Source organism: Nitrosopumilus sp. S4, assembly GCF_054515835.1.
In genome coordinates this window covers 458,143-688,828 of the sequence record NZ_CM137258.1, presented here as the reverse complement: position 1 = coordinate 688,828, position 230,686 = coordinate 458,143, and the positions used below count along the sequence as shown (strand labels likewise).

Annotated in this window: 250 protein-coding genes and 3 tRNA genes (2 of these 253 running past the window's edge); 122 read left to right on the top strand and 131 right to left on the bottom strand. The window is 34.4% G+C overall.

The features are described from left to right. The 4 genes from ACX119_RS03765 to ACX119_RS03750 all read left to right on the top strand — a co-directional run. Positions 1 to 817 carry the final stretch of a sensor histidine kinase gene (locus tag ACX119_RS03765; protein WP_459351796.1) on the top strand. The gene continues 1,067 nt to the left of window position 1, outside the view, so 817 of the gene's 1,884 nt are visible here — the last part of the coding sequence; its start codon lies beyond the left edge, outside the window; the stop codon is at positions 815 to 817. 246 nt (positions 818 to 1,063) lie between these two features. Continuing rightward, the gene (locus tag ACX119_RS03760; RefSeq protein WP_459351795.1) at positions 1,064 to 2,479 is read left to right on the top strand and encodes a TldD/PmbA family protein; all 1,416 of its coding nucleotides are present in this window, start codon (positions 1,064 to 1,066) and stop codon (positions 2,477 to 2,479) included. A gap of 3 nt (positions 2,480 to 2,482) precedes the next feature. After that, on the top strand, positions 2,483 to 3,076 hold the full coding sequence (locus tag ACX119_RS03755; RefSeq protein ID WP_459351794.1) for a uracil-DNA glycosylase: 594 nt from the start codon (positions 2,483 to 2,485) through the stop codon (positions 3,074 to 3,076). After that, positions 3,060 to 3,614: a DNA-3-methyladenine glycosylase gene (locus ACX119_RS03750; RefSeq protein WP_459351793.1), complete on the top strand. Its 555-nt coding sequence runs from the start codon at positions 3,060 to 3,062 to the stop codon at positions 3,612 to 3,614. Before ACX119_RS03755 ends, ACX119_RS03750 begins: the two co-directional genes overlap by 17 nt. On the opposite strand, the gene ACX119_RS03745 is transcribed toward ACX119_RS03750, so the two are convergent. Next, positions 3,611 to 4,243 (bottom strand): VTT domain-containing protein, encoded by a 633-nt coding sequence (locus tag ACX119_RS03745; RefSeq protein WP_459351792.1) that lies wholly within the window; start codon positions 4,241 to 4,243, stop codon positions 3,611 to 3,613. The two genes, ACX119_RS03750 and ACX119_RS03745, sit on opposite strands and share 4 nt — an antisense overlap. Before the next feature lie 92 nt (positions 4,244 to 4,335). Between ACX119_RS03745 and ACX119_RS03740 the strand changes: the two genes are divergently transcribed. Next, positions 4,336 to 4,710: a DUF6659 family protein gene (locus ACX119_RS03740; protein ID WP_459351791.1), complete on the top strand. Its 375-nt coding sequence runs from the start codon at positions 4,336 to 4,338 to the stop codon at positions 4,708 to 4,710. A gap of 127 nt (positions 4,711 to 4,837) precedes the next feature. Next, a complete protein-coding gene (locus tag ACX119_RS03735; RefSeq protein ID WP_459351790.1) occupies positions 4,838 to 5,140 on the top strand; it encodes a hypothetical protein in 303 nt (100 codons plus the stop codon). Positions 5,141 to 5,142: 2 nt separating this feature from the next. On the opposite strand, the gene ACX119_RS03730 is transcribed toward ACX119_RS03735, so the two are convergent. Next, positions 5,143 to 6,069 (bottom strand): ABC transporter ATP-binding protein, encoded by a 927-nt coding sequence (locus tag ACX119_RS03730; protein WP_459351789.1) that lies wholly within the window; start codon positions 6,067 to 6,069, stop codon positions 5,143 to 5,145. Positions 6,070 to 6,150: 81 nt separating this feature from the next. On the opposite strand from ACX119_RS03730, the gene ACX119_RS03725 reads away from it, so the two are divergent. From ACX119_RS03725 to ACX119_RS03715, 3 genes are read left to right on the top strand one after another with little or no spacing between them, the layout of a single operon-like run. Next, positions 6,151 to 6,663: a transcription elongation factor NusA gene (locus ACX119_RS03725; protein ID WP_459351788.1), complete on the top strand. Its 513-nt coding sequence runs from the start codon at positions 6,151 to 6,153 to the stop codon at positions 6,661 to 6,663. A 10-nt stretch (positions 6,664 to 6,673) separates the two neighbouring features. Beyond that, positions 6,674 to 7,960 (top strand): aspartate--tRNA(Asn) ligase, encoded by a 1,287-nt coding sequence (gene aspS / locus ACX119_RS03720; RefSeq protein WP_459351787.1) that lies wholly within the window; start codon positions 6,674 to 6,676, stop codon positions 7,958 to 7,960. Between the two features lie 38 nt (positions 7,961 to 7,998). After that, on the top strand, positions 7,999 to 8,244 hold the full coding sequence (locus ACX119_RS03715; RefSeq protein WP_459351786.1) for a hypothetical protein: 246 nt from the start codon (positions 7,999 to 8,001) through the stop codon (positions 8,242 to 8,244). Here the strand turns inward: ACX119_RS03715 and ACX119_RS03710 are convergent, their stop codons facing one another. Continuing rightward, positions 8,245 to 8,376: a hypothetical protein gene (locus ACX119_RS03710; RefSeq protein WP_297592707.1), complete on the bottom strand. Its 132-nt coding sequence runs from the start codon at positions 8,374 to 8,376 to the stop codon at positions 8,245 to 8,247. Positions 8,377 to 8,538: 162 nt separating this feature from the next. Here ACX119_RS03710 and ACX119_RS03705 point away from each other — a divergent pair, with 162 nt between their 5' ends. Continuing rightward, positions 8,539 to 8,814 carry a hypothetical protein gene (locus ACX119_RS03705; protein ID WP_459351785.1) on the top strand — a complete coding sequence of 92 codons (276 nt, stop codon included), beginning with the start codon at positions 8,539 to 8,541 and terminating at the stop codon, positions 8,812 to 8,814. A gap of 220 nt (positions 8,815 to 9,034) precedes the next feature. Here ACX119_RS03705 and ACX119_RS03700 read toward each other — a convergent pair whose 3' ends face one another. The 5 genes from ACX119_RS03700 to ilvB all read right to left on the bottom strand — a co-directional run bounded on the left by ACX119_RS03700 (position 9,035) and on the right by ilvB (position 14,710). After that, entirely contained in the window at positions 9,035 to 9,883 is an 849-nt protein-coding gene (locus ACX119_RS03700) for a hypothetical protein (protein WP_459351784.1), read from the bottom strand. An 80-nt stretch (positions 9,884 to 9,963) separates the two neighbouring features. Further along, complete coding sequence (locus tag ACX119_RS03695) at positions 9,964 to 10,977, bottom strand: isocitrate/isopropylmalate dehydrogenase family protein (RefSeq protein ID WP_459351783.1); 1,014 nt, start codon at positions 10,975 to 10,977, stop codon at positions 9,964 to 9,966. Between the two features lie 32 nt (positions 10,978 to 11,009). After that, on the bottom strand, positions 11,010 to 12,524 hold the full coding sequence (locus ACX119_RS03690) for a 2-isopropylmalate synthase (protein ID WP_459351782.1): 1,515 nt from the start codon (positions 12,522 to 12,524) through the stop codon (positions 11,010 to 11,012). Then, positions 12,521 to 13,003: an acetolactate synthase small subunit gene (gene ilvN, locus ACX119_RS03685; RefSeq protein ID WP_459351781.1), complete on the bottom strand. Its 483-nt coding sequence runs from the start codon at positions 13,001 to 13,003 to the stop codon at positions 12,521 to 12,523. The genes ACX119_RS03690 and ilvN overlap by 4 nt, the downstream gene beginning before the upstream one ends. 9 nt (positions 13,004 to 13,012) lie before the next feature. Continuing rightward, positions 13,013 to 14,710 (bottom strand): biosynthetic-type acetolactate synthase large subunit, encoded by a 1,698-nt coding sequence (gene ilvB, locus ACX119_RS03680; protein WP_459351780.1) that lies wholly within the window; start codon positions 14,708 to 14,710, stop codon positions 13,013 to 13,015. Positions 14,711 to 14,932: 222 nt separating this feature from the next. Here ilvB and ACX119_RS03675 point away from each other — a divergent pair, with 222 nt between their 5' ends. Next, a complete protein-coding gene (locus ACX119_RS03675) occupies positions 14,933 to 15,331 on the top strand; it encodes a YybH family protein (RefSeq protein ID WP_459351779.1) in 399 nt (132 codons plus the stop codon). 9 nt (positions 15,332 to 15,340) lie between these two features. Here the strand turns inward: ACX119_RS03675 and lsrF are convergent, their stop codons facing one another. From lsrF to ACX119_RS03660, 3 genes are read right to left on the bottom strand one after another with little or no spacing between them, the layout of a single operon-like run. Continuing rightward, on the bottom strand, positions 15,341 to 16,378 hold the full coding sequence (lsrF, locus tag ACX119_RS03670) for a 3-hydroxy-5-phosphonooxypentane-2,4-dione thiolase (protein ID WP_459351778.1): 1,038 nt from the start codon (positions 16,376 to 16,378) through the stop codon (positions 15,341 to 15,343). A 45-nt stretch (positions 16,379 to 16,423) separates the two neighbouring features. Then, positions 16,424 to 17,452, bottom strand: coding sequence for a zinc-dependent dehydrogenase (locus ACX119_RS03665; protein WP_459351777.1), 1,029 nt, complete (start codon positions 17,450 to 17,452; stop codon positions 16,424 to 16,426). Positions 17,453 to 17,493: 41 nt separating this feature from the next. Further along, a complete protein-coding gene (locus ACX119_RS03660; RefSeq protein WP_297592721.1) occupies positions 17,494 to 17,787 on the bottom strand; it encodes a V-type ATP synthase subunit F in 294 nt (97 codons plus the stop codon). 88 nt (positions 17,788 to 17,875) lie between these two features. On the opposite strand from ACX119_RS03660, the gene ACX119_RS03655 reads away from it, so the two are divergent. Then, positions 17,876 to 18,172: a hypothetical protein gene (locus tag ACX119_RS03655; RefSeq protein ID WP_459351776.1), complete on the top strand. Its 297-nt coding sequence runs from the start codon at positions 17,876 to 17,878 to the stop codon at positions 18,170 to 18,172. A gap of 3 nt (positions 18,173 to 18,175) precedes the next feature. Here the strand turns inward: ACX119_RS03655 and ACX119_RS03650 are convergent, their stop codons facing one another. Together ACX119_RS03650 and ACX119_RS03645 are read right to left on the bottom strand one after the other, a co-directional pair. Continuing rightward, on the bottom strand, positions 18,176 to 18,427 hold the full coding sequence (locus ACX119_RS03650; RefSeq protein ID WP_459351775.1) for a hypothetical protein: 252 nt from the start codon (positions 18,425 to 18,427) through the stop codon (positions 18,176 to 18,178). Between the two features lie 45 nt (positions 18,428 to 18,472). Then, entirely contained in the window at positions 18,473 to 18,775 is a 303-nt protein-coding gene (locus tag ACX119_RS03645) for a hypothetical protein (RefSeq protein WP_459351774.1), read from the bottom strand. A 34-nt stretch (positions 18,776 to 18,809) separates the two neighbouring features. Between ACX119_RS03645 and ACX119_RS03640 the strand changes: the two genes are divergently transcribed. Continuing rightward, entirely contained in the window at positions 18,810 to 19,559 is a 750-nt protein-coding gene (locus ACX119_RS03640; RefSeq protein WP_459351773.1) for a metallophosphoesterase, read from the top strand. Here the strand turns inward: ACX119_RS03640 and ACX119_RS03635 are convergent. The 6 genes from ACX119_RS03635 to ACX119_RS03610 form a co-directional block, all read right to left on the bottom strand. Then, on the bottom strand, positions 19,556 to 20,008 hold the full coding sequence (locus ACX119_RS03635; protein ID WP_459351772.1) for a hypothetical protein: 453 nt from the start codon (positions 20,006 to 20,008) through the stop codon (positions 19,556 to 19,558). The genes ACX119_RS03640 and ACX119_RS03635 overlap by 4 nt on opposite strands. A gap of 38 nt (positions 20,009 to 20,046) precedes the next feature. Next, a complete protein-coding gene (gene carB / locus ACX119_RS03630) occupies positions 20,047 to 23,289 on the bottom strand; it encodes a carbamoyl-phosphate synthase (glutamine-hydrolyzing) large subunit (RefSeq protein WP_459351771.1) in 3,243 nt (1,080 codons plus the stop codon). Between the two features lie 4 nt (positions 23,290 to 23,293). Next, positions 23,294 to 24,391 carry a glutamine-hydrolyzing carbamoyl-phosphate synthase small subunit gene (gene carA / locus ACX119_RS03625; protein WP_459351993.1) on the bottom strand — a complete coding sequence of 366 codons (1,098 nt, stop codon included), beginning with the start codon at positions 24,389 to 24,391 and terminating at the stop codon, positions 23,294 to 23,296. A 125-nt stretch (positions 24,392 to 24,516) separates the two neighbouring features. Continuing rightward, positions 24,517 to 25,710 (bottom strand): AAA family ATPase, encoded by a 1,194-nt coding sequence (locus tag ACX119_RS03620; RefSeq protein WP_459351770.1) that lies wholly within the window; start codon positions 25,708 to 25,710, stop codon positions 24,517 to 24,519. Between the two features lie 9 nt (positions 25,711 to 25,719). Further along, positions 25,720 to 26,205 (bottom strand): hypothetical protein, encoded by a 486-nt coding sequence (locus ACX119_RS03615; protein ID WP_459351769.1) that lies wholly within the window; start codon positions 26,203 to 26,205, stop codon positions 25,720 to 25,722. 14 nt (positions 26,206 to 26,219) lie between these two features. Continuing rightward, positions 26,220 to 26,765, bottom strand: coding sequence for a hypothetical protein (locus ACX119_RS03610; RefSeq protein ID WP_459351768.1), 546 nt, complete (start codon positions 26,763 to 26,765; stop codon positions 26,220 to 26,222). Positions 26,766 to 26,924: 159 nt separating this feature from the next. Here ACX119_RS03610 and ACX119_RS03605 point away from each other — a divergent pair, with 159 nt between their 5' ends. Next, complete coding sequence (locus tag ACX119_RS03605) at positions 26,925 to 28,085, top strand: TrmB family transcriptional regulator (RefSeq protein ID WP_459351767.1); 1,161 nt, start codon at positions 26,925 to 26,927, stop codon at positions 28,083 to 28,085. A gap of 19 nt (positions 28,086 to 28,104) precedes the next feature. Here ACX119_RS03605 and ACX119_RS03600 read toward each other — a convergent pair whose 3' ends face one another. Continuing rightward, a complete protein-coding gene (locus ACX119_RS03600; RefSeq protein ID WP_459351766.1) occupies positions 28,105 to 28,245 on the bottom strand; it encodes a hypothetical protein in 141 nt (46 codons plus the stop codon). 267 nt (positions 28,246 to 28,512) lie between these two features. Here ACX119_RS03600 and ACX119_RS03595 point away from each other — a divergent pair, with 267 nt between their 5' ends. From ACX119_RS03595 to ACX119_RS03580, 4 genes are all read left to right on the top strand, one after another. After that, positions 28,513 to 29,112 carry a hypothetical protein gene (locus ACX119_RS03595; RefSeq protein WP_459351765.1) on the top strand — a complete coding sequence of 200 codons (600 nt, stop codon included), beginning with the start codon at positions 28,513 to 28,515 and terminating at the stop codon, positions 29,110 to 29,112. Between the two features lie 167 nt (positions 29,113 to 29,279). Further along, a complete protein-coding gene (locus tag ACX119_RS03590) occupies positions 29,280 to 29,732 on the top strand; it encodes a RidA family protein (RefSeq protein WP_459351764.1) in 453 nt (150 codons plus the stop codon). Positions 29,733 to 29,811: 79 nt separating this feature from the next. Beyond that, a complete protein-coding gene (locus tag ACX119_RS03585; RefSeq protein WP_459351763.1) occupies positions 29,812 to 30,642 on the top strand; it encodes a PEFG-CTERM sorting domain-containing protein in 831 nt (276 codons plus the stop codon). A 31-nt stretch (positions 30,643 to 30,673) separates the two neighbouring features. Beyond that, entirely contained in the window at positions 30,674 to 31,042 is a 369-nt protein-coding gene (locus ACX119_RS03580) for a PPOX class F420-dependent oxidoreductase (protein WP_459351762.1), read from the top strand. Here ACX119_RS03580 and ACX119_RS03575 read toward each other — a convergent pair. The 4 genes from ACX119_RS03575 to ACX119_RS03560 form a co-directional block, all read right to left on the bottom strand. Continuing rightward, positions 31,039 to 31,518: a hypothetical protein gene (locus ACX119_RS03575; RefSeq protein WP_459351761.1), complete on the bottom strand. Its 480-nt coding sequence runs from the start codon at positions 31,516 to 31,518 to the stop codon at positions 31,039 to 31,041. The genes ACX119_RS03580 and ACX119_RS03575 overlap by 4 nt on opposite strands. Continuing rightward, positions 31,519 to 32,631: a DUF3179 domain-containing protein gene (locus ACX119_RS03570; protein WP_459351760.1), complete on the bottom strand. Its 1,113-nt coding sequence runs from the start codon at positions 32,629 to 32,631 to the stop codon at positions 31,519 to 31,521. A 103-nt stretch (positions 32,632 to 32,734) separates the two neighbouring features. Next, entirely contained in the window at positions 32,735 to 33,856 is a 1,122-nt protein-coding gene (locus ACX119_RS03565; RefSeq protein ID WP_459351759.1) for a DHHA1 domain-containing protein, read from the bottom strand. Positions 33,857 to 33,901: 45 nt separating this feature from the next. Further along, positions 33,902 to 34,096: a hypothetical protein gene (locus ACX119_RS03560; protein ID WP_459351758.1), complete on the bottom strand. Its 195-nt coding sequence runs from the start codon at positions 34,094 to 34,096 to the stop codon at positions 33,902 to 33,904. A 119-nt stretch (positions 34,097 to 34,215) separates the two neighbouring features. On the opposite strand from ACX119_RS03560, the gene ACX119_RS03555 reads away from it, so the two are divergent. Further along, positions 34,216 to 35,379, top strand: a complete 1,164-nt coding sequence (locus tag ACX119_RS03555; RefSeq protein ID WP_459351757.1) for a citrate synthase — start codon at positions 34,216 to 34,218, stop codon at positions 35,377 to 35,379. Between the two features lies 1 nt (position 35,380). On the opposite strand, the gene ACX119_RS03550 is transcribed toward ACX119_RS03555, so the two are convergent. Further along, entirely contained in the window at positions 35,381 to 35,587 is a 207-nt protein-coding gene (locus tag ACX119_RS03550; RefSeq protein WP_008299161.1) for a hypothetical protein, read from the bottom strand. 76 nt (positions 35,588 to 35,663) lie between these two features. Here ACX119_RS03550 and ACX119_RS03545 point away from each other — a divergent pair, with 76 nt between their 5' ends. The 3 genes from ACX119_RS03545 (at position 35,664) to ACX119_RS03535 (ending at position 38,345) form a co-directional block, all read left to right on the top strand. Beyond that, entirely contained in the window at positions 35,664 to 36,044 is a 381-nt protein-coding gene (locus ACX119_RS03545) for a hypothetical protein (protein WP_459351756.1), read from the top strand. Positions 36,045 to 36,360: 316 nt separating this feature from the next. Beyond that, positions 36,361 to 36,981: a cupredoxin domain-containing protein gene (locus tag ACX119_RS03540; protein ID WP_459351755.1), complete on the top strand. Its 621-nt coding sequence runs from the start codon at positions 36,361 to 36,363 to the stop codon at positions 36,979 to 36,981. Positions 36,982 to 37,073: 92 nt separating this feature from the next. After that, positions 37,074 to 38,345: a cupredoxin domain-containing protein gene (locus tag ACX119_RS03535; protein WP_459351754.1), complete on the top strand. Its 1,272-nt coding sequence runs from the start codon at positions 37,074 to 37,076 to the stop codon at positions 38,343 to 38,345. On the opposite strand, the gene uvrC is transcribed toward ACX119_RS03535, so the two are convergent. From uvrC to ACX119_RS03515, 4 genes are all read right to left on the bottom strand, one after another. Beyond that, positions 38,342 to 39,943 (bottom strand): excinuclease ABC subunit UvrC, encoded by a 1,602-nt coding sequence (gene uvrC / locus ACX119_RS03530; RefSeq protein WP_459351753.1) that lies wholly within the window; start codon positions 39,941 to 39,943, stop codon positions 38,342 to 38,344. The genes ACX119_RS03535 and uvrC overlap by 4 nt on opposite strands. After that, positions 39,940 to 42,759, bottom strand: coding sequence for an excinuclease ABC subunit UvrA (gene uvrA, locus ACX119_RS03525; protein WP_459351752.1), 2,820 nt, complete (start codon positions 42,757 to 42,759; stop codon positions 39,940 to 39,942). The genes uvrC and uvrA overlap by 4 nt, the downstream gene beginning before the upstream one ends. After that, a complete protein-coding gene (gene uvrB / locus ACX119_RS03520; protein WP_459351751.1) occupies positions 42,746 to 44,698 on the bottom strand; it encodes an excinuclease ABC subunit UvrB in 1,953 nt (650 codons plus the stop codon). Before uvrB ends, uvrA begins: the two co-directional genes overlap by 14 nt. Before the next feature lie 258 nt (positions 44,699 to 44,956). Further along, on the bottom strand, positions 44,957 to 45,607 hold the full coding sequence (locus tag ACX119_RS03515; RefSeq protein WP_459351750.1) for a pyridoxamine 5'-phosphate oxidase family protein: 651 nt from the start codon (positions 45,605 to 45,607) through the stop codon (positions 44,957 to 44,959). Positions 45,608 to 45,701: 94 nt separating this feature from the next. Between ACX119_RS03515 and ACX119_RS03510 the strand changes: the two genes are divergently transcribed. Next, the gene (locus tag ACX119_RS03510) at positions 45,702 to 45,920 is read left to right on the top strand and encodes a hypothetical protein (protein WP_459351749.1); all 219 of its coding nucleotides are present in this window, start codon (positions 45,702 to 45,704) and stop codon (positions 45,918 to 45,920) included. 208 nt (positions 45,921 to 46,128) lie between these two features. Then, entirely contained in the window at positions 46,129 to 46,548 is a 420-nt protein-coding gene (locus ACX119_RS03505; protein WP_459351992.1) for a hypothetical protein, read from the top strand. Position 46,549: 1 nt separating this feature from the next. On the opposite strand, the gene ACX119_RS03500 is transcribed toward ACX119_RS03505, so the two are convergent. The 4 genes from ACX119_RS03500 to ACX119_RS03485 form a co-directional block, all read right to left on the bottom strand. Next, the gene (locus tag ACX119_RS03500) at positions 46,550 to 46,798 is read right to left on the bottom strand and encodes a hypothetical protein (RefSeq protein ID WP_459351748.1); all 249 of its coding nucleotides are present in this window, start codon (positions 46,796 to 46,798) and stop codon (positions 46,550 to 46,552) included. A gap of 41 nt (positions 46,799 to 46,839) precedes the next feature. Then, entirely contained in the window at positions 46,840 to 47,940 is a 1,101-nt protein-coding gene (locus tag ACX119_RS03495; protein WP_459351747.1) for an LLM class flavin-dependent oxidoreductase, read from the bottom strand. A gap of 99 nt (positions 47,941 to 48,039) precedes the next feature. Next, positions 48,040 to 48,984, bottom strand: a complete 945-nt coding sequence (locus ACX119_RS03490) for an iron-containing alcohol dehydrogenase (RefSeq protein ID WP_459351746.1) — start codon at positions 48,982 to 48,984, stop codon at positions 48,040 to 48,042. Between the two features lie 56 nt (positions 48,985 to 49,040). After that, positions 49,041 to 50,657 (bottom strand): cation:proton antiporter domain-containing protein, encoded by a 1,617-nt coding sequence (locus tag ACX119_RS03485; protein ID WP_459351745.1) that lies wholly within the window; start codon positions 50,655 to 50,657, stop codon positions 49,041 to 49,043. 54 nt (positions 50,658 to 50,711) lie between these two features. Between ACX119_RS03485 and ACX119_RS03480 the strand changes: the two genes are divergently transcribed. Further along, positions 50,712 to 51,989, top strand: a complete 1,278-nt coding sequence (locus ACX119_RS03480) for a glycerate kinase type-2 family protein (protein ID WP_459351744.1) — start codon at positions 50,712 to 50,714, stop codon at positions 51,987 to 51,989. Positions 51,990 to 52,094: 105 nt separating this feature from the next. Continuing rightward, positions 52,095 to 52,220, top strand: coding sequence for a hypothetical protein (locus tag ACX119_RS03475; RefSeq protein ID WP_459351743.1), 126 nt, complete (start codon positions 52,095 to 52,097; stop codon positions 52,218 to 52,220). Positions 52,221 to 52,411: 191 nt separating this feature from the next. Here ACX119_RS03475 and ACX119_RS03470 read toward each other — a convergent pair whose 3' ends face one another. Next, a complete protein-coding gene (locus ACX119_RS03470) occupies positions 52,412 to 53,374 on the bottom strand; it encodes an MBL fold metallo-hydrolase (protein ID WP_459351991.1) in 963 nt (320 codons plus the stop codon). A gap of 159 nt (positions 53,375 to 53,533) precedes the next feature. Between ACX119_RS03470 and ACX119_RS03465 the strand changes: the two genes are divergently transcribed. Together ACX119_RS03465 and purN are read left to right on the top strand one after the other, a co-directional pair. After that, positions 53,534 to 54,481 (top strand): calcium/sodium antiporter, encoded by a 948-nt coding sequence (locus ACX119_RS03465; RefSeq protein WP_459351742.1) that lies wholly within the window; start codon positions 53,534 to 53,536, stop codon positions 54,479 to 54,481. Positions 54,482 to 54,576: 95 nt separating this feature from the next. Then, a complete protein-coding gene (purN, locus tag ACX119_RS03460) occupies positions 54,577 to 55,152 on the top strand; it encodes a phosphoribosylglycinamide formyltransferase (protein WP_459351741.1) in 576 nt (191 codons plus the stop codon). Here the strand turns inward: purN and ACX119_RS03455 are convergent. Then, positions 55,149 to 55,469, bottom strand: coding sequence for a cupin domain-containing protein (locus tag ACX119_RS03455; RefSeq protein WP_459351740.1), 321 nt, complete (start codon positions 55,467 to 55,469; stop codon positions 55,149 to 55,151). The genes purN and ACX119_RS03455 overlap by 4 nt on opposite strands. A gap of 1 nt (position 55,470) precedes the next feature. Continuing rightward, entirely contained in the window at positions 55,471 to 55,755 is a 285-nt protein-coding gene (locus tag ACX119_RS03450) for an antibiotic biosynthesis monooxygenase family protein (protein WP_459351990.1), read from the bottom strand. A gap of 92 nt (positions 55,756 to 55,847) precedes the next feature. Between ACX119_RS03450 and ACX119_RS03445 the strand changes: the two genes are divergently transcribed. Both ACX119_RS03445 and ACX119_RS03440 read left to right on the top strand, forming a co-directional pair. After that, positions 55,848 to 56,711, top strand: a complete 864-nt coding sequence (locus tag ACX119_RS03445; protein WP_459351739.1) for a bifunctional 5,10-methylenetetrahydrofolate dehydrogenase/5,10-methenyltetrahydrofolate cyclohydrolase — start codon at positions 55,848 to 55,850, stop codon at positions 56,709 to 56,711. After that, positions 56,701 to 57,264, top strand: a complete 564-nt coding sequence (locus ACX119_RS03440; RefSeq protein ID WP_459351738.1) for a 5-formyltetrahydrofolate cyclo-ligase — start codon at positions 56,701 to 56,703, stop codon at positions 57,262 to 57,264. Before ACX119_RS03445 ends, ACX119_RS03440 begins: the two co-directional genes overlap by 11 nt. On the opposite strand, the gene purD is transcribed toward ACX119_RS03440, so the two are convergent. Continuing rightward, positions 57,255 to 58,517, bottom strand: coding sequence for a phosphoribosylamine--glycine ligase (gene purD, locus ACX119_RS03435; protein WP_459351737.1), 1,263 nt, complete (start codon positions 58,515 to 58,517; stop codon positions 57,255 to 57,257). The two genes, ACX119_RS03440 and purD, sit on opposite strands and share 10 nt — an antisense overlap. 85 nt (positions 58,518 to 58,602) lie before the next feature. Between purD and ileS the strand changes: the two genes are divergently transcribed. The 6 genes from ileS (at position 58,603) to ACX119_RS03405 (ending at position 65,140) form a co-directional block, all read left to right on the top strand. Then, the gene (gene ileS, locus ACX119_RS03430; protein WP_459351736.1) at positions 58,603 to 61,800 is read left to right on the top strand and encodes an isoleucine--tRNA ligase; all 3,198 of its coding nucleotides are present in this window, start codon (positions 58,603 to 58,605) and stop codon (positions 61,798 to 61,800) included. A gap of 50 nt (positions 61,801 to 61,850) precedes the next feature. Then, a complete protein-coding gene (dps, locus tag ACX119_RS03425; protein ID WP_459351735.1) occupies positions 61,851 to 62,438 on the top strand; it encodes a DNA protection during starvation protein in 588 nt (195 codons plus the stop codon). Positions 62,439 to 62,550: 112 nt separating this feature from the next. Next, a complete protein-coding gene (locus ACX119_RS03420) occupies positions 62,551 to 62,880 on the top strand; it encodes a hypothetical protein (RefSeq protein ID WP_459351734.1) in 330 nt (109 codons plus the stop codon). Positions 62,881 to 62,920: 40 nt separating this feature from the next. Further along, the gene (locus ACX119_RS03415) at positions 62,921 to 64,027 is read left to right on the top strand and encodes a succinate--CoA ligase subunit beta (RefSeq protein ID WP_459351733.1); all 1,107 of its coding nucleotides are present in this window, start codon (positions 62,921 to 62,923) and stop codon (positions 64,025 to 64,027) included. Next, a complete protein-coding gene (locus ACX119_RS03410) occupies positions 64,024 to 64,941 on the top strand; it encodes a succinate--CoA ligase subunit alpha (RefSeq protein ID WP_459351732.1) in 918 nt (305 codons plus the stop codon). Before ACX119_RS03415 ends, ACX119_RS03410 begins: the two co-directional genes overlap by 4 nt. Before the next feature lie 31 nt (positions 64,942 to 64,972). Continuing rightward, positions 64,973 to 65,140 (top strand): 50S ribosomal protein L40e, encoded by a 168-nt coding sequence (locus ACX119_RS03405; protein ID WP_459351731.1) that lies wholly within the window; start codon positions 64,973 to 64,975, stop codon positions 65,138 to 65,140. 2 nt (positions 65,141 to 65,142) lie between these two features. Here the strand turns inward: ACX119_RS03405 and ACX119_RS03400 are convergent, their stop codons facing one another. Beyond that, the gene (locus ACX119_RS03400; protein ID WP_459351730.1) at positions 65,143 to 65,391 is read right to left on the bottom strand and encodes a hypothetical protein; all 249 of its coding nucleotides are present in this window, start codon (positions 65,389 to 65,391) and stop codon (positions 65,143 to 65,145) included. Positions 65,392 to 65,485: 94 nt separating this feature from the next. On the opposite strand from ACX119_RS03400, the gene ACX119_RS03395 reads away from it, so the two are divergent. Then, positions 65,486 to 65,579: transfer RNA gene (locus tag ACX119_RS03395), tRNA-Val, on the top strand. Positions 65,580 to 65,635: 56 nt separating this feature from the next. Further along, positions 65,636 to 66,166 carry an OsmC family protein gene (locus ACX119_RS03390; RefSeq protein ID WP_459351729.1) on the top strand — a complete coding sequence of 177 codons (531 nt, stop codon included), beginning with the start codon at positions 65,636 to 65,638 and terminating at the stop codon, positions 66,164 to 66,166. 38 nt (positions 66,167 to 66,204) lie between these two features. On the opposite strand, the gene ACX119_RS03385 is transcribed toward ACX119_RS03390, so the two are convergent. Together ACX119_RS03385 and ACX119_RS03380 are read right to left on the bottom strand one after the other, a co-directional pair. Then, positions 66,205 to 71,355: a hypothetical protein gene (locus ACX119_RS03385; RefSeq protein WP_459351728.1), complete on the bottom strand. Its 5,151-nt coding sequence runs from the start codon at positions 71,353 to 71,355 to the stop codon at positions 66,205 to 66,207. 111 nt (positions 71,356 to 71,466) lie between these two features. Further along, complete coding sequence (locus ACX119_RS03380; RefSeq protein WP_459351727.1) at positions 71,467 to 72,312, bottom strand: TrmB family transcriptional regulator; 846 nt, start codon at positions 72,310 to 72,312, stop codon at positions 71,467 to 71,469. A 169-nt stretch (positions 72,313 to 72,481) separates the two neighbouring features. Between ACX119_RS03380 and ACX119_RS03375 the strand changes: the two genes are divergently transcribed. After that, positions 72,482 to 72,694 carry a hypothetical protein gene (locus ACX119_RS03375; protein ID WP_459351726.1) on the top strand — a complete coding sequence of 71 codons (213 nt, stop codon included), beginning with the start codon at positions 72,482 to 72,484 and terminating at the stop codon, positions 72,692 to 72,694. Here the strand turns inward: ACX119_RS03375 and ACX119_RS03370 are convergent. The 4 genes from ACX119_RS03370 to ACX119_RS03355 form a co-directional block, all read right to left on the bottom strand. After that, positions 72,686 to 72,838, bottom strand: a complete 153-nt coding sequence (locus ACX119_RS03370; protein ID WP_459351725.1) for a hypothetical protein — start codon at positions 72,836 to 72,838, stop codon at positions 72,686 to 72,688. The genes ACX119_RS03375 and ACX119_RS03370 overlap by 9 nt on opposite strands. After that, a complete protein-coding gene (locus ACX119_RS03365; protein WP_459351724.1) occupies positions 72,835 to 72,999 on the bottom strand; it encodes a hypothetical protein in 165 nt (54 codons plus the stop codon). The genes ACX119_RS03370 and ACX119_RS03365 overlap by 4 nt, the downstream gene beginning before the upstream one ends. A gap of 461 nt (positions 73,000 to 73,460) precedes the next feature. Further along, the gene (locus ACX119_RS03360) at positions 73,461 to 73,625 is read right to left on the bottom strand and encodes a hypothetical protein (RefSeq protein ID WP_459351723.1); all 165 of its coding nucleotides are present in this window, start codon (positions 73,623 to 73,625) and stop codon (positions 73,461 to 73,463) included. A 164-nt stretch (positions 73,626 to 73,789) separates the two neighbouring features. Then, positions 73,790 to 74,638, bottom strand: coding sequence for a TrmB family transcriptional regulator (locus ACX119_RS03355; protein ID WP_459351722.1), 849 nt, complete (start codon positions 74,636 to 74,638; stop codon positions 73,790 to 73,792). Positions 74,639 to 74,791: 153 nt separating this feature from the next. On the opposite strand from ACX119_RS03355, the gene ACX119_RS03350 reads away from it, so the two are divergent. Together ACX119_RS03350 and ACX119_RS03345 are read left to right on the top strand one after the other, a co-directional pair. Next, positions 74,792 to 75,532, top strand: coding sequence for a hypothetical protein (locus ACX119_RS03350; RefSeq protein WP_459351721.1), 741 nt, complete (start codon positions 74,792 to 74,794; stop codon positions 75,530 to 75,532). 4 nt (positions 75,533 to 75,536) lie between these two features. Further along, positions 75,537 to 78,980: a PKD domain-containing protein gene (locus tag ACX119_RS03345; RefSeq protein WP_459351720.1), complete on the top strand. Its 3,444-nt coding sequence runs from the start codon at positions 75,537 to 75,539 to the stop codon at positions 78,978 to 78,980. A gap of 37 nt (positions 78,981 to 79,017) precedes the next feature. Here ACX119_RS03345 and ACX119_RS03340 read toward each other — a convergent pair whose 3' ends face one another. Next, complete coding sequence (locus ACX119_RS03340; RefSeq protein ID WP_459351719.1) at positions 79,018 to 80,115, bottom strand: hypothetical protein; 1,098 nt, start codon at positions 80,113 to 80,115, stop codon at positions 79,018 to 79,020. Further along, on the bottom strand, positions 80,112 to 80,720 hold the full coding sequence (locus tag ACX119_RS03335; protein ID WP_459351718.1) for a hypothetical protein: 609 nt from the start codon (positions 80,718 to 80,720) through the stop codon (positions 80,112 to 80,114). Before ACX119_RS03335 ends, ACX119_RS03340 begins: the two co-directional genes overlap by 4 nt. A 151-nt stretch (positions 80,721 to 80,871) precedes the next feature. Here ACX119_RS03335 and ACX119_RS03330 point away from each other — a divergent pair, with 151 nt between their 5' ends. The 4 genes from ACX119_RS03330 to ACX119_RS03315 all read left to right on the top strand — a co-directional run bounded on the left by ACX119_RS03330 (position 80,872) and on the right by ACX119_RS03315 (position 82,356). Then, the gene (locus ACX119_RS03330) at positions 80,872 to 81,003 is read left to right on the top strand and encodes a hypothetical protein (RefSeq protein ID WP_459351717.1); all 132 of its coding nucleotides are present in this window, start codon (positions 80,872 to 80,874) and stop codon (positions 81,001 to 81,003) included. A gap of 60 nt (positions 81,004 to 81,063) precedes the next feature. Further along, positions 81,064 to 81,489 carry a hypothetical protein gene (locus ACX119_RS03325; RefSeq protein ID WP_459351716.1) on the top strand — a complete coding sequence of 142 codons (426 nt, stop codon included), beginning with the start codon at positions 81,064 to 81,066 and terminating at the stop codon, positions 81,487 to 81,489. A gap of 71 nt (positions 81,490 to 81,560) precedes the next feature. Beyond that, positions 81,561 to 82,100, top strand: a complete 540-nt coding sequence (locus ACX119_RS03320) for an inorganic diphosphatase (protein WP_459351715.1) — start codon at positions 81,561 to 81,563, stop codon at positions 82,098 to 82,100. Position 82,101: 1 nt separating this feature from the next. Beyond that, positions 82,102 to 82,356: a UBP-type zinc finger domain-containing protein gene (locus ACX119_RS03315; protein WP_459351714.1), complete on the top strand. Its 255-nt coding sequence runs from the start codon at positions 82,102 to 82,104 to the stop codon at positions 82,354 to 82,356. Between the two features lie 201 nt (positions 82,357 to 82,557). Here the strand turns inward: ACX119_RS03315 and ACX119_RS03310 are convergent, their stop codons facing one another. The 6 genes from ACX119_RS03310 to ACX119_RS03285 form a co-directional block, all read right to left on the bottom strand. Further along, positions 82,558 to 83,328 (bottom strand): N-formylglutamate amidohydrolase, encoded by a 771-nt coding sequence (locus tag ACX119_RS03310; RefSeq protein WP_459351713.1) that lies wholly within the window; start codon positions 83,326 to 83,328, stop codon positions 82,558 to 82,560. Then, positions 83,325 to 84,956 (bottom strand): gamma-glutamyltransferase, encoded by a 1,632-nt coding sequence (gene ggt / locus ACX119_RS03305; protein ID WP_459351712.1) that lies wholly within the window; start codon positions 84,954 to 84,956, stop codon positions 83,325 to 83,327. Before ggt ends, ACX119_RS03310 begins: the two co-directional genes overlap by 4 nt. A gap of 201 nt (positions 84,957 to 85,157) precedes the next feature. Next, positions 85,158 to 86,804, bottom strand: a complete 1,647-nt coding sequence (gene corA, locus ACX119_RS03300) for a magnesium/cobalt transporter CorA (RefSeq protein ID WP_459351711.1) — start codon at positions 86,802 to 86,804, stop codon at positions 85,158 to 85,160. A gap of 46 nt (positions 86,805 to 86,850) precedes the next feature. After that, positions 86,851 to 88,167: a hypothetical protein gene (locus ACX119_RS03295; RefSeq protein WP_459351710.1), complete on the bottom strand. Its 1,317-nt coding sequence runs from the start codon at positions 88,165 to 88,167 to the stop codon at positions 86,851 to 86,853. 147 nt (positions 88,168 to 88,314) lie between these two features. Then, on the bottom strand, positions 88,315 to 88,506 hold the full coding sequence (locus ACX119_RS03290) for a hypothetical protein (protein ID WP_459351709.1): 192 nt from the start codon (positions 88,504 to 88,506) through the stop codon (positions 88,315 to 88,317). A gap of 144 nt (positions 88,507 to 88,650) precedes the next feature. Beyond that, positions 88,651 to 89,205, bottom strand: a complete 555-nt coding sequence (locus tag ACX119_RS03285; protein ID WP_459351708.1) for a hypothetical protein — start codon at positions 89,203 to 89,205, stop codon at positions 88,651 to 88,653. A 451-nt stretch (positions 89,206 to 89,656) separates the two neighbouring features. Between ACX119_RS03285 and ACX119_RS03280 the strand changes: the two genes are divergently transcribed. Then, positions 89,657 to 90,520 (top strand): hypothetical protein, encoded by an 864-nt coding sequence (locus ACX119_RS03280; protein WP_459351707.1) that lies wholly within the window; start codon positions 89,657 to 89,659, stop codon positions 90,518 to 90,520. Here the strand turns inward: ACX119_RS03280 and ACX119_RS03275 are convergent. Both ACX119_RS03275 and ACX119_RS03270 read right to left on the bottom strand, forming a co-directional pair. Next, positions 90,517 to 90,885, bottom strand: a complete 369-nt coding sequence (locus tag ACX119_RS03275; RefSeq protein ID WP_459351706.1) for a response regulator — start codon at positions 90,883 to 90,885, stop codon at positions 90,517 to 90,519. The two genes, ACX119_RS03280 and ACX119_RS03275, sit on opposite strands and share 4 nt — an antisense overlap. A 57-nt stretch (positions 90,886 to 90,942) precedes the next feature. Next, entirely contained in the window at positions 90,943 to 92,805 is a 1,863-nt protein-coding gene (locus ACX119_RS03270) for an ATP-binding protein (protein ID WP_459351705.1), read from the bottom strand. A 116-nt stretch (positions 92,806 to 92,921) separates the two neighbouring features. Here ACX119_RS03270 and ACX119_RS03265 point away from each other — a divergent pair, with 116 nt between their 5' ends. Together ACX119_RS03265 and ACX119_RS03260 are read left to right on the top strand one after the other, a co-directional pair. Further along, complete coding sequence (locus ACX119_RS03265; RefSeq protein WP_459351704.1) at positions 92,922 to 93,221, top strand: hypothetical protein; 300 nt, start codon at positions 92,922 to 92,924, stop codon at positions 93,219 to 93,221. Positions 93,222 to 93,319: 98 nt separating this feature from the next. After that, positions 93,320 to 93,712, top strand: a complete 393-nt coding sequence (locus ACX119_RS03260; RefSeq protein ID WP_459351703.1) for a DUF6659 family protein — start codon at positions 93,320 to 93,322, stop codon at positions 93,710 to 93,712. Between the two features lie 16 nt (positions 93,713 to 93,728). Here ACX119_RS03260 and ACX119_RS03255 read toward each other — a convergent pair whose 3' ends face one another. The 3 genes from ACX119_RS03255 to ACX119_RS03245 form a co-directional block, all read right to left on the bottom strand. After that, positions 93,729 to 94,610: a hypothetical protein gene (locus ACX119_RS03255; RefSeq protein ID WP_459351702.1), complete on the bottom strand. Its 882-nt coding sequence runs from the start codon at positions 94,608 to 94,610 to the stop codon at positions 93,729 to 93,731. A 286-nt stretch (positions 94,611 to 94,896) separates the two neighbouring features. Next, positions 94,897 to 95,046, bottom strand: a complete 150-nt coding sequence (locus tag ACX119_RS03250) for a hypothetical protein (RefSeq protein ID WP_459351701.1) — start codon at positions 95,044 to 95,046, stop codon at positions 94,897 to 94,899. A gap of 61 nt (positions 95,047 to 95,107) precedes the next feature. After that, positions 95,108 to 96,907, bottom strand: a complete 1,800-nt coding sequence (locus ACX119_RS03245; RefSeq protein ID WP_459351700.1) for a cation:proton antiporter domain-containing protein — start codon at positions 96,905 to 96,907, stop codon at positions 95,108 to 95,110. Between the two features lie 128 nt (positions 96,908 to 97,035). Between ACX119_RS03245 and ACX119_RS03240 the strand changes: the two genes are divergently transcribed. Continuing rightward, positions 97,036 to 98,808 carry a M3 family oligoendopeptidase gene (locus ACX119_RS03240; RefSeq protein ID WP_459351699.1) on the top strand — a complete coding sequence of 591 codons (1,773 nt, stop codon included), beginning with the start codon at positions 97,036 to 97,038 and terminating at the stop codon, positions 98,806 to 98,808. A gap of 114 nt (positions 98,809 to 98,922) precedes the next feature. On the opposite strand, the gene ACX119_RS03235 is transcribed toward ACX119_RS03240, so the two are convergent. Next, entirely contained in the window at positions 98,923 to 99,492 is a 570-nt protein-coding gene (locus ACX119_RS03235; RefSeq protein ID WP_459351698.1) for a hypothetical protein, read from the bottom strand. 118 nt (positions 99,493 to 99,610) lie between these two features. Here ACX119_RS03235 and ACX119_RS03230 point away from each other — a divergent pair, with 118 nt between their 5' ends. Then, the gene (locus ACX119_RS03230; RefSeq protein ID WP_459351697.1) at positions 99,611 to 100,765 is read left to right on the top strand and encodes a hypothetical protein; all 1,155 of its coding nucleotides are present in this window, start codon (positions 99,611 to 99,613) and stop codon (positions 100,763 to 100,765) included. Here the strand turns inward: ACX119_RS03230 and ACX119_RS03225 are convergent, their stop codons facing one another. From ACX119_RS03225 to ACX119_RS03215, 3 genes are all read right to left on the bottom strand, one after another. Continuing rightward, on the bottom strand, positions 100,766 to 101,317 hold the full coding sequence (locus tag ACX119_RS03225; RefSeq protein ID WP_459351696.1) for a pyruvoyl-dependent arginine decarboxylase: 552 nt from the start codon (positions 101,315 to 101,317) through the stop codon (positions 100,766 to 100,768). 54 nt (positions 101,318 to 101,371) lie between these two features. Next, complete coding sequence (locus ACX119_RS03220) at positions 101,372 to 101,827, bottom strand: peroxiredoxin (RefSeq protein ID WP_459351695.1); 456 nt, start codon at positions 101,825 to 101,827, stop codon at positions 101,372 to 101,374. Between the two features lie 68 nt (positions 101,828 to 101,895). Continuing rightward, positions 101,896 to 102,123, bottom strand: coding sequence for a hypothetical protein (locus ACX119_RS03215; protein ID WP_297592846.1), 228 nt, complete (start codon positions 102,121 to 102,123; stop codon positions 101,896 to 101,898). 122 nt (positions 102,124 to 102,245) lie between these two features. Here ACX119_RS03215 and ACX119_RS03210 point away from each other — a divergent pair. The 9 genes from ACX119_RS03210 to ACX119_RS03170 all read left to right on the top strand — a co-directional run bounded on the left by ACX119_RS03210 (position 102,246) and on the right by ACX119_RS03170 (position 107,684). Further along, positions 102,246 to 102,320: transfer RNA gene (locus tag ACX119_RS03210), tRNA-Thr, on the top strand. Positions 102,321 to 102,396: 76 nt separating this feature from the next. Further along, the gene (locus ACX119_RS03205) at positions 102,397 to 103,200 is read left to right on the top strand and encodes a DsbA family protein (RefSeq protein ID WP_459351694.1); all 804 of its coding nucleotides are present in this window, start codon (positions 102,397 to 102,399) and stop codon (positions 103,198 to 103,200) included. Positions 103,201 to 103,303: 103 nt separating this feature from the next. Continuing rightward, on the top strand, positions 103,304 to 104,620 hold the full coding sequence (locus ACX119_RS03200; protein WP_459351693.1) for a DEAD/DEAH box helicase: 1,317 nt from the start codon (positions 103,304 to 103,306) through the stop codon (positions 104,618 to 104,620). Positions 104,621 to 104,673: 53 nt separating this feature from the next. After that, positions 104,674 to 104,907 (top strand): Lrp/AsnC ligand binding domain-containing protein, encoded by a 234-nt coding sequence (locus tag ACX119_RS03195; RefSeq protein WP_459351692.1) that lies wholly within the window; start codon positions 104,674 to 104,676, stop codon positions 104,905 to 104,907. 230 nt (positions 104,908 to 105,137) lie between these two features. Beyond that, entirely contained in the window at positions 105,138 to 105,503 is a 366-nt protein-coding gene (locus ACX119_RS03190; protein ID WP_459351691.1) for a YnfA family protein, read from the top strand. Beyond that, complete coding sequence (locus ACX119_RS03185) at positions 105,491 to 105,820, top strand: YnfA family protein (RefSeq protein WP_459351690.1); 330 nt, start codon at positions 105,491 to 105,493, stop codon at positions 105,818 to 105,820. Before ACX119_RS03190 ends, ACX119_RS03185 begins: the two co-directional genes overlap by 13 nt. A gap of 70 nt (positions 105,821 to 105,890) precedes the next feature. Further along, complete coding sequence (locus ACX119_RS03180; protein WP_459351689.1) at positions 105,891 to 106,181, top strand: hypothetical protein; 291 nt, start codon at positions 105,891 to 105,893, stop codon at positions 106,179 to 106,181. After that, complete coding sequence (locus tag ACX119_RS03175; protein WP_459351688.1) at positions 106,178 to 106,867, top strand: hypothetical protein; 690 nt, start codon at positions 106,178 to 106,180, stop codon at positions 106,865 to 106,867. The genes ACX119_RS03180 and ACX119_RS03175 overlap by 4 nt, the downstream gene beginning before the upstream one ends. Positions 106,868 to 106,925: 58 nt before the next feature. Next, positions 106,926 to 107,684 (top strand): FxLYD domain-containing protein, encoded by a 759-nt coding sequence (locus tag ACX119_RS03170; RefSeq protein WP_459351687.1) that lies wholly within the window; start codon positions 106,926 to 106,928, stop codon positions 107,682 to 107,684. Here ACX119_RS03170 and ACX119_RS03165 read toward each other — a convergent pair. Beyond that, entirely contained in the window at positions 107,647 to 108,105 is a 459-nt protein-coding gene (locus tag ACX119_RS03165) for a hypothetical protein (protein WP_459351686.1), read from the bottom strand. The two genes, ACX119_RS03170 and ACX119_RS03165, sit on opposite strands and share 38 nt — an antisense overlap. 75 nt (positions 108,106 to 108,180) lie before the next feature. On the opposite strand from ACX119_RS03165, the gene ACX119_RS03160 reads away from it, so the two are divergent. Continuing rightward, positions 108,181 to 108,528: a hypothetical protein gene (locus tag ACX119_RS03160; protein WP_459351685.1), complete on the top strand. Its 348-nt coding sequence runs from the start codon at positions 108,181 to 108,183 to the stop codon at positions 108,526 to 108,528. A 67-nt stretch (positions 108,529 to 108,595) separates the two neighbouring features. On the opposite strand, the gene ACX119_RS03155 is transcribed toward ACX119_RS03160, so the two are convergent. Continuing rightward, the gene (locus tag ACX119_RS03155) at positions 108,596 to 108,718 is read right to left on the bottom strand and encodes a hypothetical protein (protein WP_459351684.1); all 123 of its coding nucleotides are present in this window, start codon (positions 108,716 to 108,718) and stop codon (positions 108,596 to 108,598) included. Between the two features lie 17 nt (positions 108,719 to 108,735). Here ACX119_RS03155 and ACX119_RS03150 point away from each other — a divergent pair, with 17 nt between their 5' ends. After that, positions 108,736 to 109,056 (top strand): hypothetical protein, encoded by a 321-nt coding sequence (locus tag ACX119_RS03150; RefSeq protein ID WP_459351683.1) that lies wholly within the window; start codon positions 108,736 to 108,738, stop codon positions 109,054 to 109,056. On the opposite strand, the gene ACX119_RS03145 is transcribed toward ACX119_RS03150, so the two are convergent. Both ACX119_RS03145 and ACX119_RS03140 read right to left on the bottom strand, forming a co-directional pair. Then, complete coding sequence (locus tag ACX119_RS03145; RefSeq protein WP_459351682.1) at positions 109,053 to 111,080, bottom strand: thioredoxin domain-containing protein; 2,028 nt, start codon at positions 111,078 to 111,080, stop codon at positions 109,053 to 109,055. The genes ACX119_RS03150 and ACX119_RS03145 overlap by 4 nt on opposite strands. Positions 111,081 to 111,124: 44 nt before the next feature. Continuing rightward, a complete protein-coding gene (locus ACX119_RS03140) occupies positions 111,125 to 111,358 on the bottom strand; it encodes a hypothetical protein (RefSeq protein ID WP_297592866.1) in 234 nt (77 codons plus the stop codon). A gap of 358 nt (positions 111,359 to 111,716) precedes the next feature. Between ACX119_RS03140 and ACX119_RS03135 the strand changes: the two genes are divergently transcribed. Genes ACX119_RS03135 through ACX119_RS03125 form a run of 3 tightly spaced genes read left to right on the top strand, consistent with a single transcriptional unit; the run spans position 111,717 to position 113,208 of the window. Then, positions 111,717 to 112,751: an alcohol dehydrogenase catalytic domain-containing protein gene (locus ACX119_RS03135; RefSeq protein ID WP_459351681.1), complete on the top strand. Its 1,035-nt coding sequence runs from the start codon at positions 111,717 to 111,719 to the stop codon at positions 112,749 to 112,751. A gap of 37 nt (positions 112,752 to 112,788) precedes the next feature. Further along, positions 112,789 to 112,941, top strand: a complete 153-nt coding sequence (locus ACX119_RS03130; RefSeq protein ID WP_459351680.1) for a hypothetical protein — start codon at positions 112,789 to 112,791, stop codon at positions 112,939 to 112,941. A gap of 33 nt (positions 112,942 to 112,974) precedes the next feature. After that, positions 112,975 to 113,208, top strand: coding sequence for a hypothetical protein (locus ACX119_RS03125; protein WP_459351679.1), 234 nt, complete (start codon positions 112,975 to 112,977; stop codon positions 113,206 to 113,208). On the opposite strand, the gene ACX119_RS03120 is transcribed toward ACX119_RS03125, so the two are convergent. Beyond that, positions 113,198 to 113,680: a hypothetical protein gene (locus tag ACX119_RS03120; protein WP_459351678.1), complete on the bottom strand. Its 483-nt coding sequence runs from the start codon at positions 113,678 to 113,680 to the stop codon at positions 113,198 to 113,200. The two genes, ACX119_RS03125 and ACX119_RS03120, sit on opposite strands and share 11 nt — an antisense overlap. Before the next feature lie 120 nt (positions 113,681 to 113,800). On the opposite strand from ACX119_RS03120, the gene ACX119_RS03115 reads away from it, so the two are divergent. Then, positions 113,801 to 114,049, top strand: a complete 249-nt coding sequence (locus tag ACX119_RS03115) for a hypothetical protein (RefSeq protein WP_459351677.1) — start codon at positions 113,801 to 113,803, stop codon at positions 114,047 to 114,049. Positions 114,050 to 114,052: 3 nt separating this feature from the next. Here the strand turns inward: ACX119_RS03115 and ACX119_RS03110 are convergent, their stop codons facing one another. After that, the gene (locus ACX119_RS03110; RefSeq protein WP_459351989.1) at positions 114,053 to 114,739 is read right to left on the bottom strand and encodes a hypothetical protein; all 687 of its coding nucleotides are present in this window, start codon (positions 114,737 to 114,739) and stop codon (positions 114,053 to 114,055) included. A gap of 105 nt (positions 114,740 to 114,844) precedes the next feature. On the opposite strand from ACX119_RS03110, the gene ACX119_RS03105 reads away from it, so the two are divergent. Further along, positions 114,845 to 115,057, top strand: coding sequence for a hypothetical protein (locus ACX119_RS03105; RefSeq protein WP_459351676.1), 213 nt, complete (start codon positions 114,845 to 114,847; stop codon positions 115,055 to 115,057). On the opposite strand, the gene ACX119_RS03100 is transcribed toward ACX119_RS03105, so the two are convergent. From ACX119_RS03100 to ACX119_RS03075, 6 genes are all read right to left on the bottom strand, one after another. After that, positions 115,050 to 115,280 (bottom strand): Lrp/AsnC ligand binding domain-containing protein, encoded by a 231-nt coding sequence (locus ACX119_RS03100; protein WP_459351675.1) that lies wholly within the window; start codon positions 115,278 to 115,280, stop codon positions 115,050 to 115,052. The two genes, ACX119_RS03105 and ACX119_RS03100, sit on opposite strands and share 8 nt — an antisense overlap. Before the next feature lie 57 nt (positions 115,281 to 115,337). Then, on the bottom strand, positions 115,338 to 116,534 hold the full coding sequence (gene truD, locus ACX119_RS03095; RefSeq protein WP_459351674.1) for a tRNA pseudouridine(13) synthase TruD: 1,197 nt from the start codon (positions 116,532 to 116,534) through the stop codon (positions 115,338 to 115,340). Next, entirely contained in the window at positions 116,531 to 118,126 is a 1,596-nt protein-coding gene (locus ACX119_RS03090; protein ID WP_459351673.1) for a Vgb family protein, read from the bottom strand. Before ACX119_RS03090 ends, truD begins: the two co-directional genes overlap by 4 nt. 46 nt (positions 118,127 to 118,172) lie before the next feature. Continuing rightward, entirely contained in the window at positions 118,173 to 118,526 is a 354-nt protein-coding gene (gene pth2 / locus ACX119_RS03085; RefSeq protein WP_459351672.1) for a peptidyl-tRNA hydrolase Pth2, read from the bottom strand. A gap of 67 nt (positions 118,527 to 118,593) precedes the next feature. Further along, complete coding sequence (locus ACX119_RS03080) at positions 118,594 to 129,597, bottom strand: immunoglobulin-like domain-containing protein (protein ID WP_459351671.1); 11,004 nt, start codon at positions 129,595 to 129,597, stop codon at positions 118,594 to 118,596. Between the two features lie 283 nt (positions 129,598 to 129,880). Further along, complete coding sequence (locus ACX119_RS03075; RefSeq protein ID WP_459351670.1) at positions 129,881 to 131,710, bottom strand: hypothetical protein; 1,830 nt, start codon at positions 131,708 to 131,710, stop codon at positions 129,881 to 129,883. A 282-nt stretch (positions 131,711 to 131,992) separates the two neighbouring features. On the opposite strand from ACX119_RS03075, the gene ACX119_RS03070 reads away from it, so the two are divergent. From ACX119_RS03070 to ACX119_RS03050, 5 genes are read left to right on the top strand one after another with little or no spacing between them, the layout of a single operon-like run. Beyond that, entirely contained in the window at positions 131,993 to 133,129 is a 1,137-nt protein-coding gene (locus tag ACX119_RS03070; RefSeq protein ID WP_459351669.1) for an NAD(P)/FAD-dependent oxidoreductase, read from the top strand. A 29-nt stretch (positions 133,130 to 133,158) separates the two neighbouring features. Beyond that, a complete protein-coding gene (locus ACX119_RS03065; RefSeq protein ID WP_459351668.1) occupies positions 133,159 to 133,362 on the top strand; it encodes a zinc finger domain-containing protein in 204 nt (67 codons plus the stop codon). 4 nt (positions 133,363 to 133,366) lie between these two features. Further along, positions 133,367 to 133,648: an elongation factor 1-beta gene (locus ACX119_RS03060; protein ID WP_459351667.1), complete on the top strand. Its 282-nt coding sequence runs from the start codon at positions 133,367 to 133,369 to the stop codon at positions 133,646 to 133,648. A gap of 8 nt (positions 133,649 to 133,656) precedes the next feature. Next, positions 133,657 to 135,825 carry a CDC48 family AAA ATPase gene (locus ACX119_RS03055; RefSeq protein WP_459351666.1) on the top strand — a complete coding sequence of 723 codons (2,169 nt, stop codon included), beginning with the start codon at positions 133,657 to 133,659 and terminating at the stop codon, positions 135,823 to 135,825. A 2-nt stretch (positions 135,826 to 135,827) separates the two neighbouring features. Continuing rightward, entirely contained in the window at positions 135,828 to 136,124 is a 297-nt protein-coding gene (locus tag ACX119_RS03050) for a hypothetical protein (protein ID WP_459351665.1), read from the top strand. 3 nt (positions 136,125 to 136,127) lie between these two features. Here the strand turns inward: ACX119_RS03050 and ACX119_RS03045 are convergent, their stop codons facing one another. Then, positions 136,128 to 137,015, bottom strand: coding sequence for a heme o synthase (locus ACX119_RS03045; protein WP_459351664.1), 888 nt, complete (start codon positions 137,013 to 137,015; stop codon positions 136,128 to 136,130). Positions 137,016 to 137,113: 98 nt separating this feature from the next. On the opposite strand from ACX119_RS03045, the gene ACX119_RS03040 reads away from it, so the two are divergent. The 3 genes from ACX119_RS03040 to ACX119_RS03030 all read left to right on the top strand — a co-directional run bounded on the left by ACX119_RS03040 (position 137,114) and on the right by ACX119_RS03030 (position 139,261). Beyond that, the gene (locus tag ACX119_RS03040) at positions 137,114 to 138,205 is read left to right on the top strand and encodes a cupredoxin domain-containing protein (RefSeq protein ID WP_459351663.1); all 1,092 of its coding nucleotides are present in this window, start codon (positions 137,114 to 137,116) and stop codon (positions 138,203 to 138,205) included. 2 nt (positions 138,206 to 138,207) lie between these two features. Next, positions 138,208 to 138,609 carry a M67 family metallopeptidase gene (locus tag ACX119_RS03035; RefSeq protein ID WP_459351662.1) on the top strand — a complete coding sequence of 134 codons (402 nt, stop codon included), beginning with the start codon at positions 138,208 to 138,210 and terminating at the stop codon, positions 138,607 to 138,609. A gap of 139 nt (positions 138,610 to 138,748) precedes the next feature. Then, complete coding sequence (locus tag ACX119_RS03030) at positions 138,749 to 139,261, top strand: hypothetical protein (protein WP_459351661.1); 513 nt, start codon at positions 138,749 to 138,751, stop codon at positions 139,259 to 139,261. An 8-nt stretch (positions 139,262 to 139,269) separates the two neighbouring features. Here the strand turns inward: ACX119_RS03030 and ACX119_RS03025 are convergent, their stop codons facing one another. Next, complete coding sequence (locus ACX119_RS03025) at positions 139,270 to 139,656, bottom strand: cyclophilin-like fold protein (RefSeq protein ID WP_459351660.1); 387 nt, start codon at positions 139,654 to 139,656, stop codon at positions 139,270 to 139,272. Positions 139,657 to 139,705: 49 nt separating this feature from the next. Between ACX119_RS03025 and ACX119_RS03020 the strand changes: the two genes are divergently transcribed. Together ACX119_RS03020 and ACX119_RS03015 are read left to right on the top strand one after the other, a co-directional pair. Next, entirely contained in the window at positions 139,706 to 139,963 is a 258-nt protein-coding gene (locus tag ACX119_RS03020) for a DUF2024 family protein (protein WP_459351659.1), read from the top strand. 51 nt (positions 139,964 to 140,014) lie between these two features. Further along, positions 140,015 to 140,203 carry a hypothetical protein gene (locus ACX119_RS03015; RefSeq protein WP_459351658.1) on the top strand — a complete coding sequence of 63 codons (189 nt, stop codon included), beginning with the start codon at positions 140,015 to 140,017 and terminating at the stop codon, positions 140,201 to 140,203. Here ACX119_RS03015 and ACX119_RS03010 read toward each other — a convergent pair. From ACX119_RS03010 to ACX119_RS02995, 4 genes are all read right to left on the bottom strand, one after another. Then, positions 140,200 to 142,239: a sodium-translocating pyrophosphatase gene (locus tag ACX119_RS03010; protein ID WP_459351657.1), complete on the bottom strand. Its 2,040-nt coding sequence runs from the start codon at positions 142,237 to 142,239 to the stop codon at positions 140,200 to 140,202. The two genes, ACX119_RS03015 and ACX119_RS03010, sit on opposite strands and share 4 nt — an antisense overlap. A gap of 36 nt (positions 142,240 to 142,275) precedes the next feature. Next, positions 142,276 to 142,653 (bottom strand): hypothetical protein, encoded by a 378-nt coding sequence (locus ACX119_RS03005; RefSeq protein WP_297592900.1) that lies wholly within the window; start codon positions 142,651 to 142,653, stop codon positions 142,276 to 142,278. 153 nt (positions 142,654 to 142,806) lie between these two features. Continuing rightward, on the bottom strand, positions 142,807 to 143,301 hold the full coding sequence (locus ACX119_RS03000) for a GTP-dependent dephospho-CoA kinase family protein (protein ID WP_459351656.1): 495 nt from the start codon (positions 143,299 to 143,301) through the stop codon (positions 142,807 to 142,809). Positions 143,302 to 143,312: 11 nt separating this feature from the next. Further along, positions 143,313 to 144,422 carry an Mrp/NBP35 family ATP-binding protein gene (locus ACX119_RS02995; protein WP_459351655.1) on the bottom strand — a complete coding sequence of 370 codons (1,110 nt, stop codon included), beginning with the start codon at positions 144,420 to 144,422 and terminating at the stop codon, positions 143,313 to 143,315. A 148-nt stretch (positions 144,423 to 144,570) separates the two neighbouring features. Here ACX119_RS02995 and ACX119_RS02990 point away from each other — a divergent pair, with 148 nt between their 5' ends. Genes ACX119_RS02990 through nadC form a run of 3 tightly spaced genes read left to right on the top strand, consistent with a single transcriptional unit; the run spans position 144,571 to position 146,212 of the window. Beyond that, positions 144,571 to 145,161: a DNA-directed RNA polymerase gene (locus tag ACX119_RS02990; protein WP_297592904.1), complete on the top strand. Its 591-nt coding sequence runs from the start codon at positions 144,571 to 144,573 to the stop codon at positions 145,159 to 145,161. Position 145,162: 1 nt separating this feature from the next. Then, a complete protein-coding gene (spt4, locus tag ACX119_RS02985; RefSeq protein ID WP_297592905.1) occupies positions 145,163 to 145,351 on the top strand; it encodes a transcription elongation factor subunit Spt4 in 189 nt (62 codons plus the stop codon). Positions 145,352 to 145,396: 45 nt separating this feature from the next. Further along, a complete protein-coding gene (gene nadC, locus ACX119_RS02980; protein WP_459351654.1) occupies positions 145,397 to 146,212 on the top strand; it encodes a carboxylating nicotinate-nucleotide diphosphorylase in 816 nt (271 codons plus the stop codon). On the opposite strand, the gene ACX119_RS02975 is transcribed toward nadC, so the two are convergent. From ACX119_RS02975 to ACX119_RS02960, 4 genes are all read right to left on the bottom strand, one after another. Next, complete coding sequence (locus ACX119_RS02975) at positions 146,209 to 146,601, bottom strand: tetratricopeptide repeat protein (protein WP_459351653.1); 393 nt, start codon at positions 146,599 to 146,601, stop codon at positions 146,209 to 146,211. The genes nadC and ACX119_RS02975 overlap by 4 nt on opposite strands. Before the next feature lie 15 nt (positions 146,602 to 146,616). Beyond that, positions 146,617 to 147,573: a quinolinate synthase NadA gene (gene nadA, locus ACX119_RS02970; RefSeq protein WP_459351652.1), complete on the bottom strand. Its 957-nt coding sequence runs from the start codon at positions 147,571 to 147,573 to the stop codon at positions 146,617 to 146,619. 94 nt (positions 147,574 to 147,667) lie between these two features. Beyond that, complete coding sequence (locus ACX119_RS02965) at positions 147,668 to 148,486, bottom strand: aspartate dehydrogenase (protein WP_459351651.1); 819 nt, start codon at positions 148,484 to 148,486, stop codon at positions 147,668 to 147,670. Between the two features lie 23 nt (positions 148,487 to 148,509). Beyond that, entirely contained in the window at positions 148,510 to 149,088 is a 579-nt protein-coding gene (locus ACX119_RS02960) for a PEFG-CTERM sorting domain-containing protein (RefSeq protein WP_459351650.1), read from the bottom strand. A gap of 113 nt (positions 149,089 to 149,201) precedes the next feature. Here ACX119_RS02960 and ACX119_RS02955 point away from each other — a divergent pair, with 113 nt between their 5' ends. From ACX119_RS02955 to ACX119_RS02935, 5 genes are all read left to right on the top strand, one after another. Then, on the top strand, positions 149,202 to 150,185 hold the full coding sequence (locus ACX119_RS02955; protein ID WP_459351649.1) for a hypothetical protein: 984 nt from the start codon (positions 149,202 to 149,204) through the stop codon (positions 150,183 to 150,185). A gap of 119 nt (positions 150,186 to 150,304) precedes the next feature. After that, positions 150,305 to 151,096: a DNA double-strand break repair nuclease NurA gene (locus ACX119_RS02950; protein ID WP_459351988.1), complete on the top strand. Its 792-nt coding sequence runs from the start codon at positions 150,305 to 150,307 to the stop codon at positions 151,094 to 151,096. After that, complete coding sequence (locus tag ACX119_RS02945) at positions 151,093 to 152,625, top strand: helicase HerA domain-containing protein (protein ID WP_459351648.1); 1,533 nt, start codon at positions 151,093 to 151,095, stop codon at positions 152,623 to 152,625. Before ACX119_RS02950 ends, ACX119_RS02945 begins: the two co-directional genes overlap by 4 nt. Next, entirely contained in the window at positions 152,626 to 153,768 is a 1,143-nt protein-coding gene (locus ACX119_RS02940) for a metallophosphoesterase (RefSeq protein WP_459351647.1), read from the top strand. Next, the gene (locus ACX119_RS02935) at positions 153,765 to 155,843 is read left to right on the top strand and encodes an AAA family ATPase (RefSeq protein ID WP_459351646.1); all 2,079 of its coding nucleotides are present in this window, start codon (positions 153,765 to 153,767) and stop codon (positions 155,841 to 155,843) included. The genes ACX119_RS02940 and ACX119_RS02935 overlap by 4 nt, the downstream gene beginning before the upstream one ends. Here the strand turns inward: ACX119_RS02935 and ACX119_RS02930 are convergent. Together ACX119_RS02930 and ACX119_RS02925 are read right to left on the bottom strand one after the other, a co-directional pair. Beyond that, positions 155,840 to 157,153, bottom strand: a complete 1,314-nt coding sequence (locus tag ACX119_RS02930) for a plastocyanin/azurin family copper-binding protein (protein WP_459351645.1) — start codon at positions 157,151 to 157,153, stop codon at positions 155,840 to 155,842. The two genes, ACX119_RS02935 and ACX119_RS02930, sit on opposite strands and share 4 nt — an antisense overlap. 1 nt (position 157,154) lies before the next feature. Then, complete coding sequence (locus ACX119_RS02925; RefSeq protein ID WP_459351644.1) at positions 157,155 to 157,643, bottom strand: HEAT repeat domain-containing protein; 489 nt, start codon at positions 157,641 to 157,643, stop codon at positions 157,155 to 157,157. Positions 157,644 to 157,741: 98 nt separating this feature from the next. Between ACX119_RS02925 and ACX119_RS02920 the strand changes: the two genes are divergently transcribed. Next, positions 157,742 to 158,407 carry a thioredoxin domain-containing protein gene (locus tag ACX119_RS02920; RefSeq protein ID WP_459351643.1) on the top strand — a complete coding sequence of 222 codons (666 nt, stop codon included), beginning with the start codon at positions 157,742 to 157,744 and terminating at the stop codon, positions 158,405 to 158,407. An 84-nt stretch (positions 158,408 to 158,491) separates the two neighbouring features. Here ACX119_RS02920 and ACX119_RS02915 read toward each other — a convergent pair whose 3' ends face one another. Together ACX119_RS02915 and ACX119_RS02910 are read right to left on the bottom strand one after the other, a co-directional pair. Next, on the bottom strand, positions 158,492 to 159,019 hold the full coding sequence (locus tag ACX119_RS02915) for a hypothetical protein (RefSeq protein WP_459351642.1): 528 nt from the start codon (positions 159,017 to 159,019) through the stop codon (positions 158,492 to 158,494). A 30-nt stretch (positions 159,020 to 159,049) separates the two neighbouring features. Further along, the gene (locus tag ACX119_RS02910) at positions 159,050 to 159,505 is read right to left on the bottom strand and encodes a 50S ribosomal protein L15e (protein ID WP_459351987.1); all 456 of its coding nucleotides are present in this window, start codon (positions 159,503 to 159,505) and stop codon (positions 159,050 to 159,052) included. A gap of 217 nt (positions 159,506 to 159,722) precedes the next feature. On the opposite strand from ACX119_RS02910, the gene ACX119_RS02905 reads away from it, so the two are divergent. Continuing rightward, on the top strand, positions 159,723 to 160,376 hold the full coding sequence (locus ACX119_RS02905; protein WP_459351641.1) for a hypothetical protein: 654 nt from the start codon (positions 159,723 to 159,725) through the stop codon (positions 160,374 to 160,376). Continuing rightward, the gene (locus ACX119_RS02900) at positions 160,373 to 160,888 is read left to right on the top strand and encodes a thr operon leader peptide (RefSeq protein WP_459351640.1); all 516 of its coding nucleotides are present in this window, start codon (positions 160,373 to 160,375) and stop codon (positions 160,886 to 160,888) included. Before ACX119_RS02905 ends, ACX119_RS02900 begins: the two co-directional genes overlap by 4 nt. On the opposite strand, the gene ACX119_RS02895 is transcribed toward ACX119_RS02900, so the two are convergent. The 3 genes from ACX119_RS02895 to ACX119_RS02885 all read right to left on the bottom strand — a co-directional run bounded on the left by ACX119_RS02895 (position 160,885) and on the right by ACX119_RS02885 (position 164,262). Beyond that, the gene (locus ACX119_RS02895; protein WP_459351639.1) at positions 160,885 to 161,745 is read right to left on the bottom strand and encodes a hypothetical protein; all 861 of its coding nucleotides are present in this window, start codon (positions 161,743 to 161,745) and stop codon (positions 160,885 to 160,887) included. The genes ACX119_RS02900 and ACX119_RS02895 overlap by 4 nt on opposite strands. Before the next feature lie 112 nt (positions 161,746 to 161,857). Next, positions 161,858 to 162,790, bottom strand: a complete 933-nt coding sequence (locus ACX119_RS02890; RefSeq protein ID WP_459351638.1) for a D-2-hydroxyacid dehydrogenase — start codon at positions 162,788 to 162,790, stop codon at positions 161,858 to 161,860. 68 nt (positions 162,791 to 162,858) lie between these two features. Next, positions 162,859 to 164,262 (bottom strand): multicopper oxidase domain-containing protein, encoded by a 1,404-nt coding sequence (locus tag ACX119_RS02885; protein ID WP_459351986.1) that lies wholly within the window; start codon positions 164,260 to 164,262, stop codon positions 162,859 to 162,861. Positions 164,263 to 164,392: 130 nt separating this feature from the next. Here ACX119_RS02885 and ACX119_RS02880 point away from each other — a divergent pair, with 130 nt between their 5' ends. From ACX119_RS02880 to ACX119_RS02870, 3 genes are all read left to right on the top strand, one after another. Beyond that, positions 164,393 to 165,754 carry an aspartate ammonia-lyase gene (locus ACX119_RS02880; protein ID WP_459351637.1) on the top strand — a complete coding sequence of 454 codons (1,362 nt, stop codon included), beginning with the start codon at positions 164,393 to 164,395 and terminating at the stop codon, positions 165,752 to 165,754. Positions 165,755 to 165,757: 3 nt separating this feature from the next. After that, positions 165,758 to 167,026, top strand: a complete 1,269-nt coding sequence (locus ACX119_RS02875; protein ID WP_459351636.1) for a tRNA (N(6)-L-threonylcarbamoyladenosine(37)-C(2))-methylthiotransferase — start codon at positions 165,758 to 165,760, stop codon at positions 167,024 to 167,026. Between the two features lie 73 nt (positions 167,027 to 167,099). After that, positions 167,100 to 168,050 (top strand): cell division protein FtsZ, encoded by a 951-nt coding sequence (locus ACX119_RS02870; protein WP_459351635.1) that lies wholly within the window; start codon positions 167,100 to 167,102, stop codon positions 168,048 to 168,050. A 41-nt stretch (positions 168,051 to 168,091) separates the two neighbouring features. On the opposite strand, the gene ACX119_RS02865 is transcribed toward ACX119_RS02870, so the two are convergent. From ACX119_RS02865 to ACX119_RS02855, 3 genes are read right to left on the bottom strand one after another with little or no spacing between them, the layout of a single operon-like run. After that, positions 168,092 to 168,652: a 50S ribosomal protein L31e gene (locus tag ACX119_RS02865; protein ID WP_459351634.1), complete on the bottom strand. Its 561-nt coding sequence runs from the start codon at positions 168,650 to 168,652 to the stop codon at positions 168,092 to 168,094. Then, entirely contained in the window at positions 168,653 to 168,811 is a 159-nt protein-coding gene (locus ACX119_RS02860) for a 50S ribosomal protein L39e (protein ID WP_297592946.1), read from the bottom strand. A 37-nt stretch (positions 168,812 to 168,848) separates the two neighbouring features. Continuing rightward, a complete protein-coding gene (locus tag ACX119_RS02855) occupies positions 168,849 to 169,397 on the bottom strand; it encodes an NUDIX hydrolase (protein WP_297592948.1) in 549 nt (182 codons plus the stop codon). A 74-nt stretch (positions 169,398 to 169,471) separates the two neighbouring features. Here ACX119_RS02855 and ACX119_RS02850 point away from each other — a divergent pair, with 74 nt between their 5' ends. Next, positions 169,472 to 170,206, top strand: a complete 735-nt coding sequence (locus ACX119_RS02850) for a methylenetetrahydrofolate reductase (protein ID WP_459351633.1) — start codon at positions 169,472 to 169,474, stop codon at positions 170,204 to 170,206. Here ACX119_RS02850 and ACX119_RS02845 read toward each other — a convergent pair. Both ACX119_RS02845 and ACX119_RS02840 read right to left on the bottom strand, forming a co-directional pair. Continuing rightward, on the bottom strand, positions 170,203 to 172,701 hold the full coding sequence (locus ACX119_RS02845) for a methionine synthase (RefSeq protein WP_459351632.1): 2,499 nt from the start codon (positions 172,699 to 172,701) through the stop codon (positions 170,203 to 170,205). The two genes, ACX119_RS02850 and ACX119_RS02845, sit on opposite strands and share 4 nt — an antisense overlap. A 32-nt stretch (positions 172,702 to 172,733) precedes the next feature. Then, positions 172,734 to 173,696 (bottom strand): homocysteine S-methyltransferase family protein, encoded by a 963-nt coding sequence (locus tag ACX119_RS02840; RefSeq protein WP_459351631.1) that lies wholly within the window; start codon positions 173,694 to 173,696, stop codon positions 172,734 to 172,736. 112 nt (positions 173,697 to 173,808) lie between these two features. Here ACX119_RS02840 and ACX119_RS02835 point away from each other — a divergent pair, with 112 nt between their 5' ends. Then, complete coding sequence (locus tag ACX119_RS02835) at positions 173,809 to 174,939, top strand: MFS transporter (protein ID WP_459351630.1); 1,131 nt, start codon at positions 173,809 to 173,811, stop codon at positions 174,937 to 174,939. 204 nt (positions 174,940 to 175,143) lie between these two features. Here ACX119_RS02835 and ACX119_RS02830 read toward each other — a convergent pair whose 3' ends face one another. From ACX119_RS02830 to ACX119_RS02805, 6 genes are all read right to left on the bottom strand, one after another. Further along, complete coding sequence (locus ACX119_RS02830) at positions 175,144 to 175,467, bottom strand: P-II family nitrogen regulator (protein ID WP_459351629.1); 324 nt, start codon at positions 175,465 to 175,467, stop codon at positions 175,144 to 175,146. A gap of 7 nt (positions 175,468 to 175,474) precedes the next feature. Beyond that, the gene (locus tag ACX119_RS02825) at positions 175,475 to 176,002 is read right to left on the bottom strand and encodes a hypothetical protein (RefSeq protein WP_459351628.1); all 528 of its coding nucleotides are present in this window, start codon (positions 176,000 to 176,002) and stop codon (positions 175,475 to 175,477) included. Beyond that, positions 175,999 to 178,002 carry a sodium:solute symporter family protein gene (locus tag ACX119_RS02820; RefSeq protein WP_459351627.1) on the bottom strand — a complete coding sequence of 668 codons (2,004 nt, stop codon included), beginning with the start codon at positions 178,000 to 178,002 and terminating at the stop codon, positions 175,999 to 176,001. Before ACX119_RS02820 ends, ACX119_RS02825 begins: the two co-directional genes overlap by 4 nt. 145 nt (positions 178,003 to 178,147) lie before the next feature. Beyond that, entirely contained in the window at positions 178,148 to 179,860 is a 1,713-nt protein-coding gene (ureC, locus tag ACX119_RS02815) for an urease subunit alpha (protein WP_459351626.1), read from the bottom strand. Further along, positions 179,857 to 180,225: an urease subunit beta gene (locus tag ACX119_RS02810; RefSeq protein WP_459351625.1), complete on the bottom strand. Its 369-nt coding sequence runs from the start codon at positions 180,223 to 180,225 to the stop codon at positions 179,857 to 179,859. The genes ureC and ACX119_RS02810 overlap by 4 nt, the downstream gene beginning before the upstream one ends. 5 nt (positions 180,226 to 180,230) lie before the next feature. Further along, positions 180,231 to 180,533, bottom strand: coding sequence for an urease subunit gamma (locus tag ACX119_RS02805; RefSeq protein WP_459351624.1), 303 nt, complete (start codon positions 180,531 to 180,533; stop codon positions 180,231 to 180,233). A gap of 90 nt (positions 180,534 to 180,623) precedes the next feature. On the opposite strand from ACX119_RS02805, the gene ACX119_RS02800 reads away from it, so the two are divergent. The 4 genes from ACX119_RS02800 to ACX119_RS02785 are packed head-to-tail and all read left to right on the top strand — an operon-like array spanning position 180,624 to position 183,408. Beyond that, positions 180,624 to 181,109, top strand: coding sequence for an urease accessory protein UreE (locus ACX119_RS02800; RefSeq protein ID WP_459351623.1), 486 nt, complete (start codon positions 180,624 to 180,626; stop codon positions 181,107 to 181,109). After that, positions 181,099 to 181,800 (top strand): urease accessory protein UreF, encoded by a 702-nt coding sequence (locus tag ACX119_RS02795; protein ID WP_459351622.1) that lies wholly within the window; start codon positions 181,099 to 181,101, stop codon positions 181,798 to 181,800. Before ACX119_RS02800 ends, ACX119_RS02795 begins: the two co-directional genes overlap by 11 nt. Before the next feature lie 17 nt (positions 181,801 to 181,817). Further along, a complete protein-coding gene (gene ureG / locus ACX119_RS02790; RefSeq protein ID WP_459351621.1) occupies positions 181,818 to 182,474 on the top strand; it encodes an urease accessory protein UreG in 657 nt (218 codons plus the stop codon). A gap of 4 nt (positions 182,475 to 182,478) precedes the next feature. Next, positions 182,479 to 183,408, top strand: a complete 930-nt coding sequence (locus ACX119_RS02785; protein WP_459351620.1) for an urease accessory protein UreD — start codon at positions 182,479 to 182,481, stop codon at positions 183,406 to 183,408. Here ACX119_RS02785 and ACX119_RS02780 read toward each other — a convergent pair. Next, positions 183,405 to 184,148 (bottom strand): high frequency lysogenization protein HflD, encoded by a 744-nt coding sequence (locus ACX119_RS02780; RefSeq protein WP_459351619.1) that lies wholly within the window; start codon positions 184,146 to 184,148, stop codon positions 183,405 to 183,407. The two genes, ACX119_RS02785 and ACX119_RS02780, sit on opposite strands and share 4 nt — an antisense overlap. Before the next feature lie 68 nt (positions 184,149 to 184,216). Next, positions 184,217 to 184,381, bottom strand: coding sequence for a hypothetical protein (locus ACX119_RS02775; protein ID WP_459351618.1), 165 nt, complete (start codon positions 184,379 to 184,381; stop codon positions 184,217 to 184,219). Between the two features lie 167 nt (positions 184,382 to 184,548). On the opposite strand from ACX119_RS02775, the gene ACX119_RS02770 reads away from it, so the two are divergent. Next, positions 184,549 to 185,619, top strand: coding sequence for a hypothetical protein (locus tag ACX119_RS02770; RefSeq protein ID WP_459351617.1), 1,071 nt, complete (start codon positions 184,549 to 184,551; stop codon positions 185,617 to 185,619). A 71-nt stretch (positions 185,620 to 185,690) separates the two neighbouring features. Then, positions 185,691 to 186,059, top strand: a complete 369-nt coding sequence (locus ACX119_RS02765; protein WP_459351616.1) for a hypothetical protein — start codon at positions 185,691 to 185,693, stop codon at positions 186,057 to 186,059. Here the strand turns inward: ACX119_RS02765 and ACX119_RS02760 are convergent. Beyond that, entirely contained in the window at positions 186,051 to 188,360 is a 2,310-nt protein-coding gene (locus tag ACX119_RS02760) for a sodium:solute symporter family transporter (protein ID WP_459351615.1), read from the bottom strand. The genes ACX119_RS02765 and ACX119_RS02760 overlap by 9 nt on opposite strands. 117 nt (positions 188,361 to 188,477) lie before the next feature. Here ACX119_RS02760 and ACX119_RS02755 point away from each other — a divergent pair, with 117 nt between their 5' ends. Continuing rightward, positions 188,478 to 189,017, top strand: coding sequence for a histidine kinase (locus ACX119_RS02755; protein ID WP_459351614.1), 540 nt, complete (start codon positions 188,478 to 188,480; stop codon positions 189,015 to 189,017). Positions 189,018 to 189,025: 8 nt separating this feature from the next. Here the strand turns inward: ACX119_RS02755 and ACX119_RS02750 are convergent, their stop codons facing one another. The 4 genes from ACX119_RS02750 to ACX119_RS02735 form a co-directional block, all read right to left on the bottom strand. Beyond that, positions 189,026 to 189,877, bottom strand: a complete 852-nt coding sequence (locus ACX119_RS02750; protein ID WP_459351613.1) for a ParB/RepB/Spo0J family partition protein — start codon at positions 189,875 to 189,877, stop codon at positions 189,026 to 189,028. A 286-nt stretch (positions 189,878 to 190,163) separates the two neighbouring features. Then, positions 190,164 to 190,922 carry an ABC transporter permease gene (locus tag ACX119_RS02745; RefSeq protein WP_459351612.1) on the bottom strand — a complete coding sequence of 253 codons (759 nt, stop codon included), beginning with the start codon at positions 190,920 to 190,922 and terminating at the stop codon, positions 190,164 to 190,166. 5 nt (positions 190,923 to 190,927) lie between these two features. Continuing rightward, positions 190,928 to 191,692, bottom strand: coding sequence for an ABC transporter ATP-binding protein (locus tag ACX119_RS02740; RefSeq protein WP_459351611.1), 765 nt, complete (start codon positions 191,690 to 191,692; stop codon positions 190,928 to 190,930). Continuing rightward, positions 191,689 to 192,714 carry an ABC transporter substrate-binding protein gene (locus tag ACX119_RS02735; RefSeq protein WP_459351610.1) on the bottom strand — a complete coding sequence of 342 codons (1,026 nt, stop codon included), beginning with the start codon at positions 192,712 to 192,714 and terminating at the stop codon, positions 191,689 to 191,691. The genes ACX119_RS02740 and ACX119_RS02735 overlap by 4 nt, the downstream gene beginning before the upstream one ends. Positions 192,715 to 192,847: 133 nt before the next feature. On the opposite strand from ACX119_RS02735, the gene ACX119_RS02730 reads away from it, so the two are divergent. The 13 genes from ACX119_RS02730 (at position 192,848) to ACX119_RS02670 (ending at position 203,677) form a co-directional block, all read left to right on the top strand. After that, positions 192,848 to 194,047, top strand: a complete 1,200-nt coding sequence (locus tag ACX119_RS02730) for an argininosuccinate synthase (RefSeq protein ID WP_459351609.1) — start codon at positions 192,848 to 192,850, stop codon at positions 194,045 to 194,047. Next, positions 194,044 to 194,211, top strand: a complete 168-nt coding sequence (gene lysW/argW, locus ACX119_RS02725; protein WP_014963701.1) for an alpha-aminoadipate/glutamate carrier protein LysW — start codon at positions 194,044 to 194,046, stop codon at positions 194,209 to 194,211. Before ACX119_RS02730 ends, lysW/argW (ACX119_RS02725) begins: the two co-directional genes overlap by 4 nt. Continuing rightward, complete coding sequence (gene lysX, locus ACX119_RS02720; RefSeq protein ID WP_459351608.1) at positions 194,211 to 195,068, top strand: lysine biosynthesis protein LysX; 858 nt, start codon at positions 194,211 to 194,213, stop codon at positions 195,066 to 195,068. The genes lysW/argW (ACX119_RS02725) and lysX (ACX119_RS02720) overlap by 1 nt, the downstream gene beginning before the upstream one ends. 28 nt (positions 195,069 to 195,096) lie before the next feature. After that, entirely contained in the window at positions 195,097 to 196,143 is a 1,047-nt protein-coding gene (gene argC / locus ACX119_RS02715) for an N-acetyl-gamma-glutamyl-phosphate reductase (protein WP_459351607.1), read from the top strand. 2 nt (positions 196,144 to 196,145) lie between these two features. Further along, positions 196,146 to 196,949 carry a [LysW]-aminoadipate/[LysW]-glutamate kinase gene (locus ACX119_RS02710; protein ID WP_459351606.1) on the top strand — a complete coding sequence of 268 codons (804 nt, stop codon included), beginning with the start codon at positions 196,146 to 196,148 and terminating at the stop codon, positions 196,947 to 196,949. Further along, positions 196,942 to 198,117, top strand: a complete 1,176-nt coding sequence (locus ACX119_RS02705; protein WP_459351605.1) for an aspartate aminotransferase family protein — start codon at positions 196,942 to 196,944, stop codon at positions 198,115 to 198,117. The genes ACX119_RS02710 and ACX119_RS02705 overlap by 8 nt, the downstream gene beginning before the upstream one ends. Continuing rightward, entirely contained in the window at positions 198,110 to 198,529 is a 420-nt protein-coding gene (lysM, locus tag ACX119_RS02700) for an HTH-type transcriptional regulator LysM (protein ID WP_297593041.1), read from the top strand. The genes ACX119_RS02705 and lysM overlap by 8 nt, the downstream gene beginning before the upstream one ends. Before the next feature lie 116 nt (positions 198,530 to 198,645). Beyond that, on the top strand, positions 198,646 to 199,812 hold the full coding sequence (locus tag ACX119_RS02695) for a LeuA family protein (protein WP_459351604.1): 1,167 nt from the start codon (positions 198,646 to 198,648) through the stop codon (positions 199,810 to 199,812). Positions 199,813 to 199,834: 22 nt separating this feature from the next. Then, positions 199,835 to 200,002: an alpha-aminoadipate/glutamate carrier protein LysW gene (gene lysW/argW / locus ACX119_RS02690; RefSeq protein WP_141977799.1), complete on the top strand. Its 168-nt coding sequence runs from the start codon at positions 199,835 to 199,837 to the stop codon at positions 200,000 to 200,002. Then, complete coding sequence (lysX, locus tag ACX119_RS02685) at positions 199,999 to 200,847, top strand: lysine biosynthesis protein LysX (RefSeq protein ID WP_459351603.1); 849 nt, start codon at positions 199,999 to 200,001, stop codon at positions 200,845 to 200,847. Before lysW/argW (ACX119_RS02690) ends, lysX (ACX119_RS02685) begins: the two co-directional genes overlap by 4 nt. 3 nt (positions 200,848 to 200,850) lie before the next feature. Next, positions 200,851 to 201,978: a M20/M25/M40 family metallo-hydrolase gene (locus ACX119_RS02680; protein ID WP_459351602.1), complete on the top strand. Its 1,128-nt coding sequence runs from the start codon at positions 200,851 to 200,853 to the stop codon at positions 201,976 to 201,978. Beyond that, on the top strand, positions 201,978 to 203,015 hold the full coding sequence (dph5, locus tag ACX119_RS02675) for a diphthine synthase (protein ID WP_459351601.1): 1,038 nt from the start codon (positions 201,978 to 201,980) through the stop codon (positions 203,013 to 203,015). Before ACX119_RS02680 ends, dph5 begins: the two co-directional genes overlap by 1 nt. A gap of 44 nt (positions 203,016 to 203,059) precedes the next feature. Next, positions 203,060 to 203,677 carry an adenylyltransferase/cytidyltransferase family protein gene (locus ACX119_RS02670; RefSeq protein WP_459351600.1) on the top strand — a complete coding sequence of 206 codons (618 nt, stop codon included), beginning with the start codon at positions 203,060 to 203,062 and terminating at the stop codon, positions 203,675 to 203,677. On the opposite strand, the gene ACX119_RS02665 is transcribed toward ACX119_RS02670, so the two are convergent. From ACX119_RS02665 to ACX119_RS02640, 6 genes are all read right to left on the bottom strand, one after another. After that, positions 203,674 to 204,357, bottom strand: a complete 684-nt coding sequence (locus ACX119_RS02665; RefSeq protein ID WP_459351599.1) for a DUF120 domain-containing protein — start codon at positions 204,355 to 204,357, stop codon at positions 203,674 to 203,676. The genes ACX119_RS02670 and ACX119_RS02665 overlap by 4 nt on opposite strands. Positions 204,358 to 204,365: 8 nt before the next feature. Continuing rightward, positions 204,366 to 205,508: a DNA primase DnaG gene (gene dnaG, locus ACX119_RS02660; protein ID WP_459351598.1), complete on the bottom strand. Its 1,143-nt coding sequence runs from the start codon at positions 205,506 to 205,508 to the stop codon at positions 204,366 to 204,368. A gap of 154 nt (positions 205,509 to 205,662) precedes the next feature. Next, positions 205,663 to 206,013: an iron-sulfur cluster insertion protein ErpA gene (gene erpA / locus ACX119_RS02655; RefSeq protein ID WP_297593059.1), complete on the bottom strand. Its 351-nt coding sequence runs from the start codon at positions 206,011 to 206,013 to the stop codon at positions 205,663 to 205,665. Between the two features lie 92 nt (positions 206,014 to 206,105). Further along, positions 206,106 to 206,507: a CBS domain-containing protein gene (locus ACX119_RS02650; RefSeq protein WP_459351597.1), complete on the bottom strand. Its 402-nt coding sequence runs from the start codon at positions 206,505 to 206,507 to the stop codon at positions 206,106 to 206,108. A gap of 45 nt (positions 206,508 to 206,552) precedes the next feature. Continuing rightward, complete coding sequence (locus tag ACX119_RS02645) at positions 206,553 to 207,149, bottom strand: hypothetical protein (protein WP_459351596.1); 597 nt, start codon at positions 207,147 to 207,149, stop codon at positions 206,553 to 206,555. A 36-nt stretch (positions 207,150 to 207,185) separates the two neighbouring features. After that, entirely contained in the window at positions 207,186 to 207,518 is a 333-nt protein-coding gene (locus ACX119_RS02640; RefSeq protein ID WP_459351595.1) for an ArsR family transcriptional regulator, read from the bottom strand. Between the two features lie 95 nt (positions 207,519 to 207,613). Here ACX119_RS02640 and ACX119_RS02635 point away from each other — a divergent pair, with 95 nt between their 5' ends. After that, the gene (locus ACX119_RS02635; RefSeq protein WP_459351594.1) at positions 207,614 to 208,117 is read left to right on the top strand and encodes a cupredoxin domain-containing protein; all 504 of its coding nucleotides are present in this window, start codon (positions 207,614 to 207,616) and stop codon (positions 208,115 to 208,117) included. A 54-nt stretch (positions 208,118 to 208,171) separates the two neighbouring features. Here ACX119_RS02635 and ACX119_RS02630 read toward each other — a convergent pair whose 3' ends face one another. From ACX119_RS02630 to ACX119_RS02620, 3 genes are read right to left on the bottom strand one after another with little or no spacing between them, the layout of a single operon-like run. Then, on the bottom strand, positions 208,172 to 208,933 hold the full coding sequence (locus ACX119_RS02630) for an enoyl-CoA hydratase/isomerase family protein (RefSeq protein WP_459351593.1): 762 nt from the start codon (positions 208,931 to 208,933) through the stop codon (positions 208,172 to 208,174). 36 nt (positions 208,934 to 208,969) lie between these two features. Continuing rightward, the gene (locus tag ACX119_RS02625; RefSeq protein WP_459351592.1) at positions 208,970 to 211,087 is read right to left on the bottom strand and encodes a 3-hydroxypropionate--CoA ligase; all 2,118 of its coding nucleotides are present in this window, start codon (positions 211,085 to 211,087) and stop codon (positions 208,970 to 208,972) included. Positions 211,088 to 211,129: 42 nt separating this feature from the next. Next, on the bottom strand, positions 211,130 to 211,813 hold the full coding sequence (locus tag ACX119_RS02620) for a type 1 glutamine amidotransferase (protein WP_459351591.1): 684 nt from the start codon (positions 211,811 to 211,813) through the stop codon (positions 211,130 to 211,132). Between the two features lie 50 nt (positions 211,814 to 211,863). Between ACX119_RS02620 and ACX119_RS02615 the strand changes: the two genes are divergently transcribed. Then, positions 211,864 to 212,241 (top strand): toprim domain-containing protein, encoded by a 378-nt coding sequence (locus ACX119_RS02615; RefSeq protein ID WP_459351985.1) that lies wholly within the window; start codon positions 211,864 to 211,866, stop codon positions 212,239 to 212,241. A gap of 2 nt (positions 212,242 to 212,243) precedes the next feature. Here ACX119_RS02615 and ACX119_RS02610 read toward each other — a convergent pair whose 3' ends face one another. Together ACX119_RS02610 and ACX119_RS02605 are read right to left on the bottom strand one after the other, a co-directional pair. Then, positions 212,244 to 213,518, bottom strand: coding sequence for a Glu/Leu/Phe/Val family dehydrogenase (locus tag ACX119_RS02610; protein WP_459351590.1), 1,275 nt, complete (start codon positions 213,516 to 213,518; stop codon positions 212,244 to 212,246). A gap of 73 nt (positions 213,519 to 213,591) precedes the next feature. After that, the gene (locus tag ACX119_RS02605) at positions 213,592 to 213,972 is read right to left on the bottom strand and encodes an ArsR/SmtB family transcription factor (protein WP_459351589.1); all 381 of its coding nucleotides are present in this window, start codon (positions 213,970 to 213,972) and stop codon (positions 213,592 to 213,594) included. Between the two features lie 118 nt (positions 213,973 to 214,090). Between ACX119_RS02605 and ACX119_RS02600 the strand changes: the two genes are divergently transcribed. From ACX119_RS02600 to ACX119_RS02590, 3 genes are read left to right on the top strand one after another with little or no spacing between them, the layout of a single operon-like run. Then, positions 214,091 to 214,816 carry an archaeal proteasome endopeptidase complex subunit alpha gene (locus ACX119_RS02600; protein WP_459351588.1) on the top strand — a complete coding sequence of 242 codons (726 nt, stop codon included), beginning with the start codon at positions 214,091 to 214,093 and terminating at the stop codon, positions 214,814 to 214,816. Between the two features lie 47 nt (positions 214,817 to 214,863). Next, the gene (locus tag ACX119_RS02595; protein WP_459351587.1) at positions 214,864 to 215,553 is read left to right on the top strand and encodes a class I SAM-dependent methyltransferase; all 690 of its coding nucleotides are present in this window, start codon (positions 214,864 to 214,866) and stop codon (positions 215,551 to 215,553) included. Continuing rightward, entirely contained in the window at positions 215,550 to 216,704 is a 1,155-nt protein-coding gene (locus tag ACX119_RS02590; RefSeq protein ID WP_459351586.1) for an MFS transporter, read from the top strand. The genes ACX119_RS02595 and ACX119_RS02590 overlap by 4 nt, the downstream gene beginning before the upstream one ends. On the opposite strand, the gene ACX119_RS02585 is transcribed toward ACX119_RS02590, so the two are convergent. Further along, a complete protein-coding gene (locus ACX119_RS02585) occupies positions 216,696 to 217,010 on the bottom strand; it encodes a P-II family nitrogen regulator (RefSeq protein WP_459351585.1) in 315 nt (104 codons plus the stop codon). The genes ACX119_RS02590 and ACX119_RS02585 overlap by 9 nt on opposite strands. Before the next feature lie 128 nt (positions 217,011 to 217,138). Between ACX119_RS02585 and ACX119_RS02580 the strand changes: the two genes are divergently transcribed. Beyond that, the gene (locus ACX119_RS02580) at positions 217,139 to 217,483 is read left to right on the top strand and encodes a Sec-independent protein translocase subunit TatA/TatB (RefSeq protein ID WP_459351584.1); all 345 of its coding nucleotides are present in this window, start codon (positions 217,139 to 217,141) and stop codon (positions 217,481 to 217,483) included. Here the strand turns inward: ACX119_RS02580 and ACX119_RS02575 are convergent, their stop codons facing one another. After that, positions 217,484 to 218,260 (bottom strand): DNA-methyltransferase, encoded by a 777-nt coding sequence (locus ACX119_RS02575; protein WP_459351583.1) that lies wholly within the window; start codon positions 218,258 to 218,260, stop codon positions 217,484 to 217,486. A 92-nt stretch (positions 218,261 to 218,352) separates the two neighbouring features. Here ACX119_RS02575 and ACX119_RS02570 point away from each other — a divergent pair, with 92 nt between their 5' ends. From ACX119_RS02570 to ACX119_RS02555, 4 genes are all read left to right on the top strand, one after another. Next, on the top strand, positions 218,353 to 220,863 hold the full coding sequence (locus ACX119_RS02570) for a DEAD/DEAH box helicase (RefSeq protein ID WP_459351582.1): 2,511 nt from the start codon (positions 218,353 to 218,355) through the stop codon (positions 220,861 to 220,863). 43 nt (positions 220,864 to 220,906) lie between these two features. After that, positions 220,907 to 221,737 (top strand): SDR family oxidoreductase, encoded by an 831-nt coding sequence (locus ACX119_RS02565; RefSeq protein WP_459351581.1) that lies wholly within the window; start codon positions 220,907 to 220,909, stop codon positions 221,735 to 221,737. A gap of 77 nt (positions 221,738 to 221,814) precedes the next feature. Then, positions 221,815 to 223,476 (top strand): DNA topoisomerase I, encoded by a 1,662-nt coding sequence (locus ACX119_RS02560; protein ID WP_459351580.1) that lies wholly within the window; start codon positions 221,815 to 221,817, stop codon positions 223,474 to 223,476. A gap of 69 nt (positions 223,477 to 223,545) precedes the next feature. Then, positions 223,546 to 223,660: transfer RNA gene (locus ACX119_RS02555), tRNA-Met, on the top strand. Between the two features lie 116 nt (positions 223,661 to 223,776). Here the strand turns inward: ACX119_RS02555 and ACX119_RS02550 are convergent. The 10 genes from ACX119_RS02550 to ACX119_RS02505 all read right to left on the bottom strand — a co-directional run. Further along, on the bottom strand, positions 223,777 to 224,370 hold the full coding sequence (locus ACX119_RS02550; protein WP_459351579.1) for an NADPH-dependent FMN reductase: 594 nt from the start codon (positions 224,368 to 224,370) through the stop codon (positions 223,777 to 223,779). Beyond that, positions 224,352 to 224,699, bottom strand: coding sequence for a winged helix-turn-helix transcriptional regulator (locus ACX119_RS02545; RefSeq protein ID WP_459351578.1), 348 nt, complete (start codon positions 224,697 to 224,699; stop codon positions 224,352 to 224,354). The genes ACX119_RS02550 and ACX119_RS02545 overlap by 19 nt, the downstream gene beginning before the upstream one ends. 71 nt (positions 224,700 to 224,770) lie before the next feature. Beyond that, positions 224,771 to 225,688, bottom strand: coding sequence for a pirin family protein (locus ACX119_RS02540; protein ID WP_459351577.1), 918 nt, complete (start codon positions 225,686 to 225,688; stop codon positions 224,771 to 224,773). 215 nt (positions 225,689 to 225,903) lie between these two features. Beyond that, positions 225,904 to 226,929, bottom strand: a complete 1,026-nt coding sequence (locus tag ACX119_RS02535; RefSeq protein ID WP_459351576.1) for a DUF4377 domain-containing protein — start codon at positions 226,927 to 226,929, stop codon at positions 225,904 to 225,906. Positions 226,930 to 227,086: 157 nt separating this feature from the next. Then, a complete protein-coding gene (locus ACX119_RS02530; RefSeq protein ID WP_459351575.1) occupies positions 227,087 to 227,989 on the bottom strand; it encodes a transcription initiation factor IIB in 903 nt (300 codons plus the stop codon). 155 nt (positions 227,990 to 228,144) lie between these two features. Then, positions 228,145 to 229,002 carry a hypothetical protein gene (locus ACX119_RS02525; RefSeq protein ID WP_459351574.1) on the bottom strand — a complete coding sequence of 286 codons (858 nt, stop codon included), beginning with the start codon at positions 229,000 to 229,002 and terminating at the stop codon, positions 228,145 to 228,147. Between the two features lie 91 nt (positions 229,003 to 229,093). Beyond that, on the bottom strand, positions 229,094 to 229,402 hold the full coding sequence (locus ACX119_RS02520; protein WP_459351573.1) for a hypothetical protein: 309 nt from the start codon (positions 229,400 to 229,402) through the stop codon (positions 229,094 to 229,096). A gap of 109 nt (positions 229,403 to 229,511) precedes the next feature. Further along, on the bottom strand, positions 229,512 to 229,727 hold the full coding sequence (locus ACX119_RS02515; protein WP_297593133.1) for a hypothetical protein: 216 nt from the start codon (positions 229,725 to 229,727) through the stop codon (positions 229,512 to 229,514). Positions 229,728 to 229,885: 158 nt separating this feature from the next. Next, positions 229,886 to 230,536, bottom strand: a complete 651-nt coding sequence (locus ACX119_RS02510; RefSeq protein ID WP_459351572.1) for a cupredoxin domain-containing protein — start codon at positions 230,534 to 230,536, stop codon at positions 229,886 to 229,888. 54 nt (positions 230,537 to 230,590) lie between these two features. Further along, on the bottom strand, positions 230,591 to 230,686 hold the 3' portion of the coding sequence (locus tag ACX119_RS02505) for a helix-turn-helix transcriptional regulator (RefSeq protein WP_459351571.1). Its footprint extends 723 nt past the window's final position; only the last 96 of its 819 coding nucleotides appear in the window; the start codon falls outside the window, past its right edge — the gene reads right to left on this strand; it ends in the stop codon at positions 230,591 to 230,593.

The window sequence follows — 230,686 nt, the reverse complement described above, 5'->3', positions numbered from 1 at the left end:
AATACAATATTCAGGTACTGATGAAATTGGTCAATTGATTGATAACTTCAACATAATGTCAAATACAATCCAAGTTAAAGAAGAAGAAGCAAGAAAAACAGACATTGCAAAAGATGAATTCCTTGCAATGATCACTCACGAACTAAAAACACCATTAGTGCCGATTCAGGGCTATTCAGATATTTTGCTTAGTGAACATTTGGGGAAATTAACGGACAAACAAAAAGAAAGGATAGGAATTATCAAATCAAGTTCAGAAACTTTGTTATCAATTATTTCAGATTTGCTTGATGCACAAAAATTAGATTTAGGTCAACTAAAAATGAAAAAACAAATGGTCAATATTAAAGAAACCATTGATAAAGCAATTCAATCGTTCAAACCAGAATTTGAAAGAGATAATGTTGAGGTCACAACGGATTTGATAGATTTGGAAATTAATCATGATCCAGAAAGAATAGGACAAGTAATGACAAATCTAATTAAAAATAGTCTAAATGTAATTACACCAGGTTCAGGTAAAATCCACATACAATTAGAAGATAGACCAAATGAAGTGAAAATAAGTGTAAAAGATAACGGGGTTGGAATTCCAGAAGAAAAGCAAAAAGATCTGTTCAAAAAATTCTATCAGGTAGATGCAACATTGACTAGAGAAAAAGGAGGTAGTGGACTTGGCTTAGCAATTTGTAAAGGAATTATTGACAATCATTATGGAGTAATTTCAGTTTCTAGCGTTCCAAATCAAGGAGCAACCTTTTCATTTACCATTCCTAAAGAAGAGTCAGAATCTACAAAAACACCAATTTCAACTTAAAGAAAACAAACTTTGAGAACTAAAAACACTCACTCTCTTTAAAAAATGTATATTTTAAGATAAAAAACATGCCAAATGAGTTCGAAAAAAACAAGGAATTTTACAAAAATTGCACATCATATTTTGAATATTTGCGCAAAAAAGGCACTTCAGATTACGACTTTGAAGATGAGTATTATTTTACCATGCCTGCAATTTCAAATAGTTAAACAGAGAAGATTTACGAGTCCATAATTCCAATAGATTGTGGAATCATCCCTTGAAGATTTTGCTGATAAAGCCATCAATTATGCAGCGGGCTTAGGAGTTCAGTATTGCGATGCACGAGCAGAGCATCAAGGAAAAAAATCAGTTTTAATTGAGAATGGGGAAATTGAGCATTCTAGAATTATCCAAGATAATGGGATAGGTATCAGATTAATTAAAAACGGAGTATGGAGTTTTTGCTCCATTACAAACCCAGAGTCTTTTGATAAGATAAAACAAGTACTTGATGACACAATTAAAAACAATTCAGTTCATAATGATAATGATAAAATCAATCTATTTCAAATAACATGTGAAGATAAAAAACTCGATTACCCCGTAATTAAAAAACCAACAATTGAAGAGTTGACACAATTAGGATTAGAGTGTAATAAAATAATTTCAGACAAACCAGACATAATAAAATCAATTATCAATCCATGGTATACTACTAATTCAAGATATTTTGTAAACAGTGAAGGATCGCACATTAAACAAAACTATACAGACGTTGTTGTAGATATGATTGCAACAGCTCATGAAGGAGGTCTTACACAATCAGTAAACATTACAGAAGGTGGAAGAGGAGGTATAGAACAATTAACTACCAAGGATAAAATTCAAAACAGTGCAGATTCAATATCAAAAAGAGCATCCAGTCTAATAAAAGCAAAACCAGTAAAAGAAGAAAAGGCAACAGTAGTAATGAATCCAGACTTTGTGTCATTACTAACACATGAGATTTTAGGCCATCCATCTGAAGCTGATAGAGTCATGGGAAAAGAGATGGCATGGGCAGGAGGTGCATGGTGGAAAGGAAAACTAGGGAAAAGAATTGGGTCAGAACACCTCAATGTTTTTGATGATCCGACAATCAAAGAGAGTTTAGGGTGGTATGAATTTGATGATGAAGGAGTTAAAACTAAAAAAACATATCTTGTTGAAAATGGAATTCTAAAAAATCACATGCAAAACAGAGAAACTGCAGAATTTTTCAATACAGTACCAACAGGGAACATGAGGGCAACAAACTATCGTTTCATGCCCCTAATTCGAATGGCATGTACATGTATTGGTAATGGAGATAGAAAGGTTGAAGAAATAATCAAAGATGTAAAAAATGGATATTTGATTTCAAATATGAAAGTCCCATCAATTGATATGAACAGATACAATTGGAGCATCTCCTGTCAATATGCACAAAAAATTGAAAATGGTGAGACCACAGATTTGCTCAGAGATGTTATTGTAGTGGGAACAGCGCCTGAATTTTTTGAGTCAATTGATGCATGTGGGAATGACTTTACTGTAAGACCAATTACTAATTGTGGTAAAGGTGACCCAATGCAATCAATGATTATGGGAAATGGCGGTCCAACAATTAGAGGAATTGCTACTGTGAAGAGTGTGAATTAAAAAATGAGTCAAAAATTAGAAGAGATTAAACAAAATGTTATAGAATGTACAAAATGTGATCTCTGCAAAACTAGAATAAATTCAGTACCAGGCAAAGGTAATTTTCACTCAGATGTGATCTTTGTAGGAGAAGCACCTGGAAGAAATGAAGATGCCAGTGGAGAACCATTTGTAGGAGTGGCAGGAAAAAAATTATCATTTGCTCTTGAAGAAGCAGGTATTTCTAGAGATGATGTATATATTACAAATATTGTAAAATGTAGACCACCAAAAAACAGAGTTCCAACAATTGCCGAAAGAGACACGTGTAAGAATTACCTCAATGAGGAAATTGCCATAATTAAACCAAAATTAATCTGCATATTGGGAAATACTGCCTTTAATTCATTGTTAGGAGGTTCTGAAATCACTAAATTTAGAGGAAAAATTGTAAGAAAAGACAATCAACTTTATTTTCTAACTGTTCATCCTGCAGCAACAATTTACAACCAAGAACTAATCAAAGTTCTAAATGGAGATATCAAAAAACTCTTTGAATCAATCACAGAGTTAAAAAACGGTAATGAGATCAAAGTAGATATTGAATATTCTTCCTAGAGATTTTTATTTGCAAGACACTGTTACAGTTGCAAAAAATCTACTTGGAAAAAGACTAATAAGAAAAATTGGAAGAACAGAAATCTCAGGAATTATTATTGAAACTGAGGCATACAAACACAAAGAAGATCCTGCAAGTCATGCTTTTAGAAACATCACAGAAAGAAACAAGGCAATGTTTGGGCAAGTAGGGCATTCATATGTTTATTTCACATATGGAATGCATTATTGCTTTAATGTAGTGGCAAGAAATTCAAAAACTGCAGCTGGTGCAGTATTGATTCGAGCAATCATGCCTGAAAAAGGTATAGAAAAGATGATTGTAAATAGAAAAATTTCAGATTTTAAAAACCTGACAAACGGGCCTGCTAAATTAACTCAGGCCTTGAAAATTACAAAGGAGCATTATGGTGTAGATTTGACTAAAGATTCCAAATTATTCATAACTGACGGAGTAAAACCTAATAAAATTACAAAATCATCACGAGTTGGAATAAAAGAAGGAACTGAAAAATTATGGAATTTTAAAAGCATCTAGTCTTTATTGTTTTCATCTAATGTCCAAGGAGCAAATTTTCCAAGGATTCTTTGCCAATCTAATCGTAAAAGTAAAACAATCACAGCAGTCATCATTACACCAAAAATAATTATCCCAACATAAATTGGAGTTGCATCATCAATGTCTTCAATAAATGGCTCTACTAAAGACAATCCAAGATAATGAGAGACAAAAACAATAACATAACTTAGAACAATTTTACCAGTAAGTGTAGCAATGAAAAATCTTTTTGGATTGTATTTAGCAAGTCCTAATGGAACATAAACTAAATCATCAGGGATAGGAGTTGCAGCTGCAAAAAATGCAGCACCTGCACCATATCGCTTTACAAGCCTTTCAAAAGGGCGCATTCTCTTTCGAGTTTTCTCATTGATAATTTTTCTACCACCATAGCTAACGTAGAAAATAATTTGTTTTGCCACAGTTGCAGTAATTGCAGATAATAAAGCTAAAACATGAAGATCAAACTGATCTCCTACTGCCATCGTAGCTAAGAGCAAGAATCCAGGTAATGGAACAAATGGTACAAGCGAACCAAAGAAATTGACAAGGGATAAACTAAGATAACCTACTTCAGGTGCAAATGGAAATAGGTCAACAAAATCCACTAAAGAGTCTCAAATCATGCTTTATTTAATTAAATCTAGATTGAAATTTCGGTTATAATCATTAAAATATCATCTATTTTCAATCCCATTAAATGGTAAAAAAGGACTATCAACAAATTTGTGATGCAATTACAGCAATTAGTCCATTTATTAGATTTGTAGGCGTAATTGGTGAGGATGGAGAGCTATTATCATACACTAGAAGAGCAGATTTACTACCATTACTAAATGCAAAAAATACTCAGTATCAATTTTCACACATTGCAATCAAAACTGATTTGGAGAGCTTTTTCGATAAGAATCTAGGAGAAGTTGAATTTGTCTGGGAAGAAAGAAAGAAAGTTCAGATCATTTCATTTGCCATAAAAAAACTAAGAGTTTGGATATCAATTGATAAAAAAGTAATCAGATCTGAAGTTCTAAGAATTATCGATTCTTGTCTTCCATTGGTTAAAAAATACTCTTAGAAATAGAATCACATTGAAGTGCCCATATTGTGAGATTGATTTGGATGCACTAAGTATGACAGATGGTCTCAAACACATTTTAGAACATAAAAAACAAAATCAAAATTAACTTATTTTAGTAGCTTTTATGAAAAATATGAAAGAGCCAGATGAGCTTGAAAAATTAATTGATGATATTAGTTTTAGAAAAGCTAAGTCTAAAAATTACAAAGATATGAAGATAGAACAGATTAGTCAAGAACTACAAAATGTTATGAAGTTTGAACAAGAATCACTGAAAAAAATTGAGATGTTTGGAAAGATTAAACAAGACGAAGAATTGATTACTTATTTGAAAATGATTTGCAGAAATACAACAGAAAGAGAGATTACTCAAATTCAAGAGATTTATTTACAAAAAATTGATAAAGAATATCTAAGTTCAAAATAAAATTATTCATACAACCAACATCGAACATATCCAGTTTTAGTTTTTAGTTTTGTTGGAAGTGTCTTGCATTTTTCAATTGCTAATGGACATCTATCAATGAAACGGCATTGTGTGGGAGGGTTTAGTAAGCTTGGTGGATTTCCTTTAATGTATTTTGGAGCAGTTCCCTTTAGAGTTGGAATGGATTCTAGCAGTGCTTTAGTGTAAGGATGTTTGGGATTTTTGTAAATCTCTTCAGATGAACCAAATTCGACTATTTGTCCACCATACATTATGCCAATCTTATCGGCAATCTCAGATAAAACTGCCAAATCGTGCGTAATTAGCATAAATGACATGCCAAGTTTTTTGAGATTTTTTAATAAATTAATTATTTGAGCTTGAATCAAGACATCAAGTGCTGTAGTTGGCTCATCAGCAATAACAAATTTTGGTTTCAAAAGTAAAGCCATTGCAATTACGACACGTTGTTTCATTCCACCACTAAGCTCATGAGGGTATTTTTCGAGTATAGATTCATTCAAACTCACTGAATGTATTGAGTCAGATATCATCTTGTCTTTGTCACCTTCAAACTTGTGTTGTTTGATAATTTCCAAAAACTGCTCCTTTATTGTAAATACAGGATCTAAAGAATTCATTGCTCCCTGAAAGATCATTGAAATCTTTTTCCAGCGGTATTTGGAATTAAAATCAGATTCACTTTTCTCCAATATAGATTCACCATCAAAGAGAATCTTACCTGTTGTTTTTCCACCAGACATCATTCTAATTATTGAAAGCCCCAAAGTACTTTTTCCACATGCACTCTCACCTGCAATTCCAATGGATTCACCATCATTGATATCAAATGAGACATCATCAACTGCATAAACAGGTCCTTGTGATGAAGAATATCTAGATGATAGTGAATCAACTGATAATTTCATATTCTTCTAGATCCAAACTAGAATTTCTGTTTTTCACTAAGGGATATAAACAAGATTATTTGAAATAAAAAGTCGATTCAAATGAAACTTCCAATCTGTGGTTTTGATGCAAAAAATGCCGTACTATGTCCAAAGTGTGAGGAAAAGGTAGAAGTAGGAGCACTATCAAAAGCAGACGTTGATGCATCAATAATCCTTGCAAAGATTGCCAAATCAAATAGTGAAATAGAAAATTTTAGCCTATATTCATGCAAAGAGTTTGATGAAAATTTTGTTTTATCGTTAGCAAAAAATGACATTATGATAATTAGACAAAGTCGCACACTCTATCGTACTTTACAAGAGCAATTCAAAGGCAAAATTTGGCTAGTTGAGGCAGATGAGACAGATAAGAAATTCATAGAAGATTTGTTTTTTCCCACAAAAATTCTATCAATTAATTCGGTTTGGGCTCCAGGGGGCGTTCAAAAGACTAAAGCAGTAGTTTCAGGGAAATGGACTCCAAGATTCCCAATTGATACAGAAAAGGTAGTTCAAATTGTAAAAAATGCCCGAAACCTTGACATTGAGATAGAATTTGAGGATAAAAGATAGGAATAAGATTATGGTTTTTGTAAAAACTCACGACATTAATGAACTAACAACAGAATTAATTGGCAAGCAAGTTGTTTTGGGCGGTTGGATTGAGGATCTAAGAAAACTAGGAAAGATGACATTTATCACTTTGAGGGACGTCTCAGGAATTTCTCAAGTAATTGTAAAGGGAGAATTAAATGAGAATTTAGGAGAAATAAATCGCCAAAGCGTTGTGAGTGTAAAGGGAATTGTTCAAGAGACTAAAGCCAGAGACTTTGCATTTGAAATCAAAGCTGAAGAAATTGAAGTTCTAGGAAAAGCAGTTCATCCATTACCAGTCGATCCAATTGGAAGACTGGAGAGTAATATAGACACAAGATTAAATCACAGAGCATTAGATATGAGAAACCAAAAGACAGCATCAATTTTCAAATTAAGACATCATGTATTGCAAATTTTACGAAAGACACTTGCAGATAAAAAATTCATAGAAATTACAACTCCAAAAATTATTGGAAGTGCAAGTGAGGGTGGTGCAAACTTATTCTCATTGGATTACTTTGGGAAAAAGGCGTATCTTGCACAAAGCCCACAACTCTACAAAGAACAAATGACAATAGGACTAGAGAGAGTATTTGAGATTTCAAATTTTTATAGAGCAGAAAACTCTCACACAGGAAGACATCTAAGTGAATTTACTAGTATCGACATTGAAGCGGCATTTATGGACTACAATGATGTCATGGATATTTTAGAATCACTAGTCATGGAAGTTTACAAATTTGTATCAGAGAACTGTAAAGCAGAACAAGATGTAATTGAACACAAAATAGAGATTCCAAAATCACCTTTTGAGAGAATCACGTATAATCAGTGTGTAGAGGAATTAAAAAAAGAAGGAGAGAAGATTGAATTTGGCGATGACTTGCTTGATTCACATTTGAGAATTATTGGAAAAAAACATCCAGGGTTTTTCTTTTTAACTGATTGGCCAATGAAACTAAAACCATTTTACATTCGAGAAAAAGACGAAGACAAAACATTGTCTCGTTCATTTGATTTGCAATACGGATATCTAGAATTATCATCAGGTGGAACTCGACTTCACAATCCTGAAATGCTAAAGGAGAGACTAAAAGAGCAAGGATTAGACCCAAACCAGTTTACTGATCATCTCAAAGCCTTTGATTGGGGAATGCCTCCACATTCAGGTTGGGGTATGGGATTAGATAGGTTAATGACTACACTAATTGGAATTGATAATGTCAGAGAAGTTGTCTTGTATCCAAGAGACCCAGACAGATTAAGTCCATAGTAATTCAGATTTTTATTGCAATAATACTATCAAAAACCATGATTGAAAAAGAAGATGCAAAAAAGGTAGTCGAAGTTATTGGGAATAATCTAATTGGCGTATCTCATGATTCAAACAGTTTTCAAAAGCTTCCAGATTCGTTTTGGGGATATTTTGCAAGAGGTCATGATAAAAAAGGGACATTTGGAGTAATTTTGACATATTCAGAAGACGGTAAAGACGTGGATGAATTAATCAAAATGTACGAAGAGTGGGCAGAGAAGAATAAAACAAAATCAGAATAATTATTTTGTTTCCTTCAAAAGTTTACGATAACCTTGGCATTCCTTACAAATAGGCTTTCCCTTGTATTTTGGATTACCATCAGTGATTTTCAGTGTCCCTTCAGCAATCTTGCAAATACAACAAACTACCATGTATGATAGCAATAAAATGCAATTTATAAAAATTGATAATTATTAAAAATAGATAAATTCAAAGAAGTACAACTAACCCTGGTGTACAAGTGTGATTTTTGTGGATCAGTATTTGGGGATAGAATTTGCTACTTTTGTGAGAAGAATTGCTGTACATCATGCATGGTAGATGATAAAACTCGTTGCAAGAGCTGCTACATTCACAAACGAAAACTAGGATGGAAAAAAATTGTAAAAAAGAACAAAGTGGTTTTAGTTTTCATAGCATTTTTGTGGCTATATGCAGTTTTTCCAGGACCATTAATTCCAGGATTAGACCCAGGATTTTACACCATTTCAATAATTGCAGCAGTGCTTATCATGATTCCAGTAGGATTAGCTTTGTTCTTCTGGTCATTGAATCCACCTACATCAGATATCAAAAAAAGAAAAGACTGAAAACCCTTCAATCAAATTTTTTACACTTTGATTAGTTTAACAAAATAAATAATTATTTTCTATGGATGCAAATTACGAGGCATTTTTGTGGATAGTTCAAAATCAAAAGAAGATTCATGAAGAATACATTGAGAGTATTTCTTAGAGATTATCTGTAAAAAACAGAAAATATACTGTTAAAAAAATTATTGAGGCATAAGAGATGAGATTTTCTATGCCTCTAATTTAGTATTATTTCTTTTTCTTGTCGGTCATTGAAAACAACCTCCGTCGCAGTGGATTGTAATTCTAGAATTTGTACTTTATGAACAAATTGTCTATGATTCTTCAATTCAACTATTGAGATATTCTCTATTTTTACGCAGAAAAGGAGGATACCATTTTTAGAGATGATCTGTAAAAATGGTTTCTCTTTTCCTTCAGAATCTACCTCATCCTTTTTGATCATAGTTAGCCATTTGACAAGTTTTGTTTTGTTATCTTTAGCCAATTTTTGAACTTCAGATTCACCTTTCCCTTTGTGATGTTTTTTTGCATCTTTGACCATGTATTGAAAAAATAACATGAATCTTTTTGCAGAATATTTCCTACCCCTTTGGAATTTGATAAAAAGCTCCAAACATGTCCACATGTTAATCACTGAGCCCGCATATGCTTCAAAAAACATTTTTTGTGGCAAGTAGCCTTTGGACTTTGGAAATCTTCTTGGTGTAGGCTCTCCCAAAGAATCTGCATAGACCGATTTGTAAATCAGTATTCCTATTTGATCATATGTTGATCTGACAGTTTCTACTTTATCTTCAATTGCAGTAAATATACTCAAATCCAGATTGTCCTTTGTCACAAATTGTTTGTATGCATTCACTACACATTTCCTTGCCTCCCGGTGTTTTTCATCATCAAGCATATCAAAAATTCTTGTAATTGTGTTAAACTCTAAATTTTTTTTCTGATAATGCGATGTGACCAATATTGCAAAAACTGAACCCGCTAACCCTGATGCCAATACAGCTAGAATTTGTTGAGTTAGAGGATCTTTGAAAACATCGACAAGAAAATCAACAACCATGTATGAAATTGTGATCATTTACAAAAAAGCATTACGTCAAAACGTCATATTTCTATGTGTAAAACGGGGGGATACTGTTTTTAGAGATGATCTGTAATCTGCTTTGTAAATTCAGTTGTACTCATAGTACCGCCAATATCCTTGGTCTTCATTCCTGATTTTACCAAATCAAAGATTGTTGATTCGAGTTTTTCTCCAACTTCAATGCATTTAGAGTCATTGTTTTTTGTTCCCAACCAATCACACATCATCTTGATTGATAACAAAAATGATGAAGGGTTTGCAATATTTTGTCCGGCAATATCAAATGCAGCACCATGAACAGGTTCAAACAATGCAAAAGAGTCACCAATGTTAGCAGCCGGTGCCATTCCTAATCCACCAACAATCTGTGATGATTCATCAGATAAAATATCACCAAACAAATTTGTTGTAACTATAACATCAAACTGCTCAGGTTGACGAATTAAGTTCATGGCACATGCATCAACATACATCTCCTCAAAAATAATGTCAGAATATTCTTTTGATACTTCATTACATGATTTAGCAAATAACCCATCAGTTACTCGCATAACATTAGATTTATGGACACATGTTACTTTTCTCATTGAATCGCGTTGTTTTGCAGTCTCAAATGCATATTTTGCAATTCTTTTTGAGGCTTTTTCAGAAATTATTCGTAGTGCAACAGCAGAATCTCCAACTGAGAATTCTTTTCCAGTGTAAAGATCTTCAGTATTCTCCCTAACTATCACCATATCAATGTCATCTCTTAATGCAGGCATGTGAGGGTAGGATTTTGCAGGACGAATATTTGCATACAAGTCAAGCATTCTACGCAATACAACAATTACATCAGCAGCTGATTCTCCAACAGGGGCTTTCATGCACGCATCTGATTTCTTTATTGCATCAATGGTTTCACTAGGTAATGCTTTTCCAGTTTCTTTGAGTGCTTTATCTCCAGCAGGTAATTTAGTGACATCAAATTTCAAATCAAGTTTGTCATTAATAGCATTAAGAACAGAAATTGCAGATTCTGATAACTCAGGTCCTATTCCGTCACCAGTAATTAATGAGATTTTATACATACCATTACACCAATCAAAGGGAATTTTAGGATTTAGCTTACCTGCTTTTCTTGTAGCATCTTTTTGAGCATTATTCTGTTAATTGCATCAATTACAGCTTTGACTGATGTTGTAACAATATCCTCACCAACTGATTTTGCTGAGACCTTGTTACCTAATGCATCTTCAACTTTTACAGTAACCTCACATAATGCGCTTGATCCACCTGAAATTGATGCCAACCCATAATCTTTGATTCTGATTTCAGAAATCTTTCCAGTAATTTTTTGAATAGCATTTAATGCTGCATCAACTGGTCCAACACCATAATCAGTTCCAATATGATCCTGACCATCAATGTTTAATTTTACAAATGCATAAGGCATTGTTCCAATTCCTGTTGAAACTGAAAATCCTGTCAACTGTACAATTCTTTTGAGTTCTTTCTCACCTAAGACATCACTTGCAATGGATAACAACTCTACATCTGTGATTTGTTTTCCAGCATCACCTAATACTTTGATTTTCTCCAAGATTTTTTGTGATTGCTCTTCGGTAGGTTTTACACCATACTCTGCAAGCATTGCATTCATTCCATGAACACCAGCATGTTTTCCAACTTGCAACCATCTCTTTCTTCCAACTAATTCAGGGCTAATTGGCTCGTATGTGAGAGGATTACTCAATACACCATGTGTATGAATGCCTGACTCATGTCCAAAAGCATTGGTTCCAACTATTGCCTTGTTAGGCTGAACAATTATTCCAACAGTCTTTGAGATAAATCTAGACGTATCATAAATTAATTCAGATTTGATGTTTGTCTCATATTTTTGCTCAAATGGAAGGCACTTCAATGCCATTGAGAATTCTTCTAATGATGCATTACCAGCTCTCTCACCAATTCCATTGATGGTTACATGTGCACATGATGCGCCAGCTTGAATTCCAGCTAAAGAATTAGCAACTGCTAAACCAAAATCATTATGACAATGAACACTCACTGGAAGGTGCGTAGCTTCTACAGTATCTTTAGTAATTGCTGCCATGTATTCAGGAGTTGAATATCCTACAGTGTCAGGAATATTGACTCTATCAGCTCCTGCCTTTGCAACATCACCAAATACTTTTTTTAAGAATTCTCTATCAGTTCTTGAAGCATCTTCAGCAGAAAATTCTACTTGAAGACCTCGTGATTTTCCATATTCGACTGCCTCAATTGCCTTTTCAAGTGCTTGATCACGTGTCATTTTGAGTTTGTATTCTAAATGGATATCAGAGGTTGCAATGAATGTGTGAATGTAATTAAGTCCAGCATCAACTGCAGCATCAATATCATTTTTGATGGTTCTACATAATCCTGCAATCTCACAAGACAATCCTTCAGAAGTAATCATCTTGACTGCTTTTAATTCACCTTCAGAGATTACAGGAAATCCAGCTTCAATGGCATCAACTCCTAATTCATCAAGTTTTTTTGCAATTGCTAATTTTTGATCTGGGGATAATGACACTCCAATTGTTTGCTCTCCATCTCTTAATGTGGTGTCAAATATTCTAACTTTCATGCTCCGCTCCTTTGCAATGCAGTTACACCAGTTCTTGCAACATCAATTATTCCAAAGGGTTTTGCTAATTCTTCAAATGCCTGAATTTGATCAGGTGTTGCAGTTAACTCTACCATAATGGAATCCTTCTTTACATCATGAACTTTGCCACCGTATGCATTTGCCAATTTGTTAATTTCCATACTATCATTAGCATTACTTAGTTTAATCTTAAAAAGACTAAGTTCACGATATACTGTTTTGTGCTCATCTAAATGCTTGACTTCTACAGTATCAATCATTTTATCGAGTTGTTTTACAATCTGTTCAACTTGTTTTTCATCTCCATATGTGGTGATAGTCATCCTAGAATATTCTGGATTCTCAGTAATCCCTACTGAAATACTATCAATATTGAAATTCCTTGATCTGAAAAGATGAGTTACCTTAAACAAGATACCAGGTTTGTTTTCAACTAAAATAGAAAGAATTGCCCACATTTCAAATCACTATGATGGTAATATCATATCCGATAGAGAAGTTCCAGGAGCTACAAAAGGCAAGACGTCTTCTTCAGGATCAATTGGAATATCAATTACTGTGGCAACATCACTACTTAGTGCAGTCTTTATTGCTTTGTCAAGCTCATCCATTGATTGTGCTCTAAGTCCTTGAGCTCCGTAAGATTCAGCTAATTTAACATAATCAGGACATTTTCCTTGATCAACTCCAATCATCCTTCTATCATAGAAGGTTCTCTGCCATTGAGCTACCATTCCCAATGTAAAGTTGTTTAAGAGAAATACAATCACAGGAATATCTTCTAAAACTGCAGTTGCAAGTGAATTTTCAGTCATGCTAAAGCTTCCATCACCTGCAATATCTACAACAGGAACATCAGGTTTAGCTACTTTGGCACCAATGGCAGCTGGAAATCCCCAACCCATTGTTCCAAGACCAGTGGAGCTAAAGAAAGTTCCAGGTTGAATTACATCATAAAATAACGATGCCCACATTTGATGTTGTCCTACTTCAGTAGTAACAATAGATTCTTTTGGTAATAATTCTCTGAGTTTTCTTAAAATTTTTGCAGCACCCATTTCTCCTGGATGGAGTTTCAAGTTTTCTTTCCAGTAGGATTTAGTTTCCTTTACATGCTTTATCCATGTAGTTTCTTCTGTTTTCTTTATTGCACGTTGTAAAAGCAATTTGACCATGATTCTAAGTGAAGCTCTAACATCACCAACTACTGCAACTGACGTTGTTTGGTTTTTACCAATTTCAGCAGGGTCTACATCCATATGAATAATTTTTAATCTCTTCTCAAATGCTTCGAATGTTCCAACAGACCTATCTGAGAATCTAGTACCAATGGCTAAAACACAATCAGCTTCGGCCATCATTTTATTTGCCTCTGCATGTCCATGCATTCCAATTGGTCCTAATGACAAGGGATGATTTTCAGGGAATGCTCCCTTGCCTTTGAATGTTGTAACTACTGGAAGCATCAATGTTTCAGCAATTGCTTGCAATTCTGCAAATGCTGATGAAATAATTGCACCGCCACCAGCTAAGATAATTGGTTTTTCTGAATTAAGTAACATATCGATTGCTTTTTCAACTGCAACAATATCAGGATCAGTCCATGGATGATAACCTTGAATTTTAAATTCATCAGGAAATATCATCTGTGCTTCATTTTGTTGCACATCTTTTGGAACATCAATTAATACGGGTCCAGGTCTTCCGGTTTCTGCAATGTAGAATCCTTTTCTAACTGCCATTGGAACTTCTTCGGCACTCCTTGGTTGAAATGCATATTTTACAACAGGATTTGCCATTCCAATAATATCACTCTCTTGGAAAGCATCTCGTCCAATCATTGCAACTGGAACTTGGCCAGTTACTGCGATCATAGGAGCTGAATCAGCTTGAGCAGTTGCAATTCCAGTCAAGATGTTAGTTGCACCAGGACCTGAAGTTGCAAAACAAACACCAGGTTTTCGGCTTACTCTACCAAAACCATCTGCCATATGTGCTGCAGATTGCTCATGTCTAACCAAAATGTGTCTAATGTCACATCTGGCAAATTCATCATACATTGGAAGATTTGCACCTCCCGGTAAACCAAATACTTGTTTGACGCCTTCTTTTTCCATAGCCGTCATCAAAGCCTTTGCACCTGTCATAGTTTCCATTTTATTCATCAAATCAATCGCCATAATTTTAATGTGTTAAAATTAAGCACACTTTACAACAGAACATCAACTAACAATTCTTTGTCAAGTTGTCCTGTAATTATTGTACTCATTGAAATCAAAAAAGCAACCATTTGATAATTAATAAAGATTATCAGAGAAATAATCGGGATTTTAGTCATTTTTTTCATAAGACTTAAACTGAGAATTTTCATATTTGAAACGAGTGTTTTGACAGATAATGAAGAAATAATTAGAATTATTGAAACACTCTTTGAAGCAGGAATATCAAAGGATTTGTCTGTTCTAAAGGACATACACCTGGATGACTCAAAATTTTCGAGTTTTAGTGATTTGCCACCTTATGATCTTAAAGACTACAAAACTACACTTGAGCTAGAAGAATTAAGATTTGTTAGCATATCTGATTATTCTTATGAGATTAAAAATCCAAAGATTAGTGTTTTTGGAGACACAGCAGTTGTTGCATTAGAATTAATTCAAAAAGGAATGCTAGTAGATAACAAAGCATACACAGGTGAACATATGATCATTAATGGTCGTGCAACATTTGTTTTAGTGAAGCAACCTACATGGAAAATTGCACACATTCATCTATCAAAAATCTAGATAGTAATTCTAGTTTTTAGGTTTGTTTTGTGGTTTGTTTGATTTGTTTTGATTAGGTTTGTTTTGTGGTTTGTTTGATTTGTTTTGATTAGGTTTGTTTTGTGGTTTGTTTGATTTGTTTTGATTAGGTTTGTTTTGTGGTTTGTTTGATTTGTTTTGATTAGGTTTGTTTTGTGGTTTGTTTGATTTGTTTTGATTAGGTTTGTTTTGTGGTTTGTTTGATTTGTTTTTGAAATTCTTATTTTTAGATTTGAATTGGGATTCTTCATTAACAAATTTTTTGTATAAATTAAAAGCTTGATCGACATCCATATTTCCATGGACAATAGAACGTACTGCTCTAATCATAGCAACTGGATGTTCTGATTGCCAAATGTTTCGCCCCATATCAACACCGACGGCTCCACCTTTGATTGAATTATACGTTAATTGTAATGCATCTCGTTCAGGAATCTTCTTTCCACCTGCAACAATAATTGGGACAGGGCATGATTGGACAACTTTTTCAAAATTTTCACAGTAGTATGTTTTGACTATATGTGCACCCTGCTCAGCTGCAATTCTACAAGCCAATGAAAGATAACGTGCATCTTTGCCTAACTCTTTTCCAACTGCAGTAACTGCTAAGACCGGAATTCCATATTTGTTAGCCTCGTTTACTAATTTTCCAAGATTAACAATAGTTTGATACTCATATTTTGAGCCAACAAAAATAGACATTGCCAATGCACTTGCATTAAGTCGGATTGCATCTTGAATTGACACAGTAATATCTTCTTGAGACAAATCATCACCAATAATACTAGAACCACCAGAAACTCTCAAAACCATTGGAGTACTAGTTGTTGCAGGAACACTAGTTCTTTGAACACCACGTGTAAGCATCAAAGAATCACAGTGTTTCAGTAATGGTCCGATTACTTTTTTTGGATTTTCTAATTTTTCAGTAGGACCTAGAAAATATCCATGATCAACTGCAAGCATTAAAGCTCGATTATTTTGTGGTTTTATGATACTTGCAAGTCTATTTTCTAATCCCCATTCCATATCTCTTCGATTTTGAAAGAATAGAAATACCTTTCTTAAGCCTTTTTATTTTGTGATAATTATTTTCATTGCATTATCACCTGTGCGTGCATGATCAAATGCTTTTTGTGAATCTACAATATTGTAAGTATGAGTGATTAGTTGTTTTACATCTATCTGAGAACTCTCAATTAGTTCCAGTGCTGATTTTGTGTCTTGATCTGAAGCAGCATAGCTTGTTACAAGTGTTATTTCTTTTGAATAAATTTTGCTCATATCAAGTTCTAATGTTGCGCCTTTTGATGGAACACCAAACATCATAATTGCTCCACCTTTTCTAACAATATCAATAGCGTCATCTAAGGCTTTAAGACTACTAGTTGCAACGATAGCCACATCGACTCCTCGACCATCTGTTTGTTCTAGTATCTTTTGTTTTCTCGAATCATCTTTTGAATTAATAGAATCAGTAATATTGAATTTTTTAGTAAAATTAAGCCTAAACTCGTTAACATCCAAACAGAATATTTTTGAAAATTTCTTTGCATGTGCCAACATTACATGCATCATACCTGTTGGACCTACACCAAAAATAGCAATGGTGTCATTTGGTTGGTAAGAAAATTTTGTCCAAGCACGAACACAGCATGCCAATGGTTCAATCATTGCAGCTTCTTGAAAACTTAACGAGTCTGAAATTTTTAAAACTCCACCATGAGAGACATTCCATGCCGGAACTACATATTCTTCGGATAATCCGCAAGGAGAAAGATTTGTTTCATAATATTTCTTACACATAGTTTCATTCCCATGTTTACAAAAATGACAATCATAACATGGAACATGATGATGAGTAAATACTCTATCACCTTTTTTGAATTCAGTGACATCAGAACCAACCTCTAGTACAACACCTGCAGGCTCATGTCCTAATCGCATTGATGGTTGCCCATATTGTCCAAACACTTTTTCTAAATCAGAACCACAAATACCACAAGCTTGCATTTGAACTAAAATATCACCAGACTCTAAAACAGGTTTTTCTGTTTCATCAATTGAAATTTTTGATGGCTCTTTAACAAACGCTGTTTTCATGGAATGACAATAAATTATTGATTATAAGTAGATTAAAGCAATCAGACGCCAAGAATCTTCTTGAGCATTAATCTATAATCAACTTCAGTTTTTTCACTTCCAGTAGCAGGTAGTGCAAAAACCAGAGTGGATTTTTCTGCTCTAAGTTCTGTCAATTCATCATTAATGGATTCTGTAATATCATCACTAACCAAAACCAAGCCAACATCAGAATCATCAGTTAATTTTCGAATTTCATCAAGGGCTTTTTGTGGAGTTTCAGAAATTACACCTGGAACTCCAGCTAATTGAAAACTAGTTACAAAGGATTTGCTGCCAACAGTGAAGATTTTCACAGTTAAAAATTTCCTACATTCTAATTTAACCCTTTTTGGCAGGTATTTAGCAAGAAAGATTGATTTACTCAAAAAAATCAGTGAATTTATGGCAGAAATTGACACTCAGAAAGATATCTATCTATTTCTTCATGGAAGAATGGATCTAAAAGAAAAGGCAACAAATGCACTAACTTCAAATGGATTTTCTAGTGAAAAAATCATCATGGCATTACCTAGCAAAGTAGGAAATGTCGGAGATTATATGGCAATGCTATGGATGCCGCCAAATCCAGATCATATAAAAATTCAACAAATTACAAAAGTTGAACAAGTTGAACCAGAAGGAATGATCGGACTTTGGAAAGGTGTTTCAAAAGACGATATTGACACAGTTCAACTTTAAGAACTAACTAAACCCAGCACCAAATTCGGTTCCTTTGTCTAATAGATCACCAGAATCAGAACTTTTTAATTTTCTAAACAACAAAGTTTCGTAGACTAGCTTCATTGCGTCCTCATCATCTACATTACAATCTTCTTTGATTAGATTTTTGTATTTTTCTAGTTTTTCAGCATCCTGTTCATCAGGGGAGATATTATCATGGACCATAAGATTTGCAATTTTTTCTATTTCAGAATTTTGTTGCTCATCATCCATAATTTTTGATATTGTTTCTAGTTATTAATACATTCGAATAATTTACTACAAATCAGAAATTAATCCCGAAATAAAATCAGAAAACTCTTCATCAGAGAAAATAATTTCCTCAGTTTGATTTTGACTCTCTGCTAGCTTTGCAGATTCTAAATGATAGCAAGTTTTTTTCCCATTAATTACTCCAAAATAGAATCCAGGGCATGAACAAAAATCATTATCAGGATCAATCCAGTGCTCTTCCCCTCTACCAACTACTGTCCAAATTTTTCGTTGACTAGGCTCAAAAGTATGGATTTTTACACGCTTTTCAGATACTATAGATTCTAATCTATCAGAATCTTTGTTCATAAGGATTTAATCAGATATCTTTAGTATAACTTTGATGTTGCACTCAAGAATCATACCATCAAAGCCCGCATTAATTTTGGAGGGGGAAAAAAAGAATCTAGTCATCACAGACATCCATATTGGATTTGAGAGTAGTATGGCATCAAATGAAATTTTCATTGGTAAAAACTCTACAATTAAAGAAACAATCAATGAGATTTCAGAAATAATCGATGATGAAAAACCAGATTCTATAATTTTACTAGGAGATGTAAAATCAAGTGTAAAAAATATTTCAAGAAATGAATGGGATGAAGTTCCAATGTTTTTCAAAGAGATTAGCAAAAAATGCGATGTAGTACTAATTCCAGGAAATCATGATGCCAATATTCAAAGATTAGTTCCAGATAATATTTCCATGATTAGCTCCACGGGAATGGTAGAAGAGAATATTTTGTTAACACATGGTCATACAATGCCTTCAGAGAATTTTTCTCATGTTGATAAAATCATAATGGGTCATTTGCATCCTGTATTTTTTCAGGAAGACTCTGTAATGAATGGTCAAAGAGTATGGCTTACTATAAAAACTGAAAAAGAGAAAATATTTCCAAATAAATCTGGAGAATTAGAAATTACAATTATTCCATCATTTAACAAGTATTTTTATGCTACACATAGAAAAAAATACAAAAAATCCATTTCGCCAATCATAGACAGAATCAAAACATCATCATCTGCAAAAATAATCACATTAGATGGATCAATTATTGGAAATGAATCAATGATGGAAAATGTAATCTAATTTGTTTTTGTAACAAAGGTACCTTTATGAGCACAGTTAGGACATCTTTGTGATTTTGACCATACTTTTACAGTATCAGAATAAACAACTTGAATTTCATAGGAATAGCCACAATTACTGCAAGAAACATTTGCAGGGTATGTGTTTTGGTTCCAATCATCACTAGGAGTTCTTGTAAATTTTTCAAGTAAGGAGCGTCCTTTCTCAGAAATTCTATAGAGGGTTAAATCGTGAAATCCAGGTTTGTCATCAAAAGGAATTCGTTGCACTAGACCATTTTCATCAAGAAAAACCAAAATATCTTTTAATTTGAATTCAGGGATTTTTATTTTTACAAAATTCTTCTTGACATTATTTTTCAGATATACAAATCTAATTCCATCGTTATCAAATTTTTCAATTCTACTTAGAACCTCATCAAGTTCATCATCGGAGAATTTTTTTGCCATATTTTTATTGAGGATAGAAGTCTTTATGTTTTTTAAAATTATTCTAATTTATCATATGGCTCTATAGGATCCTTGGTAGTTTTGTTAGTTTTTAGCCATTCCAGAGTTTTAACAAATGAATCAGCCAATTCCAGTGTTGTCAAGACAGGGATTCCTAGCTCCAAAGATTTTCTTCTAATCTGATATTCATCATCTAGCATTCCAACATATTTTTCCAAAGTGGATGTGCTTGGAATATTTATAATAAAATCAATTTTTCGCTCATACAACAAATCAGCAATATTGGGTTTTCTGCCCGGCTCCGAAATTTTATGAACAATTTGGATTTGTCCAATTTTTTCTTCAAAAAATTCTGCCGTATGCTCTGTTGCTAAAATTTTAAACCCAAGATTTTTCAATTTTGCAATTGATGATACTAGTTTTGCTTTATTTTCAGCACCACCTACAGTAACAAGGGCAGTTCCAGTCTCTGGGAGATTATAACCAACAGAAGTCAATCCTTTGGATAAAGCATCATAGAAACTGTTTCCAAAGCAAGCAGCCTCACCAGTTGATTGCATCTCAACACCTAATGCAATATCGGCACCTTCTAACTGCATAAAAGAAAATTGTGGAACCTTGATTCCAAAATTAGTAATTTTTTGCCATTTATTTTCGGGAATCTTAGGCAGGGGTTTATTCAGAATAGCCTTGGCAGCAAGAGAAATCAGATTCAATTTAACAAGTTTTGAAACAAACGGCATAGAACGTGATGCTCTAATGTTTAGCTCAATTACATAGACATGATCATCATGGACCAAAAATTGTAGATTAAATGGACCTATCACATTAAATGTTAATGCAATCTTTTTTGTATATTCATTGATGGTTTCAATTATTTTGTTACTAAGACGCCAAGGAGGAATGCACATCATTGCATCACCAGAGTGAACACCGGCACTATCAATGTGTTCAACGATTGCACCAATTACAACTTCTTTACCATTACTTATTCCATCAACATCAACTTCCAATGAATTTAACATAAACTTTGAAATTACAACGGGGTGATCCGGTGAAACATCAGTGGCTTCTTTAACATATGTTTTAAGTTCATCTTGAGACCAGACTACTTTCATTGCAGCACCAGACAAAACATATGAGGGTCTTACTATTACAGGAAACCCAACATCTTGTGCAAATAGTTTTGCTTCATTAAGATTTGAGAATGCTTGCCATTTTGGTTGTTGAATGTGAAGTTTATCAAGTTCTGCACTAAACTTTGAACGATCTTCAGCTCTATCAACATCCTGTGCACTTGTACCCATAATATTTACACCATGTTGTGCAAGACCTAAGGTCAGATTGTTTGCAGTCTGACCACCCACACATGTAATAATTCCTTTAGGGGTTTCAAACTCTACAATATCTAAGATTCTCTCTTGAGTTAACTCTTCAAAGTATAATCTTGTACAAATATCATAATCTGTAGAAACTGTTTCAGGATTACAATTAACTACTGAGACATTTTTTTCACCATTTTCTTGTAGCCCCCAAACCATGTTTACAGTTCCCCAATCAAATTCCACACTGCTTCCTATTCGATAAGGTCCTGCCCCTAGTACAATAACTCCTTTTTCATCTTTTGGAACTTCAATGTCATTAGAATACCCACCATAAGTTAGATAGAGGTAATTTGTGACTGCAGGCCATTCAGCAGCTAGAGTATCAATTTGTTTTACTGATGGAATTACGCCTAATTTCTTGCGTAAATCACGTATTTCATCAGGAGATTTGGTCTTGGCCTTTGCAATTTGTTTGTCGGAAAATCCCATTTTTTTGGATTCCCATAAAAGCGAAGTGTCAAGTTTGGATTCTTTTAGTTTTGATTCAATGTTTACAATGTTTTTTATTTTTTCAATAAACCAAGGATCAATGCTAGATAGTTTGTAAATTCTCTCAACAGATATTCCCATCTTTAATGCAATTGCAACATTATACAAAATATGATCATCTTGATGAGATAATTTGTATTCTATTTCTTCTTCATTGTATTTCTTTTCAGTAACACGGTTTAAGACCAGTCCATCATTTCCAATATCTAACATACGAATAGCCTTTTGAAGAGATTCCTCAAAAGACCTGCCAACTGCCATAACTTCACCAACAGATTTCATTGTTGGTCCCAATCTTCGGTTTACAAGTTCAAACTTTTCAAAATCCCACCTAGGGTGTTTACAAACAATATAATCAAGTGATGGTTCAAAGCACGCAGTTGTACTTTTAGTAATTCTGTTAACAAGTTCTGATAAGTTATATCCTAATCCAATCTTTGCAGACATGTAAGCAAGAGGATAACCAGTTGCTTTACTTGCGAGGGCAGATGAACGTGATAATCTAGGATTTATTTCGATTGCAACATATCTAGCAGATTCAGGATCAAGTGCATATTGAATATTGCACTCACCAACAATACCCACATGTTTTGTAGCTCGTAGTGCAGCAGAACGCAACATATGGTATTCATGGTTATCAATTGTTTGGGATGGTGCAACCACAATGTTATCACCAGTGTGAGCTTTCATAGAAAGAACATTTTCCATATTGCATACAATCACATTATTTCCATCATAATCTTGCATTACTTCATATTCGATTTGCTTCCAATGTCCAATGTATTCCTCAATTAAGACTTGGCCAACTAAACTAGCTTTAAACCCACGCTCAACAATCTCATGAAGTTCAATTTCATTGTAGGCTACCCCGCCTCCTCGACCTCCCAGTGTGTATGCAACACGCACGATTACGGGATAGTTCAGTTCTTCAGCAGCCTTTTTTGCATCCTCAAAGTTTGTAACGGTCTTACTCCTCAGAACGGGAACATCGCATTCTTTCATAGAATCCTTGAAGAGTTGTCTATCTTCGGTTCGCTGAATTCCAGGAACCTGTGTACCTAGAACCTTAACCCCATATTTTTTCAAAATTCCAGCTTCATCGAGTTTTACGCCACAGTTAAGAGCAGTTTGCCCACCGTATGCGAGCATTATTCCATCTGGCCTTTCTTTTTCAATAATAGATTCAACATATTCTGGATTTACAGGAAGAAGATACACTTGGTCTGCAAATCTAGTATCGGTTTGAATGGTAGCAATATTTGGATTGATTAAGACAGTTTTTAGTCCATCTTCACGAATTGCTTTAAGGCATTGACTTCCAGAGTAATCAAATTCTCCAGCTTCACCAATTTTAATTGCTCCACTTCCCAGTACAATGATTTTCTTTAGCGATTCATTTAATGGCAATTTTTCAATTCTCCATAAGTCGCTTTAATTCTTCAAAAATGAATTTACAATCATAAGGACCAGGTGCAGCTTCTGGATGAAACTGTACTGCAACACATTTTTGTTTTTTGTGCTTTATTCCTTCAACTGTTTTATCATCTGCATTTGTAAACCATAATTTAAAATCAGATTTTTCTAATGATTCAGGTTTAATTCCATAACCATGATTCTGACTCGTAACATATACTTGATTATTATCTAAATTAACACAAGGTTTGTTTTGTCCACGATGACCATACTTTAGTTTGTAAGTTTCAGTGTTTCCTGCAATACCAATTATTTGTGCACCTAAACAAATTCCAAGAGTAGGAACATTATTTTCAATTAATTTTTTAGCTGTATCAATTGTGTCTGGGCATTTTTGCGGATCACCAGGACCACTACTAAGCACCACGCCATGAGGTTTGTAAGACATTATTTTTTCATAAGGAGTGTCCCACGGAAGTAAGATTGCTTTGTAACCTAATTCACGAACATTTCTCAATATTGCATTTTTAGCACCAGTATCAACTACAACAACTAGTTTCTCACCATCACCATAAACTCGTTCTTCTTTAGTAGATACAATATCCATGAATTGCTCGGAATCATAGTGTTTTGCAGAGGACAATTCCTTTTTGACTTGCTCTACATTAATTTCGGAGTCAGATACAACAAGAGCGGCCATCATAACACCACTTGATCTTAGTTTCTTTGTAATCTCTCTAGTATCGATTCCTGAAATTCCAGGAATCTTTTCGTTATACATCCACTCATCAAGAGTCATTGATAGATTCCAATGACTTGCAGTTAGAGATAATTCATGAACTACTAATCCACGAATTTGTATTTTATCTGATTCAAAGAATTTAGGAATACCATCCTGATCAACTATTGATGGATCGGGAACACCATAATTTCCAACAAGAGGATATGTCAGAGTAAGGATTTGACCATTATATGATGGATCAGTAAGTGCTTCTGTATAACCCACCATTCCAGTATTAAATACAATTTCACCAAAAACAGTAGTAGAATAACCAAAACCTTCACCATCAAGAACAGTACCATCATCAAAAATCAGTTTTCCAAACTTTTTTGCGTGGTTTGATTTCTTTGTAGTAATTGTGACCCTCGTAAAGTCCGATTTAATATGAATTTAAGTTTTGTGAGGATCAAAAATGAAAAATATTGATCGCGAATTGTTTCTTAAAGTGCTTGGAACTCTTCGCTCCATTTATGATATGCACGAATCATCTCTAATGAAACACTTGGTTTTCTTCTTGCCATAATATCTTTGAAATCAGAGGTGGTCAATTCTCTAGGTTGGACTGGAGTTTCACCCTCTACCGGTTCGTGATAATCAGGGGCATTGAAAATTTCATGTACTGTTTTGATTTGTGCTGCTTGACAAATATCTTTGATATCGCTTGCACTGTATCCATCAAATAATTTTGCTAATTCAGCAGGATTAACTCTCAAATCTTTTCTTAGCGGTTCAGTATATTGCTCAAACAGATTTTGTCTGGCTTCTTGTGTTGGGAGTGATACATAGATTCTTTTTTGGAATCTTCTCAAGAAAGGCCAATCAAGACTCCATGGTTTGTTTGTTGCTCCAATTACATAGAGCATCAAATCTTTTCCTTTTCCATTTACACCATCCATTTCAGTTAAGAATTGATTTTTAGTTCTAACCTCTCCACCGACTTCACTGTTTCTAGAGCCGAGAAGAGAATCAACTTCATCAACAAACAAGATAACAGGTTTTCCTTCTTTTTCAGCATATTGTCTTGCCATTGAAAATAATTTTGATACATTTTTTTCTGCTTCGCCTAACCATTTGCTCATCATGGATGAGGCATCAACATTAATGAAATAACCATCCATTTCATTTGCAGTGGCTGCTGCAAGCATTGTTTTTCCAGTACCTGGTGGTCCATAAAGTAGCATTCCTTTTGGCCAACCCAGTGGGAAAAGGTCTGGTCGTTTAGTAGGGTAAACAATAGATTCACGTAATGCACTCTTTGCTTCATCCAAACCAATTACTTGATCCCAAGTAACATCTGGTTTTTCTTTCATTAAAAGTTCTTCAAAGTCATTCTCATCTTCTTGTCTCTGAACTGATGCTTTTTGTTCTTCTTCTGTAGCTTTTGGATCAACTGCCGGTTCTACGCCGTGAGCCTGCTGTAAAGCATTAATTCTATTATGATAAGAGTTACAACGCTCTTTGTATATCTGATTTAGTTTACTTGTTGGGTATAGTTGCAATAATTTTACCAGAGCATCTATTGCATGCTGATAGTGTGTAATTGCCATTCCACGGGCACCTTGAGAATCAAATTTTATTGCCTCAGAAGCATATTTGCTGGCTGTATTTTCTAATTCTTGTGGGGCTAAACTCATCTCAATTACCTACGCAGTATGTCCTCGATTATTTTGTTGGTATCCTACAGTGTTAATCTCTGTCGCAAAATTGGTTAAATTAATTGCACTTGTTTCTTGCTCATCATATTCAGGTCCATTTTGATAATTCCTTTTGAAATCAGATTTATCAGAGATGGTAGTATGCATATCTTTTACTTTGTTAATAGAGTCTTCAGCTGATAGGATTAGTTCAGAAATTTCATCATCAAAATCAGATATCGAAGTGGATGCCTCTGAAATTATTGATAGAAAATGCTTGAGAATTGAGCGCATTTCTTTTTTATCAGAATATTTGCATAAAAGAAAATCAGCAATACCCACAATTTTATCTAAATCCTGTAATTCTTCAAAGGATAAACTATCAATGGTTTTATCGTCAGGGGATTTTATCTCAGATAATTTTTTGTCAATTTTAGTTGAAATTGCTCGTATACGCTCAATATCCTTTGTAAAATCACGTTTAGAGTTAAGCAAAGTCAAGTATTGCATTATTTTGAAAAATCAAGATTAGGGTACTGCTTTCTTAATTTAGAGTCTACAATCAATTTTACTTCATCAAGAAAAATTGCAGATTCCTCATTTGAGTGACTAAAATCAAATCTTGCCTTTGTAAGGGCAGCAGAATCTAAAACAATACTACCCAAATGTACAGATAGTTCAGATAGTTTTTGGCTACAGTTTGGAAAAATATCATATAATTTAGCGCTAACAGTTCGAATCACAGGTATTAGTGAAGGCAATACCTCAGGAAGGGTATTAACACCAGATATTCTACTTACTCGTTTTTTGATTTGTAAGAGAGCCTCTAGGCAAAATAGAATGGTTTGTTCCTGTTCTAATGATTTGATATGTGTTTTATCGTTAATATCAAAATCATCGAGTAAGATTTGATTTTGTTTCTTTTCTTCTTGTCGTTTTTCCTTTAAGATTTCAAGGTTTTGATATAATAGATTTAGAGAATAATCTAATCGTGGAACTAGTGTTACAGAGTGAGAGATGTTTTCAATCTCCAATGAATTGTAATTAACCAACATACCAACACTGGCTTTTAGATTTTGTATTTGAGGTCATTGTCTCAAGTAATTTAGTAACCACAGTTACACCCATCTACAGATACAATTTTGATTTTTTTTGAGTATTTGTGTAAAGGAATTTAGCTCTCAATTTTACCTAATAACAATTCAAGTAAATGCATGGTCAATGAGCATGTTTTAACGGTTAGTTTGGAAGAATTTGGCTTGAGCAAGTATGAAGCACAAGCATATGTAGCACTAATTTCCAAAGGAACTATTTCTGCTAGTGAATTAGCATATTATTCTGAGATTCCTAGAACAAAAATCTATCCAACGTTATTAAAATTAGAAAATAAAAAACTGGCAATCATTTCAAAGAGCAAGCCAATAATGTGTACAGCAATTGCTCCAGAAGACGCATTTGACGGAATAATCCATGAACAAATCAACAAAGTTAATGCAATGAACTCTCTAGTATCAAACCTAAAGAAGGCAAGTGAGGAGAGCAGAAAAACTAGAGGGTCTGAAGAGAAGAGATACTTTCATGTCGGAGCAAATAATGTCTTAGCACAGCTACAAACAATGATTGAAGGTTCAAAAACTTCAATCAAAATTATGGCAGATCAATGGGGGTTTGGATTACTAGCAGAATGTAAAGATCAATTATTATCAGTTCTTCGCAGGAATCTTGAAGTCAAAGTACTGGTATCACCATCACAGATATGTTCAGAAGCATACAGAATTATTCCAGATGGTGTTGAAATTCGATCATCGGAGATCACACAGAATTGTTTTATTTTTGATGAGGCAGAGTTGCTAATGGTCAATAATGACAACGGTAAAGGAGCAATCTTCTCATCAACTGATATTCTAGGTGCAAACCAAGAAAAAATATTCACAACAATTTGGAAGAACGCCATTAAAACAAAGGCATTAGCTGATATGACAAAAGCTGAAGCCCAGGAAATTTTCAAAATTATTAAAACTGTAAACGATTTGGGGTTGCCATACATTCTCAACTCGTCTATGATTTCAAAAAAATCAGAAAATGATTTGTTTAAGCTATTAGAGAAAAATGGGATTTCATTAAAATCAAAATCACTTGACGATATTATTGAGATAATAGATGCCATTATGCAAATTACATGTTCAGGGCATGTCAATTTTGAGGCAAATACAAAAAACATCACAGTAGAATCAAAGATAAACAGTGGACACTCACTTCCATGGGTTTCAATTTTAGATGGATGTCTTCAAAAACAAGGCTACAAGACAAGAACAGCTTATCAAAATAACTCATCAAAAGGCGAACGGGTTCATATCAAAATTAGTAAAAGTTAGAATTTAAAATAGATAGAAATTATTTTTCAATCTTTTTTTGTGACTCTTTGTAGGCAATATATGCAATAAATTCAGCAGTATTCTGAAAGGGAGTATTACCTCGAAGATTTTGTGCAATGAACTTTGATACCTTGCTTGCAATAATTTCTGTATTAGTCATGTTCATATTCCAACTTTATCATTTCAATTGTTTTAGAGTCGAATTTATCAAAACATTTTTTCAATTCTTCCTCATCTAATTCTTCATCATGGTATAGCATTTTGAACTAAATCAAATTATCAACACAGTATTCATTACATTAGCAGGTAAGAAACTTGTACAAAATACTCAGTTTTCCTAATCTAAAACCAGTCACAGGCGCCTAACAAGACAAAATTTTAGGTTCACCACCAATAAATAATTCCAATTAAAATAGAGCCCATGCAAATGATCTCAATTAATTATATTCTAGAATGCATGAATGATGAGAAAAACTATTTTGGAGATTTGTGGAAAACTTGTCTAAATAATAAAAAAAGATTCAACAGAACTAAACTTAAAGAAATTTTAAAAAAAATGGAGTTACTTGGTCACATAAAGAAATATGGTTACAAAAATGACGCATACTATGAAAAATACTATCATTATTCAGTTGAAGACCATATTGGATTTATTAACAATGCAATTTTTACCTTTGAATCTAGAATAAATTCATCAATAAGAAATTTAGAGAGCAAAAAAATATTTTTAGACATATCAGTTGATCTTACTTCATACAAATTTAGTAAGTATACAAAATCCGAATATGAGTCATTGTTAGCTAGCATGACTAGTATGTTTGAGATAGCATCATCAATTCTATGGACTAAAGAAAACAGCGATGATAGTGAATTAAAAAAAGAATTATCTAAATGCTTCAAGCAAATTAATGAGTTTATGGATGAGATTAATCACAGATTACTTGAAGGTAGAAAAACACAAGAGAGAATTTTGTTACAAAGAGACTTTAGCAGTAGGATTCCAAAAGAAGGATATCTGAAAATCTAAAAATTGCCACTAGTGACATTTACTAGATCCTCATCATAAAATGCCTCTAGTGACAAATAATTACAAATTTTTCTAATATACAAGATCTTCTGTTAATTTTTTATTTGATAATTCATTTTATATGATTTGTAAATACTAAAATCAGACTAAAATAAAGCATCATAATCTTGATTGAAGAAAAACTTGAATCACTTGGAATTACACTACCAAATCCACCCACACCTGCAGGTTCGTATATTCCTGCAATTAGAACTGGGAATTTGCTCTTTATCTCAGGACAGATTCCGATGCAAGATGGCAAAGTAATCTTTACAGGCAAAGTTTCAGAAGAAAACATAGAGACTGCACAAAAATCTGCAAAGATGTGTGCCATTAACATTTTAGCTCAAATCAAAAGAGAGTTGGGAAGTCTGGATAATGTTTCAAAAGTAGTTAGATTGTCAGGATTTGTAAATTCTACGCCTGAATTCTCACAGCATCCTAAAGTAATCAATGCGGCTTCGGATTTGTTTTTTGAGTTATTTGGAGACAAGGGAAAGCACTCAAGAATTGCACTTGGAGTAGCTAATTTGCCCCTAAATTCCATGACAGAGATAGACGCAATAATCGAAGTAGCATAATCTAGCAATATAGAAAAGGAATGGGATTACGACTGGTTCAAAAACATAGTTAATATACAAAAAGAAATTAAGAAAAATAGTGTCTAAGACTATCTTAATGGTATTAATTGCAATTTCATTTGTGTCTACTGCAGCATTTGCAGAACCCTCAATTGAAGTTGGAGTATCATCTGAAAACATCAAATCATTAGATTCAGTTTTTGTTATTGGAACAATTTCAGGAGTAACTGATTACTTACCAGTAACAGTTACAGTAACAGACCCAAATGGCAAAGTAATTTACAAAATTCCAGTATCTATTGGAGATGAAGGTAAATTTAGAGAATTGATAAAACCAACAATTCCAAGTTTCATGGCAGGAACATACACAGTATCTGCAAGTCATAAAGATACGGAAAAAACTGCAACAACACAATTTACAGTAACTGCAGAAAAAATCCCTAGAAATCCAAATGCCCCACAAAGCAATGAATCAATTATTGGCGGAGAAGCACCTAGTCAACCTGCAACACCAGCAAGTGGATTAACAATTTCAGCTGATGCAATCAATGGATCAGATGTTATCAAAATTACAGGAAACACCAGTGTTAGAGGTTCAGATGTAACACTAGTAGTGAAATCACCTTCAGGAAATATCATCACAATTAACCAAATCTCACCAGGACCACAAGGAAACTTCAATGTAGATATTAAGACAGGAGGTCCATTATGGATGGAAGATGGAATGTACACAATTACTGCAAACCAAGGAGCAGCATCAGAGTACAAAAAGACAATAAATGTTGAAATTAAAGACGGAGTAGTAATTCCAGAATTCGGAGTTATAGCATCACTGGTTTTAGTAGTATCAGTATTTGCAGTCATCGTATTTTCAGCAAAATCAAAACTTAGTATTTTACCAAAATACTAGAAATTTACTGTAGGAAACACTTAGAATTATTATGACATATTTAGATGAAATAAAATCTCAGAAATATATCTCGCTTGAGACATATAGAAAAAACAATCAACCAGTAAATACTCCTGTATGGTTTGTAGTAAAAAACAACTTAATCTATGTAGTCACAAGAAGTCAAACAGGCAAAGTAAAACGGCTAAAAAACAATAATCAAGTAAAAATTGCAACTTGTACAATTAAAGGAAAAGTTACAGGAGAACAAGTTTCAGGAATTGCTACAATTCTAAATGATGAAGAAACTAAAGAGGCCGTAAAATGGAGAGACAAAAAGTATGGGTTTATGGCAAAAATTGCAAAATTTCTCAGTAAAAGTAAAGGAGATTTTTTTGCATTCTCTATTAAAATCGATTAAGTGATTTTTTGTAATTGTTTTTCTTTTTTTAGTTTGTAAGCTGTTAATCCAGTAAAGGCAAAAACTATTGCCAATCCAAAATAAGCCAGAACCTGACTATACTCAATCAACATAGCGGAAATTCCAGTTCCAACAACACTTGGAAGTAAAGAAAGCGCATACAGCCACCAACCACAACAACCAAGCGGAACAAGAGAAAAGAATGAAAAAAAGGATGTTGCAGCAGTACTTCCAGAATTTCCGCCAAATGTTTTGTTTTTTACATCAAGTTTACATCCTAGTAATTTACTTTTTTCAGATAAGAATATCTGCAAACCAATTCCAAGCCCCATTCCGAAAATTATAATCGAATTTAACTCAAAGGCAGCATTAATTGAATAAATTGGCTCCAAGGCAGGAGTCGTTATCACAACCACCAAAAGATACAGAAGAATGGTAATTAATCCAACAAGTGTTGCTTTTAGAATTGGTTTCAACTAGTAATCACCATAAACGAGAGTGTTAGGATGAAATGCAACCCATTCAAACCAAAATCCAGGTTCAATAGGGATTCTCTTTAGTTGTTTTCCAAAATGTTCTCCAGACACACCCATTCCATCATAATTCCATTCAGATTGTGTTTGTTGATCAATGATTTTGTCATCAACATATTCAAAATCAAGTACAACACCATCAATTATTCTCTCATATACTCTAGAATTTTCTGCGTACAAAGACCAAAGCACCAAGGGAACTTCATTAATTGAATCATTAATCAGTATGTTGTATTCAATATCTTTTTGCTTGTATGCTTTATAGACATCATCAATTTCCAGTCCAACAATAATTTCTTTTGGATGAACTCTATCATCTCTATGTTCGACTGGGAACATTATGCGTGGTTCAGTGTAATAATTCCCATAAGGATCAGTTGCATAAGATCTGATGTGTCCTGTATCAGTAGTTAACACCAAAGTATTTGGGTAAAGTGTTTTCCAATCACCCCAAGTCATCACATCAAATGGAATTAAATTCAATTGATAACCAGTTAGATCTCCTTTTACTGCAGTACCTAATGCTTGGCTCCAATAAGACTCAGTTAGTCTATCATACATTAACAAATTACTATTGTATAATTTTCCTGAAGTCCCAAATTCTACTTCTTGTCCATTAATTTTTCTCTCAAATACCTGATTAGTATAACAAAGGGGACAGTATGTTACAGCTACGGGAATTCCACCAATGTTATCATTTACTATTTCGTGCCATACAAGAATGAAGAGAGGATATGCTTTGGTTTGACCATTAATACTCAAACCAATTACAGTATCTGAATCAGACATAAAGAAAGAATTTTTCACATCAACAAAAACAGGATGGTCTATTGAAGGAATGCCATCTTTTGGGGGACCGCCAGATTTTATTTTATCAAGGGGGATGATGTGCTTAACTCCATTAGTCTCCATTATTTGAAGAGGTTTGTTGAAATTATTTTCAATCAACTCAGATGAATTTGTTTCAGAAATTTCTTTTTGTTCAAATTGAATAAGAAGTACAATAACTATTATTACTCCACCTGCTACTACAGGTACAAAAAATTTGGGATTCAATTTTGAATAAACTAGGGAAATTGAATATTAAAAAATTATACCAAATCAAGTCGAGATTTGGATAAATCCTTTTAATAAAAAAATCCCAAGATATTTGCAATAACTATTTTATTTTTTTGTTTAGTTCGGTAATGAATTTTTTAATTTTCGGTTTTGGAATAACTGCACCACATGCTTTGTCATGTCCACCACCAGAACCCCCAAGTTCAGTTGCCAAAAGATTAACAATTTTTCCTAGATGGACTTGGCAATCTTTGGAACCTCTTACAGAGACAGCATAGATGCCATGATCAACTCTTTCCTTGTATGCAACACCAACATTCTTTCCAGACAATCCCATTACAAAATTAACTGCACCACTAGCACCTGCATCTAAAATTTCCATATACCCAAGATTTTTCATGGTTTTCATTCCTTTTTTGACTTTGGCAATCATCTGAGATAGTTTTTCAACTTGGATTTGTGCAAACTCAAAGGTATTTGGGATTTCATGTGGGAATTTAGATTCTGCTAATTCTTCAACTAAATACAGCAAATAATCTGGCTCTTTTTGATGTCCAACAATATTGTAAGTAAGTACAGTTGCACTAATTAGAGCAAATTGTCTATCATAGATTTGCAATAATTTAGAACCTATTGGTCTGTCTTCCATATAATCAGTGATTGCAGCACAGGTTGCAACAAAAGTTGCATGATCATTTAATTTGGATTTAAACGCATTGTAAACTAAAACTGCAGAACACTCATTGATATTATGAATCACTTTTACTTTGATTTTCTGTAATGATTTTACAACATTTGGATCAATATCATGATGATCAATATAGGTGACACTGACTTTATTTTTCCTCAAAGTAGTCATGATGTCAATGAATTCATCTTGAGTCTTTTTGCTTAATCCCAAATCACAAATGTATAACGATTTTAATTTTTCATCAGATACAACTTGTTGTAATGCCTCCATTTGTCCAGGATAATCAACAAGAATAGAATCACCACCAAAAGCTTGTCTTATCAAAGCTGCAGAACTAATTCCATCAGCATCTTCCTTGTGGGAAATGCAAATCACTTTGGTACGTTTAGTAGTTAATTTTTTGGTTGAAGATTTTTTTGAAACTTTAGCAGTACTTGCCTTCTTTGAAGTTTTTTGAGAACTCTTAGTTTTTTTGCTAGTCTTTTTTGGGGATTTTTTAGATGAAGACTTTTTAGTTTTACTTAATGCCAATACGATTTAAAAAAATTATATTCCCTCATTTAAATGAAGAATGGCTTATTTTGATTCATTTTTTGATTTTTTGATGCTAGGATTAACTAAAGAGCTTGAATCTACATATACGTCATAAAATGAGACGCCCTCTAATTGAGTCTGATGGTCTATTTCTTGAATTTTTTCTAGTTCTTCAGGGGAAGAATTTAGAATTAATTCATCCAATTTTTGCAAGTGTTTTCGCTCAAGTGGAGTCATTTAATTTAAGATTAAAAATTCTCTTTTATGACCCAAAGTTGGCAGATTAGACTAATTGCTAAACTTCACAGACACAATTCTTGGGAATATATAATAGAAGATTTCATTGTAGGCTCAGTATGGAAACTAAGAATATTGGGCTTAGAGGAATTGAAGTTGCAGATACCAAAATTTCCCATATTGATGGTGAGAAAGGCAAGCTGATTTACCGTGGTTATGATATTTTAGATCTTACAGAAAATTCTACATTTGAAGAAACAGCATATCTACTACTTTATGATAGCCTTCCAACTAAACAACAATTAGATGAATTTAATGCAAAACTCGTAGATGCACGATTCATTCCAAAACAAATGCAAAAAAACATGGGAAATTGGAGAAAAGATGCAGATCCTATGGATATGCTTCAAGCATTTGTTGCAGCACTTGCAGGATATTATGATGAGGAGTTTTCAAACAAAGATGCAAGTTATGACAAAGCAATTAGTTTGATTGCAAAAGTTCCAACAATTATTGCAAGTTGGCAAAGAATTAGAGACGGTTTAGAAATAGTAGATCCCGACCCCACACTTAGCCATGCAGCCAATTTTCTTTATATGATGTCAGGTGAAAGACCAGATCCAGAAGTTGAAAAAATATTTGATGTTTGTTTAATCCTTCATGCAGATCATACATTTAATGCATCAACATTTACTGCAAGACAAGTTGCATCAACTAGAGCACATATGTTTTCAGCATCAAGTGCAGCTATTGGTGCCTTAAGTGGAGAACTTCATGGAGGAGCAAATACCGAAGTAATGAAGATGCTCTTAGAGATAGGCTCAATTGAGAAAGTTGAAGGTTGGATTAAAGATAAAATGACAAAAGGTGAAAGAATTATGGGAATGGGTCATGCAGTTTACAGAACATACGACCCTCGTGCACAAGTACTAAAAGAATTATCAAGAAAACTTGCAGAGAAAACTAAAGAACCATGGTATTCCATCACAGAAAAAGTTGAAACTACTACAATTGAAGAGATGAAAAAACAGAAAGGAAAGGACATTTACCCAAATGTGGATTTGTATAGTGCTTCACTATATTACATGCTTAAAATTCCAGTTGATCTTAACACACCAATCTTTGCAATATCAAGAGTTGTAGGATGGGCAGCACATATCATAGAAGAGAAATTTGCAGAAGCAGCACCAAAGCCTGCACTGTATAGACCAAAAGCAGTCTATGTTGGAAAATATTGCGGCCCTGAAGGTTGTGAATACAAAACTCTAGACTTGAGAAAATAATTTAGTTTCTTGTACTTAGCCACTCTTTTGCTTTAGAGTTTACATCATGTTTGTAGAGTACTTCAAAGACCATATCATAAAATGTGATACCTTTTTTCTGTGCCTGATCATCTAACCATTTAATTCCATCTGCTAGTTCTGGATCATACTCAGAGAATTCAACTAATTCATCTACCATTTTTGAAAAGAAGGCGTGTGATTCAAGCATATGTTCACCTTTCAATCTATGATCATAAGTGGGGTATTCAAAATATATAGACAAAAAACCCCTTTTTGGTTGACAATTGAAGCATCTTTTTTACTATAATGGCGATGCAAAAAATATTTCATGGGTAATTCAAACAAATGAATCAATTGTTGAGCAAAAAAGAGAACACGTAGATATTTACAGAGATAAAATTTCAAATGTACAATCAAAATACATTGCATTACATGTTGGATTATTTTGGGGGATAGGAGTATTCATTATCAAAAATGAAGATACTATCCAAATAAAATGCGATGATAAAAAAATCTTTGATCATTTATCTTCAAAATTAAAAAATAAAGATGAATTTATTGAAAAAAGAACATTTTTCATCAATCAATTAATTAATCAAAGAAAATTAAAAGTAGAATTTGATTTGATTGAAGAAAATGATAACTTGGCAAAAATTGAAAAATAATGTAAATGAGCTTAAGACCAAAAACGGGAGTTACTTGGTGACAGCTCATCTACGATGTATGAATTTCTTACACATGGGTTTGATAAAACAAAGAGTTGTTTACTTTCATTGACAACCCTCAATACCCAATTAAAGCGATCATGTGAAATTTACAATTATTTTATAAAATTTTTGTAATAATTTATGAAATTAATGAGATAAATGAGTGTAAGATGAATTCTTGAATAAATGTGATTTATACAAATAACATTTTTTCAAAATTTTCGTGAAAATAACGATTAGGTTTATTTAGCATTGAGAAATCAGTTGGATCATTATGGCAGGTATAGACAGAGCTGCAATTGCATTCACTATTGCAATTACAGCTATCGGCGCAGGATTTGCATTTGTTGGAGATTCTGTGGATTATTCACCACCAGCCGCTACAACAGCTCCAAAGGTAATGCAAGATACTACAGAACCTAAAGCTCAAGCTGATCCATTTGCAGACATAGCAGCAAAAGTCAAAGATGCTCCTAAACAAGCAATGGATGAAGTAAAAGAAGAGGTAGAAGATGTTGCCGAAGATGTTGCTGATGTAGTTGAAGATTTTGGTGAAGTAATTATCGAAGAAACTAAAGAAATGGTTTCAGGTCCTGAAACACACAAAGTTGACATTCCAGTAGGTACCTCAGTTCCAGGTTGTGAAGAGACTAACGCATGCTATGCACCAGCAGATATTACAATTAAAGCTGGAGACACAGTAGAATGGGTTAACGTTGACACAGCTGCACACACAGTAACTGGCGGTAGTCCAGCAGATGGTCCATCAGGTGTATTTGATAGCAGTCTAGTCATGGCAAATGCAAACTATGCATTTACTTTTGATAAGGCAGGAAGCTACGATTACTTTTGCATGGTACATCCTTGGATGGTCGGTAGTGTAACAGTGAACTAATCCAAATTTTTCCTTTTTATTTTATGAAATTATGCATTTCATGATTTTCAAAGATTAGCTTTATTTACCATAAAAAAATTAGTGGATCCATTATGGCAGGTATAGACAGAGCTGCAATTGCATTCACTATTGCAATTACAGCTATCGGCGCAGGATTTGCATTTGTTGGAGATTCTGTTGACTATTCCCCAATTGTCTCAACTCCAGCTGCTTCAACAAAAACTGCAGAGCCAATGATGGAAAAAACAGATCCATTTGCAGATTTGGCTGATAAAGTAAAGTCTGAAACAGTTAAACCACTCAAAAGTGGTTGGGAGCGATTAACATCTGAGACGGATCCAGGTGTTGGACATGAAACACATCAGTTAGCAATAATTTTGGCACCAAGTGACAAAGTTTATTCAGGTACACTCAACTATGATGCATCTGAACCAATTCAACTTGTCACATTACATGGACCATTAGCTAGTGGTGAAGATAAGGGACAAGCAACATGGACTCCTGATGGAAAAACAAAGTTTGCATTAACTTTTGTTGATCCAAAGAATGCAAAAGGCAAATGGGAATTTGCCGGAAACGCTTTAGCAGTTCACACAATGAAAACAGAGCCATTCACAGTTGATTACAAAGTAGATTTTAGTGAGAAACCAAAATCAGATACTGTTATGACCGGTACAACCACGTCAGTAACAGATCCTGGACTGGGTCATGAATCACATCAACTTGCAGTGCTACTTGCACCATCAAGTAAGATGTATTCAGGAATTCTCTCATATTCTGCTTCTGAAAATATTCAACTAGTATCACTTAGAGGACCAATTGGTTCAGATGAGAAACCAGACAAAACTTGGACTCCGGATGGTGAAACAGTATTTGAATTAACATTTGTTGATCCAAAGAATGCAATGGGCTCATGGAAATTCACAGGAAATGCTTTAGCAGTTCACACAATGAAGACAAATCCATTTACTGTTAGTTATTCTGTAAGTGCAACTGCAGGAGAACAAAAGAAAGAAGAGGTCAAAATGGAAGAAAAACTAATGATGAAAGAATCATCAGGTCCAAAAACACACAAAGTTGACATTCCAGTAGGTACCTCAGTTCCAGGTTGTGAAGAGACTAACGCATGCTATGCACCAGCAGATATTACAATTAAAGCTGGAGACACAGTAGAATGGGTTAACGTTGACACAGCTGCACACACAGTAACTGGCGGTAGTCCAGCAGATGGTCCATCAGGTGTATTTGATAGCAGTCTAGTCATGGCAAATGCAAACTATGCATTTACTTTTGATAAGGCAGGAAGCTACGATTACTTTTGCATGGTACATCCTTGGATGGTCGGTAGTGTAACAGTGAACTAATCCAAATTTTTCCTTTTTATTTTATTTTTTCTAATGTTTCTATTGTATGCAACCCCAAATCTATGAGACTCATCTCGTGCATGCTGTAAAATTTTCAAAGAGGATTTCTCTTTTGGAATAATAATTGGTTCTTTAAGTTTTGGAATGTATACTTCTTCATTTTCTTTTGCAAGAGAAACACAAGGAATTTTAAATCCAAGTGATTGTAATGATTTAACAGCTGCACTTAGTTGTCCTTTACCACCATCGATCAAAATAAGTTCTGGAAAGTCAGAATTTTCTTCGGCTAATCTATAGTATCGTCGTTTAATGATTTCACCAATCATTGCAAAATCATCTCGGCCGTCAATTGTTTTGATTTTAAATTTTCTATATCCAGATTTGTTAGGTTTGCCATTAACAAATTGAGACATTGAGCCAACTGCAAATTCATCACCATGATTTGAGATATCAAAACACTCAATCGTGGTTGGAACTGAAGGTAGTGATAAAATTTCTTTTAATTCATACAAACCAGGTTCACCACCTTTAGAGTGGATTAATTCAATATTTTTCATTATTAAATTCAAAATTTCTTTGCGTTTTCCTTTTTTTGGTTGTAAAATTTGTACATTAAATCCAGCATGTTTTGATAACAAGGATTCCAATAATTTTTGGTTATCTGGAAGTTCACTAACTAGAACAAATTTTGGAATTTTATGAGTTGTATAGTATTGATAAAGGAAATTAGTAAAGGAGTTATCCCCTACTAGATCAAAAAAGAACTTGTCACTGTCACGAATTACACCATTAATCATTCTAAAATTCATAACAGTAGCTGATTGGTCCTGAATTCCGATTCCAAAATATTCCTCATCAGAATTCTCAACATATTCCATTTTTTGTTTTGTTTGAAGGCTCCCTAATCGAATCAAGGTATCTCTAATGTCTTTTGCACGCTCAAATTGTTGCAAAAGTGCAGCATGCCTCATTTCTTCTTCTAATTTTTTTGTAAAAATTTTAGTTTCATTATTACCCTTTAGAACTTCTTCTAAGGCAGACACATGTCTAGAATAGTCTTCTTGTGCTTCTTTGAATTCACATGGCCCCTCACAATTTCCAAGATGATATTCAAGACATACTTTTTTTGGAAGGTTTTTACAAATTCTAATTTGGAATGCTTTGCGAAGAGTTCCAATTGTAAGTAATTTGGAGCTTCCCTGAGTAAAAGGTCCAAAAAAATTTCCCTTACCTAAAAATTTTCCATCCCTAGTTCTTCTTGCAACTAGTAATCGCGGATATTTTTCATCAGTAATTCTAAGATACGTGTATCTCTGTTGATCTTTTAATTCAATATTGAATCGAGGACGGTATTTTTTAATCATATTTGATTCAAGAAGAAAAGCTTCACTCTCATTATCAGTTAAAACAAATTCAATGTCAGAAATATTTTCAACAAGTTTTTGAGTTTTATAATTTTGATTTTGTAAAAAATAAGATTTTACTCTATTTTTTAGATTCTTGGCTTTTCCAATATAGATAATTTTTCCATCAAAATCTTTCATCAAATAAATTCCAGGATTTGTAGGAATGTGTATTTTGGATATTTCAAAAGTCATTTTTTCAATAATTTTTTTAGATATTTTCCAGTATAACTTCCTGGAGATCGGGCCACATCCTGAGGAGTTCCTGTAGCCACAACTGTTCCCCCCTCATCCCCTCCTTCAGGTCCAAGATCAATTAACCAATCAGAATTTTTGATAACATCCATATTATGCTCAATTACAACAACAGAGTTTCCCAAGTTAACGAGTCTATTTAGCACATCTAGTAATTTTTGAACATCAGCAAAATGAAGACCAGTTGTGGGTTCATCGAGGATATAGAGTGTTTTTCCAGTTCCTCTTTTAGATAATTCAGATGCTAATTTTACTCGTTGAGCTTCACCACCAGATAATGTAGTTGATGATTGACCCAGTTTGATGTATCCCAATCCAACATCATATATTGTTTGAAGTTTTCTCTTTATTACAGGTATATTTTCAAAGAAATTTAGAGCCTCATAGACGGTCATATCCAAAACATCTGAAATGTTTTTTCCTTTGAACAGTACTGATAGTGTTTCAGAATTGTAGCGTTTTCCCTTGCATTCATCACATTTTACATATACATCGGATAAGAATTGCATTTCAATTTGTTTTACTCCATCACCATCACATGCAAAGCATCTACCGTCGGCAACATTAAAAGAGAATTGTCCTGGCTTGTAACCACGCTCTTTTGATAATTCAGTGTTTGAATATAATTCTCTAATAGGAGTAAATGCTCCAATATAGGTTGCAGGATTAGAACGAGGTGTTCTGCCAATAGGGGATTGATCAATTGCAATTACTTTATCAATATTCTCAATACCTCTAATTTCTTTGTGAGATCCTGCACGAACATTAGATTTGTAAAAGTGATTTTGCAATTCTTTGAGCAATATATCATTAATCAATGTAGATTTTCCTGAACCTGAAACACCAGTAACGGAGACAAAAAGTCCTAATGGAATCTCAACATCAATGCCTTTCAGATTATTCTCTGATGCTTTTTTTATTATTAGAGAGCCAGATGGATTACGAACTTTATCTTTTAGTGTAATGAGCGTATTATTTTTAAGATAATCACCTGTAACAGATTTGTGTCCGTTTAGAATTTTATCAATTGTTCCCTCAAAGACAACATTTCCACCATGCACACCAGCACCAGGACCCAAATCAACAATCCAGTCTGAATTTCGTATAACTTCTTCGTCATGCTCCACTACAATTACTGTATTTCCAAGATTTCGTAGCTTTGTTAGCGTTTTAATTAGTCGTGCATTATCACGCTGATGAAGCCCTATTGTAGGTTCATCAAGAACATACAAGACACCGGTTAAATTAGATCCTATCTGAGTTGCCAATCTAATTCTTTGTGATTCCCCACCAGATAATGTTGAGCTTAATCTTTTTAGTGTCAAGTAGTTTAATCCAACATTCATTAAAAATTCCAATCTTTCTTTGATTTCTTTCAGAACATCTCTTGCAATGTATTGCTCATTCTCTGTTAATTTTAGTGTAGAAAAGAAATCATAGCAATTATCAATAGATAAATCACATACATCCATTATTCCTTTATCATTAATTTTGACTGCAAGTGATTCAGGTTTTAGTTTTTTACCATTACAGGAATTACAAGGAGTATCACGCATGAATTGTTTTAACCATTCTCGTTTCGATTCGGAATCAGTCTCCATGAATACACGTTGTAAATTTACTAAAACTCCCTCAAATGCATCAGTGTATTGCCAAGAGGAATCACCAGATTTTGAGCGATACTTAAAATCAATTAAATCATCAGTTCCATGAAGAATAATCTTGAGATGTTTTGGTTTTATTTGATCAATTGGAGTCATCAAATCAAAACCAAATTTCTTTCCAACTGCACGTAACGCTTGTCGTCTAAATGATGAAAATCGTCCACTCCAGGGTACAATAGCTCCATCCAAAATGGATTTGGATTTATCTGGAATGACCAAATCAGGATCAAATTCCATTTTAACTCCTAATCCATTACAAGTTTTGCACATTCCAAAAGGAGAATTAAAAGAAAATGTTCGTGGTTCTAACTCACCAATTGTTAATCCACAATGAGGACATGCATTATTTTGTGAAAAGATTTTTTGTGTTTTCTCAGTTGCAATCATAACATCGCCTTTAGATGTTTTAATTGCCGTCTGTATAGCCTCAAAAAGTCTTGAGCGTTCAGATTTGTCAGTTGTAATTCTATCAACTACAATCTCAATATTGTGCCATTTTTGCCTATCAAGTGGAGGAATTTCAGAATCTAGGCTCAAAATCTCCCCATTTATGCGAATTCGGGAATATCCATCTTTTTTGATTTGCTCAAAGAGTTTCTCATATGTCCCCTTTTTTCTCTGAATAATAGGAGATAACACCAGAATTTTTTCCCCAGTAAAATCTTTGATTACCGAATCACAGATTGTTTCTACTGATTGAGTTGAGATTTTTCTTCCACAGTTTGTACAATGTGGAATTCCAATCCTTGCAAACAATAATCTCATGTAATCATAAATTTCAGTAGTAGTCCCAACAGTAGAGCGTGGGTTTTTACTAGTAGTTTTTTGTTGAATTGAAATTGCAGGAGATAATCCTTCAATAGAGTCAACATCTGGTTTATCCATCATCTCTAAGAATTGTCTGGCATATGCAGAAAGAGATTCAACATATCTTCTCTGTCCCTCAGCATAAATTGTATCAAATGCCAAAGTAGATTTTCCAGAGCCAGATAAGCCACTAATTACAACAAGTTTATTTTTAGGAATATCAACATCCAAATTCTTCAAGTTGTGGTGTCTGGCTCCACGAATTTTTAAATTATTTTCTGCCATCTTTGAATTCAATCTCCTTTTCTAGTCTTTTTATCCTATCTCTACACTCTATTGCACGCTCAAAGTCTAATTCTTCAGAATACTTTTTCATTTGTGCATCAAGTTCAACTATATCAGTAGTGAGATCATGAATCGATTTTAGTTTTGACTCATCTAATGTTGTTTCTTGTTCTGGAACAGATTTTATGATTGTCTTTGGAATAATATTATTTTCTTTATTGTATTGAATTTGTTTTTCCCTACGACGCTTAGTTTCCTCTATGGTATTTTTTATGGATACAGTCATGTTATCGGCATACATTATTACTGTTCCATGTTCATTTCTTGCAGCACGACCACATGTCTGAATAAGGCTTGTAAAATTTCTCAAAAATCCCTCCTTGTCTGCATCCAATATTGCAACCAAGGATACTTCGGGAATATCCAAACCCTCTCGGAGAAGGTTAATTCCAACAAGAACATCAAACTCACCTAGCCTTAATTGGCGGATTAGCTCAGTTCTTTGTAGTCCGTCAATTTCTGAATGCATGTATCTGACTTTGACTTGTTTTTTTGAGAGGTATTCAGCAAGATCTTCGGCCATTCTTTTGGTCAAAGTTGTAACTAAAACACGCTCAGATTTGGCAGCTCGTTTGGATATTTCTTCAATTAAATCATCCATTTGGTCTTTGGTAGGCCTAATCTCAACTACAGGATCTAGCAATCCAGTAGGTCTAACAAGTTGCTCTACTATTTTAGAAGAGATTTTTCTTTCATATTCTGATGGCGTAGCAGAAACAAAGATTGTGTTTTTGATGTATTCTTCAAATTCTTCAAATTGTAGAGGTCTATTATCATATGCACTAGGTAATCTAAATCCATATGTAACAAGCTCTTTTTTTCTGGAATGATCTCCTTTGTACATTCCATGCAATTGAGGCAAGGTTACATGAGATTCATCAATTACTAAAAGATAGTCATCACCAAAAAAATCCATCAAACAAAATGCTTTTTCACCAGATTTTCTTCCATCAAAATGTCTAGAATAGTTTTCAATTCCAGAGCAATAACCAAGCTCTTCAATCATTTCCAAATCATATTTTGTTCTCATTTCAAGTCTCTGTTTTTCAAGCTCGTTTAATTCAGGCAATCTATTTGCTAATTCCTCTTTAATGGATTTGATAGCCTTCTCTCTAACATCTTTTGCAATAAGATAGTGTTTTGCAGGAAAAATTTTCATTGTCGAAACTTTTTTCTTTTCTTTAAGTGACACATGATCAAGCAAAGTAATTTTTTCTACTTCATCACCAAAGAGAGAGATTCTAACTAGGTCTTCAGAATATGCAGGAGTGATATCAATAGTATCGCCTTTAACTCTAAAATTACCAGGTGCTACTTCTGTGTCATTTCTTTCGTATCTAGCATCAATTAATTTTCTTATAATCTCATTTCTCTTTACTTCATCTCCAGCATTAATTGTAATTGCCAAATCTTCCCAATCCTTTGGATTTCCTAGCGAGTAAATACAAGAAACAGTAGATACAATAATTGTAGGCTCTCCTGATAACAACATAGCAGTTGCCTCTAATCTTAATTTTTCAATTTTTTCATTGATTTGGGTATCTTTTTCAATGTAGGTATCAGTTTGGGGCAAATAACTTTCTGGTTGATAGTAATCATAGTAAGATACAAAATATCCAACATTGTTTTTTGGAAAAAATTGTTTTAGTTCTGAGTAGAGTTGGGCGGCAAGAGTTTTGTTATGTGAAATTACTAGAGTGTTTTTTCCAGTTCGTGCAATGACGTTTGCAACTGAGAAAGTTTTTCCACTGCCAGTAACGCCAAGTAAAGTTTGAACTGATCCCTTATTGACTCCATTTACTAGTGCATCAATTGCCTGGGGTTGATCTCCTGTAGGGACATAATCAGACGCTAATTCGAATTTGTGTATTTGTTCCAACAGATAAAATCATCAAAAACTGAACTTATAGCTAACGTTTCCAATGTAGAAACTTGTAGTCAACAATAAAGAAAGCATGTTAGCACTAGTTTAGAAATTGATTTTCTCTTTATATACAAAATATTATGTTATAATTTCATGAAAAAAATCTGTGAGAATTGTGGGAAAGAGTATGAGAATAGATCTAGTAATTTTTGCTCAACAGATTGTGTTTTAGAAAATATCGATAATGTTGTGATTAGTGTAAATTAAAAATATTCACCATATAGGATCATCAACCATTTTCAATCCATCATCAGTGATTTGAAATCCCATAATTTCTAGTGTTTTTTTAGATGTTGGAGAATTGCGTTCAAGAATTTTTTGTGCTAGAATTGCTCTAGATTCTGGGCGCATATGTTGTCCAATTTTATACTTCCCACGAATGGACTGAGGAACTATCTTGATTACAGCAACCTCATCTAATACCAAATCATCTTTTGTGAGAGGGTCATAGTGTCCTTCAGGTTGATATTTTTCCATCAAGGCATTTAGTGCTAATGATTTCTCAATATCATCTTCAACTATTGAAGCAATTCCTTTGATTACTACGCTGATGTAAAGAGTATCTGCTTGTGATGCATCAGTTGGATGTGAAAAATAAGATGGTAAAAACTCTAGTTCACGATCAACTTCAAAACCAACCTTATCATTTCTAGCAATATTATCCAGTTTTTCACCAATCGTGTAAGAATGCATGTAGATTGCATCATTTAGAAATGCAAAATTCATTGGGATTATCTGAGGAAATCCATTCTCATCCATACTTCCAATCCTACCCACATGTTCTTGAAATAAAAATTCCTTAATTTTCTCATAGGACTTTATTTCTAATCGCCCTGTTAATTTCAAATCAAGTATGGTTTTCATAATTATTTAATAAACTAAATGAATCAATAGAAATAAAATTCAGAGAAATCCCAGACTACAAAGATTCTAAATACAACAAGAACTCAAAAAAATTATGAAGGATCCATATCTTGATGAATTAAAGTATGAGTTTCAAGATTATTCGACACAGTTAAAAAAATTAAAAAAGAAATTATTAAAAACAAAATCAATAGAAACTCAATCAAAGATAATTAAACAAATAGATACAATTGCAAAAAAGATGGAAAACAATCAACGTCAATCAACCAAAGTAACAAAATCAAGACTAAAGGAATTAAAATCAAAAAGATAGTTTATTCAGATTCATCTAATTCTTTAGCTAGTTCTTTGATTTGTAAGATTCTGCATTCCAATTCATCACATTCGTCAGAGTGTTTAGAGACCATAATATTACTTAAGAGGAAACATCAAAACCAAAAAACCCCATAAAACTTGACTTTTTTGATCTAAAATTTTTATCAATTTAAATTGCTAACATTTTGAACAAATCAGCAAGTCACATGATAGAAATTAATGAAGAGATGGAAGATGCAACAAAACAAGTACTGCAAGTCCTAGAAGAGTGGGGATTAGAATCAAAATTCATTTGGTTTAGAGAATTACACAGAATTACTGACATTGACAAAGGATTATTACGAAATATTCTCAATGAATTAAAAAAATCAAAAGAAGTCAAAGACATGCATGGGACTAACAATAGAATATTTTTTTGTCTAAAAAAATACTATATCAAATGCAGAGATGTTGAATATAGATTCAAAGGAAAAGAAATCATGTTAAGAGACGGTAGTAGAACAAAAATTATTCAGGGAGCTACTAAATCATCAGAGCGTACTAGAAAAAGGCTTGAAAAGCAGAAAAATAAACGAAGAGCAAAATCATTTACAAAAGCAAAAAGTAGAAGGCCACACAAATCATAGATTAAAGAGAATTCTCAGATTGTCTTCGCACATAATTAAATTCAGCACGCTTTAGTTTGGATGCTTCGGCTACATCTTCTGCCATATCATACAAATCATGTAATTTCAAATCAGCAGTGAATTCATCTTCTTTCTCATCATCTAATGCAGACTCAATATTTGCCAGGATTTCGACATTTTCATCTAAAATATCAAGACATTTTTTGACTGTATCAGGTAATTCGTCATCCATCATATTTAGTATGAACAAGTAAAGTAAATGATTTACTGTGTGTTATAGGTTAGAACGTCTTACTTTTTTGCTCGCTCACGAAGTGCAGGCATTACATGGCTTGCAAATTTGTCAATAGAGCCAAAGTAATTCTTTCCCCAGAATCTAATTACAAAGTGATTAACGCCAGCATCCATGAATCTTTCAAATGTTGGAATGATATCATCAGGAGTTCCAACTGCAGTTGATGAACGTGCAACTTTTTCTGGGATTTTGGTTGCAGCCTCTCTCATTTTTACGATCCAATCTTGATTAGACATTGAATATTCTGTAAAGTATTTTCTAAAGTCAAATCCTTCAATTTCTTTCAAGCCATGAACTCTTAAAATTTCAGGCTTGAATAAACTGACCTTTACTGCTTCTTTCATTCTAGCCCACGACTCTTCTGCATCTTCAGAAAAGTAAACATCAATATCTAATGCATATTCAAAATTATCTTTCTCTTCTTGTGTTCTGTTATTCTCATCCATTGCTTTTCTAATTTGACCAGCATGATCCTCAAACAATTCAGGAGTATATCCAATTGGAAGCCAACCATCACCTAACTTTCCAGTCAAAGCAAGAGTGCGTGTTCCACCTGATGCCATGTAAGTTGGTGGTCTAGGTTTTCTAATTGGTGGTGCTTGTAAACATGCACCTTCAAGTTTGTAATATTTTCCGTTATAATCTACTGTATTATCTGGAGTTGATTTGTATAATGTATGAATAGTTTCAATTTGTTCTTCCCATTTTGAGACTGGTTTTTCAAATGGAATACAGAATTCTTTAAGATTTTGAGCTTCTCCTGCACCAATTCCAAGAATTGCTCTACCTTTAGAAACTCTATCAAGAGTAATTGCAGCTAGTGCAATGTTTGATGGATGTCTTCTAATTGCATCAGTTACACATGTTCCTAATTCAACATTATTTGTAACTGCAGCAATTGCAGACAGCATTACCCAAGGATCTAAAACAATTGCATTTTTCCATTGTGGGACATTAGTATGGTCCATATAGAAAATAGAGTCATATCCTGTTTTGTCAGCCAACATACAGGCAGTTAAAATCTGGTCTTCAGTATAGCCAGCTCTGGCAACATTTAATCCGTTTTGAATTCCAAATTTTATATCCTTTCGAGTCACGTATAATTCCCTCAGAGTATTAGCATAAAAAGTTTAATCAAGCTGCCAATTTCGTAGTTTTTCAAGAAAATAGAAAAAAAGTAAAAAATATTGAATTTTTTACAAATTGCCTGCTTTGATATCTTCAAGACATTTTACAACGTCTTCTTTGGATATTGGTATTGGATTTGGATCCAAATGTCCTCTATCAGTCATTACAACGTCTGCAGCTTCAGAAACATCAGCTTTGAGCTCTAATTTGTCAAATCCGAGTTTTTCCATAGCCTCTTTGAATCTATCATAGAAGATGGACTTGTTATGTTTGTGTGCAACTGTAGTACAAGATGATAGTGAATAACCATGAGGTACTCCTTCATTTGAGAAAACATAAGATAATGCATGTCCTAGTGTTGTAGAACAATTTCCAAATCCCATCCCAGATAACATTGAACCATATGGATAGTTTTCTGGTTTGTCATTCATTATTGCATCATAGAGAATCTCAAATGCTTGTTTGCACAGTGTTCTAGTCAAGTCATTTCCTAATTTGCTATCATAACCTTCAGTTGCTTGAGCACAAGCATCACAAACTGAATTATTTACAATTTGCTGCGGTGTACCTTTTAAAAAGTATGAATCAACTACGGCCATGTCTGCAAGGAATCTGTCTTCACGTAACAGTTTCTTTTTGCCATCAAATTTCAAAACGCAGTATGTTGTCATTTCAGCTCCTGTTCCAAATGTAGTTGGAATCAAGATCTTCTCTACTCCAAAATCTTGAGCAGAATATTTTACAACATCTAATGAGCTTCCCCCACCTAATCCAATTAAGACAGATGGTTTTTTGTCCTTGAATTCAGCAATCAATGAATTAACATCATCAATTGATGGTTCAGGCTTTACTTTGTCATAAAGCATGTAATCTTGAATGCCCATTTTGTCAAGCCACTTTCCAGATAATTCTGGAGGAGCAGTTGTTACAACTAGAGCATTTTTTGGATACTCTGTTTCACCAAGTGCGTTTTCACCAAATTTGATAACTTTTGGAATGCGTACTGTGTGCATAGTTCAAAGACATTATTGATTATTATTATATGTTGCAACAAGAAATTACGAAAGAACTAACTTTCATTTTTAGGAATTGGTTTTTTTGACAGCAATCCCATAACTGATTTATTAGTCACAATTCCAATCACTCGACCATTGGGACTGGGTTCAGTTACTGGGATCATATCATAAGGATGAGAATTCATTTTTTGAATTACAGAAAACAGATACTCCTGAGGAAGTACTGTATTGAATTTTTTATTCATGATATCCTGTGCAGTGTATTTATCATAACTATTTTTGTTAACTTTTGAAAGATCTCTTTTAGAAATTATGCCTATAGTATGATCAACATCATTTACCAAGCATGGCATCTTGGATAAATCATATTTTGCCAAAATATCTTTAATTTTTTCATTTTGAAAAACTACAGGATATTTTGAAATCATTGCATCTTCTGCTTTTTTATCAGATACTGCACGTCGGAAGTAAATTGGCAGCATTGCAATCTCTAGATCCCCCACTTTGACTTGAATTACTTTTTTTAATTTTCTCTGCAATTCAACACTAGATACAATCATTGTGATCAAAGTTCCTAAAACAAGCAAAGAGAACAAATTCTTGTCTACAATATCTACTTCAAGTAAAGACAATAGTAGTGCAAGGTCTACGGCACCTTTCGACATTACACCATAAGCTACAGTAGTAGCAGGATACATTCTTGCTATACGAACAGCAATCCATGAAGATACAAATTTCACCCCAACAATAATTCCTATAAAAATTACAATTACCCAAATAGGAATCTCCAAGAAACCAGTTGTAAAATGTAATCCTATACCAGCAAAAAATATCGGTATAAACAAACCATACCCAATTACGTGCATATTTTGAGAAATCTCGGTATAGTCTTCCCTATTCATTCTAGAGACTGCAATTCCTAATAGCAGTGCACCTATTGCTCCATGAATTCCACTTAATTCTGCAAAGTATGCAACTAAAAGAATCATGCCAACAACTAATCCAAAATAAATTAGTTTTACCTGCAAATGTTTTCGAATTAATCTGAAAAATGGAGGAACAACAAATTTTGATACCAGTCCTGCAACTACAAAGAAGATGATCATTTTTGCAAACAACCAAAGGAATTCAGAAACTTCGGGATTGTCACTTTGATTAACTTGAATTAGAACACTTGTGATTATGATTGCAATAAACTCTACAATTGCGGTTACGGTAAATATTTCCAAACCAATCGTTGAGCGAAGTTTTCCCAAGTCAGTTAGAATTTTTGCAGTAACACCAAGACTGGATGCAGCAATTACACTTGCGATGGCAAAAGCATGAATGAAATTCATATCCAATGCAAGCCCAAATATTCCTGCAGTAACAAATGGAATTAAAAATGCAACTGCAGAACCTGCAAAAATTCTTCCTCGCATTACTTTGAATAATCCTGAGATATCAATTTCTTCAAGTCCAATCAAGAAAAATAGGAAAAATACTCCTATTGAGACAAAAAGATCAATTGCCTCTACGGGTTGAACTATTGCAAATAATGCAGGACCAACTATCACTCCTGCCAGAACATTTCCAATAATAGTTGGCTGGTGAATCCTATGCATTAGTTCGCCAAATAATTTAGCTGAAATAATCAAAACTGCAAGATAAAGAATGGATTCAAAAACCAAGACTAGAAAAAGCTAGTTACGTGTATTATTATATCTTGATTGGGGAGAAGGAGCATGATAATCAAAAACTTTGATGAATTGGCAAATTCGGACAAAAAGAAAGATTGTCTTGAAATTTTAGAGGCAGGTTTGCAAGCTGCAAATCCTGAAAATATCATACCAAAATTTGTAATGCCAAATAAAATTAAAATCAACAAGGACGTTATTGATCTTGAAAAATTTTCAAATATCTATTTAGTTGGATTTGGAAAAGCAGCAGATTCAATGACTAGAGCACTTAATGCAATAATTCCAATAAAGAGCGGGATAGTTGTCATTCCAAAAGGTTCAAAATCAAAAATAAAAGGTAAGAAATTTCAAATTTTTAATTCAAGACACCCAAAACCAGATAAAACAAGTGTAAAGGCTGCAAAAGAAGTTATGAAATTTCTTGAAAACAGACGAAGTGATGAATTAGTTATTTTTCTAGTCTCAGGTGGAGGTTCATCATTACTGGCAATACCAAATGAGATAACACTTGATGATAAAATCCATGTTACAAATTTACTCTTAAAATCAGGTGCAACAATACAAGAGTTCAATTGTGTACGCAAACATCTATCAAAAATCAAAGGAGGAAAACTAGTCGAAAATATGAAATGCAGCGGAGTAAGTTTGGTAATGTCTGATGTAGAAGGAGATGATCTATCATCGATTGCATCAGGAACTACATACATGGATAACACCACTTATTCGGATGCATTAGATATTTTAGAGAAATACAAATTAAAAAGAAAAACGCCAGTTGAAGTTTTACAAGTGTTAGAAAAAGGCAAAATGAATCAGATTGAAAATATTTCAAAAAAACCAAGAATAAAAAATTACATTATTGCAAATAACATGGATTGTCTCAATGAGATGAAAAAGATTGCGAAAAGCAAAGGATACAATGTCAATTCAATCCAAATTTTCGGAGACATCAAAGAAGCTGTCAAGAAAATCCTGGAGAACATATCAGATGAGCAAAAATCATGCCTAATTTTTGGTGGAGAGACTACAGTCAGAGTTTTGGGAAAAGGGATGGGCGGTAGAAATCAAGAATTAGTTTTAAGACTGCTAAAGAACACACAGAAATTAAAAAAAATGGTTATTGCATCACTTGGAACAGATGGTATTGATGGGAATTCTGTTTTTGCAGGAGCAATCACAGAGAACATCAAAATAGATTTGGATACCATGAAGGAGTATCTTAAAAATAGTGATTCAGGAAGATTCTTTCAAAAACAAAAATCAAACATCATTACAGATTTTACACATACAAATTTGATGGATATTGGTGTGATTCTAAGATAAAAAATTTAAAAAATATTTAAAAAATGTTCTAAAACTAAACAAATACCCAATCAATAATGAGAGTCTTTGAAATAGGATAAAGTCGTAATTAAGATATGATAAAAAATGAAAAAGGCTTTTGTAATGATGAAGCGTGTAAATGTGACTGCCATAAAGGATCAAGTTTTAGAAGAGGGAATAGGAGGAGACAATATTGCTAGAAAAACAATTCAAGCCAGAAATGCTCTATAACAAAGTAGTGCATTTCTACATGGATAAGAAAGGGTATTCAAAAGATAAAGCAAATTCTATTGCTCAACTAGTAGTTCAAAAAGAAGCTCAAAGAAGGATTTGTAAAAATGAAAAATGCAAACATTTCTCTCATGATCATATTAGAAATTCTGAAACGTGTCTAGTATCGGATTGCGAATGTAATAAATTTACTAAATAAAATCATCAAGAGAATTTTCAACTAGGGGCTGTGCTTTAATTCCAATCTTCTGTAAATGAAGTGCAAACTCCTCAACAAATCCATGGATTGTGTAAACTTGTTCTGCCTCAGATTTTATCACCATCTCAATTAATTCATTGAAATCACAATGATCACTCATAGGAAATGAATAATCAGTTCTCCTACCAAATGGGAATCTAGAAGACTGTGCCCATCCACTAAATCCAATTGTTACTGCACCATACTTTGATTTCATCTCTTGAATGAATTTGTTTTTTGCAGAAAGCATAGGGGCAACCATCATCCAGGGTTTTTTGTCAAGTAATCCAGTTTTTTGAGCCTCAGTATGACCAATTCCATCATTTAGTGGCACTCCAAATTTTTGATGTAGGGAGTTCATCTCTTTTACAGAATCATGAAAGTACAATGGGCCCCAGTGACCAAAGAGTTGGGTGATGGTTTGTGCTTTTCCCAACTGATAGCCCATTAGAATAACAGGAATTCCCTTAGAGTAAAGTTCAGAAACTAATTCATTTACTTGTTTTAGGATCTCATCAAGTTTTGGAAAAACAAATTCGGGAAGTCCAAATGTGCATTCAGTAATCAGAGTTTTACATTTTGGAATTTTTGCACCTTGAAGAAAACCTCTATTGCGAGTACAAATATCTCCAGTGTAAAAAATATCATCAAAGAGAAGTCCTTTTGCGCCAAGTATATGGCCGCTATCAATTAATGAAAAGTCTTCAAGGGATTCAACATGATTTTGCATTTTAAATCCACGAAGATGGGCTATCTCATTAGTCTCAATTGAGGACAGTATAGTTCCACCATTTTTTGACGGAAGATGATCAGAGTGAGCATGAGAAACAAAGTTTATTCCATTCACATGACTGTTTTTAGGATCCAAGAAAACTCTTTTACCTACAGTTTCACACAAAATTCCATTCTTAGTCATCCGAACTTGTCTTTGCAACGAAGATGAAAATAATTAGATTTGTTATAAATTACTGGTTTAGTTTTTGCAAACCCTAGATCAAACTATTTTTCAACAAATTAGATTTCAAAGTAATCATTTCAAGATTAAATAGAGCAAATCATTCTCAAGAGATTACAAATGGAGTTAATCCTAAATGTTTTAGCTGTGGCAGGTGGTCTTGCTATGCTCTATTTTGGAGCAGAGTGGTTAGTAAAAGGCTCAATCAACATTTCAAATAGATTAAAGATAAGCCAACTAGTCATTGGTCTAACAGTTGTTGCCTTTGGTACATCAACACCAGAATTAGCAGTGAGTATATCATCTGCCCTACAAGGATTCTCAGATGTAGCATTAGGAAACGTTGTAGGTAGCAACATAGTCAATATTGGATTAATTCTAGGAATATCTGCCATTATTACGCCTATTGCAGTCTCAAAATCAACCATAAGAAAAGAAGTTCCCATAATGATTGGAGCAGGATTGTTATTGACTGCAGTAATTATTGATGGAAAGATTGATTTTTTAGACGGAATAATTTTGATTGTCGGAATTATTGGATTTCTAGCATTTAGCTACAAAAGCTCAAAAAAAGAAACAGACATTGAAATTATAAAACCAACTATAGTTCTTACACAAAAAAGATTCCTAACAAAATCATTGATACTAGTTGCAGTTGGACTTGGATTATTAACTGCAGGATCATTTCTAACAGTAGATAATTCTATTGTAATTGCAAAAAGTTTAGGGATATCAGAATTGGTTATTGGGTTAACTCTAGTTGCAATTGGAACATCTTTACCAGAACTAATCACTTCAGTAGTTGCTGCAAGAAAAGGCCACGCTGATCTAAGCATTGGAAATATTATCGGAAGCAATATTTTCAACATATTTGCAATAGTTGGAATTGCATCAGTTATTGCAGGAATTCAAGTAAGCGATAAAGTGATTTTGGATATTATTGTAATGATTGCTTTTAGTGTTGTATTAATTCCAATCATGCGCTCAGGTTTTAAAATTAGCAGAAAAGAGGGCACGATATTAGTTGGAGGATATTTAGCATATATCATAATCTTACTATTCAGATAAAATACATTAGAGTTTCATAGACTTTAATTGCAGGTTATTTTTACAGAGAGTAGTTGCTAAATCTAGGAATTTTAATCTCAGGTCGTGGGAGCAACATGGAATCCATTTTAAAATCCATAAAGCGAAAAAAAATGCCAATCAATCCTGCAATTGTAATATCAAATAATCCAAATGCAAAGGGGCTAAAAATTGCTCAAAAGTTAGGAGTAAAAACTGAGATAATTGAAAGTAAGGGCTTCAAAGGAACAAGAGAAGAATACGATGCAAAAATTATTTCTGCCTTATCAAAAAATGGAGTCACACCAAAAAATGGACTTGTTTGTCTTGCAGGATTTATGAGAATTATAAGCCCAAAATTTGTAAAAAAATACAAAAACAGAATTATCAATATTCATCCAGCTTTATTACCAGCATTTCCAGGATTGGATTCGCAAAAACAAGCCTTAGAGTATGGTGCAAAATATTCAGGCTGCACTGTACATTTTGTTGATTCTGGAATGGACACAGGTCCCATTATAATTCAAGCAGTAGTCAAAGTAAAAGATAATGATACAGAAGAATCATTATCAAAAAGAATTCTAAAAGAAGAACATAGGATTTATCCTGAGGCAGTTAATCTGTTTGCCAGAAAAAAAATTAAAGTGAATGGAAGAAAAACAAAAATCACTTAGGAATCAGGTCCACCAAAAAAGTATAACACCTTAAGTTCTTTTTTGTTACCATGAAAATAATGTTCAACATTTTTCCCAACAAAAAATGCTTTATCTTTTGATACTTTGTAATCTTTATCTTTTATTTTGAGATAGCCATCTCCAGATATGACATAGTATATCTCATCACTGTCATGTGGAGTTTGAGTATCTTCTTCACCAGGTTGTAAAAGTAAAACTCCTGCAGCTAAAGTGGATTTGTTGATAAATGTGTGAAAATACGAATTACTGCTTTTGATTTTTTTATAATATGGAGTTAGATCAAAATCAAGTTTCAATTTATTCAGCAGCTACTGTGAATGTTTTGCGGATAGGATCAGCACTCATAAAAGAATGCCCCATTGGGTGAATTTTTTCATGTTCTGGGCTTTGATGCATTTTGATAAAAGTTTCTTTACTTTCATGTTCTACAAAAATTCTATAGCTGCCATCTGGAGATTTTAGGAATTTTCTAGAGATAAATCCAGGAAAACTTGATAGAACCTTGTTTGACTCTGAAAACCATTTTTTGAAATCCTCCTCAGCTCCATCTTTGAGTTGAATATCTGCCATCATTACAAACATAGTTTGTCTTGAAAAAATACCATTAAATTTCTTTTCTAAGATTGTCACAACCGAATTCCAAGAATTAAATATCTACAGATCAAAAGCAGGGTATGACAGGAGTTAGAATAGACGGCAAAGTCATCGCCCAGGCAGTCAAAGACAGGGTCAAAAAAGCAGCAGATGAGATGAAATCTCAAGGAATCACTCCATGTTTAGCCACGGTTCTGATTGGTGATAATCCAGCTTCGGCAACATATGTGAAAAACAAACACAATGCTTGTCAAGAAGTAGGCATTCAAACTAAGGATCACAAACTGGATGCATCAGTTTCCCAGAGTGAATTAAACAGTATCATTGATAATCTAAATTCAGATAGTTCAGTTCATGGAATTTTAATCCAATTACCATTGCCAAAACATCTAGATGAATTTGCAACAATATCAAGAATTTCACCACTAAAAGATGTTGATGGTTTGACGCCACACAATGCAGGACTGCTTGCAATGAAAAAAGCAGTTCTAGTTGCATGTACACCATCGGGGGTAATGGAAATGTTTGATTATCACGGAATTAATTTAGAAGGAAAAAATGTTGTTTTAATTAATAGGAGCAATCTTGTAGGAAAGCCTCTATATCATTTGCTTTTAGACAAAAATGCAACGGTCATGACATGTCACTCAAAGACAAAGAATCTAAAAGAGCTTTGTCAAGCAGCAGACATCATAATTACAGCAGTTGGAGACAGAAACAAGTTTACACTAAGTGCTGACATGATCAAAGAAGGAGCTATTGTAATTGATGTTGCCATTTCAAGACACAATGAAAAACTAGTTGGGGATTCAGATTATGAGGAAATTATTCAAAAAGCATCTTTTGCAACACCAGTTCCGGGAGGAGTAGGTCCAATGACAGTTGCAATGCTATTAAAAAATACTATAACTGCAGCATCTCTGAGTAGTCAAATTGGAAGATAATCCCGAAAAGAGATCACTTAGAAAACTTCTTTTGGAAAAAAGAGACAACACATCTTTTGATCTAATGAAGATTGCAAGTGCAAAGATTCAAAAAAAATTAAAAAAGATCTATGCATACAAAAATGCAAAAAAAATTGGATTGTACTATCCTATTGGAAGTGAAATGTTAACGCAAGATATCATCCAAGAGATAATCAGTGAAGGAAAAGATGTTTTCTTGCCAAAAGTTGTTGGGAAAAACTTGGAATTTAGAAAAATATCGGATTTTTCAAGCCTAGAAAAGGGAAATTTTGATATCATGGAGCCAAAAGATGATTGTCCTGCAGATAACAATCTGGATGTGATAATTGTGCCAACAGTTGGAATTTCACCAGACGGGGTGAGATTAGGATATGGTCATGGATTCTATGACAGATTTTTAGCTGAAAACAAGACAACTACAATTTCAATTACATTAGAAAAACAGATTGTAAAAAGAATCCCAAGATCAGATCACGATATTCTAATTGATTGGATAGTTACTGAAGATAGAATGATTCAAACTCAAAGATAGGCTATGCCTTTTTGACCAATATCTTTTCGAAAATATTTGTGAGGCCAGGATATTTTTTCAACTGAGTCATATGCGTTTTTTATTGCAGATTCCAAAGTATCACCTAGTGCTGTAACTCCCAAAACACGTCCCCCATTTGAGAGAATCTTTCCATCAGATTTTTTTGTACCTGCATGAAAAACATACGAATTATTTGAATCAGAATCAAATCCGGTAATTTCTTCATCTTTGGAATAGGCTTCAGGATATCCCTGGGATGCTAAAACAACACAAACTGCATATTGGTTCTTCCAAGAGATTGGAGGCATTGATGATAATTTTCCTTCAGAGCTAGCAACAAAATAATCATACAGATCAAAATCCATTCTCATTGTAATTGGTTGACATTCGGGATCACCCATTCGAACATTATATTCTAAAACATATGGCTCATTGTCTCGAATCATAATACCTGCATACAGAAATCCTCTAAAGTCAATTCCTTCATTTGCCATTGCATGTATTGTTTTATCAATAATTTTTTCTTGGATTTTTTTTGATAGTGCATCATCAATAATTGGAGTAGGAGAATATGCACCCATACCTCCAGTGTTAGGTCCTTGATCATCATCAAAGATTCTTTTATGATCCTGGCTTGATGCCATAGGAATTGCAATCTTTCCATCAGAGAGTGCAATGTAAGAGGCTTCAATTCCATCTATTCTCTCCTCAATAATTATTCTATTTCCAGCCTCACCAAATGTCTTTTTTACAAGAATGGTTTGAATTGCAGAAACTGCTTCATCATTGCTATTGCAAACAATGACACCTTTTCCTGCTGCAAGTCCATCTGCCTTTACTACAACATTGTAATCAAGTGACTCTACATACTCTTGGGCTTTTACAGGATCATCAAATATTTCAAATCGTGCAGTGGGGATATTGTTTCTTTTCATAAAATCCTTAGCCCAAATCTTGCTTGATTCTAATTGAGCTGCACTCTTTGTTGGGCCAAAAATTTTGAGACCAAGTTGAGTGAATTTATCTACAATTCCAGATGCTAGAGGGTCTTCAGGTCCAACTACTGTAAAGCAATTGTTTTTTTTAGCAAATTCAGCCAAACCATCTAAATCATTTACACTGATTGGAACATTATTTTCAGTTCCTCCATTTCCAGGAGCTGTAAAGACAGTTTCAACTTTACTACTTTGAGATAGTTTCCAGGATAAAGCATGTTCTCGTCCCCCAGAGCCAACAACTAGAACATTAACCATGAAAATTATCTTTATTTCAACAATATAATCCAAATCTTGTAAAACCAATTTAGCTTTATAATGCCACACACATTAGAAAGTCCAGATGGAACTTTCTAGCAAATTTGATGCAAAAGCAATAGAATCTCAAGTCAAAGAATACATCAATTCATTTGATTTGGAAAAACAAATCTTTGCATCAGATAAACCAGAAAAAATCCGATTTATCGAGGGCCCTCCAACTATGAATGGAATTCCTCATGCAGGACATCTAAGAGGAAGAGTCATCAAAGATTTGTGGTATAGATTCAATACACTTCAAGGAAAGAAAATTGAGTTCAATGGAGGATGGGACACTCAAGGGCTACCAGTGGAACTTCAGGTTGAAAAAGAGTTAGGAGTAACAGGGGGCAAGACTGAGGCAATAAAGCAATTTGGTATTGAGAGAATTGTTTCAGAGTGCAAAAAAGTTGTAGAGAAATACAACAAGGTTTGGGTTAAAGTTGATGATATGCTTGGCATGTCATTTAATCATGAAAAAGCATATTGGACTTTTAGAGACGAGTTTATTGAAAGAGAATGGCAAATTCTAAAAAAAGCATATGAGAATGGAATTTTAGAAGAAGACTTTACTGTAATTGCTTATTGCCCAAGTTGCCAAACATCACTTAGTCATGCTGAAGTCAATCAAGGATATGAGGAAGTCAAAGACCCATCGCTATACTATAAAGTAAAACTAGTTGATGAAGATGCATTTTTGATTGTATGGACTACAATGCCTTTTACACTAGTTACTGATGCAATGGTGGGTTTTCAACCAGAGGAAGATTATGTTTATGTTAAAGTTGAAAATGAAACTTGGGTGGTAGGAAAAACAAGACTAGAAGAATTCATGGAAGAAGTAAAGATTGAAGATTATAAAACTGAAAAAACAGTAAAGGGTTCATCATTTGAAGGAAAAAAATACATTCATCCATTATTGGATTCAATTCCAGAACTAAAAGAGCATTCTAAAGCAGAGAACTTTCATGTGGGAGTGTCTGAATCATTTGTCGATGCAAGTACAGGAAGTGGATTGGTTCATCTGTCTCCTGCAAACGGTGAGGAAGATATCAAAATTGCAAACAAAAGAAATGTAAAAATTTTCAGTCCAATTGATGATGAGGTAAAATTCACAACTCTTGCAGGTAAATATCAAGGAATGTTTGTAAGAGATGCTGACAGAATAATTGTCGAGGATCTAAAAGAGTGCAATGCACTAGTAAAAATTGGAAAGATAAAGCACAAGTATCCTCTTTGCTGGAGGTCACACCATCCAATTGTATGGCTTGCAAGAAGAGGCTGGTTTTACAAATTAGACAGGCTAGAAAACAAAGCAATTGATGCTGCAGAGAGTGTAGAATACTTTTTTGAGCAGCCAAAAAATAGATTCCTTGGAATCATCAAAGAGAGACATCCTTGGTGTATATCACGAGAGAGGATCTGGGGATGTCCATTACCTGTTTGGAATTGCCAAGATTGTAATGAGAAAAATTGGTTCTTCTCAAGAAAAGAGATCACAGAAGCTGCAGTAAATCTTCCAGATGGTCCAGACTTTGAATTGCACAGACCTTGGATTGATAATATTTCTGTAAAATGCAAAAAATGCGGAAGTTCAAAGACAAACAGAGAAGAATATGTTTTAGATACATGGCACAACAGTGGTTCTGCTCCATATTCTTCACTTAGTGATGAAGAATATACAAAAGAAATCCCAGCACCGTTTTTTACAGAAGGAATTGATCAAACCAGAGGATGGGCGTACACACTATTAATTGAAAATGTTATTCTTAACAATGCGCCAACTCCTCCATTCAAGGCATTCTTGTTTCAAGGACACGTGCTTGATGAAAAAGGAGGCAAGATGAGCAAAAGCAAAGGAAATGTAATGGAAGGCGAAGAACTACTGCAAAAATATCCAGCAGATTTAGTGAGATTCTATTTTATGTGGAAGGCAAGCCCAATTGAGCCTCTAAGCTTTAGTACTGATGAGTTAATGTCAAGACCATATCAGGTGATCAACACCCTGTTTAATTTGCATCTTTATTTTAAGCAAAATAGCCAATATGATAATTTTGATCAAACAAAGACAATCGAGTGGGCAAAGCAAAACAATTTGCTTACATCTCCAGATATCTGGCTCTTATCAAAACTACAAAAACTTGTTTTAAAGATCACAGAAAAAAATGATACTTGTAAATTCCACGAAGGTGCAAAATCAATTGATGATTTTATAATTAACAATCTCAGCCAAATCTACATTCCAATTACTAGAGGGGAATTGTGGGATGAAGATGAAGAAAAGAAAAACAGGAGATTGGCAATCTATGCTGTACTAAGCGAAGTTCTCAAAAAACTAGATATACTAATTCATCCACTATGTCCTTTCACTAGTGAGTATCTTTATCAGACAGTCTTTGAAGGAGAGCAAAGTATTCTGCTTGACAAATGGCCCCAATACCAAGAATCACTAGTCAATGAAGAGATTGAAGAGGCATTTGATATTATGAAAGATGTAGTTTCAGTATCATCAGCAGCTAGAATGAAAGGGAAGCTAAAGAGAAGATGGCCACTTAATGAGGCATTGATTTGTGTAAAAAAAGATCAAAAAAATAAACTCGAATCATTATCTGATTTATTGCAATCACAACTCAATGTAGAAAAATTCAACATAGTTGAGACACAAAAGGATACAGGATTAGAACAAATTTTAGAATTAAGAGAATTGGGATTGCCGGTAATTCCTTCAATTCAATTAGAGAGAAAGAAAATTGGACCAAAGGCAAAACAACATATGGGAAAATTAGTTTCGACATTTTCAGAGACTAACCAAGAAGAAATCATATCATCATTACAAGAAAAAGGAAAGTTTGATTTTGAAATTAATGGAGACACCATAACACTAGATAATGAAGATTTCATAATTGACTTTGATGCTGCTGAAAACTTTGCTGTATCAAGTAGAGACAACTATACTGTGTTTATCTCAACGTCTAGAAACAAAGAGATGATGGCAAAGGGATTGATAAAAGATGTTGCAAGAAGACTACAGACTTTAAGAAAAGAGAGAGGATACAATCCTACAGATGTTTTAAGGATTGCATCAATTTTGGATTTAGATGAGGAATCACTGGATATGATTAAAGAAAAGGCAGAAGAGTTAGCATTTCTTGTCAGAGTAAAAGAGGTCAACTTTGAGCAATCCTGTAAGCAATACAAAGATGACGATATTGATGGTCAAAAAATCAGAATTTCTGTAGAGTAAATTGAAATTTAATGTAATATTTTTATTGGAATCAGATTTGATAGGATCAAATGTCCGAATCAAAAGCCCCAAATGTTGTTGGAATAAACGTTCTAAAACAAAACGGCCTTGATGTTGATGAGCTGGTAAAAGAGTTAATCAAAAATGCTGCAGTTGAATTTACTGCATACTATTACTTTACCAATCTCAGAGCACATTGTACAGGCATGGAAGGAGAAGGACTCAAAGGAATTATCGAGGATGCAAGACTAGAAGATCTTAGTCACTTTGAATCATGTCTTGAGAGAATCTACCAATTAGGAGGTTCGCTTCCAAATGACGCAACAGAATTTATCAAAATTTCTGGTTGTGAATTCCTACAACTTCCAGCAAATCCAACAGATCATAAAGCAATTCTAGAGAAATGTCTCAAAGCAGAACAGGGTGCAATAGTCAACTGGAATAAAATATGCCAGATGACCCACGGCAAAGATCCTGCTACATATGATATTGCAAAAGACATCTTAGCTGAAGAGATCGAACATGAGTCATGGTTCCTAGAGTTAATCTATGGAAGACCATCAGGACACATGAGACGAAAATATTCAGGTGAGAGACCACACACAAGAAAACACTCTAGAGCACTTGATATGGCATAAGTGCCAAATCATTTTCTTTCTTTTAGTAATAATTAATGTGATTTGAATAACGACACGTTGTGAATATGAGCTGTTTTATCACGGTTATATAGAAAAATGACATTATAATATTGTGGTAAAGCAAATCAGCCTTGATGCTTGGCAGATTCAGCAGTTATCAGATCTGTTAGAAAAAGGCTCAAACATTGTTGCAAAAACAAACAAACCAATTGTCTTGTACAGACAAACCTTAGAAGAAGAAGACGAATCCTATGAGGAAATTGTTTGTACTCTAACAAAAGGATATGTCATTGAACAGATGGTTACATCAGGAGGAGTTTTGGTTCCAAGTTTTCATCAGCAATTTGTTTTTACTATTCAAGAGTACCCTCAGGAATTATTGAGAAAAAGTAAAGATCGCTTTTTGGAGATGATTGATTTTCTTGAAGAGCAGCTAAAATAACATCATAGTTAATAAAGACCGTAAAATTCACAAATTTTGCATGCGTTTACTAGAATTTCAAGCAAAGGAATTATTCAGAGAATATGGAATTAATCTACTTGATAGTAAGGCATCAACTGATATTGAACAAGGCCGCAAGCACGCAAAAGAGTTAGGATATCCATTTGTAATTAAAATCCAAGTCCCAGTTGGAGGACGTGGGAAGGCAGGTGGAATCCAGGTTTGCAAAAACGATGATGAGTTTGAATTAAAGTATCCACAAGTAATGGATTTGACAATTAAAGGAGAAAAGGCAAGAGCCATACTTCTTGAAAAGATGGCAGACATCAAAAAAGAATTGTATCTGTCATTATTTTTGAATCGCTCAAAGAGATGTTACACAATTATTGCATCAGCTGAAGGAGGAGTTGAAATTGAATCAGTTAAAAACCAAATCATCAAAGAGGTAGGATTAGGAGATGTCTCAGATGGACTTGCAAAAGAAGTTGCAAAAGAGATGGGTCTTACTGGAAAAACTGCAGACCAATTTGTCGACACACTCAAAAAATTATCAAAATTAACAATTGAAAAAGAAGCAGAGCTTGCAGAGATTAATCCACTGGCCATTATGCAAGATGATTCAATCATGGCCCTTGATGGTAAATTTGTAACAGATGATAATAGTAATTTCAGACATGATGAGCTGCAAAAATATCAAGAAAAGACAGAGATAGAAGAGAGAGCAGAAAAAAGTGGTTTCTCACTTGTGGAGCTTGATGGAGATATTGCAGTAGTAGGTAATGGTGCAGGACTTGTAATGTCTACACTTGATATGTTATCAGATAATGGCGGAAAGGCAGCATGTTTTCTTGATGTTGGTGGCGGTGCAACAACAGAATCAGTTTATGAAGCATTAACATTGATCAGTAAAATAAAAAGAGTAAAAGGAATTCTTGTAAATCTCTACGGAGGAATTGTAAAGACCACAGTAGTAGCTGAAGCATTTCTTAAAGCATACGAAGATAATCTAATTGACTTGCCAGTGTTCTCTAGACTAAAAGGAACAGAATCAGATAAAGCAAAAGAAATGCTTCAAGGTTCTAGAACAAAAATTTATGATTCAGTTGAAGAGGCAATTAATGCTGCAGTAATGGGAGTAAAGAAATGACGGACATTTTTGGATTGCTCAAAGGAAAGCAGGAAGATTCTGATTATAAAAATAAAGGAGTCATCGTTCAAGGGATCACAGGATCATATGGATCACTTCATGCGAAAAACATGGTGGAATATGGAACAAATGTTGTTGCAGGAGTTACCCCTGGAAAAGGCGGACAGACATGGAATGACAGTGTACCAATTTACAATACAATGAAAGAGGCAGTAGAGGCAACGGGTGCAAAAATATCCATTGTCTTTGTTCCTGCAAAATTCTTCTTATCTGCTGGAAAAGAGGCATTAGAGGCAGGAATCAAACTACTAGTTGCAATTCCAGAACATGTTCCAATTAGAGACACCATGGAATTACTTGACATTGCAAACAAAAATGACGCTGTGATAATTGGACCAAACACACCAGGAATTATGATTCCAGAATTGATAAAAATTGGTATCATGCCAGCAATGCCTTTCAAAGCAGGAAACATTGCTGTACTATCAAAGAGTGGAACTTTACTTTATGAAATTTCAGATGCACTAACTAATTCAGGATTTGGTCAATGTATAACAATAGGAATTGGGGGCGACCCAATTAATGGAACTAGACTAATTGATGCATTTGATATGGTAAAAGACATTCCAGATTTAGAAGGATTGGTAATTGTTGGAGAAATTGGAGGAGACTCTGAAGAGATGCTAGCTCAGAAAATTATTGATTCAGGATTCAAGAAACCAACTGTGGCATACATTGCAGGACGTGCAGCACCTAAAGAGAAGAGAATGGGACATGCAGGAGCAATTGTAATGGGAACATATGGTTCTGCAGAATCTAAAGTCTCAATGTTTAACAAAGCCAACATTCCAGTGGCAAAAAGACCTGCAGAAGTTCCAGTATTACTAGCAGGAAAAATGGAAAAATCCGCTTAGAATAAAAGGGAGAGAAATAGGTGAAAATTAAATGCCAATCACAGACCCAGAAAAGAAACGAATTGCACAACAAGCACGTCTTGTAATGAGAATTTGCTTTAACTGTGGTTGCAGAAATGATGTTGGTGCTAAAAGATGCAGAAAATGTAGAAACCCATATCTGAGATTAAAGAACAGAAACCTCGGCGTCAAGAAATAGAACTAGTAATTTAACAATCTTTGTCTATAAGATACAATTGCAGATCTTAGCTCAGTTTTGTATTTAGATACAAATGATTTTGCAGCATCAGAATTATCTAATTCTTCTAAAGGTATCTGAATATCATCAGGTAGTTGATCATTCATTTGATATAGAACTTTGGCAGCTTCAACATACTGTCCCAAATTCTCTGCATACTCTAATGCCAATTGCATTCTATCAATTAGGGCATCAAATTCTTGTAAGGACATATCAGTTTATTCTAAAATCAGTAGAAAAGCTCAAGGTAATATCAGTATCACAAAATAGCAAAGACAAAAAAACTCGTCATTTTGTAGAAACTTTGGACCGGTCGTCTAGTTTGGTTTGGATGACGCACTCACACTGCGTAAGGGAGCAATCCCCGCAAAGGTCGTGGGTTCAAATCCCATCCGGTCCATTTTCAGTTTTGCAAATTCAGGAAATGTCTATAAGTAAAAAAATGTAAAGTGCAGCATGACAGAAATTATTAACAATGTAGATTTAACCAAAATTTCCCAAACTGCACAAAAAGGAAGAGAGGATAAAGAGTCTCTAAGAAAGCCAGTAAAGCTTGAAGGAGAATGGATATTAGATCAAAGTCATGGATTTCAATTCAAAACAGAACTTGGATATGAAAAAGGAAAGCAAATTATCGAGGTTGATTCACCATCATTTCTAGGAGGTCAGGGAAACAGACTAGGCCCAATGGCATATTGTGTTGCAGGAATAACATCATGTTTTATTGGAACATTTGTTGGAATTGCTGCACAACAGAAAATCAAACTAACCAAACTAAAAGTAAAAACACAATGTCAGATAAATTTTGCAAAAACATTGGATGTTTCAGATGAACCAATTACAGAAGGAATTAATTTTCAGGTAGAGGCAGAAAGCGAGAATGCTGACAAGGAAAGGCTTCAAGAAGTATTAGCAATGGCTGAAGAACGATGCCCCGCAATGTATAGTATGTCACACAAAATCAATGTAGATGCCAAGATAGTTTAGAATTTTGAATCAATAAAAAGAATTCATTTTTTAAAAAATCATTCAGTTACCATTACTTTCATTTCCAATGAAGGGCTTATTGCCATCGGATTAGTTAGACTGCTCCAGACAAAAATACTCACATCATACTCACCAGGTTTTTCTGGCAACCAGGATGCAGAAGGAGAAAACGCTTGACCTTGAACAATGTTACCTGAAATCCATGACAATAATTGAACTACACCATCTGTATCCTGAATCTGTACAAAATAGACAAATGGCTGGTTAGCAACTTTACTGTTGAAAATATCAGCAGTTACTTGAATTTGCTTTCCAACATTGACTTTAGTTACAGAGCTACCTAGAGGATCAACTAGTCTAAGATTTTCTGCAGGGGCTCGCTCCAGTGGAGGATGTACTAGACCAATCATTGTACTTGCAGAGATTTTCAACTCATCGGCTCTTGTATATGGAGCTGGAAGGGTATTGTCTTCATATCTTGCCGTAACAATATCTCCTTCAGTTACTCTGAGTTTAGAGCCAGATGATTGATCCTTTGAGGTAAATGTAACGTATCCTTCAAAAACACCAGTTGCTTTGCCAGTTTCTACAACAGTAAGATCAACTCCTCCTAGATCAGAGTCAGACCAAACATCTATTGTGAAAGTATCTACTGTTTCAGGATTTAGATTCATGTCAGGATCAATTACACGAATAATGCCAATACCATTCTCTGAATTTTGAGATTCACTCCATTGAATATCACCAATATTCCATTTTATCAAAGCAGAAGACGTAATTGTGTCTCGTTCAGAGTATCTAAATGAAACAGTTATTCCGTCATCATTTTTGGTTTCAATAAATCCATTTGTCGGTCCACCCTTTTTGGCAGGAGTGGTTCTAGGTGAAGTATCGTATCCATCAATATCACCACTTGAAGGATTTCCATCAGCATCATGTTTGAAGCCAGTAAGAATTACAGAACCAGTAAAGATTCCAGTATCAAATCCAGTCTCAACTAGTTTGTACTGTGAGAGTTTTTGTCCACGTGTAGATATTTTTATCTCATTTGCATCAGTGGTTCCAATTTCATCAATTTTGAATTTATCAAAGTTATGATCAGGGGCTACAATTGTAATGTAGACTTTGTCAGTCCAAGAATAGATCTTTTTATCCAAGTTAATCTGGGAACGCAAGTTTGATGTTTGGAATTGTAGTTTTACATCTTGATCTTCTGAGCCAACAAAGTCTGCTCCTGGTGGACCCCAATCAGTATATTCAAGAGTAATTTTTTCACCTCTAGACATTGGTTTTCCATTTATCTCAGAGGGGATTTCAATTACAGTTTGGAAGATTCCTGTGTTAAGGCCTGTCTCTCTTAATCCAAAAGGTTCGGGATCAAAGATTTTACCATTATTAGTAACTGCTCCACCTAATGCACCCATAGTAGTCTTGGCATCACTTGATGACCACTTTAAAATATCTAAAGAGTATGTCTCAGCTTTTGAAGAATCAAAATCAAGGTCAGGATCAATTAATGTCAAAATAGCATCTCGTCCAATAATGTAAGATTGCTGATCTGATTGCAAAGTACCCATTCTAAGATCAAACTTTGCAGAAGCAGTTACAGTTCTTTGTGAGCCAGAACCATCAGCCAAATCAGTATACTCTATTGTAATAATGTCACCTTGCAAAATACAGTAACTTCCAGTTGCAGGTGCTGCATTAAATCGTGCTAGCACTCCGGTCTTTGTTTTATCCAAAGGAGTGTATTTTGAATCAGGAGTCAACGGACATTTTGCAGATGAAGGACCATCAGTGTATCTAATAGGCAAATCAAACTGGAAAACACCAGAGCTTGGAGAGATTTCCTGAATAGGTCCAAGCTCTCTTGTTATACCGGATTGAGTGTTCTTGCCAATTGTAATGACTCCTGTTTTTGCTTGCTCACCACCAGCAGTAGCTAAAACAACAGTTGAAGTTCCGCGTGTCACCATAACTTTAACTAGACCATTTGAAGTTCCTGGAAGATTTTGTGAAATTACATCCTCCCCATTTGGAGATAAATTATAATCAGCATCATGAATTCTTACATGAAGCAGAGTGTTCTTTGGTCCAATTTCCTCTCCTTTATCAATTGCATTTTTGTCACCATTTTTTGTAATGGCAGTTAAATGAAATGGGAATATAGAAAGATCATTTGGACTAGTGGATGTTGTTTTTCCAGAATCAAAAAAGTCAGAGACTGAGCCAAATGGAACAGGATATACGGTTCTATCTAGTTTTACAAATCCACTTGTAGCGCCAACTGAAGAGACAGACTTTGTGATGGAGGCTTGACTTGATTGACCTCTAAAATCATAGTACCTTGCACCGATATCAACTCCACTAACTGATTTTACTGACCCACCACTGTTTCTGGAGCAGTATTCAGAAGGGATTTTGAAATTTCCTTGGAATTCTCCTGTTTTGGTTCCTGTCTCTACTAGTGTGAACCCAGTAGAGTACAGTCCATCAAGTCCAGTAATTGGAGAGCATTGTTTACCATTTGATGAGATAGTAGATTTTAGCCATCTTTCACCATCAAATGTAATCTCCATTAACCTACCAAAGGGTTGATTATCTTTAGTTAATCCAAGATTAGCCATTCCAACAGTATCAGCTGCAGGATCACTTGGATACATGGTAGGATTCACAACTGTGAAAATATCAACTAGGTCTGAATCAGTGTTAAGGTCTTTATCAAAAACTGTTACAGTTACAACATCTCCAGGTTTGTATGATTTTGCTGAAAGGGCAATAGTTCCAGGATGGGAAAGAACATCCTGTTGATCAGATATTCCAGTAAGAACACCATCAGAGCCTAAATCATTGTAGCTCAAACGTGGTGCATTGTTTCCTTTAAGCTCATCAATAATTATGAACACAGGTTCATCATCAATTGTAATAATTTTTTCATATGTTTTCTCATCAAATATGTTTAGTTGGTTTAATGCAATGTATTCTAAACTTCCTCTAAATTTTCCAGCGTCTTTTTTGATTTCTTCCATTTCAAGGCGAACTATTTGGTTTGCAATCCTATCTGCTTTTTCTAGACCATCATCAATCAAACCATAAGAGAAAAAGTCAGCAACTATTGGTCTGGTTTGTGTTCCAATATTTTGAATATTTGAGAAAGCAAACATCAATCCGATTGGTTCATTGCCGCTAAAACTTTGTGAAAATAAATTAGAATGCAGAGTTTGAGGATTTGCAATCTGTTTGGTTGAATTGAGATTTATAAGATTTTGTAGCCTAGTATCAGATGCTATTTTAATTGCAGTCAAATTATTTGCAGGATTTCCTAAAGAGTCAAGTATTGTAGAGGAAGATGTTCCAACTAGCAAGTAAATATCCACGTTACTAATGGTATCATTAAGTGAGCGAATATCATAGTTGAACATGTTAATTCCTTTGAAATTTTTAGAAGCATCAAATGGGTTGTTAATTGAATTATGTAGTTCTTTTAGAGGAGTTTTCAAATCAATCACAAGTGCATTTGCATTGGTAGACACAATTGGATCAATTCTTGCTCTGTCGCTGAACTTTTCTACAACAGTATTTGTGAATGTTCCAAGTACGGGAGAAGTCAGAGTGAATTTATCATCATTAGGAACTAGTGTGAATCCAGAAAGAAATGAGGACAGAATCTTCGTTGCACCTTCAACGCCACTCTCACCTAGAGTATATGGATCACCAGTACTCAAAGCAGGAATTGCCTTATAGGCAGGATTAAACAAATCTAGAACCTCCTTTCTCAAATTATTTTTGTTGGCATCTGAATCAGTCAAAATAACAGGCATCTCTTCCCCAGAGTTCCACTCAGTTCCTTTCAGTTTTTCATCAAGAATCAGTGTTGCTTTTCCAAATCCAATAACTAGTGATACTGATTTTTTGTTATACTCTATAGTAGCAGATGTACCCCTTAGTGCATTCTGAGTGGTAATCAGAACAGAATCATTGTTAAAATCATATGTAGTAAAGACACTGCTGTTAGGAGATGTTTCAGTAATTGTTATTGGTTGTTTTCCAGATGTAATTGTGCCAGCTGAGGTTGCAATCAAAGATATGTCAATCTCACCATCACCATTTGTTGCAGAATTTTCATTGTCCTTAATTGTCAGAACATTTGTTTGTCCTTGTGAACTGGGATTTATCTTAAGAATACCATTATTTTTGAACATTAGTGAGTTCAAACTAGGTACTAAATTGACAGCACCAGCAGTACCATCAGAATCTAGTTTTCCAGATTCTTCATATAGCAAATAATAGACAGATGGATCTGAAATTGTTGTTCCAAAGGACCAAGAATCCTCATCTGTAGGATCTATGTTAAGTGAGAGATCAGTAATTGTGAGATTGACATCAGATGATCTTGGATATGAAGTTCTGTCAAGTTCATGTTTGACTAGTTGATCAGCATTATCAAAAGTCAGTGTTGCTTGTTGTGGACCACCTCCTTTGTTGTATTGAATAACAACATTTCCACCTTTTGTGAAATCATATAGTTGAATAAATGGCCATAAGTCTGCTGATGCCAAACCAATTTGACCAAGACCAACACTGCCACTACCAGGATTGATAGTTTTTGCTTGTCTTACAACGTTAATGTTATTTTTTGTATGAGGGGTTGAAAAAGTACAATCATTTGAAATTTCATTTGGTGGGTTTACGCCATTTTGACCTCCAATTCCTGTACCACTTAGGGGTATGGCAATTCCTTGAGTTTGACTAACTGACACACCAAGAACAGAAGTAGAACTAGTACAGAGAGTTCCAAAGTCAAGTCCTTTTCCCGTCAGACCAACTGTACTGTCTGCAATTTGAGCTTGTTTTCTGTCAGCAAAATACGCATACCAATTTCCATCAGTTGCCTGAACCATTCTAAGAGATTTTCCATTAATAGTTACATTGGGCTCTCCCTTTCCTTGTCCAGTATCAGAAAGAGTTTGATCACGAATTACAACTTCTATTACCTGAGGACCTGAGAATCTATTGTTTGTCGAAGGATTGCTTGCAGAAACATAAAGATTTGTAGTCTGAGCATCCACATTTAAAAAATCACTTAGAGATACACTTCCAGTAAAAATTAAAACAGATAATATCACTGTGGTGAAGATTTGGTTTTTCATTATTGTGGAATTTGATTGGCAAACATAGTTAGTAAGCATTTCTCATAAATTATGACGGTCATAGTTTTCATAAATTTTAAATATAAAAAAGATATATCTAATTGGCGAACTTTTTGTGGTATGCCTTTATTATGAAAATTATCTAAAATTTTATTTTAGTAAATCAGATTTTTCCCAAAATAGTTCAAATAAAGAATCAAGCATTCCAACCAGAGTATCTGAATCAGACCACCATGCAAATACCTGCCTTGTTGGATGGTTTGCATTTCTCATAAAGATGAGAACATGTTTTGAATCATTTATCAAAAAGCACATTTTGTTTGATTTGTTTTCCATGGTGCGAATATTTCTGGAATTTATCTCAGATAGGAATTCAGGTGTTGTATCAGATGAGGATATCAATAACTGCATATTTGTTGGAGACTCTTCTAACCACTCAAAAACATCTGAATGGTAAAATCTCATTACATCTTGCATGCTACCATATATTTTGAAATCATCAACACTTGAATCAATCATCTCTTTTATTTTGTTAAAAATTGGACCAGTACCATGAAGCATCTGCATCTTTTCTGTTTTTGATTCATCCGTATCTATTGCAAAAAATGGAACCTCTTTCCACATTGCAGAAAGCATCTCTTCTTTTTCTGCTAGGGCATCAACTTTGGTTTGCTCTTGTCTTACCAGTGTCTCTATTGCTTTTTTTAGCTCTATTGCATGGTATTTTGTTGGATGTGCTAGCTCTGCTACTACTAGACCCATACTTTGCATAGAATTTATCAAATGATATGTCTCAGTTCGAGGAATCTGCAAAGACTTGGAAACATCAGATGCAGTCTTTGAGCCATATTTTCCCAGATACATGAAAACTTTGACTTGGCTTTTTGTAAGGCCAAATCCAATTAGTTCTTTGTTTATTTTCTCTAGTGTAACTTTGTATTTGTATAATTGAGTATCCGATTGATTATCAAATAGGGTTATTTCTTTTGAATTCACTGAAATTTTGTAATTATTTTTAATTAATAACTGGATCCCCAAATTCCCAGATATGGTAAATCTTACAGTATGAATGTAGGCATAATTTAAAAAATGTCTAATTTAACAAATAATATTCCACTTGTAATATAGTAGTAATTATTAAAATTAAGATTTCAAATATTACAGCATGGATGTATACCAGGCCAAATTTGAATTTGAGTCATCAAAGGAGAATCTACTTCAAACCATACTAAAAAACAAAGAAAATCTTGATGCACATACAATAAGTCTGGCAATCAAGGACTTTGTTAGAAATCATGAAAAATATAATTTTGAAAAAAATAGATGGTTAGATGTTATCTCTGCAACAGATAACAAACACCTATGCTTTTCACACTAGAGAAGACAATAGTTTTGTGTGACTAGTGTCGTTTCTAAAGCATTCATCTAAACGTGCTTGGAGATTATCATGATAGCATTGGTTTGAACAAAACTCCTTTTTTCCAGTAACAAATGGAGAAACACACACTTGGCAGGTTTTCATGCCAAAATCTCCATTGTCTCTATCTGATCTTTTTCTCCAAAGCACTGTTTAGTGGAAAGACATGCCTCACATACTAGCCATTTAGGAGCATGATGACCATTCTTAGCAGGTTTGTAGGTTACCTGATATTTTGGAGTGTGTCTATCTTCGCAGATATTCAATTTTCAATCTCCCGGTCTAATTGCTCAACTTGGCATGTGAGTAATAGGTAGAATTGTCTAAAGGCACTCATACGTAGACCCCCATGGTGTGGTTTTTTATCTTCATGACTACATTTTGGGTCATTTCTATGAGATTTGCCATTTCAGACTCTACAAAAAATTCTGAAGTGGAATCTTTTCTTTGGATTTTGGATGGTGTGTTCATCTTTATTCATAGTATAGTAGGTTACAATGGATATAACCAAGGATTTCGATATGACTGCAATTTAGTATCGATTCATGCGAACCCCAAGTGCTTTAGTTGATTTTTAGGTATTTTTAGCAGGTCAATAGGCGTGTATGAGAAGTATCACGCTTAAAGCACTCATCAATTTGAAATTGAAGATATTTAAGATAACAATCGACAGAGCAGCAATTTTTCTTACCATCAGTGTAAGACTTTGAACATATTGGACATAGACTCATGCTATTATCTCCATTGCTTCAATATCAGATTCATCACCAAAGCACTTTCTTGTTGCAAGACATCCTTCACATACTAGCCATTTAGGATTATGCTGACCATTCATTGCAGGCTTGTAGGTAACCAAATACTTTGGAATGTGCCTATCTTCACAAATGTTCATCATCAATCTCCCGGGCTAATTCCTCAACCTGGCAGGTGAGTAGCAAATAGAATTGTTTTAGAGGGTTCATAGTGTGTCCTCCTTGGATTGTTGTTTAATCTTGGAAAATACATCATTGGTCATTTTGAGTAGTGACTCCATTTGTGGGTCGATAATTGAAAGGGTCAATATATTGCGCCTCCCTTCTCCCAAGACAATTCAAAGAGAGAACTCATCATTTCAACTAGGACGTCTGAATCAGACCACCATGCAAATACCTGTCTGGTAGGATGGTTTGCATTTCTCATAAAGATGAGAACTTCTTTTTTGTCATTTACAATGAAACATTTGTTTTCAGCTTTTGCTGGAAATGCTCGAATCTCATCGGAATCAAATTCACCTAGGAATTCAGGTGTTTTTGATAATGGTGATACAACTATTTTGAGATTTGTTGGTGCGTCCTCAACCCAATCAAACACATCAGCATGATACATTCTGAGCAAATCAGAGACGCTGCCGTAAATTCTAAATTCGCCTGTACTAGAATTTACCATTTCTCGGATTTTGTTGTTAATTGGTCCTGAACCATGGAGTAATTGCATCTTTTCAGATTTTGACTCGTCAGTTTCAACCATAAAGAATGGAATTTCTTTCCACATCTCAGATAGCGATTCTTCCTTGTTTGCAAGGATGTCAATTCTTTCTTGCTCTTGCTTTACGAGTGTAGAAATGGCCTCTTTCATATCCATTGCAGTGTATCTTGTTGGATGTGACAGTTCTGAGACTACCAATCCAAAATTCTGCAATGAGTTCACGAGATGATATGTCTCGGTTCTAGGCAATTGTAGTGCTTTTGCTATCTCTGAAGCTGTCTTCGATCCATACTTTCCAAGATAGATGAACACCTTTGCCTGACTTTTGGTAAGGCCAAAATTGATTAACTCATTTCTTATCTTCTCAAGAGTGAGTTTATGCTTGTACATTTCTGTGTCTGATTCAATATCAAACATGCTGATTTCTTGTTGGGGGGTCATTGTTCTGAAGAAACTAATGGTTACAATCGATATAACCAAGGTTTTCGCATAGGCACAAAATTTGGTTCGAACCATGCGAACCGACCTAAAAACAAGTCCCGTTAGTGGGAATACATACCATTGCTTATAAAGGAAAATAAGATATTCATTTCGTTGAAAAAGAGGCAGATAGCCATCATTAGTATTGCTTCAATTGTAGTTTTAGTTGCATCATCTACAATTATTGCCACTCCAGAGTTGCTAAATGCATATGCAGGTGTAACACTGTCAAATGACAATGTTGCAAAGACAATCCAAATTAGAGTAAACCCAGCGGGAACAAATATTGAACATACCTTTGATTCGTTCTCAAGAGTAGGATTTGTAGATGGTGATCAGAATTTTTTGCTAGAATCAGTTCCCAGTAAAGACAAAAAGCCATTTTATGTATTGGTTCAAAAATCCCTTAATGACAAAAACCCCCTAATTACCAATACACGAATGAATGTTGCAATTGATATATTCTCAGGGGATGGAGAAATAATCCATACATTACTATACAAAGAGTGCGACGTTACAGAATATTTTGTTCACGGTGTAGATTCAAAGGGTAAGATCTTCTTTTTAGAAGAGGATGGGACTGTTGAGATCAGAGAAGTTACAAAATTTAGTTGTACATCATTCTCACTGGAGATAGACGTATCAGATATTCCAGTAAGCGAGATTACAACTCCAGTAAAGGTATTTGATAGAAACAAATTCGAGATAGAAAATGACATCTATTTTAGCACACCTTCAAAATCTGAAGAAGGTGAATTATTTTACAATAGCATTACCAATAAACTCCAGAAATATGTGAATGGAACATGGGTGGATATTTCAGGAGTAGGCGGACCTCCATCACCTAGAAGATAAGACAATGAAGCTGCAATTCATTGTAATTCTATTATCAATAACTGGAATTACAGTAGGATTAGCACAGTTAGGGGATGAATACGTATCAATAATTGTAACATCAGAAGGAAAGGCCAAAATATCTCAGACATTATTTCCCAAAACATTTGTCTCATCAATTGATGTAGATATCGTTTCAGAAAACATATCAAATCTGCTAGCAATAGATGAAAAAAATATTCTCTTAGGAACCACTCAAAACGAGGATCTTCTAAAGATTGCCACATTAGGGGCATCAACTGTTAATCTCAAATATAATGCAGATATTCTTTCCTACGAATCAGGCGTTTTCAGGCTCAAATATAGTAGTGATTTGGAATCAAGGGTCAGTTTACCACCTCTATCAAAATTAGTTTCACTAAATACCATTCCAATTGAGATATCTGAAAAAGAATATGTTTTGCCACCTGGAGACATATCACTTAGTTATTCTATCAGACCAGTTACATCAAAGGAGTTTTTTGTAACAGTGGATAATTCAGAGCAAAAAGTAGAGGCAATAACGGCTGCAAAGATTGAGGAGTTTTCAGCAAATAACAAAGAAATTCAATTCATCATTAAAGACAGGGCAATAGTTCTAACAATCATTCCAAAAAAAGTAGTAAATAACCCCAACAGTGTGATTTTGAATGGTCAGGAAGTTGATTTTAGTCAGTTCCACCAAAACAGCACACATTCTTGGATAAGAATAGATCCTCATGAGAAGGGATTGGTAAAAATTTTCGATGTAGATACAAAGACAGATGAGGGTGGAGGTTGCCTAATTGCAACTGCAATATTTGGTTCAGAATTAGCACCCCAAGTTCAGATGTTAAGGGAAATTCGAGATAACCAATTACTCAAAACAGATTCAGGTATTTCATTTATGAATGGATTCAATGAAATGTACTATTCATTCTCACCATTAGTTGCAGATTACCAAAGAGAGAATCAAATTTTCAATGAATTGGTGAAAATTGGAATTACACCAATGCTTTCGTCACTATTAATTATGACAAATGCACATTCTGAGGGAGAAATATTGGGATTAGGTATTGCAGTAATTCTAATAAATATTGGAATGTATCTAGTTTTGCCAATAATATTATCTTATCAAGTTATGAGAATAGTTCGAACCAAACGCCTGCTAAAATCGAACCAGTTGGTTATATCAAGTAAATACGTAAGATCGGTGTTGAAAAATAGCCTCTTCGGCATTATTGCACTAGCGATATTATCAGTTAGTGTATCATCAGCTTTTGAATATGCATATGCAGATGATCATGAAGATCCAATCAAGATGGTTTTAGATATCACGTATCAGAATATTTTAGAATCAAGGGAGGGATTAGACGAGGTTCCTGAAAATGCTGAGACATTTTTCGTTGCAGGTGAGGAAAAATACAATGAGGCCTTAGCTGCCCTTGAGGCAGGAGATATTGTTACTGCAAGAGAGAGTGCAATAGTTGCAATGGCGCTATTCGAGGATGCGGCACAAGAGATAGGAGCATTAGAAGAGCAGGCATCAACACAACTACCACCAGGATTTGGATCTGCAATTGATAGTGCATCAGATACTGGAATATCCACAGGTCAGGGATTAGGAGTTGGAGGAATTCCGCCAGGCATCCTAAAGCAGATAACTGCTGCCAATATTTTTGAGATTCAAGAAGAGATTACCAATGTAGATGAGGAGGTTGAGGAATTACGGGCATTAATTGAATCAAATAATCTAGATGTTAATTTAGAGGAATATGATAAATCAATAAATCTTGCAAAAGAAGTTTTGGCAAATGGAGATATTCCAGATGCTCATGCAAAACTAGAACTTGCAAATAGTATCAAAGATAGTCTTTTTGAGCAGATCAATGCAGCAACACAAGAAAATCAAGATGAGAGAATCCAACAATTTGTAGATAATAGTATTAATGAAATTAGCGAGATGTTAGCAAAAGAAAACCTTGGTCTAACTAAAAAGGCAATTAAAGAATTAGAGGACACATTAGAGGTCCTCAATAGTGGAGATATAGATGAAATTTTAGAAAAGACAAATGACAAAAGTGAGCTTGCAAAGGAATTAGATAAAGACGGTAAGGAGGAAACTGAGTCTCCAGGAAATAGCGGAGATGCACCAGGACAGAATAAAGAAGACTCTCCAGGAAATAGCGGAGATGCACCAGGACAGAATAAAGAAGACTCTCCAGGAAATAGCGGAGATGCACCAGGACAGAATAAAGAAGATCTACCACCTGGTCTTGGAGCAGCAGGAGAAAACCCATCTGAGAATGCAATTGAAAATGGGCAAGGACTTGGAATTGGAAATATCCCACCAGGTCAATTAAAGAAATTAGATATTGGAGAATTCGGAACATACAGTCCTGATGACTATTTTGAAGATGCAATTGATGATTTGACAGAAGATTCTTTTGAAGCAAAATGGGATAAAATGGACAAGAATTCAAAGGCAAAAGAAAAAGCAGATAAAATCAAAGCAGATAAAATCAAAGGCAAAGCAAATGCCAAAGGTAACAGCGGTGGAGGAAATCCAAACTGTAACAATGAAGGAGTTACAGACAATGATCCTACAAATACATCAGGACAAATTGGAATACCTTACATAGTTGAAGATTTCACTGCCGTAGGAAGTAGTTGTCAAGTAGCTGCACCTGAAAACATCAGCATTCAAGTTGACAGACCTACTGGAGGACCATTAAATCTAAACCAAGGTGATTCATTCATTCCAACTGAAGCCGGAACTTACACCATTACAGCAAGTTTCCAAGGACAGTTTGAAATTAGAACAGTAGAGATAACAGGTGGACTAGATGCAGATGCAGGTCCTGACCAAACAGTAAATGATTGTTCAGACATTACACTAGATGGTTCAGGTTCAACCGATGAAGCTCCTGGAGTAATTGTATCATATTCATGGGTTAAAGAGGCACCAATGCCAAATAAATTTGCAGAATTCCCCAATAGTTTGATATCACCAACATTCACTCCAGATGATGTTAGTTCTGATGAAACATACACATTCACATTAACTGTTACTGATGACGATGGAAACAAGAATTCAGATTCAGTAAACATTACTGTAACTGATGGCGGAGCATGTGGAGGAAACACTCCACCAACTATAGTTAATTTCACAGGAACAGATAATCCAGTAAATGACGATGGTGTAACTGAATGGTCACTTACCGCTACGGTAACTGATCCTGATCCAGATACTCTAACATATCTTTGGACATATAGCGCTCAAGGTGGAATTACAGTCAACATAGATAATCCAAAATCATTATCTACAACATTTGACGTACCAAATTTCACTGGTCCACCATCTAGAAACATTACATTTACACTGACAGTAAATGATGGTGTTAATCCTCCTGTGCAAGGCCAAGTAGTGGTAACAGTCAATAATATTTAGGAAATCATTTTAGGTTTTTCCAATACTTTACAAATTTTCAATTATCTTTAATCTTTGAATAGTTTGATTCGGAGATAATATCAGATGAGTGCATTTCTTCAATTTTTAATTTGATTTGCTCAGAGAGATATTCTGAGAGTTTCTGGTCATATCCTTCTTCATATTTTTTTTCAGGAGATTCTACTCGCTCGATTACTTTTTCAACAATTCGCTCTACGGGTTTTTCCTCAATTGCAGGAGATGTACGTTTGAGTTTTTTAGCCCCAATCACACCAACTACTAGAATTGGAATTACAATGACTCCAATTAGCAGAGAATAGTTCTTCTCAATATTAGCAGTTACTGTAATTGGGCCATCAATGAAGACCTGAGAGGTGTTTCCATCATACATCACATCAGCTCCTTCCCAGCCATATACAGAATTTAGAATTAACCCATCTCCTCCAGCATCAACTCCAATTGGGACGGTTTCTCCTTGCTCATACCATCCACTACCAATAGTTGTTCCAACATCAGAAAGTACATTGAGTTTGTACTGGTATGTTGCAAAGAAATCAACCTGATGATACTCATTCATCAAAATAGGAGGGGTTGTAAAGGAGGTAGAGCCGTCATCCTCAATATTCCAAAACTCTTCCTTGTCAAGGGACCAACCAGTAATCTCTTGTCGAACTTTGTTTGGTTCAACCTCAGTAGTTCTTTGTACATTTACAGATACTTCTGTTCCAACATCAAACCAATTGTCATTTGTAGGAGATGATGGTAAAAATGAAAAATCATTTGTTCCCTCTACCCCAATTGCATATTGAGGAACTGCAGAGAACACAATTGTATGAGAAGAATCAGTTGGAATGTTTATTGTAAAATCACCTCTGGCAGTTCGAGATATCTTCACAGTCTCACCGTCCAAAGTGTAAGAGACTAGATTATACCTGCTAGTTTCATCCTGAACCCATGAATGATTTTGAGTTAGGGTAAATGTTTGTCCTGAAACAAGTGGAACATCATAGGACGGTAAAATGTTATTCTCAAAACTCACCTTCAGAGTATTCTGGTTTGAGAATTGTGCAAATGCATCACCTCCAAAGACACTTGCCAAAATAATTGCAGATAAAAGAAAAACAATTAACTTCATGTCATCACCAATGCCTCAAGTCCAGGATATTTTGAATCAAGTTTTTCATTAATTTGCTCTAATGTTTTTGCATAATCACTATTAAGGGTCTCATATTTTCCACGTGGAATCAAATCTGCATCAAAATCAGAATGTAGTTTTTTCAGGGATTGTTCATATCCAAACTTTTTTGCAAGTAGTAAGTAAAATTCATCAGAGATAGGCCATGTAGATTTTGGCAACTCAAATACATCACCAATTGGTTGCGAGCTCTCACCTCTAAAACTATCAATCTCTTTAATTTTTTGAAATCGATATGCAGTCAAAATGTATCTAACGTCATTTGAGGAATATTTTAGCTTCTCAACTAGACCACATTTGAGAAGGGATTTCTCTATTGTCAGTCGCACTAGATCCTGTTTTGATTTGTCATTATCACCTGTAGTTTTTTGTGCAATCTCAGAGAGTTTGACTGGTCCCATCTTTTCTTCAGTTAATTCAGATATAGCATAGATTATCTTCTGAGTGAGGAGTTCTTTTGATGATTCTTCAAGATATTTGAAGCAGTTTTCTTTGAGATTTTTTACCTTGAGAATTCTAGAATAAAGATCTTCTTCACTGAGCAATTGTAATCACCATTTCTCTTATCAACTAGAACAAAAGTGGATAGACATATTATTTTTGATTAACTCTAGAGATTTTTTGTGTGATTTTAAAAATAATTCGAATAATTATCCCAAAACACTACTTAAAATGGGTCAAGAACAAAGGATATCCATGAAGGCCAGATTTAATGGAAAATGTGTGGAATGTGGGGGAGAGATTAAAGTTGGAAAGGAGATCCTCAAAAACTCAAAAGAGCAATGGGTTCACAAAGCATGTTCAGATCTGGAAGATGAATTACCTTAAATGAAATTGGAATAAATTAGTCATAAATTTTTTAAATTACCTCAAATAATGAATCTCACAATGGGCAGATCAAGTATATTTTTGATGGCATCACTATTGGCAGTATTTGCAGTAATGATGATTCCACAGAGCATCTCAGCTGATTCAAATCAAAACTCAGTTACCATTACTCCAATTAATGACGAATTAAGCTTGAAAAAGACAGTGACTACAATGAATGTTCCAGAAGATAATAAACTCCCATGGGGTGCAGTAAAGGGTTCACCATCAGAGTATGTAGAGAGATATCCAGTAATCATTCAGTTCTACAAAGGAGAAGACCCAGTTCACTTTGCACAAGTTGATGTAAAAGGAGATGGCTCATTTGATTACAAATTCAGAGTCAGAAATGTAGATTTGAACACAGGAGAAGCAGTAAACATCTTTGAAGGAGAATACACCGTAAAGATATTCAGAGTCATCCCAAATTCAAGTGAAACGATTTAGCATAATTTTACTTTGATTTCAAATTTAGTCAGAGAATTCATATACTGAATGAATTTTTGAAGAGCTAGAAAATGAGTAAAAACTATTGGCATGATATTGAATCCGGAAATGATATTCCAGAAATCATCAATGTCGTAGTAGAGATTCCAAAGGGTTCAATGAACAAATACGAATATGATAAAAAACATAACATGATAAAACTTGACAGAGTTTTATTCTCACCATTTCATTATCCTGGAGATTATGGTCTAGTTCCTCAAACTTTGTCTGATGATGGAGACCCACTAGATGCACTAGTATTGGTAACAAATCCAACTTTTCCAGGAATTTTAATTGAGGCAAGACCAATTGGATTGCTGCAAATGAAAGACGATGGAAAATTAGATGATAAGATAATTTGCGTTGCAACAAATGATCCCAGATATCTTCACACAACAGATATTTCAAACATTGAAGATCATTATCGTTCAGAGATTGCACATTTTTTCCAAGTGTACAAAGACCTCGAAGGTAAAAAAGTAGATATCATTGGTTGGAAGTCAGCAAAAGAGGCAAAGGTTGTAATTATTGATTCAATAAAGAGATACAAAGACACTTTGAAAAAATATTAGAATGACAAAAGAATGTGAACATTTCTCAAATGAAAATAATGTTTCATCAAATTCTAAAAGCTGCGAAGAGTGTGAAAAAGAACACCTACCAATAGTTGCAATTAGAATGTGTTTAACTTGCGGTCATGTCGGATGTTGTGATTCATCCATTGGAAAACACGCGACAAAACATTTTGAGGAGACAGGACATCCCGTAATGAAGGCAATTCCAGGAGATATTTGGAAATGGTGCTATATCCACAAAGAATACTATTAACAAAAAAAATTATTTCATAAAATGCCAGTTAAAAAATAACAACACTACAAAAAATATCCCAAATATGGGAATTTTATGCTTAGTTTTAATACAAATTTTGCAACACCAGTACATTGACATCACAAACTATGGAGATACCAGGTTCAATTAGTTTGGAAATGTACACACTATTTTATCAAACAAACAAGATTTTGGATAAAATCAAATCTTTGAAAAAAACATTGTGATAGATTCTTCAAAAGAGTGATTTAATTTCTCAAGATGAGAATTATCAGTTTTGAGAGTTTTTGAATCAAACCAAGGCTCTGATAAATACAAACTTCTATTCATCTCAACTTGAATCCAAGGGATGGGATTATTTCCATATGTCTTGGTAATGTGTCCACCATGAAATGGATCATTTAGGAATATCTCATCTCTATTAATTGAAAAGGATTGAGATATACAATATGCTAAAAGTTCAATCATTTCAGCAGAGGATGTTGCACCATCTTGATTTGAAAGACAAAACAGAGGTCTTTTTTTGTTGTTCCCATCAGGGGAGACATTTGGAGCAACAGAGGCCATTGAATGACAATCAATACATAGCTGCAAATCTAGTTCATGGATATTCTTTTGAATTTCTCTATGATATGGCAAATAATATTTCTCAATCAGTATTTTTCTTAGATAATCATCAGGTTCTTTGCCTGTAACATAGATTGGTCTTTGATAGCATGTTGCACTTTTTATCAGGCCATCAGGATTTTTTGGGGGAAGATCCTGCAGAGAACGATTAAGATCAACAAATGCTCTTGCAATATCAGATTTGATAACTTTTTGAACTTTATCCCCAAGATCATAAATCTCAATTACAAAAGGATCAGAGTCATCAAACTGATCTTTTTCTGTAATACACAAATGTCCATCAAGTTCTGAAGGTTTTTGTGTTCCACCATGTGGAATGGATAACAATATTGGGAATTTATTCAATCTAATCCTTCTGCAGTTCCATCACGTCTTACTTCTGCCACTCCATGAAATCCAGATTGGGATTGCAATTTCATCACTGCATGAATTGCTCCATGATAAAATGAATAACGTTCTTTAACAGATATTTCATATCCCATTTCTTTAAGGTATTCAACAATTTCAGGCTTAAAGCCACCATCTTCAATACTAACCATTCCACCAATAGAGCAATGAAATCGGGGTCTTCTTATTGCCTCATTCATTGGAAGGTTTCCATCAATTATTCTGGAAAGAAATTGAGTAATCGTTGAGAAAATTCTCTGACTGCCAGGACTACCCACAACCATCCAAATCTTGGAATCATTAATTATCAATGCTGGAGATACAGATGTCCAAGGAATTGCATTTGGTCTAATAAAGTAAGGGTGATTAGGATTGGTAAATTCAAATGCTGACATGTAGTTATTGTACAAGAACCCCAATCCATCTGCTGCTGCCTTTGAGCCATATGCAAGCTCTATTGATTGTGTTATTCCTACTGCATTTCCCTCATCATCCATTGTTGATAGATGTGTAGTGTCTTCTCCTCCAAAATCAGGATCAGTCATCGGTAGTGTTGCATCCATAGAGTTGCGAATAGATTCGGCCATCTGTTTTGCAAAAGATCTTTGGAGATGGAGTTTATCTTGGATTTGATTATAAGTATGAGGATTAAATGGCCTCTGAATTCTATGCAAGAATGATTTTCTAAATGTCTCTGCAACAAAGTGGTATGAGCTTGGTTTTCCACTACGCAAAAACTTTGAAGGTAAATGATTGAGCATCATCAATGTTAACAACAATGTTCGTCCTGCAGCTGGTGGAGGTAAAGTAACCACAGTAAGATGTCGGTATTTTCTACTGATGGGTTTTCTTTCTATTGGTTCAGGTATGTATGCCAAATCTTCTTCTCGAATTAATCCTCTATTTGTTTTCATATCAGTAGAAATTTTTTTTGCAATCTGACCATGATAGAAACTCTGAAATCCATGCTCAGAAATTGTAGTTAGTGTTTGTGCTAAATCATCTTGAATGAATCTATCACCTACATCATATGGGACTAGACCATCTTTTAGAAAATATTTTGCTCCAGATTTTGATTTAACGGATAGAAAACTTTCAAGCTCCCGTTGTTGGAGACCATTTTGTAATGCAGTGATTTTGTATCCTTTTTTTGCAATTCTAATTGAAGGTGCAACAATTTTTTGCCACTCTAAGCGACCATATCTTCCATGTAAAAATCCAATTACAGCTAAAGTACTTGGAACTGTTGTTGCTTTGTAACCTATTCTACTTCGTTTCTTTCTTCTATAAACAGATGAATGTGCTAGAGATGGAGAACGACTAGAGCCATCAAGTGCAACTGTTTTCCCATTAATATGAAAAATAGCCATAGATTGGCCTCCAATCCCAGATGCCTGTGGCTCACAAACACCTAATGCTAATGCAGTTGCGCATGCAGCATCAATTGCATTACCACCTTTCTTGAGCATTTCAACTCCTGCCTTGGTGGCATCAGGAAATGCAGATGCCACCATTCCTTTTTTTGCAGTTGAGGATTTTTTATCAGGTGATGTCCTAAAAGATTTTTCTATTTGTTGGACTATCAATTTCTTTTATTTCCCAATGATCGTAATCCAACTTTTTGAAGCAACATTATAGATAAAACATTTCGTTTAGCAAGATATTTTTTTGTGTAAATTAATTCCAATAATTACTTTGTTTGAAACATGCTAAAAAAGTGATCATTTATTGTTTTAGAAAAGTAGAAAATCTTCAAATACAAGATTATTTCATAACGAAAATTTACATTAAAGCCATTTTCGTTTCTTAAACCAACCAAGCATAATGCCAGAAATTGCAGCCATTGCAATTAACATAACAAAGTAGCTACCTTCCCACTCTAACTCGGGAACATATGAAAAGTTTGTTCCATAAATTCCAGCAATAAAGGTAATAGGAATAAAAATACTTGCAATAATTGTAAGTGTTTTCATTACTTCATTCATTCTATTGCTAACGCTGGATAGATAGGTGTCAAGCATTCCACCAATTACATCACGCAATCCTTCTATAGAATCAGTTACTTGAATTACATGGTTGTAAACATCTCGTAGATAAGTTCGTGTATTATCCGAGATTAACGGAGTAGAATCACGTCCAAGAAAATCTAATATTTCTCGAGCTGGCCAAATAGATTTTCTCAAAGATATCATTCTTCTTTTTAGTGTTTGAATGGTTTGCATTGTTTTTCCCGTGGGATTTTTCATCAATTCTTCTTCCAAGTCCTCTGTAATGTCGCCAACTTTTTCAATTACTAGGAAATAGCTATCAACAATTGCATCAATTATTGCATAAGTAAGATAATCACCTTGCAATTTTCTAATAGAGCCTGCTTTATTTCTAAGGCGGTTTCTAATATGATCAAAGAAATCAGCCTCAATTTCCTGAAATGTCAAAACATGATGTTCTGCCAAGACTATTGAGATCTGTTCTAATTCGAGCTTTCCTGTCTCTTCTATGTAATGTGGCATCTTAAGCATTATTACAATATAATTATCTGAGACCTCAATTGAAGGTCTCAATTCAGTATTCATGATGTTTGCTTGATGTAATGGATGTAAACCGAAACTACTTCCAAAACTTTCAATAATTTTTGGATCATGGATTCCTATTATATTAATCCAGGAAACATTTGGTTTGTCTTTGGATTCTAAACATTCTTCTATTGTTACATCTGTTTTTTCAGAAATGTTTTCAGCATCATATTCAATCATATCCATTCGAATATGTTCTACCTTTTGTTCACCAACGTGAATTAAGGCACCAGGACTTGATCCAATAGTATCAGATAAAGTGGTTCTTTGTGTTTTTGTTTTATTTATCAGTAGTTTAATACCTGTGATTTCTTGTAATCCCAAATCTTTTGTAATTGCTTTAACTTTGGCTGTTTTACTTGTAACACCAATAATTATGAAACCAGTCATAATTGAGAAAATTAAACTAAGATAAAGAGGGATAAAATTTCCACTTGTTGCTGCCTCATAAATTGCTTGTACATCAGCAGATGTGTTTGTTCCTACAAAAAATCCAATCACAGTATCCATTAAAAAGAACATAAATGAAATAATAGAACCAATTACGATTGCAGTAACAATTGTAATCTTTGGAGGAATCTCAATATTTTTTTCTCCTCTGTATGGTGAGAAATACCATTTGTATTTTACAATAAATATTGCTATCAGAGTTATTATAATTGTAGAAATAACCCACCAGCTAATTAACAAAATTCCTTCTTCAGATTCAATCTTCCCTATTCCTGAAAAAAGATCCGATATGTTTCCAGTCAGAGGAATAGAAAGTAATGAGGTTGCAACCCCAACTACAATTTGATAAATTAATGCAAAAAGAAATCCAATTGAAAGTCGATTGATTAGTTTTCCCACATTATCTATCAAAGGCCATCAGTATTCTGTAAAAATATCAGGTATTTATGAACACGTTTTATTTGACTTGTAAAAGCAGGCCATAGAGTTTTGCTCGTGATTCCAAAAGGTCGGCACGTAACTTACTAATCTTTTGTGCGATTTCAGATGCGAGTTCTTCCTCTGCAGGACCAAGTTGTTTTGAAACGAGTTTATTTAGGGCTGTTCTTTCAGAACCTAATTGAGTTTCTAAATCAGCAATTAGTTTCTCCAAATCAGCAATTTGTGTTGAAACACCAGAGTTACCACTAATAGTAGTCACAATAGAATCAGAATCTATTGCATTGATTCTAGTGATTCCTACTTGACATGAATTTGGAATAATTCTATCAATGAATTTAACATCTATCGATTCAAAATCAGAACTCACAGTAATCAGAGGCAATCTTATTGTATCTTTTCCAGAACATGCTTCAAAAACTACATTGTATCGTTTAAGATCAGGAGAACCAGTTTCAGGTTTTAGTACACTTTCGGTAACAGAAATTAGATCAGTTGTTAACCCTTCAAGAGGTTTTCCAGTCAGAGTTTTTGGAATGTCTAATTTTGAGACCTTTAGATTAGATGGAACATAAAGTACCATTAAATATCGTCGTAATTCGTCTTGAAGTAATTGTAGTTCTTTTTTCATTGTAATAATACTAGTCAAATTTTCACCATCTGGTTTTTGTTCTAAGGATACGGGGATTTTTTGCTTGGCAGTGTTTATTTTATTTTTAAGGTCTGCAATTTTGTTTTCCAAAGTTATGATCTTATCAGATACACCTCCCATATTCACCATTGTTGCAGTAATAGAATCAGGGTTTGCAGCTTTGATTAAAACTGATGTTGTATAACATGAATTAGGTTTTAGCATACTACCTAATTTCACACTACGAGTTTCACTATCAGAGGTTGCAATAATTTCAGGAGTGCGAATTTCAGTGGATTTTGCACATGCATCAAAAACAAACGCATAACCTGTTATGCTGGTAGAAGTTCCTGCTTTGGTATTTTTAGAGAGTTGCTTTAAAACAGCAATCTTATTTATTGTTCCAACAGGTTCTCCTTTGGTCAATTTCATGATTCTAATTTCCTCAAGTTGTTCTGGAGATAATGTTTTTGCCCAACCATTCTCTGCTAATTTTTCTGCAGTTGATGGAGTTACACAGGATGGAGTATTAGAAGATATTTTGAATACTTTAACCAAACCTTCACTACAGATTACTTGTTCAGCTAAAAAATTTAGTTTTATTTGTTGTTTAGGAGAAATTACATCAGCAAAAGTTTGAGAGGGCAAGGTCCCAGATATTAAAACAACAACTAAGAATATCGCAATCCAAACAGAGGATTTCACATTAAATATTTCATACATGACACTAAAAAGCATTACCTATGACTATGGTTTTAGAACAGTACGGATTGTTGAACATTTTTCTATTTTGTGTTACAATGAATTCATATCTATAGATTATTCTCAAAATGTGGCATGTCAAAAATTGAATCAATGTAATATTCCCACCAGGGGTTTTTTAGTATCGGATTCATCAGGTCTAAAACATAATTGATCATGAGATCTTGGAATAGTTGGATGTGCACAAATTCTACAAATAAACTGTGTAGCTGCTTTACATTTTGCACATATCAAAAGTTCCATGAGTAATCCCCCACAACGTCTACATGACTCATCAGGCAATTATTTCATCTCCATTTTTTGATAGTTTCATACAGCAGGTTTTCACAGAAGTATAATTGGATGACTAGAATACCGTGGCATGCCATATGAAATGAGCCCAGAAGATCACCATAATGATTTGGCAAAATTAGTGTCTGTTTGAAATCATAGTAGTTTTCTTACCATTTTTGAGGGCGGAAGAGAATCATAGCTCCAAAAAAACTCTATAGTATCAGGATTTTTAGATAATATTTGAGCCCAGAAGGAACCACATTTACCATCATAAGGTCTTGGAATATTTCCATAGAATTGTTCTTTATCAGATATGATTAAAACATATTTTGATTTTTGATTATTCTCTGAACATAAACTGAACTTTATCAAATATTGTTCATGCCCAATTTTCATTTTTGAGATAATATTAGGACTAGATTTTGATTTAGAACTGGTGCCTGTTAAAAAAGAAAGATATTTTTCATCAATAAGATTTTTTCCTGAGAAAGTCCAATTAGGCGAATTAAATAATTTCAAACAGATATCTAATGTTGGATGTGCAGGATAGCGTTTTCGTAAACCATCTTCTCCTAAATTTTTAAATTTTTCATAGAAGTTTTTACATCTTTTTTCCGTATGGGGTTTCAAAGTTTCTGCATGAGATTCTAAAATAGCATAATTTGAAAACAATAATACAGATAGAAGAACTGTAAGATATTTTCTCATATCAAATTTTTAAAAAGTAAAACTAAAAACAAATGATTAATGACATATTATGATTACATATCAATGATGATTTTTGAGTAAAATGAAACATTTTAGATTTACATCTTATTTTCCATCAATGCCAATACGAGTTGTTGTCTGTTTACCAATGTAAGAACCTCCAAGTCAACACTAGGCAGTTATTATTTAACCATAGATTGATGTTTGTGGTATGCTACAGTGATAATAATTAGTTTTTTTGGAATAAAATCTTTGGCCAAGAACCATATTTTGTTTTTACTCTATTGCTTTTCATGCTTTCACCACCGATAGGGTTTTTTTGGAATTGATAAAGTATTCAGAATAGTATCCAAATACTTGTTTTGAAATAATGTTAGTATTATTCATGCAGATTGTTAACATGATTATAATTAGAGAAGTTATTATTTGGGAATGCCCAACATAATGTGGCATGCCATCACAACAACTCGACACATTTTATGGAAATTTACATGCCTATAAGATGTATACAAGGCCTACGGCTCAAAGGCTTTTTGGAAGTTACTCTTTTAGAAAAAGACCAAGTACCAAACACCACGAAAATGTTCAAAAAATGTTGGAAATTTTAGCACTAAATGGAACACTAACAACTTGGGGAATGGCAAAAACTCATCTAGATAAATCTGAGGGCATCAGGACTAAAGAGAAAGAATACAGAAGATTACTTGTAGGACGAATGGCAAGGGGCAAACATACTGTGGGACTCTTAGAGGTAGGTCTTGTTGTAAAAGATGGAAAAAGTTTTGCAAAAGCTCCTGCTGATCAATACAGATTGTCATTGCATGGAATTTTGTATTGCCTGGATGTCCTAGATCTTTCAGATAAACAAATTGACACTATGGCTGAAAAATATACAAATGTATTACCGATGGTTTTTGAAAAATGGAAGTATCTCAAATCAAATATCGGAAACGAAGTGTATAGGATAAAAAATTTAGCTGCGGGTTTGTTCATGGATAATATTCAAATTGCAAAGATTTCAAATTTTCCAGTTTATGAATTAATGACGTATTTGAATGTAAAATATCAAAATAATTTTGAGCAAATATCAGAAGAAGATTTAGCAAATCAAATTTCAATATGGTTTTACACAAATCTGCTTGTTCCTACAAAATTTAGAGCTACTGGCAAGCATTCATCACTTGAGATAAAACAATGGAAAAAAATCATTCAAGAAGATCCGAAACTCAAAAAATGGTATTACGATTTTGTAAATGAAGCAATCAAATTCTATAATAACAGATTCAGTAAGTTAAAGAAATTAGAAAAAAATTAATCAGTAAATTTTGTGACTATATCTTCAAGTTGTTCAAAAGAATAGGGTTTGTTTATAGTAGCAAGTAAGGACATACTTTTTGCTTTTAGATGTTTTTTTTCATCAACTGCAAATGCGGTTATTAGAACAATTTTGGCTTCAGAATCAAATTGCTTAATTTTAAAAAATGCATCAAATCCATCCATTTTAGGCATTTTGACATCCATGAGAGTTAAATCAGGACCAATTTCCTTATATTTTTCAACAGCATCTTGTCCATTCTCAGCAGTCACAACATCACAACCCAGACTCTTAATCATATAAGCAGTATTCTCCAAAAGATCAATATCATCATCCACCAAAAGAATGGTTTTCTTTAAAGACATTGTAAATACCACTATCGATGCTTGAGATAAAACTTTCGAAAAAATTGTCTTTTTTTGTCAACGAAGGGGTAAAGTTACAACAAATCGAGTCGGATCGTTTTGAGCAGTAATAGTTCCATTATGTAGCTCTATCACATTTTTACATGTAGATAATCCAAGTCCTGTTCCTTTTTGTTTTGATGAGATCAATGGATCAAATATCTTAGGGAATATATCTTCAGGAATTCCAGGACCTGAATCTTGAATCACTATAATTACAGATGCATTTTTTTCTTCAATTGTACAGTTAATAATTCCAGCCTCTTTTCCTATGGCTTGAATAGAATTCAAAAATAAATTAATAAAAACAATTTCTAATTTTCTTATATCACCTTTAATTTCTAGATCTGATTTTGGGATAACAACTGATACATTATCTGGGATTTCTAAAGAGGTTTTTGCCGATTCTAATAAATCCTGAATTTTAATTGGTTGCAAGTCTAAAGGAGTAATTCTTACAAAATTAAGTACATCATTAATTTGATGAGACATTCTATCTATTGCACGATGCATTCTATTTACAATTTCATTTAGATCATCACTTTGCTTTGTATTATTTTTTAAAATTTCAGTGGAGCTTTTTATTGTTGCAAGAGGATTTTTCATGTCATGTGCCATACTTGCAGCCAGTTCACCAATTGCAGTTAATCGTTCATTTTTAATTTTGACTTTGGCTTCAGCTAATTGTTTTTCTGTTTCAATAAGCTTTTTTAGATGACGTGCCATATCTTCAAAGGAATCACTTATTGTTTGAATTTCATCAATTTTACTTGATTTTATTTTAATATCGAAGTTGCCCTTTGATATGGAATTAGCAATTTTTGTAAGACGCTTTAATGGAGATGAAACTGTACTTGAAATTAAGAATCCTCCAATAATTGAGGCCACCATTCCTGCAATAGATACTGCAAAAATGGAATTTCTAAGTTCAATAAATTCAATTACTATTGAAGAACTATCCTGCTCAATTACTACAGTCCAATCAAATCCCTCAAATGTCCTATATCCAGTAGATTTTGCATACGAAATTAATTTAAAATCATCAACAGCATCATCTAATTCAAAAAACTCTACATCTTCACCTTGATCTAAAATATCAAAATATGGAACTGTTAAGGCAGAAAGCAAAATAGTTTGATCCAAATAAATTGGTCGTCCAAGATCATCTAAAAGTAAAACACTACGTCCTGGAATTGTAATTACATCAGATTCCTCACTAAAATCACTTAGAAGATCATTTAACGTAATTGATGCTCTTAAAATTCCTATGAAATTACCATTCTCGTCATTAATTACATAAGCAAAATCCATCGAGTAAGAATTTGTTGATTCATTAAATTTGATTTTACCAATATGCAATCCAGTGTTTTTAGTGATTTGCCACCATTCTTCTTCACTTTGAGAATATACCGAAGTTCCCGAGGTAAGTGCAACGTTTGCACCATATGCATTTGTTACAAACAATTCCTCAATGACATCATAATTATATTCATCATGATAAAATTTGATTGTGTCTAAGAGCTCATCTGTAAGAATACGATCCTCAAGCTCACCAAGAAAAGGAGTTGTTTCAACAAATTCAGCATCAGGAGATTCTAAATTCAATTGAGACTTCATTTCTTGGAACCGTTCATATTTTTTATTAGAGTCAAGTAGTACATCCTGAATTATTTTTAAATTAGTTAACCCCTTGAAAGCCAGAATTCTATTTTCAATGTGCTTATCAAGACCTTGGATCATGTTAAATGCAAATCCTTCATTTCTTGAACCAAGTAATTTCTTTATTTCATCAACAGTAATCTCAAAAGTCACATACCCCACTATAGTGAATGTTAGAGAGAGTGCAAACATCACTGCAATTATCATAAAAGAGATTTTCAAGAGAGATACTAGCCAAGTTCAAAGATATTTGAATTTAAAGATCACTAATAGGAATAAAAAATAGCATACCACAAATTATAAGTTAATTCCAAATACCATTTATTACAAAGTTTTTCATGTTAGGCATATCGTCTGTCAAAAAATTCATGGAAAAAGAATCAAAGAATCAGAGTTGCAATAACCCAAATTTCAAGATGGATTTAGATAAAGAGGATCTATCAAGAGAGATATTTTATGCCTGTGGTATTTGTGAGGGACCATTAGTCCCAGTATCAAGCTGCGCTTTTTGTAAGAGAACATCATTGAGGAGATGTAATAGATGTAATAGAATCAAAGATATGCAAGTTCATGAATCATGTAAAATCTTAGTAAATTTTGGGTGGACTATTGCAAAAAAGCATATTCAGAGGGAGTAATTTTGATTTATTTCAACATAATTTTCATTAATCTTGGTTATTGGGATTTAAAAAATCAATGACTTAAAACTAAAATTACCAGAAAAATGTCCATAATTATGCCAATACTCTCCGCAGAAAACCTCAAAAGACTTGATGAACAATGTCAGAAACTATCAGAAGAAGATAAAGTAAGACATGTAGGAGTAATTAATGAATTAGGACATTTGATTGCTGGAGGCTTTAGAAAAGGAGTTACCCCAATACTATCAAAAGAGCGAATAAAAATGGTATACATGCAAATGCAACTGGATTTTAACATGAGACAAGAATTAGATGACGTTCTTGGAACCATTGACTATATTGCATCAAGAAGAACTAAGCAACTTATTATCAGCGTACCAATTGGAGAAAACTTGGTTCTAATAACTGCAGAACCAGATGCAGATGATAAAAAAATCATTAAAAAGGCTGAAGAGTTATTTGATGACATAACAATATCAACAATTTAGGAAATCACTAACAAGATTATTCTTGGGTTTTTTCCTTTTCTGAATTTTCTTTTTCTATCTTCTTTTCTATATCATTAGTTTCTTTTTCTATTTTCTTTTCAAGATCTTCATGTTTTTCTTCTATTTTTTCCACATGAACCTTTATCTTTTCATCAATTTGTTTTTCAATTTGTTCTTCAAGTTTTTCTTCAGCTACTGGAATAAGTTTTCTTTTTACCAGGAATATTATTCTCAAGAATGCTTCTACCATTATTGCATAAACCACAAATCCAATTATTTTTCCTAAAAATGGAATAAAATCATAAACTCTAGAAATTACATCTTCAGATGTAAAAAAGATATTACTTGTAAGGAAAATACCTAACAAAGCAAATGGAATTAATTTAGCAAAGTCTTTTGCAAGATCTTCCTTGTAGTAGGCAGCAATTCTAACTGTAACTACAAGTGAAATCACTATAAGAAAAACATGCTCTTTAGATAGATCTGGTGCCATAAAGAACAAAAATGTAGAATAAACAACAAACCAGACTAAAACAACTAGAGGAAATACAACAACATATTTGAAAACATATGCTATAACAGAAGTAATTTTTTTACCATCTGTTTGATATTTTTTTAATTTTAATGGAATCATTTCACGTCTTGCAATAAAACGATAGAAATGCCAAATGAAAAATCCATAAATGACCATTCCAATTGAATATGCAATAAGTTCAGTAAATGAAACCTCAATTCCAAATTGACTAGTAATGTTTGTAAAATTTGATACCAGTTGATCAATTAGAGTTTCGTCAAATGTAATTCCACCTAAGGTGACAAAATTGGTAAATACAAGGGAATCATCATAGTTGCTGTTTTGTGCAAATGCCAAAGGAGTAAAGGATATTGCGAAAAGCAAAAAAAGTAGAAAATGAATTTTCAAATAACCACTCTCAAGAATAAGAGAATAAGGTAAATAGGTTTTAAAAAAAATAGCTTAAAAATAATTAGAAAATCATGAAAAAGTTACGAATGAGCCTGTTGTGCTTTTTTAGTGCTCCAAATTTGCTCATTGACAACATGACATTTGCAGTCAGAAGATTTTTCTTTACAATTTTTTTGATGCAAGGGTTTATCACATTTGTTACAGTCAGGATCACGCCAACTACATTGGTTTCCACAATTAGCACATCTCATATTTTTATTCACTTGTGCTTGGCTGTTTTCCTAAGGTATTCCCTACGTCTTTGAGATTTTTCCCTAAATGAATCAGAGTCATCTCCAAAAATTCGAGTTATAGAATCCTCAAGATTTTGAGGTTGCCAATCTGTTTGAATGCTTTGATTTGTTTGCATTTAGTATAAAATTACCAATTGCATTATTTCACCATATTCTTCAAATTGTGGCATGCTATTTTTAGGAATGGGATTCCTCTGAATCTAAATTCTCATCTTCTTTCAAGAGACTATCCATAATATGACCATGAGATAGTTTCTGAAACACAAACACCGAGTCAGCTATCAGAATAATTGCAATGGTCAAACCAATTCCAGATATTATGAATGGTAAGAATGGTAAAAATTCAATATCTCCAATATATGGTTGAATCACAGCTATCATTATCAAAATGAATCCAACAAAGAAAATATTTCTTAATAATCGATGAAGGGGTTTTTCTTCTATCTTTTGAGTATCAGTCGGAATTAACTTTGTGGATAGCACATCAGAAATTATTGTTACAAATTTCTCTATTTTTCCCAACAATGCAATTACAGGGTAAACAATTAGTAAGATGCTAATTATCGTCAACAATATTTCAGGATCTATTGCTAACGGAATTCCACTTTGAGTGATCAGTAAGATAATATCAGAATTAAAGTAATCAATTATGGCTAAAATTGCAATTACTATCATCAAATTTACAAAGAATTTAGGACCGTGTTCTTTGAGGATTGTGGTAAATCGACTATTATCATCAGGGGTGTTTAGTAAATTATTAAAAAATCTACCAACAATGTAAATTGGTTTTAATATTTTCATGGGAAACAAACTATTCTTATCAGCCAGAGTAGGGAATGCTCGCAACAATAATGGCATACAAAACATTGTTGCCAGTGTAACTAGCATTGTTACAGGGTATAGAGTATCTCTAACTGCACCACTATCAACTGCTTGTTTTGCCATGATAAATGAAAATTCACCTCTTGGAACCATGACGGAGCCAATAGTTGATGCACCAGTGACATCATGACCACCAATTGCAGAACCAAAGAAATTACCCACAAATTTACCAATCACTGCAAGAATTACTATTGGAATTGAAATTAGGGCAACTGAAGGTATTGCTGTAATGTTTACAAGCATTCCAATTGACACAAAAAAGATCACACCAAAGAAATCCCTTAGTGGAAGAACTTTCTTTATAATACTCTCAGAATGTTTTGATGATGCAATAATCATTCCCATGATAAATGCACCAATTGCAGAGCTTTGTCCCAGAAAATGAGCTAATACTGCCAAACCAAATCCCAAAGCAAGTGCAGTAATAAAGGGCCCTTCAGGAATATTCAAGCCATGAATTTTTTCTAGTAGTTTAGGAATTAGTTTAATTCCCAATCCTAACGCTATGACAAAAAATGTTAGACTTTGTAAAATCAAAACTCCAACTCCAGTAAAATCAAGCTCTGCACCAGCTGATGCATTTCCTAAAATTACTAAAAGTAAAACAGCAGCTAGATCCTCTACAATTAAAATTGTAATTACAGTATTGAATTCCTTTGTTTTAACTAACTTGAGATCCCTCATGATTCTCAAAGAAATAGCTGTACTACTAATTGACAAAATTCCAGCCAGATAAAGAGACTCTAAATGAGTCCATCCAAATGAATAAGCCCCAACATATGCTAAGAAAAACATTATTGACAGCTCGGACATTCCTACAATGATTGCCTTAATTCCAGCTTTTCGTAACTTTTGAAGACTAAACTCTAAACCAACAACAAAGAGTAAAATAATAATTCCAAGTTCTGCTAAAAGATTAATCAGCTCAACATCATCAACTATCCCCAATCCATACGGACCAGCAATCATTCCAATCAAAATAAATCCAATAATTGTTGGAAACTTTATCTTTTTCATAATACCAGCTCCTATCATACCTCCGCCTAACAACAAGGCAAGCAAAGCTAGAAATTCAGTTACTGCTACTCCTGCCAATAATTCACTCCACTATTTTTGAGAAATACTAGGATAAAATGATTCCAGAATCAAAAATGACATATTTCAAATGGAATTCAATAAGTTGAAAGATTGATTTTTTAATAGTTAGAGAATCATGAAATTCGATGTCTGAATACAAGTTAGGAATGTGGGATTTATCTGAATTAGCAAAGAATCCAAAAAGTCCTGCTTTTCAAAAACAAATTCAGGATTTGGAAAAAAAGGCAAGAGAATTTGAAAAAATAAAATCAAAGTTGAACTCGAAAATGTCTTCGGAGAAGTTTTTGAATATTTTACGTCATGTTGAAGAAATTTCAGAAAAGATGAGTAAAATTGGAGGCTATGCATCATTGTCATATTCATCTGATACCCAATCAGACGAAGCAACATCTCTGATGACAAGAATGTCAAAATTAGGTTCAGAGATTTCAAACAAAATTTTGTTCTTTGATTTATGGTGGAAGATTCAAGTGGATGAAAAAAATGCTAAACGACTCATGAAAGATGCAGGAGAGCTAAAAGAGTATCTAGCCCATAAGAGATTATTTGCAAAATATGCATTAAGTGAGCCTGAAGAGAGAATCATCAATACTTTGGATGTAACAGGAATTTCGGCCCTTGTAAAATTGTATGATAAAATAACAAATGCCTATGAATACAAAATGAAACTAGGTAACAAAACTAAAAAAATGACAAGAGAGGAGCTCACAAACTATGTCAGAAGTACTAATCCAAAGATTCGCGAAACAGCTTACAAAACAATTCTTTCAAAATATTCTGAAAACAAGGGAGTAATTGGAGAGATTTATCAAAATATTGTTCTCAACTGGAAAGACGAGGGAATTGAGATTAGAGGATACGAGACGCCTATCTCAATGAGAAACATAGGAAATGATGTTGATGATAAAACAATAGAATCACTTCTTTTAGTGTGTAAAAATAACTCATCTGTTTTTCAAAAGTTTTTTGTACAAAAAGCAAAGATGCTGAAAATGAAAAAGCTAAGAAGATATGATCTGTATGCACCAGCTGCTGCAAAAATTAAGGAAAAAAATTATTCATACAGTAAATCAGTAAATCTGGTGTTTGAATCATTAGGAAAATTCAGCAATACATTAGAAGAATTTGCAAGAAAAGTCTTTAATGAGAATCACATTGATTCATCAATTCGACCGGGAAAAAGAGACGGAGCTTTTTGTAGTACACTTACTCCAAAAATTACACCATATGTTTTAGTAAATTTTACTGGCAAATCAAGAGATGTTTTTACTTTGGCTCATGAGTTAGGACATGCAGTTCATAGTCAAGCAGCACAAGATAGGTCAATTCTTGTACAAGATGCACCATTACCTTTGGCAGAAACCGCCTCCACATTTTCAGAGTTACTACTATACGATAACATATCTGACAAAATTTCTGATGACGAAAAAAAGATAATGCTATCTGAGAAGATAGATGACTTGTATGCAACAATTCTAAGACAATCATTTTTCACAATCTTTGAAATTGATGCACATGCACAGATAGGTAAAGGAACAACAGTAGATGAGATTTCAAAAACATATCTTAAAAACTTGAAAGAACAGTTTGGAAATTCAGTTAATTTATCAGATGATTTTTCAATTGAGTGGAGTTGTATTCCACATTTCTATCATACCCCATTTTATTGCTATGCATACTCTTTTGGGAATTTGCTAGCATTATCACTTTTTCAGAGATATAAAAAAGAAGGCAAAGACTTTGTTCCCTCATACATCAGCATTCTTGCTGCTGGTGGGTCAAAAAAACCCGAAAAACTACTCTCAGAATACGGATTCGATATCAGATCCCCCAAATTCTGGAAAGAGGGTTTTGATTACATTGACACTCAGGTTAAAACACTAGCCAAATTGAATTAGATTTTGAATAAATGGGGCTGACAGTCCAACGCAAGGACTGCCAGCTTGTTCCCCGAACGGTTTGAATTCGATGTCATTTTAGAACCAATGATATTCAGATTTAAACCTTTGAAATTATTCTTCTAATTTTTTAGGTTTAATCTTTCTAATAGTGCCTGCCAAAATTCCAATAGTAATACCTAACTGATATAGAAAATACAAAAGAACTTCAAATGTACTCGGGGTAAGATCTGTGAATCTACTCAAACCTGTCAGAATAAGCAAAAGAACGGTAAAAAAGAAAATGAACCCCCTTGCCAATCCATGAAGATGAGTAAATTTTAGAAGTACAAAGGTCATAACTGTGATAGAGATAGCAAGAACAGTTAGAAATCCCGTATTCATTCCAAAAATTAGAAACAAAACTGATGCAATCTCAGAAGGATTTGCAGCTGACAAATTAGAAAGGTCAATTTTTTCTGGAGATGCAAAACGTGGAACACTAAGAACTGCATTGATCAAAAATAAAATAAACAATGTAATAGAAACCGTTTTTAGATGATTTTGGAGACGAGGAAATCGTAAAAGAATAGCCCGACCTAAAATAATTCCTTGAAACAAACCAATACCTAAAGCCCCTAAAACAGATACTATCGAAAAAACAGGATCTTGAAAAATTTCAACAAGAAAAGGGATTAGAGCCATTTCAATTATTTAATTATTAAAATGAGAATATTAGTTAGTCGATACATTGTTCTAAAAAGAAATCAAAAAATGAAGAAATAGGAGTAAATTTAATAATTTCATCTAGATGGGTCTACCTATGCAAAAAAGTCTATTTGTTATTGGATTGATTATTTTTACAAGTATTTCAGTTAATCATGCATTCTCTCAAGAAATTGGATTATCTACATTTCAGGAAACAGCGCAGTTATTTGTAGACAAGAGCATCTCTAATAACGTGACAGCATCAATTACATTACAAACAACTAGTATTCAGGAGATAAAAATTCCTCCAGAGTTAGAACAGAGGATTAGGGAAAATGGAAATATTTCAGCAGTAACTTTGACCAATCAAAATCAGTGTATTTTGGGGGTGGATAATCAGTCATGTATTTTAATAAATGTAAAAAGAAATCAAAACGATAAAAATTTTGTACAGATACAAAATACAACACTGAGAATAGCTAATCAGTTCATTGAGGATATTAACCAAGTATTTGATACAAATGCCAAATTACATTCAACATTTATTCACAGCAATGATGAGACAAGTAAGGCACTAGAAACATCAGGTGTTATTTCTGGAAAGGGTACAGTTTCAGCAGTATACACTATGCCTATGGAAGACACATCTTCAATGTATGAGAAAATATCTGCAATTCTAATTCCAAAAGAAATTAGAGAAGATGGGGGATTTTATGATGTTGCAAGAAACCTCTCTATCAATGATAATGCAAAAATGACATTTTCCATCATTCCTTCGGAGACTAAATCATTGATGCAATTAAGATTAACATCAATATATCCAAATATTGCTCCATCAGTTACCGAGATTAATCCGCTGCAATTTCTCAAAACAGATGAATTAAAGAGATCAAAATATTTTTCATCAGGAAATTATCCATTAAATTCAATAATTCAAGTAGTAATTTTATCACCTGAAGACACAAAGATTTCAGATGTTAAAGGAAATATCCTACATACACAAATGATTGGAAATGAAATGATTCCCACAGACATTACAAAAGCAGGGTGGGTGTTTGACCCAATGGAAGGACAGAGAATTCAAGGAAAATATATTTTTGGAGATAAATCATCAGTGAGTAGTGAAGAATTAGTTTTTTCACTTGGCGGAGATCAACTTAAAGTTGATAATGCAAAGATAGATTTTGATGAATCAATTGCAGTTGTTATAATAATTTCAATAGTGGCAATATCTGCTGCATTGTTTTACCTTAAAGGGTATAGAAGATAATCAGAGTAAAAGAACTGCAGCTGCAAAAACAGTTGTCCATTTTCCATCCTTATCACCTTTGGTTGACTGTGTAATATTATGTGTGTTATAGATTTGTCCGGAAATTGACCACTGTTGTCTTTTCTCATCCCAGTTTTTATCAACATCAAATGGGATACCTAAAGAAGATGCCAACATTTGTGCTGCAATATCTTCAGCATATTCACCAGCTTGAGTTTCATTTTGACCAAAGGATTCGTATTCTGAAAGATATCCATATCGAGTCTTATCTTTTGGTTGTGCAAGACCAACGGATGCAGCACATACACGATAAGGTTCGTTTGTTTGATTCTTGGAGTATATTGTAAATAGAATTTGTCCAGGTTTTATTCTGGTTAATCCCTCTTTTCTTGAAATTAGTTTTGCGTTAGGAGGAAAAATACTAGAAATCAAAACAAGATTAGTACCTGCAATTCCTGCATCCCTTAGTGCATATTCAAAACTTGTCAATCTATCTTCATGAACACCCTTACCCTTTGTAAGAAAGAGATTCTTCGCAACTAAATCAAGCATTTATGAATTGATGAATTATAGTTATTATTTATACTTTAATTTACAAATAGAGCATTACATCTGTTTTAAAAAAGCTGCAATTTGTTCACCATGTTTTTCAACATCAATATCTCGAAAAATTTTTCGAATGAGCCCTTTTTTGTCAATAATGAATGTTGAACGCTTTGGCAATCCAACAATATTTAGCCCTGTATACTGTTTACATGTTTCTTTTGAGGGGTCACTTAGATGAAGATATGGGATTTTGTAATCACTTACAAATTTTGCTTGATCTTCAACAGTATCAACAGAGACTGCAAATAGTTCAGTTTCAGTGGAGACAATATCATCATATGATGAGATTACACTTTCTGCCATTTTGAAAACTTTTTTTGAAGGACATCCAAAGAGGTGATTTTTAGGATAAAAACAAAGAACTACGTTTTTTTTATCCCTAAAAGAATGCAAAGTTATAGAATCACCATTGTTTGCAATCAATGTGAAATTTGGTGCCAATTGACCTTCTTGCATAACCGTAATTATTTACAGAGTATTTAACAACTAACTGTCAATCGCATACAAGTACTTTTAATAAGCATCTAGTCAGTCTTTCTTTTTTTCTTTCTCTTATCAGGAGACTTTTGTGTCTGAGTTAACAGGATAAATGAAAAGAATGCACCTAAACCAAAATTTATCACACCCATGAAAGTAATTATCATAGTCATTGAGGGGGGAGCAATCACCAAACCAATAATCATCCCCATTATTCCTGTTGCAAAAAACATCATCATTAGAACCTTAACTCGGGTTGGTTCGATGTATCTCATAACAGGTATCAAAATACGACATTATTATAAACTGACGGAAATTAGATCAAATTTTTTATAAAAATTGTTTCCAATAAACTCTGGTAACACTTTAAAGCTTGAAAAATTTCATTTTACATCGTGCCAATGTAGCTCAGCCTGGTTAGAGCAGCTGATTTGTAATCAGCAGGTCGTGGGTTCGGATCCCGTCATTGGCTTTTAATTTATTTAAAAACCAAAATTCTCAAAGATTAGGCAATACGATTAAGTATACACAAATTCGGAATATCTTAAATGAGTTCAGATGAAGTGGAGTTTTTGTCTCCCAGTAAAAGCATGGTATCGGTAAAAAAATCAACTTTCAATGGATTAATTATTGGAGTAATCATAGCAGTAGCAATAGCCTCATTTTTTGCAGGATCCTACTTTAGCAATAACTCTAACCAAATATCGGAAGAAAAGTTAGATGAAGCATTAGCAAAACTTGAACTCAAGATTTTACAAAACCAGCTACCATCAGAGCAACCAAAGCCCCCGGTAAAAGTTTCAATTGATAATGATCCCATAATTGGAGATCCTGATGCGCCAATTACAATTATAGAATTTTCTGACTTTCAGTGTCCATTTTGTGCAAGATTCCACATTCAGACACTTCCTTTAATTTTAGAAGAATATATTGATCAAGGAAAAGTCAAACTAGTATTCAGAGATTTCCCAATTCAAAGTATTCATCCCAATGCTTTGCCTGCAGCAGTTGCAGCAGAATGTGCAAATGAACAAGGAAAATTCAGAGCGATGCATGACATGTTATTTGATAATCAAAATGAATGGAGTAATCAAGAAACAGTAAATGCAGTTTCTATTTTTAGTCAGTATGCAACTACAATTCAATTAGATCAAGAAAAGTTTGATTCGTGTCTATCAAATGGAAAATACATTGATGAGATTAGAAAAGATCTAGATGATGGAAGAGATTATGGTGTAACAGGCACTCCAGGATTCTTTGTTGGAAATGATAAATTAGGATATGTAGAACTGAAAGGTGCTCAACCATTTGATAGCTTCAAAAAAATCATTGATGTACAATTAGATGCATAAAAAATAACAAGCGTTTATTAGACCTAAGCAGGGTCTCAAAATATCGGAATAATGACGAGTGGGCAATGAGCTTTTTCGTCATTGCTAAAGAGAAGTAAATAAAATGACAAAATTTCAAGAATTAGGATTAAACGAAAATATACTAAAAGGAATCACTGATCAGGGATTCGAGGAAGCATTTCCAATCCAAGAGGCAGTAATTCCAGTTTTACTTTCAGGAAGAGATGTTGTAGGACAAGCACATACAGGTTCAGGAAAAACTGCAGCATTTGCATTATCAATGCTACAAGAGATCAAACCAAAAAATGGAATTCAGGGGTTGATCATGGCTCCAACTAGAGAGCTTGCAATGCAGATTACTGAAGAGATTAAAAAATTTGGAAAATATACTGGAATCAAAGTAGCAACTGTGTATGGAGGCCAAGGAATGGGTCTTCAATTAGATATGCTAGATAGAGGAGTAGAAATTGTAGTTGCAACTCCTGGTAGATTAATAGATCATCTAAAGCGCGGGTCAATTGAATTACGAGATATTACCCATATTGTTCTTGATGAGGCAGATACCATGTTAGATATGGGATTTATTGATGATATTCAGTTCATTTTGGATCTCGCACCAGAAGACAGAACGATGTCATTGTTTTCAGCTACAATGCCTACAGAGATTCTAAGACTATCAGAAGAATATCTAAACAATCCAAAACAATTCTTACTTGATGCTGATGATTTAAGTGGAGAAGGAATTGATCAATCATACTTAGTTATCAAAGACAGAGACAAATTCAAGTATCTTATTGATTTTATCAAACCAGTCAAAGGTCAATGCATTGTCTTTTGTTCAACCAAATACAGAACTAGAGATGTGGCAAAATTCCTACATCAAGAAAAATTTGATGCAGTTGCAATTGAAGGGGACATGTCACAACATAGAAGAGAACAATCAATGGGTAAGTTCCGTAGTGGTAAAGCAGACATTTTAGTTGCAACAGATGTTGCATCACGAGGAATTGATGTTCCAAGAGTAGAATTGGTGATTAATTATGATGTTCCAAACGTGGAGATGGCTTATTTTCACAGAATTGGAAGAACCGCTAGAGCAGGTGCCAAAGGAAAGGCAATTACATTTGTATCATATTCATCTGTTGGAGACTGGAATCTAATCAAACGACAAATCAAAGTTCCATTAAGAGATTTGAATGAAGAGATGGGAATACAGATTTCAATCCCAGATCCGCTAAAGAGACAAACGCCTTCAAGAAGATATGGAGGTCAATCAAGATCAAATTACTCTAGAGGTGGACGTTCTGGAGGATATGGAAGATCAGATAGAGGCAGCAACCCAAGAGACAACAGAGGTCCACGAAAAAGATACGGTGACAAGGATAATAGAAATAGCTACGGTGGACGTAGTAGATGGTAAAATAACTGCAAAACTTAAAGACTTCAACTTCTAAATTATAATCAGATTAACAAATGCATAAAGGATTTATTTTATTGAACTGTGATCTTGGCGCCGAAGAGTACATAGTTGATGAGTTAAAACAAATGCAAAACATCAGCAATGCATACCTTACCTTTGGAGCATATGATGTAATTGCAGAAATTCAAACAGAAAACCAAGAAGCCTTTGAGAAAGCCATTGGAATGATTAGAAAACTTTCCAGAGTGGTAAGTACAATGACTCTAAATGTAATAAATCCCGAATAATTGATCTAAGCTAGGTTATCAACTAAATTTTTCCAAGATCTATCAAAAATCACGACTAAATTTCTAACAATTACAACTAGAGTTTTTCCCAAACTTTGGATTACAAATTTTACAATCAAGCAGGCATTTGTCTTCAGGACAATATCCACAAAACTGTTTTTTCTTGGATTTCAAGCCTGTTTATCTAAAGTAGTTATAATATAGAATATTTATTCCATTTTTGTATCCCGTTGAGTGAAAAATCAAAGAATTACTTTACTTCAGTTCTACTGTTCTTTCTAGCTGGGCTTTGTGAGATTGGTGGAGGATACTTGGTATGGCTTTGGTTGCGTGAAGATTTTAGTTTTGTATTAGGTGCAGTTGGTGGTTTTGTATTATTTTTGTATGGAATAGTTCCAACATTTCAGAAGACTCACTTTCATAGAGTCTATGCAGCTTATGGAGGAGTCTTTATTGTAATGTCAGTGTTCTGGGGATGGTTAATTGATGGAGTACAACCTGACAACTATGACATTATTGGAACAATAATTGCAGTAATTGGAGTTTTGATAATTTTCTACTATCCAAGAAAGGGAGAGAAGGTTTGGTCGAAGTAGCATCAACTGTTGGAGTGTTCTTTTTTGCGGCACTCTTAGAGATTAGTGGAGGATACTTGGTATGGAAATGGTTACGTGATCATAAAGGAAAAGTTCTAGGGTTAGTTGGAGGTTTGGTTTTGTTTTCTTATGGAATTGTAATGACTTTGCAGCCAGCAGATTTTGGTAAGGTCTATGCCACCTATGGTGGAATCTTTGTAGTGTCTTCAATAATTTGGGGTTATTGGGTTGACAAGAAAAGACCAGATAGATTTGAGATAATAGGTTCAGTAGTTGTTTTGATTGGAGTTGCAATCATGTTTTATTGGCCTCGCTAAATTACAAAAAATTCATTCAAAATCCATAGGCGCATAATTGTTATAGGAGTAAATTAGGTAATTTTTCAAATTGCAAAAAATAGATTATGAAGGTACAGTTTGGGTGCTAAACAACAACAATCCTCAGCCTCTTCTTGATCATGCTCTTCACATGATAGAAAGACACGGAGTAAATCCTGACGATATTGTAATTACAGATGTTCCAAAGGTAAAAGTTGGCTCCATAGTAGTAGAGATTTGGCCATATGAATTAGTTATTGCAAGGGTAAGATCAGTTCGTAATGAGTCATTTATCAGCGGTTCAGAATTCACAATAGAGTTAAAGTTAGACGAAAATGGAAATTACATAGATTATCTTTGAAAAAAAAGAGTATTCAAAATATAGCAATAGCATCAATAGCGATTTTAATTGTAGGTTTGATAGTTGGATATAATTATTCAGTAGATCAAACTAAACAAAAAGGACTCCAATTCGGAATAGAATTAGAGCAGATTCAAAACGATATAAAAGATCTACAAACAAAATTCTATTCAGAAAAAACAAGATGGGAAGAAGGAGACATCTCTAAACAAGAATTACTAGAATTTTACGATGAACATCTAAACAAATTCAAGGAAATTGTTTTGCGATATGACCAGCTTAGCCCACCTGAACTCTTCAAGAGTTCTGTAGAACTATTGAAACTATCATCTCAGACTCAGCTTGAAAGTGATACACAGTACATAGAGTGGATAAAAACAGGTGATGAATCAGCAAAGATTAGATCAGATACGCAGTTTCAAGAATCATTAGAATATGAAATGTTAGGACTAGTGGAATTTTATTCAGCAAAAACAGGAATAAAGAATTATGATGAGCCTGAAAAATTTCAAGCCCCACAAACAGGATTAACACAGAGAGTAATTCAAATTTCAGAAAATATGAAAAAAGAATGCGACAATCAATACAAAAATGAGTTGGGCGAATTTGATTCTGATGAGATTGAAGTGGAGTGGTTTAATTGTGTAAACGAGGCTCAAAAATGGAAGATTGAGCATCTACCATAGATTCAAAAATAGAAAATCACAACATAAACTTCTTTAGAGAATAAAATACCAAATAGGTATGAAATGGATTGCCATTTTTTCACTACTTTTTGTTTCAGCAATTCCATTTGCTTTTGGCGATGCATATATTGAAAATGATCAGCAATACATAGGTGATGATGGAGCATTTCATATTGTTGGTGAAATCATAAACAATCTAGAGGCTCCATTAAACCAAATCAGTATTCATGCAACATTATTTGATAAAGATGGTCAGATCATAGAGAATAAAAAAACAAGTTCGCTGGTAAATACCATTATGCCGGGAATGAAAGGTCCATTTGACTTAATCTTGGCAAATCACAATTCAAAAAAAGTAGAATCATATTCGTTGGACTTGGACTATAGTGTCAGTCCACCTAAAAATCAAGTAATAGGAATTTCTGAATCAAAATCATCGATGGATAATTTCAATAATTTTATGATAACTGGAACTGTTTCTAACAAAGGAGAAACGACAGCAAATATGATATCAGTTATTGCAACAACGTATGACAAAAATGGCAAAGTTGTCTCTGTAAATAGAGTAAATCCTGAGCCTGATTATCTAAGATCCAATGATAACGCATTTTTTATTGTAGCAATTCCAGATAAGATTCAAACCAGTAAGATTGTAAAATATAGTTTGGTTGCAGAATCTGAAGAATATGCAGCAGTGCCAGAATTTCCAATAGGAACTGCAGTTGCACTTATTCTTACACTTTCAGCATATATTGGAATTACAAGATTCTCTGGACGAATTATGATAAATCTGATTTCTGCAACAAATCTAAAATAGGAAAAATTTCTCCTAGTAATTGATTTTTTTCTAGTGGAGTAGGTTTTGAAAATTTAATTGGAAATGTTATGGTTAACATATCTTGATCAGTGTGGGATATCCTAATGGAATGAAGTGGAGGATTAAATTCAGACAAGAATCTCTTCCATTTTTGCAAATGAGTGTTTACTCTAACTACATTTCTTTCAATTTCTAAGAGATCAGTATCCAAATCAGTATCAAACAAACCAAATTTAACTAAGGGCACCATAATCACCCCACCTAACACTTTATCATGGTTTTTCACCATGGATTCAATTATTTCTTCAACTTTATCTTTTGGAAAAATATCGCCATAATCAGGATCAAAATAACCTGCGACTAATTTTTTATCGTCTAATATTCTAAAATAGCCTTCATCAAATTCTAATTTCCACAACATCTTGAAAATAATTGATGAATAAATAAACGATTAATCAAAAGACAGTTAAATAAACTAGAGATTCATCAAAAAATCATGGGGATATCAAAAGAGAATAAAGATTTCATCGATAGCTTAATTGATTATTACATTAGCGAATCAGAGTCTTATAGACAAATTGCAGAGAATTTTGTACCTGAAGTTGAATCAGTTCCAGATACAGCATTTGGAATAATTACCGGATGTGTTTATTCAGGATTTTTGCAGGCATACCAAAACCAACAGATGACACCAGGATTAGAAGATATGAAAGAATTCAATCAAATAATAAAGGAACGAGCGCCACTTATCAAAAAGGCAATTTTGAACCCAGAAACATCAATAATCCAAAATGAGGAGGCTAAAGAGGCACCTGACGGTAAATCCACAGACGAGAATCCATAACTTTTTTTAAAAACAAGACATATTTCTAATATTAAAAATAAATCACAGTTACAGTTTAATTCTGTTTTTACACATTAAACTCTATGAATGTGGATGGCAGTAAAATCATTTTTGGGTTAGGAGTCTCTTCTGCAGTGGCTACAGCAGTGGTTGCATTGTATTTTGCAATTCGGTAAAGATAAATCATCAAATTATCACATCAAAGCGTTGTCAGATACTAATGAATTCAGAATCACACAAATTGTCGATAATGGTCAAATGATTCAGCTTACACTTATTGAGAATGTTTCAACTGAGCCAATCTCTCAAAAACAAATGATTATTGAAAATGTTTCAAAGAAACTTGATAATGAAACTAAAGAACAAGTTATGCCATTGCTTGAAGCAATATTGCAAGCACAACCAACAGTGAATATAAAATCATATCAGCAAACACAGATCACTATTGCAATGCCAAAATCAAGATATGAGAATATGGGAAGACCTCAAGTTGGCAATACAATCGAAGTTAATTTGAAAAAATCCTAAAGATGAGAATCAATCTCTTCAATATTTGATAAAGGTAAAGAGCAAGAAAAGTTTTTACACACATACACAGATGTCTTATCAGGAAAAGATTTTCCTGCAAAGAATGGAAATTCAGATAGTTTTTCTAGTTGGTTTGAATTTTGAATTGTGACCAAAAATGAATTGGGCAAATACCTTGTAAGTATATTCTTACAAAGGTTTGAATTTTCAAGATTAAGTATAGTAATCTCTAATGGTTTTTCAAGATAAATTGATAATGTGTTTAACAGATAGCCAAATCCAAAAGGGTTTTCAGCTGCAATTTGAGCCTGAGATTCTAAAATTTTTGTAGTAATATCAAGAAATCCTTGTTTTTGAGAAAAGTGATATAGTCTAAGCATTACAAATGCAGAAACCGAATTTCCAGATGGTAAAGATAAATCATAATTGCTTTTTGGTCTAATGATTAGTTGTTCATGATCATCAGAAGTCATAAAGAAATTATTGTTTTTGGAATCCCAGAAATGTTCAACCAGATGATCACCTAATTTCAAGGCAAGTTTAAGATACTTTGATTCAGGTTCAATTTCAAATACGTCAAGTAATGCATTTGCAAAATAAGAGTAATCCTCTAGATATCCATCAATTTTTGCAGTCCCATTTTTGTATGTTCGAAGTAGCTTGTCATTATCAAAGAGATTTTCTTCAATAAACGAAATGCATTTTTTTGCAGCATCAAGATATATTGGATTTCCAGTTACACGATATCCTTTTGCAAATGCAGTAATCATTAACGAGTTCCAAGATACGAGTATTTTATCATCCAAACCAGGAGGGATTCTTTTTGAGCGAACTTTTAACAGTTTTTCAGAACATGCTTGAAGAATTTCTCTTATTTTATCTTCAGTAATTCCAAAATTAAAGGCAACTGTAGAAATATTGAGATTATTACACAAGATATTGTTTCCTTCCCAATTTCCACCATCAGTTACATCATAGTAAAGACAGAAAAGATCAGCATCACTTCCCAGAATTTCTTTTATCTCACTTTTCTTCCATACATAGAATTTTCCTTCTATTCCTTCAGAATCTGCATCATATGCAGAATAGAATCCACCTTGTGGAGAAGTCATTTCACGTAAAACAAAGTCTAATGTTTTTTGTAAAACCTCAAGATAGAAAGGATCCTTAGTAATCTGATAAGCCTCTGCATAATTTACTGGAATTAAGGCATTATCATAGAGCATCTTCTCAAAATGAGGTACTAGCCATCTTGAATCAGTGGAATATCTATGAAAACCACCACCTATTTGATCAAATATTCCACCTTTTGCCATTTTGTTAAGAGTCTTTAGTGCAAATTCATTGAATTTTGAGAGTCCAGAAAGTTTTGAATAACGAAACAAAAATGAAATGTTTGCAGCATTGGGAAATTTTGGAGCAGAGCCAAATCCACCATAAGTTGCATCACCTAATTGAAACAGATTCATTGCAGCCTCATCAAGTAGAACCCTATCTAATGAAGATGGAACCTTGATTGTTTCAGTTTTATTTAATGCGTCAAGAAAATTTTCTGCTGCTTTTTCAATGTCTTTTGGTTTTTCCTTCCATGCTTGTGAGAGTTGTCTACAAATACTTCCAAACCCCGGTCGTCCATACGAATCTAAAACAGGAAAATAGGTTCCAACATAGAATGGTTTTTGATCGGGAGTAAGAAAAATACTCAAAGGCCAACCGCCTTGACCAGTAGCTATCTGACAAACTTTTTGATAGATGTCATCAATGTCTGGTCTCTCTTCTCGGTCTACTTTAATATTAACAAAATTTTCATTCATAAATTTGGCAACTTCTTCATTCTCAAATGATTCATGAGCCATCACATGGCACCAATGGCATGAGCTATATCCAATACTTAGAAAGATAGGTTTGTTTTCATTTTTTGCTTTTTGTAAAGCCTCATCATTCCAACCATACCAGTCAACCGGATTGTGTGCATGTTGAAGTAAATAGGGACTGGTTTCATTGATGAGTTTGTTTTCTGCCACAATAATTCAGATTCATTAGAATATTTGTACCTAATTAAAAGAAATTATCCCCAAATTCCTCGTCCCTCTTCTAATTCATAGATTCGCACATTAATCTTTGCTAGTAATTTGACTTTTGATTTATGGGCCTTTTTGTCATGACTGTAGTCTTTTTTTTCAACTAATTCTTGTAATCTTCTTAATTGAGCAACTGAGAGTTTTTTAAATTCATGTTTTGATGATGTGACAAGTTGCAATAGTCTAACTCTTTCTTTGTCTTCCTCAGAAATTTTACTCACAATTTACAGTAAATCTTGTCCTTTATTTTTCTAATGGCATATTTTGAGAACATGGTAATTTTCAATACGCTTAAGTTAGAAATTATTTAAAAAAATGTGTGGATATTACTCAGAGAAGACTACCAATAATTTTGATAATTATTCTTGTGGGTGTTTTAATTTTTCAATATATGACAAATATTGATAATGCTAGTAAATTGATAGACCCAGAGACCTGTGAAATATACATCAAAGATAAACAAATCAATGTAAAAAAATATCTTAATGAATTCGATTCAAAATGTTTGGAGTTCAAAAATCTAAATTCACCATAGTTTATTTGCGAATCTTAAAATCCAGTAAGTGATTTTATCTAATCATGGAAAAGATGCGTGCAATGGTACTTGAAAAATGTGATAAAATTGAGAATAATCCATTAAAATTAACTAGTATAGATAGACATGAAATTAAAAGACCTGAAGAAATTTTGTTAAAAATCGAGGCTTGTGGAGTTTGTCATTCACAACTTCACGGAATTGAAGGAGATTGGTTAGACATAGGAATTCCGCCAGATCTTCCAACAGTGCCAGGTCATGAGCTTGTTGGCAAAGTAATACAAGTTGGCAACAAAGTTACAAAATTCAAAGTTGGGGATAGAGCTGGGATCACACCACTTTTAGAGGCATGCAGAATTTGTCAATATTGCAAAGAAGGAAAAGAGTATCTCTGCGAATCATCAACAATTACTGGCGAGTCTTACAAAGGAGGATATACTGAATACATTACAGTTGCAGAAGATTTTGCAACAAAAGTTCCAACAAACATGAAACCTGAATATGCTGCTCCATTATTTTGTGCTGGAATTACTGCATACAAAGCAGTGAAAGCCTCAGAACCACAGTCTCACAAAAAAATAGGAATTTTTGGAATTGGAGGAGTAGGACATATGGCAGTTCAATTTGCCAAAGTAGAAAACTGTGATGTTATTGCATTTTCTAGATCACAGAATCATCTAGATGTGGCAAAAAGATTAGGCGCCATAGATACTTTGAGATTCTCGGAAAACCAAGAAGAATTTCTTACTAATCTTAAAGAGAAACATGGTCTGCTTGATGCTGCAATTGTTTTTGCACCAGCAGATATCGTTACTGATACTGCAATAAAGGCAGTAAAGAAGGGAGGACTGATAGTTATTGCAACAATTGGAGAAAAACCGGCATTTATGGCATTTGAAGAAAAAACAATCAGAGGAACTCTGATTGGTTCTACAAAAGACATGGAGCAAGTAATCAAAATATGTGATGAGAGAAATTTAGAGGTGATATCAGAAGTATTTCCATTAGAGAAGGCAAATGAAGTTTTAAAAAAATTAAAAGATTCTGAAATTAAGGCAAGAGCTGTTCTAATTCCATAACTTTTGGGCTTAAATAATAGAGTTATAATTTTCAATTATGAATTGTAAGAGATGTCATCATACAGATGAGGCCCATATTCCAAATGAAGATAGTAATTCGTTGATTAAGATGGGCAAATGCCAGATTCCAACATGTACTTGTCAGCAGTACTTGGATCCAATACAAGAAATTGATGAAGAACTCTTGTAACAATTCATATAGTAAAATACACTACAAAAATTCATGGAAAAACACAAACCATCTGATGAAATGATAAAGGACTTGGATAATATTTTATCAAAAATCAATGCTATGGAAATTGTTGCAGCAGATGATTTTCAAAAAAACACGGTTAAAATTATGAGATTACTAGTAGAAGGACAGATTCATTCAATTAACGAATTTCAGCATTTAAAAAAGGCAATAGACTTGTTAACACTTCAACTATTTGATGTCCAAAACAAAATCAAGAATTAAGTCTTGTATCACTTATTCCACAACTAGTACATCGGTATAAAGTAGATTTTTCAAGAATTTTCTCTGATTTCATTTCTGCACCACAGCAGGCACAAGTTATCTTTTCAGATTCGGATGTCCTTACAACATAATCAGGTTTTGACTCTACTGTTTCAGTATTACATGGTGGGTTGTATCGTTGATTAATTCGGGTAAGAACATTCTGGCGTTGAATTTCACTTGATTCAAACATTGGCAATATTGCAAGATAAAGGGATTTTTCTGAACCAGATTGTTTTATCCAGCATTGAAATTGTGAATGTTGAACAAAATAGGATTTTTCTTCGGTTTTTTCACATTCTCCAGCATAAATTATGTTAAATCTGTCCTTATCTCTAGACAATATCAAATATACCAATTTCTCCATAGGAGGTCCCCATTCATCAAGGGGGATCGGTCCTAGAAACTCATATTGAAGAATTTGTATGCTCAATGAAGGTATTTTTGAGTACTGTCTTTTCTTTTTTTCCCAAAAAAACCACTAGTTCTAGTATTTTGATCGCAAAATATCAACTTGAAAAGATTAAATTCAAGAGCTATGGATTTTTTGTAAATGAAAGAGCCACACAATCATGCAAAGGTAGGATATTCTATGATTGTGGTAGCTGCAAGTTTAGCTGCAGTTGGATTACTAGCACTTGCAATAGGCGATGATGTGCTATATTCAGATAATATTCAAAGACACAATACATTGCATTTCAATGAATGTAAAGAAAATAACTTTGAAGATAAAAGTTGTGAGAAATATTTGGATAGGATTAATAACAAAATTTCTGGCGTTTATGTAGATTTAGACAAGTAGAAACTAGTACCCATTAGCAAAGTCTTCTAACATGTTTTTATTTTTGGTTAGTCTGTTCATTGCAAAAAATGCACCACCAACAATTCCTGCTTGATAAAAAGTATACAGAAATACACCAGAAGATGTAGGATCAGACTTTGTAAAGCTTAGTGCCAACATTGTAAAGAAGATAAAGGTTCCAACAAATGTCACTAATCTGTTTAAGACTCCAGTGTTCATTCCAACTATTCTTTTAGTTGCACCTGCCATCAATGTAATACTGGTAATAATTAGAAATGTAGCTCCTCCATTTGCTGTAACAAATTCATTTAACCATGGCAACAAACCATCTTCTAAAATTGAAATCTCAGGCATTATGCTTCCCCCATTAATTGCAAAATTTACAGAGCTAAACATCCCACCAATTACAAAAAAGAACAAGAAAATTTTTGTAATTGAACGCTTAAAGGAACTTCTTATTTCACCAGGGTCAACGGCTCTTTCAGTAATTCTTACACCATATAGAAATCCTATGGCCATAGCTGGGACAAACATCAGATTAATTAGAATCGGGGATTCCTTGTTAATGGCCTCAATTTGAGGATGAAAAACAAGAAAAAGCATTACGGCCATTAAAGCAGCAGATGAGAACAGTATCAATCCCAAATATTTATGACCATGAGATTCATCAGCATAATTCCAATTATACAATATTTTGCATCTTAAGATAGTCATTAAAGATCAAATCGAAAAATCATTTGGTCAAATTATCAATTCTGTTTACCCTTTTTAATCACACAAAGGAGATTGTATTTGATGAAGTTAGAAAATCTACCAATAGTAATAGGCATAGTCATAGGAGTAATGGGCACTATTTTTCATCTGCAAGGATACGGAGTTGTGGGACCGGAAACATCGTTCATGTATTATAATCCAGACTGGATTAGTTATGGAATGCAAATTGCAATTGTAGGAGTAATCATAATTGGGACAGGTATTGGAATCAGGTATTATAAAAAATCTAGTTAATTACGCGTAATGTGATAGTACTTCTAATTTTAGATAGTTTTCTAACTTTTGATGTTATAACATGATTCATTTCTGATGCATTCTCTGTAACAAATTCTGCAACTAGATCATAACTACCATATGTAATAATACAACTTTTTACTTCAGGAATTTTATTTAGAACATCATATAGATCTTGTTCGCCTCCAACTTCGCAACTAATCAACATGTATGCTTTTTCCATGACGAGTTATTATAAAACATCAACTTAAAGACATCTAAGAAATTATCACAATAGATCTCAAAAACCTGCAAGGATAGGATCTTGAGGTTTCATAATTTCTCTAAGTAATATGGTTGCAAAAGATCCTCTTGACAGAGAAAACTCCACTACATCATCATTAGAAGAGTAATCAGTTACATGAATTGCAGCTTGTCTGAATCCACCTTCACTGCTTACTTCTTGCATCTCTTTAATGTAGAAATCTTTTGGAGAGATTTCTTCTTGAGCCAAGACCTGGGAGATTTGATAGTCAAATCTTGTTTTTTTGTAATAGGAATAACCAACGAAAGGTAATGCCAAATTTTGATCCATTCCCTGTACATGTTTTCCAATCACACCATGATCATCAAAGCAAACGTCACCTGTTTTTGCCTCAAAAAGATTCTCACCATCAGAAAATGCCATACTCAAAGATTTGTTAAAGATAAAAGACTGGTAAGCCTGAATGTAAAATCGTCTCAATGACAGAGGAATGGCCCGAATTGCCTTTGAATAATCATTAGAATCAATCATTTCTTTTAGAACAATTCTTTCAATATCCATCTGTTTTGGGACCTGATCATAAAATTTGGAGTAATTTTCCTTATCTTGGAGTTTTTCTCTAATCTCAGTATTCTCTTTTGAGTCATATGAAGATGTAAAGCTGAGAATCAAATCAACTGCTTTTTGGAAGTTTCTCTGCAATATTGCTTTGCCAATCAGATGAGTTACTGCTCTTTTAGAGCCAAACCTCTGATATCCATAAAAATTTAGAATTTTTTCATATTCAGTAAAATCACATAAGCCATCAGAGCAATTAGAAATTTTTATTTTGAAATGGTTAGATATCATGTCTTTTTTTGATAGGGGTTTTTTGACATAGCCTATTTTTTTAAGAGAGTATTTTTCAGTAGAATAATCCTCAATTGCATTTCCTTTATTGCCAGAGCACACATACTGTTCTGTAATTGCTGATGCATCTTTTAGTCCAAGGGATTTTAGACGAATACCTTTTTTTCTAAAAATATCAGATAGAGCATGATTAGTATCAATCTTTTTTTTTCGTAACTTGTAAACAGCATACCCATCATTATCTCCTATTGCCTTTTGAGATTTTTCTGAAATTATTTCAAATACTTCAAAGTCTTCAGGGGAATCTCTTATCTTTCCTCCAATGCCAACAAAATTAGTACTGTAAACATCAATACCAATTTGTGAATCTAAATCAGGGATCACTCTATTGTCACTGTAATGAATTTACTAATTGCAACATCAGATAATTGAGCCCCAACTAGAATTTTGTAAATTCCTGGAATTGCATCTGAAGATGCAGATATTGTTGTATGAATTGGTCGTGGAGCATCAAAGTCTAATTGAAATGACTCGTGGGTTTTATGATCAGGAATTATTTGCAAGAATTCATGAGTTGGAGATAAAATTAGAGAAACACCAATATCATTTTGGGATTTTGGTGAGACTATAAAGTTAAAGTGTTTTGAATCACCTGGCGATAAAGTAATAGAATTAGATTCTAATTGAATTTCAAGAGGTAATGGCATACTAGTGTCAATTACCCCAATGTTGTTTTCAACCCATTCAGTGAACCAAATTTTTTGTCCATCTACGGTAAAGTCGAAAACTTGAGCTAATCCACAATCAGATATCATCATTCCAGTTCCAGGATCACAATCTGCCCAGTATGGATTCTTTGATGGAATATGATATTCTATTAGGGATTGAGATTTTGGATCCATTACGGAGATATTATTAGCAGTTTGTGCGTTGAATATGATTCGTCCTTGCTCATCGGACTCTATCCAGTATGGTCTTGAGATTAGGGATTTGACTACTCCTGTTTGATTACCATATGTACTCAATAATGGATCTGCTGTGATATATTGTGTGAATATTTCAGTAGTGGGATCAAAACTAAAGAATGATGAGGATGTTGTATCGGCTAACCAAACTATACCATCATCAGAAACTACTGCACCATTTGGTGTTAAGAGTTCTGGGGGTAACTGATAAATTTCAATGTAATCCATTAATGGTAAAAATTTGTCAACGGATTTGGCAGCAGTATTCATGTATGCATTTTGGTCAAATTTGACTAGGACCCCACCTTGCTGGAATAACCAATTAGTAAACCAGACATTGTTGTCCTGATCTACTGCAAAGTCGGCAGTAACTGAATTATCAACAGGAGATGGGATACTCAGATAGTTCACATTCTCAGTTAGTGTAGGATCTAAAAATGTTAGTTTATTTCCAGTAAAGTCATTAATAATAATTTGAGAGCCATGCACTTTGAGTTTTTGTGGTAGTGAATTACCTTCTGAAGGATATTCTAATCGATTGTATTTTTCAGTCAGAGTGGAGAACTTCCAAACAGAATCATATGTCTCATCAGTAAACCATACTGAGCCATCTGGAGAGTAATCAATTCCCCACATCATAGAGCGTCCACCTTTTGGCCATGAAGGATTATCATATTCAGTAAATGTCAATGTGTTAGGATCAAACTTTCCTAGTTTTCCAGTATTAGTTTCAGTGAACCAAACATTTCCATCATAATCAGTTACAATTGCAAGTGGATTAGTACATTCTGTTGGAATTGCATACTCTTGGACATACGCAGTAGACTTTGGTATTCCAGAGCCACAAAATTGTGCTCGTTGTTCATTAGGGAAATTATCAGCAGGAGTTCCAGTTAGAGTCATTTCTGGATCATCTTCGGCAGGAAGTATTCCAGGCAATGTGATCAGTACAGTAGATGAGAGTAAAATAAATCCAAAAAAGACGGTAACAAAAATTGCTTTTTTCTTCACATTTGAAAAAATATCAAGCCTTGTTATATCTTATTCCAAAAAATAATTACAATAATTTCAGATCACCTGTAATTTTATCAATTAAATTTTCAGGAGCTGGACCGATTGAGATGCATGTAGTAGTACCAGGTGCTATCTGAGTATGGCCCGCATCAGTTACTTCTGACCATGGAAGATTCAGATCAATTGCATGTCTTTTTACTTCATCTAACTCTTTAATGCCAGATACCTTTACTACCACTTTTTCTTGACCTGTCCACCATTTCTCATACCATTCTGGATGGGATTTTCGGACATGTTCTGCACCCAATACGCAGGCATGACCAACCTGGGCTGCAATTTTTCCCTTACCCATATCAAGATCAGTTCTAACTACAATTACTTGTTTGATGTCACCCATTAAGAATTCTGGAGAATGCTGAAATGAAAGTCTTTTGATTATTTTAAAAAACCAAGAATTTCTTTAGCTAATCATCTTTATCCTTCTTGTCGTCTTTATCCTTCTTGTCGTCTTTATCCTTCTTGTCGTCTTTATCCTTCTTGTCGTCTTTATCCTTCTTGTCGTCTTTATCCTTCTTGTCGTCTTTATCCTTCTTGTCGTCTTTATCCTTCTTGTCGTCTTTATCCTTCTTGTCGTCATCTTTTGATTTGTCTTCATATGTCTCATTTTCCTCTTCTGTTGACTCTTCATCTGAAGAAACAGATGTGGATGAACTAACATCTACGTCGGCAGTTACAAATTCTTTGTAATCATCATCCTTGTCTTTGTCATCATCTTTTGATTTGTCTTCATATGTCTCATTTTCCTCTTCTGTTGACTCTTCTACATCATCATCTTTTGATTTGTCTTCATATGTCTCATTTTCCTCTTCTGTTGACTCTTCTACATCATCATCTTTTGATTTGTCTTCATATGTCTCATTTTCCTCTTCTGTTGACTCTTCATCTGAAGAAACAGATGTGGATGAACTAACATCTACGTCGGCAGTTACAAATTCTTTGTAATCATCATCCTTGTCTTTGTCATCATCTTTTGATTTGTCTTCATATGTCTCATTTTCCTCTTCTGTTGACTCTTCTACATCATCATCTTTTGATTTGTCTTCATATGTCTCATTTTCAGAGGATTCATTCTCATCGTCTACTTTGTAGTCTTTGTCCTTCTTGTTGTCTTTGTCTTCAGAGAATTCATTCTCATTTTCATTTTCGGGTTCAAACTCATCATTAAGGCCTTGGATGTGATTTAATACTGAAATAATCATCCATGCTTTTTCATAATGGTGAATAGCCTTGTCAAATTTACCATTATTTTCATCAGATACACCTTTTTCAAATTCTTCAATTGCTTTTTGAATTCTCTTTGTAAGCTTTTCAGTAGGATCAGATGCCTGGGCTTCTGAAATGGCATTTTCTGCAAATGTTTTATCAATTAAGGTTATCTTGTCAATAATACCCTGAATAGACTCTAAGAATACAGAAGATTCATTTCCTTTCTTAATGATCTCCATTAATTTCTTTACAGCCTTTTCTTCTTCATGGATTGAATGGTGTCCTTGTTTTGGAGCTAATGTGTTTTCATCTTCCCAATATTTTGGATCAAGACTTTTTTGTATTCTCTTTATTGCATGATCAATATCTTTGATTGTCTTAGATGATTGTGCTGAAGGTTTTAGATTCTCTAATTCGTCAATAATTGATTGTTTTTGTTCTTGAACAGTACCAATAACAGTAGACTCTACTGTAAAGGTGATTGTGTCAGAACCAAGATTACCAAATGAGTCAGTTGTACTTGCAGTGATGGTGTGAGTGCCTACTGATAATGTGCTAATTGAGAAAGATGCAGTATCTGTTGCAATTGATCCATCCAAGTCTGAATTCCAGTCTAGTGTTGTAGAGATATCACCATCTTCAGCATCTATTGCAGTTCCTGCAAAGTTGAGTAATGTTCCTTCATTGACTGTGATTGGTGTTGTTGGTTCGGTGATTGTAACTACTGGTGGAACATCAACTAATACCTCTATTGTAACTAAGATGTCTTCAGTTGAGACATTACCAAATGAGTCAGTAACTGTTGCAGTGATTGTGTGAAGACCGACGGATAATGTACTAATTGAGAAAGATCCTCCAGTGTGAAGTAGCGTTACGCCTTCAGTCCATTCTATTGCTGATGTAAGGTCACCATCTTCAGCATCAGTTGCAGTGGCACTGAAGAAAATAGATGTGCCTTCAGTTTCAGTTAATGGACTGATTGGCTCCACAATTGTAAGAACTGGAGGATTGTCAATTAATGATTCTATTATAACCGTGATTATTTCAGTTGAGACATTACCAAATGAGTCAGTGATTGATACTGTGATGGTGTGAGTGCCTACGGATAATGTGTTAGTAGTAAATGATCCACCAGTGTGGAGTAGTCCATCAAGGTTAGAAGTCCAAGTGATATCAGATGTAAGGTCACCATCTCCAATATCTGTTGCAGTGGCACTGAAGAAAATAGATGTGCCTTCAGTTTCAGTTAATGGGATGATTGGCTCTATAATTGTAAGAACTGGAGACGTTGTGTCAACTACGGTTATTGTGATTGATTGTTGGTCTGGGATGTTTCCTGCAGCATCAGCTGGAGCATCATAGGTTACAGTGTAAACTCCGACTGCAGAGGTATCAACGGTATCTCCGCCAACAGTTACTACTTCAGAGTATGCCGGATCGTTGTCAGTTACTACTGCACCTGCTTCGACATAGGAGTTGGCTGCCTCTAGCTCAACAGTTGCGCTTGCACCATTTGGTGTGATTACTGGTTTCTCAGTATCAGCGCCGACAGTTACAGTCTCAGTGATTACAGAAGAGTTTCCATTGTTGTCAGTTACAGTATAAGTTACAACATAGGTTCCAGCGACATTTGTGTCAACTGTGTCTCCTCCAATTACACTTGATGCAATTCCAGAGATATCAAATGCATTCTGAATTACACCAGGAGTGTATACTCCGCCAAATACAACATTGGTTGCAAAGTCAGCGGTTTGTCCACTTACATCAAAGGTTGGAAGAGTTGTGTCAACTACGGTTATTGTGATTGATTGTTGGTCTGGGATGTTTCCTGCAGCATCAGCTGGAGCATCATAGGTTACAGTGTAAACTCCGACTGCAGAGGTATCAACGGTATCTCCGCCAACAGTTACTACTTCAGAGTATGCCGGATCGTTGTCAGTTACTACTGCACCTGCTTCGACATAGGAGTTGGCTGCCTCTAGCTCAACAGTTGCGCTTGCACCATTTGGTGTGATTACTGGTTTCTCAGTATCAGCGCCGACAGTTACAGTCTCAGTGATTACAGAAGAGTTTCCATTGTTGTCAGTTACAGTATAAGTTACAACATAGGTTCCAGCAACATTTGTGTCAACTGTGTCTCCTCCAATTACACTTGATGCAATTCCAGAGATATCAAATGCATTCTGAATTACACCAGGAGTGTATACTCCGCCAAATACAACATTGGTTGCAAAGTCAGCGGTTTGTCCACTTACATCAAAGGTTGGAAGAGTTGTGTCAACTACGGTTATTGTGATTGATTGTTGGTCTGGGATGTTTCCTGCAGCATCAGCTGGAGCATCATAGGTTACAGTGTAAACTCCGACTGCAGAGGTATCAACGGTATCTCCGCCAACAGTTACTACTTCAGAGTATGCCGGATCGTTGTCAGTTACTACTGCACCTGCTTCGACATAGGAGTTGGCTGCCTCTAGCTCAACAGTTGCGCTTGCACCATTTGGTGTGATTACTGGTTTCTCAGTATCAGCGCCGACAGTTACAGTCTCAGTGATTACAGAAGAGTTTCCATTGTTGTCAGTTACAGTATAAGTTACAACATAGGTTCCAGCGACATTTGTGTCAACTGTGTCTCCTCCAATTACACTTGATGCAATTCCAGAGATATCAAATGCATTCTGAATTACACCAGGAGTGTATACTCCGCCAAATACAACATTGGTTGCAAAGTCAGCGGTTTGTCCACTTACATCAAAGGTTGGAAGAGTTGTGTCAACTACGGTTATTGTGATTGATTGTTGGTCTGGGATGTTTCCTGCAGCATCAGCTGGAGCATCATAGGTTACAGTGTAAACTCCGACTGCAGAGGTATCAACGGTATCTCCGCCAACAGTTACTACTTCAGAGTATGCCGGATCGTTGTCAGTTACTACTGCACCTGCTTCGACATAGGAGTTGGCTGCCTCTAGCTCAACAGTTGCGCTTGCACCATTTGGTGTGATTACTGGTTTCTCAGTATCAGCGCCGACAGTTACAGTCTCAGTGATTACAGAAGAGTTTCCATTGTTGTCAGTTACAGTATAAGTTACAACATAGGTTCCAGCGACATTTGTGTCAACTGTGTCTCCTCCAATTACACTTGATGCAATTCCAGAGATATCAAATGCATTCTGAATTACACCAGGAGTGTATACTCCGCCAAATACAACATTGGTTGCAAAGTCAGCGGTTTGTCCACTTACATCAAAGGTTGGAAGAGTTGTGTCAACTACGGTTATTGTGATTGATTGTTGGTCTGGGATGTTTCCTGCAGCATCAGCTGGAGCATCATAGGTTACAGTGTAAACTCCGACTGCAGAGGTATCAACGGTATCTCCGCCAACAGTTACTACTTCAGAGTATGCCGGATCGTTGTCAGTTACTACTGCACCTGCTTCGACATAGGAGTTGGCTGCCTCTAGCTCAACAGTTGCGCTTGCACCATTTGGTGTGATTACTGGTTTCTCAGTATCAGCGCCGACAGTTACAGTCTCAGTGATTACAGAAGAGTTTCCATTGTTGTCAGTTACAGTATAAGTTACAACATAGGTTCCAGCGACATTTGTGTCAACTGTGTCTCCTCCAATTACACTTGATGCAATTCCAGAGATATCAAATGCATTCTGAATTACACCAGGAGTGTATACTCCGCCAAATACAACATTGGTTGCAAAGTCAGCGGTTTGTCCACTTACATCAAAGGTTGGAAGAGTTGTGTCAACTACGGTTATTGTGATTGATTGTTGGTCTGGGATGTTTCCTGCAGCATCAGCTGGAGCATCATAGGTTACAGTGTAAACTCCGACTGCAGAGGTATCAACGGTATCTCCGCCAACAGTTACTACTTCAGAGTATGCCGGATCGTTGTCAGTTACTACTGCACCTGCTTCGACATAGGAGTTGGCTGCCTCTAGCTCAACAGTTGCGCTTGCACCATTTGGTGTGATTACTGGTTTCTCAGTATCAGCGCCGACAGTTACAGTCTCAGTGATTACAGAAGAGTTTCCATTGTTGTCAGTTACAGTATAAGTTACAACATAGGTTCCAGCAACATTTGTGTCAACTGTGTCTCCTCCAATTACACTTGATGCAATTCCAGAGATATCAAATGCATTCTGAATTACACCAGGAGTGTATACTCCGCCAAATACAACATTGGTTGCAAAGTCAGCGGTTTGTCCACTTACATCAAAGGTTGGAAGAGTTGTGTCAACTACGGTTATTGTGATTGATTGTTGGTCTGGGATGTTTCCTGCAGCATCAGCTGGAGCATCATAGGTTACAGTGTAAACTCCGACTGCAGAGGTATCAACGGTATCTCCGCCAACAGTTACTACTTCAGAGTATGCCGGATCGTTGTCAGTTACTACTGCACCTGCTTCGACATAGGAGTTGGCTGCCTCTAGCTCAACAGTTGCGCTTGCACCATTTGGTGTGATTACTGGTTTCTCAGTATCAGCGCCGACAGTTACAGTCTCAGTGATTACAGAAGAGTTTCCATTGTTGTCAGTTACAGTATAAGTTACAACATAGGTTCCAGCGACATTTGTGTCAACTGTGTCTCCTCCAATTACACTTGATGCAATTCCAGAGATATCAAATGCATTCTGAATTACACCAGGAGTGTATACTCCGCCAAATACAACATTGGTTGCAAAGTCAGCGGTTTGTCCACTTACATCAAAGGTTGGAAGAGTTGTGTCAACTACGGTTATTGTGATTGATTGTTGGTCTGGGATGTTTCCTGCAGCATCAGCTGGAGCATCATAGGTTACAGTGTAAACTCCGACTGCAGAGGTATCAACGGTATCTCCGCCAACAGTTACTACTTCAGAGTATGCCGGATCGTTGTCAGTTACTACTGCACCTGCTTCGACATAGGAGTTGGCTGCCTCTAGCTCAACAGTTGCGCTTGCACCATTTGGTGTGATTACTGGTTTCTCAGTATCAGCGCCGACAGTTACAGTCTCAGTGATTACAGAAGAGTTTCCATTGTTGTCAGTTACAGTATAAGTTACAACATAGGTTCCAGCAACATTTGTGTCAACTGTGTCTCCTCCAATTACACTTGATGCAATTCCAGAGATATCAAATGCATTCTGAATTACACCAGGAGTGTATACTCCGCCAAATACAACATTGGTTGCAAAGTCAGCGGTTTGTCCACTTACATCAAAGGTTGGAAGAGTTGTGTCAACTACGGTTATTGTGATTGATTGTTGGTCTGGGATGTTTCCTGCAGCATCAGCTGGAGCATCATAGGTTACAGTGTAAACTCCGACTGCAGAGGTATCAACGGTATCTCCGCCAACAGTTACTACTTCAGAGTATGCCGGATCGTTGTCAGTTACTACTGCACCTGCTTCGACATAGGAGTTGGCTGCCTCTAGCTCAACAGTTGCGCTTGCACCATTTGGTGTGATTACTGGTTTCTCAGTATCAGCGCCGACAGTTACAGTCTCAGTGATTACAGAAGAGTTTCCATTGTTGTCAGTTACAGTATAAGTTACAACATAGGTTCCAGCGACATTTGTGTCAACTGTGTCTCCTCCAATTACACTTGATGCAATTCCAGAGATATCAAATGCATTCTGAATTACACCAGGAGTGTATACTCCGCCAAATACAACATTGGTTGCAAAGTCAGCGGTTTGTCCACTTACATCAAAGGTTGGAAGAGTTGTGTCAACTACGGTTATTGTGATTGATTGTTGGTCTGGGATGTTTCCTGCAGCATCAGCTGGAGCATCATAGGTTACAGTGTAAACTCCGACTGCAGAGGTATCAACGGTATCTCCGCCAACAGTTACTACTTCAGAGTATGCCGGATCGTTGTCAGTTACTACTGCACCTGCTTCGACATAGGAGTTGGCTGCCTCTAGCTCAACAGTTGCGCTTGCACCATTTGGTGTGATTACTGGTTTCTCAGTATCAGCGCCGACAGTTACAGTCTCAGTGATTACAGAAGAGTTTCCATTGTTGTCAGTTACAGTATAAGTTACAACATAGGTTCCAGCGACATTTGTGTCAACTGTGTCTCCTCCAATTACACTTGATGCAATTCCAGAGATATCAAATGCATTCTGAATTACACCAGGAGTGTATACTCCGCCAAATACAACATTGGTTGCAAAGTCAGCGGTTTGTCCACTTACATCAAAGGTTGGAAGAGTTGTGTCAACTACGGTTATTGTGATTGATTGTTGGTCTGGGATGTTTCCTGCAGCATCAGCTGGAGCATCATAGGTTACAGTGTAAACTCCGACTGCAGAGGTATCAACGGTATCTCCGCCAACAGTTACTACTTCAGAGTATGCCGGATCGTTGTCAGTTACTACTGCACCTGCTTCGACATAGGAGTTGGCTGCCTCTAGCTCAACAGTTGCGCTTGCACCATTTGGTGTGATTACTGGTTTTGTAGTATCTACAACATTTACAATTTGATTAACAACAGCAATGTTTCCAGAAGGATCACTGGTGCTAAAAGTAACAGTGTATGTTCCAGCTACGTTAACATCAACAACATCGCCTCCAATAACAATATCCTCAACATATGCAGGATCATTATCAGTGGCATTTGCATTTGCAGGATTGTATGTGCCACCTAACTCTATAGTTTCAGAATACGAATCAAGCAGTATAACAGGAGCAGTGGTATCAACTACAGTTACATTTCGGATTTTCTGAATTGCGTTATTACCTGAAGAGTCAGTTACGTCATAAGTGACATCATATGATCCAAGTGCATCAACAAATGCTGATGCATCAATTACAATTGAGCTTGAAATGTCACCATCAGGCACATCAGTTGCAGTTGCTCCAAGTTCGGTGTAACCATCACCTAGTTCAATGAATTGAGGATTGTCACCAAGTAGTGTGATTATTGGAATTGATAAATCAACTACATTGACAGTTCTAGTTACCTGAGTTGCAACATTACCTACAGCATCAGTTGAATCATAAAATACAAAGTATGTTCCTAAAGTGTTAACGTCCACCCCTGTTGAATCAATTATTACAGTTGAGCCATCATCAGTTGTTGCACCAAGTTCAGTGTATGTCCCTCCAATTGGAACATTTTGTGGGTTTGATCCATTTAGTGTGATTATTGGGGCAGTGGAATCTATTGTAAATATAACAAATACACTAGCCTGATTTCCAACAAGATCAGTTGCTTCTGCCTTGATATTCTTTGAGCCATCAGACAGAGGAGAACTTGGAGTAAATGACCAAGTGCCAGATGCAGATGCAGTAGTATCACCCAAAAGCACAGCACCAGAAAAGATTTTGACCAAGGCGCCAGGTTCAGTTGTACCAGAGATGGTTGGAGTGTTATCAGTTGTAGTGGTACCACCAACTGGAGAGGTAATTGAAACGGAGACGGTAGTATCGTAATCAATACTTACTGTGTTAGATGCAGTATTGGTATTGCTTGCCTCATCTTCTGCAACTCCAAAAGGAATTGTAGCATTTACTATTCCATCAGATGTAGGGATAACTGTAAATGTGTAAAACAAAGTTTCAACATCATCAAGAGGAGATAACGAATTCTCATCCACAGTGCCTCCAATAACAACAATATCATCTTCTCTAAGATCTGTCACCAATTCAGAGAATGTTGCATTAAATGAGATTGGAGATTGATTAGTAGGAGATGGTGATGATGAGGTCAGCACAACAGAAGGAGGAACCGTATCAATGGTGATAGTTATAGATACAGAGTTTCCAGCAGCATCAGTTGCATTTGCGGTAATTAGGTGAACACCATCAGATATAGGATCCAGAGGAGTAACAGTCCAAATACTTGATGAGTTTGTTACGGTACTTCCAACTATGTCAGAGTCAACCAAAAGATCAACATTGGCGCCAGGATCAGATGTACCAAAGAATGTAGGTGTGTTATCATTTGTGACCTCACCATTAATGTGAGATAAAATAGTAATTGAGATGGTAGTATCGTATTCTATATTTAGTGTGTTAGACAGTGTGTTTTGATTTCCTGCATTGTCTTGTACAACTCCGGCTGGGATTGTAGCATTTACTATTCCATCAGAAACAGGAACTACTGAAAATGTGTACAGTTTACTGTTAGTTGTAGATAGCGAGCCAGGAGTAATAGAGCCACCCAAGACAACAATTTCACTTTCTTCAAGTCCTGAAACAACTTCATTGAATGTTACAGTAAATGGGATTGGGGAGATGTTAGTTACAGGTGCTGCAGTAGAGGACACAACAGGAGATGGAGGGATATCATCATAAATCACAGTAAGAGTGTTTGATATCAAATTTGCATTGCCTGCAGCATCCTGTGCGACATTTCCAACAATTTTTACTGGAATACTGCCATTTGCGGCAGGATCTACAGTAAAGGTGTAAACAATATTGTCAACAGTACTAAGAGATCCCGGTGTAACTACAGAAGTGCCAAGCACTATAATTTTAGATTCTGACAAGCCAAAAACAGGTTCGCTAAATGTAGCAGTAAATGGAATTGGTGAAACATTGGTAATTGGTGCAGCAGTAGAGGACATTACAACAGTAGGTACAACAGTGTCAATAGTCAGAGTAATTGGCACTGCTGATGCAGTGTTTCCAATAGTATCAGTTGCAGTTGCAGTAATAGTATGAGGTCCATTTGTTAGTGCAGGAGAAGTTTTTGACCATGCACCACTAGTATCAGCAGTTTTGGTGCCAATAGATATTCCATCTATGAAAATCTCAACAAGAGAGTTAGGCTCTGCAGTACCAAAAATTATAGGATGAAAGTGATTTGTAGATGCACCATCCAAGGAAGGATCAAATGCCACAAATGTGCTAGTATCAACTAGTATGGAGATTAAAATAGAATTTGTGTTTCCTAGTCCATCAGTTCCAGTTGCGTTAATGAAGTGAATGCCATCCAAGAGAAGAGGGGATGGAATTGACCAAGTGCCATCAGTAGCATTTGTGTTTCCTATAGAGGTTCCATTAACAAAGAGCTCAACAATAGAGTTTAGTTCAGAAGTTCCAGCAAAGACAGGTGTGTTGTTGTTGATTATTTGACCATTTGAATGAGATGTTATTGTGATCAGAATTGACGAGTCAACAGTTATTGTAATTGGCGATGTTGATGCAGTGTTTCCTCCAAGATCAGTCACAGTTGCAGTTACAGAGTATGAACCATCAGAGAGTGTAGGTGAGACAATGTTCCAATTACCAGCTGCTGAATTTGTGGTACCAATAGAGGCGCCATCAATGAATACTTCAACTGTAGAGTTGGGCTCTGCAGTACCAAAAATACTTGGAGTTGGATTATTTGTAATAGAGCCATCCAAGGATGGATCAATGGTGATAAAGGTTGAAGAATCAACTATTAGAGTAATAGAATCTGAAACAGGTTCTGGCAGTGCTTGAGTATCAGTTACAGTAATGACATATGTTCCATCAGGCAATGGTGGAGATAAATTGTTAAATTGCCATGTACCGCCATTTGTAGAAGTTGTGGTTAGAGTGTTGTTAACGCCAACTCCAACAACATTTAATGAAATGTTGTGATTTTTTTGTGATGTGCCCATAATGTTTGGAGTGTTATCATTTGTTACTGTGTTATCTGCAGGGCTTGTGATGACCAAAGGTTTTGGACAAGTGGTACAGCTGAATTCCACTGTTTGAGGATCAACATATGTAATATCATTTGAAAGATTAGTAGTACTTAATTCAAGAAATGAATCAGGACTAATACCAGAAGAGCCTAAATTAAAAACAATAGCAGCACCAGAAGATGTTCCTGGAGTAATGTCACCAACATTGCAATCTACAATAAATCCAAGAGAAGGATCATAGTTTAGATCAGGAGGTGTTTGTTCATTGGGTTCTAAACAAGTTGAGGTGGTTAGTGCTTTATCTAAAATTAATCCTGGTGCAGACTCTAGATGAATATTAACATCAGTGGCAAGTGCAGATGTAGGATCAGCTTCAACATCTACTATCATAACACCTAGACCACCAAATGTAGGAGGTGAAGGAACAAATGTCAGAGAGTAAGAAACACCAAGATGTGCAGACCCATCATTTGCAAATGCAGAATTTATTGGAATTGAAAAGTTTCCAAAAATTAGAATTGAAAAAATCAGACAAAATCCAATAACAGATTTTTTTCCAGTAGAAAATCTTGAGAGACTCTTCAAAACACATCTCCACACATTACTGTTTTTTCAAAATGATATGATACACTACATGTAACATAGACATATACAATTTCCATTAACCACTGCAACATAATTTTTGAATAATTATAACTAAAAAACCAACTACGAATATACCAAATTTGGGAATAATGGCCAAAATGTAACAAAAAAAGAGTACAAAAATCAGGGTCAAAAAAACAGGTGTAATATTGAAAAATTAATGAGATTTTTAGATCTAAAAACTATCAAAAAAAGGGAAAAATTTGAAAAATTAAGCTATTTTTTAATCATTTACCTTGCCAGGATAATACAAGCTAAACATTTTTTGTAAGGATTCTGATGCCTTTTGGCTTTCAAAAGTCATAGTACTGTTCAATGAAGATGTAATTCGTTCTGTTGGAACAGGTAAATCATAATAGAATATGTCATCTATTTCTTCAAATGGATCATCAGTACACTTTGGACACATCTCTTCGAGCATACTTTCTGCCAGTAGAATTTCATAATCCTTTGCAATAACAAAATGAACAAGATCTCTCTTTAGAAGGGTTATCTCAGATATATCATTCAGATAATTGTCTTTCATTGTATGTTTAATTGCCCATATCTTTTCAGAATTTACCAATTCTGGATCAGTTTTTTTCATAGCAACATAGTCTCGTTCCCATATTCCTTTATCAAAAGTCCAAGTATTTCCATTTTGATCAACGGATTTGTTCTTGCCAGTTTCAGTTAAAGAAAAGATCTTTCCTTTGTAAATTCCAGTGTACTTCATTGGATCATTAAGAGAATCACCAATTACTTGAAATCCATGATTAAAGTAATTTTGCCAAGCGTTTCTATCATGATCCCAGATATTCGTTGATACCATGTTAAACTCAAGTGGAGCTCTAAACGTAAAGTAAAAAACAATATCAAAGCATACATTGTCAATCAATTCACAATCTACATTTTGAGATTCAACTCTAACATTATCCAAAACATTGTAAGGATCAATTAGAGATATTTTTTCAGTTCCATCAAATGATCTGTCCCAGTTAATTATCGCTTCACTATCATTGAATGATTCACCTTCTCCTAAACCAAATGCTAAACCAACATGTGCAATATTATCAGGACCGGAGTTTTCAAATAACCTTAGAGAAATAGAATTTTCTTCACCAACATATGCAGTGATTAATGGGTATAGTGTATAATACAAATCAACATCAGAGAAGTTATCATTAAATGCAAAGCCATCACTTACAACTCTTTTATTATTTTTATCAATTCCAAGAGTAGGAGGAGTACAATCACCACCACATGAACCTTGAGAACCAGACGTAGAAACTAATGAAACAATGCACGATGTGCCACAAGACTGGATTAAAATGGCACTCATACTGTATAGACCAGCTTCTTTTACATCCCAACTCATCGGATCAAGGCCTGCAGAACCGGATTGGACTGAAATGCCCATTCTAAAATTACCACCCAAAAAAGGAAATTGTGTTTGGTGTGTTGAATTTTGGTTTGCACCTTTTACTGAAGCAGTGGAAATAGTTGGTGAAAGCTTATTTCCAGAAAAGAGATCAACTACCAGATCAGTCGATTTAACATTAGTGATAGGGAGAGAAATTAAAGGGCCAGAAGTTACATTTTTTGTTGCAATCGATTTAACAGGAGCTGTTTGATTAACCCCTGAAAATACAAGAGCTGACGCAGTGGCAGGGGCAATTGCAACAGTTCCAGTAGTTACAAACCCTTGTGGTTGTGAAAATGTAATAACTACATTACATGGCCCAGCAACTTCTGTTGCATAAAAAAATTCGTTTCTAGTTTGATTTGCACCTTGTGAGATAGACCCAGGTACAGTTTGTAATGTTTTAGCACCACAGGTCACACTTGAAACAATGGTATCAGGTCGAACATCAAAATTACCAAGTGTTACACCAACAAGAAGTAGATCAGTTTTGGAAGAGCTAATGCTGACATTATTAATTTGCATCGTGGCATTTTCACCTGAAGTAGGTATTTTCTTTGGTGCTGTTAGAGGAAATTTTGAATCAAGTGTAGGAGTAGCATATGCTAAATCTATCTGAAAAATCAGTAATGGTGTTAGAAATAAAACCAATAAAATACATCCAAGTTTAAAAAAAGTCAAAGTTCACCAATCCAAAAAGTAAATTTCATAGGCAGTACTAACAAATCTCGAAGGGAACTATTTTTCATACGTTATTCACATAAGATTTAATTTCTTTAGTTAAAAACCAAGTATGAATATCCCAAATTTGGGAATAGAGTTTTTAGAGAAAATTAAAACTTATTTTTAGAAAATTAGGATCACCTAAAGAATGATTTTAAAAAGACCGAAAAAATTGATGAAGTTAATTAACAGCTTTAGAAAAAAAATAACATGTATTACGATGTGGTTATTGCGGGAGGAAGTGTTGCAGGGCTAGTTTGTGCAAGAGAGATTGCTGCAAACAAAAATACTGTTCTAGTAATTGAAGAAGATTATGAGATCGGTACTCCTGAACACTGTGGTGGACTAGTTAGCATTTCAGGATTAGAAGAATTAGGTATAATTCCATTTAGAAAAACTTTTGATCATATGATAGAGTCAGCAGAAATCATGGCCCCAAACGGCACTAGTTTTACAATTAACTCAGAGAATCAAAAAGTAGTAGAGATTAGCAGACGAGAGTTAGATAAGCAATTGGCTTTTCAAGCTCAAAAAAATGGAGCTGTAATCAAAGTTAGAACATCATTTCAAGAAATAACTGATTCAGGAATTAGAACAAATGAAGAAAATATTGATTGTAAGATTTTTGTTGATGCAAGAGGAGTGTCATCACTAATTCACAAAGACAGGACAGGAATTTTATCATCAGCCCAATACGAGATTTATGCAGATTGGATAAAAAAAGGCAAAGTCCAAGTAATCTTTGATCAAAAAAGATTCCCAGGATTCTTTGCATGGGTCATTCCATCAGGAGATGGAAAAGGCAAAGTCGGAGTTGCAGGAAAAGCAATCAATGTAGCTGAAACAATTGAAAAGGTATTAGAAGAAAGAGGGAATTACTCGACTATTAGAAAGATTTTTGCGCCAATCTGGATAAAGGGACCAATTAAAAAGTTCATTGACGGAAAAACCATAATCATAGGTGATGCTGCAGGTCAAGCAAAGCCAACTACAGCAGGGGGAATATACACAAGTGGTATGGGAGGAGTGTTATCAGGAAAAGCAATATCAAAGTATCTTAAAACAAACAATCCAAAAGACCTAGAATCATATCAAAAACAATGGTTAGATAAATTTGGAAAAGAGTTTGAAAAACAATTACTTGCAAGAAAAATTCTAGAGAGATTAGACAATGATACAATAAACAAACTATTTGATTCAATCACACCCGAAATAATTCAGGACATTTCACAAAAAGATGATTTTGATTTTCACACAGGATCAATTATCAAATTACTAGGGATCAAAAATTCTATTAAAACAGCTCAAGTCCTAATTGGTGGAGAGTTAAAAAAATTACTTAGTTAAAACGTGCGCAATTTCTAAGGAAGGTATAAATGATGTTTTTGGAAATTTGTGGTATGTCATCTACTATATCATTACCATCATGTAGTTGTTGCCACAGACATATTATGCCTAATGATAAATGTGTAAAATTCAACTGCCCCAATTGCGGCGAAGACTTAATCTGGAGATGTCAGAGTTGTAGAGAGGCAGCAAGAAACTATACGTGCTCATCATGTAACGTTTTGGGGCCATAGAAAAATGACACAATTATTACTAGTTACAAAAATTTTACCTGAAGGAACTGAAGTGGATCTTGATAAATTGGCTGAAACAATCAAGTCATCACTAAAAGAAGGAATCTCAATGAAGAGACATGCCAAAGAGCCACTGGCTTTTGGATTAGAATTTCTAAAGGCTGAATTTATTTTAGAAGATCAAGAAGGGCAAATGGATTCTCTTGAAGATGCCGTTAGATCAGTTGAGGGTGTAAGTGAATTTGAAGTCCTCAATATGAGTCGCATGTCAGTTGACATGAAATAGGTGATCTTTTGGTACGCAAAGAAGAACCTTTGCAGATGCGAATTGGAGAAGCAAAGCAAAGAGATGTTGGTAAAAAAAGAGCAAGAATAGGTCCAGAAGCTATGGACTTTCTCAAAGTAAGTCCTGGCGATGTTATTGAAGTTATGGGATCACGTTCTAGTTGTGCTGTAGTTTGGCCAGTTGACGAAGATGAAAAATTCCCAGATATTATCAGAGTTGATGGACAGACAAGAAAAAATGTCGGTGCATCACTAAATGATATTGTAAAGATTAGAAAAGTATCTACCAAATTTGCAAAGGCAGTATCATTAACTCCAGTAAATGATTCAGTTACAGTTGATAAAGAATTTACAGACTTTGTAAAGAATCGATTAAAGGGATTACCAATTACCCATGGAGACGAAATTTCTGTAATGATACTAGGTAACTCTATGGATTTTAAAATAACAAAGACCACACCAAAAGGAGTTGTAAAGATTGACCGCACAACAAATCTGAGCATCTCAACTGATAGTGCAGTAGATAGAAAGGTCAGAGTAACATATGAAGAAGTTGGCGGACTAAGACGCGAAGTCAAAGCAATGAGGGAGATTGTAGAGTTGCCACTAAAGCATCCAGAATTGTTTGCAAGATTAGGAGTTGAGCCACACAGTGGAATTTTACTTTATGGACCACCAGGATGTGGAAAGACATTGCTAGCCAAAGTCATGGCAAGTGAATCTGAAGCTAACATGTTTCCAATAAATGGTCCAGAAATAATGAACAAGTATTATGGTGAAACAGAAGCAAAGCTTAGAGAAATTTTCAAGGAAGCAAAAGACAATTCCCCAAGTATAATTTTCATCGATGAGATTGATGCAATTGCCCCAAAGAGAGAAGAAGCATATGGTGATGTAGAGAAAAGAGTTGTAGCACAACTTTTAGCACTAATGGATGGACTAAACGATAGAGGAAATGTAATTGTACTAGGTGCAACTAATAGACCAGACAGTGTCGATCCAGCACTTAGAAGACCAGGAAGATTTGACAGAGAATTTGAGATTTCAGTTCCAAATGAGGACGGAAGACTAGAGATTCTATTTATTCACACCAGAGGAATGCCAATTAGTGATGATGTAGATCTTAAAGACTTGGCAGCAGAGCTTCACGGATACACGGGTGCAGATATCAAATCACTTTGCAGAGAAGCTGCAATGAAATCAATTAGAAGATACCTACCTGAAATTGATCTAGAGACAGAAAAAATTCCATCAGAAGTACTACAGTCAATGCAGATAAAATTAATCGACTTTTATGATGCAATGCAAGAAGTTGTCCCTACTGCAATGAGGGAGTTTTATGTTGAGAGACCAAAAGTTTGGTGGGATGATGTTGGTGGATTAAATGAGATCAAAAAATCATTAACTGATAATCTAATTGTTGCAATGAAAGAGCCAACAAAGTTTACAAAAATGGGGATAAGACCACCAAAAGGCGCACTAATTTACGGACCACCAGGATGTGGAAAGACATTGTTAGCAAGGGCAGTAGCTACTGAGACGGGAGCCAACATGATACTAGTTAGAGGTCCCGAAATACTCTCAAAGTGGGTAGGAGAATCAGAAAAAGCTGTAAGAGAGATTTTTAGAAAAGCTAAAGCATCATCACCATGTGTGGTAATCTTTGATGAGTTAGACTCACTTGCAAAATACAAATCAGGGGATGGAGGAGTTGGAGAAACAATACTGAGTCAATTACTAACTGAGATTGAAGAAGGCATTTCATCACGGGTTGTAGTAATTGGAATAACAAACAGACCAGATGTTGTAGATAATTCGCTACTAAGAACAGGAAGATTGGATTTAATGCTTTATGTTGCACCACCTGATGAAAAGGGAAGATTAGATATCATCAAGATACTAACTAAAAAGATGCCATTATCAAATGATGTAAAATTGCAAGAGATTGCAGTTGCTACACAGAATTACACTGGTGCAGATTTGGCAGCTCTTTGCAGAGAAGCTGCAGTTCAAGCAATGAGAAATAACAGTGCAAAAATTACCAGTCAAGACTTTGCAAACAGCTTAAAGCAAGTAAAACCATCAATTACATCAGAAGTTGATCAGTGGTACAATACTGTAAGAGAAAGTATATCTAACGTGGTACCAAAGAATGGAGATAAAGCATTTTACGGTTAATCATGGCAATCCCTATTAGAAATTCAGTATTTGACAAGATAAAAGAAGCAGGTTCACTGACTGATGTTGAGCTTTACAAGATACTAACTAAAGAGGGATTTTTAATTCCAGAAGATAAATTCAACAAAATACTCTTAGATTTAGAGATTCTAGGATTAATCAAAGTATCTTGGATTACAAAAGATGAGCGTAGAATTGAAGTTTATGTTGTTGAAAAAGAAGTTGATGATGTAGACGAGCAAAATAAAGAAATGATGGAAAAAGATTATGAAGCAAGTTTTCCAGGATTTGAAAAATAAATCCTAAATTAGAGGAATATGAAAAGCAGCATCTAATGCAACGGCTACAAAAATTATAGTCAAGTATGGTGCTGTAACCTTGTATGCTTTCCATGCAAACTCTGATGTAGGAGTCTTTGTTAATTTGTAATGGTACACTAGCATCAATCCTCCAGAAATGGCAGCAATTACAGTATACACAACGCCCATTCCATCTGGAATAAAAGACAATATCAAAGAGTACGGGATTAAAATTATAGTATTTCCTAAAATGTACTTTGATGTCTTTTGCATTCCAATAACAACAGGAAGCATTGGAACTTGTGCTTGTGCATACTCATCTTTAATTTTCATTGCAAGACACCAAAAGTGAGATGGAGTCCAAACAAATACCAAAAAGCCAACTAAGAATCCCAACAAATCCATACTACCAGTAGCTGCAGACCACCCAGCCCATGCAGCAGCACTTCCGGCAATACCACCAATTACAATATTTGATGTATTGAGTCGTTTGAGCCAAATTGTATAAATTACAACATAAGAAAATATTCCAACTGCAATAAAGAATGCAGATACTGCATTTAATGCAAAGAATCCATAAATTACAGAAATACAACTTACAACTAAACCATATATCATTACTTGAGATGCGGCCATCCTACCAGAGGGGATTGGTCTAGTACTGGTTCTCTTCATTTTAGGATCAATGTCTTTATCATAATAGTGATTAAGTGCACTAGATCCTGCTGATGCCAATGCACCTGCAACTATAATGTGCAGATATGACCAATACTCTAGATCAGGAGTACCTGGAACTAGTTTACTTGCGGCATACATTGATGTTACAGCAGTAATTACTAGGAGAACAACAATTCGAGGTTTGGATATCTCCATTATTTCTTTAAATCCCAATCTCACTCTATCCTATCTCAAAGCCATTTAATTTCTTCGTCTAGAGATCCACAGTATTTCAAAAGGAATAAGTATCTCAGGCCTACCAGCTAATTTGAATGAGTAATTGGGACCTCATGATGCCGGGGATGGGATTAACAGCCATAGGCTTAGCTGGTGTCACCATATCATATGCAGGAATTGCACACACGTTCATCGACGGAATGCATGCCCTAACAGGACTAACAATGTTTGTAGGTCTGATCTTTTTGGCAGCAGGGATACTAGATGGGGGAATTTCAACCAGTAATAGAGCAAAGGCTACGACTTTGGTAATTCTATCAATTGCTCTAGGTTTTGGAATGTATGCATTTACTATGAATACATCAAACTATACAGTCACCATTGCAGGAATTTTAATGGCCATAGCATTTCCAGCAATAATTATCGCATATCTTGCAATGAAGCATCCAACTTTCCTCAAACCGATAGGATCAATTGTAGGAATTGCAGCAGCTACTGGAATTATCATGTGGGTTGCATTTGGATTTGTTTCACCAGATACATACATGATTCCTCAACAAGTAGGAACGGAAGAACCAGTCGAAGAGATGGAGCCAACAGGACCAATATTTGCAATTACTATTTTAGAAGACTCTGCAACAGAAGGAAATCCAGATTATGATCCAGACGTAGCAGTTGTACCGCAAGGTCATATTGTTGAATGGACAAATGTTGACGCAGTTCCACATACAGTTACTAGTTCAGTTGACTTTGGAGAAACATTTGATTCAAGTTTGATTGATGCAGGCGGAGTCTATAACCTTGACACAGCAGATTTGCAAGCAGGAGAGTATGAATATTTCTGCATTGTACATCCTTGGATGATTGCAACGCTAATCATTGAAGCACCAAAAGAACCAATCAAAGTATTGATTCCAGAAGGAGCAGCAGTTCCTGCTGATGATCAAATATACTATGATCCAGAAATTATTGACGTTAAAGTTGGAGATACAATAGTGTGGGATAATCTAGATAACACAGTACATACTGTTACTTCAGGTAACCCAGATTCAGGTCCAAATGGAAACTTTGATTCAGAAATGCTAGATGCAGGTGAACAATACGAATTTACATTTACATCTACAGGAGTAGAGGATTACTATTGCATATTCCATCCATGGATGGTTGGAACTGTTAACGTAGAATAGATTTGAAAAAAATTACATTAACAGATTCTCAGAAACAAATTCTACTAGAGCATGCTGAAAAAGAAAAACCAAACGAGTCTTGTGCCATATTATTTGGAAATGAAAATGATCAAAATACCACGGTTAAAGAGATTTTTCTTACCAAAAACATAGAAGAATCACCAGTAAACTTTACCATTTCAAATGATCAGTTAATTGAGGGGTATAACTTGGCTGAGCAAAAAAATTTGGATGTTGTTGCAATTTTTCACTCACATCCTAATTCAATTGCATATCCATCAGAGACAGATAAGAAATTCATGTATAGCAATCCAGTAGTATGGATAATTTATTCAGGAAAATCAATGGAATTCAAAGCATTTGTTTTAGATGAAGACATTCAAGAAATTCAAATTCAAGCCTGAGAAATTCATAATTTCTTAGATAATTGTCTGTGGGAAAACAAACACACAGAAAAATTTGGTTTGTACGTAAAATAACATACTCGTAATTATGTAATTTTTTAAAAAAATAAAATTTGTGTTCAAGATTGCAATAATCTTCATGTTAGGATTCATAGTATCAACTCAGCTTGCATATGGTAGTGCGGTAATGCCAGGCGAAGAAGATACAATTTACTGTCAATTATGCATAGATAAAGTAATAAAAAAATCAGATAACAAAGCATTCAATCTAAAGGGGTTTGATTTTAGTGGAAATGATATGAGAAAATATCCTGATTGGATAAATTGGGTACCAGCAGAAAATGAAATTAGAGAAGTAAAATCAGCTCTAGAGACAAAAATTGAAAAAGACACAGGAACATCCCATGGATTATCAAGGGATCATATATTTTTCAAAGTACTAATGAAAGCAGAAGAAGGTGAAGCTATAGAAAAAATCAATTTAGAAAAAATCAGAAATGATGATTTTTACAAATCAGATAATTTTCATACAATTTACTTGTATGAGCAAGAAAAATCTACAGAAACACTAAACCAAGAAATTCTAATTCAGAGCCAACGAGCTGAAGATGTACTTCAAAATATTCTCAGCATTAGAAACGACAGATACTAATTTTTCAATTATTTTTTTCTAAATGTTGCAGTTTTTCCATCGGCAATGTTTAGAACAGATTTATCAGGAGTGATTATTTTCCCAATTACATTTACTGGTGATGCAGGAGTGATCTCACCTTTTTTACCAATAGGTGTTGGACCAAAAAATAAACAGATTGCCTTTCCTGTTGGCCAGTAAGCAACATCATTAAGATCTACAGGAGATTTTGCATTTTCCTCAGCAACAGTGATTGGAGATTCGTTTGTGTATATCTCCTCACCCCAAACATTGAGAGTAAGGGTAAATGGTAATTTAGATAGGAATTGCTTAGCAGTTTTAGGGGAATGGATATCATCTAATTCTAGAATTATGTTTGATGTGTTTGAAATGACAACTTCAATCATTGTTTTCATGGTTTTTGATGATCTTTGAAATAAATATCCCTTTTTTGTTCAATTAATTATGGAAATTCACGTATACGACACTTATGTCAAAGCAAAAGATGGACATACCATGCACTTTGATGTAATAACTGGTGAAAAAGATCACGATAAAGCCTTAGCATATGGCAAAGAGTGGTTACAATCAATTGGTGAAGGAGAGGCAGTAATGACAACTAATGAATGTCAATTCTGTCATTCACAAGGTGCACCAGAGCCTGTAGAACAGGCAATTAAGGAAAAAGGCTACTTTATCCAAAAAATGGAAGGCTGTCCTTAAACTTTTTTCTTTTTCTATAATGTTTTTTAAACAATCAATTACATCGATTTCATGGAAGATCACAAATATTCAAAGTGGACAGTAGAAGGAGACAAAAAGACCAGATGGATTTGCGGTTGTTTTCAAACTGCAGATGATTATTTCAAGTTCTGCGATATTCACAATGAAACCCTAAAGAAGGCAATTCAAGCTCAAGTAGATGAATTAGATATGACTTTAGTAATTGAAGAGAAAACTTAGATTGCAATAATTGCTACAAATGCAGATACAAATACGATTGCAATTGTATTTAGTAATTTAATTACCGTGTTTAGTGCTGGACCTGCTGTATCTTTGTAAGGATCACCAATAATATCACCAACTACTGCTACTTTGTGAACTTCAGAGCCTTTTTCACCTTTCATCTCAACTAGTTTCTTTGCATTATCCCATGCACCACCGGTGTTTGCCAAATGATAAGCCAAAAGAATTCCAGTTGTAACTGAACCCATTAGTAATCCAGCTACGGCAGTTGGACCTAGAAGAATACCCAAAATTATTGGTGCAGTGATTGCCACAATTGCTGGCTTCCATAGTTCTTTAATGGATGCAACTGTTGCAATATCTACACAGTTTGCATAATCAGGCTTTGATTTTCCTGTAAGAATTTCAGGATCTTCTTTGAATTGTCTTCTAACCTCATCTACCATCTTTCCTGCGGCTCTAGACACACCATTGATGAGCTGACCTGTAATGATGAATGGGATTAATCCACCAATGAGTAGTCCTACAATAATTGCAGGGTTTGTTAAACTATAATCTAAATCTAAAACACCTTCAAAGATATGTGCTGCTTCAAACTGAAATGCCTGAATCATGGCAAGAGCAGCTAGTGCAGCACTTGCAATTGCAAATCCTTTGGTTACTGCCTTTGTTGTATTTCCAACGGCATCAATCTCATCTGTGACTTTACGGTTTTCCTCACCCATTCCAGTCATCTCAACTATTCCACCTGCATTATCTGCAATTGGTCCAAATGCATCAATACTTAGAACAATTCCTGCAAGACTCAACATGGCCATTGCAGTGAGTGATGTTCCAAAGATTCCATAGAGTACAGGGTCTGCTCCTTCAGGTGCAGCTGCGGAGGATATAGTGTAAGAGATGATAATTGCAACAACGAGTGCAATCATGAATGGTCCAGTTGATTGCATTCCTTTGATAATTCCCATTAAAGTAAGTGATGCATATCCCCATTTTGCAGAGTCTGCAATTTCTTTGACAGGACCATGTTTGTAACTTGTGTAATAGTCAGTAATCTTCTGAATGATTGGAACTAGAATAACACCAATAACAGTTGTACCAAATAATGCATATCCTGCATCAGATTTTTCAATGAATTGGGTAATGAATACAAAGTTTAATGCAATTGCAATTGCGGCAGACACATAAAATGAGCGATTAAGTGGTTTCATAACATCTGTAATATTCTTAGAACCAACAATTACAACACCAATAATTGATGCAATCATTCCAGAAGAACCAATAAGAATTGGATAAAGGAAATAGTTTGGTGCACCAATTAATGCTGCAATTAGCAATGCAGCAAGGATTGTAACAATATAAGACTCGTAAACATCAGAACCCATTCCAGCAGCATCACCTACATTATCACCCACGTTATCTGCAATTGTTGCAGGGTTTCTAGGATCATCTTCAGGAATGTTTGCCTCTACTTTTCCAACCAAGTCAGCACCCATGTCTGCTGCTTTTGTAAAAATACCACCGCCAATTCTAATGAACAGTGCAATCAGACTTGCCCCAATTCCCACACCTGCAATTGTAATTGGATCTGGATAAATTAGATAAAGACCAGTAATAGCTAATAATGCCATTGCAGGAACTGCAAGACCAACAGTTGCTCCACCTCTAAAGGCCATGGCAAATGTTTTGCCTAGTCCACTTCCACTTAGATTAGCTGCCCTAACAGCAGCCTTTACTGTAATTTTTAATGAAATAACTCCTGCAACTGCAGATAGTGTTGCACCAACTGCAAATGCTATTCCGTTTGAGGGTTGAAGAAATGCTCCAATAATTACCGACAAGGCAATAGCTACTGGGATAATAATTTTCATCTCTCTTTTTAGAAATGCTGCTGCACCTACTCGTACAGCATTTGAAATATCCATCATCTCTTTTGTTCCAGCAGGTTGCTTTGAAATCCAAGCAACCAATCCGCCTGCAACTAAAAATGATGCAATTCCTGCAACAAATGGCAGAATTTCAGATATTTCCATGTTATACTCAGCTTGCCCCTTTCTGGGAAATATAAATCAAATAGCGGAAATTTTGCTTCTTTTTCTGTATGGCAAAAATGATTTTCCTCTAAGTCCTTGTCTTACCAATTTATTGAATCTCTTTCCATGTGCAAGATATGGGAATCTCATATGGATCAGTTCATGAACTATAGTATTCTCCAAAGTTTTCTCATCTGGAATTTTTCGGACATTGATAAAGACTAGATTATGTTGCAAGTAAGATACCCCATAATACTTGTAAGCAGATGTTCTTCTTCCCTCAGTCATTTCTTTTGGAGTGTCTAGTACCTCTTTAGTTGATAATAGAATTTGTGGTTCAGGAATGGAGAAGCGATTAGAATAGATTCCAACTTTTTCTAAAATGGACAATCTAAGCTCAGGATCTAGTTTCACAATATCTTGTAATCGAATCAGTGTTTATCTTCAAATGTCAATTCTTGTGAGAATTTTGGTTGATTTTGATTCTATAAAATAATGAATTAATAGGGTCAGAGGTTTTAGTAGAGTAATCACAAATCATACAGCCACCGTCTCATCATACCCCAATTATTCCATTAAATCAAGAAGTCTTTGTGCTTTATTTCTAATTTCTGTAGTTATTTTAGTTATAACTAGTCCTTCGTTTGGTTGCCCATACATAACTACCGAGTTTTCTGGAGCATAAATACAGACAGGCAATACCAAAAGATCTTCTTCACCATTTACCAAAATTCTAACAGGTGTTTTCATGGAAAAAGATTTTTTGATTACATCAATGCTTTGAGATGTGATTTCAGCTGCAGGGTTATCAATTTGTAATTCAGTGGCATTAGATAATTTTGGAGGTTCTCTTTTCTTACGTTTTTCTTGTCCATCAATTATTTGAAGAGAAGGAATCAAACCAAAATCAATCATCTTCTCAGTGGTTCTATCACCCACTGTAATGAGAAATGAATTTTCAGAGATGAATTTGGAAATATTTTCTTTATCTGCATTAATTTCAGGTAGCAGTATTCCTAGAGGAGTCTTCAGTTGGGCTCTAAGAGAATCAGGAAGTTTCACAGAAATCGCGGCTAGTTTGTACTTGCCTCAGGTGCAGATTCGCCAGAACTTTCAGATTTCATCTCTTCTTGTAGTTTTGATGCAAGAATACTACACTGAGCTGCGATATTTTTTGCACTGGTTCTAAATGCTTGTGCACTTGGAGAATCAGGATTTGTAATCATAATTGGTTTTCCCAAATCAGAGCCAGACATGATTCCAGAGTTTAGTGGAATTTCACCTAAGAAGGGGATTTTAAATTGATCACTGATCTTTTTTGCACCACCATCACCAAAGATGTAGTGTTTATCATTACAATTAGGGCAGATAAAATGACTCATATTTTCTACAACACCAATAATTGGAACATTTAGTTTTTCAAACATTCCAATTGCTTTTACTGCTACATTACTTGCAACATCTTGAGGAGTTGTAACTACAAGAATTCCTGTAATCGGAATTGTTTGTGCTAATGTTAAAGGAATATCACCAGTACCAGGAGGAAGATCAACTATGAGATAATCTAGATCAGACCAATTAGTATCAACTAGGAATTGTTTTAAAATGCCTGAGATTATAGGGCCACGATAAATTGCTGCTTGATGAGATTGTTCTGCAAAAAAGCCAAAAGATACAACCTGCAATCCATTTGATTTTGCAGGTTGAAGTTTATTGTCTTCTACTTCCATAAATCCATCTTTCATTCCAAGCATCAAAGGAATGCTAGGACCATAGATATCTGCATCAAGTAATCCAACTTTAGCTCCAGTTTGAGATAATGCAAGAGCTAAATTCAATGCTACTGTAGATTTTCCTACTCCACCTTTACCACTTGCAACACCAATAATATTTTTCACAGTTGCCATCCCAGTATCAGCATCAAGGGAACGACCTTCCATGACTTTGGCAGTCACATTCATATCAAAATTCTTCAAGTCAGTTAATTCTCCAATTGCCTTTCTAACATCATCTTCAATCTCAACGTTGAAAGGACATGCAGGAGTTGTCAATTCTAAAGTAAATTTGAGGTTTCCATCATTTAGTTCCAAGTCTTTAATCATTCCCATTGAAACGATATCTTTTTTCAAATCAGGATCAATTACAGTACTGAGTTTTTCTATAACTTGGTCAATTCCCACCATTGCGTCAAAAAGCCATTGAACATTATTTAAACATAAGTTACATGACAAAAGAAATTGTCATTTGTTTGAAAAATTACCAAAATCTTTGGAATTTTCAGCCTAAATTACCCAAAGATTCATAAATTGAAATTCAAGAAAAATATCACAGTTGTTTTCTATATCCACCCTAGTTGATGTTGTTAGGATTCCTCCAAGCTTATTTGGAACTACACTCAAAAAGGCAGCAGTAAACATACTCAAAGAAAAGTACGAGAGTATGATTAATGCAGATTTGGGATATATCATTATGATTTTAGACGCTAAAGTTGATGAAATGGGAAAAATGATTGCAGGAGACGGCGGAACATTTCACAAAGTGGAATTTGAAGCACTAACATTCTATCCAAAATTACAAGAAATTGTACAAGGAGAGATCGTAGATATTACAGACTTTGGTGCATTTGTAAGAATCGGTCCAACTGATGCATTACTTCACTTATCTCAAGTAATGGATGATTATCTAAAGAGTGACGTAAAGTCTGGAATGATTTTAGCTAATCAAAGTGGAAGAACACTAAAAGTTGGTTCAACACTCCGTGCAAGAATTACAGCTGTGTCTTTAGGAAAAGCAGCCGCTATGGGCAAGATTGGAATTACTTGCAGACAACCATTCCTTGGTGCTGATGCATGGATTGAAGAAGAGATAAAGAAAGCAGGTGGAGAAGAACCTGCAAAAGAAGCTAAAGTAGAGGCAAGTTAAGATGGCACGAGAGATGGCTTGTAGAAAATGTAAATTTGTTACAACAGGAAAAGTTTGTCCTGTTTGTAAATCATCAGACTTGACACCTGATTGGAATGGAATTGTACTAGTAGTTGATCCAACAAATTCAGAGATATCAAAAACTTTAGGCATCACTCAAAAAGGCAAATATGCAATTAAAGTAACATAAAAAAATTCTAAATCTTTAAAATTATAGATAGATTGTATCAGTGTATTGACATTGAATTCTAAAAAACAATTATCAGGATTTCTAGCTGAAGATATAGGTAAAGGAGACATTACAAGTAAATTACTCTCCAAAAAAAAGATCACAGCCAGAATAATATCAAGAGAGAATGCAATAGTTGCAGGAGTAGAATATGCCAAAGAGATTTTCAGATTAAAAGGATGTAGCGTCACTATATCAAAAATAGACGGTACAAAAATCAAACCCAATCAAACCATTATGAGCATAACAGGAGATGCTGGAAAAATTCTAACATGTGAGAGGACTGCATTGAATTTACTTAGCAGAATGAGTGGAATTGCAACTCAAACAAATGAATTAGTAAAACAAGTTCCAAATAAAACCAAAATTTATGCAACAAGAAAGACAGCACCAGGACTTAGATTTTTTGACAAGGAAGCAGTGGAGATTGGAGGAGGAAAAAAACACAGACTAAAACTAGATGAGATGGTAATGATAAAAGACAATCACATTGCAGTGGAAGGGTCATTGCCTTCATTAATAAAAAAAGCAAAGAAAAAATACAAAAAATTCGAAGTTGAAGTTGAAAGTATTCCAGATGCAGTTCTTGCAGCAAGAGAAGGTGCAACTATTATCATGTTAGATAATTTTCCTCCATCAAAAATTAAAAAAACAATCCAAGTTCTAAAAAACAAAAAATTACGTAGGAAAGTGATGCTTGAAGCATCAGGTGGAATTAATTCAACAAATATTCACAATTATGGAAAAACAGGCGTAGACATCATTTCTGTTGGAAGCATTACAAATTCCGTAAAAGGAATCGATATGAGTTTAGAGATCTAAGGCTCTAGTTGTAACAACAGTTCTGCTACAGATTTATTTTTTGGATCAATCTCTTTAATTTTTTCACAGCATTGAATTGCAGATTTATTTTCATCTAATTTTTGATGAGAATAAGCCTTTAACAACAAGACATCAATATCATAAGATCCAATATCAAGTGCCTTATCAAAGTAAGAGATTGCTGTTCTGTACTTCTTTTTGAGATAATAGATTCCACCCACAGTAAACAAAACATCGTGGTTGTTAGGGACTTTGGCCAAATATTCTGTGCCTGATTTTAGGGCTTGATCATATTTTTTTTCTTTGACCAATTTTTTGAGTTCTTTAATCTTCGCTACATTTTTTTTCTTTTGAGGATCTTTTGGTTCTCGTCTAAACAGTCCAACCAAAGCAATTCACTGAGATTAGCTTATTTCAAGCATTCTATCAATTGCTAAACGAGCTTTGTCTGCAATTTCTTTAGGTACTGTAATGACATTTTTTTCATTTACTAATGCATCATATACTTTCTCAAGGGTAATCATCTTCATGTATTGACATTCAGCCTTATCTGATGCAGGAATGAATGTTTTGCCAGGATTTTGTTGTCTCATCTTATATAAAATTCCAGTTTCAGTTGCAACAACAAAATTCTTTGCTTTAGATTGGCTGACATGATTTAGCATTCCTTCAGTTGAAAGAATTGAGACTTTTTTATCATCATAACTTCCATCTGCAACATCATACATCATTGGAGTAGTACAACTACATTCAGGATGAATAACAAATTCTGCATCTTTTATTGAATCAATTTTCTTAATCACATCTTCAGCTGTAATTCCAGCATGTACATGGCATTCACCAGCCCAAATATACATATTTTTTCTACCAGTAACTTTGGCAACATAAGATCCCAAAAACATATCAGGTAGAAATAAAATTTCTTTGTCATCAGGAATGGCTTTTACAACATTAATGGCATTAGATGAGGTACAACAATAATCAAGTTCTGCTTTAATCTCAGCTGTTGTATTAACATATCCTACTGCAATTGCATCAGGATGTTGTTTCTTCCAATTTCTTAATTCATCAACAGTGATTGAATCAGACAATGAACATCCTGCTTCCAAGTCTGGCAGTAAAACTTTTTTTTCTGGACTAATTATTGCAGCAGTTTCTGCCATAAAGTTAACACCACAAAACAGAATGGTTTTTTGTGATACTGTAGCTGCTTGTCTTGAAAGCCCCAAAGAGTCGCCGGTAAAATCTGCTACGTCTTGAACATCAGGAATTTGGTAATTATGTGCTAAAATTACCACATCTTTTTCCTTCTTGAGCCTCATTATTTCGTCTTTGAGCTTTGATGATTGTTGTACAAGCATGATACATTAAAAATTGGAATTTGAGGGGATTTAAAGAAAGGGAAGATGTCTAGAATTCTCTGAAAACCTATCAAATGTGGCAATTATTGCCATATTACGTTCCAATTTGAATCTCATCAGAGCAATATTTTCTCAATGTTTCAATTGCAGATAATATAGCCAGTCTACTTGTTTTAGGATTGTTTGGATCTGGAAAATTCTCAATAGTAAAAGTCATCATTCCAAATTTCCCTGCAGCTTCAATTTGGTGAGTATTTTTATCAGTATCTGGATCAGCCATGATTTTTACTCTAGTTTTCTCACTTCCAATTCCTGTAAGAGATAGTAATGCTGCAACATTGATGTTTGCAGGAAACAATGACACTGCTTCTTTTGCAGTTCCTTCAAAAATTTTAGTAAGGGTATTAATTTTATCAAGATCAATATTTGAATTTTCAAAAAACTTTGCGCCCTTTAGGGAACGTGGGTGTTTTGTAGAAGTAATTGAAAGAGTATCTAATTCATTTCTCACAGACTTGATGCCATCCAGTCCAGCAATTGCCCCAGAAGGAAGATAGATAGTTTTTTTGAAATCTTTGCATGCGTCATACAAGATATCATAAATGGATTCATCAAGTAATGCCCCAACACTCATGATCATTAAATCACGTTTATTTTGCAGGACACTTAATCCTACATCTTTTACTGCATCTTGTGATGCGGCTTCTACAACAATATCAACAGGATGCGAAGACAATAGATGAGAATTTTCAACAATAATTGGTTTATTTTTTAATTTTTCAACAAGGGATTCAGATGCACTTTTAGAACCATCATATACATGAGTCAGAGTGGCAGGTATTTCTCCTGAATCAATTGCTAGTGCAATTTGTGTTCCAATTGCACCGCATCCCAGTAAACCAATTTTTTTCATGTAATATTGCTAGAATCTATCACTTAATTAATTCTAGTCCAATTTTTTACAAATGAGAATTTTCTTGAAAAATAGACCAATCCAATTATAGATATGGCTAGAATGATAATTGTATATGCGCCAAATTCTGGAATCACCTTTGTTCCAATAATTTCAATATTTTTGGTATCTTCTGAAATAATAAATCCAATTACATAGTCATTAGGGAATTTCATCAAATCATATCTAGTATCAATACCATTAACTAGAACTGTGAATTTTTCACCATCTGCATAAATGAGATCCTCTGGCGCTCTTACCCAAAAATCTGTTTTTTCAGGGACATCTTCCATTACTATTTCAAGAGATTTTCTCTCTTCATTAAGATTCATTGAAGATAAAATTGGGAAAGCTGAATCGGAACCTATCGCGTCAAGACTTCCATGATATCCATAATAGACATCATAAGAGACATCATCAAAAGTAAAAGTCATTTTTTCTGCTTCAAGTTGAGAAATATCAAGGTATTGTGCAAACGCTTCGGGATTAAAGATGTGTTCTGCATAGGCAAATCCCGATATTGGAAGCAATAAAAGTGAAATAAACAACAAATATTGAATCATGCATACAAAATAGTTTTTTTCAAATATAAGGAGAAAGGAAATTCTCAATCATGGTTTTATTGATAACAAATCATACTCAATCTTTTTTTAATTAAAAGAAACAATTACAATTCATGAAAAAAATTCAAAATTTGGTTTTTACATTATTATTTTCACTTTTAATATTTTCAATTGCATTTCCAGCAGATGCCAAACTTGAATCTCCAAAAAAGCAGATAGAATTGGGAATCTCACTAGAAGATGTTCAATGTAGAGAAGGATTAGAGTTAGTAATTCGAACAAATGGATTTCCTGCATGTGTAAAACCAGAAACTGCTGACAGGATGGAAAAAAGAGGCCTAGTTGCCATTCCCTTAAAATTTACTGACCTTGAGCAGAATATTATACCTACAAAAATTGCACAAAAAGAAATCCAAACTGTTCCTGCATCAAATAGATCAATAGTTAACTTTTACATCACTGATCATGATCTCAATGTAGCTCATAATGGAGTTGAGATTGTATCAACAGAAGGGTTGTTTGAGTTTTCAATTAACGGTATTCCAATTAAGGGACCTAAAGAAATGATTGAGACAGGTCCTAACACAGGTCAATTTTATTTAAAGTTAGAATTGCCGGCCACAATTAATGGAAAACCAATTAGTCAAGATGATGTTATAGTGATAAAATATTTGGATGAATCAGATTATTCAGGAGAAAAAAGAACACTAATCAAATCAATTCCTCTTAGTACAACATATGCTAATTTCCAATCAAGTGGAGGTTCACGAATTGGGCATGAGTTCACACTTAGGATTTATGAGCCGGATGCAAATAGAGATTCAAAAAATGAAGACAAAATTCCCCTTAGTGAATTTGAGTTTAAAATGAAAGGAGGTATTAAAACAACACTTGCAAATCCCAAATTTGATGCAAATAGAAGTTTCCTAGTCGAAACAGGTCCTAACACAAGTACATTTGAAGTTCAAATAAAGATCCCTAGAGAGATAGACGGTAAAGTAATTCACATTGGGAATACTTATGAAATAAAATACATTGATAGAACCACACCTTCTGGAGATAATGAAAAAATTGTTCTCAGAGGTAAGATTGGCTAGATTGTTTTGATGGATCAGTTTTGTCAAGGTTTGATATAACCTAAAGATTTTATTCAAATAAACGAAGTATTGTTGTGCTCAATACTGTTTACAAGGATGCAATTATCAATAGAGAGAAAATGTTATCAATTCTCAAAGGGCCTAAATTTGAGCAAATTATACAAAAAGCACGAGAGAATTGGGTAGAATTTACGCCTAGCAAAGAAGAAGTAGTTACAGCAGGAATTGATAGTAGTTTTAACAACACAAAATTTCAAGGAATAGAGCTTTGGGCAACAACTGCAGTTTCAATTAAATCAGATGGAGAGATACTAGTGGATTTGCATGATTCAGGATTAGGCTCAGATACTGATCTTTCAAGAATAGCAAGCAAGATGGAAATTGAAGCTTGTGAGAAAACTGTCGACATGGTGGATTTAGTTTTAATGGATGGATCACTTCATTCACAGTTTATGACAAGACAATCATCGCTGGATTCATTGGTTGTGAAAACTATGAGGAAAAAAGACAATGTAATATTTATTGCAAAAACATCAAACACTAAAAAACAATTTGAAGAGCTAGGTTCTTTGGCAGGAGATATTTTTTATTATAATCATGTAAGTAACAGTCCAGGTTTTAGTAAAATATTTGTAGAAAAAAAATATGGAACAGACAAAGTTATTTCATCAACCTTTGTTAGATTAAGTGATTCAACACCTATTATCAAATTAGAGTTTTTGGGAACACAGCATGACGATAGCGATATTAAATCAGTAATGAACAAATTATTCAAAACTAGTGTTGGTGGATATCCATATGCACTAAAGTTAGCTCATAACAACTGTAAAATATCCGACAAAGAGCTTTCAAAAATGGTAAGTTTGTTGGGATTAAGTAATGAGATAGGTTCAAGAGAGGTATTAGGTTGAGTTTAGGTTTTGTAATAGGAGAGTCAAAACCCACATTTGTAACAGCAATCACTTCTAGAGCATTATCTGTTGGTGAATATATTAAGATAAAATCAGAGAATAGAGAAATTTTAGGACTAGTAGAGAGATCATCTGTATCAAGTGCAGCATTCACAGACGTTAGAAATTTTGATGAGGCTTCAGAAAGTACAGAGATTGCAGAGATGAATAAAAGAGACAAAACATACACGGCACATATTGGGATTTTAGGATATTTAGAAAATTTAAGAAAAGGGCAATCAATTATTCCAGCAATTCCCCCTATTCCAGGCACAGAAATAACTCAACCAACCCCACAAGATCTTGAAGAAATTTTTAGTCCTAAAAATGAGGGATGGGTCAAAATTGGAACTCTGTTAAGAAACAAATTAGTTGATGCCAAAGTCAATTTGGATAAAATAGTTTCAAGACATTTAGGGATTTTAGCAATGACAGGAATGGGAAAAAGTAATCTAGTTTCCCTTGTAACAAAACAAATTTCAAAATTAAAAGGAACAGTAATAATTTTTGATTATCATAATGATTACACATCTCTTAACATTCCAAAAATCAATGTAGTTGATGCAAAAATAAATCCCAGATTACTTGATGCAGATCAATTATCAGAAGTTTTAGAGATTAGAGATGGAGCAAATGTTCAACAACGGGTCTTAAGAATGGCTTTTACAAAACATGTTAAAGAATCAAAAGAATTTTGGAGTAAATTAGAAACTGAAATTGATTTTATTGTAAATTCTGAAGACAAGAAATTAAAAGAAATTAGAACTTCAGCTTATAGAGTTCAAGATATTGTTGAAGAGGCACAAAGAAGATTTGAAGATATTCTTGATCCTGATATGGGAGACCCAATAAGTTTCATTAAAGAAGGACGAACAAATATTTTGAATATTTCAGAATTATCTGAAAAACAAGCAAACGTAGCAGTGGCATTTTATTTGCAACAACTTCTCAAAGATAGAAAAGATGCAAGTATTGCAAAGCATGGAAGAACAAAAAAAGAAAGATTCTACAAATTCAATTCACCAATTTTTGTTATTATTGAGGAAGCTCATGTATTCATCCCAAAGGATCATGACACAAGTGCAAAATATTGGGCAGCAAAGATAGCAAGAGAAGGAAGGAAGTTTGGTCTGGGGTTAGGAATTGTTTCTCAGAGACCCAGAAGTGTAGATTTGAATGTTCTAAGTCAATTGGGCTCATTTGCAATTATGAAAATAATTCAGGAAGATGATCAACGTCAAATAGCCTCAGCAACTGAGTCTACTAGCCGTGATTTGATATCTCAATTAACATCATTAAATGTGGGGGATGCAATTCTAGTTGGGCAATGGACAAATCTACCATCATTAGTGCATGTTGAGGAAGTTAAAGAGAAGATAATGGGGGCAGATCAGAGTGCAGTTAATGCTTGGGCAAATGCAGATAAAATGAAAGAAGTAGCAGTAGAATCAACTCAAGGATTAGTTCAAAAAGATTTGTTATTAGATTAAATGTTATTTTCTCACATATCAGATACACATTTGGGACTAGTTCAGTATGGTTCAGAAGAACGTGCACAGGACGTTTACGATGTATTTAATCAAGCAATCGACACATCCATCAAGGATCATGTTGATTTTGTAATTTTTGCAGGAGATATTTTTCACATTCCAAATCCAAGTGGAACAGCAATAGTACAAATGGGAAATGGTTTAAAAAGATTAAAACAAAATAACATAGATTCATTTTTTATTTTAGGGGAACACGATATTAGTAGAATTAGAAATACACCTATTCCGTATGTCTATCATAATTTAGAATTTTCAAAATACATCGGTCAAGGCAAACCAATTGATCACAAGGGAATTCTTATTGCAGGGTTTGATAAAATCAGAAAAGCAGAAATTCCTCAATATGAAGAAAAGTTTGCCGCAATAGACAAAGCAGTTCAGAATCATTCTGGACATAAAATTTTAGTTTTACATCAAGGAGTTACTGAATTTAACAAATTTGCCGGAGAGATTCAATCAACAGATTTACCAAAAAATTTTACATATTATGCAATGGGTCATCTTCATGATAAAGACATCAAACATTTCAATCACCTTAATGGGCCAATAGCATATCCAGGTTCAATTGAATTAACCACTAGTGAAGGAATAAAGGAAACAGAAAAAGGATTCTTTGAAGTCGACATCTCAACTACCGAAGCCAATACAAATTGGATTCAAGTAGACACTAGGCCGCAATTTTCTTTTAAAACAGAATATGAAGAATTATCAAAAACAATAGAAGAAGTTTCGAGCAAAATTGCAGAATCCAAGAAAAAACCCATAGTGGAAATAAAAATACAAGGAAAAGACATAGAAACAGATCACATTCAGGCACAAATTGCACGCCTAAACGCTCTAGTTTTGAGATGTTTTTGGAGAATAAGCACCAATCAAATTTCAGATTCATCTGTTCTCATGGATAAGCCCAACGTAATTGATGATGAGATGTTTAGATTATCAGTAGATACATTAGGTTCTGAAAAAATTGCGAGTTTTGCCATTAGAGAATTACTACCAGCATTATCAACAGGACAAATAAAAGAGGCATCACAACTAATCTTTGAAAATTTTGAGAGTTTCAAAAAGGAGAGAAAGACATGATCACTTCAGTAGAGTTAGGTGATTTCTTAGCCCACTCTAATACCAAACTAGAATTTGAAAATGGGGTAACTGTTTTTGTAGGAGATAATGGGGCAGGAAAATCTAGCATCATTGATGCAATAACATTTGCATTATTTGGACAACATACTAGAAAATCAAATAAGGGTTTGATAAAACGTGGGTCAAATCAAGGATTTGCAAAGATTGGATTTTCTATTAAAGGTAAGCAGTTTGAGGCAGTAAGAAAAGTAGACAGCAAAGGAACATTATCTGCTAAATTTTCTGAAATAGTAGATAATGATAGAATAGAGATAGCAGCTGGAGAAAGAAAACAATTCGGAGAATCCATGACTGAAGAAGTAGAAAAAACAATTGGATTGAATTTTGAAAAACTAAAGATAGCATCTATTGTTCAACAAGGAGAGTTAAATGCAATAATAAATGCAAAACCAAAAGAATTCAAAGAATTACTTAATGCAATTATAGGTATTGATAAGCTTGATGTTGCATCTGAATCAATGAAGGCAATTAATAAGGAATTTCGACAAAGAATACAAGATAGATTTGGCTATGACGACACACATATTGAAATTCTATTACGGGATTTAGAAAGATATGAAAAAGACATAACAGAATCTAAACCTGAAAAAAATCAATTTGAATCAAACCAAGAAAAAATAAGGACCGAAGTTGAGAATTTAAGAAAAAAAGTTGAAACAGATGCTCCAAAGATAGATAAAATCAATCAAATCGAGTTACGAAAAAAAGAACTTTTGGCATATGCAAGGGAGGCAATACGTGAAATTCAGCATGAAATTAGTGAAAATGAGCGTAAAATTAACGACTGTAAGGGATGTTTTGAGAATGCAGGTCAAAAAACAGATTTAGAAGTAAAAATTCAGAAAATAGAGCAAACAATTGAAGAGACTTTTAAAAAAATACAGGAAATAAACAATCAAAGTATTTCTTTAAAAGAAAAACTATCTTTAGCATCAAAACTTCAACTCAAAGATAACAAATGTCCTGTATGCGATTCTGATGTTGATAAACTAAACCCTCTTTTTCAAGAAGAGCATTTGAAACAAGAAATCACATCATTAAATGAAAAAAAAATTCTAAAAGAAAAGGAAAAAGACATGTATATTCAAAAAAAGAATGATTTTACAAAAAAAATACAAGATGCAAGGGATGCAGAAGCTACTCTAAGGGCCCATTCAATTAAAAGTAAAGAAGATTTAGTAAAAATTCAAGAATATGTAAATATTAAAAAACAAAACATACAAAAAATTCCTCCAACAGGTAATGGTAATTTATTAGAAATTGCACAATTAGATTCACATGCAAAAATGATCTTTGATAACATAGTACAATTAGAATCTGAAACTAAAGGATTCGATGAGAAAGAATTTGCAAATCTTAAAAAAATAATTAGTGAAAAAGAAATGGAATTATCTCAACTTGACCAAAAAATTGGGGCAATTTCAGAAAAAATTTTGAAAGCAGAAGAACAAATTAAAAAAATAAAAAATGCAGTATCAGAGCTAAAAATCGTTAAAGAATACGTAATCAAATTAGACGAGATTCAAACTAATATTTTTAACAGAGATGGACCTGTTGCAACTAGTCTAAGATCATGGGCGCTAAACACAATATCGATTAAGTCATCAGAATACCTTACATTACTTAATACTAAAATTCAAAGAATTGTTCTATCAGAAAAAGCACGAGACATATCAATTTCATGTTTTGCAAAAAATGAAGTTTTAGATTTAGAATCACTTAGCGGGGGTGAAAAAGTAAGCGTGGCATTAGCTTTAAGACTAGGAATGGCAAGCCTGTTGGGAGCATCAAACCTCAATTTGATGATATTAGATGAGCCAACTACCCACTTGGATGCGGAAAGGAAAAAATCTCTTGTTAGTGTATTGTCCCAATTATCGGACATTTCTAATTTGGAAACACCAATGCAATTTCTAATAATTACACATGACTCTGAAATCTTTGATGATTCTACGGTAGAAAGAATATACAAATTTGAATCATCGGAGAACGGAAGTAAAGTTATTGCACTTTAACTAACATGAATTAGGCCAGTCATCCAAGGATGTACCATACAGAAATAATCATAGGTTCCTGCATCATCAAATGTAAAGTCATAAGTTGTTCCTGACATAAACAATCCAGAATCAAAGACACCTGTTGGACCAGCATTAACATTTCCACTAGTTACAGTATGTGCTGCTGAATCATCATTACTCCATGTGATTTGCCCACCTACTGCAATACTTGCCTCATAGGGCAAATAGCACTCGTTTGTTTCTTCACATCCAGGAGTACCAGATCCTTCTGGAACTGAAATTGTTAATGACGTTGGTAATATTTCTGTAATTTCTGCCTCAACTTCGGGCATTTTAGGAATAACAGACATTACAGTTTCAACACCAATTGGTTCAGTGATATCATCACCGTGTCCCAATCCTTGAATAATTACTTTAATTTCAATTTCAGACTCGCCTAGAATGTTAGTTTCATGAATTGGATGCATTCCAGGATGTCTATGAGATTTTGGTTCAGATAAAATTACATCTCCATCTTGTGTGGCAGTGATATCATAATTTACATGATCAACAATATTGTTATCATCATCTCTAAATTCAACTTCAATTATTAGGGTCTCACCGACAAGGGCAGTTTTAGGTAAAATATGCGAGTTTACAGTAATTGGTTCAGGTTCAACTATCATTTCTTTTGATTCCTCAACATGAATTATTCCTACCATCCATGGATGAACCATACAGAAATAATCATAGGTTCCTGCTTCTTCAAATGTAAAGTCATAAGTTGATCCAGCCATAAATAAACTGGAATCAAACAACCCATCATGTCCATCAGCTGGACTTCCACTAGTTACAGTATGTGCTGCTGAATCTGGATTTTCCCATTTAACAGTATCACCAACAAAAATATCTACAGAGTATGGCAGGTAACATTCCATAGTTTCATCACAACCAGGAGTACCAGATCCTTCTGCAATCATAACTGTATGAGTTGATGGCGGAATTGGAGTAGACATTGTGGGTTTAGTTTCTGTTTTTGGTTCAGGAATGTCCTCTGGTTGAACTCGTGGTTTTACAATTGGATCAATAACACCACATTCACCTTCATGAATTAATTCAACTCCAGATGCATCAAGCATACACATATTTCCATATGTCTTTCCATCAATTCCACATACTGGAGCATATTCCATAGTACACATTGTTGGTTTTTCTTTTACAGGAATTACTCTTGGCTCAATTATATCAGAAGGATCAGCTGCAATAAATCCCAAAGAAATTGCCACTAAAATTCCAACTGCAATTATAATTCCATAAGAAAAATTCATCTCATCCACCCGTTAATTTTGCAAACTTTTCGTTCTTACTTAACTTTTCCATAAATTCAATATTAGACAATGCAACGATGGCAGATTCAACTACTGGTTTGTCAGGATCATTTAATGCCTTTTGAAGTGTCTCTTTGGCTTCCTTATTTCCTACAACACCCAAAGCAATTGCTGCCTCATGTCTTACAAACATGCTAGGATCATTTAATGTAGCATCAGCTAATGAAGAAACAGAACTTGAATAACACATTTGACCTAATGAAAATGCAGCTTCATGTCTAACCAATTCATTTTCATCATTTTTCAAAACTTTAGCAATATACGGAACCTTGTCCTCACCACCAAAATCAACTAAAATGCATGTAGCCCTTGTTCGAATAACATAATCAGGATGCTCTAAAAGTGAAACAAAATACTCTGTATCTTTTTGCTCATATTTTGATTCCATCTCAGCAAGTAATGCCAATCGATCTTCAGTTACTGCTTGCAATTTGTTTTGAAATTTTTTGTGTCATATATTAGGGTACTCGAGAGTAATTGAAAAATTTCGGAGTTATCTATTTAATGGAAAAAATATCATAATTTACTATGAGTGCAGTAATTGGGCAAAAGGCACCAAATTTTGGAGTTTCAGAATGGGTTCAGGGTGCACCAACTAATTTTGATCAAGAAAAAGATCATATTGTTTTACTTGAAGTCTTTCAAGTAAATTGTCCTGGATGCTTTATGCATGCAATTCCTGAGGCAATCAATCTTTACAACAAATACAAAGATGAGGGAGTTCGAGTTTTGGGTTTAGCGACTGCTTTTGAAGATTTTGATAAAAATACTTTGGATAATTTGAAATTATTATTAGAAACAGGTGAAGTGATTGGAGAAACAAAAGAAGCCCTCTCCATGTATGGACAACTAAAAGATGGAAACAAACTAAATTATAAAATTCCATTTCCTGTGGGAATGGATAATCTAGTAAAAACATCAGGAGAAATAAGCCAAGAAAAAATTATGCAGTTTATTTACCCACAAATTCCTGAATTTGATTCACAACCTGAAGATTATAGAAATCAAATAATTCAGAGAGTCAAAGATTACATGAAATCAAAAGAATACTCTGCTGAAACATTTGAAAAATTTGCACTACAGGGAACTCCATCAGCAATAGTAGTGGACAGGAAGGGAATTCTTAGAGATGTGTCATTTGGACAATCAGGCCATATTGATGCATTGATTCAAAAATTGTTAAATGAAGATTAAAGTTTCAAATTAAAACAAGTGCAATAGATAACGCAATAACAATAACAAAACCTCCAATCAATGCAATTTTTGGATTATCCATTTTTATTTTCTATTTTTTAGAATAATTATTAACACTATTGCAGCTATAGCAATAACGATTGCAGTTGCAATCCATGCAATAAAGTAACCATCAACATCTTTCCCATTTTCCATTAAAGTTTCAGATTCAGTAGTTTCATTTACAGAGATCCCATCCAATCCATTAAGAGTGGTAGTGCCAAATATTGCCAACGTATGATTTCCAATTCCTGTAAAATTCATAGTCACAAATGAAATCTTGTCATTATAGCGTACTTGAGGAAATAGTTCTTGATCATTTAGGAAAAAAGTAAAATTCCCACTCAAAAGTTCTTTAGGGATTTGAATGTCTGTTAAACTTTTTTCCAAGCCACTGTTAATGTAAAGAGTTAGTTTCTTTTGGTCTGCACTAAAATCATATTTTGTAATATCAAAATTTGAAACAGTTTCTATTTCAAAAGAGTGTCCACCAACTTCAACATCTAGGCGATTAACCAATCCAGTACTATCCGATAAAAGTTGAGCAAACACAGGAGTTATTGTAAATAACAATACTAGAGAAACTAAAAAGATAATTTTCAATTATGCAGTATGAGATATTCGATTGTTTATTTCTTTATCTTGTGCAATTCTTGGATGAACAGGATCTGCCAAGATTACTTCAAACCAATAATGCATTCCATCTTTATAGATAAAGTAAGAACCTAAAAGTTTCAAATTTGGATATCGCTCAAGAACTCTTCTCTCTGCAACTGTCTTCATATCATCATCGGCTTTAATTCTTGTAACACCAAGATGTTTTGGTCTTCTACCACCTGTAGGTCTTTGTTTTCTCATACCCCCAGTTCCAACTCGCATCCTAACAACTATGATTCCTTGTTTTGCCTTGTATCCCAATCGTCTAGCTCTCTCCAATCTGCTAGGTTTTGCAATACGGGTAACTGCATTTTGTTTACGCCATCCAACGACACGTTCACGTAGTTCAGGTGCATTTTCCTTCCAGAGTCCGATCCACATCTTGTCTTGATGACTAGGCATATCGGGCATAGTAAAATCCCCTTTAATAACTGTAAATCGATTATGTGGTAAAAACCATAATCAATTAAAATGTCCTTGAGTGGGATCTTCGCAATCCACACCTCAAAGAGTTTGTATCCACAGAAAACTCGATAATAAAGATAAGGCTCAAGTTCTTAAAAAGTATTCCTCAGAATTGCTTTGAGATTTTTATTGAGCATGATGGATATTGTAAAAGATGAATTCAAGAAATGCAGTTTTACCCATAATTTTGATAATCAGTGTAATGAGTATTCCACCCGTATTTGCCGAGCCTTCAGTCTCAATAATTATGGAAAAAACAACATACAGTTATTGTGAGAAATTATTCTATACCATCGAAGTATCAGAGATAACAGGAGATCCAGCAATTATTCATATTCGAGATGAATCGGGCAAGGGAAGCAGTGCAATTCCAATTTCAATAAGTGATTTTAAAAATCCAATTCCATCATTAATTGCATTTCAAGAAGAAATCTTTCCATTAGGAAAATATTTCATAGATGTACAATATTCAGGTTCAGAGACCACTGCAGAATTTACATTAATTGATTCAAATAAAATTTGCATTCCTGAAGTGATAAAACCTATTTTAGCTAATTGGCTTAGTGGAAATATTTCTGATGGATTTTTAATGGATGCAATTCAAAAATATATCAGCACAGACATCATCATAGTACCATTTGACATTAATGAGTCAAATGTTTATGATATCAAAATTCCTGAATGGGTCAAAAATGTAGGTTACTGGTGGATTGAAGGTGGAATTTCTGATGATGAATTTGCCAAAGCGTTTAACTATCTATTAGATAAAAAAATAATTTCTTACTCTGACTTTAAAGAAGAAATATGAACAAGTATTCAATTATCACATTTATTGCAATAGCATTAATCATTACTACTTTTGCATATTCAGGATTTAGTGTTTTAGGGGCTAATCAACTAGAATATAGATGGCATAGTCCTGGAGATTTTTCTTTTTTTAAAATGTCCAATCATGGCGAGATGGAATTTTGCAACACATTACCATTTTGGATTAGTTTTCAAAAATTTGAAATAATTACATTTTATGATGAAGAAAATATGGGGGTATTTACCATAGACCCAATGACTATCAATCCACTATCATCTGTAGTTAAGAAAGGAGTTTTTTCATCAACTGAATTTACTTCTGCTCAGCATATTTTCATGACTCTTGATTTTGAGTTTGATGGAGGAGATATCAGACTGGATCCAAACAAACTCATTGTCATGATTAGAACAGATACACCGATCATAGGCATAATTCCATACACAACTACAACTCAAATTTCAGGATTTGATTTTGATAAAAATATGAACGCAGAAGATCTTACTTGTGATTAATTTGAGCTCTTACTAGCTTTTGACATTATTGCCAAAATTAGTCCTACAGTTCCTGCAATCACAAATGCTGTAACAACACCCATGATCATTTGTCTACCCATTCCCTGAGATGGTTTATCAGAAGACATTGTAGGATCAATTACACATGAACCATCTTTTAGAATAGTTCCAGGACCACATCGTTCATCAAGCACACAGGCACCATCTTTTAGAATAGTTCCAGGACCACATTGAGTCTTTGGTGTCTCAGTCTTTGGTGTCTCAGTCTTTGGTGTCTCAGTCTTTGGTGTCTCAGTCTTTGGTGTCTCAGTCTTTGGTGTCTCAGTCTTTGGTTCTTCAACTACTGGTTCTGGTTCTTCAACTACTGGTTCTGGTTCTTCAACAGTAGACTCACTGCCAAAAACAGAACCGATAATCTCTAACTCTCCAGTGCCAGATGGTAATTCAATACTTAAAGTTCTACTTGTAGAAGTTGTTTCAATTTCTGCAAAAGTGGCCTCAATACCATCTGCCAATACAAAAAAATCTTCATCTAATCCATCGTAAATAGAATCAAAGAAAGATCTCTCAAAAGTAATATCCAAAATTCCAGGAGAATCAGTTACCTCAACTGCAAGTATTAATGAAATAAAATCAGTATCAGCTTCAATGGCAGATACAGTCATTCCTATTGTAGAATATTCTACATTATAGGAAGTTCCATCAACATTAACTGATATTGTCTCAGCATAAACAAGTGCTGTAGAAATAATCGTAAATAGAATCAACCCAATAGATATTTTCAAAAGAGAATTGACATTAGGAAGATATCTTAGTCTTTCAGACTGTATTTTTTCCATTCGGTTATTAGTTAGCACTCCTTGTAAACCTCCAAATTGACGTTAAAAAGAATTAGACGATAATTAATCACGTATGGGTGAAAGTTTTTTAGTTATTTTTATACTTAATGGAGAATTTATTAGAAAAAATTCAGATGACCCCTCGGAGTATCTGAATAATCTTTTCTGCAATCACATTTGCAGCCAATGATTGAGCCTCTTTTGTTTGTGCTCCAATATGAGGTGTTAAAATTACATTATCTAATTCTGCTAACTTGTTTCCAGTTGCAGGCTCTTTTTCAAAGACATCCAAAGCTGCACCTCCAAGTGTTCCGTTTTTGAGCGCATCATACAATGCTTCTTCATCAACGACACCACCTCTTGAAGTATTGATAATCTTTGCAGTTTTTTTCATGGTAGACATCTTTTGTGCATCAAGTAAATGGTATGTTGAATCCAGTAATGGAACATGAATTGAAATATAATCAGAACTTTGCAAAAGAGTATCCAAATCAGCTTTCATCAAACCAACTTCTTTTGAAAATTCCTCATCAATTGGAATTACATCATATCCAATTATGTTCATGTTAAGACCTCTTGCAAGTCTTCCCAATCTTTTTCCAATGTTACCTAAACCAATAATTCCCAAATATTTTCCCCTAAGTTCTGTTCCCTTTAGTTCTTTTTTGAGCCACTGCCCATTTCTTATTGCTCTATCACCTCGGGTTGTTTGTCTTGCAAGGGATAGCATTAATCCTAAAACTAATTCAGCAACGGCATTCATTGCGCCTTCAACGGCATTAATTACTCGAATGTTTTTTGCTTTTGCAGCTTCTTGATCTACATTATCTAGGCCCACTCCAACTCTAGCAATTATTTTACAATTCACAGCTTTGTCAATCATTTCTTTGGTAATTGTAGTTCTACTTCTTACGATCACAATATTGAAATTTGAAATTTTTTCAAGGATTTGCTCCTTAGTTATTTCTGGCTCATATGAAACCTTCAAACCATTATCAACTAGAATTTTGTTCAAGATAGGATCGACTTCATCACATATCAATACAGATTCATCAAATCCCATAAAATAGAAAAATGAACTACGGCATATAATTCATTAAGAAAATAAAAAGAAAAAAAGATGTTAAAAGATCAAGAAGTGAGGATTTCTGCTACTACAGGAATTACTTCCCATAATGCGACATAATCGCCACTTGCTTGCATTTCAGAAGCTACTTCATCAGTGTATAAACCATGAATGTTTAATGCCGGATGAGCAATACTGTTCTTTCCCATTGGTGGGACAGCATCACTTGGATTTCCTAAGGCATATGCATAAGATGCTACTGGTGCGGGTATTACTCCTTTCTCAACTAGAACTGGGTTCAAGCCAAATGGATCACCTGCTACAAAGACTGTAGCTGCGCCAGTGTAAATTGCTGCATAGTCATGATTTACTGCTGCGTATGCACCTGGTTCATCAAATACCAAGTCAACAATCATTCCTTGTGAGCCACCGAGTAACCATGTTTCAGTTGCTGCGGATTGTACTCTATTGCCTTGAGTAACTCTGTCCAAGATTTCACCAACAATGTGGAAGAAAACTGGTTCGTTACCTTGGTTTTCAATAAAGAGTCTCACGTGTTGATCATTTTCAACAAACAAGAGTTGTGATTGGTATTGCTTGTGTTCAATTCCATTCCATGGTTGTGCAACAAAGATGTTCTTCTTTACATCGCCATTGACGAGTAAGTTATGAGCCATGTTTGGTACATAACCGAATTGCATTCCGTTAACAACTGTTGCAGTGTTATGATGTTGGAACATTGCTCCTGCATCATAATTACCTTCAGGTGTTAGGTACAATTGATTGTATTGGAGTTGGAACTCTAATGCATCTGCACTATAGAACTTTCTGTCTAGTTTTACTTTGTTGTCAACTACTTTTGTTTTCTCTACCATTAGTTTCTTGTATCCATCGATTGGATCAACGATTGCAATTCCGTACATGCCGGAAAGAACGTGTTGGTCCATACCAATTAGTTTGACACCAGAACAATGGTATTTGAAAATACCAGCAGCTTCAGCAATGTAACAATACTGGGCTGTTTCGCCAGGATTGACAGACTCAAAAGCGCTAGCAGAGATTTGTGATGCGTGCATGTCGTTACCGTGTCCAGTAACTTCATCAGCTGGAATTGAAAGTGTCATTTTGACAACATCTCCTTGTGTAACTCTTAGTGTTGGTCCTGGGACTGTTCCACTAAAGGTCATAGCATTGAATGTTTTTCCTCCCATAATTGGAAGTTCAACACTTTCACCAGTTAGATTAAACTCGACGACCTTGCGTCCAGAATCTTCTAGTACGCCACAATCAGTTTCTGCAAATGCTTCAGGCATTACAAGCTTTAAACCGCCCATTTGATGGATTTTCTCAATTACATCGATATCCATTTTGTTGATATCGAGTGATTGTCCAGCAATTTGGGTTTGTGTGTATGTGCTTCCGAATAAGGTTGCCCCCATTACAGCTACTGCTGCAATTGTAAAGAGCATACTAACACGCTTATTCATTATGCACCGTGACTTGCGATTCCTATATAATAATTACCCTGAAACCATGTTGTGAATTTATGAAAATCTCCCAAAAAGAATGAATAAATGGCATCCATACAACAAAGTCTACATGAAATTCAGACTGGATCAAGATTCACTTGGCAAGGTCAAAATTCCATCTGATGCATACTATGGAGCATTTACTGGAAGAGCAATAAAACAATACCATGTAACAGGAAACAAAAGCCACGAAAATCTGATTAAATCATTTGTCATGATTAAAAGATCAGCAGCAGTTGCAAATATGAAGACTAAAGCAATTGATGTAAAAAGAGGCAAAGCGATAGTCTCGGCTTGTGACAAGATACTTGGTGGAAAATTTGTTGATCAGTTTGTAGTAGATATGATAAATTCCGGAGCTGGAACAGCATTTAACATGAATTCAAACGAAGTCATTGCAAATGTTGCATTAGAAATTTTGCATAAAAAGAAAGGACAGTATGAATTCTTACATCCTAATGATCATGTAAACATGTCACAATCTAGTAACGACACTTATCCAACTGCAATGCATGTTGCAATTTTGATGAATCTCAAAGAAACAATTCCAGCAATAGAGATTTTGATAAAGTCACTTTCAAAGAAAGCAAAACAGTTTTCATCATTTAAAAAAATTGGAAGAACCCATCTAATGGATGCTTTACCAGTAACGTTAGGGAGTGAATTTGAAGCATATGCTACATCAATTACTAAAGCAAAAAATGAAATTGTTGCTGCTCAAAAAGAATTACAAAATGTTGCACTAGGTGGAACAGCAGTTGGTTCTGGTGCAAATACACCAAAAGGTTACAGAAAAATTGCAATAACAGAATTATCTAAAATTTCTAAACTTTCACTTAAACCAGAAAAAGACATGCAACATGGATTACAAAGTAAGTTTGCTGTTGCAAATCTATCAAGTGCTTTGAGAAACTTGGCATTAGAGATTGGTAAGATTGCAAATGACATTAGATTAATGGCATCAGGTCCCATAGCAGGATTAGCTGAGATTGGAATTCCTGCAGTTCATGCTGGTTCATCAATTATGCCAGGAAAAGTAAATCCCTCATTAGCAGAATGCATGAATATGGTTTGTTTTAACATAATTGGAAATGATACCGCAGTTGCACACGCAGCACAAGGAGGACAATTTGAGCTAAATGTCATGTTGCCTGGAATGCTAAAGTGTATGTTAGAGTCAACAGATATGCTCAAGAACTTTTTGCCAATATTTTCTGCAAATCTAATTGATGGACTTACTGCAAACAAAAACAAACTACGTGAAGATATTGAAAATAGTCCTGTGATTGTAACATTACTTACTCCAAAAATTGGTTATCTAAAATCTGCTGAACTGTTCAAAGAATCACTAAAAACAGGAAAGACGATTAGAGAATTAGTTGTTTCAAAGAAATTAATGAGTAACAAAGAAATCGATGCCCTCTTTGGATAAATAATGGCAAAAATATTTGTAGAAGCATATGGATGTTCGGCTAGTTTTGCAGATTCGGAAATGATTTCAGGACTGATACTAAATGGAGGGCATTCATTGGTTGAAGATTCATCAGAGTCAGATCTCAATATTGTTGTAACATGCTCAGTCAAAGATGCAACTGCCAACAAGATGATTCATAGAATAAAATCACTTAATTCAAAACCACTAGTTGTTGCCGGATGTCTTCCAAAGGCAGAAAAACATACAGTTGAGAAATTCTCAGAAAATGCTAGTTTACTAGGACCAAATTCATTAGGTAAAACTCTACAGGTAATTAATTCAGCACTAAGTGGAAAAAAGCAAATAGCATTAGAGGATTCAGATCTATCCAAAGTAGGACTTCCCAAAGTCAGACTAAATCCAGCAGTTGGAATTGTAGAGATTGCAAGTGGGTGTATGAGTGAATGTACATTTTGCCAAACCAAATTATCAAAAGGGGATCTTTCTAGTTACAGATTAGGAGATATTGTAAGACAAGTTAAAACTGAAATCAAAGAGGGTTGTAAGGAAGTATGGTTAACATCAACAGATAATGGTTGCTATGGATTTGATATTGGAACAGATCTCCCATCTCTGGTAAATGCAGTAGTAGAGATTCCAGAGGATTTCATGGTCAGAGTAGGGATGATGAATCCAATGTACATGCCCAGAATCAGAGATGACTTGATAGAATCTTACAATAATTCCAAAGTCTTCAAATTTCTACATATTCCAGTTCAAAGTGGTAGCGATAAAGTTCTCCATGATATGAAACGAGGACACACTGCTGGAACATTCAGAGACATAGTAAGTAGGATTAAAAAGAGATATTCTGACTTTACAATCTCAACCGACATCATAGTAGGATTTCCTTCAGAGACAGAAGATGATTTTCAAAAAACAATCGACTTGTTAAATGAAACAAGACCAGATGTGGTCAATTTATCCAAATACAGTGCAAGACCAGGTACAGATGCTGCTGAATGGAAACAAGTAGATGTTGGAGAAGTGAAAAGAAGAAGTAAAATTATTTTTGAGCAGATCAACAATATATCGCTAGAGAATAACAAAAAGTGGATCGGTTGGAGAGGCAAAGTTCTATTTGATGAAAAGACTGAAGAAGGGATCAAAGGAAGAAACTTTGCATACAAGCCTGTCTTTGTAAGAAATGATGTAGACATTGGACAATCACATACTGTAGAAATTACGGATGCTACCATTAGTGGCCTGATTGGTAAGATCGCAAGCTAAATTTTTTAGATCTAAAATTTGATTAAAAAAACGTAAGAAGGTTTTTTATCTAAATCATCAAATAGGATCTGAAATGAGTTTTAATGTAAAAGAACCAGTTTTAGTAATTGGCCTTGGTGGCGTAGGCTCAAAATTAGCAATTAAATCCAAAGAGGCTCTAAATTCAGATTGTCTTCAAATTAGTAACAATTCTAAAGATTTCTCCAATGAGAATCCAGCTATTCACGTGTCTACTGATTCAATAATTAATCCATCAGTTCAGTTAATCAGAGGCTCAACATACAAAAATGCCGATGAAATTAGAGAAGAGATTTCAAGCTATTCTACAGTAATTTTAATGAGTAATTTAGCTGGCAAAGCAGGCTCAGCTATGGCTCCAGTAGTCTCAGAAATTTGTAAAGAATCCGGTAAAGGGTTAATCTCATTTGCAATAATGCCATTCAAGTATGAAAAAGATAGAATTTTCAATTCTGGTGTTTCTTTAAAAAGAGTTAGAGCAAATTCAGATTGCACAATAGTTCTAGATAATGACTCGCTTCTCGAAAGTAATCCAGATTTGAGTCCAAAGGCTTGCTATGAGATTGCAAATGGCGCAATAATGCATGTTGTAGAGTCACTTGGAACATCAGACATTACTGCTGAAACTAGTATTCTTACTTCTAGTAAAGAAGGACAAAACATTGAGGATTCACTTAGAGATTCACTTAAAATGCTATATGGAAACGCACCACCAAACTCAGTTAAACGTTCTATGATCTATGTAGTTGGCGGAAATAACATTCCAGCAGGAGTATTAAATTCCATTACCAATTTGACAAGTGGTATTCTTAGTGAGAGTAACTCACAGATCGACATGTCTTCTACTGCAGATGAATCCAAAGTTGTAATGTTATCATCAATTCAAGGTATGACCAAATTTGATAATTATGATCCACTTGGAATGATTCCTCAAGAAGACACACTTGATTGGTCTACCCCAGACTGCAGTATCGACTGTAAACTAGATTTATACCAATTAGAATAAAATTATTTTTTAAGAATGTAATTTTTTGAAAGATACTATTTTTAAGATTCTTTCTTTGGTGTTTCTTTAGCTGGAGTTTCTTTCTTTGGTGTTTCTTTAGCTGGAGTTTCTTTCTTTGGTGTTTCTTTAGCTGGAGTTTCTTTCTTTGGTGTTTCTTTAGCTGGAGTTTCTTTCTTTGGTGTTTCTTTAGCTGGAGTTTCTTTCTTTGGTGTTTCTTTAGCTGGAGTTTCTTTCTTTGGTGTTTCTTTAGCTGGAGTTTCTTTCTTTTCTTCTTTAGCTGGAGTCTTTATTTTATCATCAATTTTTTTGGTGTCTTTTTCAGCAGCAATTTTTGATTCTGCTTCTTCATCATAACGTGAAACTAAAACATAACCTTCATCAGTCTTACTCATTCTGACTCTAATTTTTCTTGGTGGACTTCTAACTCCTCTAGCCCAAACTTGATGAGCTAACTCTTCTTCAATTTTAATATCTTCAACTTTCATATGGTGTCTTGCAAATTCTTTAATCATGTTTGTTGCTCTAACAGCCCTATGTTGAGATTGAGAGAGTAAAGCCTTACCCAGATTGATAGTATAAACTCGTTCTAATTCTTGAGACATCTATCCTACCTCCACATCTGTAGATCTCCAAGCTCTACGCTTTGGATTGGTTCTAACACCTCTCTTTGTTTTGAGAATTATCCAAGCTGGTACTGGTGAAGCCTGCTTTGTTTTTTTAAGCAGACGAATCTTTCTTGGAGAAGACTTACGAGCAGCCATAGTTTTTCAGGCACGAAGAGCTCTTTTTAAATGAATCTCAGGTTTGAAGATGATTTCTAAGTTGTTTTAGAATTCGAGCAGAGGCTCCCCAGACTATTTGATTCTGATACTCAAATGTATACATCTCTTGAATGATGTTATGAGTAGGATCAGGATCTTTTGCCATTGTTTTTAAAAATGATTCAAAAGGAATATGAAAAATTTTTTCAACCTCACGATTAGCAGATAGTGGAGGAATTTCATCAAGAACTGAAACAAATGGCAAAATCAGGAATCCAGAATTCAAAGTAACAACAGGATCTAGTTGGCCAACTACCTGCTTTCGTGTAATTTCAAGGCCTATCTCTTCACTAGTCTCACGTAATGCTGTGTGAAGAAGATCCTGATCATCTTCTTCTAACTTTCCTCCTGGAAAAGATATTTCACCAGCATGAAATGTCATATGTTTTGGTTTCTCAGTCATTACAATTCTTGGCTCACTACCATAAATCACCACTAGAACAGATGCCAAACGATATTTTTCATCAAAATCAATTTTAGGATTTATGGGATTAGAAAATGTGGATTTTAACTCATCTAAATTCATCTTGAATCTTTCCTACTAGTCCTTGTTGGTTTTGGTATTCAAAGGTTTTAACCAAGGAGACAAAAAACGACAATATGACAATCAGATACGAAGCAAATCCACCAAAAATTTTACCTGGAGTAAACACGGATGAATCAGTATCAAAATTTCTTGATAAAATTAAAAGCATATCAAAAAAATGTGATGCAATACACCTTACAGAAAATGTACTTGGTCACCAAAGAGCATCACCAATTGAAGTTGGTAAAAAACTAAAAACAGAAATTCCAAATATTCCTATTACTGTAAGTCTGAGAGTTAGAGACAAAAGTGAGAAAGAGATTTCAGAATATGTAAAAAAATGCATTGATGTAGGTTTTTCTGGAATTTTAATCCTAATGGGAGATCCATCACAAACTGGAACTCCAGATTCAGGCCAATTCCCAAGTACAGTACTAAAGAGACTAAGAGATGAAAAAATAGATTCTAAAATTGATTTGTACCTTTCCATTTCAAATAACCCAGATTTTACAAAAATTTCAAAAAAGTTAGATGCTAAACCCAAAGGATTCATGACTCAAGTAATTCAAAAAATAGAACAAGTTCAAAATCTTGTAGATAATCTTAAAGGATTTTCAATAATTCCAATTATTTTATTTCCTTCAGAAAAAAATGATAAATCAGCAAAATTTTTGAATTTAGATTTTGCATCCTATAATCAAAATTTTAAAGAGTTTGTAAAAAAAATTCATGATTTGACGGGGGATGTTTTAATTACATCTCCAAATGATTTTAATGGCTTGAATGAATTTTTGCAAAAAAATAGTTAGAGAACAAAATATTTTGCATCAGGATGATGAACAACTATTGCTGCAGTAGATTGTTCAGGAATTATCTGTCCAGATTCAGTTAATGTCATTCCAGACTTTTCAGGTTGCAATAATTTCCATACCAAGTGATGTTGTGCAACATCAGGACAACTGGGGAATCCCCAGCTATATCTTAAACCACCTTTTTCTAAATTCATTTCAGATTTTATTTTACGATTTACCCATTCTGCCAAAGCTTCTGCAACTTCTACGGCTAATCCATGCAGATAATATGCATCAGTATACTTGTCTTCCTTATTCCATTGTTCAATGATTTGTGCTACTTTATTCCCAACAGTTACAGATTGAAATGCAACAATATCATTTTCACCAAAATAATCTGTCAGACATAGGTGATCAGGTTTTGTAGAACGAGGAAATTCTAATTCCACATCCTCCCCGTGCGGATTCTCTACTAGTAATTTTCTATTTTTGTTATGACATTTGAAATAACCATAAACAATTTGAGGTTCAAATAGTTTTTCTCTAATTATGCGCATCTTCCATTCTGTTAGAATCTGCTCATGATCATCTTCAGATGCAGAACCTGCCTTTCCTCTCAACCCCCAAGATAATTTGAATAATGATTTTTTATCAATCATAGTCCAAACTTCTGCCATATTGATTTGATCTAATGTTAATCGAATTGGTTCTCCAATTGTTTTTAGAGTAGGGGCAGGTACAGGTTTTATATCACTTTTAGGAAGTGTGTCAGGATCTATGGATGCAGTAGATTTTTCTTTCCAATTTTCTAGTTTTATTTTCCAATCAGCTAAAAGTTTTGGTTTTTCATCTGAAATTAAAACATCCATTGTTTTTAGTCCTTCAAACATAGTATTACAATAAAAAACACCTGGTTCATAGATGCCACCATCTTTTGCGATTCGATTGATATAGTTGCTGTTAATTGCAGCACCCCCACAAAGAATAGGAATAGTCATTTTATTTTTCCTAGCATGTTCTACAAAAAACTGCATTTGTTTTGATGTAGAAACTAATAATGCAGATAATCCAATAGCGTCAGGTTTTACCTCATCAATTTTTTCTATGAATTTTTGTAATGGCACTTGTTTGCCTAGATCATATACTGAATAACCATTATTTTGAAAAATTGTTTTTACCAAATTTTTTCCAATATCATGAACATCACCATAAACTGTTCCCAGAACTAATTTGCCTTTGCTAGTTCCTTCTTCTTTAACTAGATACTTTTCTAATTCTCCAACTGCAGCCTTCATACATTCAGCAGATTTGAGAACAAATGGCAAAATTAATTCCCCTGCACCAAACTTATCACCAACTTCCTTCATTGCAGGAAGTAGATCTTCATTTAGAATTTTAATTGCCCCATCATGTGTTAATTCTTTAGGGGCATCAAGGGACAAAATACCATCATTATCTTTTATGATTTCAGGTTTTCCAATTTTATCAGCTATTGCCGCTACAACATCATTTTGAATTCCATCCTTTAGGCGATTTACGATTCTAAAATTTGCACGTTTTCCTGCAGGCCAAGAAGGATCAACATCTACTTTTTTAGATTCAGTAGTCCCTTGCGGACCTGTTTTTTCAAAATAGGAAATTAAATCAGATAATGCATTGGGATGAGTATTAAAGATTAGATCTTCTGCTAATTTTTTCTCTTTATCATCAATTTCACCATATGGAATTATTTCTTTGGCATTAACAATTGCAGAATCCAATCCAATTTTTACAGCATGATATAAAAATACAGAGTTGAGAATCTTTCTAGCGTATGGGGCCAACCCAAAACTGATGTTACTTAAACCCAATGTTGTAAATGAATTTGGAAATTTTTCTTTTACTAGTCGTATTCCTTCTAAAGTGTTTTTTCCTGCATCAAGGAATTCATCCTCACCAGTAGCTAAAGTAAATGTTAAAACATCAAAAATAAATTGTTCAATCTTTAAACCATATTTTTTTCCTGTCTCATAAAGTAATTCTGCAGTTTCTACTTTTTGCTGAGGAGTCTTTGCCATTCCGTTTGGCCCAATGCATAAAGCAATTGCAGGTAAGCCATATTTTGCCATTAAAGGTGCTAATTTTTTGAATCTACTCCCATCACCTTCAAGATTAATGGAATTAATTATGGGTCTTCCAGGAATTTGTTTTACAGCTGCTTCTATTACTTCAGGATCAGTTGAATCAATTACTAGAGGTGCATCAATTTCTAAACTTAATCGTTTTACAAGATTTAACATGAATGTTAATTCATCAGATCTTTCAGTTGTTGCAACACACACATCAAGACAATGTGCTCCATCCTCAACTTGAGCACGAGCTAAATCAACTAGTCCATCATAATCATCATTCAAAACAAGTTGTTTGGCTTTACGTGAGCCTTGAGTGTTAATTCTTTCACCAATAATTAATGGTGCAGGAATTTGTTTTAATTCAACTGCCTTTAATGCAGAACTAACTCTAGGAACATTCAATATTATAAAATCACCACAGTTTTTCTAAATACTTAACTCTCTATAGAGTTGGCTCTTTCGTCAATTACTTTTCGTAGTTCTTTAATGTGTTCAGGATTTGTACCGCAGCAGCCACCAATTATTCGAACTTTTTTGTACTGATTAAGAAAATCACTTAATGCTTCACCCATCTTTTCAGGAGTCATTTTGTAAACTGCTTGTCCACCTTGATTTTCAGGCATACCAGCATTTGGAACAACTAGCAAATTATGTTCATTTTGCTCATTTAACCACTGTACACTAGGATTCATCTCAATTGGACCAGTAGAGCAGTTCAGACCAAAAACATCAATCCCCATATCTGAAACCGTGGTATATGCTGCTTGGATATTTGTTCCAAGTAACATTTTTCCGTATTGATCTAAAGTAGTGTTTGCAATAATCGGAACTTTCTTTCCTGTTTTCTCCATTGCATTATGACATGCTTCAATTATCAGTTTTACTTCCAAGATATCCTGACTAGTTTCAATTAGTAATGCATCCACTCCTCCAAGAATCAATCCTTCAACTTGTAACTCAAATGCAATTCTTAATTCATCAAGTGGTTTCTGTCCCAAGTCAGGATCATTTGAGCTTGGTAAATATCCAGATGGGCCCATAGAACCTATCACATATCGAGGTTTGTCAGAATATTCTTCACAAACTTCACAAGCTAATTTTGCTATCTTTTTGTTAAATTCTACAGTTTGATCACCAAAACCATATTCATCTAATTTTATTTTATTTGAGCCAAAAGAATTTGTTTCAATACAATCAGCTCCTGCATCTAAATAATTTCTATGTATTTGTTTAATCCATTCAGGATGTGTAAGTACTAGACCGTCATTAAAGCCATCTTGGTTATTTGGAAAGTCTTCAGGTTTTGGATCATATTTTTGAATCTCAGTACCCATGGCACCATCAAAAAGTAAAATACGGTTTTTTAATGCATCATTAAATGGTTCTTTAGCAGACAATTAAATTTCAAAATGTTCTTGGAGAGTTTAACTCTTTTCAGAAAAATCCACAAAGATTCAGGTTAATGACACGTATATTGAAATTAGGTAAAAATTAGATTCAATTACATTTATGCAAAAGATTCAAGTGAATAACCTAGTTCGTAGTGCAACCTTCTTTCAACATGCAGGAATCTCAATTATTTTTGTTTTCATGCCTTTAATTGCAAAGGGAGTTACCGAATCCATTTTTGAGATTGGGCTCTTGGTAGCATCGTTTAGTTTTGCCCAAATTTTATCAGAAATTTACTTTGGAAGACATTCAGATAAGAAAGGAACTAGGCTCAAATTCATCAGACTAGGCTTCATTGGTTGTGCTATTGCATTTGGATTGCATTATTTTGCTGAAGACCTGAGCATGTTTTTTTTGGTACGAATTGCAGCAGGAATTGCAAGTGGGATTATGATTCCTGCAATGATTGCATACACCTATGAGGCAAATATTGATAAAAAAAGAGCAGCAACTGTAATTTCATTTCATGCATTAGGTTGGCTTGCAGGAATTGCGGCAGCTGGATTTGCAAATGATCTTAAATTAATTTTCATTATAAGTGCAGTATCATTTGTAATTGGATTTTTGTTTACAATAAAACTACCAAATCCTCAACAAGAAAAAGAGCTAACTCCAGGTACAACAAAAAAAGTTATTTCAAAAAATAAATTCCTTTTTTCTTCTTTGTTGCTAAGGCATATTGGTGCATCAGCTGTATGGACCATTCTTCCAATTTTATTAATGGAAAGAATGGGTGCAGAGCTTTATCAGATTTCAATAGTATATGTTGCAAATACATTGACTGCATTTATTCTCATGAATGTCATGGCAAGTAAAATTAATTTATCAAATGTAACTAAATTTAAAATTGGAATTGGATGTACTGCTTTTGTTTTTGTAGGACTAGCATTAATTACTGATTGGTGGATGGCAATGCCATTTATGTCACTAGTTGGAGGTACTTGGGCATTTTTATTTATTGGAGGTAACTTTCACTTAATGGAGAATAATCCACGTTCAACATCAACAGGAATTTTCAGTTCAACAATATCTATTGCGACAGTTGTGGGTCCCGTAATTGCAGGAAGTATTGCATTTCTATTTGATTATGTAGCAGTAATGTATTTTGCAATCGCAATAATTATTGGTGCATTTGCAATATCATTGAAAATACCAGAAAAACAAAAAGAGTTTGTTGGAAATCAAAATTAAATATTTACTAGTAAAATAATTGCAGAACAAACTCCAATCAAGGCAAACATGTATTTTCTATATTTAGGATCACTTGTTCGCATTACATCGTATTAAATAAAAATACATTTAAGGATTCATAATTTCTTCAACTAGAAAGGTTTAGACATTAATAATTTCTAGTGTTATTCACATAGTAGAATAATTAAATATTAGAATTGTAAATTAAAGAGCTTCTTCGCCCTTTGTGTTCTTTTGTATGTCAATTAGTTCTTCTATATTAGTTACAAAGATTTTTCCAATTCCAGCAGTTGCTTTGATTGTTTCTATTATTTTTTCTACATCTGAATCATTGGATAATATCAAGAGAGCGTTACTGTCTCCAAATTCTGAGAAATACAACCAATGTCCCATTTGGTTAGGCTCTGGAAGATTTTTACCACGACCTTTAGTGTCAAAAATTGTCAAACCAGAAATACCTATTTTATGCAATGCATTGTTAACTTCAGTAAGTTTCTTTTCGGGAATTATTGCACAAATGCTTTTCATCATTACTCTACCTCATATTCTCCATACTCTGTGAAGTATTAATTTTCCCCAGGATAATATTTCGAATTTTTACCATCTTTCTTGCTAACATGAATCCAGCACCAGTCATACTACTACCCAGAATAACATGCAATATCCCTGAATCTTGTTGTGGTGCAACCATTAGGACATAAGCAAATCCAGCAATCATTAGCAAAATACCAAAAGATGCAAAAATTGCCATCATTACAGGGATTCTTGAAGGAACAGGTGGCAATAATGCAGTTCTTGATGATGACTCTATACTATCAAGGTCTTTGCAAACATTACAACATCTGTGTCGTTGTTTGTTCTGCCAAGTTGTAGTTAAGAAGAAAAATTCTTGGTGACATGAATCACAAGTTCTTTTTGGAAGAGTAATTTTTCCATGATCATCAAAATCATGACCAATCTTTTCCATACAACTCTTACAAAAATATCCTGGAATTCTCCATTGCTTTTGAAAGTTGTATTTCTTCCATCCTAATGTTACATTGCACCCAGAACATGAAGTCAATTCTTGTCGCCTCCTGATGCTTCTGCAATGGACTTCTTTCCAGCAAATACTTGGGCGATTCCCTTTCTTGCCTCAATGATGGGTAAGAATATGATGAAGAATGAAGCAATGCTTACCCAAACTACTGAGATTCCTACCCAAACGCTGTAGGCCATTACATCAAATACTATACCACCAAGAATCAAGGGCATTGGCCATGCAATAATTAAGACTAAAGTCATTATACCGCCACCAGTAATACTGAACTTGAAGGCTTTCTTTAGAGTCTCTTCATTTTCAGTAATTTCTGCAGACTCTGCTTCGGATAATTCTACAAGAGTAATCCTCTTTTTGAGATCAGCCCAGTCAAACTCAGTTTTAGTTAGAAGACTTCCAAAAATAGTAATTGCACCACCAGTTAAGATTCCTGCAACGTTTCCAAATAGCATAGAGTAGTTATGACCAAGACTTGCCAGACTAATTTCTCCACCAAATTCTGGCAAGGATGCTGCTACTGATACCCAGGTAGTTACTGCAACCATCAAACCAATAATGGCTCCAAGTGTGGCAGCGACTCTGTTTGTTCTCTTCCAAAGTATTGTCAGTGCAATTGGAATTACTGCTGCGCCAATTATGATACCCATTGCGAGATATACAAAGCCGAGACTTAATCCCAGATGTAAGAGCACAACTGCTAAACCGCCCATACCAAGCCCGAATCCAACAATGGTCATTCTAGATATTTTGACTAGTTGTTTGCCAGAGGCATTTGGGTTCTTATACGTTCGGTAAATATCATAAGTTATTAGCGAAGACACCGCAATTAGTTCTGCAGAGCCGGCAGAAGTTACTGCCATGAATAACATAGTTAGTACCATAATAGCACCGACTTCACCCATTAGTGCTGTAGCTGCTGCGGGAACTACCAATCCTAATTGAACTTGTGCTGGGGTTAAGTCAACATCAAGCGCCACCGCCGTCAGTCCCATTGTAGTTGCAAGTGTAAATGGAATTGCAAACCAACATGCACCACCAAGTAAGAAACCCTTGACAGTTGATGATGGTTTTGCAGCAATTGCTCGTTGCCAATATGCTTGGTCAACAAAGACAGTTCCAAAGTTTCCTACAATGTTGATGATACCAAACATCAAGCCACCAATGGATGCCATTGTCAGGAATGCACCTGCTGCATTTCCTTCAATTGGTCTCAAGTCCGCAGCTGCAACTAGTTTTTCATACATTCCTTCAACACCTCCAGTAACGTCAGTGTTGAGGTATACTGCTGCAACAAAGGTTAGGATTACAACAAATATAATTATAGTATGCATATAGTCTGCAACAAAAGTTGCTTTTAGCCCTCCAACCAGAGTATAGATCATAACACCTACTGGAATCAAGAAGGCAGCAAGGGAGATATCCATGCCAGTAAGACCATTAACTACTGCTGAACCACCTAGTAGAAGCATGGCAGTTACAATCATGTTAGTCATTAATGCAAATACTAGGAAGACTTTGTGAGAACCGTCACCAAATCTGGCACGGATGATTTCTAGGAATGTGTGTGCATTTGGTGCTTTACGTTTTAATTCAATAGCTAATATTCCGAACAGCAGTACTTGGATTGATGCTCCTGCTGCATACCAAAATGGACCGCTTATTCCATACTGATATGCTACAGTTGAAGACTGAAGTAAAGTTGCAGCCCAAGTCCAAGCAGAAACAATAGCAGCAGCAGTTAGACCTGTTTTGATTGTTCGTCCGGCAGTATTAAACATCTCAGAGGTCTGGTTAACGCCAAGATACTTTTCTTCAATTTTTACTTCAATAGAAATTATCACAGCAAAAACTGCACCTAAACCAACAACAATTGCCCAACCAATCCATTCAGGTAATGCTTCACCAATTGCGAATCCTTCTGAAATGGCTCCTGCTGCAAAAACGGTTTGTGGAGCTCCAGCAAGGAATACTACAGTAGCAAAAAATGCAGTCATTACAAAGGGTAAAGATTTTGCCTTGTCCACAAAAATGAATATTCTGAGATTTACTTATCGATTGAACAAGGATAGTCCTTTATCTACTCAATTGAAGATCAGCGTAAACAATTGAAAAGAATTGCCGACGTCGACAAAAAAGAAATTAGATGAAGAAAACAAGATTGTAAAAGTATTAAAACAGGTTATAAAGTCGGGCCATAGAAACTTTATCAGTAGGATCTACAGTTGCAAGTTTTCCATCAATTTTTACCTCATATGTTTCAGGGTTAATTTCAATTTCAGGAGTCAAATTATTGTATAACATGTCTTTCTTGCCAATAGAGCGACAATTTTTTACAGCCACTAATCGTTTCTTGGAATTAATTTCAGATTCAATACCACTATCAAGTGCAAGTTGTGATGTAAAAGTTACAGAAGTAGATTGAATTGTTTTGCCAAGAGCACCAAACATTGGACGATATAATACAGGCTCGGTGGTGGGAATTGATGCATTGGGATCACCCATTAATGAATATGCAATTACTCCTCCTTTAATGATCATTTTTGGTTTGACACCAAAAAATTGAGGCGACCAAATTACAATATCAGCTAATTTACCTGATTGTAATGAACCCACAATATGAGAAATACCGTGAGTGATAGCAGGATTTATGGTAATTTTAGCAAGGTATCGCTTAATTCTAAAATTATCATTTCGCACATCATCTTCTTCAAGTTTTCCAGTCATCTTTTTCATTTTATCGGCAGTCTGCCAGTTTCGAGTTGTCACCTCACCTACACGTCCCATGGCTTGACTGTCTGAAGACATCATACTCAAAATACCCTTGTCATGTAGTACATCCTCAGCTGCTATTGTTTCACCTCGAATTCTAGATTCTGCAAAAGAGATATCCTCAGGAACTGATGAGTTTAGATGATGACACACCATCATCATATCCAAATGTTCGGCTAGTGTATTTACTGTAAATGGTCTTGTAGGATTTGTAGATGATGGAAGAATATTTTCTTTACCTGCAATTTTCATAATATCAGGCGCATGACCACCACCGGCTCCTTCGGTGTGATAAGTATGAATTGTTCGTCCAGCAATGGCTTCAATAGTATCATCTACAAATCCACATTCATTTAGAGTATCTGTATGAATTGCAACTTGAGTATCAGTTTTATCTGCAACAGTTAAAGCAGAATCAATTGTTGCTGGAGTTGAACCCCAATCTTCATGCAATTTTAGACCACATGCACCAGCCCTTATTTGTTCTAACAATGCTGTTTCAAGAGAATCATTTCCTTTTGCAAGAAAACCGAAATTCAGCGGGATGTTATCAATAGATTCAATCATTCTATGAATATTCCATTTACCAGGTGTACATGTTGTTGCATTTGTTCCATCAGCAGGACCTGTACCGCCACCAATCATAGTTGTAGTGCCATTACAAATGGCATGAATTGCTTGTTGTGGAGAAATAAAATGAATATGTGTATCAATGGTTCCAGGGGTACAGATTGTATGCTCTCCAGAAATAATTTCAGTGTTGGATGAAATTATCATATCAATTCCATCCATAATGTTAGGATTTCCAGCGTTTCCAACACCTACAATTTTTCCATTTTTAATTCCAATGTCAGCTTTAATAATTCCCAAAATAGGGTCCATTACTACTGCGTTAGTAATCACCAGATCAAGGGATTCCTCTCTAGATATTCCACTTGCTTGTCCTTGTCCATCACGTATACTTTTACCACCTCCAAAAACAGATTCATCACCATAAACAATCAAATCATTTTCAATTTCTGCAATCAAATCAGTATCAGCAAGACGTATTCTATCACCGGTTGTGGGACCAAACAGATCAATGTAATTTTTTCTCGGAATATTCAAAGTCATGAGGCTATTCCCTTGAATCTTTTTTCTGCAGCTTTCTTGAAAGCTTCTTCTTGATTTTCTTTCAGATTTCCATTCACTAAACCACTAAATCCATAAACAATTTTCTTGCCACCAAATTCAGTTAGTTCAATTTCTTTTGTTTCACCTGGTTCAAAACGAACTGACGTACCAGATGGAATATTGAGATGACATCCGTAGGATTGTTTTCTTGGAAATTCAAGAGCTTTGTTTACTTCAAAAAAATGTGTGTGAGAACCTACTTGGATTGGTCTATCACCAGTATTTTTAACACTTATGGAAGTTGTTGATTTTCCTGCATTGGCGATAATTGGTTCATCAGATGGAAAATATTCGCCTGGAATCATAATAATCACACAATTGGATCATGAACTGTTACCAGTTTAGTTCCATCCTCAAAAGTTGCTTCAACCTGAATTGAATGTATCAGATCTGCAACGCCTGGTAAAACGTCATCTTTTGATAAAACGTTTTTACCAGAACTCATCAACTCAGGAACTGTTCTTCCATCTCTTGCACCCTCCAAAATATGATCAGCAAGAATAGATATTGCTTCAGGATGATTAAGTTTCAATCCTCTACCTTTTCTTCTACGTGCAAGTTCTGCTGCAACAAAGATATTTAGTTTTTCTAATTCCCTGGGAGTAAGCATCATTAAAGAAATTAGGTAACTAGTGTATTTAATTATTAAAAATACAAAAAATATTTCAACAAAGTATAATTTCAACATTATGTAAACTCACTTGTGTTAGAAGTTAGTGCACCAATAGGAAATATTTTCCTAGATAAAGAATTTGATGAATTAAAAAATAATAATTTTGAAAGACTCAAGCTTTCACGAACAGAGTTAGAAAAGAGAATTATAAGAAGAAATGGAGATCTAGGCACGGATATAGGTTTGAAATTAGAACCAGGGATAAAACTTCGTCATGGGGATGTGATTAACAATGGAGATACAAAAATTATTGTCGAGCAGCTGCCAGAAAAAGTAATTGTTGTGAAACCAAAGACAAAAGACATGGTTGATGTAATGGTGTTATTAGGACACATTATTGGGAATAGACATAGACCCATAGCCATCAATGGTGATGAAATCTCATTTCCAATTCAGGCAGATTCAGAAAAAGATGTATTTGTAAAATTATTTCAGAGTATTATTAGTCATTTAGAGATAAAAATAGAAGAGCAGATATTTTTACCAAGTACAGGTGCAGATGTACATGAACATTGATGAGATAGAGAATGATTTGGGAATTATGCAGTTATCAGATTCATTTTTTCCCACTGGGATTTACGCTACATCAAATGGATTAGAATATTTAGCAAAAATAAGAAAATGCGAAGGGATGACAGATATTTTCAACATGATTAAGATTAACATTACACAACAGATAGGACCTTCGGATTGTATTGCACTTGGAAATGTATTTGATAGTCTATACAGAGATGAATTTGAGAAAATTATGGAAGCAGACAACATTGTTTTTACTACAAAACCAATTCAAGAAATTAGAAATGCATCAGTTAGATCAGGAATTCAATTAATCAAATGTGTGAAAGAATTTGTTATAAATGATAAATTTATCAATCAGTATCAAAAGTGCATTTCTGAAAATACTGCATATGGTGTTTTTCCAGTAGCATTTGCAGTTTGTTGTAATGCATTAAAGATAGAAAAGGAAAAGAGTATGTCGATGATGATGTATGGATTCACAGTTGGGATTGTAGGAGCTGCATTACGATTAGGATTAATTCAACATTTTGAAGGACAAAAAATAATCCACAGAATTAAACCAATTATTGGTCAGACTATTAAAGAGTGTTCAAATAAATCACTAATAGAAATGTGGCAATTTGCTCCTCAAATAGACATTGTTCAAATGTCACATGAAAAAATGGATTCTAAAATGTTTATTACATAAAAATCAGATTTCTTGTCATGACTCATATTCCAAGAATCGGGATTGGAGGACCTGTAGGTTCAGGAAAAAGTATGTTAATTGAAAGACTGGTCCCCATATTGGCACAAAAAGGGTACAGTGTCAGCATTATCTCAAACGATGTAATTTCAAAAGAAGATGCAGACAGGATGAGAAATAATTTGGCTACTAAGAAAGGATTATTGCCTGAAAATTTGGTTATTGGCCTTGCAACAGGTGGTTGTCCTCACACTGCTGTAAGAGAAGATCCCTCTATGAATTTAGCAGTCATAGAAGAATTGGAGTCAAAGCATCCAGATCTAGATCTCATAATTATTGAAAGTGGTGGAGACAATATAACGACAACATTTAGCCCCATCCTTGCAGATTATTTTATTTACATAATTGATGTTGCCGGAGGGGATAAGTATCCTAGAAAAGGAGGTTTGGGAATTGAGAATTGTGATCTTTTAGTGATCAACAAAATTGATCTTGCGGATATGGTTGGTGCTGATCTTGAAATTATGAAAAAAGATGCAGGTAAAATTAGAAAAGAAAAGCCATTTGAATTTATCAACTGTAAAACGGATCAAGGTATGATAAAAGTGGCAGAGCATATTATTCATGATGTTTTACTAGACTCAACACCAAAGTCTGAAATTATGCAAAAGGTATGAGTTATTGAATAATCTAAAACACTATACGCCTGACGATATTCCTAAGGAAATTCAGATGTATGAATCCAAAGTAAACCAGTTAGGGGTTGGAAAAACTGGAAAAGTGGGGATTATCAATTTAGAACTTCAAGCAGATGATACAGGTAAGACAGTAATTACAAAACAATTCTCACAGGTTCCTTTGCAAATTCAACGTGCAGTGTATCCTGAAAATTTATTTCCAAAAATGATGTATCTGTATATCATTTCACCATCTGGAGGGATTTTACAAGGAGATAGATACAGAACGGATATTTTACTAAAAAATAAATCAATTTGTCATATTACTACTCAAGGCGCTACAAGAATCTACAGTATGAATTCAAATTCGGCATCACAAATTCTAAACATCACAGTTGAAGAAAACGGTTATCTGGAATATATTCCTGATCAGATAATCCCCTACAAAAACTCAAGATATTATCAAAAAGTTAATCTTAATGTTCATAATAATTCCACTCTAATCTACTCTGAAATTTTAACACCTGGAAGGGTTGCTATGGGAGAATCTTTTGAGTATGACATTTGTTATCTAAGAACTCATTGTAGAAACCAAGATAAAAAAATCAGATTTTTAGAAAATACAAAAATTGAGCCAAAAAAACAAAAATTAAACAATTTTGGAATTTTGGGCGAACACAACATTGTTGGAACAGTCTATATTTTCACTAGAAAAGACATTGTTATTGAATTGGAAAAAAAGATTAATCAGGACATTAAAAAAATACAGGATAGTATTTTTGTTGGAACATCAATCTTGCCTGATGAATCAGGAGTGATAATAAGAATTTTAGATGATAAGACAGATAGTGTTTTGAATTTAGTTTTAAAAATAGTTGAAATTTGTAGGAAAAAAATTCTAAACACAGGTTTTAGCAAAATACGAAAAAGCTAAAAACTAGTTAGAAATCCTATTTCAAATATAATATGCATGCCAAGTATCAAACTGATTATGGCGGTTCCATATCTGAAAAATTTGCTAATAAAATGGAGTCTTGAAGTCAGCAAAAAAGGCACTCCCAACAAAGCACTAACAGAAACCATTCCAATAAACGAGCCTAATCCAAATAGAAAAACAAATGCTAATGCCAATTCCATGTTTTCAAGAGTAGAAATGGCCAAAACTACCATACTGCCACTTCCAGCAAATCCATGAATTAGACCAATTAGGTATGATTTGTGGTCATGTCGATGGTCATCATCGTTATGTTCATGAGAATCAAAATGCAGATTCCCATCGGAATGTTGATGTGGATGTCTATGAGAAATTTTTACCTTTTTTTTCCAGATTGCAGAAATTCCTAAGAAGATCAGCATAAAACCAACCAACAATTCAAGATTAGTGAATATTTTAGAATTAATACCAATTGCAAAAAAATACACAATAAAACTCATAATCAAAAGAGTTGTAGAATGTCCGGCACCCCAAAAAATTCCCACTATCGAAGGTTTTGCAAGAGTAGTTTTCAGTTTATTTTTTTTTCTATGATTGCCGGTTGTTTTTTTGAATAACTGAGTACCAATTGCAGCAACATGATCAGGTTCAAATGCATGCTGTATGCCTATCAGAAATCCTAAACCTAACATCATAGTAGGAGTAAAATTACTAATGGATGAAATTAGTTCTTCAAACAATTCTAAATATCATATCAAAACTAATTAGGAATTTAAGAATTCCAAATAAGGTTTTAAAAAAATAAAAATTAATTTTTTTGATTTTTTTCTTTATCAAACCACTCAGGGATAATCACAGCTCTAATGAATTCCTGTGTACTTATGCCACGTTTTGATGCTAATTTCTTGATTTTTTGGTAAACAGAATTATCAACTGTCATGAAAAATTTTGATGTTTTTTTAGTGGTGCTCAACACAAAAATAAGAAAAAATTAATTTAAAATATTAATTAATAGAAAAACATAGTAATAGATATCAGTAGAATTATTTTTAGAGATATAGTCGACGTCGACTAATCATTGATTATTTAATCATTAGAGAGCCTTACAAAGATAACTATCAAGTTTTTTAATATGAACCAATGACATATGATAAAGTCAAAATCAGTTTCATTACAGCAGTACTTGTTGTGTCTATAGCATCAATATTATTTGATCAGTCATTTGCACAACAGAGTAAACTCAATCAAGAACAAGAACGTCAAAATGCAATTAAACAACAATTAGGGCTTTTTTCAGGCAGCGCAAAACTCGGAGAAAAAAAGCCAATTGAAGGGTATGATAGGATAATTTCTAGTGTAGATCCAGGAATTGGACATGAAAATCATCAGCTAGCAGTACTAATTCCAATTTCTGAAAAAGAGTATACTGGGACATTATACTATTCTGCATCAGAGCCCGTTCAGTTGGTTTCATTAAAAGGTCCCTTAGAACCAGGAGAAGAAAAAGGAAAATCAGTGTGGACTCCAGATAATGAAACATACTATGAAATAACAATAGTCTCAGATTATTCATCATCTGGGGAATGGAATTTTGTCGGTAATGCTTTAGCAGTTCACACATTCAAATCAACCCCATTTGTAGTAGACTACAAATTAGACTATTCAGAAGTCGACGATTCAAGTATAATGTCAAAAAACAGTCTAAATGATGTTAGCATCAAAGCAGAATTTAGTTTTGATAGTGGAACCATAACCATCGATAGTTTTGACGTATTCAAACAAGTATCAGGGTTTGGAAAAGTTCAACCACAGTTAACATTGCAAGGAACAGTAGGAATCGATAAGAGTCAACTATACAGAGCTGCAGACTATGAGTATAATAAAAAATCATCAACGTATAATCATGAATTCTCAGAGTTTGGAATGAAAATATACCTTGAGCAGGGCGACATACCCATTAGAATGATCACATACAGAGAATGCGACATTTCAAATTATACCATTGATACTCTATACGATAATGATTATAGTTACAACAGTGCTTCAGTATTTGTATTGGTAGACAATTTTGAAATTACGTGTAAAGGAATGCAGCCATATCACTATGATTATCAAAAATACATAGACGAGTATGGAGTGGATGCAGTGATGAAAATGAAGAACATGAAAATTACCCCTAAAGATTATCAAAGTTATAATTTAGACGGCTAATCTTGGGAAATTTCTTTTTTATTAAAAGATAGTAGATTAAAGTATATTTTTTAGGATTTTATCATCTTCATATGATTCAAGTTAAATTCAATATTTGTAATAATAATTTAACAATCACAAAAAAAATTCAATTTTGTAAAAATCATGAAAAAAATTTTGAAATAATTTATGGCATAGCAAAGGAGATAATTGAAAGAAAACAAAAAAGAGAGTTAGAACAATTTATGATCATATGTTGCCATCATATTGTAAAAGAAATCAGAGAGAGAAAAATCCCAGGGATAATTGAAGATAATCTATTAGTTGAATTATCAAAACAGGGAGATATTTTGAAGACTCTAAAAGAAATCAAAACCATAAATATTGAGGCCAAAGTAGACAATTTTCCAAAAAAAAACATATGTTTTTCATCCAAAAAGAGGATTTTGCACCTATTCTAATAGAATAACAGGTTTTGAGGTTAGTTTGAGTACTTTTTGTGTGACATGTCCCAAGTCTGAAGTAGATTTTCCTATTCCACTTTTGCCCATTATTATCATGTCAATTTTGAGTTTATCTGCAAGTTCTGTAATTTTTTCAGCAGGATCTCCTAATTTGACCATGCGTTTGTAATCATTGATCTGTTTTGGTACAACGACACTTCTAAGAATTAATCGACCTTCTTCTTGAATTTGGGACGATAATTCTTCATCCATGTTTTCTTCATTTTCATCAGTCCATTCAATTACATGTAACAAGTAAATTCTCACTTTAACAGCACCTCTGAAAAGATAATTTGCATGGTAAAGTGCCTTCATAGATTTTGCAGAACCATCAATAGGTACCAAAATTCTGACCAGAGGAGAATTATCACTATAAGAATAAGGAGCGTGAGAAGCATCGTTAATTTCAGAATTCATTTTTGCCTTATGGAAAAGTTCATTGATATTTTTTCTTGCTTCAATAAGAGGCAAAAATATAATGATTCCTGCAGCCACAAATGCCCAAACTATTGCAAGCCAAACCCAAAGATGAAATGATTGCTCCTCAAAAACAAATTCAGTTAGGTAGAAAGAAGATGGCCAGAGAACTACAAGAAAAATAGATATTGAAAATCCAATTCTTTTATACAGTTTTAGAGAGCGTTGAAGAAATTTGTCATCAGTATCGCGTTTGATCATAGAACGAATCTTATCATCCACAACTAGGATTTTTTGTTTCATGATATGAAAATCAAAGTTTTCTGGTTTTATCATACTTCCAATGACAGTTATGCCCAAGCTTACAGAAATGGAAATAACATTTCCAATTAGGAGAGGGAAAAGATTTCCAGTTGAAGAAAGGGTAATTTCACCATACATTAAATTAGCAGACCAGAGCCATGACACAACTCCGCTTAAAAGTCCCATAATGGCTGCAGAAGTTGCAGCATATTTGTTGGTCTTATTCCATAAAATTGCCAATGAAACAGGGGCTACTGCAGAACCTATCAAAACTCCCATCATAAGGTAAACATATTGCAAACTAAACCCAGAATGAAATAGTAAAGATGCAAGCAATCCCATTCCCATTCCAAATCCAAGAATTGCGAATCGAGAAACTCTTATCAATTCACGACCTGATGAGGAAGGTTTCAAGTATGTACGAAACACATCATAAGTTACTAGAGATGAAACACTAACTAATTGCGATGATCCTGCGGCAGTTACTGCTGTAAAAATGATGGTTAAAAGAATAATAGCGCCAAAATCTCCCATTAAATTAGATGCAGTGGTAGGAGCAACCAGTCCTAAACCAATCTCATTTTCTGTCAAAGTAACACCAGTGGCTATTGCCGCCAAGCCAAGTGTTGTTGCAAGAGTAAATGGAATTGCAAACCAAGCTAAGCCTCCTAGGATAAATCCCCCAGTTGCTGCCTTTGGTCTTGAAGCAATTGCTCTTTGCCAATAAGACTGATCAACAAAAACAGTTCCAAAGTTTCCAACAATATTGATTATACCAAATATCAGAGCACCCATAGATGCTAATGTCAGATAGGTTCCAAATGCATTTCCTTCAACAGGATTTAAGACAGATGCATTAGTCAATTTTTCATACATGCCAGAAATTCCACCAATTTCAGGAGTAGCAAAATAAATTACTGTTACAAAGATCAATACTACTACAAAAATTAATGCGGCATTGAGATATTCCGCAAAAAATGTTGCCTTTAAACCACCAAAAATAGTGTAAAGGATTATTCCAATTGGGATGAGAAATGCAGCTAATGTAATATCTACTCCAGTAAGGGAGCTGATTACTGCAGCACCACCTAGAACAAGCATTGCAGTGACAATGGTATTTGTCATCAGTGCAAAAAACAAGAAAACTTTGTGAGAATGCTTTCCATATCTGACATAAATCATTTCAGGAAAAGTGTGAGTCATAGGGGCCTTTCTTTTTAATTCAAGTGCAATTATTGCAAACAAGATTACTTGAATACTTGCACCAGCTGCATACCAAAACGAACCTCCTAATCCAAAGGTATAGGTCACAGTGGATGATTGTAAAAGAGTTGCTGCCCAGGTCCATGCAGAAACTATTGATGAGGCAATTAATCCAGTTTTGATTGTACGGCCTGCAGTATAGAACCATTCGGATGTTTTTCTAGTTCCAAGCCATTTAGTTTCAGCCTTGACCATCAGGGTTACAGATAATGCCATGATTAGTCCAACCCCAATCAATACAACATATCCAATATTTTCAGATAAAACAGAACCCAACTACACAATATTTGAAAAACAGGTATTAAAATAAAATTACAGTATTTGAATAGTTTGCAGGCTAGAATAATACAATTAGTAATTTTATTAAAATAGTTGGTCAGATAAAAATAATCATTGATAGACAAGGTTGATGAATTAATAATTTCGGCACTTTCTCAAAATTCAAAACAAGAAGTATTTGAGATTTGGGATTTTTTGAAAGGATTCAATTATAATTTAACAGAAGAAGAAATAGAATCCAGAATTTCAAAACTCGAAGAAGAGGAAATAATCAAAGGATATACTATTACTGTTGACTCAAAAAAGATTCCACATAAAGTCATTCGAGTAGATCTTGTTACATTTAGAACATCACAAGCACTTCCTAAACGACTAAAGGGACTAAAAAAATATCTTAATGATGCACCATTTGTTTTATTTTCAGGTAGAACACGTGGAGGATATGATTGGATTACTGTAAAATCATTTTTATCAAATGAAATGGCAGATGAAGAAAATGATATTTATCGAAACCTATTTGGAGACATTATTCAAATTTACGAGGTCTACGACTTTGTTCCACAAACAGAGGCATCAATTTATGCATTAACATATACTGAGGACGAATACAAGAAATTTCTCAAAGAATGGGCACCTCCATTTATTGGGTCATAGATAGAAAATTAGCTTGAATATGTCTTTTTGAATTTGATGGTTTCATCAATCATTGAATGTGTTTTTAATCTAAGATTCATCAGGAATTTTATCATATCTACTCTTTGTTTTGGTTCAATATTATGAGCATCTTCTATAAGGTCATCAATTCGTGAGAGTGTAATTTTAAGTGCAAGATTGCTTTTCTTTATTATGTTAATAGACTTGGAATTTTTATTTGAAATTGGTTTGAATTGATTCAAATCAGATTTAAAATTCTTTTTCATCACTCGAATTTGTTTTACAGTTAATTTGTTATCAACTATCTCATTTACTAATTCATCTTTTAATGAAGCACCAATGGTTGTTAATTCTAGTGCTTGGCTTACACTCAAATCACTATGAGCCAATTTCTCTTTTACAGGACCAGGAAGTTTCAATAGCTGCATCCTATGAGATACATATTCTTGACTTTTCCCAATTTTTTGACTAAGGTCATTTACACCCCCCCAGCCAAATTCATTTACATATTTTTGATATGCTTCAGCTTCCTCGATAGGATCCATAGATTTTCTTTGAATATTTTCTGTCAATTGAATTTCATATGCCTGCTTGTCAGACAAATCCCGTATTCTACAAGGAATAAACCTCCAACGCATTGATTTACATGCTGTAAATCTTCTATGTCCAGCAACTATCTCAAATCCATGATCAATTGGCCTAATAACAATTGGTTGTAGAAGTCCATGTTCTTTAATACTGGATTTTAGATTTGAAAACTCGGGTGAATTTGAGGGAAGTTTGTATCTTACTGGGAAATTAGATGGTCGGATCATTCTAATTTCAATTGGTTCTACAATTGAACTATCAACTACCTCCACCTACAAACACACCTCCATATCCAAAAGTATCAAAGAAAAAATAGTATTTAGGCTTTAATAGAAATTTTACAATAAAATATTGAATAATTTGAATTTAATTATGTATTTAATATATTAAGAAAGTCTCAATGTTTGATTTTTTATATTTTTGTTTTCAGATAATTTTAACATACGAACTTATTTGAGAATGGAATAAAGCAGTAAATTAATTACGATAACCTTCATGTTTGTGATAAAAATTATTTTGTTCTGTTTATAGAATTCCTTTATCTTAGGATTCAAAGATCTAGCGTAATCCCCATCTTGACATTACTTTATGTTCTAATCTCTTGAATATGAGACCATCAATTACAAGACCAATTCCCATAATCACAAGCATTATTGCAATTACCTGTGAGACATCAGTTAGAGAACGCCCAGCATTTAACAAAAAGCCTAATCCCAGGAATGAAAAAAGCAGTTCTGCACCTATTACACCCCTCCAGGCAAAGGCCCATCCTTGCTTGAATCCAGAAATCATGTATGGAAATGCTGCAGGTATCAAAACAGCAGTGATTAGTTGACTGCCTTTTGCACCCATATTTCTTGCAGCCTCAATAAAATGAGGATCAATGTTTTTGACGCCAGTGTAGGTGTTAATTGTTACAGCAAAAATTGCGCCAATTGCAGTAACAAAAATTATTCCACCATCTGTTAATCCAAACCAAAGTATTGCAAGCGGAACCCATGCAATTGATGGAATTGATTGTAATCCTAATACTAGTGAACCAACTGTTTGATTTACAACTTCTACTCTTGCCATAAATATTCCCAACACAACACCACCTACAATAGCAATAGCAAGGCCAATTGCCAATCTCCACATGCTTGTTGCAATCCCATAAAATAGACTACCATCTGATGCACCATATGCTAAATCTTCAGCTACCTCATAAGGAGATGGAAAAATATTATCCGGCCAAATTCCAGATATAGAAATTACTTGCCAGACAACTATTATTCCAATGTAAAATGCAATTCTATGAAGGGTAAAATTTTTTGCCATCAGTATCACTCTTTACTTTTCTTTACCTCTGGTCGTAGCTCTGCTAAAATATCTTGTTGGAATTTTAATAATGATTCATCTTGAGTTACTCTGGGTCTTGGGAAATTATTTTCAACTTCTTTTTTAATAATTGATGGGCGATTACTAAAAATTGCAACTTTAGTTCCAAGTACTGCAGCCTCTGCAACATTGTGAGTTACAAATAGAATTGTTTTCTTTGTTTTTTCCCAAATCAATTGCATTTCTACTAACAACAAATCACGAGTTTGTGCATCAAGTGCGGCAAAGGGCTCATCCATGAGCAATACATCAGGATCCATTACAAGGGCTCTAGCAATAGCTACACGTTGTTTCATTCCAGTCGAAAGTTGGAATGTGTAGGAATCTGCAAATTTGGTTAACTGCATCATGTCTAGATATCTATTAGATATCTTTGCTCGCTCATCTTTTGGAATTCCAGCCATCTTTAATCCAAATTCTACATTATCTTGAACTTTGAGCCAAGGAAATAAAGCACCTTCTTGGAAAACCATTATTCTCTCAGGACCTGTTTCGCAAACGGGTCTTCCATCAAAGAGAATTTGGCCTTCATCAGGGGTTTCCAAGCCAGCGACAATTCGTAAAAAGGTAGATTTGCCACATCCAGACGGTCCTACCAAGCATACAAAGTCCCCAGCCTCTACCTGTAGATTTACACCTCCAAGTGCTTTGAGTTTGTGAGAATCATGGGCAAAATATTTTACAATATTTTTTGCTTCGAGTTTAGTCATTTACTTTCATTTACCTCCAAAGAGTCAGTATCAAAATAATAAAAAAGATCAGTCAGGTCATATCCATTTCGTCCCAAATAACCAAGAGTATCTGCTTTTTCTGCAAATGAGTAGACAGAGTTTGGAAGAGGATCAGAAGTAATTACAAGATTGGATAGAGCAGTATCAATAACTTCATCAGACATTGATTTTCCTAAATGTGATTTTATAAAATCATTAAATAGGATTCTTGTTTCAACAGGATTCTCATTAATCCACATTACAGTTTCTTGGTGAGATTCTAAGAAATTAATTGCTAATGCAGGATTTTTTTTAACAAAATCGGTATTTGCAATTAAAAGAACAGTAGTAAATTCATTATTTGTCCATAAATCCTCTTCATAGAATAATCGTTTTCCATTAAGTTCAGTTTCTAAAATTGTGGCCCATGGTTCTGCAACCCAAGCACCATCAATTTCTCCTTTTACAAATAATGTGTATATATCAGGATTAGGAATATTGTAAATTATTACAGAGCCTCCTTTTTCTGCAGGTTTTAATCCGTGTTCATAGATAAAAGTTCGTAAAGAAACATCCTGAGTGTTTCCAATTTGTGGTGCAGCTATTTTTTTACCACTAAAATCAGAAGCACTATTAATTTCTGAATTTGGATGAACGATAAAGCTAGCACCGCCACTTGCAGCGCCAGAAAGAATTCGGATGTTATGATTTTCTGATTTTAAATATCCATTAATTGCAGGAATTGGTCCAACATATGCAAAATCAATTGAATTTGCAAATAATGATTCAATTACTTGTGGTCCACTATCAAAGACTCTAGTTTCAATTTTTATTTCATCACCAAGTTTATTTTCAAAGAATCCATTTTCAATGCCAACAATGGGTACTGCATGTCCAATATTTGGAAAAAAAGCAATTCTAATCTTGTCAGTAGATGATTTATCAGAATTTTGAGAAATAATAAGCGCAGAAATCAGAGCAACACCTACAATTCCTGCTACAATTACCGATCTGGTTTTCATAAAACAGCGTTATATTTGACCGTTAAATAATCATCGAATTTTAGCTCAAGCTAGTCAGAGATTTTTCAAAAATAAATCAATTTCAGCCGTAACACAAAAGATAAATTCCAAATTACGACGGGAAAGATGTTTTATGACTCAAAAAGGAATTCTTGCATTTTCTGGAGGACTAGATACATCTGTTGTTGTAAAATATCTACAAGAAGAACATGACATGGATGTAATTACAGTCACAGTTGATGTTGGACAAGGAGATGACCATAAGAAAATTGCAGCAAAGGCAAAGAAGCTTGGCGTAAAAAAACATTACAACATTGATGCAAGAAAAGAATTTGTAAAAGATTACATTTTTCCATCAATAAAGGCTAATGCATTATATCAAAAAAAATATTGTCTTGCAACAGCTCTTGCAAGACCACTGATTGCTGAGAAAGTTTTAGAGATTGCAAAAAAAGAAAAAGTCACATCACTTGCACATGGTTGTTCTGGAAAAGGAAACGACCAAGTTCGATTTGATATCACACTAAGGTCTGGTTCTGATCTTCCAATCATTGCGCCCATTCGAGATAAAAATTTGGACAGGGTTACAGAATTAAAGTTTGCAAAAAAACATGGAATTGAAATTGATTCTGTTGCAAAAAAATTTAGTATTGATCAAAATTTATGGGGACGTGCAATAGAAGGTGGAGTTTTAGAGGATCCATACAATGAACCACCAGATGATGCATTCATTTGGGTTAAAACTAAAAACTTACCTGACAAACCAACATATCTAGAAATTAAATTCGATAAAGGAATACCAGTAGCAGTGGATGGTAAAACAATGGATTCACAAAAATTAATAGAATATGTTAACAAAAAAGCAGGTTCTGCAGGTGTTGGCATAGTTGATCATATTGAAGATAGAGTTGTTGGAATTAAATCAAGAGAAGTGTATGAAACTCCTGCTGCAACTTGTCTAATTGAAGCACATCAGGATTTAGAAAAGATGGTCCATACAAAACATGAAAACAAGTTCAAATCCTTAATTGATGATGAATGGGCATATTTGGTATACTCAGGATTATGGCAAGATCCACTCAAAACGGACCTGGATGGCTTTATTGAGGCATCACAAAAGCCAGTCTCCGGAACGGTAAAACTCAAGCTATTCAAGGGAAGTCTGAGAGTAGTTGGAAGAAAATCAAAGAGTTCATTGTACAGTCACAATATTGCAACATATGGATCAGAATCCACATTTGATCAAAGATTAGCTAAAGGATTTGTCGAATTGTGGGGAATGCAATCAACAGAAGCTAATAAATTACAAAAGAAAAGGTCAACAAAAACATGAACTGCCCAGAATGTGACGCAACACTAAACATCCCAGATGATGCCTCAGTTGGAGAAATAGTCTCCTGTCCTGATTGTGGCGCTGACTTTGAAATCGCAAAAAAAGACGGATCAAATGTTGAGCTTAAGCAAGCAGAAAGCGTAGGCGAAGACTGGGGAGAGTAATGTCAAAAGTCTGTATCGTGTTTGACCGCTTAAGAGCGGAAGAAAAGATGCTCCAAAAGGAGGCATCAGATCTAGGACATGATGCGGTGATGTTAGATGCAAAGATCACACAGATTAACACAGATAGTAAAAAAGGAGATTTTGACCTTGGAGAGGTTGTTTTAGAAAGATGTGTTAGTTATTTTAGAGGTCTTCATTTTACGGCAAGTTTAGAATTTCTAGATACACCAGTTCTTAACAAATTTGAAGTTGCAAGTATTTGTGGAAATAAAATGTTCATGACATTACTTTTAAAGAAAAACAATATTCCTACTCCTAAAACGTATTTTTCATTTTCAAGTGAGAGCGCAGCTGAGAATTTAGAAAAAGTTGGATTCCCATTAGTCATCAAACCAGTAATTGGTAGTTGGGGAAGAGGCATTATGCCAATAAAGGACAAAGATACAATGGATGCAGTTTTTGAAATTAGAGATATCACAGATAGTCCACATGATAGAATTTACTATTTGCAAGAAGTTATCAAAAGACCTCCAAGAGACATTAGAGTAATTACAATTGGGGATGAACCCATTGCAGCCATGTATAGGAAATCTTCAGGCGGTTTTAAAACAAATATTGCATTAGGGGCAGATCCAGAACTTTGTGAGATCACAAAAGACATGGAAGATCTTGCCAGTAAAGCATCCAAAGCCATGGGCGGAGGCATTTTAGGAATAGACATGATGGAGGATGAGCAAAGAGGTTTAGTGGTCCACGAAGTAAATAACACTGTAGAATTCAAAGGATTAGCAAGAGTTGCCAAGCAGAATATACCAAAAAAAATGGTAGAATTTGCGCTAGACTACGTTAGGAAATAAATTATACCTCATAACGAGGAGGTTTATCATGAAAGTAGGTGTTGTAGGAGCATCAGGTTATGTAGGAGGAGAAACACTTCGTCTTCTTGTTAACCATCCAGATGTTGAAATTGCTATGGTAACATCAAGACAACATGTAGGAGAATATTTACACAGAGTTCAACCAAGCTTAAAGGGATTTACAGATCTAACATTTTCAGAATTAGATTATGACAAGTTAACTGACAAATGTGATCTTGTATTTACTGCAGTACCTCATGGAACTGCAACTGAAATCGTAAAAGCCCTCTACGACAGAGGTGTGAAAATAATTGATTTGAGTGCAGATTACAGACTACATGACCAAGATGCATATGATAAATGGTACGGATGGGAACACCCACATCCAGATTATTTGGCAAAATCAGTTTTCGGAGTTCCAGAATTACATAGAGAGGCAATCAAAAAAGCACAACTAGTTTCATGTCCAGGTTGTATGGCAGTAACATCAATGTTAGCCCTAGCACCATTAATTCGAAATGATATAATTGATACTGAACATATTGTAGTAGATTCAAAAATTGGATCCTCTGGTGCAGGTTCTGGTTCAGGAACTGCACATGCAATGAGGGCAGGTGTGATTAGACCATACAAACCAGCAAAACACAGACACACAGGTGAAATAGAGCAAGAGTTAAGCGAGATTGCTGGAAAGAAAATACATGTATCAATGAGTCCACACGCAGTAGATGTTGTTCGTGGAATTTTATGTACAAATCACACATTTATGAAAAAAAATATTGAAGAGAAAGAACTGTGGAAATTATATCGTCAAACTTATGGTGAAGAGAAATTCATTAGGCTAATCAGAGATAAAAAAGGATTATACAAATTCCCAGATCCAAAATTTTTGGTAGGTTCAAACTTTTGCGATATAGGATTTGATATAGACGAAGACAACAATAGATTAATTGCATTATCTGCATCAGATAATCTGATGAAAGGAGCTGCAGGATCTGCTATCCAAAACATGAATGTAATGTGTGGTTTTGATGAGATGAATGGACTCAGATACACACCATTAACTCCTGTTTAGAAATGATCACAATCAAAATTGGCGGTAGTGTTGTCGATAATTTACATCCATCTACAATTTTAGATATAAAAAAAGTTGCAGAAACTGAAGGAGTAATTTTAGTTCATGGTGGAGGAAAAGAAGTGACAAAAGTTTGTGAGCAATTAGGAAAAGAACCAAAATTTGTAACGTCACCAAGTGGAATCAAAAGCAGATACACTGACAAAGAAACTGCAGAGATTTTTACAATGGTAATGTCTGGCAGAATCAACAAAACTATTGTACAGATGCTTCAAAAAAATGGAATTAATGCGATAGGACTTTCTGGAGTAGATGCAAAAATTATCGAAGCCGATAGAAAAAAGAAACTCTTGATTATTAATGAAAAAGGCCGAAAACAAGCAATTGATGGTGGATACACGGGTAAAATCAGAGATGTTAATGCGAAATTTATCAAATCACTCTTAGAGCAGGGTCTTACTCCTGTGATTTCACCAATAGCAATTAGTGAAGAGTCAGAATTTCTTAATGTAGATGGAGATAGAGCAGCTGCATATGTTGCAGGTAAAGTAGGAAGTGACAAAGTTCTATTCATCACAAATGTAGACGGACTCTTAATGGATGACAAACTTGTAACCAATCTAACATTAGCTGAGGCAAAAGAAATTAGGCCAAAAATCGGCCCAGGTATGGAGAAAAAAATTCTTGCATCAACTGAAGCCTTAGATATGGGTGTAAAAGAAGCACTAATTGCTAATGGCCAAAAAGAAAATCCAATATCATCTGCAATTGCACATGATAATTGTACGGTGATCAAACATGAATGAAGATCAATTCATGGGAAACCTCTATCAGAGATTTCCAGTAACCATTGAAAAGGGAGTAGGAGCTCATGTTTGGGATACTAACGGAAAAGAATACATTGATTGTATGGGAGGATATGGTGTTTCATTAGTTGGGCATCAAAATCAAAGAGTAAACAATGCAATAAAAGAACAAATTGATAAAATAATTACTGTACATAGTTCACTTTACAATAAAACTAGAGAAGAATTTTTAAAATTACTAATAGGATTAGCACCAAAGGGGCTAACACAAGTCCATTTAAACAATAGTGGTGCTGAAGCAATTGAAGCTGCAATCAAGTTTGCTAGAAAATTTACAGGAAAAAAAGGAATGGTTGCAATGAAAGGATCCTATCATGGAAAATCATTTGGAGCTTTATCACTAACATTTAATCCAAAATACAAAAAAGCATTCGAACCACTTGTAGAGAAGGTTTCATTTGCATCATTTGGGGATATAGAATCACTTCGTCAAGTAATTGATGATGATACCGCGTTTGTAATTTTAGAACCAATTCAAGGAGAGAGTGGAATCAATGTTGCACCAGATGGATTCTTACAAGAGGTTAGAAAACTCTGTGATGAAAAAGGAATTCTGTTAATTTTTGACGAAATACAAGCTGGATTAGGAAGAACTGGACGATTATGGGCATGTGATCATTGGAACACAGCACCAGATATTTTATGTCTTGCAAAAGGAATTGCAGGAGGAGTTCCAATGGGGGCAACTCTAGTAAGACCAGACATACTTGCAGCAATGAGTAAAGGTGAACACTCGTCAACGTTTGGAGGTAATCCAATTTCATGTGCAGCTGGTATAGCAGCATTGAAGGCACTAACTGAAGATGGTCTGATTGAAAATTCTGAAAAGATGGGAAAATTATTCAGAGACGGTTTAGAAAAACTAAAAGAAAAACACACTATGATCAGAGAAATTCGTGGAAAAGGACTAATGATTGGAGTTGAGATGAAATTTGAAGTCAAAGACATACTTATGGGATTAATCAAAGAAGGTGTGCTTATGCTTTATTCAGGCCGAAATATACTAAGAATTTTACCACCTCTAGTAATTACTGAGGAGGATATAACAAAAGTTTTACATTCTCTAGATTCCGTATTAACAAAAGAGGAAGAAAAGAGAAATGTATAAGGACAAAGTAGATGAGAAAATCATTGGTTATCTAAAGGAGGATTCAAGAGAATCTTTTGTAGATATTGGTAAAAAACTAAAGCTGTCTGAATCAGCAGTTAGAAGAAGAGTCAAAAATCTGGTTGATAGCGGAACAATTAAAAAATTTACACTTGAATTGGGTGAAGAAAATACAACTAGTGCGATTGTTCTTGTTTCAGTAGACTCTGCAACAGATACCGCAAAAGTTTCACTAAAGTTAGCTAAACTTGAAGGAGTAAAAACAGTTTATGAGATCACAGGTCAGTATGACATCACCACAATAATCAGTGCGCCAAGTATTGCAGAAATCAATAGTAGTATTGATGCACTAAGAAAAATTACAGGTGTAGTTGATACAAACACTGTAATTATTTTAAGAAAAGTTATCTGATGCGACTTTCGCGTAAATAAATTATTTCAAAACTAATTTAGGATCAAAAATAATTAAAAACAACGAAGATAGTACGAATATGTTTATATCATCTATTTTGGTTAGCGATATCAGTAATGAAAGATCCGAATCACTATGCAAATATTTACAATGCATATGACAAAAATCCAAAGAAAATCAAGGTATTAGACAGCACCTTAAGAGAAGGTGAACAGCACCCTGGTGTTTCTTTTACAAGTAAACAAAGGATTCAGATTGCATGGATGTTAGATTATTTTGGAGTTGATCAAATTGAAATTTCACCTGTTGTATCAAGTGATCATAAGGAAGCAACTAAAACAATAATCAAACAAGGGCTAAAAGCAGATATTGTTTCTCATGGACGTGCACTCAAAGAAGACATTGATGTATCACTTGATTGTGATGCAAAATGGTGTGCAGCATATTTAGGGATTTCAGATATTCACCTAAAAGACAAACTAAGAATTTCAAGAGAGCAAGCACTTGAGAGAGCTGTTGAAACTGTAGAGTATGCAAAATCACATGGTCTAAAAATAAGATTCACAGTTGAAGATGGCAGTAGAGCAGAACCAGAATTTTTACTAAAAGTGTGTAAGGCAATTGAAGAGGCTGGAGTTGATAGGATTAGTCTTCCTGATACTGTTGGTATTTTACGCCCTATTGGAATGTATAATTTTGTTAAAAAAGTTAGAGATGTAATTGATGTACCACTTGATGCACATGTTCATAATGATATTGGGTTTGCAGTAGCAAATGCATTCTCTGCATGTGATGCAGGAGTAGACCAAATCCATACAACAATTGACGGTATTGGTGAAAGAACTGGAATTCCACCACTTGCTGAAGTTGCAGTGGCATTGACATATTTGTACAAATCACCAAATGATTTCAGATTAGATATGCTTCTAGATCTTTCAAGATTAATCGAGGATTACACATCAATAAAGCCATATGATTCAAAACCCATTGTAGGTTCATCTGCATACAAGCACAAAGCAGGAACACATCTTGCAGCAATACTTAGAAATCCTGCAGCATATGAGCCAATTCCTCCAAGAGCAGTTGGAAATAGAAGAAGAATTGTCTTTGGAGAACTAGCTGGAAAAACGGGTGCAGCCTACTTGATGTCATTATTAGGCCTGGAAAAAGACGATGAAGGAGCAAAAGCAGTGGCAGCTGGACTTAAGGGTCTCAGAATGGGAGATCTCATCGAAATTCCATTAGAAGACAGACTTGAAAAAAGGATAATTAATGATAAATAAAGAGGATTAATGGAGAGAAAATATGTCAAAATGTGAAGAATGTGATGCAGAGATTTCCATACCAAGTGATGCACTTGAAGGAGAGATTGTAACATGTCCGGAATGTGGCGCAAGTTTTGAATTAGCAAAAGGTTCAGATGGTTTCGATCTAAAGCCTGCCCAAACGGTTGGCGAGGATTGGGGGCAGTGAGTCCTGACGTTACGATTCTTTATGATACCATCCGTTGGGAAGAAAAAGCTCTACTAGAATCAGGCAAAAAAAATAACATCAACATTCAGATGGTTGATTGTAAGAAACTCGCATTAGATTTAGAAAAAAAACCAGAAGATTATGGAATAGTTATTCAAAGATGTGTAAGTTATTATAGAAATCTTCATTCAACTGCAGCCCTAGAAGGACTAGGAGTCAAAGTAATCAATTGTCTTAACACAGGAGTATTTGCAGGAAATAAATTATTTACCCATATGCTTTTAAAAAAATTTGGTGTGCCAACTCCTGATGCAACTGTAGCATTTTCAAAAGATGCAGCACTAGAAGCATTAGACACACATGGTTATCCCAAAGTTATCAAACCAACAGTTGGCAGTTGGGGCAGATTAATTTCAAAACTCAATGATAGAGATTCAGCTGAAGGTATTATCGAAAGTAGAGAAAACATGTATCCAATTTATCAAATTCATTATCTAGAAGAATTTGTTAAAAGACCTCCAAGAGATATCAGAGCAATCATGGTAGGAGATAAGATTGTGGCTGCAATTTATCGAACATCAGGAAATGGAAATTGGAAAACAAATATGGCACTTGGTGGAATTGCAGAGCCATGCAAAGTAACGCCAGAGATGGAAGAGATGTGCATCAAGGCTAAAAAAGCAGTTCAAGGAGATATTGTAGGAGTAGATTTGATGGAAAGTGATGAGAAAGGATTAGTGGTACATGAGGTTAACAATACTACTGAATACAAAAATACCGTTAGAGTATGTGAAGTAGATATTCCTTCTTTAATGTTAGATTATGCAATAAAGGTAGACAAGTGAAAATTGGACACTCATTTTACCGTCACACCAAGATATGCAGTTAAAATGCTAGAAAAAGCACTCAGATTGTACACACCATCACTTAGTGAAAAACCAATGGCAGAATTTTTAGCTGATAAATGCGATGATCTTGGATTTGAAGATATTCAGATTGATGAAGTAGGAAATATTATTGCAAAGAAGGGTTCTGGTTCACCAAAAATTATGTTATGTGGACATATGGATGTAGTTCCTGGAAAAGTAAAAGTAAGAAAGGAAGGAGATTCATTATATGGTCGTGGTGCATCAGATGCCAAAGCGCCACTAATGGCAATGTTATTTGCTGCAGCCTCTATTCAAAATAATAACGGAACAGTGTATTTTGTAGGTGCCGTTGATGAAGAAGGAAATGCAACTGGAATTAAAAATTTAGTTAAAAAAGAGATTGGAATTGACTATGCAATATTTGGTGAACCAAGTGGAATCAAGCAAGTAACAATTGCATACAAAGGAAGACTAGCAATTAATCTAAAGATCAGTGTAGATGATAGTTCACATGCAAGTGCACCATGGCTTTCAAAAAATGCAATACAAGAATCAATAATTTTTGCAAAAGAGCTCAAAGATAAATTAGAAGAAGGACAGGATGAAAGATCTAAGGGGATGTTGTTGACTGCAACAATGACAGAAATCAAGGGTGGGACAAGTCACAATGTAACTCCAAAAGATTGTGAGACTACTTTTGATATCAGAATCCCAGTAGATATGAATTGTAAAACAGTTGAACAAAAAATTGCAATGTTAGTAAAAGAGATAGCGCAAAAAAGAGAAGTCGAGGCATTTTATTCAATTCTTGATGAAACTGAGCCTTTTGAGGCACCCCATAATTCATCCCTAGTAAGGGCTTTCACCTTAGGAATAATGGAAGTTGAGAATTCAAGACCATCATTAATTAGAAAAACAGGTACTGGCGACATGAATGTTCTAGGAAATCAATGGCACATTCCAGTTGTCACATATGGTCCAGGTGATCCTCATGAAGCCCATACAATTGATGAAAAAGTATCAATTGATGAATATCTACGCGGAATTGAAATTCTCAAAAAAACTCTACAGCATTTAAAAAGACTACACGATAGAAAGATGAAGTAATGCTCTGGTTTGTAGGTTTAGGCGTATCTGGATTCAAATCCATCCCAATTGAAGCTCTAGATGTTTTATCTAAAGCAGATATTGTCTACTTGGAGCAGTTTACAAGTCCAATTGGAAAAGCCGATTTAAAAAAAATTAAAAATTCAACTAAAGCAGAATTCAAAGAAGCAAAAAGATGGTTAGTTGAAGACGGCAGTGAGATTTTGAAAAATGCAAAGAAGAAAAAAGTTGTTTTGTTATCATATGGAGATCCCTATATTGCCACAACTCACATCGAGTTAAGAACCAGAGCAATTCAAGAAAAAATTAAGACATTCTCAATTCATGCATCATCATCATTAACATCTATGATTGGTGAATGCGGTTTACATTTTTACAAAATTGGAAGAATTGCGACAATAATGAGTGAAATGAAATCTCTAACTACACCATACTATGTAATTTACAAAAATATGATTGAAGGAAACCACACAATTCTTCTCTTAGAATATAATCAAGATAAAGATTTTTTCTTAGAACCAAATACAGCACTAAAGGGATTACTAGAAACAGAAAAAGGCCAAATGAGAAATGTAGTAGATTTGTCAACATTTGTAATTGTTGCATCAAGGATTGGATTCAAAGATCAGACTATAATTTCTGGTAAAATTTCTAATCTAAGAAAAAAGGACTTTGGGAAACCACCACACACAATAATTATTCCTGGAAGACTACATTTTACAGAATCAGATGCCCTAAAAATACTAGGAGAGTGTATTGATGAGCCATTTGATAATTCTGAAAAAACCAATAAAATTTCGAGTCAAATGATGAAAAAATATGTTCCAATGATAAGAGAGGCATTAGAAGAAATCAAACCACTCTACAAAGATCAAAAGGAATTTCAGACAATATTAGAAAATGCAGAATTATACATTCAGGATGCTGAGAAGTTTTTAGAAGATGGTCAAGACGAGGTAGCTATATTGAGTATAGGGTATGCTGATGGATTAATTGATGCATTAAGATTGGCAAAAGGCCTTGATCCAAAGATGTAGTTTTTAGCGATGAATTAAAGAGAGGGTCTAAGTTAGAAAAAATAATGGAACAAAGTGAAAAATCAATTCTTGCTGCAATATACGTATCAGAAATTGAGGGAGTATCCCCATTTGAAATAATTAGTAAAAAAACCAGTCTTTCATTAAATGAAATTAATTCTAAAATTGATGAGTTGGTAAAAAATCAATTAATTAACAATGACAGAACAACTTTGACAGAAATTGGGCGCAATTCATTAAGAGTTGTTTTAGCAGGAGGGGTTTTTGATATTATTCATCCAGGCCATATCCATACTCTAAATGCTGCAAAGGCATTAGGAGATGTTTTGGTAGTAGTAGTTGCTACGGACAATACAGCTGTAAAAATGAAAAAAAGAAGGCCATTACATAGCCAAGAACAACGACAAGAATTAGTCCAATCATTATCCATAGTTGATCTCTGTCTAATTGGACAAGAAGATGATATCTTCAAGACAGTTAATCGAGTCAGGCCACAAACAATTGCACTTGGTTATGATCAAGCCCATCAAGAAAAGTTCATTATCGATGGCTGTAAAAAAATTGAACTTGATGCAACTGTTGCAAGATTACAGTCCCCAATACCTGAGAGTTCAAGCTCAAAAATAGAAAAAGAGTACGGAGAATCTATTCACGGGATTTAGTAATTTACTTGAATTCTGATTGATATTTTAGAACCATCTTTGAGTTTTGCAGATTTTCTAATACATACTTTGGAAATTAATTCAATAATAGACTCATCATGATGTGTTCTCTCAAGAATAATTAATTCACAGTTAATTGAATTGTTAATCTTTGCTTGAAAGCATTTTACCCAACCATACGTTCTTTTACCATCTGAGAAACTATGAATTTTAACACCATTTAGAGTCTCAAATTGTTTTATGGCCTCTTGGTGAATTTTTTTATCTAATCTTACATTTAGAGTTCCCGGAAATGGAATATAACCAATTTTTGATTTGAATTGTTTTGTATAACCCTTCAGACCCATATAGTATGCACCTTCACCCATTCCTGAAACTAATGTTCCCTGAAGATCTACATATGATGGAGATGAATCTAGGCTCTTTTTTAAAATTGATAACAGTTTAACCATTTCAGAATATCCCTTTGATGTAATTTTTACTGAAATGTTTCTACCACTGATTATTCTTTCAATGAATTGGTTTTGTTCTAATTCAAGTAGGTGCTTTGATGCAGCTTGTTGAGATTTTTTAATATTTTTTCCAAGTGACGAAGTTGTTATTGTGACATAATTGTATTTTGCCCCTTTTGATAGAAGATAAGAGAGAGTTAAGATGTGCTGAATTTTTAGTTCAGTCATCTAGAATCCTATGCTACGCCTAGGTCACCGAATGTTTTTAGAGTCATTCCATCAGAGTTGGAAAGTTTTGCAACTCTATGTCCAATTACACATTCTATGCCAGCATTTTTGGCGCCTTCTAAGAGTCTTTGAGTAATAATTCCATCAAGAAGAAGATATTTGATTCCTGATTGAGTTGAAAGCTTACTTACAACTTCACTAATTGGGACTTTGAAAATCTCATTTTGATCACTGTCTAATGCTACAGCTTCCAAAGTTTCATTTAGATTTGGAAATACTTTGGAGGCAACTTCTGCAAGGGGTTTATCATCTTCACTTTTTAGAGAAGCAGTTGGCTTGCCAGTTTTAATCTCTTCAGCGATTGGACTTAATATTTCATCAATTCTTTGAGGGGTTAATTCTTCAACTTCAACTCCAGTATCTGCTTGAAGTTCATAATCCAAGTTAACAACTGATTTGAGTTCTTTGAGAATAAAGCCACCAGATCTATCACCATCTAAGAATGCAACTACAGTATCTTTGGAATTACACAATTCTTTGATAGATTCATCTATTTTAGCACCTTCAATTGCTAACACATTATCATAACCAGCTCTTAGAAGATTAATCACATCTGCACGTCCTTCAACTAGAATTACCCAGTTAGAATCAAACAATCCAGAACTACAAGTAAGTTTGGATGGCCCATAGGTTGATAGTTTTCCTGTATCACCTTGATGGACATCATTTAGCATACTTTCTCCTTCACTTACAGTTTTAGTTGCCCATTTTTGCTTGATTTCTTTTGCACGTCGGACAATATCGTCTTTCTTTGCTGCTCGTACATCATCAATAGCTTCTAATCTAAATTTACAATCAAATGGACCTACTTTGTCAATGCTTTCAATTCCTGCTGCAATTAATGCACAAGTATCAATATCAGTACTCATTGGAATTAATGCATCACCAGTGGTGGTGTTAGCAGTAGATTTTGCATTAACTTCAATGCGACCTACTTTAGAAACTCGTTGCAGTTCATTCAGATTCATCTCTGGACCTAACAGACCTTCGGTCTGTCCAAAGATAGCTCCGATTATATCTGCTCTTTCAACGAGCCCATCAACTTCATAGGAAAGTTTAACATGATATTTGACAATTCCTGATTGAGGCATAAATTATTCATCTCCTTAATTATCATATTTTGAGTTTCTACCTTCGATATATGAGGGTATCGCAATTTTTTTAAAAAAATATTTGAAATTTTAGCTAAAATCGATGATCAGCACAGGCTAATCAAAGATAAAAATGAAAAATAATGATTTTAGTTTATTCAGTACTAAACGAGTGACCACATGAACAGGATTTTGTTACATTTGGATTGTTGATTTTAAATCCAGAACCCATTAGGCTTTCAATATAGTCTACGTTAGCACCCTGTAAATGATCAACACTGTAGCTGTCAACTAGGAGTTTAACTCCGTTTTCTTCCATGACGATATCATCTTCTTCTGGTGCTTTTTCGAAGCCCATTCCATAAGATAGACCAGAACAACCGCCACCTTGAACATATACTCTAAGGTATTCAGGGGCTTCTGCTTCTTCTTTCATGAATTCTTTGATTTTCTCAGCTGCTTTTGCTGAAACTGTGATCATCTTTTGTGTTTGTTCAGTTGCCATTATAAGAGAAAATGGCTGTTCAAATTATAATAAGCTTTTCCCACCCTACACACTATTAATTCAAGAAATTTGTAAAATTTGTGCGTTGAAAATCAGTGATCTGCAATATGCCTGACAAGATCACTTGATGTGATAATACCTATTACTTTATCATCTTCAATTACAGGTAATTTTCGAACATTTCGAGTTGACATTAAATCTGAAGCAACCCAGAGATTAGACTCAGAATCAATTGAAATCAGTGGAGAGGACATTATCCTTCTAATTGGAGTGTCTATCGGATAGGAATGGGCAGCAATTTTAATTGCAAAATCCCTATCAGTTACAATCCCCACTGGAGAACCACTTTCTAAAACTACAACAGAACCTACACCAGTATCTTCCATCATCTTTGCTGCAACTGTTGCAGATACAGAGGAATCAACTGAAAGTATCGAAGTATTCATAATTTCTTTAATGCGTGTTTTTTGTTGGATGGGATTTGTTGAATTCATACAAATTTTTTATGTAAAGTGATATTTCAAAGCATTAATTGAATTTCATTTTTGATAATCGTGTTCATTAAAATCAGAACCTAATGGTACGGACAAAATTACGGTGGTATCAGTTGTTTGAAATTTGAGTGGTTTGTCTGGAATAAAGCTACGAAAAACTTGAGCCAAAAGTTGTTCAGTAAATACAGACCACTTCATTCCCAAATCATGCTGGATTAGAAATGTGTGAATGTTACCTTCAATTCTGTGATCAGAATTCATTCCCGATGCACGCATATAGTCTTCCAATGTTTCAATACATCGTTTCAAATCATATCCACCCTTGATGAACAATACAGTATCTTTTATCATTGGAAAGATCAAATTAATTATTTCATCAATGTCTTTGCCATCTAATTCACTACCAAGTGATTCAAGTATTCCTTTTGGAACTGGAATCATCCCTATTTTGTTTGAAAATCTATCCCATTGGGTATACTTTTCAAGAATTTGTTTTACTAGTACATTTTGAGATATACCTTTCATTGTGGCTTCGGTTTCCAAGTCATCAACTAGTTTTTCAGGAAGTCTATAGCTAATACTTCTTGTAGTTTCTTTTTTTGGGCTGTGTAACTGTCGTTTTGTTGAAACCAATTCAATCATTTTATAATCTTCAATTATAAAATGATGATGGATTTTTCATGAAAAGTTAGGTACAATTTCAATCAAAGATTGATCTAAATCACATCTGATAGAAATTGACTTTACTTTACTTTTGTACAGAAAGTATTTTTTGCCATCTTCACTAATAGAGCCAGAAATTCTGACTAATTTTGCATCATACAGAGTTTGTAGTCTTCTGTATACAGTGCTAATAGGTATCTTTTTTTCACTTGAAATTTCCATTGCAGATTTGGGTTTTTCAAGCGTAATGGATAGTATTTCTTTGCAATACTTATCAGCAAGCACTTCTAAAATCACTTGCTTTTTTTCTTCATCCATTATTTTTTGGGTTTGGATTAATTCTTGCATGAGTAAAGCATGTTGTAATGGTATTTAGAAAAGCAGTATGCAATGTAATGCAGTGTATACATAGAGGATAAATTCTTTGGATAATTTCAAGCCACATGAAGAAATCAATCACAGTATTACTTTCAATAATATTCATTTCAGCTTCAGTAAGTGGGGCATACGCCGAAGGTATTCCAGAATGGGTTAAAAATAATGCATTATGGTATGGTCAAGGACTAATTTCAGAAACAGAGTTCCTTGATGCAATTAAATTTTTGATCGAAAATGACATCCTAATTGTAGAAATAGGAGAGCCACAACCAACAATAAAACATGCATCAGTTTTGATACCCAATGGAAACTCTGAAATTTCAAAGGCAGGATTTTATTCGCCATTAAATCTTCAAATTCCATCAGGTACTACAGTTTCATGGGTAAATGAGGATTCAGTTTTACATAACATCCAAAGCTTAGATGAAAAGGGAAAAGTTGTTGATTGGTTTAACAGCCCTCCATTAAATACTGGAGATGTATTCGAATTTACTTTTGAGGACCCGGGAGTTTATCACTACTATTGTTCATTCCACCCATGGAGAGTAGGAACAGTAACCGTTGAATAAAATAAATTCAAACCTATTTTTAATTTAATAAAATAATAAAGAAATTGAGGATAGCTATTTCTTTGATTTGTTTACAAATGCTGTCATTCTTTCTTCTCTATCTGGATGAGTAAAGCAATTTCTCCATGCAAGAATTTCTAGTCCAAGACCAGTGTCAAGATCTGCATTTCTTCCCTTGTTAATTGCTACTTTAGACATTTGAACACCCATTGTAGAGTTTCCAGCAATTTGTTGTGCCATTTTCAAAGCTTCTTCTTGTAAGGATGCAAGTGGAACTACATGATTGACTAGTCCAATCTCTTTTGCCTCATCTGCTTTGATCATTTTACCTGTGTAAACAAGTTCTTTTGCCTTTGCTATTCCCACAATTCTCATCAATCTTTGTGTGCCACCCCAACCTGGAGGGACACCAATTGTTACTTCTGGTTGACCGAGTCTGGCAGTATCTGCTGCTATTCTAATATCACAAGACATTGCAAGTTCACATCCTCCACCTAAAGCAAAACCATTAACTGCTGCAATTGTTGGTTGTTTTACCAATTCAACAGTTGCAGTTACAAGTTGACCAGTTTTTGCATATTCAACTGATTCATCTGCAGAGATTTTTGACATGTATTCAATATCTGCACCAGCAGAAAATGCCTTTTCACCTTCACCAGTCAAAATGATAACTTTGACATTATCATTATGGTTTAGTTCTTCAAAAGTTTTGATTAGTTCTTTTGCAACATCAGTATTCATAGCATTGAGTTTGTCAGGTCTGTTTATTTTGACAGTACAAATGCCATCAGAAGTAGATGTGGTAACTAGTGACATGATAATTTGCCAAGTTATGCGAGACTTAAATGTTATCTATTTTTTGAGGAATTTGCCCCATTGAGCTAATGCCCCAGCAGCTTCAACCCAAGTTCTAAGATCTTGATAAACAGGTACCTGATGCTTCTCAACTAATTTTGCCATTTTTTCAGTATATGGACCACCATTGCATCCAACTAAAAGTGGTTTCTTTCCTTTCTTTTGGAATTCTGCAAGATAATCAACAATTTTTTCTTCTAGAGGATCATCTTGAAAAACAAACCATGGCATTGCAATATCAATATTTTTTTCTTCCATGAATTGTTCAATGACAAATCTATAATCATCTGCTGTTGCACCACCACCAACATCGGCGGGATTACCATTATGAATTGGTACAGCTGGTGGGAAACGTGCTTTCATTTTTTTGAGAAGTTTTGGAGATAACTTTCCTATAGTTAGACCAAATCTTTCTAATTGATCAATTCCACCAATCATTGGACCGGCACCATTACTAGTCATAGCAACACGGTTGCCCTTTGCAGCAGGTTGCCATGCTAGGGCCTTTAGAACTCCTGCTAGTTGCTGATAACTGTCAACTGAAATAATTCCAGCTTGTTTGAAGGCACCCATAATGATTGCATTTGAGCCTCCAAGCGAGCCTGTGTGTGATGCTGCTTGTTTTGCACCTGCAGCAGTTCTTCCACTCTTCCAAATAACAATAGGTTTCTTCTTTTCTTTCATGACACGTTTAGCAGTATTGATGAACTTTCTACCATCACCAAAGCCTTCAACGTATAATCCAATTACTTTTGTTTGAGGATCATTTGCAGCATACCAAATCATATCTGCTTCATCAACATCAGAACGATTACCAAAACTAATCATCTTGGATAATCCAAATACATCAGCACTTTCTAACATGCTAATTCCCATAGTTCCACTTTGTGAGAAAAATGCAACTGGACCTAATTTGGAACGTACCATTCTTTCTTGTCCTTGGAATGCACAATCAAGACGATTTGCTGCATTAAACATTCCAATACAGTTAGGACCAATAATTCGAATATTGTGTTTTTTAGATAATCTTGCCACTTCAGCTTCATAATCTGCACGTTCACCGCCAAGCTCTTTTCCTCCACCTGAAACAATAACCACACTATGAACTCCTTTCTTTGCACAATCCTCTAAGACTGGAGGAGTTACAGACAAATCAACTGAAATTACAACAAGATCAACGCTACCTGGAATTGCTGAAACCGATGGATAGCATTTTTGTCCAAAGATTTTATCGGCCTTTGGATTTATTGGATAAACCTTTCCTTTGAAATCATAATTTACAAGACTGTCTAAGATAGAGTTTCCAATCTTTCCAGGCGTAGCAGATGCACCAACTAGTGCAACAGATTTTGGAGTAAAGAATGTCTCCATATTTTCTCTGTTTGGTTTTGCTTTAGAGATGGAATTTTTCTTTAATTCATTGTTGAGAATAATTTTTGCATCAACTACATAATGAGATTTTGGATAAACAATTACCGGATTAAAGTCGATGCTGTTAACATAATCAGCATTATCTACGCCTAATTTTCCAATTTGAACTAGCATTTTTGCAACCATGTTAATATCAATTGGTTCACTTCCTCTGAATCCTTTGAGAAGTTTTGAGCCCTTTAGTTCATTAATCATTGATTTTGCATCAGAAGTTGTAATTGGAAGCATTCTAAATGCAACATCTTTCATTACTTCAGTCATTATTCCACCAAGACCAACCATAATGATTGGACCAAATTGAGAATCGTTTTGAATACCTACAATTAGTTCAACACCTTTTGGAACCATCTTTTCAAGAAGAATTCCTTTAACTTCTACGCCTTTCTTTTTAGAAAGTCGTCCATACATGTCATTGAATGTTTTTTTGACATCAGATACATTATCCAAGCCAACTTTAACACCACCAACATCAGTCTTGTGCAAAATTTGTGGTGATACTACTTTCATTACAAGTGGAAAACCAATCTTTTTAGCTTCTTTGACTGCTTGATCAGCAGATGTTGCAAGGGCATAAGGGGGAACCTTAACTCCATATGTTTTGAGAATGGATTTTGATGATTCTTCAGTGATAACTTTGTGATCGGTTTGAATGATTTCTTCAAAAATTTTCTTAACCACAGTCATCGTTCGATCGATGAAATTAAAACTCAGTATATTAAACTTTGGTCAAAGATGAAATGATGATTTGAAATTATTGTAAAAATTCTTCATATTTGTTTTCACAATTGAAATATTTTCATCAATATCAAATCTTATTTTTTGAGGATCAATGTATAGAATTTTTTGCAATTTTTCCTCAGTATTATCTAGCCAAAGATTTACCATTTCCTCATTTACCTCTAAATGAAATTGTAATCCAACTGCACTCTTGTATTGAAATGCCTGATTAGAATAGTATTGAGATGAGGCTAAACGTATAGCATTTTCCGGTAAATCAAATGTATCACCATGCCAATGAAATACAGTAAACGGGTTATCAAATCCTGAAAATAATGAATTGTTATTATGAATTATCAAATCATTGTAAAATCCAATTTCCTTTCTTGGACCACTGTAAACTTTAGCACCAAATGTTTTGGCAATTAACTGAGAGCCTAAACATATTCCCAAAACAGGAATATTTTTTTCAACATAATTTTTAATTAATTTTTGTTCAGCTTGTAAATATGGCAAATCATCATTTGCACTCTCAGGAGCACCCAGAATTACTGCTAAAGAGAAATCATCATTAGGGAGATTTTCATGTTTTGCATTGACTGAGGTTATTTTGAATCCATCATCTTGAATTAGTTCTCCTAAATATCCTGAACCTTCAATTTTTGTATTTTGTACAAGCAGAACATCAGACATTATTTTGTTATAACAAAAGTGCTTAATATGTTAAAATGAGTTTAGAAAACATGATAGTAACAGAGCACGAAATATCAGAGTTAAGAGGTTTCATATCTGAATTAAATTCGATACAAGATAGTGTAGTGATAGTAGAAGGAAAGAGAGATTCGAACGCTCTAAAAAAACTTGGCTACACAGGACAAGTTTTAGAATTTCATAGATTCAATGGAATGATAAATTTTACTGACTCGGTGGCAAAATACAAAAAGATAATCATACTTTTTGACAGGGATAAAAAAGGCAGGCATCTTACTGGAAGAACATTAAATCTACTACAAAGAAGAACCAAAGTTGATCTTTCTTTCAAACGAAAACTTCGGTTAATTACAAAGGGAAAGATAATGTTTATTGAACAACTAGTTTGCTACGAATCGTATCTTGTCTAAGATTATGGCCAAATACCTTTTTGGTTAAAGGCCTCTAACACACGCTCAACTGCTAGAACCATTGTAGCTTTTCTCATATCGATTTTGTGTTTTTTTGCCACAGCAAAAGCATCCTTGAATCCTTTAGTGATATTTTCTTCCATCTTATTTGCAACTTCATCAAATGTCCAATAGTAGCCCATGTTGTTTTGAACCCACTCCAAATAGGATATACATACACCACCAGAGTTAGCCAAAATATCAGGAATTACCAAAATTTTCTTTTGGAAGATAATAGGATCTGCTTCAGGTAATGTAGGACCATTGGCAGCTTCTGCAATAATTTTACATTTTAGATTCTTTGCGATTTTTGCGTTAATTTGATTCTCTAATGCACCAGGTACTAGAATATCACATTTAGTAGTAAGCAGTTCTTCAGTTGAGATTTTTTTGCTTCCAGGAAATCCAACTACTGTACCTGTTTTTTGCTTATGTTCGAGAATTTTGCTAACTTTTGCTCCATTTGGAATAGAGATAGAACCTTTAGAATCACTAACTGCAATTACTTTAGAACCCATCTTTTCAAGATATTCACCAGCAAAAGTAGATGCATTTCCAAATCCTTGTAATACTACTTTAGCACCTTTCAAACTTAATTTCAATGCTTTAGCTGCCTCTCTAATTGTATATGCTGCACCTAATCCAGTTGCAACATTTCTTGCAAGAGAACCACCCATTGAAATTGGTTTTCCAGTAATTACTCCAGGAGAATATTGATTATCATTTAGTTTGCTAAAAGTATCCATGATTTGGGTCATTTCTTTTCCTGTTGTGTAAACATCAGGAGCTGGAATGTCTTTGTTAGGTCCAATTATTTCAGAAATTTTATACGCAAATCCTCTTGTCAGTCTTTCAAGTTCACCTTCACTAATCTTTTCAGTTTTTGGATTTACAAAAATTCCACCCTTTCCACCACCAAGAGGAACATCAACTATTGCACATTTCCAAGTCATCCAAGAAGATAAAGCCATGACTTCACGTTCCATGTACTCAACACCGCCCTCAGGATTAAAGTAACGAATACCACCTTTGTAAGGACCTCTGTCATTGTTATGTTGACTTCGAAAACCTGTGAAAATTCTAATTTTACCATTGTCCATCTTTACTGGAATCTTTACTCTCAAAACTTTGTTTGGCATTGCCAAATATTCTCTAATACCTTTGTCTTTGATTCCTAAAACATCACATGCATCATTAACTTGTTGAGTAGCATTTGCAAATGGGTCATGTTTAACCAAGGTAATCGTGTTACGGAATATCAGATTATATAAGTTTGGTTTAAAATCTCTGATCGCAAATTAAGATTTAGGTTTACAGATAGATCTTTTTGTGATTTAGTTTTCTATCTAATTTGTCAATGGCTTCCTCTAAGGTATGGATGTTAATTTCAAGAAAATTAGACAGATGAAAGATTGCTCCATATTTTTCGCCAATTTTAGAAACCAAGTTGTTTTTCTCAAGAACATTCATGTGATGTTGAACTGCCTTGTAATCAAGATCTAGTTCTTGTGCCAATTGATGGGTATTGTATGGATGCTCTAACAGATGTATCACAATACGTAATCTAGTAAATCCGCCCCGAGTACTTGTAAACAAGTAAAGAAGAAGATTGCGAGTTTGTTTATCGACTTTTCTTTGTTGGTTAGGTTGAGATCTAAGAATCTCTTTGAATTGAACCAGTTGATTGCCCATGTTAATTCAAAATAGGTCAATTATGCTTAAAACCATATGTCCAGATCTTTTCCAAATTAAGCATCTTGGACATCAAGACAATTACCCTTAAATTGACTGAGAATAAACTCGTGATAACATGATGGCATCACGTGGTTACGATATGACACCTACAATGTATTCTCCAGACGGCAGAATATACCAAGTTGAATATGCCATAGAGACTGTAAAAAGAGGAACTTTAGCATTAGGAATCCTCAGTAAGGATGGAGTGATTTTAGCAGTAGAAGAGAAACCACGAGCACTACAAACTGCAAATGTAACACAAAAGATTTTCCAAGTTGATTTTCATATCGGAGTTGCTGCAGCAGGATATATTCCAGATGCACGAGTTCAAGTCGATAGTGCCAGATTCTTTTCACAGGGAAATAAAATGACCTATGATGAATCAGTTGAAGTTGCAACTGTTGCTAAACATTTAGCAGATCAATCTCATCAATTTACTCAATATTCAGGAGTTCGTCCAAATGGTGTCGCATTGATTATTGCAGGAATTGATCAAAAAGGAGAATCGATCTATGTAACTGATCCAAGTGGAACATATGTTCAGTATGCAGCAATTGCAATTGGTTCAGGATCTGATGAGGTAAATGCATTTTTGGAAAAACATTACAATAGTGAAATGAGTTTAGAGGATGCAGCAGCATTGGCCATTGCAGCAATTAATCTTAAAGCCGAAAACAAAGACGGACTCAATCATGTAAAAATGGCAAAGATTACAGCTAAAGAAAAGACATTTGAAAAAATTTCAGATTCAGAATTACAAAATTATTCTAAAAACTCATCAAAATTTTCAGCTCAATAGAATTAGATTTGAAAACTATTCAAACTAGGATATAGATACGAAGTATTATGGGATTAGGAAGTTACTGGGGAGAAGTAATGGAAGTACTTCGAGAAATAATTCCAGTTTATGATAAAGTAAACTCAATCATATCACTAGGAAAAGACGTAGAACACAGAAACAGAGGAATATCTCAAAGAGTATTTCCGGGAAACAAGATACTAGATGCAGGTTCTGGATTTGGAAACATGTCAAAGACAGCTCTAAAACTAACAGATGGGAAAATTTCAATCACACTTTACGATCCTCTTGTGCCAATGCTCAAAAATACTAGTTCTCATTTTGAAAAACCTCCAGATATGGCAAATGGGGTTTTTGAGCACATTCCATTTAGAGATGAAGAGTTTGATGTAGTGCTATGTGGTTATTCACTAAGAGATGCAATCAATCTAAGAATTGCAATATCTGAGATCCACAGAGTATTGAAAAAAGAAGGCAGGTTTGTTATTGTAGATTTAGGAAAACCAGATAGTGCATTTATCAGAGCAGGAGTTTCATTTTATCTAAGATGTATCCTACCCATACTTGCATTTGCAGCAGGTGGAAGGTTGGGATTAAAGTTTGGAACACTGTATGGAACTTTCAAAAGATGGCCCCAAAATAAAAAACTCGAAGATTTATTGTTAGAAAAATTCTCCAAAGTAGAATTTGAGAAAGATCTTATGGGCGGCGCTATAATGGTTGCAGCATACAAATGAACAGAGTTCTGATACTAGTAAACATCACAGGCTTAATCATCGGTATCTCTTATGGATTACATGGACCTATACTTCCAGTATTTGCAAAAAATATTGTAGGTGCAACTTATTCTGAACTTGGATTTATTGGATTAGCCAATTTTATTCCATACATGTTCATTCCACTTTTTGTAGGAATTCTTCTTGATAGGATCAACAATGGTTACCTACTTGCACTAGGTGCTGCAATCAACTCGGCATCAATTTATCTTCTATCAATTGCACAGTCAGCTCCTGAAATAATGGGATTTAGAATAATGACAGGAGTGGCACATGCATTCTTTTGGCCTCCATGTGAATCCATAATTTCGAATCAAAGTACAGAGAAAAACAGAGTCAAAAACATCTCTTGGTTTACAATGTTTTTTGTAATGGGATTTATGGTAGGCCCACTTTTAGGCACAGTATTTCTTGAAGGACTGGACATCACATACAGAATTCTATTTCAGATTACGGCATTTATTCTAGCAACTGCAATAATTACTGCACTCCTAGTCTCAAGAAAAAGAGTCAGAATTCATCATGAGAGAATATCATTTTCATCAATAAAGGAGATGAAGAGATTTCCTGAAGTCATCGTATTGTTGATTTTTTGTACATCATCATTTGGGATAATTCTGACTATCTATCCTGCATTCTTAAATGATAATGGAATGAGTGATACGGATATTTTGTTGTTGTTTTTTGTTTTTGGAATTTCACGAGTTGTATCACTTGCACTTGCAGGAAAATTTGCTAGAAAAACAAGTCAAACATTGATTGCTGCAACAATTTCAGTTTCAATTGGATTAGTAATCTCTGTTTTTGCCGATTCAATCATTACATTTGGAATAGCCTTGGTGCTAATGGGATTTGGATTTAGCATATTCTTTCCATTGACATTAGAGATAATTTTGAGTAGAACATCAAAAGGAATTTCAGGTAAAATTATTGGGGCATATGAAACGATATTTGGATTAGGATGGGCAATCGGTCCAACCATTGGAGGACCGATAACTCAATCATTTGGAAATCATACTCCATATTTGGTATTTGGGATTATAGGAATTGGAGTAACAATACTTGCTATAATTTCTAGAAGAAAACTAGAACCACAAAGAGTTCTAAATTGATGTGGTTCCGCGTTTTTTAGTACATATGTCTAGTGCATCACTGACGGCTGTTACAAAGACTTTGCCATCGCCTTTCTCTCCAGTACATGCAACATTTGCAATGGATTCTAAGATTTCATCTAATTTTGGATCTTCTACCACACAAATTACCATATCTCTGCTAAAGTATTGTCCAACTAAAGGAGGATCTTCTTTACCTTGTCCTTGAACATGATGAATAGTGACACCACCTACACCGTGTTTTTTGATTTCTGAAACCACCTTATCTCTTAAAGCAGGTCTAACTATTGCTTCAATTTTTTTCATAAATTATATCAGTAATGAACTTCTTTAAATGAATTCGTGTATTCTCATGGTTGATTTTCAAAGATAGAAGTCATTCTTAGGCATAAACTGAACATTAGGTTTAATTTTAAATTAAAAAATATCTCATTATGATTGATTATTCATTAAATGTTGGTGGTAGTGAATGGATAATCATAATTTTTGTTGCACTAGTTTTGATTTTAGGAACAGGAAAACTTCCAGGTGCTGCAAGGAAACTTGGGCAAGCAGTAAATGAATACAACAAAGCAAAAGATGATTTCAAAGATCAAATGAAGGAAGCAACAGAAGAAGCTCCAAAAATTTCAGGTCCTGTCGGAACTGAACGAGAGAAATTAGAGATCATGGCAAAATCAATTGGTGTTAAAGTTCAAGATAAAACCGATGATGAGTTACGAGAAATAATCTCATCAAAATTAGGTCAGAAAAAGACAGACAAGCCCGATCAGGGTTAGTTATTTTGATTTTTTAATTCGGTACAAATCTTCATCTAGTCGTTTTTTTGCAAATTTGTAATAATCCGGAACAATTTCAAATCCAAGAAAATTTCTTTTGAGGGATTTACTGACTACAGCAACCTGACCTGAACCAAGAAACGGATCCAACACTAGGTCTTTTTTTTCACTAGAATAAGTTAGAATTTTTTCAATAATTTCTGAAGGAAGTTTTGTAGGAGTCTTTTCATCACCTGTCCAATATTCTCTTTTAATATCCCACACATCTTCCTTGTCTCGATAATGTAAGCTTCTACCATCCTTTGTTTTAGCATCTTTTTTGAATCTAGAATAGGGGAAAAATTTTCTTTTCTTATCATCTTTGCAAACATAAAGACAATGATAATGGGATGTAACAAATTTACGTTTAGTTACAACCCCAAATTGATACTTCCAAATGATATGATTTACTGTGGTAAACCCAGTATCACTTAGAGCTTGTAAAATATCTTTAAGATTATTCCAACCAGAAAAAACATACATGCTCCCAGTATCTTTTAAAATTCTAAAAACCTCGCTCATCCAGGCAAATGTAAAATCATAGTAATCCTCTGGTTTTATCTCATTATATCCCGTAAGAACTCGTGAAGAGGTTCGATTGTAATTTGCTTTTTTAGCCTTAAAGTTTATGGCAAATGGAGGATCGGTAATTACAAGATCTATAGAATTTTTCTTAATGGAATTCATTCCATCAATGCAATTAACATTGTAAATATTGTTGATTTGTATTTTTTTCATTTTTAAATTGAAGACTATTTCCTATCTTAATAATGTCATGGGTAAATTGGAGTGATTAAACAATAAATCACCTAGAATAACTAATCGATTAGATGAAATTTTCATGTCCAAAATGTAATTCTAAGATTGAGATTCAAAGAACATTCAATAAAAAAATGCATGTCTCATGTGTAAAGTGTGGAATTGAAGATATTTTAGAATATTCGAAAAATATTGATGAAGTTTTCTTGGAATTTCTTTCAAGATATGATCAAGGACTGGTTTCAGAGACTGGAATATCAGAAGGTCTTCAAGATCAAGGAATTGTCAGGGCTGAAAATGAAATCAAAAATATGATAGGGAAAAATAACCCAGACAAGATTACCGAAGAAATTCTATTTACAAAAAAATACTATGTATCAGAATACAAAGTTTTGAAGAATCCTGAGCCTAAAATGGGCTCAAAAATAGAAGATTTTGGTTTTGATGATTCAATTTCAGATTATCTAAAGGAGATAAAAATCGAGCAACTCTATCAGTTTCAAGAAGAATCAATTCAAGAGATACTATTTGGAAAAAACATAGTAATAGAGGCACCAACAGCATCAGGAAAAACTGAAGCTTTTTTGATTCCAGTAATTCAAAGAATAAAAAAAGATTCTGTAAATGGAAGTGTATTTGCAATTTTTGTATATCCAACTAAAGCATTATCAAGGGATCAGTACCCAAAAATTCAGAACTTTGCAGAAAAAATCAATGTCAATGTTAAGATTTTTGATGGAGACACAAATCAAATAGATAGAAGAGACATTATTGATAATCCACCTCAAATTCTAGTTACAAATTTTGATGTAATTCATTATCACATGTGGCACCAAACAAAATTCTCATCATTGCTTGCATCAACTAGAATTTTAGTTGTTGATGAGGCCCATGTATATTCAGGAATTTTTGGATCAAATGTTCACTATATTATCAAAAGACTCAAAAGAATCTGCAATAATAAATTGCAGTTTGTAGCAGCTTCTGCAACACTTGATGATGCCAAAGAGTTTTGCCAAAAACTATTTGGAGAGAAGATGCAAATCATTTACGGCTCAGGTAAAAAAGGCCAGACTGACTTTGTAATGCTATTTCCATCTTTAAGGACTCAAAGAGCACTAATGGTTGATTTGACAAAAAAATTAACTGAAAAAAATCACAAGACAATGGTCTTTAATAATTCACATCTGAATTCTGAGCTTTTGGCAATTCAGGCAAAAAAACAAAAAGTAAACATCAAAGTTCACAGGGCAGGACTGATGGCAAATTATCGAACATCAGTTGAAAAACAGTTCAAAGAAGACAAGCTGCAGGCAATTTCATGCACTCCTACGCTTGAATTAGGCATAGATGTGGGAAATGTTGATTGTGTTATCTCATCTACCATTCCCGTAAATAGACTGATTCAGAGAATTGGGAGGGCAGCAAGAAAAGGCCAAAGAGGATATGCATTTTTAGCATTAGGAAACGATCCTATTTCTCAATACTACAAAAATCATCCAGATGACTATTTTGAAGATATTGAAAAAACATACATTGATCCAAAAAATCCCTTTGTAGAAGAATTTCAAGTACTGGCGATGGCATGTGATAGACCCATCTCAAAGCATGAGTTAAAAGAGCATCAAGAAGTAATTGAGCATCATATTATCAAAGAAAACCTTGTAGAAAAAAACAACAGAATCATTCCTAATTTTGATAAAATTAATTCACTACTAAATAATTACAGCATTAGAGGAATTGGAAACTCTATTGATATTTTCTTAAAGGATAGAAAAGTGGGAGATAGAGTATTACCAATTGCCTTAGAAGAATTGCACAAAGATGCAATTTATTTTTTAGCAGGAATTCGTTACAAAGTAAAAGAGTTTGATTATCCTAAAAAAAATCATGCAAGACTAGAGAAAATCCCAAGAGACTATCCATACTATACAAAGTCACTTACTGAGGAATGGCCAACAATTGAAACAGTTTATGATAAAAGAAAAGCAAAGGGTGTCGAAGTAGCATTTTGTAAGTTACATATTCAAAAGAAGGTGTATGGATATGTCAACATTGAGCTTGGACAAGAAGTCACTCAAGGAGAAAAAGTATTACTTGATAATCCCCTAGAATATGATTTTGTAACAAAAGGAATTGTATTTCATGCGCCAAGACCACTTAAAATTATTGAAGAATCTGAAGACGAAGAATATGCAGAAGCTAGCGGATATCATGCAACAGAGCATGTTGTAATTGAGGGGAGCAACATGATTACAGGAGGAGTTTCACAAGATTTAGGTGGAATCTCACTAGGCACTTCAGGCTTGATTTTCATCTATGATGGGGCCATTGGAGGAAGTGGGGCAAGTAAAGCACTCTATGACAGATTTGAGAAAGCACTTGAGCGAAGTATGCATATTGTAAAAGAATGTCCATGTCAAAATGAATCAGGATGTCCGAGATGCACTTTTTCGTATAGATGTGGAAATAATAACGAGTATTTGCACAAGTATTCTTCCTTAGAAATTCTTGAGAGAATCAACGGCGGTGAAGAGACAGAACTAATAGATCCCACTGAAGGAGACAGACCCTTAGTATAGAAAAATCAAAATGGGATAAATATGCCACAAACATAGCAACAATATGGAAAAAGTAGCTCTAATTACAGGTAGTTCTTCAGGAATTGGATTAGAGACTTCACTTGCACTAGCTAGAGAAGGATACGTAACTTTTGCAAGTATGAGGGATACAAAAAAGGCAGTAGAACTAGAGCATGCTGCAAAAAAAGAAAATCTATCTATAGAAATTTTAGAATTAGATGTTGATAAAGAAGAATCAATTGTTTCAGCAATAAAAAAAATTCAAACCCAATGTGGAAGACTAGATGTACTAGTTAACAATGCAGGGTATGGACAATTTGGATGTACAGAAGATGTCAGTGTTGATGATTTTAGAAAACAGTTTGAGACAAATTTTTTCAGCATTGTCCGAATTATTCAAGAAGTTGCCCCCATAATGAGAAAACAGAATTCAGGAATTATAGTAAACATTAGTTCTGTTGTTGGAAGACTTGGATTGCCAGGATCCCCAGCTTATATCAGTACAAAATTTGCTTTAGAGGGATTAAGTGAATGTTTAAGATACGAGTTAGGTCAGTTTGGAATTAAAACAACTCTAATTGAGCCAGGAGTAATAAAGACCAACTTTTTTAATTCAATGAAAGTTCCAGAATCAAAAACTGATCCTAAATACAAATCATTAACAGAGAACATTTTGGCAGGGCTAAAAATGATGGTTGAGATGGGAACATCGCCATCAGAGGTAGCAAAAGTAATCATCAATGCAATTAATGACAAGGAGATATTGCCAAGATACACAGTAGGAACTGATGCTGCTATGTTTTTGGAAGCAAAAAAGATGAAAACAGACCTGGAATTTGAAAAATACATGAGTAAAGAGCTTTTTCCTAGCTGACATCGTACTTGTACGTTAAATTGATATACACATAGGATAGAGTTTTTGTCAAAGTCCGCAATTTTAAAGTGAAAAAAATGAAATGGAAAACTCTACAACACAATGGAATCTTATTTCCACCTGAATATGAGGCTCAAGGTATTAAGATAAAGATCAAAGGGGAACCAGTCAATCTTAATTCAGATCAAGAAGAGATGGTATACCAGTGGGCAAAAAAGAAAGACACCCCTTATGCTCAAGACAAAGTATTTCAAAAAAACTTTACAGCAGATTTTGCAAAAACCCTAGATCAAAAATTTAGAAAAATTTCATATGAAGATATTGATTTTTCAAATGCCTTCAAGGTAGTTGACAAGGAAAAAGATCTACGAGAGATGATGACTAAGGAGGAGAAGAAAGCTCTTGCTGCAAAAAGAAAAGAACTTCGTGAGAAGCTAAAGGCAAAGTACGGAGTAGCAATAATGGATGGAAAAGAAGTAGAAGTTGGAAATTACATGGCAGAGCCTCCAGGAATTTTCATTGGAAGAGGCGAGCACCCACTCAGAGGTAAATGGAAACCACGTGTTACTGCAAAAGACGTTACATTAAACCTTGGAAAAGAGGCAAAAGTTCCAGAGGGTAAATGGGGGAAGATTATTCATGATAAGGATTCTATGTGGCTTGCCAGTTGGATGGACTATCTTACTCAAAAGAGAAAATATGTTTGGCTAGCTGATACTGCAGGACTAAAACAAGACAGAGACAAGGAAAAATACGAAAAAGCAGTAAAGCTTTCAAAAGAGATTGAAAAAATCAAAGATAGAATTGTAAAAGATATGAAAAGTAGTGATCCTAAAATTAGCAGGATTGCCACTGCATGTTACTTAATTTATAGAACTGCGATGAGGGTGGGAGACGAAAAGGATCCTGATGAAGCAGACACAGTTGGTGCCACTACACTACGAAAAGAACATGTCAAAATTACTTCAAATGCAATTGAATTTGACTTTCTAGGTAAAGACAGCGTAAGATGGCAAGAAAAAGTAGTTGCTCAAGGACACGATAAACAATTTCAGGAAAACCTAAAAAAACTAATTGAAAAGAAAAAACCAAAAGATGAGATTTTTGATGACATAACATCTAGACATGTTAATGCATATTACTCTAGTATTGTCAAAGGGTTAACTGCAAAAGTGTTCAGAACATATCTTGCTACAAATGTGGTTAAAGACTACCTAGTAAAACATGACGATATCAAATCAAAGACTGCAAATGAGAAATTATATCATGCCAAACTGGCAAATCTCGAAGCTGCAATCATGTGTAACCACAAAAGAACTATTCCTAAAACATTTGAGCAATCACTAGAAAAGAAGAGAGAGACCCTAAAGAAGGTAGAAAAAGACCAACCTTGGAAAAAGACACAAGAGACTCTAAAGAAGGTAGAGGCAACAACTCCAAAGACAGATGTTCAAAAGAAGACCAAAGAAAAGAGAATCAAGACATTAAATGAGCAAATAAAAAAACAAAAAAAGAAACACAAAGAGAGATTAGAGAAATTACAATTACAGATTGATTTATCAGAAAAGACAAAGGATTACAACATTGGAACATCTCTGAGAAATTACATAGATCCACGAGTTTTCAAAGCATGGACTGATGAAGTGGGTGCAGAATGGGAAAAATTGTACACATCTGCATTGCAAAAGAAATTCCTGTGGGTAAAAAATGAAAATGTCAAATGGCAGGAAATAAAGTAAAAATTCCATTAAAAACCAAAAAATTATTTTAGAATCATTTAATTTCCCAAATTTTCAGGCATATACTATGCCGGGGTAGCTCAGCCTGGTTAGAGTGCCAGTTCAATTGGTAGACTCTAACGGTTCTCCAACTAAGGCAATACTCATAATCTGGAGGTCGCGAGTTCGAAACTCGCCCCCGGCACACATAATTCAGTTACAAGCCCAACATCACACGCTCATAACTATGCAGAACTAGGCAGTTTTTGGAGAGTATCAAACTAAAACTACAACACCGCAATGGGGTTTCTAGTCCGGCAGTCAATTATTTAGTTTCAACAATATTTGAGCAAGATCAGCCCCAATTTTTTTTACTTGTTGCTCTTGTTTTTCATTTTTCATAGAGCCATCCAAATTAATAGCCTCATTAGCTTTTGATATTGCTACTTGATTTGGGATTACCATTACTCCGATATTTTCAAGAATTGCACGAACATGAACTAATCCTCGTAATCCACCTAATCCACCAGGTGATGCACTCATTATTCCTGCAACTTTATCTTTAAAACAAGACATTGGTGATTCGTCATTGCCTTGTCTTGATGCCCAATCAATTGTATTTTTAAGAACACCTGAAATTGAGCTGTTGTATTCAGGAGAGGATATTAGAAATCCATGATGAGAGGACATCAATTCTTTTAGTTTAATGGCACTAGATGGTAATCCTTCTTTTTTTTCTAAATCCTCATCATAAAGTGGCATTGGAAAATCACGAAGATCAATTACAGTCACATCTGCCCCTGCTTCACTTGCTCCAGCTGCTGCAATCTTGACTAATTTTTTGTTAAAAGAATCAGTGCGTGTACTACCTGCAAATGCAAGAATTTTTGGTCGTGTCATTTCTTTTTTCTCCATTGCACCACCCAACTATCAAGTTGTTTTAAAATTTTTCCAAGTTCCCGTGTTTGTTTTGTTATTTTATATTCTACACGTATTGGTACTTGAGCATATACTTTTTTTGTAATCAAACCATGCACTTCAAGATCACGTAATCTTTCAGACAACACAGTGTTACTAATAGTAGGTATTGCTTTTTTTATTTCATTGAATCGTACAGATTTCCTTTCTGAGAGTTTTTTTAAAATCAACAGAGCCCAAGCTTTTCCAAGTATGCCCCATATTTCATCAACATCACATACCACATGGTTACGGGTTCTTTTTTCTTTTTCAAATTCTGTTTCCATACCTAGTAGCAAATCATTACCTAATTATAAAAAGTGAATGTAGAGAAAAGAGTTTAGGAATAAAACCAATTTTAAAAGTCAATTTTCCCCATCTTTCCACTGTTGTAATCTACTACTGCTTGTTGGATTTCATCTTCTGTATTCATAACAAATGGACCATACCTAGCAACTGGCTCTCCAAGTGGTACACCTGCAATCAATAGAACTTCCAAAGGCAAATCTGCATCTTCACTTGCTTTTATAGTCACCTCATTTCCGTTTCTTTTAAAAAATACGGATTGTTGTTTGCTTGCAAGTTTTTCTTCTTTGCCAAATAATCCCTTACCATTAATGACATATGCAAAAACATTGTAATTCTCTGGAATTTTTTGCATTATTTTTGCACCTTGTTGTATGGTATAATGCAAATACAGGATTGGAGTTCTAGTATCAATTACAGCTTGTTTTCCCATTGAGTTACCAGCAATTATTTTGACTTTGACACCATTCTCTTCCACTGTTGGGATTTTATCTGATGATACTTCTTGATACCTAGGATTCATCATTTTGTCTTTTTTGGGAAGATTTACCCATAATTGAAATCCATGTAATGTTCCACCTTTTTTAGAAAATTCTTTTTCTGGCATTTCTGAATGAATAACTCCAGATCCGGCAGTCATCCACTGTACATCTCCAGATTTTAAAATTCCAGAGTTACCTTGAGAATCCTTGTGTTCAAATGCACCTTCAATCATGTATGTGACTGTTTCAAATCCTCTGTGAGGGTGATCAGGTGCTCCTTTTGCCTCCCCTGGTGAAACAATGAATGGTCCCATTTCATCTACTAGTAGAAATGGATCAAACTCTCTAACAGTTTCATTTGGAAACGCTCGATGTACAACAAATCCTTCTCCTTCTGTAGTTGTTTTTGCATTTACAACAGATGAGACTAAACGTTGTTGATTTGTTTTGTTTATTAGATTTTGATTATTGTTTGTATTTTCTTTCACACTATAGCATACACTACATATTATTTAAAACAAGTAGTAATTTCTTACTTAGTATGGCATAATTACCATACCAAGTAAGAAAATAATTACCAGGTATATATCATGAATCTAAGATCTTGCTGAGAAACAGTAGGAATCGGTTTAAAATCATATGAATACAAACCTACCACTAAAATCAAAATACTAATTCCAACCAAAGAAATGATAGAGATACTCTATTCAATACATTCGCCAGTATGATCAATTGTAATGTGTTGAGAATTAATCATACATTTGTTACCGTATGTAATTCCATCAATTCCACAAACAGGAGCATATTCTAGAGTACATGCAAAAACTGGAAAACTCTTCTGCCAGCCTCTCTCAACCAGATTCTCCATTGCATGATTGCTAACACATGCAGGAGAACCATCATGAGATTTGAAGATAAGATTCAAGTTTTCGGCACATATCACATCACTTGCTGCAATGCCTGCATTGCCTTGTTGGGATGGTCTAAGATATGGCTGTTTTACTCCATCCATAACACAGACTTTTCCAGGATATATTCCAGGTCCACATCTATCATTTAGAACACAGATGTCACCAAGTGAAATAAACCCAGGTGCACAGATATTTTTGTATGGAATGTGTTTAGGGTATGATTTTTTATCAAGAATTTCAATTAATTCATATTGTTTACTTGAAGCATCTGCAGGAGGATTTGTGATATCAGTTACTTTAACAGAAATCTTGTAAGATTTTCCCTCAGTATAATCAAATCCTTTGATGGAATCATAGAAAATCTGCCAACTAGAACTAGGATCTTCACGAATTCTCATGCATTTTTGAGGCCCCACGCCAACACAATCAACTAGCATTGAATCAACATAGAGAATTTTATTTTCAAATGGCATTTCCAATCCAAGTTCGACTCTCACTTGTTTTCGTAATTCATCTAGTTCTTCTATGGGGATCTGAATACTCACCATCTTTCTAATCTGATTCATCAAGACTAATCCTTCTTGATCATGAGACAATTTCTGACCCATTTCATCAAATGCATAATATGCTTTCATAATTTCCAGACGTTGGTTTGTATCATCCTCATCTGGATTTTTCATCCAATTCTCAACCATAGTTTTTAATTTTTGTTGAGTGATGGATGAAATTGCCTCTATTTTTGCTTCCTCTGCAAATGATTCCTGTAAACCTATAATTCCAAAAAAGACTAGCGGAATAATTGCTAAAATTAATTTCATATGTATCATATGAAATCACAGTTAAAAGACTTTGATGAAATTTGATTTTTAGTAAACATATCTCATCTTATTTACACTTACAGTTCCTTTCATCCAAGGATGTAAAGTACATAGACAACCAAATTCACCAGATTTTTTAAACGTATTACACCAAGTGTTAGATTTTAACCAAAAGTGCTTTTTTGAGACCGTTACATCTGTTTCTTACTGTTACCTCAGTAATTCCTGCAGCGTCTGCAATTTCTTTTTGAGTGGTTCGGTTCCCTTGATTAATACTTGCAAGATACAAAGCAGATGCAGCAACACCCATTGGATGTTTTCCTGCCAGAGCATTTTCCTTTTTGGCTTTGTCAAGAATTTTAATTGCATTTCGTTTTACTTTTTCTGACAAGTCAGCGCCACTTGCAATTTTTGAAATACATGAAACAGAATCAACTACGGGCATCTTTAATTCCAGTTCTCGAAATATCACCCTATAGCTTACAGTAAGATCTTTTCTTTTAATTCCAACTGACGTTGCAACCTCTTTTATGGTTCTAGGAGTTTCAGATTCACGACATGCTGCATAAAGTGAGGCTGCAATAACGGACGCAATGGAGCGTCCTCTAATCAATTTCTTATCTAATGCTTTTCTATAGATATATGCTGCCTTTTCTACAATTGCCTCAGACAAAGATAGTTTGTCTTTCATTTTTAGTAATTCAGCTAGTGCGTATTGGAGATTCCTGTCTTTGCTGGTTTTACTTTTGCTTTGGGAATCTAGTTTTCGAAGCTGTTTGATAGATGATTTCATAGAAGATGATAAAATATGTCCTGAAGAGTCTTTGTTCGAAGAGTTAATCACAGTGCTAAGACCACGATCATGACTGGTCAGTGTTGTCTTGTTTCCTGTATGGGATTTGTTTGTAGAAGAGTTTGTAAATGTTCTTTCAGGTCTGCTATCAAAAACACTTTCATTAATCACCATACCACATTTTGAGCAGAATACTTCGTGGGAATCCACATCAGTCATCAAAGAGTCTTTGCCACATCTAAGACATTTTTCTTTTATCAAAGACACGATAATACCCCGCATTTTGTTTTATTCATTGTATAACTTTCCATGTTGGGGTATTGTTATCATAGCACCTGTTATAAAACCACCGATAAGAATCAACAAACAAGATCACAGTTACAAAGGAGTAGAAAACTTGTCAATTTGATTAAAATTTAAAATTAATTGGCATACATTTTCATGTTTTTAGACATTGTAATTAATTGTGGTTCCAGTTTTTTCGGACTTGCAATATAAAAGTCAGCATAAAAATGACCATCATCCTCAAATCCATCAGTATCCAAGTTATTATCATGCAAAAGAGATAATGTTTTGTGTTGTTCATCCAAATCTGAGAATCTCCTTTGACGAATTGGTTTTATGTCACTTTTTATAATAGAATAGCCATATTCATCAAAAGTTTTTTTAATTTTTTTCATATCAAAAATTCTTAAAACCGAAAATGCAAAAATTGGCCATTGATTTGGGTTTGAGGAAAAGTTGGATTGTTGTTTTTTTATTAACTCAAAGAGGTTGGAGAATGCTTTGTATCCAATGTATCCTATACAACCAGTTGCAATAATCATATCTGAGCGAGGTATTTCTTTTATTGGCAGATTTCCTGTCTCTAAATTGACACATATTCCTTTTTTGCATAATTTGACATCTTCAGAGAATGTTAAAGCAGGTTCAGATATGTCAATCTGATTAAAACTTAATGTGTTATCTGTAGGAAGCTCTTCAAAGAATTGTTTGGATTGTTCTTTAGAAGGTAATGTTTTTAAAAAAAACTCATCCAGATCAGACATCTTTAAATCATATTTCATTAATGCTGCATTAATTCCATAAGAACTACCAATATCTAAAATTTTAATTACTCTTGAAAATTTTTTGTAAAGTTGTTTTGCAAGAGACATGTAGAGAGGTTTGGTTTTATCTGGAATTCGGTAATCTAATTTTTTCATTTCTTTAAGATATTCATACGGAAGTTTTTTTGTGTAAATATTTGTAAAATCTTTTTTTACTTCTAACTCTTCCATGTTGACAAAATATTATCATAGCACCCGTTATAAAACCACCGATAAAATTTATGATTAGATTAAAAATAAAAAATAGAACATATTATCAAAATCATTGAGTTTTGGATGCTCTTTTCAATGCTTTTTGATAAGTTGTTTTCTTTTTTCTAGCTGATTTTTCTGCCGCTCTAAGAGCCTTCTTCATGCTTTTGATCTTGTTATTTGCTTGTTGAAGTTCTCTTTTTCTTTTATTTGCTACCAGAGTTGCTCGTTTCTTTGCCTTACTTACTGTGCGTTTGACTTTTCGAGTAGCTTTTTTTGCTTTTGTGGCAGTTCTTTTTGCTTTTCTAGTAGTTTTTCTTACAGCTTTCTTTATACGTCTTACAGGTTTTCTTTTAGACGTACGTTTTTTTGTTGCCATGGAAAAGTTGTGATTTCATATTGTAAATAACATGCACATCAGTAATTTTTTATGTAAACTCAAATAATTTTACCAAATTATAATATTTTAGATAAAAAATAAAAAAGAATTATTCTTCTTTTGCTTTGTTGTGTGTCCAGCAATACGAAATTTTTGATGGCAACAACCAAAATTTTTTTGCATCGCCGTCAATCTCCACTAGATCTGAGGATTTATCAAATTTGACGTTGTGTTTGTGAAGTTCAAATTTTTCTCCAGTGTCAGACATGACCATGACTTCACCTTTTTCCTCAACTAGTTGTTGTAGTTGTTCGAGTTTCAACATGAAATTACTTTGTTCTAAATTCAGATTAATATTGGTAAAAGAGTAAGCTAATTTTAAAAACAATAGCTTATGAAATTACTTATGATTTTGATAGTAATACGTTGAAAATTCAACATTTGACATAATTATTTGGATATAATTAAAAAAAAGAATCAGTATTATTTTACAGATATGCTACCTTGCATCCATGGATGTACCAAACAGAAGTAGTCGTATTCAAAGGCCAGATCTAGTTTAATTGAGTACGTATCTCCAGCCATTATCAATCCGCTATCAAATAGTCCATCAGGACCATCATGGGGATTGCCAGAAGTCACAGTGTGTGGAATGGAATCATGATTTGTCCATATTACCTCACCGCCTTTTTTCATTACTGATTTGTAAGGAATGTAGCAGGTATCAGATATTTCACATCCAGGAGTGCCTGTCTCAGGAGGAATGCTTACGGTTTCAAGTAATTTTCCTTCAGATTGTTTCACTACCTTTGGCACATCAGGCAATACATCAACTACCACATCAGATGCTTTATCCAAGACTTCAGAAGGAGTTTCAGATTCTTCTAAAATCTCATCAGTAATTTGAGGTATGTCAGTTACCAAGTCTTCTGTTTTTTCAAGTACGTTTGATGATACATCATCAATTACATCAGGGGCATTTTGTAGTTCTGATACTGTCCTATCAATCACAGCGGTTCCTTGTGGCTGAATTGAATTGTTTGCAGCAAATTCAAAACCACCAACAACACCTATTGCAATAGCAGTTACAGCAACAGACACTATAACACCAAACTTGTCATTAATGTTTTGCATAAAGTATTATGCATAAACATAGTATATCATTTTGCATAAGCAAGAATTATGAAATTAAGCTTCTTTTGTAGTATTTGATTTTCTTGAGTGAGGCCTTGAAATCTTTTTTGCCTTTTTCCAGTAATGCTCAAAATAATCCATACACCACTC

Coding starts and splice junctions, on each gene's coding strand:
- dps (WP_459351735.1), top strand. CDS start 61,851: ATGTCCGAATCAAAAGCCCCAAATGTTGTTGGAATAAACGTTCTAAAA.
- ACX119_RS03125 (WP_459351679.1), top strand. CDS start 112,975: ATGGAAAAACACAAACCATCTGATGAAATGATAAAGGACTTGGATAAT.
- ACX119_RS03360 (WP_459351723.1), bottom strand. CDS start 73,625: ATGAACATTTGTGAAGATAGGCACATTCCAAAGTATTTGGTTACCTAC.
- ACX119_RS03225 (WP_459351696.1), bottom strand. CDS start 101,317: ATGCTTGATTTAGTTGCGAAGAATCTCTTTCTTACAAAGGGTAAGGGT.
- ACX119_RS02630 (WP_459351593.1), bottom strand. CDS start 208,933: ATGTCACTAGTTACCACATCTACTTCTGATGGCATTTGTACTGTCAAA.
- ACX119_RS02805 (WP_459351624.1), bottom strand. CDS start 180,533: ATGATGCTTACTCCCAGGGAATTAGAAAAACTAAATATCTTTGTTGCA.
- ACX119_RS03690 (WP_459351782.1), bottom strand. CDS start 12,524: ATGAAAGTTAGAATATTTGACACCACATTAAGAGATGGAGAGCAAACA.
- ACX119_RS02740 (WP_459351611.1), bottom strand. CDS start 191,692: ATGACTAAACTCGAAGCAAAAAATATTGTAAAATATTTTGCCCATGAT.
- ACX119_RS02865 (WP_459351634.1), bottom strand. CDS start 168,652: ATGTCTCAAGAATTAGAACGAGTTTATACTATCAATCTGGGTAAGGCT.
- ACX119_RS02575 (WP_459351583.1), bottom strand. CDS start 218,260: ATGAAAAAAATACAAATCAACAATATTTACAATGTTAATTGCATTGAT.
- ACX119_RS03260 (WP_459351703.1), top strand. CDS start 93,320: ATGCCAATACTCTCCGCAGAAAACCTCAAAAGACTTGATGAACAATGT.
- ACX119_RS02645 (WP_459351596.1), bottom strand. CDS start 207,149: ATGATTGAATTGGTTTCAACAAAACGACAGTTACACAGCCCAAAAAAA.
- ACX119_RS03390 (WP_459351729.1), top strand. CDS start 65,636: ATGACAGAAATTATTAACAATGTAGATTTAACCAAAATTTCCCAAACT.
- argC (WP_459351607.1), top strand. CDS start 195,097: ATGAAAGTAGGTGTTGTAGGAGCATCAGGTTATGTAGGAGGAGAAACA.
- ACX119_RS03250 (WP_459351701.1), bottom strand. CDS start 95,046: ATGCAAACAAATCAAAGCATTCAAACAGATTGGCAACCTCAAAATCTT.
- ACX119_RS02535 (WP_459351576.1), bottom strand. CDS start 226,929: ATGAAATTAATTTTAGCAATTATTCCGCTAGTCTTTTTTGGAATTATA.
- ACX119_RS02850 (WP_459351633.1), top strand. CDS start 169,472: ATGACAATCAGATACGAAGCAAATCCACCAAAAATTTTACCTGGAGTA.
- ACX119_RS03705 (WP_459351785.1), top strand. CDS start 8,539: ATGGTAGATGATAAAACTCGTTGCAAGAGCTGCTACATTCACAAACGA.
- ACX119_RS03050 (WP_459351665.1), top strand. CDS start 135,828: ATGGCAATCCCTATTAGAAATTCAGTATTTGACAAGATAAAAGAAGCA.
- ilvN (WP_459351781.1), bottom strand. CDS start 13,003: ATGTGGGCAATTCTTTCTATTTTAGTTGAAAACAAACCTGGTATCTTG.
- ilvB (WP_459351780.1), bottom strand. CDS start 14,710: ATGAATAAAATGGAAACTATGACAGGTGCAAAGGCTTTGATGACGGCT.
- ileS (WP_459351736.1), top strand. CDS start 58,603: ATGGAACTTTCTAGCAAATTTGATGCAAAAGCAATAGAATCTCAAGTC.
- ACX119_RS03065 (WP_459351668.1), top strand. CDS start 133,159: ATGATGTTTTTGGAAATTTGTGGTATGTCATCTACTATATCATTACCA.
- ACX119_RS03275 (WP_459351706.1), bottom strand. CDS start 90,885: ATGTCTTTAAAGAAAACCATTCTTTTGGTGGATGATGATATTGATCTT.
- ACX119_RS03640 (WP_459351773.1), top strand. CDS start 18,810: ATGTTGCACTCAAGAATCATACCATCAAAGCCCGCATTAATTTTGGAG.
- ACX119_RS03740 (WP_459351791.1), top strand. CDS start 4,336: ATGGTAAAAAAGGACTATCAACAAATTTGTGATGCAATTACAGCAATT.
- ACX119_RS02670 (WP_459351600.1), top strand. CDS start 203,060: ATGGAACAAAGTGAAAAATCAATTCTTGCTGCAATATACGTATCAGAA.
- ACX119_RS02640 (WP_459351595.1), bottom strand. CDS start 207,518: ATGCAAGAATTAATCCAAACCCAAAAAATAATGGATGAAGAAAAAAAG.
- ACX119_RS02615 (WP_459351985.1), top strand. CDS start 211,864: ATGATAGTAACAGAGCACGAAATATCAGAGTTAAGAGGTTTCATATCT.
- ACX119_RS03515 (WP_459351750.1), bottom strand. CDS start 45,607: ATGAAAACCATACTTGATTTGAAATTAACAGGGCGATTAGAAATAAAG.
- ACX119_RS03100 (WP_459351675.1), bottom strand. CDS start 115,280: ATGGAAAAAGCATACATGTTGATTAGTTGCGAAGTTGGAGGCGAACAA.
- ACX119_RS03510 (WP_459351749.1), top strand. CDS start 45,702: ATGAAGGATCCATATCTTGATGAATTAAAGTATGAGTTTCAAGATTAT.
- ACX119_RS02835 (WP_459351630.1), top strand. CDS start 173,809: ATGCAAAAGATTCAAGTGAATAACCTAGTTCGTAGTGCAACCTTCTTT.
- ACX119_RS03315 (WP_459351714.1), top strand. CDS start 82,102: ATGACAAAAGAATGTGAACATTTCTCAAATGAAAATAATGTTTCATCA.
- ACX119_RS03020 (WP_459351659.1), top strand. CDS start 139,706: ATGGAAATTCACGTATACGACACTTATGTCAAAGCAAAAGATGGACAT.
- ACX119_RS03135 (WP_459351681.1), top strand. CDS start 111,717: ATGGAAAAGATGCGTGCAATGGTACTTGAAAAATGTGATAAAATTGAG.
- ACX119_RS03070 (WP_459351669.1), top strand. CDS start 131,993: ATGTATTACGATGTGGTTATTGCGGGAGGAAGTGTTGCAGGGCTAGTT.
- ACX119_RS03475 (WP_459351743.1), top strand. CDS start 52,095: ATGAAAAAGGCTTTTGTAATGATGAAGCGTGTAAATGTGACTGCCATA.
- ACX119_RS02900 (WP_459351640.1), top strand. CDS start 160,373: ATGAACAAGTATTCAATTATCACATTTATTGCAATAGCATTAATCATT.
- ACX119_RS02600 (WP_459351588.1), top strand. CDS start 214,091: ATGATGGCATCACGTGGTTACGATATGACACCTACAATGTATTCTCCA.
- ACX119_RS02585 (WP_459351585.1), bottom strand. CDS start 217,010: ATGAAAAAAATTGAAGCAATAGTTAGACCTGCTTTAAGAGATAAGGTG.
- ACX119_RS03240 (WP_459351699.1), top strand. CDS start 97,036: ATGTCTGAATACAAGTTAGGAATGTGGGATTTATCTGAATTAGCAAAG.
- ACX119_RS02905 (WP_459351641.1), top strand. CDS start 159,723: ATGAATTCAAGAAATGCAGTTTTACCCATAATTTTGATAATCAGTGTA.
- purN (WP_459351741.1), top strand. CDS start 54,577: ATGGAATCCATTTTAAAATCCATAAAGCGAAAAAAAATGCCAATCAAT.
- ACX119_RS03320 (WP_459351715.1), top strand. CDS start 81,561: ATGAGTAAAAACTATTGGCATGATATTGAATCCGGAAATGATATTCCA.
- ACX119_RS03325 (WP_459351716.1), top strand. CDS start 81,064: ATGGGCAGATCAAGTATATTTTTGATGGCATCACTATTGGCAGTATTT.
- ACX119_RS03550 (WP_008299161.1), bottom strand. CDS start 35,587: ATGCTTGAATCACACGCCTTCTTTTCAAAAATGGTAGATGAATTAGTT.
- ACX119_RS03650 (WP_459351775.1), bottom strand. CDS start 18,427: ATGGATGATGAGCAACAAAATTCTGAAATAGAAAAAATTGCAAATCTT.
- ACX119_RS03700 (WP_459351784.1), bottom strand. CDS start 9,883: ATGGTTGTTGATTTTCTTGTCGATGTTTTCAAAGATCCTCTAACTCAA.
- ACX119_RS03025 (WP_459351660.1), bottom strand. CDS start 139,656: ATGAAAACAATGATTGAAGTTGTCATTTCAAACACATCAAACATAATT.
- ACX119_RS02735 (WP_459351610.1), bottom strand. CDS start 192,714: ATGAAAACCAGATCGGTAATTGTAGCAGGAATTGTAGGTGTTGCTCTG.
- ACX119_RS03725 (WP_459351788.1), top strand. CDS start 6,151: ATGAAACTTCCAATCTGTGGTTTTGATGCAAAAAATGCCGTACTATGT.
- ACX119_RS03635 (WP_459351772.1), bottom strand. CDS start 20,008: ATGGCAAAAAAATTCTCCGATGATGAACTTGATGAGGTTCTAAGTAGA.
- ACX119_RS02855 (WP_297592948.1), bottom strand. CDS start 169,397: ATGAATTTAGATGAGTTAAAATCCACATTTTCTAATCCCATAAATCCT.
- ACX119_RS03265 (WP_459351704.1), top strand. CDS start 92,922: ATGTTAGGCATATCGTCTGTCAAAAAATTCATGGAAAAAGAATCAAAG.
- ACX119_RS03480 (WP_459351744.1), top strand. CDS start 50,712: ATGATAATCAAAAACTTTGATGAATTGGCAAATTCGGACAAAAAGAAA.
- ACX119_RS02635 (WP_459351594.1), top strand. CDS start 207,614: ATGAAGAAATCAATCACAGTATTACTTTCAATAATATTCATTTCAGCT.
- lsrF (WP_459351778.1), bottom strand. CDS start 16,378: ATGGAATGGGGATTAGAAAATAGACTTGCAAGTATCATAAAACCACAA.
- ACX119_RS02550 (WP_459351579.1), bottom strand. CDS start 224,370: ATGGAGAAAAAAGAAATGACACGACCAAAAATTCTTGCATTTGCAGGT.
- ACX119_RS02730 (WP_459351609.1), top strand. CDS start 192,848: ATGACTCAAAAAGGAATTCTTGCATTTTCTGGAGGACTAGATACATCT.
- dnaG (WP_459351598.1), bottom strand. CDS start 205,508: ATGCCTCAATCAGGAATTGTCAAATATCATGTTAAACTTTCCTATGAA.
- ACX119_RS03285 (WP_459351708.1), bottom strand. CDS start 89,205: ATGAGAAAATATCTTACAGTTCTTCTATCTGTATTATTGTTTTCAAAT.
- ACX119_RS03755 (WP_459351794.1), top strand. CDS start 2,483: ATGAGTCAAAAATTAGAAGAGATTAAACAAAATGTTATAGAATGTACA.
- ACX119_RS03465 (WP_459351742.1), top strand. CDS start 53,534: ATGGAGTTAATCCTAAATGTTTTAGCTGTGGCAGGTGGTCTTGCTATG.
- ACX119_RS03015 (WP_459351658.1), top strand. CDS start 140,015: ATGGAAGATCACAAATATTCAAAGTGGACAGTAGAAGGAGACAAAAAG.
- ACX119_RS03235 (WP_459351698.1), bottom strand. CDS start 99,492: ATGGCTCTAATCCCTTTTCTTGTTGAAATTTTTCAAGATCCTGTTTTT.
- ACX119_RS02935 (WP_459351646.1), top strand. CDS start 153,765: ATGATCACTTCAGTAGAGTTAGGTGATTTCTTAGCCCACTCTAATACC.
- ACX119_RS03620 (WP_459351770.1), bottom strand. CDS start 25,710: ATGAGTTTAGCCCCACAAGAATTAGAAAATACAGCCAGCAAATATGCT.
- ACX119_RS03710 (WP_297592707.1), bottom strand. CDS start 8,376: ATGGTAGTTTGTTGTATTTGCAAGATTGCTGAAGGGACACTGAAAATC.
- ACX119_RS03730 (WP_459351789.1), bottom strand. CDS start 6,069: ATGAAATTATCAGTTGATTCACTATCATCTAGATATTCTTCATCACAA.
- ACX119_RS02510 (WP_459351572.1), bottom strand. CDS start 230,536: ATGCAAAACATTAATGACAAGTTTGGTGTTATAGTGTCTGTTGCTGTA.
- ACX119_RS02545 (WP_459351578.1), bottom strand. CDS start 224,699: ATGGAAACAGAATTTGAAAAAGAAAAAAGAACCCGTAACCATGTGGTA.
- ACX119_RS02860 (WP_297592946.1), bottom strand. CDS start 168,811: ATGGCTGCTCGTAAGTCTTCTCCAAGAAAGATTCGTCTGCTTAAAAAA.
- ACX119_RS03695 (WP_459351783.1), bottom strand. CDS start 10,977: ATGTATAAAATCTCATTAATTACTGGTGACGGAATAGGACCTGAGTTA.
- purD (WP_459351737.1), bottom strand. CDS start 58,517: ATGGTTAATGTTCTAGTTGTTGGCTCTGGGGGACGAGAACATGCTTTA.
- ACX119_RS03600 (WP_459351766.1), bottom strand. CDS start 28,245: ATGACTAATACAGAAATTATTGCAAGCAAGGTATCAAAGTTCATTGCA.
- ACX119_RS03735 (WP_459351790.1), top strand. CDS start 4,838: ATGAAAAATATGAAAGAGCCAGATGAGCTTGAAAAATTAATTGATGAT.
- ACX119_RS03385 (WP_459351728.1), bottom strand. CDS start 71,355: ATGCTTACTAACTATGTTTGCCAATCAAATTCCACAATAATGAAAAAC.
- ACX119_RS02520 (WP_459351573.1), bottom strand. CDS start 229,402: ATGGCAACAAAAAAACGTACGTCTAAAAGAAAACCTGTAAGACGTATA.
- ACX119_RS02940 (WP_459351647.1), top strand. CDS start 152,626: ATGTTATTTTCTCACATATCAGATACACATTTGGGACTAGTTCAGTAT.
- ACX119_RS03580 (WP_459351762.1), top strand. CDS start 30,674: ATGACATATTTAGATGAAATAAAATCTCAGAAATATATCTCGCTTGAG.
- lysM (WP_297593041.1), top strand. CDS start 198,110: ATGTATAAGGACAAAGTAGATGAGAAAATCATTGGTTATCTAAAGGAG.
- ACX119_RS03400 (WP_459351730.1), bottom strand. CDS start 65,391: ATGTCCTTACAAGAATTTGATGCCCTAATTGATAGAATGCAATTGGCA.
- ACX119_RS02955 (WP_459351649.1), top strand. CDS start 149,202: ATGAAAAAAATTCAAAATTTGGTTTTTACATTATTATTTTCACTTTTA.
- ACX119_RS03605 (WP_459351767.1), top strand. CDS start 26,925: ATGGTCAATGAGCATGTTTTAACGGTTAGTTTGGAAGAATTTGGCTTG.
- spt4 (WP_297592905.1), top strand. CDS start 145,163: ATGGCACGAGAGATGGCTTGTAGAAAATGTAAATTTGTTACAACAGGA.
- ACX119_RS03200 (WP_459351693.1), top strand. CDS start 103,304: ATGACAAAATTTCAAGAATTAGGATTAAACGAAAATATACTAAAAGGA.
- ACX119_RS03160 (WP_459351685.1), top strand. CDS start 108,181: ATGGGGATATCAAAAGAGAATAAAGATTTCATCGATAGCTTAATTGAT.
- ACX119_RS03655 (WP_459351776.1), top strand. CDS start 17,876: ATGGCAGAAATTGACACTCAGAAAGATATCTATCTATTTCTTCATGGA.
- ACX119_RS02625 (WP_459351592.1), bottom strand. CDS start 211,087: ATGACTGTGGTTAAGAAAATTTTTGAAGAAATCATTCAAACCGATCAC.
- ACX119_RS03030 (WP_459351661.1), top strand. CDS start 138,749: ATGTTAGGATTCATAGTATCAACTCAGCTTGCATATGGTAGTGCGGTA.
- ACX119_RS02580 (WP_459351584.1), top strand. CDS start 217,139: ATGATTGATTATTCATTAAATGTTGGTGGTAGTGAATGGATAATCATA.
- ACX119_RS02710 (WP_459351606.1), top strand. CDS start 196,146: ATGATCACAATCAAAATTGGCGGTAGTGTTGTCGATAATTTACATCCA.
- ACX119_RS02950 (WP_459351988.1), top strand. CDS start 150,305: ATGTTATCAATTCTCAAAGGGCCTAAATTTGAGCAAATTATACAAAAA.
- ACX119_RS02515 (WP_297593133.1), bottom strand. CDS start 229,727: ATGTTGAAACTCGAACAACTACAACAACTAGTTGAGGAAAAAGGTGAA.
- ACX119_RS02995 (WP_459351655.1), bottom strand. CDS start 144,422: ATGGTGGGAATTGACCAAGTTATAGAAAAACTCAGTACTGTAATTGAT.
- ACX119_RS03040 (WP_459351663.1), top strand. CDS start 137,114: ATGAGTAATTGGGACCTCATGATGCCGGGGATGGGATTAACAGCCATA.
- ACX119_RS02665 (WP_459351599.1), bottom strand. CDS start 204,357: ATGACTGAACTAAAAATTCAGCACATCTTAACTCTCTCTTATCTTCTA.
- ACX119_RS02880 (WP_459351637.1), top strand. CDS start 164,393: ATGAAATTCAGACTGGATCAAGATTCACTTGGCAAGGTCAAAATTCCA.
- ACX119_RS02765 (WP_459351616.1), top strand. CDS start 185,691: ATGATTCAAGTTAAATTCAATATTTGTAATAATAATTTAACAATCACA.
- ACX119_RS02920 (WP_459351643.1), top strand. CDS start 157,742: ATGAGTGCAGTAATTGGGCAAAAGGCACCAAATTTTGGAGTTTCAGAA.
- ACX119_RS03535 (WP_459351754.1), top strand. CDS start 37,074: ATGGCAGGTATAGACAGAGCTGCAATTGCATTCACTATTGCAATTACA.
- ACX119_RS03010 (WP_459351657.1), bottom strand. CDS start 142,239: ATGGAAATATCTGAAATTCTGCCATTTGTTGCAGGAATTGCATCATTT.
- ACX119_RS03665 (WP_459351777.1), bottom strand. CDS start 17,452: ATGAAAACAGCGTTTGTTAAAGAGCCATCAAAAATTTCAATTGATGAA.
- ACX119_RS03560 (WP_459351758.1), bottom strand. CDS start 34,096: ATGACTCCACTTGAGCGAAAACACTTGCAAAAATTGGATGAATTAATT.
- ACX119_RS03405 (WP_459351731.1), top strand. CDS start 64,973: ATGCCAATCACAGACCCAGAAAAGAAACGAATTGCACAACAAGCACGT.
- aspS (WP_459351787.1), top strand. CDS start 6,674: ATGGTTTTTGTAAAAACTCACGACATTAATGAACTAACAACAGAATTA.
- ACX119_RS03555 (WP_459351757.1), top strand. CDS start 34,216: ATGGAAACTAAGAATATTGGGCTTAGAGGAATTGAAGTTGCAGATACC.
- ACX119_RS02590 (WP_459351586.1), top strand. CDS start 215,550: ATGAACAGAGTTCTGATACTAGTAAACATCACAGGCTTAATCATCGGT.
- ACX119_RS03715 (WP_459351786.1), top strand. CDS start 7,999: ATGATTGAAAAAGAAGATGCAAAAAAGGTAGTCGAAGTTATTGGGAAT.
- ACX119_RS03370 (WP_459351725.1), bottom strand. CDS start 72,838: ATGAAAACCTGCCAAGTGTGTGTTTCTCCATTTGTTACTGGAAAAAAG.
- ACX119_RS02795 (WP_459351622.1), top strand. CDS start 181,099: ATGAACATTGATGAGATAGAGAATGATTTGGGAATTATGCAGTTATCA.
- nadA (WP_459351652.1), bottom strand. CDS start 147,573: ATGCTTGTACAACAATCATCAAAGCTCAAAGACGAAATAATGAGGCTC.
- ACX119_RS02695 (WP_459351604.1), top strand. CDS start 198,646: ATGAAAGATCCGAATCACTATGCAAATATTTACAATGCATATGACAAA.
- ACX119_RS03130 (WP_459351680.1), top strand. CDS start 112,789: ATGAATTGTAAGAGATGTCATCATACAGATGAGGCCCATATTCCAAAT.
- ACX119_RS03610 (WP_459351768.1), bottom strand. CDS start 26,765: ATGTTGGTTAATTACAATTCATTGGAGATTGAAAACATCTCTCACTCT.
- ACX119_RS03345 (WP_459351720.1), top strand. CDS start 75,537: ATGAAGCTGCAATTCATTGTAATTCTATTATCAATAACTGGAATTACA.
- ACX119_RS02830 (WP_459351629.1), bottom strand. CDS start 175,467: ATGAAAAGCATTTGTGCAATAATTCCCGAAAAGAAACTTACTGAAGTT.
- lysW/argW (WP_141977799.1), top strand. CDS start 199,835: ATGTCAAAATGTGAAGAATGTGATGCAGAGATTTCCATACCAAGTGAT.
- ACX119_RS03540 (WP_459351755.1), top strand. CDS start 36,361: ATGGCAGGTATAGACAGAGCTGCAATTGCATTCACTATTGCAATTACA.
- ACX119_RS02960 (WP_459351650.1), bottom strand. CDS start 149,088: ATGATTCAATATTTGTTGTTTATTTCACTTTTATTGCTTCCAATATCG.
- ACX119_RS02525 (WP_459351574.1), bottom strand. CDS start 229,002: ATGGAAGAGTTAGAAGTAAAAAAAGATTTTACAAATATTTACACAAAA.
- ACX119_RS02870 (WP_459351635.1), top strand. CDS start 167,100: ATGAGTTTTAATGTAAAAGAACCAGTTTTAGTAATTGGCCTTGGTGGC.
- ACX119_RS03220 (WP_459351695.1), bottom strand. CDS start 101,827: ATGCAAGAAGGTCAATTGGCACCAAATTTCACATTGATTGCAAACAAT.
- ACX119_RS03340 (WP_459351719.1), bottom strand. CDS start 80,115: ATGAAGTTAATTGTTTTTCTTTTATCTGCAATTATTTTGGCAAGTGTC.
- ACX119_RS02595 (WP_459351587.1), top strand. CDS start 214,864: ATGGGATTAGGAAGTTACTGGGGAGAAGTAATGGAAGTACTTCGAGAA.
- pth2 (WP_459351672.1), bottom strand. CDS start 118,526: ATGGGTGACATCAAACAAGTAATTGTAGTTAGAACTGATCTTGATATG.
- ACX119_RS03060 (WP_459351667.1), top strand. CDS start 133,367: ATGACACAATTATTACTAGTTACAAAAATTTTACCTGAAGGAACTGAA.
- ACX119_RS02570 (WP_459351582.1), top strand. CDS start 218,353: ATGAAATTTTCATGTCCAAAATGTAATTCTAAGATTGAGATTCAAAGA.
- ACX119_RS03445 (WP_459351739.1), top strand. CDS start 55,848: ATGACAGGAGTTAGAATAGACGGCAAAGTCATCGCCCAGGCAGTCAAA.
- ACX119_RS02705 (WP_459351605.1), top strand. CDS start 196,942: ATGAATGAAGATCAATTCATGGGAAACCTCTATCAGAGATTTCCAGTA.
- ACX119_RS02770 (WP_459351617.1), top strand. CDS start 184,549: ATGACATATGATAAAGTCAAAATCAGTTTCATTACAGCAGTACTTGTT.
- ACX119_RS03355 (WP_459351722.1), bottom strand. CDS start 74,638: ATGACCCCCCAACAAGAAATCAGCATGTTTGATATTGAATCAGACACA.
- ACX119_RS02620 (WP_459351591.1), bottom strand. CDS start 211,813: ATGTCTGATGTTCTGCTTGTACAAAATACAAAAATTGAAGGTTCAGGA.
- ACX119_RS02810 (WP_459351625.1), bottom strand. CDS start 180,225: ATGATTCCAGGCGAATATTTTCCATCTGATGAACCAATTATCGCCAAT.
- ACX119_RS03470 (WP_459351991.1), bottom strand. CDS start 53,374: ATGACTAAGAATGGAATTTTGTGTGAAACTGTAGGTAAAAGAGTTTTC.
- ACX119_RS02910 (WP_459351987.1), bottom strand. CDS start 159,505: ATGCCTAGTCATCAAGACAAGATGTGGATCGGACTCTGGAAGGAAAAT.
- ACX119_RS02745 (WP_459351612.1), bottom strand. CDS start 190,922: ATGGCAAAAAATTTTACCCTTCATAGAATTGCATTTTACATTGGAATA.
- ACX119_RS02885 (WP_459351986.1), bottom strand. CDS start 164,262: ATGCTCTTTACAATTGCAGCAGTAGCTGTAATGGGGGCAACCTTATTC.
- ACX119_RS03165 (WP_459351686.1), bottom strand. CDS start 108,105: ATGTTGTGGAAATTAGAATTTGATGAAGGCTATTTTAGAATATTAGAC.
- ACX119_RS02965 (WP_459351651.1), bottom strand. CDS start 148,486: ATGAAAAAAATTGGTTTACTGGGATGCGGTGCAATTGGAACACAAATT.
- dph5 (WP_459351601.1), top strand. CDS start 201,978: ATGCTCTGGTTTGTAGGTTTAGGCGTATCTGGATTCAAATCCATCCCA.
- ACX119_RS03215 (WP_297592846.1), bottom strand. CDS start 102,123: ATGAGATACATCGAACCAACCCGAGTTAAGGTTCTAATGATGATGTTT.
- ACX119_RS03645 (WP_459351774.1), bottom strand. CDS start 18,775: ATGAACAAAGATTCTGATAGATTAGAATCTATAGTATCTGAAAAGCGT.
- ureC (WP_459351626.1), bottom strand. CDS start 179,860: ATGACTTTGAATATTCCGAGAAAAAATTACATTGATCTGTTTGGTCCC.
- ACX119_RS03195 (WP_459351692.1), top strand. CDS start 104,674: ATGCATAAAGGATTTATTTTATTGAACTGTGATCTTGGCGCCGAAGAG.
- ACX119_RS03450 (WP_459351990.1), bottom strand. CDS start 55,755: ATGTTTGTAATGATGGCAGATATTCAACTCAAAGATGGAGCTGAGGAG.
- ACX119_RS03415 (WP_459351733.1), top strand. CDS start 62,921: ATGCGTTTACTAGAATTTCAAGCAAAGGAATTATTCAGAGAATATGGA.
- uvrC (WP_459351753.1), bottom strand. CDS start 39,943: ATGACTTTTGAAATATCCAAAATACACATTCCTACAAATCCTGGAATT.
- ACX119_RS02650 (WP_459351597.1), bottom strand. CDS start 206,507: ATGAATTCAACAAATCCCATCCAACAAAAAACACGCATTAAAGAAATT.
- ACX119_RS03170 (WP_459351687.1), top strand. CDS start 106,926: ATGAAATGGATTGCCATTTTTTCACTACTTTTTGTTTCAGCAATTCCA.
- ACX119_RS03595 (WP_459351765.1), top strand. CDS start 28,513: ATGATCTCAATTAATTATATTCTAGAATGCATGAATGATGAGAAAAAC.
- ACX119_RS03105 (WP_459351676.1), top strand. CDS start 114,845: ATGAAGTTAGAAAATCTACCAATAGTAATAGGCATAGTCATAGGAGTA.
- ACX119_RS02605 (WP_459351589.1), bottom strand. CDS start 213,972: ATGGGCAATCAACTGGTTCAATTCAAAGAGATTCTTAGATCTCAACCT.
- ACX119_RS03205 (WP_459351694.1), top strand. CDS start 102,397: ATGAGTTCAGATGAAGTGGAGTTTTTGTCTCCCAGTAAAAGCATGGTA.
- uvrA (WP_459351752.1), bottom strand. CDS start 42,759: ATGGCAGAAAATAATTTAAAAATTCGTGGAGCCAGACACCACAACTTG.
- erpA (WP_297593059.1), bottom strand. CDS start 206,013: ATGGCAACTGAACAAACACAAAAGATGATCACAGTTTCAGCAAAAGCA.
- ACX119_RS03505 (WP_459351992.1), top strand. CDS start 46,129: ATGATAGAAATTAATGAAGAGATGGAAGATGCAACAAAACAAGTACTG.
- ureG (WP_459351621.1), top strand. CDS start 181,818: ATGACTCATATTCCAAGAATCGGGATTGGAGGACCTGTAGGTTCAGGA.
- ACX119_RS03115 (WP_459351677.1), top strand. CDS start 113,801: ATGAAAGAGCCACACAATCATGCAAAGGTAGGATATTCTATGATTGTG.
- ACX119_RS02930 (WP_459351645.1), bottom strand. CDS start 157,153: ATGAATTTTTCTTATGGAATTATAATTGCAGTTGGAATTTTAGTGGCA.
- ACX119_RS03230 (WP_459351697.1), top strand. CDS start 99,611: ATGCAAAAAAGTCTATTTGTTATTGGATTGATTATTTTTACAAGTATT.
- ACX119_RS03375 (WP_459351726.1), top strand. CDS start 72,482: ATGGATGTATACCAGGCCAAATTTGAATTTGAGTCATCAAAGGAGAAT.
- ACX119_RS02560 (WP_459351580.1), top strand. CDS start 221,815: ATGAAATGGAAAACTCTACAACACAATGGAATCTTATTTCCACCTGAA.
- ACX119_RS03410 (WP_459351732.1), top strand. CDS start 64,024: ATGACGGACATTTTTGGATTGCTCAAAGGAAAGCAGGAAGATTCTGAT.
- ACX119_RS03490 (WP_459351746.1), bottom strand. CDS start 48,984: ATGCACACAGTACGCATTCCAAAAGTTATCAAATTTGGTGAAAACGCA.
- lysX (WP_459351608.1), top strand. CDS start 194,211: ATGTCAAAAGTCTGTATCGTGTTTGACCGCTTAAGAGCGGAAGAAAAG.
- ACX119_RS02565 (WP_459351581.1), top strand. CDS start 220,907: ATGGAAAAAGTAGCTCTAATTACAGGTAGTTCTTCAGGAATTGGATTA.
- ACX119_RS02875 (WP_459351636.1), top strand. CDS start 165,758: ATGGCAAAAATATTTGTAGAAGCATATGGATGTTCGGCTAGTTTTGCA.
- ACX119_RS03280 (WP_459351707.1), top strand. CDS start 89,657: ATGCCATCACAACAACTCGACACATTTTATGGAAATTTACATGCCTAT.
- ACX119_RS03330 (WP_459351717.1), top strand. CDS start 80,872: ATGAAGGCCAGATTTAATGGAAAATGTGTGGAATGTGGGGGAGAGATT.
- lysW/argW (WP_014963701.1), top strand. CDS start 194,044: ATGAACTGCCCAGAATGTGACGCAACACTAAACATCCCAGATGATGCC.
- ACX119_RS02890 (WP_459351638.1), bottom strand. CDS start 162,790: ATGGGATTTGATGAATCTGTATTGATATGTGATGAAGTCGATCCTATC.